The sequence below is a fragment of the Variovorax sp. 05T418 genome (assembly GCF_056396385.1).
Genome location: NZ_JBFTLJ010000006.1, coordinates 115,052 through 335,628 on the forward strand (window position 1 = coordinate 115,052; position 220,577 = coordinate 335,628).

Annotated in this window: 220 protein-coding genes and 1 tRNA gene (2 of these 221 running past the window's edge); 99 read left to right on the forward strand and 122 right to left on the reverse strand. The window is 67.8% G+C overall.

Features of this window, described 5'->3' with window-relative positions:
• The 3 genes in view from AC1DMS_RS14290 to AC1DMS_RS14300 are tightly spaced (at most 49 nt apart) and all read left to right on the forward strand, a layout consistent with a single transcriptional unit that may run on beyond the window.
• Positions 1-209: the 3' end of an NCS1 family nucleobase:cation symporter-1 gene (locus AC1DMS_RS14290; protein WP_478181254.1), read on the forward strand. Its footprint begins 1,285 nt before the window's first position; 209 of the gene's 1,494 nt are visible here — the last part of the coding sequence; its start codon lies off the left edge, out of view; its stop codon occupies positions 207-209.
• Positions 210-239: 30 nt separating this feature from the next.
• The gene (locus tag AC1DMS_RS14295) at positions 240-977 is read left to right on the forward strand and encodes an aspartate/glutamate racemase family protein (protein WP_478181255.1); all 738 of its coding nucleotides are present in this window, start codon (positions 240-242) and stop codon (positions 975-977) included.
• Between the two features lie 49 nt (positions 978-1,026).
• Positions 1,027-1,779 (forward strand): GntR family transcriptional regulator, encoded by a 753-nt coding sequence (locus AC1DMS_RS14300; protein WP_478181256.1) that lies wholly within the window; start codon positions 1,027-1,029, stop codon positions 1,777-1,779.
• Between the two features lie 18 nt (positions 1,780-1,797).
• On the opposite strand, the gene AC1DMS_RS14305 is transcribed toward AC1DMS_RS14300, so the two are convergent.
• Positions 1,798-2,493, reverse strand: coding sequence for a TetR/AcrR family transcriptional regulator (locus tag AC1DMS_RS14305; protein ID WP_478181257.1), 696 nt, complete (start codon positions 2,491-2,493; stop codon positions 1,798-1,800).
• Between the two features lie 119 nt (positions 2,494-2,612).
• On the opposite strand from AC1DMS_RS14305, the gene AC1DMS_RS14310 reads away from it, so the two are divergent.
• From AC1DMS_RS14310 to AC1DMS_RS14320, 3 genes are all read left to right on the forward strand, one after another.
• Positions 2,613-3,671, forward strand: a complete 1,059-nt coding sequence (locus tag AC1DMS_RS14310; protein WP_478181258.1) for an SDR family oxidoreductase — start codon at positions 2,613-2,615, stop codon at positions 3,669-3,671.
• A gap of 16 nt (positions 3,672-3,687) precedes the next feature.
• The gene (locus tag AC1DMS_RS14315; RefSeq protein WP_478181259.1) at positions 3,688-4,944 is read left to right on the forward strand and encodes an alpha/beta hydrolase family protein; all 1,257 of its coding nucleotides are present in this window, start codon (positions 3,688-3,690) and stop codon (positions 4,942-4,944) included.
• Positions 4,945-5,068: 124 nt separating this feature from the next.
• A complete protein-coding gene (locus tag AC1DMS_RS14320) occupies positions 5,069-6,556 on the forward strand; it encodes a nucleobase:cation symporter-2 family protein (protein ID WP_478181260.1) in 1,488 nt (495 codons plus the stop codon).
• A gap of 6 nt (positions 6,557-6,562) precedes the next feature.
• Here AC1DMS_RS14320 and AC1DMS_RS14325 read toward each other — a convergent pair whose 3' ends face one another.
• Positions 6,563-7,420 (reverse strand): aldo/keto reductase, encoded by an 858-nt coding sequence (locus AC1DMS_RS14325; RefSeq protein ID WP_478181261.1) that lies wholly within the window; start codon positions 7,418-7,420, stop codon positions 6,563-6,565.
• A gap of 85 nt (positions 7,421-7,505) precedes the next feature.
• On the opposite strand from AC1DMS_RS14325, the gene AC1DMS_RS14330 reads away from it, so the two are divergent.
• The 3 genes from AC1DMS_RS14330 to AC1DMS_RS14340 all read left to right on the forward strand — a co-directional run bounded on the left by AC1DMS_RS14330 (position 7,506) and on the right by AC1DMS_RS14340 (position 11,797).
• Positions 7,506-9,686 (forward strand): sensor histidine kinase, encoded by a 2,181-nt coding sequence (locus AC1DMS_RS14330; protein WP_478181262.1) that lies wholly within the window; start codon positions 7,506-7,508, stop codon positions 9,684-9,686.
• Positions 9,683-10,297 carry a response regulator transcription factor gene (locus AC1DMS_RS14335; protein ID WP_478181263.1) on the forward strand — a complete coding sequence of 205 codons (615 nt, stop codon included), beginning with the start codon at positions 9,683-9,685 and terminating at the stop codon, positions 10,295-10,297. The genes AC1DMS_RS14330 and AC1DMS_RS14335 overlap by 4 nt, the downstream gene beginning before the upstream one ends.
• Positions 10,298-10,444: 147 nt before the next feature.
• Positions 10,445-11,797: an MFS family transporter gene (locus AC1DMS_RS14340; RefSeq protein ID WP_478181264.1), complete on the forward strand. Its 1,353-nt coding sequence runs from the start codon at positions 10,445-10,447 to the stop codon at positions 11,795-11,797.
• A 21-nt stretch (positions 11,798-11,818) separates the two neighbouring features.
• Here the strand turns inward: AC1DMS_RS14340 and AC1DMS_RS14345 are convergent, their stop codons facing one another.
• Positions 11,819-12,670 (reverse strand): porin family protein, encoded by an 852-nt coding sequence (locus AC1DMS_RS14345; RefSeq protein WP_244883722.1) that lies wholly within the window; start codon positions 12,668-12,670, stop codon positions 11,819-11,821.
• A 101-nt stretch (positions 12,671-12,771) separates the two neighbouring features.
• The gene (locus AC1DMS_RS14350) at positions 12,772-14,109 is read right to left on the reverse strand and encodes a glycosyltransferase family 2 protein (RefSeq protein WP_015866723.1); all 1,338 of its coding nucleotides are present in this window, start codon (positions 14,107-14,109) and stop codon (positions 12,772-12,774) included.
• 230 nt (positions 14,110-14,339) lie between these two features.
• Between AC1DMS_RS14350 and AC1DMS_RS14355 the strand changes: the two genes are divergently transcribed.
• The 5 genes from AC1DMS_RS14355 to AC1DMS_RS14375 all read left to right on the forward strand — a co-directional run bounded on the left by AC1DMS_RS14355 (position 14,340) and on the right by AC1DMS_RS14375 (position 19,670).
• Positions 14,340-15,674, forward strand: a complete 1,335-nt coding sequence (locus AC1DMS_RS14355; RefSeq protein ID WP_412511600.1) for a C4-dicarboxylate transporter DctA — start codon at positions 14,340-14,342, stop codon at positions 15,672-15,674.
• A 9-nt stretch (positions 15,675-15,683) separates the two neighbouring features.
• Positions 15,684-16,388, forward strand: coding sequence for a GntR family transcriptional regulator (locus tag AC1DMS_RS14360; RefSeq protein ID WP_018905322.1), 705 nt, complete (start codon positions 15,684-15,686; stop codon positions 16,386-16,388).
• A gap of 87 nt (positions 16,389-16,475) precedes the next feature.
• Positions 16,476-17,558 (forward strand): AI-2E family transporter, encoded by a 1,083-nt coding sequence (locus AC1DMS_RS14365; RefSeq protein ID WP_015866726.1) that lies wholly within the window; start codon positions 16,476-16,478, stop codon positions 17,556-17,558.
• Between the two features lie 167 nt (positions 17,559-17,725).
• A complete protein-coding gene (locus tag AC1DMS_RS14370) occupies positions 17,726-18,157 on the forward strand; it encodes a DUF2141 domain-containing protein (protein ID WP_478181265.1) in 432 nt (143 codons plus the stop codon).
• 13 nt (positions 18,158-18,170) lie between these two features.
• Complete coding sequence (locus tag AC1DMS_RS14375; RefSeq protein WP_478181266.1) at positions 18,171-19,670, forward strand: carotenoid oxygenase family protein; 1,500 nt, start codon at positions 18,171-18,173, stop codon at positions 19,668-19,670.
• A 13-nt stretch (positions 19,671-19,683) separates the two neighbouring features.
• Here the strand turns inward: AC1DMS_RS14375 and AC1DMS_RS14380 are convergent, their stop codons facing one another.
• Positions 19,684-20,586 carry a LysR family transcriptional regulator gene (locus tag AC1DMS_RS14380; RefSeq protein ID WP_278875855.1) on the reverse strand — a complete coding sequence of 301 codons (903 nt, stop codon included), beginning with the start codon at positions 20,584-20,586 and terminating at the stop codon, positions 19,684-19,686.
• A gap of 195 nt (positions 20,587-20,781) precedes the next feature.
• Between AC1DMS_RS14380 and gcl the strand changes: the two genes are divergently transcribed.
• From gcl to AC1DMS_RS14395, 3 genes are read left to right on the forward strand one after another with little or no spacing between them, the layout of a single operon-like run.
• Entirely contained in the window at positions 20,782-22,575 is a 1,794-nt protein-coding gene (gene gcl / locus AC1DMS_RS14385) for a glyoxylate carboligase (protein WP_478081733.1), read from the forward strand.
• A 16-nt stretch (positions 22,576-22,591) separates the two neighbouring features.
• On the forward strand, positions 22,592-23,371 hold the full coding sequence (hyi, locus tag AC1DMS_RS14390; RefSeq protein WP_436300621.1) for a hydroxypyruvate isomerase: 780 nt from the start codon (positions 22,592-22,594) through the stop codon (positions 23,369-23,371).
• A 28-nt stretch (positions 23,372-23,399) separates the two neighbouring features.
• Positions 23,400-24,308, forward strand: a complete 909-nt coding sequence (locus AC1DMS_RS14395) for a 2-hydroxy-3-oxopropionate reductase (protein WP_027730731.1) — start codon at positions 23,400-23,402, stop codon at positions 24,306-24,308.
• Positions 24,309-24,311: 3 nt separating this feature from the next.
• On the opposite strand, the gene AC1DMS_RS14400 is transcribed toward AC1DMS_RS14395, so the two are convergent.
• Entirely contained in the window at positions 24,312-25,646 is a 1,335-nt protein-coding gene (locus AC1DMS_RS14400) for an NAD(P)/FAD-dependent oxidoreductase (RefSeq protein WP_478181267.1), read from the reverse strand.
• A 219-nt stretch (positions 25,647-25,865) separates the two neighbouring features.
• Here AC1DMS_RS14400 and AC1DMS_RS14405 point away from each other — a divergent pair, with 219 nt between their 5' ends.
• The 5 genes from AC1DMS_RS14405 (at position 25,866) to AC1DMS_RS14425 (ending at position 31,524) form a co-directional block, all read left to right on the forward strand.
• Complete coding sequence (locus AC1DMS_RS14405) at positions 25,866-28,169, forward strand: NADP-dependent malic enzyme (protein ID WP_015866734.1); 2,304 nt, start codon at positions 25,866-25,868, stop codon at positions 28,167-28,169.
• A 193-nt stretch (positions 28,170-28,362) separates the two neighbouring features.
• Complete coding sequence (locus AC1DMS_RS14410; RefSeq protein WP_015866735.1) at positions 28,363-29,397, forward strand: ABC transporter substrate-binding protein; 1,035 nt, start codon at positions 28,363-28,365, stop codon at positions 29,395-29,397.
• Positions 29,397-30,257, forward strand: a complete 861-nt coding sequence (locus AC1DMS_RS14415) for an ABC transporter ATP-binding protein (RefSeq protein ID WP_015866736.1) — start codon at positions 29,397-29,399, stop codon at positions 30,255-30,257. Before AC1DMS_RS14410 ends, AC1DMS_RS14415 begins: the two co-directional genes overlap by 1 nt.
• A gap of 9 nt (positions 30,258-30,266) precedes the next feature.
• A complete protein-coding gene (locus AC1DMS_RS14420) occupies positions 30,267-31,037 on the forward strand; it encodes an ABC transporter permease (protein ID WP_015866737.1) in 771 nt (256 codons plus the stop codon).
• 10 nt (positions 31,038-31,047) lie between these two features.
• Entirely contained in the window at positions 31,048-31,524 is a 477-nt protein-coding gene (locus AC1DMS_RS14425) for a nucleoside deaminase (protein ID WP_018905309.1), read from the forward strand.
• 14 nt (positions 31,525-31,538) lie between these two features.
• Here AC1DMS_RS14425 and AC1DMS_RS14430 read toward each other — a convergent pair whose 3' ends face one another.
• The 4 genes from AC1DMS_RS14430 to AC1DMS_RS14445 form a co-directional block, all read right to left on the reverse strand.
• A complete protein-coding gene (locus AC1DMS_RS14430) occupies positions 31,539-31,763 on the reverse strand; it encodes an oxidoreductase-like domain-containing protein (RefSeq protein WP_307595221.1) in 225 nt (74 codons plus the stop codon).
• Positions 31,764-31,806: 43 nt separating this feature from the next.
• On the reverse strand, positions 31,807-32,703 hold the full coding sequence (gene lpxO, locus AC1DMS_RS14435; RefSeq protein ID WP_436300628.1) for a lipid A hydroxylase LpxO: 897 nt from the start codon (positions 32,701-32,703) through the stop codon (positions 31,807-31,809).
• Between the two features lie 142 nt (positions 32,704-32,845).
• Positions 32,846-33,244 (reverse strand): OsmC family protein, encoded by a 399-nt coding sequence (locus AC1DMS_RS14440; RefSeq protein ID WP_369663341.1) that lies wholly within the window; start codon positions 33,242-33,244, stop codon positions 32,846-32,848.
• Between the two features lie 55 nt (positions 33,245-33,299).
• The gene (locus AC1DMS_RS14445) at positions 33,300-33,767 is read right to left on the reverse strand and encodes a winged helix-turn-helix transcriptional regulator (protein WP_015866742.1); all 468 of its coding nucleotides are present in this window, start codon (positions 33,765-33,767) and stop codon (positions 33,300-33,302) included.
• A 129-nt stretch (positions 33,768-33,896) separates the two neighbouring features.
• On the opposite strand from AC1DMS_RS14445, the gene AC1DMS_RS14450 reads away from it, so the two are divergent.
• Complete coding sequence (locus tag AC1DMS_RS14450; protein WP_478181268.1) at positions 33,897-35,198, forward strand: D-amino acid dehydrogenase; 1,302 nt, start codon at positions 33,897-33,899, stop codon at positions 35,196-35,198.
• 299 nt (positions 35,199-35,497) lie between these two features.
• On the opposite strand, the gene AC1DMS_RS14455 is transcribed toward AC1DMS_RS14450, so the two are convergent.
• On the reverse strand, positions 35,498-36,580 hold the full coding sequence (locus AC1DMS_RS14455) for an aromatic ring-hydroxylating dioxygenase subunit alpha (RefSeq protein ID WP_478181269.1): 1,083 nt from the start codon (positions 36,578-36,580) through the stop codon (positions 35,498-35,500).
• 296 nt (positions 36,581-36,876) lie between these two features.
• On the opposite strand from AC1DMS_RS14455, the gene AC1DMS_RS14460 reads away from it, so the two are divergent.
• The 3 genes from AC1DMS_RS14460 to AC1DMS_RS14470 are packed head-to-tail and all read left to right on the forward strand — an operon-like array spanning position 36,877 to position 39,314.
• Complete coding sequence (locus AC1DMS_RS14460; RefSeq protein WP_062365825.1) at positions 36,877-37,917, forward strand: ABC transporter substrate-binding protein; 1,041 nt, start codon at positions 36,877-36,879, stop codon at positions 37,915-37,917.
• Positions 37,914-38,444 (forward strand): nucleoside deaminase, encoded by a 531-nt coding sequence (locus AC1DMS_RS14465; RefSeq protein ID WP_319427276.1) that lies wholly within the window; start codon positions 37,914-37,916, stop codon positions 38,442-38,444. The genes AC1DMS_RS14460 and AC1DMS_RS14465 overlap by 4 nt, the downstream gene beginning before the upstream one ends.
• A gap of 39 nt (positions 38,445-38,483) precedes the next feature.
• A complete protein-coding gene (locus tag AC1DMS_RS14470; protein ID WP_015866747.1) occupies positions 38,484-39,314 on the forward strand; it encodes an urease accessory protein UreD in 831 nt (276 codons plus the stop codon).
• 10 nt (positions 39,315-39,324) lie between these two features.
• Here the strand turns inward: AC1DMS_RS14470 and AC1DMS_RS14475 are convergent, their stop codons facing one another.
• Positions 39,325-40,194: a LysR family transcriptional regulator gene (locus tag AC1DMS_RS14475; RefSeq protein WP_478181270.1), complete on the reverse strand. Its 870-nt coding sequence runs from the start codon at positions 40,192-40,194 to the stop codon at positions 39,325-39,327.
• A 128-nt stretch (positions 40,195-40,322) separates the two neighbouring features.
• On the opposite strand from AC1DMS_RS14475, the gene AC1DMS_RS14480 reads away from it, so the two are divergent.
• Both AC1DMS_RS14480 and AC1DMS_RS14485 read left to right on the forward strand, forming a co-directional pair.
• Positions 40,323-41,195, forward strand: a complete 873-nt coding sequence (locus AC1DMS_RS14480) for an NAD(P)-dependent oxidoreductase (RefSeq protein WP_478181271.1) — start codon at positions 40,323-40,325, stop codon at positions 41,193-41,195.
• A 2-nt stretch (positions 41,196-41,197) separates the two neighbouring features.
• On the forward strand, positions 41,198-42,127 hold the full coding sequence (locus tag AC1DMS_RS14485; RefSeq protein ID WP_478181272.1) for a DMT family transporter: 930 nt from the start codon (positions 41,198-41,200) through the stop codon (positions 42,125-42,127).
• Between the two features lie 30 nt (positions 42,128-42,157).
• Here the strand turns inward: AC1DMS_RS14485 and AC1DMS_RS14490 are convergent, their stop codons facing one another.
• A complete protein-coding gene (locus tag AC1DMS_RS14490) occupies positions 42,158-43,030 on the reverse strand; it encodes a LysR substrate-binding domain-containing protein (protein ID WP_015866748.1) in 873 nt (290 codons plus the stop codon).
• A 108-nt stretch (positions 43,031-43,138) separates the two neighbouring features.
• Between AC1DMS_RS14490 and AC1DMS_RS14495 the strand changes: the two genes are divergently transcribed.
• The 4 genes from AC1DMS_RS14495 (at position 43,139) to metC (ending at position 47,713) form a co-directional block, all read left to right on the forward strand.
• Positions 43,139-43,729, forward strand: a complete 591-nt coding sequence (locus tag AC1DMS_RS14495; RefSeq protein WP_478081156.1) for a mercaptosuccinate dioxygenase — start codon at positions 43,139-43,141, stop codon at positions 43,727-43,729.
• An 89-nt stretch (positions 43,730-43,818) separates the two neighbouring features.
• Positions 43,819-45,405, forward strand: coding sequence for a rhodanese-like domain-containing protein (locus AC1DMS_RS14500; RefSeq protein ID WP_062365820.1), 1,587 nt, complete (start codon positions 43,819-43,821; stop codon positions 45,403-45,405).
• Positions 45,406-45,464: 59 nt separating this feature from the next.
• Positions 45,465-46,475 (forward strand): Bug family tripartite tricarboxylate transporter substrate binding protein, encoded by a 1,011-nt coding sequence (locus AC1DMS_RS14505; protein ID WP_027730745.1) that lies wholly within the window; start codon positions 45,465-45,467, stop codon positions 46,473-46,475.
• 35 nt (positions 46,476-46,510) lie between these two features.
• On the forward strand, positions 46,511-47,713 hold the full coding sequence (gene metC / locus AC1DMS_RS14510) for a cystathionine beta-lyase (RefSeq protein WP_478181273.1): 1,203 nt from the start codon (positions 46,511-46,513) through the stop codon (positions 47,711-47,713).
• 17 nt (positions 47,714-47,730) lie between these two features.
• On the opposite strand, the gene AC1DMS_RS14515 is transcribed toward metC, so the two are convergent.
• The 9 genes from AC1DMS_RS14515 to AC1DMS_RS14555 all read right to left on the reverse strand — a co-directional run bounded on the left by AC1DMS_RS14515 (position 47,731) and on the right by AC1DMS_RS14555 (position 55,879).
• Positions 47,731-48,567: an alpha/beta hydrolase gene (locus tag AC1DMS_RS14515; protein WP_018905299.1), complete on the reverse strand. Its 837-nt coding sequence runs from the start codon at positions 48,565-48,567 to the stop codon at positions 47,731-47,733.
• A gap of 14 nt (positions 48,568-48,581) precedes the next feature.
• The gene (locus AC1DMS_RS14520) at positions 48,582-48,914 is read right to left on the reverse strand and encodes a DUF1161 domain-containing protein (protein WP_478181274.1); all 333 of its coding nucleotides are present in this window, start codon (positions 48,912-48,914) and stop codon (positions 48,582-48,584) included.
• A 124-nt stretch (positions 48,915-49,038) separates the two neighbouring features.
• A complete protein-coding gene (locus tag AC1DMS_RS14525; protein ID WP_478181275.1) occupies positions 49,039-49,458 on the reverse strand; it encodes a sel1 repeat family protein in 420 nt (139 codons plus the stop codon).
• A gap of 122 nt (positions 49,459-49,580) precedes the next feature.
• Complete coding sequence (locus AC1DMS_RS14530; protein ID WP_478181276.1) at positions 49,581-51,734, reverse strand: TonB-dependent receptor; 2,154 nt, start codon at positions 51,732-51,734, stop codon at positions 49,581-49,583.
• A gap of 234 nt (positions 51,735-51,968) precedes the next feature.
• Positions 51,969-52,175 (reverse strand): YbdD/YjiX family protein, encoded by a 207-nt coding sequence (locus AC1DMS_RS14535; RefSeq protein WP_015866757.1) that lies wholly within the window; start codon positions 52,173-52,175, stop codon positions 51,969-51,971.
• A 13-nt stretch (positions 52,176-52,188) separates the two neighbouring features.
• Positions 52,189-54,255: a carbon starvation CstA family protein gene (locus AC1DMS_RS14540; protein WP_478181277.1), complete on the reverse strand. Its 2,067-nt coding sequence runs from the start codon at positions 54,253-54,255 to the stop codon at positions 52,189-52,191.
• Between the two features lie 132 nt (positions 54,256-54,387).
• Positions 54,388-54,792: a hypothetical protein gene (locus tag AC1DMS_RS14545; RefSeq protein WP_478181278.1), complete on the reverse strand. Its 405-nt coding sequence runs from the start codon at positions 54,790-54,792 to the stop codon at positions 54,388-54,390.
• A gap of 133 nt (positions 54,793-54,925) precedes the next feature.
• Positions 54,926-55,447 carry a C40 family peptidase gene (locus AC1DMS_RS14550; protein ID WP_018905294.1) on the reverse strand — a complete coding sequence of 174 codons (522 nt, stop codon included), beginning with the start codon at positions 55,445-55,447 and terminating at the stop codon, positions 54,926-54,928.
• A 9-nt stretch (positions 55,448-55,456) separates the two neighbouring features.
• Complete coding sequence (locus AC1DMS_RS14555) at positions 55,457-55,879, reverse strand: DUF1801 domain-containing protein (protein ID WP_062365814.1); 423 nt, start codon at positions 55,877-55,879, stop codon at positions 55,457-55,459.
• Between the two features lie 116 nt (positions 55,880-55,995).
• Between AC1DMS_RS14555 and AC1DMS_RS14560 the strand changes: the two genes are divergently transcribed.
• From AC1DMS_RS14560 to AC1DMS_RS14570, 3 genes are read left to right on the forward strand one after another with little or no spacing between them, the layout of a single operon-like run.
• A complete protein-coding gene (locus AC1DMS_RS14560; RefSeq protein ID WP_478181279.1) occupies positions 55,996-56,556 on the forward strand; it encodes a hypothetical protein in 561 nt (186 codons plus the stop codon).
• Positions 56,553-57,746, forward strand: a complete 1,194-nt coding sequence (locus AC1DMS_RS14565; protein ID WP_018905292.1) for a PrsW family intramembrane metalloprotease — start codon at positions 56,553-56,555, stop codon at positions 57,744-57,746. The genes AC1DMS_RS14560 and AC1DMS_RS14565 overlap by 4 nt, the downstream gene beginning before the upstream one ends.
• An 11-nt stretch (positions 57,747-57,757) precedes the next feature.
• Positions 57,758-58,537 carry an extensin-like domain-containing protein gene (locus tag AC1DMS_RS14570; protein WP_478181280.1) on the forward strand — a complete coding sequence of 260 codons (780 nt, stop codon included), beginning with the start codon at positions 57,758-57,760 and terminating at the stop codon, positions 58,535-58,537.
• Between the two features lie 18 nt (positions 58,538-58,555).
• Here the strand turns inward: AC1DMS_RS14570 and AC1DMS_RS14575 are convergent, their stop codons facing one another.
• Both AC1DMS_RS14575 and AC1DMS_RS14580 read right to left on the reverse strand, forming a co-directional pair.
• Positions 58,556-58,951, reverse strand: a complete 396-nt coding sequence (locus AC1DMS_RS14575) for a hypothetical protein (protein WP_478080430.1) — start codon at positions 58,949-58,951, stop codon at positions 58,556-58,558.
• Entirely contained in the window at positions 58,951-59,502 is a 552-nt protein-coding gene (locus tag AC1DMS_RS14580) for a type VI secretion system amidase effector protein Tae4 (protein ID WP_478080431.1), read from the reverse strand. The genes AC1DMS_RS14575 and AC1DMS_RS14580 overlap by 1 nt, the downstream gene beginning before the upstream one ends.
• Before the next feature lie 340 nt (positions 59,503-59,842).
• Between AC1DMS_RS14580 and AC1DMS_RS14585 the strand changes: the two genes are divergently transcribed.
• Positions 59,843-61,411: a serine hydrolase domain-containing protein gene (locus tag AC1DMS_RS14585; protein ID WP_478181281.1), complete on the forward strand. Its 1,569-nt coding sequence runs from the start codon at positions 59,843-59,845 to the stop codon at positions 61,409-61,411.
• A gap of 2 nt (positions 61,412-61,413) precedes the next feature.
• On the opposite strand, the gene AC1DMS_RS14590 is transcribed toward AC1DMS_RS14585, so the two are convergent.
• The 3 genes from AC1DMS_RS14590 to AC1DMS_RS14600 are packed head-to-tail and all read right to left on the reverse strand — an operon-like array spanning position 61,414 to position 64,095.
• On the reverse strand, positions 61,414-62,034 hold the full coding sequence (locus AC1DMS_RS14590; protein WP_062365809.1) for a DUF938 domain-containing protein: 621 nt from the start codon (positions 62,032-62,034) through the stop codon (positions 61,414-61,416).
• Positions 62,035-62,083: 49 nt separating this feature from the next.
• Positions 62,084-62,728: a response regulator transcription factor gene (locus AC1DMS_RS14595; RefSeq protein ID WP_027730758.1), complete on the reverse strand. Its 645-nt coding sequence runs from the start codon at positions 62,726-62,728 to the stop codon at positions 62,084-62,086.
• A complete protein-coding gene (locus AC1DMS_RS14600; protein WP_478181282.1) occupies positions 62,725-64,095 on the reverse strand; it encodes a cache domain-containing protein in 1,371 nt (456 codons plus the stop codon). The genes AC1DMS_RS14595 and AC1DMS_RS14600 overlap by 4 nt, the downstream gene beginning before the upstream one ends.
• A gap of 84 nt (positions 64,096-64,179) precedes the next feature.
• Here AC1DMS_RS14600 and AC1DMS_RS14605 point away from each other — a divergent pair, with 84 nt between their 5' ends.
• Positions 64,180-64,596, forward strand: coding sequence for a hypothetical protein (locus AC1DMS_RS14605; protein WP_478181283.1), 417 nt, complete (start codon positions 64,180-64,182; stop codon positions 64,594-64,596).
• Positions 64,597-64,628: 32 nt separating this feature from the next.
• On the opposite strand, the gene AC1DMS_RS14610 is transcribed toward AC1DMS_RS14605, so the two are convergent.
• The 8 genes from AC1DMS_RS14610 to AC1DMS_RS14645 form a co-directional block, all read right to left on the reverse strand.
• Positions 64,629-65,567: a VTT domain-containing protein gene (locus AC1DMS_RS14610; RefSeq protein ID WP_436289353.1), complete on the reverse strand. Its 939-nt coding sequence runs from the start codon at positions 65,565-65,567 to the stop codon at positions 64,629-64,631.
• Between the two features lie 40 nt (positions 65,568-65,607).
• The gene (locus AC1DMS_RS14615; RefSeq protein WP_062365807.1) at positions 65,608-66,618 is read right to left on the reverse strand and encodes an aldo/keto reductase; all 1,011 of its coding nucleotides are present in this window, start codon (positions 66,616-66,618) and stop codon (positions 65,608-65,610) included.
• A 68-nt stretch (positions 66,619-66,686) separates the two neighbouring features.
• Positions 66,687-68,228 carry an alkaline phosphatase D family protein gene (locus AC1DMS_RS14620; protein ID WP_478181284.1) on the reverse strand — a complete coding sequence of 514 codons (1,542 nt, stop codon included), beginning with the start codon at positions 68,226-68,228 and terminating at the stop codon, positions 66,687-66,689.
• A complete protein-coding gene (locus tag AC1DMS_RS14625) occupies positions 68,225-68,995 on the reverse strand; it encodes a glycerophosphodiester phosphodiesterase family protein (protein ID WP_478181285.1) in 771 nt (256 codons plus the stop codon). The genes AC1DMS_RS14620 and AC1DMS_RS14625 overlap by 4 nt, the downstream gene beginning before the upstream one ends.
• Positions 68,996-69,008: 13 nt before the next feature.
• Positions 69,009-69,929: an ABC transporter permease subunit gene (locus tag AC1DMS_RS14630; RefSeq protein ID WP_478181286.1), complete on the reverse strand. Its 921-nt coding sequence runs from the start codon at positions 69,927-69,929 to the stop codon at positions 69,009-69,011.
• 24 nt (positions 69,930-69,953) lie between these two features.
• Positions 69,954-70,862: an ABC transporter permease subunit gene (locus AC1DMS_RS14635; protein ID WP_478181287.1), complete on the reverse strand. Its 909-nt coding sequence runs from the start codon at positions 70,860-70,862 to the stop codon at positions 69,954-69,956.
• A 13-nt stretch (positions 70,863-70,875) separates the two neighbouring features.
• Positions 70,876-72,204 (reverse strand): extracellular solute-binding protein, encoded by a 1,329-nt coding sequence (locus AC1DMS_RS14640; protein WP_478181288.1) that lies wholly within the window; start codon positions 72,202-72,204, stop codon positions 70,876-70,878.
• A gap of 45 nt (positions 72,205-72,249) precedes the next feature.
• The gene (locus AC1DMS_RS14645) at positions 72,250-73,602 is read right to left on the reverse strand and encodes an iron-containing alcohol dehydrogenase (protein WP_027730766.1); all 1,353 of its coding nucleotides are present in this window, start codon (positions 73,600-73,602) and stop codon (positions 72,250-72,252) included.
• A 174-nt stretch (positions 73,603-73,776) separates the two neighbouring features.
• On the opposite strand from AC1DMS_RS14645, the gene AC1DMS_RS14650 reads away from it, so the two are divergent.
• Positions 73,777-74,736, forward strand: a complete 960-nt coding sequence (locus AC1DMS_RS14650; RefSeq protein WP_478181289.1) for a sugar-binding transcriptional regulator — start codon at positions 73,777-73,779, stop codon at positions 74,734-74,736.
• 8 nt (positions 74,737-74,744) lie between these two features.
• On the opposite strand, the gene AC1DMS_RS14655 is transcribed toward AC1DMS_RS14650, so the two are convergent.
• Positions 74,745-76,001: a YVTN family beta-propeller repeat protein gene (locus AC1DMS_RS14655; protein WP_478181290.1), complete on the reverse strand. Its 1,257-nt coding sequence runs from the start codon at positions 75,999-76,001 to the stop codon at positions 74,745-74,747.
• A gap of 136 nt (positions 76,002-76,137) precedes the next feature.
• Here AC1DMS_RS14655 and AC1DMS_RS14660 point away from each other — a divergent pair, with 136 nt between their 5' ends.
• Positions 76,138-76,701, forward strand: coding sequence for a sigma-70 family RNA polymerase sigma factor (locus AC1DMS_RS14660; protein ID WP_027730215.1), 564 nt, complete (start codon positions 76,138-76,140; stop codon positions 76,699-76,701).
• A complete protein-coding gene (locus AC1DMS_RS14665) occupies positions 76,688-77,353 on the forward strand; it encodes an anti-sigma factor family protein (protein ID WP_436289360.1) in 666 nt (221 codons plus the stop codon). The genes AC1DMS_RS14660 and AC1DMS_RS14665 overlap by 14 nt, the downstream gene beginning before the upstream one ends.
• Before the next feature lie 5 nt (positions 77,354-77,358).
• Here the strand turns inward: AC1DMS_RS14665 and AC1DMS_RS14670 are convergent, their stop codons facing one another.
• From AC1DMS_RS14670 to AC1DMS_RS14705, 8 genes are all read right to left on the reverse strand, one after another.
• On the reverse strand, positions 77,359-78,618 hold the full coding sequence (locus AC1DMS_RS14670; RefSeq protein WP_478181291.1) for an MFS transporter: 1,260 nt from the start codon (positions 78,616-78,618) through the stop codon (positions 77,359-77,361).
• Positions 78,619-78,744: 126 nt separating this feature from the next.
• Positions 78,745-79,437 (reverse strand): urea ABC transporter ATP-binding subunit UrtE, encoded by a 693-nt coding sequence (gene urtE, locus AC1DMS_RS14675; RefSeq protein ID WP_015866784.1) that lies wholly within the window; start codon positions 79,435-79,437, stop codon positions 78,745-78,747.
• Positions 79,438-79,947: 510 nt separating this feature from the next.
• Positions 79,948-80,826, reverse strand: coding sequence for an urea ABC transporter ATP-binding protein UrtD (gene urtD / locus AC1DMS_RS14680; RefSeq protein ID WP_478181292.1), 879 nt, complete (start codon positions 80,824-80,826; stop codon positions 79,948-79,950).
• Positions 80,823-82,040, reverse strand: a complete 1,218-nt coding sequence (gene urtC, locus AC1DMS_RS14685) for an urea ABC transporter permease subunit UrtC (RefSeq protein WP_478181293.1) — start codon at positions 82,038-82,040, stop codon at positions 80,823-80,825. The genes urtD and urtC overlap by 4 nt, the downstream gene beginning before the upstream one ends.
• Positions 82,037-83,584: an urea ABC transporter permease subunit UrtB gene (gene urtB / locus AC1DMS_RS14690; protein WP_478181294.1), complete on the reverse strand. Its 1,548-nt coding sequence runs from the start codon at positions 83,582-83,584 to the stop codon at positions 82,037-82,039. Before urtB ends, urtC begins: the two co-directional genes overlap by 4 nt.
• A gap of 197 nt (positions 83,585-83,781) precedes the next feature.
• A complete protein-coding gene (urtA, locus tag AC1DMS_RS14695; protein ID WP_319439177.1) occupies positions 83,782-85,050 on the reverse strand; it encodes an urea ABC transporter substrate-binding protein in 1,269 nt (422 codons plus the stop codon).
• A 117-nt stretch (positions 85,051-85,167) separates the two neighbouring features.
• Positions 85,168-86,637 carry an MFS transporter gene (locus AC1DMS_RS14700; protein ID WP_436300651.1) on the reverse strand — a complete coding sequence of 490 codons (1,470 nt, stop codon included), beginning with the start codon at positions 86,635-86,637 and terminating at the stop codon, positions 85,168-85,170.
• A 76-nt stretch (positions 86,638-86,713) separates the two neighbouring features.
• The gene (locus AC1DMS_RS14705; RefSeq protein WP_015866792.1) at positions 86,714-87,100 is read right to left on the reverse strand and encodes a hypothetical protein; all 387 of its coding nucleotides are present in this window, start codon (positions 87,098-87,100) and stop codon (positions 86,714-86,716) included.
• Positions 87,101-87,214: 114 nt separating this feature from the next.
• On the opposite strand from AC1DMS_RS14705, the gene AC1DMS_RS14710 reads away from it, so the two are divergent.
• Complete coding sequence (locus tag AC1DMS_RS14710) at positions 87,215-88,141, forward strand: cupin domain-containing protein (protein ID WP_436300652.1); 927 nt, start codon at positions 87,215-87,217, stop codon at positions 88,139-88,141.
• On the opposite strand, the gene AC1DMS_RS14715 is transcribed toward AC1DMS_RS14710, so the two are convergent.
• Both AC1DMS_RS14715 and ppk2 read right to left on the reverse strand, forming a co-directional pair.
• Positions 88,138-89,205 (reverse strand): extracellular catalytic domain type 1 short-chain-length polyhydroxyalkanoate depolymerase, encoded by a 1,068-nt coding sequence (locus AC1DMS_RS14715; RefSeq protein WP_015866794.1) that lies wholly within the window; start codon positions 89,203-89,205, stop codon positions 88,138-88,140. The two genes, AC1DMS_RS14710 and AC1DMS_RS14715, sit on opposite strands and share 4 nt — an antisense overlap.
• 48 nt (positions 89,206-89,253) lie before the next feature.
• Positions 89,254-90,171, reverse strand: coding sequence for a polyphosphate kinase 2 (ppk2, locus tag AC1DMS_RS14720; RefSeq protein WP_026284087.1), 918 nt, complete (start codon positions 90,169-90,171; stop codon positions 89,254-89,256).
• 152 nt (positions 90,172-90,323) lie between these two features.
• Between ppk2 and AC1DMS_RS14725 the strand changes: the two genes are divergently transcribed.
• The 7 genes from AC1DMS_RS14725 to AC1DMS_RS14755 all read left to right on the forward strand — a co-directional run bounded on the left by AC1DMS_RS14725 (position 90,324) and on the right by AC1DMS_RS14755 (position 96,676).
• Positions 90,324-91,358: a transporter gene (locus AC1DMS_RS14725; protein ID WP_015866796.1), complete on the forward strand. Its 1,035-nt coding sequence runs from the start codon at positions 90,324-90,326 to the stop codon at positions 91,356-91,358.
• A gap of 97 nt (positions 91,359-91,455) precedes the next feature.
• The gene (locus tag AC1DMS_RS14730; protein WP_062365789.1) at positions 91,456-92,313 is read left to right on the forward strand and encodes a 3',5'-nucleoside bisphosphate phosphatase; all 858 of its coding nucleotides are present in this window, start codon (positions 91,456-91,458) and stop codon (positions 92,311-92,313) included.
• Complete coding sequence (locus AC1DMS_RS14735) at positions 92,310-93,287, forward strand: DMT family transporter (RefSeq protein ID WP_478181295.1); 978 nt, start codon at positions 92,310-92,312, stop codon at positions 93,285-93,287. The genes AC1DMS_RS14730 and AC1DMS_RS14735 overlap by 4 nt, the downstream gene beginning before the upstream one ends.
• A 15-nt stretch (positions 93,288-93,302) precedes the next feature.
• The gene (locus tag AC1DMS_RS14740; RefSeq protein WP_015866799.1) at positions 93,303-93,938 is read left to right on the forward strand and encodes an L-threonylcarbamoyladenylate synthase; all 636 of its coding nucleotides are present in this window, start codon (positions 93,303-93,305) and stop codon (positions 93,936-93,938) included.
• Positions 93,939-93,981: 43 nt separating this feature from the next.
• Positions 93,982-94,653, forward strand: a complete 672-nt coding sequence (locus tag AC1DMS_RS14745) for a site-2 protease family protein (RefSeq protein ID WP_015866800.1) — start codon at positions 93,982-93,984, stop codon at positions 94,651-94,653.
• A 16-nt stretch (positions 94,654-94,669) separates the two neighbouring features.
• Positions 94,670-96,001: a tryptophan--tRNA ligase gene (locus tag AC1DMS_RS14750; RefSeq protein ID WP_015866801.1), complete on the forward strand. Its 1,332-nt coding sequence runs from the start codon at positions 94,670-94,672 to the stop codon at positions 95,999-96,001.
• Positions 96,002-96,073: 72 nt separating this feature from the next.
• Positions 96,074-96,676, forward strand: coding sequence for a response regulator transcription factor (locus tag AC1DMS_RS14755; RefSeq protein ID WP_015866802.1), 603 nt, complete (start codon positions 96,074-96,076; stop codon positions 96,674-96,676).
• A gap of 238 nt (positions 96,677-96,914) precedes the next feature.
• Here AC1DMS_RS14755 and shkS read toward each other — a convergent pair whose 3' ends face one another.
• The 3 genes from shkS to serS form a co-directional block, all read right to left on the reverse strand.
• Entirely contained in the window at positions 96,915-98,330 is a 1,416-nt protein-coding gene (gene shkS, locus AC1DMS_RS14760) for a surface-behavior sensor histidine kinase ShkS (RefSeq protein ID WP_015866803.1), read from the reverse strand.
• Positions 98,331-98,566: 236 nt separating this feature from the next.
• Positions 98,567-98,656: transfer RNA gene (locus AC1DMS_RS14765), tRNA-Ser, on the reverse strand.
• Positions 98,657-98,715: 59 nt separating this feature from the next.
• Complete coding sequence (gene serS / locus AC1DMS_RS14770) at positions 98,716-100,047, reverse strand: serine--tRNA ligase (protein ID WP_478181296.1); 1,332 nt, start codon at positions 100,045-100,047, stop codon at positions 98,716-98,718.
• Between the two features lie 61 nt (positions 100,048-100,108).
• Here serS and AC1DMS_RS14775 point away from each other — a divergent pair, with 61 nt between their 5' ends.
• Positions 100,109-100,510 (forward strand): VOC family protein, encoded by a 402-nt coding sequence (locus AC1DMS_RS14775; RefSeq protein ID WP_145745552.1) that lies wholly within the window; start codon positions 100,109-100,111, stop codon positions 100,508-100,510.
• A 10-nt stretch (positions 100,511-100,520) separates the two neighbouring features.
• On the opposite strand, the gene AC1DMS_RS14780 is transcribed toward AC1DMS_RS14775, so the two are convergent.
• Genes AC1DMS_RS14780 through AC1DMS_RS14790 form a run of 3 tightly spaced genes read right to left on the reverse strand, consistent with a single transcriptional unit; the run spans position 100,521 to position 102,926 of the window.
• Positions 100,521-101,483 (reverse strand): threonine/serine dehydratase, encoded by a 963-nt coding sequence (locus AC1DMS_RS14780; protein ID WP_478181297.1) that lies wholly within the window; start codon positions 101,481-101,483, stop codon positions 100,521-100,523.
• Positions 101,480-102,448: a 4-hydroxy-3-methylbut-2-enyl diphosphate reductase gene (gene ispH / locus AC1DMS_RS14785; protein ID WP_015866807.1), complete on the reverse strand. Its 969-nt coding sequence runs from the start codon at positions 102,446-102,448 to the stop codon at positions 101,480-101,482. The genes AC1DMS_RS14780 and ispH overlap by 4 nt, the downstream gene beginning before the upstream one ends.
• 34 nt (positions 102,449-102,482) lie before the next feature.
• Positions 102,483-102,926, reverse strand: a complete 444-nt coding sequence (locus AC1DMS_RS14790; protein WP_015866808.1) for an FKBP-type peptidyl-prolyl cis-trans isomerase — start codon at positions 102,924-102,926, stop codon at positions 102,483-102,485.
• A 109-nt stretch (positions 102,927-103,035) separates the two neighbouring features.
• Here AC1DMS_RS14790 and radC point away from each other — a divergent pair, with 109 nt between their 5' ends.
• Together radC and AC1DMS_RS14800 are read left to right on the forward strand one after the other, a co-directional pair.
• Entirely contained in the window at positions 103,036-103,713 is a 678-nt protein-coding gene (gene radC / locus AC1DMS_RS14795) for a RadC family protein (RefSeq protein WP_015866809.1), read from the forward strand.
• The gene (locus AC1DMS_RS14800; RefSeq protein WP_478181298.1) at positions 103,713-104,369 is read left to right on the forward strand and encodes a Smr/MutS family protein; all 657 of its coding nucleotides are present in this window, start codon (positions 103,713-103,715) and stop codon (positions 104,367-104,369) included. The genes radC and AC1DMS_RS14800 overlap by 1 nt, the downstream gene beginning before the upstream one ends.
• 13 nt (positions 104,370-104,382) lie before the next feature.
• Here AC1DMS_RS14800 and AC1DMS_RS14805 read toward each other — a convergent pair whose 3' ends face one another.
• The 3 genes from AC1DMS_RS14805 to fabV are packed head-to-tail and all read right to left on the reverse strand — an operon-like array spanning position 104,383 to position 107,278.
• A complete protein-coding gene (locus AC1DMS_RS14805) occupies positions 104,383-105,606 on the reverse strand; it encodes an NAD(P)/FAD-dependent oxidoreductase (protein ID WP_478181299.1) in 1,224 nt (407 codons plus the stop codon).
• Positions 105,607-105,635: 29 nt separating this feature from the next.
• A complete protein-coding gene (locus AC1DMS_RS14810; RefSeq protein WP_015866812.1) occupies positions 105,636-106,055 on the reverse strand; it encodes a group II truncated hemoglobin in 420 nt (139 codons plus the stop codon).
• A 26-nt stretch (positions 106,056-106,081) separates the two neighbouring features.
• Positions 106,082-107,278, reverse strand: a complete 1,197-nt coding sequence (fabV, locus tag AC1DMS_RS14815; protein WP_478181300.1) for an enoyl-ACP reductase FabV — start codon at positions 107,276-107,278, stop codon at positions 106,082-106,084.
• A 191-nt stretch (positions 107,279-107,469) separates the two neighbouring features.
• On the opposite strand from fabV, the gene AC1DMS_RS14820 reads away from it, so the two are divergent.
• From AC1DMS_RS14820 to AC1DMS_RS14840, 5 genes are all read left to right on the forward strand, one after another.
• Complete coding sequence (locus AC1DMS_RS14820; protein WP_015866814.1) at positions 107,470-108,297, forward strand: ABC transporter substrate-binding protein; 828 nt, start codon at positions 107,470-107,472, stop codon at positions 108,295-108,297.
• Positions 108,298-108,387: 90 nt separating this feature from the next.
• On the forward strand, positions 108,388-109,083 hold the full coding sequence (locus tag AC1DMS_RS14825; protein ID WP_062365775.1) for an amino acid ABC transporter permease: 696 nt from the start codon (positions 108,388-108,390) through the stop codon (positions 109,081-109,083).
• A gap of 13 nt (positions 109,084-109,096) precedes the next feature.
• A complete protein-coding gene (locus AC1DMS_RS14830; RefSeq protein WP_478181301.1) occupies positions 109,097-109,819 on the forward strand; it encodes an amino acid ABC transporter permease in 723 nt (240 codons plus the stop codon).
• Entirely contained in the window at positions 109,816-110,559 is a 744-nt protein-coding gene (locus AC1DMS_RS14835; protein WP_478181302.1) for an amino acid ABC transporter ATP-binding protein, read from the forward strand. The genes AC1DMS_RS14830 and AC1DMS_RS14835 overlap by 4 nt, the downstream gene beginning before the upstream one ends.
• Before the next feature lie 16 nt (positions 110,560-110,575).
• The gene (locus AC1DMS_RS14840) at positions 110,576-111,580 is read left to right on the forward strand and encodes an isopenicillin N synthase family dioxygenase (protein ID WP_478181303.1); all 1,005 of its coding nucleotides are present in this window, start codon (positions 110,576-110,578) and stop codon (positions 111,578-111,580) included.
• On the opposite strand, the gene AC1DMS_RS14845 is transcribed toward AC1DMS_RS14840, so the two are convergent.
• The 3 genes from AC1DMS_RS14845 to AC1DMS_RS14855 form a co-directional block, all read right to left on the reverse strand.
• Complete coding sequence (locus AC1DMS_RS14845; RefSeq protein WP_015866819.1) at positions 111,523-111,858, reverse strand: hypothetical protein; 336 nt, start codon at positions 111,856-111,858, stop codon at positions 111,523-111,525. The genes AC1DMS_RS14840 and AC1DMS_RS14845 overlap by 58 nt on opposite strands.
• Positions 111,855-112,541 (reverse strand): HAD family hydrolase, encoded by a 687-nt coding sequence (locus AC1DMS_RS14850; RefSeq protein WP_027729935.1) that lies wholly within the window; start codon positions 112,539-112,541, stop codon positions 111,855-111,857. Before AC1DMS_RS14850 ends, AC1DMS_RS14845 begins: the two co-directional genes overlap by 4 nt.
• Positions 112,542-112,623: 82 nt before the next feature.
• Positions 112,624-113,964 (reverse strand): MFS transporter, encoded by a 1,341-nt coding sequence (locus AC1DMS_RS14855; protein WP_436036637.1) that lies wholly within the window; start codon positions 113,962-113,964, stop codon positions 112,624-112,626.
• 175 nt (positions 113,965-114,139) lie between these two features.
• Here AC1DMS_RS14855 and cyoA point away from each other — a divergent pair, with 175 nt between their 5' ends.
• The 8 genes from cyoA to trhA are packed head-to-tail and all read left to right on the forward strand — an operon-like array spanning position 114,140 to position 121,662.
• On the forward strand, positions 114,140-115,168 hold the full coding sequence (gene cyoA, locus AC1DMS_RS14860) for a ubiquinol oxidase subunit II (RefSeq protein ID WP_478181304.1): 1,029 nt from the start codon (positions 114,140-114,142) through the stop codon (positions 115,166-115,168).
• Positions 115,169-115,170: 2 nt separating this feature from the next.
• Positions 115,171-117,177 carry a cytochrome o ubiquinol oxidase subunit I gene (gene cyoB, locus AC1DMS_RS14865; RefSeq protein ID WP_026284086.1) on the forward strand — a complete coding sequence of 669 codons (2,007 nt, stop codon included), beginning with the start codon at positions 115,171-115,173 and terminating at the stop codon, positions 117,175-117,177.
• Positions 117,170-117,835: a cytochrome o ubiquinol oxidase subunit III gene (gene cyoC, locus AC1DMS_RS14870; RefSeq protein ID WP_015866824.1), complete on the forward strand. Its 666-nt coding sequence runs from the start codon at positions 117,170-117,172 to the stop codon at positions 117,833-117,835. Before cyoB ends, cyoC begins: the two co-directional genes overlap by 8 nt.
• Positions 117,832-118,221, forward strand: a complete 390-nt coding sequence (gene cyoD / locus AC1DMS_RS14875) for a cytochrome o ubiquinol oxidase subunit IV (protein ID WP_015866825.1) — start codon at positions 117,832-117,834, stop codon at positions 118,219-118,221. Before cyoC ends, cyoD begins: the two co-directional genes overlap by 4 nt.
• Complete coding sequence (locus AC1DMS_RS14880; RefSeq protein ID WP_478181305.1) at positions 118,218-119,075, forward strand: SURF1 family protein; 858 nt, start codon at positions 118,218-118,220, stop codon at positions 119,073-119,075. Before cyoD ends, AC1DMS_RS14880 begins: the two co-directional genes overlap by 4 nt.
• Positions 119,059-120,453: an ATP-binding protein gene (locus AC1DMS_RS14885; RefSeq protein ID WP_478181306.1), complete on the forward strand. Its 1,395-nt coding sequence runs from the start codon at positions 119,059-119,061 to the stop codon at positions 120,451-120,453. The genes AC1DMS_RS14880 and AC1DMS_RS14885 overlap by 17 nt, the downstream gene beginning before the upstream one ends.
• Positions 120,450-120,998 carry a response regulator transcription factor gene (locus AC1DMS_RS14890; protein WP_018905247.1) on the forward strand — a complete coding sequence of 183 codons (549 nt, stop codon included), beginning with the start codon at positions 120,450-120,452 and terminating at the stop codon, positions 120,996-120,998. Before AC1DMS_RS14885 ends, AC1DMS_RS14890 begins: the two co-directional genes overlap by 4 nt.
• Position 120,999: 1 nt before the next feature.
• The gene (gene trhA, locus AC1DMS_RS14895; protein ID WP_015866829.1) at positions 121,000-121,662 is read left to right on the forward strand and encodes a PAQR family membrane homeostasis protein TrhA; all 663 of its coding nucleotides are present in this window, start codon (positions 121,000-121,002) and stop codon (positions 121,660-121,662) included.
• 330 nt (positions 121,663-121,992) lie between these two features.
• On the opposite strand, the gene AC1DMS_RS14900 is transcribed toward trhA, so the two are convergent.
• The 22 genes from AC1DMS_RS14900 to apbC form a co-directional block, all read right to left on the reverse strand.
• Positions 121,993-122,217: a SlyX family protein gene (locus AC1DMS_RS14900; protein ID WP_015866830.1), complete on the reverse strand. Its 225-nt coding sequence runs from the start codon at positions 122,215-122,217 to the stop codon at positions 121,993-121,995.
• 4 nt (positions 122,218-122,221) lie between these two features.
• A complete protein-coding gene (locus AC1DMS_RS14905; RefSeq protein ID WP_478181307.1) occupies positions 122,222-123,706 on the reverse strand; it encodes an AAA family ATPase in 1,485 nt (494 codons plus the stop codon).
• A gap of 90 nt (positions 123,707-123,796) precedes the next feature.
• Positions 123,797-126,313 carry an ABC transporter permease gene (locus AC1DMS_RS14910; RefSeq protein ID WP_478181308.1) on the reverse strand — a complete coding sequence of 839 codons (2,517 nt, stop codon included), beginning with the start codon at positions 126,311-126,313 and terminating at the stop codon, positions 123,797-123,799.
• Positions 126,314-126,359: 46 nt separating this feature from the next.
• Entirely contained in the window at positions 126,360-127,232 is an 873-nt protein-coding gene (locus AC1DMS_RS14915; protein WP_278879119.1) for a formate dehydrogenase accessory sulfurtransferase FdhD, read from the reverse strand.
• A complete protein-coding gene (locus tag AC1DMS_RS14920) occupies positions 127,229-127,642 on the reverse strand; it encodes a hypothetical protein (RefSeq protein ID WP_015866834.1) in 414 nt (137 codons plus the stop codon). The genes AC1DMS_RS14915 and AC1DMS_RS14920 overlap by 4 nt, the downstream gene beginning before the upstream one ends.
• Complete coding sequence (locus tag AC1DMS_RS14925) at positions 127,639-128,865, reverse strand: formate dehydrogenase subunit gamma (protein ID WP_478181309.1); 1,227 nt, start codon at positions 128,863-128,865, stop codon at positions 127,639-127,641. The genes AC1DMS_RS14920 and AC1DMS_RS14925 overlap by 4 nt, the downstream gene beginning before the upstream one ends.
• 11 nt (positions 128,866-128,876) lie before the next feature.
• Complete coding sequence (locus tag AC1DMS_RS14930; protein ID WP_027730200.1) at positions 128,877-129,131, reverse strand: hypothetical protein; 255 nt, start codon at positions 129,129-129,131, stop codon at positions 128,877-128,879.
• Positions 129,128-129,751 carry a formate dehydrogenase FDH3 subunit beta gene (fdh3B, locus tag AC1DMS_RS14935; protein ID WP_015866837.1) on the reverse strand — a complete coding sequence of 208 codons (624 nt, stop codon included), beginning with the start codon at positions 129,749-129,751 and terminating at the stop codon, positions 129,128-129,130. The genes AC1DMS_RS14930 and fdh3B overlap by 4 nt, the downstream gene beginning before the upstream one ends.
• 9 nt (positions 129,752-129,760) lie before the next feature.
• Positions 129,761-132,751: a formate dehydrogenase subunit alpha gene (locus AC1DMS_RS14940; protein ID WP_015866838.1), complete on the reverse strand. Its 2,991-nt coding sequence runs from the start codon at positions 132,749-132,751 to the stop codon at positions 129,761-129,763.
• Between the two features lie 15 nt (positions 132,752-132,766).
• Positions 132,767-132,997, reverse strand: coding sequence for a formate dehydrogenase (locus tag AC1DMS_RS14945; RefSeq protein WP_478181310.1), 231 nt, complete (start codon positions 132,995-132,997; stop codon positions 132,767-132,769).
• Between the two features lie 111 nt (positions 132,998-133,108).
• Positions 133,109-133,726 (reverse strand): TorD/DmsD family molecular chaperone, encoded by a 618-nt coding sequence (locus AC1DMS_RS14950; protein WP_018906448.1) that lies wholly within the window; start codon positions 133,724-133,726, stop codon positions 133,109-133,111.
• Positions 133,723-135,861, reverse strand: coding sequence for a 4Fe-4S dicluster domain-containing protein (locus AC1DMS_RS14955; protein ID WP_478181311.1), 2,139 nt, complete (start codon positions 135,859-135,861; stop codon positions 133,723-133,725). The genes AC1DMS_RS14950 and AC1DMS_RS14955 overlap by 4 nt, the downstream gene beginning before the upstream one ends.
• Positions 135,785-136,438 (reverse strand): DUF3306 domain-containing protein, encoded by a 654-nt coding sequence (locus AC1DMS_RS14960; RefSeq protein WP_027730198.1) that lies wholly within the window; start codon positions 136,436-136,438, stop codon positions 135,785-135,787. The genes AC1DMS_RS14955 and AC1DMS_RS14960 overlap by 77 nt, the downstream gene beginning before the upstream one ends.
• Positions 136,431-137,000, reverse strand: coding sequence for a DUF3305 domain-containing protein (locus AC1DMS_RS14965; protein WP_369663391.1), 570 nt, complete (start codon positions 136,998-137,000; stop codon positions 136,431-136,433). The genes AC1DMS_RS14960 and AC1DMS_RS14965 overlap by 8 nt, the downstream gene beginning before the upstream one ends.
• 19 nt (positions 137,001-137,019) lie before the next feature.
• Positions 137,020-137,814, reverse strand: coding sequence for an ABC transporter ATP-binding protein (locus AC1DMS_RS14970; RefSeq protein ID WP_015866843.1), 795 nt, complete (start codon positions 137,812-137,814; stop codon positions 137,020-137,022).
• Positions 137,811-138,560: a molybdate ABC transporter substrate-binding protein gene (modA, locus tag AC1DMS_RS14975; RefSeq protein ID WP_478181312.1), complete on the reverse strand. Its 750-nt coding sequence runs from the start codon at positions 138,558-138,560 to the stop codon at positions 137,811-137,813. Before modA ends, AC1DMS_RS14970 begins: the two co-directional genes overlap by 4 nt.
• A 28-nt stretch (positions 138,561-138,588) precedes the next feature.
• Positions 138,589-139,272 carry a molybdate ABC transporter permease subunit gene (gene modB, locus AC1DMS_RS14980; RefSeq protein ID WP_015866845.1) on the reverse strand — a complete coding sequence of 228 codons (684 nt, stop codon included), beginning with the start codon at positions 139,270-139,272 and terminating at the stop codon, positions 138,589-138,591.
• Positions 139,273-139,385: 113 nt separating this feature from the next.
• A complete protein-coding gene (locus tag AC1DMS_RS14985) occupies positions 139,386-139,733 on the reverse strand; it encodes a winged helix-turn-helix domain-containing protein (RefSeq protein WP_478181313.1) in 348 nt (115 codons plus the stop codon).
• Positions 139,734-139,817: 84 nt separating this feature from the next.
• Complete coding sequence (gene fdhF, locus AC1DMS_RS14990) at positions 139,818-142,691, reverse strand: formate dehydrogenase subunit alpha (RefSeq protein WP_369663393.1); 2,874 nt, start codon at positions 142,689-142,691, stop codon at positions 139,818-139,820.
• A complete protein-coding gene (locus AC1DMS_RS14995; RefSeq protein ID WP_478181331.1) occupies positions 142,688-144,433 on the reverse strand; it encodes an NAD(P)H-dependent oxidoreductase subunit E in 1,746 nt (581 codons plus the stop codon). The genes fdhF and AC1DMS_RS14995 overlap by 4 nt, the downstream gene beginning before the upstream one ends.
• A gap of 250 nt (positions 144,434-144,683) precedes the next feature.
• The gene (locus tag AC1DMS_RS15000) at positions 144,684-145,628 is read right to left on the reverse strand and encodes a LysR substrate-binding domain-containing protein (protein WP_018906440.1); all 945 of its coding nucleotides are present in this window, start codon (positions 145,626-145,628) and stop codon (positions 144,684-144,686) included.
• Between the two features lie 15 nt (positions 145,629-145,643).
• Complete coding sequence (gene apbC / locus AC1DMS_RS15005) at positions 145,644-146,735, reverse strand: iron-sulfur cluster carrier protein ApbC (RefSeq protein WP_015866850.1); 1,092 nt, start codon at positions 146,733-146,735, stop codon at positions 145,644-145,646.
• Between the two features lie 104 nt (positions 146,736-146,839).
• Between apbC and AC1DMS_RS15010 the strand changes: the two genes are divergently transcribed.
• Positions 146,840-148,033 carry a patatin-like phospholipase family protein gene (locus tag AC1DMS_RS15010; RefSeq protein ID WP_027730193.1) on the forward strand — a complete coding sequence of 398 codons (1,194 nt, stop codon included), beginning with the start codon at positions 146,840-146,842 and terminating at the stop codon, positions 148,031-148,033.
• 49 nt (positions 148,034-148,082) lie between these two features.
• Here the strand turns inward: AC1DMS_RS15010 and AC1DMS_RS15015 are convergent, their stop codons facing one another.
• The 4 genes from AC1DMS_RS15015 to AC1DMS_RS15030 form a co-directional block, all read right to left on the reverse strand.
• Positions 148,083-148,769: a YceH family protein gene (locus tag AC1DMS_RS15015; RefSeq protein WP_436289385.1), complete on the reverse strand. Its 687-nt coding sequence runs from the start codon at positions 148,767-148,769 to the stop codon at positions 148,083-148,085.
• A gap of 47 nt (positions 148,770-148,816) precedes the next feature.
• Positions 148,817-149,533, reverse strand: coding sequence for a phosphodiester glycosidase family protein (locus AC1DMS_RS15020; RefSeq protein ID WP_478181314.1), 717 nt, complete (start codon positions 149,531-149,533; stop codon positions 148,817-148,819).
• Between the two features lie 26 nt (positions 149,534-149,559).
• Positions 149,560-150,591, reverse strand: coding sequence for an isocitrate/isopropylmalate dehydrogenase family protein (locus tag AC1DMS_RS15025; protein ID WP_062365721.1), 1,032 nt, complete (start codon positions 150,589-150,591; stop codon positions 149,560-149,562).
• 122 nt (positions 150,592-150,713) lie between these two features.
• On the reverse strand, positions 150,714-151,352 hold the full coding sequence (locus AC1DMS_RS15030) for an LbetaH domain-containing protein (RefSeq protein ID WP_478181315.1): 639 nt from the start codon (positions 151,350-151,352) through the stop codon (positions 150,714-150,716).
• A 72-nt stretch (positions 151,353-151,424) separates the two neighbouring features.
• Between AC1DMS_RS15030 and metG the strand changes: the two genes are divergently transcribed.
• Complete coding sequence (gene metG, locus AC1DMS_RS15035) at positions 151,425-153,536, forward strand: methionine--tRNA ligase (protein WP_062365716.1); 2,112 nt, start codon at positions 151,425-151,427, stop codon at positions 153,534-153,536.
• A 36-nt stretch (positions 153,537-153,572) separates the two neighbouring features.
• Here metG and AC1DMS_RS15040 read toward each other — a convergent pair whose 3' ends face one another.
• A complete protein-coding gene (locus tag AC1DMS_RS15040) occupies positions 153,573-154,244 on the reverse strand; it encodes a GntR family transcriptional regulator (protein ID WP_478181316.1) in 672 nt (223 codons plus the stop codon).
• Positions 154,245-154,302: 58 nt separating this feature from the next.
• Between AC1DMS_RS15040 and AC1DMS_RS15045 the strand changes: the two genes are divergently transcribed.
• The 5 genes from AC1DMS_RS15045 (at position 154,303) to AC1DMS_RS15065 (ending at position 159,243) form a co-directional block, all read left to right on the forward strand.
• On the forward strand, positions 154,303-155,058 hold the full coding sequence (locus AC1DMS_RS15045) for an enoyl-CoA hydratase/isomerase family protein (protein ID WP_478181317.1): 756 nt from the start codon (positions 154,303-154,305) through the stop codon (positions 155,056-155,058).
• A 44-nt stretch (positions 155,059-155,102) separates the two neighbouring features.
• Complete coding sequence (locus tag AC1DMS_RS15050) at positions 155,103-156,077, forward strand: Bug family tripartite tricarboxylate transporter substrate binding protein (RefSeq protein WP_027730185.1); 975 nt, start codon at positions 155,103-155,105, stop codon at positions 156,075-156,077.
• Positions 156,074-157,246, forward strand: coding sequence for a CaiB/BaiF CoA transferase family protein (locus tag AC1DMS_RS15055; RefSeq protein ID WP_436301659.1), 1,173 nt, complete (start codon positions 156,074-156,076; stop codon positions 157,244-157,246). Before AC1DMS_RS15050 ends, AC1DMS_RS15055 begins: the two co-directional genes overlap by 4 nt.
• Positions 157,247-157,269: 23 nt before the next feature.
• A complete protein-coding gene (locus AC1DMS_RS15060; RefSeq protein ID WP_018906425.1) occupies positions 157,270-157,494 on the forward strand; it encodes a hypothetical protein in 225 nt (74 codons plus the stop codon).
• 72 nt (positions 157,495-157,566) lie between these two features.
• Positions 157,567-159,243 (forward strand): SulP family inorganic anion transporter, encoded by a 1,677-nt coding sequence (locus AC1DMS_RS15065; protein ID WP_478181318.1) that lies wholly within the window; start codon positions 157,567-157,569, stop codon positions 159,241-159,243.
• On the opposite strand, the gene AC1DMS_RS15070 is transcribed toward AC1DMS_RS15065, so the two are convergent.
• Entirely contained in the window at positions 159,240-159,713 is a 474-nt protein-coding gene (locus AC1DMS_RS15070) for an outer membrane protein assembly factor BamE (RefSeq protein ID WP_478181332.1), read from the reverse strand. The two genes, AC1DMS_RS15065 and AC1DMS_RS15070, sit on opposite strands and share 4 nt — an antisense overlap.
• Positions 159,714-159,782: 69 nt before the next feature.
• Between AC1DMS_RS15070 and AC1DMS_RS15075 the strand changes: the two genes are divergently transcribed.
• The 7 genes from AC1DMS_RS15075 to AC1DMS_RS15105 all read left to right on the forward strand — a co-directional run bounded on the left by AC1DMS_RS15075 (position 159,783) and on the right by AC1DMS_RS15105 (position 165,345).
• Complete coding sequence (locus AC1DMS_RS15075) at positions 159,783-159,989, forward strand: DUF3460 family protein (RefSeq protein ID WP_015866864.1); 207 nt, start codon at positions 159,783-159,785, stop codon at positions 159,987-159,989.
• Between the two features lie 68 nt (positions 159,990-160,057).
• A complete protein-coding gene (locus AC1DMS_RS15080; protein WP_015866865.1) occupies positions 160,058-160,894 on the forward strand; it encodes a segregation and condensation protein A in 837 nt (278 codons plus the stop codon).
• Between the two features lie 29 nt (positions 160,895-160,923).
• Positions 160,924-162,495, forward strand: coding sequence for an L-aspartate oxidase (gene nadB / locus AC1DMS_RS15085; RefSeq protein WP_478181319.1), 1,572 nt, complete (start codon positions 160,924-160,926; stop codon positions 162,493-162,495).
• A 74-nt stretch (positions 162,496-162,569) separates the two neighbouring features.
• Positions 162,570-163,463 (forward strand): 3-methyl-2-oxobutanoate hydroxymethyltransferase, encoded by an 894-nt coding sequence (gene panB / locus AC1DMS_RS15090; protein WP_436301663.1) that lies wholly within the window; start codon positions 162,570-162,572, stop codon positions 163,461-163,463.
• Positions 163,464-163,478: 15 nt separating this feature from the next.
• A complete protein-coding gene (gene panC, locus AC1DMS_RS15095; RefSeq protein ID WP_478079322.1) occupies positions 163,479-164,330 on the forward strand; it encodes a pantoate--beta-alanine ligase in 852 nt (283 codons plus the stop codon).
• A complete protein-coding gene (queE, locus tag AC1DMS_RS15100) occupies positions 164,327-164,965 on the forward strand; it encodes a 7-carboxy-7-deazaguanine synthase (protein WP_478083745.1) in 639 nt (212 codons plus the stop codon). Before panC ends, queE begins: the two co-directional genes overlap by 4 nt.
• Positions 164,966-164,982: 17 nt before the next feature.
• Positions 164,983-165,345, forward strand: coding sequence for a 6-carboxytetrahydropterin synthase (locus AC1DMS_RS15105; protein ID WP_015866870.1), 363 nt, complete (start codon positions 164,983-164,985; stop codon positions 165,343-165,345).
• A 127-nt stretch (positions 165,346-165,472) separates the two neighbouring features.
• On the opposite strand, the gene nadA is transcribed toward AC1DMS_RS15105, so the two are convergent.
• The 6 genes from nadA to AC1DMS_RS15135 form a co-directional block, all read right to left on the reverse strand.
• Positions 165,473-166,600: a quinolinate synthase NadA gene (gene nadA / locus AC1DMS_RS15110; RefSeq protein WP_478081303.1), complete on the reverse strand. Its 1,128-nt coding sequence runs from the start codon at positions 166,598-166,600 to the stop codon at positions 165,473-165,475.
• 8 nt (positions 166,601-166,608) lie between these two features.
• The gene (gene nadC / locus AC1DMS_RS15115) at positions 166,609-167,487 is read right to left on the reverse strand and encodes a carboxylating nicotinate-nucleotide diphosphorylase (RefSeq protein ID WP_027730177.1); all 879 of its coding nucleotides are present in this window, start codon (positions 167,485-167,487) and stop codon (positions 166,609-166,611) included.
• 62 nt (positions 167,488-167,549) lie between these two features.
• The gene (locus AC1DMS_RS15120; RefSeq protein WP_062365694.1) at positions 167,550-168,563 is read right to left on the reverse strand and encodes an NAD(P)H-dependent glycerol-3-phosphate dehydrogenase; all 1,014 of its coding nucleotides are present in this window, start codon (positions 168,561-168,563) and stop codon (positions 167,550-167,552) included.
• 24 nt (positions 168,564-168,587) lie between these two features.
• Positions 168,588-169,052, reverse strand: a complete 465-nt coding sequence (secB, locus tag AC1DMS_RS15125; RefSeq protein WP_015866874.1) for a protein-export chaperone SecB — start codon at positions 169,050-169,052, stop codon at positions 168,588-168,590.
• A gap of 128 nt (positions 169,053-169,180) precedes the next feature.
• Positions 169,181-169,441, reverse strand: coding sequence for a glutaredoxin 3 (grxC, locus tag AC1DMS_RS15130; RefSeq protein ID WP_015866875.1), 261 nt, complete (start codon positions 169,439-169,441; stop codon positions 169,181-169,183).
• 21 nt (positions 169,442-169,462) lie between these two features.
• Positions 169,463-169,846, reverse strand: a complete 384-nt coding sequence (locus tag AC1DMS_RS15135; protein WP_370880715.1) for a rhodanese-like domain-containing protein — start codon at positions 169,844-169,846, stop codon at positions 169,463-169,465.
• 105 nt (positions 169,847-169,951) lie between these two features.
• On the opposite strand from AC1DMS_RS15135, the gene gpmA reads away from it, so the two are divergent.
• From gpmA to AC1DMS_RS15150, 3 genes are all read left to right on the forward strand, one after another.
• A complete protein-coding gene (gene gpmA / locus AC1DMS_RS15140; RefSeq protein ID WP_015866877.1) occupies positions 169,952-170,695 on the forward strand; it encodes a 2,3-diphosphoglycerate-dependent phosphoglycerate mutase in 744 nt (247 codons plus the stop codon).
• Positions 170,696-170,799: 104 nt separating this feature from the next.
• Positions 170,800-172,242, forward strand: a complete 1,443-nt coding sequence (locus AC1DMS_RS15145) for a S41 family peptidase (RefSeq protein WP_026284207.1) — start codon at positions 170,800-170,802, stop codon at positions 172,240-172,242.
• A gap of 34 nt (positions 172,243-172,276) precedes the next feature.
• A complete protein-coding gene (locus AC1DMS_RS15150; RefSeq protein WP_478181320.1) occupies positions 172,277-173,032 on the forward strand; it encodes a HesA/MoeB/ThiF family protein in 756 nt (251 codons plus the stop codon).
• Positions 173,033-173,045: 13 nt separating this feature from the next.
• On the opposite strand, the gene AC1DMS_RS15155 is transcribed toward AC1DMS_RS15150, so the two are convergent.
• Positions 173,046-175,055, reverse strand: coding sequence for an AsmA family protein (locus AC1DMS_RS15155; protein WP_412511692.1), 2,010 nt, complete (start codon positions 175,053-175,055; stop codon positions 173,046-173,048).
• 233 nt (positions 175,056-175,288) lie between these two features.
• Here AC1DMS_RS15155 and AC1DMS_RS15160 point away from each other — a divergent pair, with 233 nt between their 5' ends.
• Positions 175,289-175,702, forward strand: coding sequence for a response regulator (locus tag AC1DMS_RS15160; RefSeq protein ID WP_478181321.1), 414 nt, complete (start codon positions 175,289-175,291; stop codon positions 175,700-175,702).
• Between the two features lie 28 nt (positions 175,703-175,730).
• Here the strand turns inward: AC1DMS_RS15160 and AC1DMS_RS15165 are convergent, their stop codons facing one another.
• A complete protein-coding gene (locus AC1DMS_RS15165; protein WP_015866882.1) occupies positions 175,731-176,363 on the reverse strand; it encodes a response regulator in 633 nt (210 codons plus the stop codon).
• A gap of 131 nt (positions 176,364-176,494) precedes the next feature.
• Between AC1DMS_RS15165 and AC1DMS_RS15170 the strand changes: the two genes are divergently transcribed.
• The 6 genes from AC1DMS_RS15170 to AC1DMS_RS15195 all read left to right on the forward strand — a co-directional run bounded on the left by AC1DMS_RS15170 (position 176,495) and on the right by AC1DMS_RS15195 (position 180,071).
• The gene (locus tag AC1DMS_RS15170; RefSeq protein ID WP_015866883.1) at positions 176,495-177,814 is read left to right on the forward strand and encodes a CHASE3 domain-containing protein; all 1,320 of its coding nucleotides are present in this window, start codon (positions 176,495-176,497) and stop codon (positions 177,812-177,814) included.
• A 191-nt stretch (positions 177,815-178,005) separates the two neighbouring features.
• Positions 178,006-178,170, forward strand: a complete 165-nt coding sequence (locus tag AC1DMS_RS15175) for a DUF1328 domain-containing protein (RefSeq protein WP_015866884.1) — start codon at positions 178,006-178,008, stop codon at positions 178,168-178,170.
• A gap of 54 nt (positions 178,171-178,224) precedes the next feature.
• On the forward strand, positions 178,225-178,599 hold the full coding sequence (locus tag AC1DMS_RS15180) for a hypothetical protein (protein WP_021008789.1): 375 nt from the start codon (positions 178,225-178,227) through the stop codon (positions 178,597-178,599).
• Positions 178,600-178,646: 47 nt separating this feature from the next.
• On the forward strand, positions 178,647-179,030 hold the full coding sequence (locus AC1DMS_RS15185; protein ID WP_015866886.1) for a TMEM134/230 family protein: 384 nt from the start codon (positions 178,647-178,649) through the stop codon (positions 179,028-179,030).
• Entirely contained in the window at positions 179,017-179,514 is a 498-nt protein-coding gene (locus AC1DMS_RS15190) for a hypothetical protein (RefSeq protein ID WP_062365688.1), read from the forward strand. The genes AC1DMS_RS15185 and AC1DMS_RS15190 overlap by 14 nt, the downstream gene beginning before the upstream one ends.
• Positions 179,511-180,071 carry a ferritin-like domain-containing protein gene (locus tag AC1DMS_RS15195; RefSeq protein ID WP_015866888.1) on the forward strand — a complete coding sequence of 187 codons (561 nt, stop codon included), beginning with the start codon at positions 179,511-179,513 and terminating at the stop codon, positions 180,069-180,071. Before AC1DMS_RS15190 ends, AC1DMS_RS15195 begins: the two co-directional genes overlap by 4 nt.
• Before the next feature lie 83 nt (positions 180,072-180,154).
• Here AC1DMS_RS15195 and AC1DMS_RS15200 read toward each other — a convergent pair whose 3' ends face one another.
• From AC1DMS_RS15200 to serA, 19 genes are all read right to left on the reverse strand, one after another.
• Positions 180,155-180,655: a BON domain-containing protein gene (locus AC1DMS_RS15200; protein ID WP_018906411.1), complete on the reverse strand. Its 501-nt coding sequence runs from the start codon at positions 180,653-180,655 to the stop codon at positions 180,155-180,157.
• Between the two features lie 132 nt (positions 180,656-180,787).
• On the reverse strand, positions 180,788-181,624 hold the full coding sequence (locus AC1DMS_RS15205) for a DUF429 domain-containing protein (protein WP_062365686.1): 837 nt from the start codon (positions 181,622-181,624) through the stop codon (positions 180,788-180,790).
• 2 nt (positions 181,625-181,626) lie between these two features.
• Complete coding sequence (locus AC1DMS_RS15210) at positions 181,627-182,508, reverse strand: DMT family transporter (RefSeq protein ID WP_062365684.1); 882 nt, start codon at positions 182,506-182,508, stop codon at positions 181,627-181,629.
• Between the two features lie 15 nt (positions 182,509-182,523).
• Entirely contained in the window at positions 182,524-182,946 is a 423-nt protein-coding gene (locus AC1DMS_RS15215) for a BLUF domain-containing protein (RefSeq protein WP_062365682.1), read from the reverse strand.
• A gap of 2 nt (positions 182,947-182,948) precedes the next feature.
• Positions 182,949-183,680 carry a GTP cyclohydrolase I gene (gene folE / locus AC1DMS_RS15220; RefSeq protein WP_015866893.1) on the reverse strand — a complete coding sequence of 244 codons (732 nt, stop codon included), beginning with the start codon at positions 183,678-183,680 and terminating at the stop codon, positions 182,949-182,951.
• A gap of 64 nt (positions 183,681-183,744) precedes the next feature.
• On the reverse strand, positions 183,745-184,497 hold the full coding sequence (locus AC1DMS_RS15225; RefSeq protein ID WP_015866894.1) for an endonuclease/exonuclease/phosphatase family protein: 753 nt from the start codon (positions 184,495-184,497) through the stop codon (positions 183,745-183,747).
• Complete coding sequence (gene nudB / locus AC1DMS_RS15230; RefSeq protein ID WP_018906409.1) at positions 184,494-184,967, reverse strand: dihydroneopterin triphosphate diphosphatase; 474 nt, start codon at positions 184,965-184,967, stop codon at positions 184,494-184,496. The genes AC1DMS_RS15225 and nudB overlap by 4 nt, the downstream gene beginning before the upstream one ends.
• A 7-nt stretch (positions 184,968-184,974) precedes the next feature.
• Positions 184,975-186,780 (reverse strand): aspartate--tRNA ligase, encoded by a 1,806-nt coding sequence (gene aspS, locus AC1DMS_RS15235; protein ID WP_015866896.1) that lies wholly within the window; start codon positions 186,778-186,780, stop codon positions 184,975-184,977.
• Positions 186,781-186,813: 33 nt separating this feature from the next.
• Positions 186,814-187,434 (reverse strand): DUF502 domain-containing protein, encoded by a 621-nt coding sequence (locus AC1DMS_RS15240; protein WP_015866897.1) that lies wholly within the window; start codon positions 187,432-187,434, stop codon positions 186,814-186,816.
• Between the two features lie 10 nt (positions 187,435-187,444).
• Positions 187,445-187,783 carry an FmdB family zinc ribbon protein gene (locus AC1DMS_RS15245; protein ID WP_015866898.1) on the reverse strand — a complete coding sequence of 113 codons (339 nt, stop codon included), beginning with the start codon at positions 187,781-187,783 and terminating at the stop codon, positions 187,445-187,447.
• A gap of 88 nt (positions 187,784-187,871) precedes the next feature.
• Positions 187,872-189,311, reverse strand: a complete 1,440-nt coding sequence (locus AC1DMS_RS15250; protein ID WP_062365680.1) for a high affinity choline transporter 1 — start codon at positions 189,309-189,311, stop codon at positions 187,872-187,874.
• Positions 189,312-189,323: 12 nt separating this feature from the next.
• A complete protein-coding gene (ubiB, locus tag AC1DMS_RS15255; protein ID WP_018906406.1) occupies positions 189,324-190,889 on the reverse strand; it encodes a ubiquinone biosynthesis regulatory protein kinase UbiB in 1,566 nt (521 codons plus the stop codon).
• Positions 190,886-191,458 carry a ubiquinone biosynthesis accessory factor UbiJ gene (locus AC1DMS_RS15260; RefSeq protein ID WP_015866901.1) on the reverse strand — a complete coding sequence of 191 codons (573 nt, stop codon included), beginning with the start codon at positions 191,456-191,458 and terminating at the stop codon, positions 190,886-190,888. The genes ubiB and AC1DMS_RS15260 overlap by 4 nt, the downstream gene beginning before the upstream one ends.
• A 48-nt stretch (positions 191,459-191,506) precedes the next feature.
• On the reverse strand, positions 191,507-192,520 hold the full coding sequence (locus AC1DMS_RS15265; RefSeq protein ID WP_062365679.1) for a Tim44 domain-containing protein: 1,014 nt from the start codon (positions 192,518-192,520) through the stop codon (positions 191,507-191,509).
• A gap of 34 nt (positions 192,521-192,554) precedes the next feature.
• The gene (gene ubiE, locus AC1DMS_RS15270; protein WP_015866903.1) at positions 192,555-193,286 is read right to left on the reverse strand and encodes a bifunctional demethylmenaquinone methyltransferase/2-methoxy-6-polyprenyl-1,4-benzoquinol methylase UbiE; all 732 of its coding nucleotides are present in this window, start codon (positions 193,284-193,286) and stop codon (positions 192,555-192,557) included.
• A gap of 155 nt (positions 193,287-193,441) precedes the next feature.
• Entirely contained in the window at positions 193,442-193,855 is a 414-nt protein-coding gene (locus tag AC1DMS_RS15275) for a gamma-butyrobetaine hydroxylase family protein (protein ID WP_478181322.1), read from the reverse strand.
• Complete coding sequence (locus AC1DMS_RS15280) at positions 193,855-194,292, reverse strand: HIT family protein (RefSeq protein WP_062365678.1); 438 nt, start codon at positions 194,290-194,292, stop codon at positions 193,855-193,857. Before AC1DMS_RS15280 ends, AC1DMS_RS15275 begins: the two co-directional genes overlap by 1 nt.
• Positions 194,289-198,167, reverse strand: coding sequence for a DUF3683 domain-containing protein (locus AC1DMS_RS15285; RefSeq protein ID WP_062366029.1), 3,879 nt, complete (start codon positions 198,165-198,167; stop codon positions 194,289-194,291). The genes AC1DMS_RS15280 and AC1DMS_RS15285 overlap by 4 nt, the downstream gene beginning before the upstream one ends.
• Before the next feature lie 206 nt (positions 198,168-198,373).
• A complete protein-coding gene (gene serA / locus AC1DMS_RS15290) occupies positions 198,374-199,606 on the reverse strand; it encodes a phosphoglycerate dehydrogenase (protein ID WP_015866907.1) in 1,233 nt (410 codons plus the stop codon).
• Between the two features lie 226 nt (positions 199,607-199,832).
• Between serA and ugpB the strand changes: the two genes are divergently transcribed.
• The 11 genes from ugpB to AC1DMS_RS15345 all read left to right on the forward strand — a co-directional run bounded on the left by ugpB (position 199,833) and on the right by AC1DMS_RS15345 (position 214,669).
• The gene (gene ugpB, locus AC1DMS_RS15295; RefSeq protein WP_018906402.1) at positions 199,833-201,146 is read left to right on the forward strand and encodes a sn-glycerol-3-phosphate ABC transporter substrate-binding protein UgpB; all 1,314 of its coding nucleotides are present in this window, start codon (positions 199,833-199,835) and stop codon (positions 201,144-201,146) included.
• Positions 201,147-201,259: 113 nt separating this feature from the next.
• Positions 201,260-202,141: a sn-glycerol-3-phosphate ABC transporter permease UgpA gene (gene ugpA, locus AC1DMS_RS15300; RefSeq protein WP_018906401.1), complete on the forward strand. Its 882-nt coding sequence runs from the start codon at positions 201,260-201,262 to the stop codon at positions 202,139-202,141.
• 51 nt (positions 202,142-202,192) lie between these two features.
• Positions 202,193-203,041, forward strand: coding sequence for a sn-glycerol-3-phosphate ABC transporter permease UgpE (gene ugpE, locus AC1DMS_RS15305; protein WP_018906400.1), 849 nt, complete (start codon positions 202,193-202,195; stop codon positions 203,039-203,041).
• Between the two features lie 23 nt (positions 203,042-203,064).
• The gene (ugpC, locus tag AC1DMS_RS15310) at positions 203,065-204,072 is read left to right on the forward strand and encodes a sn-glycerol-3-phosphate ABC transporter ATP-binding protein UgpC (RefSeq protein ID WP_018906399.1); all 1,008 of its coding nucleotides are present in this window, start codon (positions 203,065-203,067) and stop codon (positions 204,070-204,072) included.
• Positions 204,073-204,074: 2 nt separating this feature from the next.
• Positions 204,075-204,824 carry a glycerophosphodiester phosphodiesterase gene (gene ugpQ / locus AC1DMS_RS15315; RefSeq protein ID WP_278876658.1) on the forward strand — a complete coding sequence of 250 codons (750 nt, stop codon included), beginning with the start codon at positions 204,075-204,077 and terminating at the stop codon, positions 204,822-204,824.
• A 74-nt stretch (positions 204,825-204,898) separates the two neighbouring features.
• Complete coding sequence (locus AC1DMS_RS15320) at positions 204,899-207,352, forward strand: DUF3772 domain-containing protein (RefSeq protein WP_062365676.1); 2,454 nt, start codon at positions 204,899-204,901, stop codon at positions 207,350-207,352.
• 125 nt (positions 207,353-207,477) lie between these two features.
• The gene (flhB, locus tag AC1DMS_RS15325) at positions 207,478-208,623 is read left to right on the forward strand and encodes a flagellar biosynthesis protein FlhB (protein ID WP_062365675.1); all 1,146 of its coding nucleotides are present in this window, start codon (positions 207,478-207,480) and stop codon (positions 208,621-208,623) included.
• Entirely contained in the window at positions 208,620-210,713 is a 2,094-nt protein-coding gene (gene flhA, locus AC1DMS_RS15330; protein ID WP_062365674.1) for a flagellar biosynthesis protein FlhA, read from the forward strand. Before flhB ends, flhA begins: the two co-directional genes overlap by 4 nt.
• Entirely contained in the window at positions 210,710-213,064 is a 2,355-nt protein-coding gene (gene flhF / locus AC1DMS_RS15335) for a flagellar biosynthesis protein FlhF (protein WP_478181323.1), read from the forward strand. Before flhA ends, flhF begins: the two co-directional genes overlap by 4 nt.
• On the forward strand, positions 213,061-213,963 hold the full coding sequence (locus AC1DMS_RS15340) for a MinD/ParA family ATP-binding protein (RefSeq protein WP_062365671.1): 903 nt from the start codon (positions 213,061-213,063) through the stop codon (positions 213,961-213,963). The genes flhF and AC1DMS_RS15340 overlap by 4 nt, the downstream gene beginning before the upstream one ends.
• Positions 213,938-214,669, forward strand: coding sequence for an RNA polymerase sigma factor FliA (locus tag AC1DMS_RS15345; protein WP_081247619.1), 732 nt, complete (start codon positions 213,938-213,940; stop codon positions 214,667-214,669). Before AC1DMS_RS15340 ends, AC1DMS_RS15345 begins: the two co-directional genes overlap by 26 nt.
• 40 nt (positions 214,670-214,709) lie before the next feature.
• Here AC1DMS_RS15345 and AC1DMS_RS15350 read toward each other — a convergent pair whose 3' ends face one another.
• From AC1DMS_RS15350 to cheD, 9 genes are all read right to left on the reverse strand, one after another.
• Complete coding sequence (locus AC1DMS_RS15350) at positions 214,710-215,756, reverse strand: hypothetical protein (protein WP_062365669.1); 1,047 nt, start codon at positions 215,754-215,756, stop codon at positions 214,710-214,712.
• Positions 215,753-216,763 carry a hypothetical protein gene (locus AC1DMS_RS15355; RefSeq protein WP_244883715.1) on the reverse strand — a complete coding sequence of 337 codons (1,011 nt, stop codon included), beginning with the start codon at positions 216,761-216,763 and terminating at the stop codon, positions 215,753-215,755. The genes AC1DMS_RS15350 and AC1DMS_RS15355 overlap by 4 nt, the downstream gene beginning before the upstream one ends.
• Positions 216,764-216,789: 26 nt before the next feature.
• The gene (locus AC1DMS_RS15360; protein WP_062365667.1) at positions 216,790-217,230 is read right to left on the reverse strand and encodes a VOC family protein; all 441 of its coding nucleotides are present in this window, start codon (positions 217,228-217,230) and stop codon (positions 216,790-216,792) included.
• 41 nt (positions 217,231-217,271) lie between these two features.
• Complete coding sequence (locus AC1DMS_RS15365) at positions 217,272-217,700, reverse strand: GNAT family N-acetyltransferase (protein ID WP_015866922.1); 429 nt, start codon at positions 217,698-217,700, stop codon at positions 217,272-217,274.
• A 36-nt stretch (positions 217,701-217,736) separates the two neighbouring features.
• A complete protein-coding gene (locus tag AC1DMS_RS15370; RefSeq protein ID WP_062365664.1) occupies positions 217,737-218,276 on the reverse strand; it encodes a nucleotidyltransferase family protein in 540 nt (179 codons plus the stop codon).
• 78 nt (positions 218,277-218,354) lie between these two features.
• A complete protein-coding gene (gene cheZ, locus AC1DMS_RS15375) occupies positions 218,355-219,011 on the reverse strand; it encodes a protein phosphatase CheZ (protein ID WP_015866924.1) in 657 nt (218 codons plus the stop codon).
• Position 219,012: 1 nt separating this feature from the next.
• Entirely contained in the window at positions 219,013-219,408 is a 396-nt protein-coding gene (cheY, locus tag AC1DMS_RS15380; protein ID WP_026284205.1) for a chemotaxis response regulator CheY, read from the reverse strand.
• Between the two features lie 29 nt (positions 219,409-219,437).
• On the reverse strand, positions 219,438-220,517 hold the full coding sequence (locus AC1DMS_RS15385) for a protein-glutamate methylesterase/protein-glutamine glutaminase (RefSeq protein ID WP_015866926.1): 1,080 nt from the start codon (positions 220,515-220,517) through the stop codon (positions 219,438-219,440).
• Positions 220,514-220,577, reverse strand: partial view of a chemoreceptor glutamine deamidase CheD gene (cheD, locus tag AC1DMS_RS15390; protein ID WP_062365663.1) — the 3' end only. Its footprint extends 590 nt past the window's final position; only the last 64 of its 654 coding nucleotides appear in the window; the start codon falls outside the window, past its right edge; it ends in the stop codon at positions 220,514-220,516. The genes AC1DMS_RS15385 and cheD overlap by 4 nt, the downstream gene beginning before the upstream one ends.

Sequence of the window (220,577 nt, forward strand, 5' to 3'; positions counted from 1 at the left end):
CGCTCTACACCATGAGCCCCAAGGGCGAATACTGGTACAGCGGCGGCTACAACCCGAAGGCGATCCAGGCGCTGGTTCCCTCCGCGCTGGTGCCGATCCTCTGCGTGATGGTGCCGGTGCTGCGCGGTGGCGCGAACTATGCATGGTTCATCGGCATGGCACTGGGCTTCGTCATCTACGCCCTGCTGAACCGCAGCAACAAGACTTGAAACACTGAAAGAGAAAGAAAGGGCCGCGCCGTGCGCATCAAGATCATCAATCCCAACACCACCTGGAGCATGACCGAGAAGATCGGCGCCTGCGCCCGCGCGGTGGCGAGCGCCGGCACGCAGATCGTCGCGGTCAGCCCGGCCATGGGGCCGGCTTCCATCGAAAGCCACTACGACGAGGCGCTGGCCGTGCCCGGCCTGCTGCAGGAAATTGCGGCCGGCGAGCGCGAGGGCATCGACGGCTACGTGATCGCCTGCTTCGGCGACCCGGGCCTGAAGGCCGCCCGCGAACTGGCGCGTGGCCCGGTGGTGGGCATTGCCGAAGCCGCGATGCACCTGGCCAGCATGGTGGGCAGCCGCTTCAGCGTGGTGACCACGCTCGGCCGCACGATGGGCCAGGCCTGGCACCTGGCCGAGGTCTACGGCATGGAGCGCTTCTGCGCCAAGGTGCGCGCCTGCGAATTGCCGGTGCTCGAGCTCGAGGAGCCCGGCTCCCAGGCACGCGAGCGCATCGTCGACGAATGCCGCCGCGCGCTCGAGGAAGACGGCGCCGACTGCATCGTGCTCGGCTGCGCCGGCATGACCGACCTGTGCGAGCACATCGGCGGCCTGCTCGGCGTGCCGGTGATCGACGGCGTGGCTGCGGCCACCCGGCTGGTCGAATCGCTGGTCGCGCTGAAGCTCTCGACCAGCAAGCGCGGCGAGTTGGCCCATCCGCTGCCCAAGGCCATGAAGGGCGCGCTCGAGGGCTTCACCTTGCGCGGCTGACCACGCCCAGCGCGAGCGCCGCAGCCATCCGCTGAGCCACAATCTGCGCATGCCCCGCGCCAGCACCAAATCCATCGCATCCCCTGCCACCGCCGCTGTGGCCGGGAACGGCCCAGCCACCGACAAGGCCAGCTCCATTGAAAGCATCGCGCAGGACATCGCCACCGCCATCGTCGAGAAGCGCCTGCCGCCCGGCACCTGGCTGCGTGAGGAGGCGCTGGGCCGCGTCTATTCGGTGAGCCGCACCAAGATTCGCGCGGCCTTGCTGATGCTCTCGAAGGACAAGCTCATCGAGATGATTCCCGACAAGGGCGCGTTCGTGTGCCAGCCCACCGTGCAGGAGGCGCGCGAGGTGTTCGCGGTGCGCCGCATCCTCGAAAGCGAGGTGGTGCGCCTGTTCATCGCCAACGCACGGCCGCGCGACTACCAGGTACTGGAGCAGCACATCAAGTTCGAGCGCACGGCGCTGCGCCAGACCACCACCACGGGCACCGTGCGCGAGAAGGTGCTGGGCGATTTCCACGTGGCGCTGGCCGAGGCCACGGGCAACAGGACGCTGGCCGAACTGGTGCGCGAACTGGTCGCGCGCAGCTCGCTGATCGCGATGCTCTACCACTCGTCGAACGACCCGCATTGCTCGTCGGACGAGCACTCGGACTTCCTTCGCATCTGCCGCAAGGGCGACGTGGAAGGTGCCGTGCTCTGCATGATCGACCACCTGGAGCGCATCGAGGCCAGCCTGGAACTCGGCACCGAGAAGCCTGACCGCCAGCTCGACCTGGTGAAGGCGCTGCTCGCCTAGAGGAAGCCTGGGGACGATTCAGCGCCCGGCTTTCGGAGCGCGCTTCGTTGGCGCGCGCGCAGGAGTGCCGGCCGGTGCGGCTGCAGCCGTTCCCGGAGCTTCCGCACCTGCGATCAGTCCGCGCAGGAACACCATGATCAGCCGCCCCGAGGGATCCGGGCGCGTGCTGATCCTCTGCAGCGCCAGCCCATGCGACAGGGCCATGAAGGCGGCGGCCAGTTCGTCCGGTGCGGCAGGAGGCGTGCGCCCGAGCTTGCCGAACAACTGGCCGATCACGCCGCCGAGCTCGGACCGGTGCTTGTTCCACACCTTCCGGTATTCCGCAGCGAAGCTTCGGCTGCGGTTGGCATGCAGCTGGAGTTCGATGGAAAGCATGCACCAGTCGGCATCGTGATTGAGCGTGGAAGCCCAGGCTTCCAACTCGGCCAGCATCTGCCCGGGCTCCTGCTGCTCGTTGCCCATCACGCTGAAGAGCTGCGTCGCTTCCGCCTCCATGTGCCGGCGCAGCAGCTCCAAGAGGACGTCTTCCTTGCTCGAGAAGTTCGAATAGAAGGCGCCTTGGGAATAGCCCGCCTTGTCCGCGATGTCGCGGATCGATGCGCCCCCATAGCCGTTCGACACAAACAGCTGCTGCGCGGTTTCGACCAGGCGCTCGCGCGTCTGCGCCCGGCTTTCCTCGCGGGTCAGGCGCGTTCTTGCTGTCGTCGGGCTCATGCCTCAAAAGATATCACATGAACTTTGGATATCGCCCATCCAATATTCAGAAATCACTTGATATTTGAAAATGCCGCGGCTACATTCAAAACTCGTTTGATTTTTGACATTCGATTGATATGGAAAAAACCAAGGCCTCGAGGTCCGCGTTCGTCACCGGCGCGACCGGCCTTCTCGGCAACAACCTGGTGCGCGAACTGGTCGCGCGCGGCGTCTCCGTCAAGGCCCTTGTCCGCTCGAAGGCCAAGGGCCAGCAGCAGTTTGCGGGCGTGAAGGGCGTCGAACTGGTGCTGGGCGACATGGCCGATGTGCCCGCCTTCGCCGGCGCGCTGCAAGGCTGCGACGTGGTGTTCCACACCGCCGCGTTCTTCCGGGACAACTTCAAGGGCGGCAGCCACTGGCAAGAGCTCAAGCGCATCAATGTGGACGGCACGCGGCAGCTCATCGAGCAGGCCTACGGTGCGGGCATCCGGCGCTTCGTCCAGACCTCGTCCATCGCGGTGCTCAACGGCGAGCCGGGCGTGCCCATGGACGAGACCTGCCTGCGCGAGCTGGCCGACGCCGGCGACGACTACTACCGCAGCAAGATCATGGCCGACCAGGTCGTGTCGGCCTTTCTGGGCACGCACCCGGACATGCATGCGAGCTTCGTCCTGCCCGGATGGATGTGGGGGCCGGCCGATATCGGCCCCACCTCGTCAGGGCAATTCGTCAACGACGTGGTGCTCGGAAAACTGCCCGGGCTGGTGCCCGGCAGTTTTTCCGTCGTCGACGCCCGCGATGTGGCCAGGGCGCAGATCTCGGCCGCGGAGCACGGGCAGCGCGGCGAACGCTACCTGGCGGCCGGCCGCCACATGACGATGCAGGAACTGGTGCCCCTGGTGGGAAAGATCGCAGGCATCAAGACGCCGACGCGCCACTTGCCCTTTCCGCTCCTGTATCTGCTGGCGGCGGTGCAGGAGCTCTACGCGCGGACCACCGGCAAGCCCATCCTGCTCAGCCTGGCCACCGTGCGGCTGATGCGCAAGGAGGCGGGGCGCAGCCATTTCAATCACACGAAGAGCGAGCAGAAGCTTCAGCTGAAGTTTCGCCCGGTCGAGCAGACCGTTGCCGACACGCTCGCCTGGTATCGCGGCAATGGCTGGCTGCCCGGTGTGCCGACCCGAACCGAATCCTGAACAAGGGAAAAAGACCGTGACCCACAGATCGATCCTGAACCTCTCCGCGGCCTTCGCAGCCGTTCTTTGCATCGCGGCAGCGCCGCGGGAATCCGCGGCCCAGGGCCTCCCTGCCGCCAGGACCGCGGGCAGCATGGCCGAGTTCTGCAGCAAGGGGCAGGCGGAGTACCCGGGAGGCATCGCCCGCATGCACCCTTCGTTCAAATTCAACATCTGCTGGTGGCTCGAGGATGCCGGCATCGAAGCACGCAGCTTCGACGAAATCGCCGCGGCGCTGCCGGAACACGCCGGGCCGTCGCAGGCAGCCTGGCAAGCAACCTTCGACAAGCCAGCCCAGATGCATCTGGAACGGGCCCGCGCGCTCGAAGAGCGGGGCAACGGCACCGCCGCATCGGCCGAATACAAGAAGGCCGCTTTCTACCTTCGGATGAACCGGCTTCCCAAGCGCGTCCCCATGGCGGACCTGCAGGCGACCGAACGAGCCCATGCGCTCCTGGGAAAGCCGCTGCAGCGGATCGCATTCAAGACCGGCGCCAAGGAATTCATCGGCTACTTCCGGGCGCCGCCGGCACGGCCGGGCGGCAACGAGAAGCTGCCGGTGCTGGTCATTCTTGGCGGCCTCGACAACATGAAGACCGAGATGATCCGGCACAGCGACTACTTCATGGGCCGCGGCTTCGCCACCATCATTGTGGAGAACCCGGACACCGGGGAGAACCAGCTCGGCTTCCGTCCGGAGTCCCATGCGATGTTCGACACGGTGGCGGACTACATCAAGACCCGCGGCGACCTGGACGCGAGCCGCGTGGCCGTGTACGGCTGGAGCATGGGAGGCTACCTGGGAACGCTGGGGGGCCTCGGCAACGACTTCTACAAGGCGATCGTCAATGTGGGCGGCCCCAGCGATTCGAGCTTTGGGCAGGCGCATTGCAAGGTGGCTCCTGCATGGATCGTCGCGCCCTACACGATGTTTGCGAACATGAATCCGCAGACCACGCCGCGCGAAGCGATGTGCGACTACTACGAAGCATTCCAGCTCTCGCGCCAGCTGAAGAAGCCGACCGCGGTGCAGCTGCGCAAGCCCATTCTCATGGTGAACGGCGCGCGCGAAGACCTCGTCTCCCGGGACGAGCCCGCATCCCTTGCGGCGCTGGGCTTCAACGTGACGCAGCTGGTGTTCGGGGAGGACGGCCACACGGCGGAGTCGAACATGAGCGAGCACTTCGAGTTCACCGCGAACTGGCTCATGCGAAGGCTCAAGATGGAAAACTGATCCGGGTTTTCCTGCATCCGGATTGCCGCATAAATTGTATACAGTTTGGCGTACACAACGAGTGGACGCCACGGGCACCGCGCCGTCCACGCCCCTTTCCCCTTGCCGCTGCAGGAGAAACGCAATGACGGCCGACACCCTTTCCACAGTCCATCCGGTGGACCAGCGGCTGCCTTCGGGCAAGCTCGCGGCCCTGGGCCTCCAGCATGTGCTGGTGATGTACGCGGGGGCCGTTGCGGTGCCGCTGATCGTCGGCCGCGCGCTCAAGCTCTCGCCCGACGAGGTGGCGCTCCTGATCTCGGCCGACCTGTTCTGCTGCGGCATCGCCACGCTGATCCAGGCGCTGGGCGCCACGCAGTGGTTCGGCATCAGGCTGCCGGTGATGATGGGCGTGACCTTCGCATCGGTTGCGCCGATGGTGGCCATTGCCAACGCGAACCCGGGCCAGAACGGCGCGCAGCTGCTGTTCGGCGCGATCATCGGCGCGGGCGTGGTGTCGATATTGATCGCGCCGCTGGTGAGCCGCATGCTGCGCTTCTTTCCGCCGGTGGTCACGGGCACCATCATCGCGGTGATCGGCATCAGCCTGATGCGCGTGGGCATCAATTGGATCTTCGGCAACCCGGTGGGGCCGACGGCGCCCGCGCTGGTGGACCCGGTGTATGCCAAGTGGCTCGCGGAGGTGACCTCGCCGGGCAGCTCGATCCCGGCTGTGCCCAAGGGCTTTGCGATCATGCCGACGGTTCCCAACCCCAAATACGCGGACCTCTCGGGCTTTGGCGTGGCCGCGCTGGTGCTGGTGTCGATCCTGCTGATCGTCAAGTACGCCAAGGGCTTCGTCGCCAACATCTCGGTGCTGCTGGGCATCGTGATTGGCGCGGTGGTGGCCTCGATCACCGGGCTCATGACCTACGAGAAGGTGGGCAAGGCCGCGTGGGTCGACATCGTGCTGCCCTTTCACTTCGGCATGCCGCAGTTCGACCCGATCCTGATCCTCACGATGACGCTGATCATGATCGTGGTGATGATCGAGTCGACCGGCATGTTCCTCGCGCTCGGCGAGATGACCGACCGGAAGATCACGCAGAAGGACCTGGCCAAGGGCCTGCGCACCGACGGCCTGGGCACGCTGATCGGCGGCATCTTCAATACCTTTCCGTACACCAGCTTCTCGCAGAACGTGGGCCTGGTGGCCGTCACGGGCATCAAGAGCCGGTACGTCTGCGTGGCCGGCGGCGTGATCCTGATCGTGCTGGGGCTGCTGCCCAAGATGGCGGCGCTGATCGAATCGCTGCCCACGGTGGTGCTCGGAGGCGCGGGCCTGGTGATGTTCGGCATGGTGGCGGCCACGGGCATCCGCATTCTCTCGGGCGTGGACTTCAAGACCAACCGGCACAACGCGATGATCGTGGCGGTGTCGATCGGCATCGGCATGATTCCGCTCATCGCGCCCAACTTCAAGCAGTGGATGCCGCATGCGATCCACTCGCTGATCGAGTCGGGCATCCTGCTGGCGTCGATCAGCGCGGTGCTGCTGAACCTGTTCCTCAATGGCGCGAAGCACGACGAAGAGGCCGTGATCGCGGCAGCCAAGCAGGCCGAAGCCCACTAGAGACTGTCAGATCATCGCGAGCGGCGCCTTGCGGCGCGGCGGCGGATGCAGGCGGTCGAGTTCGGCGAGGGTGGCCGCATCGAGCTTCAGGTCGGCGGCGGCGAGGTTCTCTTGCAGGTGCGCGCTGCGCACGGCCTTCGGGATCGCGGCGACGCCGGGCCGCGCGAGCACCGCGGCCAGTGCGAGCTGCGCGGCGCTCATGCCGAGCTGCGCGGCCAGCGCTTGCAGTGCGTCGTCCGAAGCCAGAGCGCCCTGGTCGATCGGGCTGTAGGCCATCAGCGGCATGCCGCGTTCGCGCAGCCAGGGCAGCAGGCTGAACTCCGGGCCGCGCTCGGCCAGCGACAGGTACACCTGGTTGACCGAGCAGCCTGGACCCGACCCAATGAGCGGCACCAGCTCCTGCATGTCGTCGATGTCGAAGTTGCTCACGCCCCAGCGCGCGATGCGCCCCTTGGCCACCAGCGCCTGCATCGCATCGACCGTTTCGCGCAGCGGGTGGCTGCCGCGCCAGTGCAAGAGGTACAGGTCGATCGTGTCGAGCCCGAGCCGCTTCAGGCTGCGCTCGCAGGCGTCGGGCGTGCCGCGCCGGCTCGCGTTGTGCGGGTAGACCTTGCTGACGATGAAGAGCGCCTCGCGCCGCACGTCGCCCGCGCGCAGGGCCTCTGCCAGGGCCTGTCCGAGCACGGTTTCCGCGCCGCCCTCGCCATACATCTCGGCGGTGTCGATCAGCCGGTAGCCCATGGCGATGGCTTCGCGCACCGCGGCAACCTCGGCCGCACGGCGGCCTGCGGCTTCGCCCATGCGCCAGGTGCCGAGGCCGAGCACCGGCATCTCGCCGCCGGCCGGGAGTGAAAGGGTTCGCATGGGCGCGATGGTACGGCGGCCCCGGCGGCCGATCCGGGGATCAGGGCAAAATCCCCGCTCGCCGCCCGGTCGGCCCTCCCCTGCCATGCCTCCCCTGCCTTCCCTCCCACCCGACACGCCCACGGCTCGCCCGCACCGCGGCCGCTGGCGCGCGCTGCTCGCGTGGACGGCCGCCGTGGCCGTGGCGCTGCTGCTGATCGGCGCGGCGGGCCAGTGGGCCGCGGCCCGCGAGGCGAGCTTCCAGGCAGACTCGATCCGCCGCGCGATGGAAGTCCACGTGCTGGGCCTGCGCGATGCCGCCGGCAAGTACGGCTACCTGCCGCGCACCGCGGGCATGCACCCGGACGTCTTCGAGGTGCTGGCGCATCCGCGCGACCCGGCGGCGCAGCAGCGCGCCAACCGCTACATCGAAGAGGTGAACCGCCATGCGGGCTCCGATGCGCTCTACCTGATCGACTTGCAGGGCCTCACGCTGGCGGCGAGCAACTGGGCCACGCCGCAGAGCTTCGTCGGCGAGTCCTATGCCAACCGGCCCTACTTCATCGACGCGCGCGCGGGCCGCAGCGGCCTCTTCTACGGCGTGGGCCAGACCACCGGCGAGCCGGGGCTCTTCATGTCCTCGCCGGTACGCTCCGAGGCCGGCGCCGTGCTGGGCGTGCTGACGGTCAAGATCAGCCTGCGCCAGCTCCAGGAGGCCTGGACCTTCGCGCGCGAGCCGATCCTCTTGGCCGATGCGCGCGGCATCGTGTTCCTGAGCTCGGTGCCGGCCTGGATGTACCAGGCCAAGCGGCCGCTCGCCGCCGCCGACCTGGACCGCCTGAAGCGCGAGCAGCAGTACGGCGACCGCACCGGCTTCCCGCCGCTGCCATGGACGGTGGCGCGCGAGGAAGGGCATCCGGGCTACCTCGTGCGCACCGACATCGGCGGCCAGGCGCGCCGCTTCCTCGCGCTGGACGAGCCGCTGCCCGACCTGGGCTGGACGCTGACCGTGATGGCCGACCATTCGGAGGTCACCCGCGCGCGCGAGCGCACCTGGATGCTGGGCCTGCTGTGCGCGGGCGTGCTGCTGCTGGGCGGGCTCTACTGGCAGCTGCGCGAGCGCCGCTTTGCCGAGCAGCGCGACGCGCGGCGCGACCTGGAGCTGCGGGTGCGCGAACGCACCCACGCGCTGGACGAGGCCCACGCCTTCCGCAAGGCGATGGAAGACTCGCTGCTGGTGGGCATGCGCGCACGCGACCTCGAAGGCCGCATCATCTATGTCAACCCCGCCTTCTGCGAGATGACCGGCTACGGCGCCGACGAACTGCTCGGCCGGCTGCCGCCCTACCCCTACTGGCACCCCGACGACGTGGCGCAGCACTGGCTGCATTACCAGGCGATGATGAGCGGGCAGCCTGCGCGCTCGGGCTTCGAGTCGCGGCTGCGGCACCGCGATGGGCACGAGGTCATCACCATGGTCTACACCGCGCCGCTGATCGATGCCGATGGCCGCCACAGCGGCTGGATGAGTTCGGTGGTCGACATCACCGAGCAGAAGCGCGCCGAGCTGCGCCAGCGCCAGAACGACGAGCAGCTGCAGCATGCGCAGCGCCTGGCCAGCCTGGGCGAGATGGCCTCCACGCTGGCGCACGAGCTGAACCAGCCGCTGATGGCGCTGAGCAATTTCGCGAGTGCGGCCAAGGCCTTCGCGGAACAGGGCAACCAGGCGCTGCTGGCCAGCAGCCTCGACGAGACCATGGCGCAGGCCCGGCGCAGCGCCGAGATCGTGCGGCGCATCCGCGGCTTCGTGCGCCAGCGCACCATCGGCACCGAGGATTGCGCGGTGGCGTCGCTGGTCAGCAACGCGCTGGCGCTGCTGCAGGGCGAGATGCGGATGCGCCAGGCGCGCGCCGAGGTGCGCCTGCGGCCAGACCTGCCCGAGGTGCGCGGCGACCGCGTGCTGCTGGAGCAGGTGCTGCTGAACCTGCTGTCCAACAGCCTGCACGCCATGCAGGCCGCGCCGCCCGAGCAGCGGCTGGTGGAAATCGACGCCGAGGTGAGCGAAGGCCGCATGCACATCCACGTGGCCGACAGCGGGCCGGGCATCGACGCGGCGCTGGCCGAGCAGGTGTTCGCGCCCTTCTTCACCACCAAGACCGGCGGGCTCGGGCTGGGCCTGAACATCTGCCGCACCATCGTGGAGGCCCACCGCGGCCGGCTGTCCTTTGCCAACCGGGCCGGCGGTGGCACAGTTTTCACCCTCGAACTGGAAATCTCAGCCCCGTGACCGCCCTTGCCAACCACCTGTGCATCGTCGACGACGACGAGGCCGTGCGCCGCTCGCTGGGCCTCCTGCTGCTGTCGCGCGGCCATGCGGTGCAGGCCTTTGCCTCGGGCGAGGCCTTCCTGGCCGGCGCCGACCTGCAGCGCCCGGGCTGCGTCGTGCTGGACCTGCGCATGGAGGGCATGAGCGGGCTGCAGGTGTTCGATGCGTTGCGCGCGCAGGACAGCCCGCTGGTGGTGATCTTCCTGTCCGGCCACGGCGACATTCCGATGGCGGTCGAGGCGGTGCAGAACGGCGCCTTCGGCTGGCTCGAGAAGCCCTGCAACGACGAGCGCCTGCTCGAGAGCATCGCCAGGGCACTGCAGAAGGCCGAGGAGATCGCCGTGCGCCGGCAGGCCCGGCAGGCCGCCGAGGCCCTGTGGTCCAAGCTCACGCCGCGCGAGATGCAGGTGGCCCGGCTGGTCGCCCAGGGCCTGCCCAACAAGCGCATTGCGCTGGAGCTCGCGCCGCTGGAGCAGCGCACGGTGGAAACACACCGCGCCCATGTGTTCGCCAAGCTCGGCCTGTCGAACAGCCACGAGCTCGACCGCTTCCTGCGCGAGCACGGTTTGTAACTCTTTCTAGGTATTTACCCTTGCGTACACGTACGTAGCGCCGCGGCGGGCGGCTACGGACGACAGCGCGGCCCCGGCCGGACAGACTTGCCGGCACGGCTTTCCGCGGCTCCGCGGGGGCCCCCAGCCAGAGACAAGGACCCCCGAATGACCGCCATTGCCAGCGCCACCGCCGGTGCCTCCAGCCCGGACGCGACCAGCGCCAACGCGCCCAACACCACGCCCTACACCTTCGAGGAAAAGCGCAAGCGCATCTTCGCCATCTTTGCCGCCTCGTCCGGCAACCTGGTGGAGTGGTTCGACTTCTACGTCTACGCCTTCTGCGCGATCTACTTCGCGCCCTCGTTCTTTCCCAAGTCGGACCCCACGGTCCAGCTGCTGAACACGGCGGGCGTGTTCGCTGCCGGCTTCCTGATGCGCCCGATCGGCGGCTGGCTGTTCGGCCGGCTGGCCGACCGCAAGGGCCGCAAGACCTCGATGGTGACCTCGGTCGTCATGATGTGCGTGGGCTCGCTGGTCATTGCCTGCCTGCCCACCTATGCGCAGATCGGCGCCTGGGCGCCCGCGCTGCTGCTGGCCGCGCGCCTCTTGCAGGGCCTGTCGGTCGGCGGCGAGTACGGCACCACCGCCACCTACATGAGCGAGGTGGCCATGCGCGGCCAGCGCGGCTTCTTCTCGTCGTTCCAGTACGTCACGCTCATCGGCGGCCAGCTCTTGGCGGTGGTGGTCGTGGTGGTGCTGCAGCAGCTGCTCGACGATGCCGAACTCAAGGCCTGGGGCTGGCGCATTCCCTTTGTGCTGGGCGCCGTGGCGGCCATCGTGGCGCTGATGCTGCGCCGCACGCTGACCGAGACCGCCAGCACCCAGACCCGCGCCGCCAAGGGCGCCGGCAGCGTCGCCGAGCTGTTCAAACACCACAAGCGCGCCTTCTTCGTGGTGCTGGGCTACACGGCCGGCGGCTCGCTGATCTTCTACACCTTCACCACCTACATGCAGAAGTACCTGGTGAACTCGGCCGGGATGTCGATCAAGACCGCCAGCAACGTGATGACCGCCTGCCTGTTCATCTACATGTGCATGCAGCCGCTGTTCGGCGCGCTGTCGGACCGCATCGGCCGGCGCAGCAACATGCTGCTGTTCGGCGCGCTCGGCGCACTGATGACGGTGCCCGTCTTGAGCAACCTGCAGAGCGTGGGCAGCCCGCTGATGGCCGGCGTGCTGATCACGCTGGCGCTCGCGGTGGTGAGCTTCTACACCTCGATCAGCGGCATCGTGAAGGCCGAGATGTTCCCGCCCGAAGTGCGCGCGCTGGGCGTGGGCCTGTCGTATGCCGTGGGCAATGCCATCTTCGGCGGCAGCGCCGAATACGTGGCGCTGGGCCTGAAGTCGATCGGCCACGAGTCGTACTTCTACTGGTACGTGACCGCAATGATGGGCGTGGCCTTCATGGTGAGCCTGCTGCTGCCCAAGCAGGCAAGCTACCTGCACCACGACAAGTAGCCGCGCAAGCGGCGTGCGGCCTCAGAAAAGGATCACCCACTCCCCGCGCAGGTAGCGGTACTGGTAGCTGGGCCCCGAGAAGGTGGTGCTGCGGCTGTAGCCGGCGCCAAAGCGAAAGACCTGCGATCCCCTCACGGGGCTTTGCAGGTTCACGTCCAAAAGCCGCGTCGGCTGCCGGAACTCGTGGTTGATCGTCTCGGTGCCGAGCCCGGCCGTGACCGCGAGGGTCCAGCCCGAAAAGCGCTGCCGCCAGCCGACCGCCAGCATCGCCTCGCTGTAGTTCTTCGGATTGAAATAGGCCCGGTCCACGTCCTCGTGGCTGCTGCGGTAGGTCCGATAGCGCGCCTGCAGGGTCAGGCCCAGGTCGAGCGACGGCTGGTAGATCAGCCGCAGGCGGCCGTGGTCGCGCCGGTTGCCGTCGGAAAAATACTGCTGCGCCGCGAGACCGACCAGGGTCACGTGGCTTCCAAGCCCCTGGTCGACGGCCACGCCGACAAAGGAAAAATCGATGCCGCGGTCCAGCGACTTCGGCGTTTCGACCCAGTCGCGCGTCACGAGGAATTCCACCGCCGTGCTCTTGGTGGGCGACAGGCGGTAGCTGCCGTCGAGCGTGAGCAGCGTGTGCCCGCCCTGCTCGAACGCGCCGACCTCGATTGCGCCACCGTCCGTGGTTTTCGTTTCGACCGAACGGGCCAGGAACGAGATCTTCTTGCCGGCCCTTTGCCAGTTGCCCTGCTTGTATTGGTAGTCACCGAGCCGGAACCCCAGGTAGCGGTCGGCATTTTCAAACGCGGGAAAGAACTCCACCGACACCCGGCGCGACTGGAAATTGTCGCTGTCGCCGGTGATGAAGAATTCCGGGCCAAAGGCCATGCCGGCCGGTTTTTCGTTTGTCTTTTCTTCCTCCGCCCTGCAGGGAGCGGCCAGCACCAGGCAACCCAGGGAAGCGGCGGCAAGACACCTCGGCAGCCCCTTCATTTGGTTCCCCAGGCCTTGGGCTTCCTGAACAGCTCATCGAGGTAGCCGAGCACGCTGGCAGGCTGCAGGATCAGGCTGTACAGCAGCACGTAGACGAAGAAGCCCTGGACGTTCTTTCGCACCACGAGGCCTGTCTTCCTGAACATCCGGCGTTCGATCCGGAACATGAGCAGGCTCAATGCGAAGGTGGCCGGGATCAACGCGAGGGTCATGATCCCGACGATCCAGTAGTGGCCGAAGAACGCGAGGATGATTCCGGGAATGAAGCCGATGGTGCATGCCAGGTCCAGCCACGGAAACAGCAGGTTCCAATAGATGAAGAAGGTCGACAGGCGCGGCTTGACCAGGATCCCCGGGTGCTTGATGAAGGCTTCCGCCATGCCCCGCGCCCATCGCTGGCGCTGCTTGACCAATTGCTTGACGGTGGTGGGCACATTGGTGAACAGGCACGCGTCCTCGCAGTGGCCCACCCGGTAGCCGGCTTTCAGCAGGGCCCAGGTGAGCACGATGTCCTCGCCCACGCATTCGGGCCATCCGCCAACCTCGACCAGCGCGGCCCGGTCGTAGATCGAAAACGCACCCTGCGCAACCAGGGTGCCCTGGAACAGCGACTGCACGCGCTTGATGGCGGCAATGCCATGGAAGTAGTCCCATTCCTGGCAGCGGGTGATCCAGTTCAGCCGCGAGTTGCGGACCAGGATCTTTCCTGCGACGGCCCGCGTATGGGGCGGGTCGGCGCGATAGCGCTCGACGATGCTGGTCAAAGCGCCACGGTAGAGGAAGGAGTCGGCATCGACGGTGATGACCAGGTCGTGCGCCACCTCCTTGAACCCGATGTTCAGCGCGCGCGCCTTGCCGCCATTCTTTTCCAGGTCCAGGAAGGTCAGCCACGGATACCGTTCCCGGGCACGCTGCACGACAAGCGAGGTGCCGTCCGCAGACCCGTCGTTGATCACGATCACCTGCAGTTCGCCCGGGTAGTTCTGCCGATCGATGCTGACCAGCGTCTCGTCGATGGACGCTTCCTCGTTGTAGGCGGCAATCAGGATGGAGATCGGGGGATAGACGGCCAACGCGGGATGCGCCGGCCTCCTGTCCAGCAGCAGGCTGATGGCCAGGAACGCATTCATGAAGCCCGGAACAACGGCAATGCCATACACCAGGAAAATGGCCAGGGCCATCCCCACCCGATCCGTCAGGTCGGCCAGCCAGGGGCCCGCGGCCCATATCGAGAACCACATCCAGGCGCTGGCGCCAATCAACGCAATGACAAACTTGCCCGATACGGGCAGGTAAATCATTGGCTGCAGCGCCTTCTGGCCTTCTTCGTTCATGTCGCTCTCGAGTGTTCCATCGAATGTAACTCTCGACAAACGACGCGAACAGTCTGGTTACATTCTTGGAGACTGTTAACAACACTGGGAGACGCTGCGCCCCGGCCCCTTCAACCCAGGAGCCCGGGAATACCCTCTGCCTCCCTCGAAGTCTTCTTGCCTACATTGCTTGTATGCAAGAAAAGCGATCCTTGCATGCAAACACCGCCAAGACATACAAGGAGACTTCCATGCCTCGCTTCGCCAAATCGCTCTTCGGCCAGGTCGTCATTGCCCTGGTGCTCGGCGTGCTCGCCGGCCTCTTCTTGCCGGAGTTCGCCGTCAAGCTCAAGCCGCTCGGCGACGGCTTCATCAAGCTGATCAAGATGATCATCCCGGTGCTGGTGTTCTGCGTGGTGGTGCACGGCATCGCGGGCGCGGGCGACCTCAAGCGCGTGGGGCGGGTCGGCGTGAAGGCGCTGATCTACTTCGAGGTGCTCACCACCGTTGCGCTGGCGCTGGGGCTGGTGCTGGCCTTCGTGTTCCAGCCCGGCGTGGGCATGAACGTGGACCCGGGCAAGCTCGACGCCACGGCCATGAGCGCCTATGCCTCGAACGCCGACAAGCTCACCAGCGGCGGCACGGTCGAGTTCCTGATGAAGCTGATCCCCACCACGGTGGTCAACGCCTTTGCCACCGGCGACGTGCTGCAGGTGCTGCTGTTCGCGGTGCTGTTCGGATGCGCGCTGTCGCTCTTGGGCGAGCGTGGCAAGCCGGTGGCCGCGGTGGTGGATGCGCTTTCGCTGGTGCTGTTCAAGATCATGGGCATCCTCATCAAGCTGGCGCCGCTCGGCGTGCTGGGGGCCATTGCGTTCACGGTGGGCAAGTACGGCATCGGTTCGCTCAAGCAGCTGGGCATGCTGGTGGCCCTCTTCTACGGCGCGGTGCTGGTCTTCGTGTTCGTGGTGCTCGGGCTGGTCATGCGCATGTCGGGCTTCAGCCTCTGGAAGCTGCTGCGCTACCTGCGCGAGGAGCTGGCCATCGTGTTTGCCACCACCTCGTCGGACAGCGTGCTGCCGCAGATCATGGCCAAGCTGCGCCGCATGGGCATCCGCGACTCGACAGTGGGCCTGGTGATTCCCACGGGCTATTCGTTCAACCTGGACGCCTTCTCGATCTACATCACGCTCGCGGCGGTGTTCATCGCGCAGGCCACCAACACGCCGATCTCGATGGCGGACCTGCTGACCATCCTGGCGATCGCGCTGGTCACCTCCAAGGGCGCGCACGGCGTGCCGGGCTCGGCCATCGTGGTGCTGGCCGCCACGCTGCACGCGATTCCCGCCATTCCGGCCATCGGGCTGGTGCTGGTGCTCTCGGTCGACTGGTTCATGGGCATCGCGCGCGCGCTGGGCAACCTGATCGGCAACTGCGTGGCCACGGTGGCCATCGCGGCCTGGGAAGGCGACATCGACCGCGAGCGCGCCCATGCGGTGCTCGACGGCTCCTACTCCCCGGACGACGAGCCGCTGGCCGAGCCCGAGGTGCCGGCCGTCCCCGTGGGCGCCGGCGCCGCCAGCCGCTGAAAACGCGCGATGGCGACCGACGTCAACCCCACCTCCATCGCCGAGCGCGTGGTCGAGGCCATCCTGGCGCAAAAGCTCGCGCCGGGCGAGCGGCTGGGCGAGCAGGCGCTGGCCGAGAACTTCGCGGTGAGCCGGACCATGGTGCGCGAGGCGCTCATGCAGCTGCAGGCGCGCGGCTTCGTCGAGGTGCAGTCGCGCCGCGGCTGGTACGTGGTGGAGCCCTCGGCCGAGGAAGCGCGCGACGCCTTCTCGGCGCGGCGCATCGTCGAGGCGGGCATCCTGGCCGAAAGCGAAGGCCGGCCGCTGCAGCAGGCCATCCGCAAGCTGCGCGACCACATTGCAGACGAGCAGCGCGCCATCGAGGGCGCCGACGCCGCCACGCGCGCCTTCCTGCTGGCCGATTTCCACGTCTGCCTGGCCGAGCAGATGGGCCACCAGTTGCTGGTCGACGTGCTGCGCGACCTCACGGCCCGCACCACGCTGGCCGCCACGCTCTACCAGTCCAGGCACGAGGCCGGCCAGTCCTGCGCGGAGCACGGCGCCATCGTGGCCGCGCTGGAGGCCGGCGACACGGCCCGGGCGCGCCAGCTGATGATCGAGCACATCGGCAACGTCGAGCGCTCGCTCGAGGTCGAAACCACGGCCGGGCCCGACGCGCCCGCCCGGCTGCGCGCCACGCTGGCGCCGGTGGCGCTGCCGCGCGCCAGGCGCTGACCTCCGGGCGCCCGGTGGCGCCACCGCACAAGGGCGTGCCGACCGACACGGCGGTGCATTCAGGCTCGGCTACAGTCCGAATCACCTATGAATTCACCCCAACTCCAGCGCGGCGTGTTCCTCGCCCTGCTCGCCGCCGTCACGGTCGCCTTCCTCTGGGTGCTGATGCCGTTCTTCGGCGCGGTGCTGTGGGGCGTGGCCCTGGCCATCCTGTTCACGCCGCTCTACAAGCGGCTGCTCAAGGCCATGCCCGGCAAGCCCAATGCCGCGGCGCTGTCGACGCTGGCCATCTGCCTCTTCATCGTGATTCTCCCGCTGGCCATGGTGGGCGTGTCGCTGGTGCAGGAGATCGTGCAGGTCACGCAGAGCATCCGCTCGGGGCAGATCAATTTCGCGGCCTACTTCCAGCAGATCCTCAACGCCGTGCCGCAATGGCTGCTGAACCTGTTCGACCGCTTCAACCTCGGCGACATGGAGGCCTGGCAGGCCCGCATCTCCGCGGGCGCGGCACAGGGCAGCCAGCTCATCGCGGGCCAGGCGCTGACCATCGGCCAGAACACCTTCGACTTCGTCATCAGCTTCTTCGTGATGCTGTACCTGCTGTATTTCCTGGTGCGCGACGGCTCGGCGCTTTCGAAATCGATGCGCGAGGCCGTGCCGCTCGCCAGGCCGCACACGCACTACCTGCTCAACAAGTTCACCACCGTGATCCGCGCCACCGTCAAGGGCAACGTGGCGGTGGCCATTGCGCAGGGCGCGATCGGCGGGCTGGCCTTCTGGCTGCTGGGCGTGCAGGGTGCGCTGCTGTGGGCCGTGCTGATGGCCTTCCTGTCGCTGCTGCCCGCGGTGGGCGCGGCGCTCATCTGGGGGCCGGTGGCCATCTATTTCCTTGCCACCGGCCATTTCTGGCAGGGCGGCATCCTGGTCTTCGTGGGCGTGTTCGTGATCGGCCTGGTCGACAACATCCTGCGCCCGGTGCTGGTGGGCAAGGACACGCAGATGCCCGACTACATCGTGCTGATGTCGACCATCGGCGGCATGGCGATCTTCGGCATCAACGGCTTCGTGATCGGTCCGGTGATCGCGGCGCTGTTCATGGCGGCGTGGAGCCTGTTCGTGGAGTCGGGCCAGCTGGAGACCAGCCCCGGCGAGGACAAGAAGGGCAGCTGAAGCCCGGCTGACTCGCGGCCGCGGGCCGGACGGCCGAGGCGGGCGCGCCCTGCGCCGGCCGGGTGCATTTCGCGCGGGTGTTGGCGCGCTTCGTCGCATCGCGCTGGGCGGCGCGCGGCGCTTGCGGGATCGTCGGGGCCTCCAACTTCCGACGAGGCCTCTGTCCCATGAACTTTCTACAGCCCCCAGCGAGCCTGCGCGCCCTTTGCGCCGCGGCGCTGCTCTCCCCGCTGGCCGCGCTCGCGGCCGACCTGAACGTGAACGTGGCCGACGGTCCGGCCGGCGTAGCCACGCTGTACCTGGCGCTGTACAACGACGCCGCGAGCTACGCCGACAGCAAGGCCGTGGCCTCGCAGACCGCGCCCATGCAGGGCGGCAAGGCCCGGCTCGTTTTCACAGGACTGGCGCCGGGCCGGTACGCGCTGCGGGCGTTCGCCGACGAGAACGGCAACGGCAAGCTCGACACCAACCTCATGGGCATGCCGACCGAGCGCTACGGCTTCTCGAACGACGCGAAGGGCAACCGCGCCGCGCCCGCCTTCGACGCCGCGGCGATCAGCGTCGATGCCGACCTGCAGACCGTCATCCACCTGCGCTGAGGAGCAAATCTCCATGGAACGACGCGAACTCCTGCGCCTGCTGGCTTCGGCCGGCGCCCTGCACCTCTTGCCACCGCTGGCCCGCGCGGCCGGCGCTGCCGACGACTGGCAAGCCCAGTTCGAAGCCGCCGGTGCGCCCTGGAAGACCGGCTTCGCCACGCCCCCGGCCGACCTGCCGCTGACCCGCGCCACGGTGCGCGGGCGCTTTCCCGATGCCGTGGCCGGCACGCTGTTTCGCATCGGCCCGGCCGGCCACGACCTGGGCGGCGAGCGCTACCACCACTGGTTCGACGGCGACGGCATGGTGCACCGCTTCGTGATCGACGGGGCCCACGTGCGGCACCAGGGCCGCTATGTCGCCACGCCCAAGCGCGTGGCCGAGGTGCGGGCCGGCCGCCGCCTGTTCGAGGCCTTCGGCACCATGCCGCCGGGCGTCGAGCCGCCGACCTCGGCCGACAGCATCAACGTCGCCAACACCAGCGTGCTGCCGATGCAGGGCGAGGTGCTGGCGCTCTGGGAAGGCGGCTCGGCCACGCGCGTCGATGCGCGCACGCTGGACACGCTGGGCGTGAAGACCTGGCGGCCCGACCTCGCGGGCATGCCGTTCTCGGCCCATCCCAAGGTCGATCCGGACGGCACGGTGTGGAACTTTGGCGTGAGCTCCGGCCAGGGCCTGCTGGCGCTGTACGAGATTGCGCCCGAAGGCACGCTGCGGCGCGCAGCCGTGGTGCCGGTGGCCGACATGCCGATGGTCCATGACTTCGCCGTGACCGAACGGCACCTGGTGTTCCTGATGCCGCCGCTGGTCTACGACGGCAAGCGCAAGGAGGCGGGTGCGAGCTTTCTCGACGCCCATGTCTGGCGGCCGGAACTCGGCATGCGCGCCCTGGTGGTCGACAAGCAGAACTGGGAGCAGCGCCAGCTGCTCGCGCTGCCGGCCGGCTTCCTGTTCCACGTCGGCAATGCCTGGGAAGAAGACACGCCGCGCGGCACCCTCGTCCACATCGACTACGTGCGTTCGGACAACGCCGACTCGGTGTTCACGACCAACCGCGAAGTGATGCGCGCGCGCCGCGTGAAGAGCACCCACCCGCGGCTGACCGTCGCCATGCTGAACCTCGGCACCGGCCGGGCCACGCAGCAGGCGCTGGCGCAGGAAGCCGAGTTTCCGCGCATCGACCCGCGGCGCGTCGGCCTGCGGCACCGCCAGGTGGTTCATGCCACCCAGACGCGCCTCGATGTGCCGGGCTTCGGCGCCATCGCGCGGACCGATGTCGAAAGCGGCCGCAGCCAGCGCTTCAGCTACGGCGCGCAGGCCATGGTGGAAGAGCATGTCTTCGTGCCGGACGGCACCGGGCCGGGCTGGGTGCTGGGCACGGTGCTCGATTTCGGCCGGCAGAAGACCGTGCTGTCGTGCTTTGCGGCCGACCACCTGGCGGCGGGCCCGGTGGCGCAGGCCACCCTGCCCTATGCGCTGCCGCTGGGCCTGCACGGCGCCTTCGTGCCGGCCTGAAGAAGAGGCGCGCTCAGCCGCCCCACCAGCCTTCGGCAAAGCGCCCCTGCAGAAAGGCCACGAAGCCCGACACCTTGCCCGGCACCAGCTTGGGCGAGGGAAAGACGGCGTGGATCTCCTGCTCGGGCAGCTTGTGGTCGCCCAGCACTTCGAGCACCTTGCCCGAGGCCAGCGATTCGCTCGCCACATAGCGCGGCATCAGCGCAATGCCCAGTCCGTCGCGCGCCGCGGCCAGCACGGCAGAGAGGTTGTTCGAACGGAAACGCCCAGAGACCGGCACCGTCACCGGATCGCCCTTGGGCGTGTGCATGCGCCAGAACTCGTCGCCCACCACGCTGCTGTAGATGAGCGCCACGTGCGCGCTCAGGTCCTGCGCGCGTTTGGGCGTGCCGTGCTTCTTCAGGTAGCCCGGCGCCGCGACCATGGCCCAGGGATTGGTGCCCAGGTAGCGCGCGCCCAGCGACGAATCGGCCAGCTTGCCCATGCGGATGGCCACGTCGATGCCCTGCGCGATGAGGTCGACATAGCGGTCCTCGAAGCTCAGGTCGAGCTGCACCTGCGGATGCCGGCGCATGTATTCGAGCGCCAGCGGCACCACCACGCGGCGGCCGAAGGCCACCGAGGTGCCGATGCGCAGCAGCCCCTGCGCCTGGTTCTGGCGCAGCTGCACGATGCTCTCGGCCTCCTCGGCCTCGCGCACGATGCTCTTGCACTTCTCGTAGTAGAGCGCGCCCGGCTCCGTGAGGCTCACGCCGCGCGTGTTGCGGTTGAGCAGCCGCACCTTCAGCCGCGCCTCGGTGGCCGCGACCTGCTTGGTCACGGTGGGCTGGGTGGTGTGGAATTCGAGCGCCGCCTTCGAGAAGCTGCCGGTCTCGACCACGCGCACGAACATTTCCATTGCCAACAATCTGTCCATGTCACTCCTTGGGGCCCCCACGCTCATCACTGCGTGTATCGCTGCCCCCCGAGGGGGCGCGGTCGCCTTGGGGCGGCCCGGCGGCGACCCATGTTAATCACTTATTCCGCGTTGGAATAGGTTTTATGGTCCGCAGCCGTCTTCTTCGAATGGCCCGCTCTTCCTACAGTGGACGCCACTCAAGGAGACAGTCCCATGGCAAAAATGAAAGCGGTCCAGGCCGCCGTGCTGGTGATGGAAAAGGAAGGCGTGACGCAGGCCTTCGGCGTGCCCGGCGCGGCCATCAATCCGATGTATTCCGCGCTGCGCCAGCGCGGCACCATCTCTCACATCCTCGCGCGCCACGTCGAGGGCGCCTCGCACATGGCCGAGGGCTACACGCGTGCCGTGGCCGGCAACATCGGCGTGTGCATCGGCACCTCGGGGCCCGCGGGCACCGACATGATCACGGGCCTGTACTCGGCCTGGGCCGATTCGATTCCCATTCTCTGCATCACCGGCCAGGCGCCGCGCGCGCGGCTCTACAAGGAAGACTTCCAGGCGGTGGACATCGAGTCGATCTCCAAGCCGGTCACCAAGTGGTCGGTCACGGTGCGCGAGCCCGGCCAGGTGCCGCAGGTGTTCCAGCAGGCCTTCCACCTGATGCGATCGGGCCGCCCGGGCCCGGTGCTGGTCGACCTGCCCTTCGACGTGCAGATGGCCGAGATCGAGTTCGACATCGACGCCTACCAGCCGCTCACCCCCTACAAGCCCGCCGCCACGCGCGCCCAGATCGAAAAAGCCATCGGCATGCTCCAGGCCGCCGAGCGCCCGCTGATCGTGGCCGGCGGCGGCGTCATCAACGCCGATGCGGCCGACCTGCTGGTGCGATTTGCCGAGACCACCGGCGTGCCGGTGATTCCCACGCTGATGGGCTGGGGCGCAATCCCTGACGACCATCCGCTGATGGCCGGCATGTGCGGCCTGCAGACCAGCCACCGCTACGGCAACGCGACGATGCTCGCGAGCGACTTCGTGCTGGGCATCGGCAACCGTTGGGCCAACCGGCACACGGGTTCGGTCGACGTCTACACCAAGGGCCGCACCTTCGTGCACGTGGACATCGAGCCCACGCAGATCGGCCGCGTGTTCACGCCCGACTTCGGCATCGTGTCCGACGCCAAGGCCGCGCTCGCGCTCTTCGTCGAAGTGGCCGAGGAGATGAAGGCCGCCGGCAAGCTGCGCGACCGCCGCGAGTGGGCCAGGTCGTGCATCGAGCGCAAGAAGACCATGCTGCGCAAGACCAACTTCGACGAAGTGCCGATGAAGCCGCAGCGCGTGTACCAGTGCATGAACAACAACTTCAGCAACGACACCTGCTACGTGAGCACCATCGGCCTCTCGCAGATCGCGGCCGCGCAGTTCCTGCACGTGTACAACCCGCGCCACTGGATCAACTGCGGCCAGGCCGGCCCGCTGGGCTGGACCATTCCCGCCGCGCTGGGCGTGCGGGCGGCCGACCCTTCGCGCAAGATCGTCGCACTCTCGGGCGACTACGACTTCCAGTTCATGATCGAGGAGCTCGCGGTGGGTGCGCAGTTCAAGCTGCCGTACATCCACATCGTGGTCAACAACTCCTACCTTGGCCTGATCCGCCAGGCGCAGCGCGGCTTCGAGATGGACTACTGCGTGCAGCTCGCGTTCGACAACATCAACGCGGGGCCCGATGCCGGCATCGAAAGCAGCTACGGCGTGGACCACCTGAAAGTGGTCGAAGGCCTGGGCTGCAAGGCGATCCGCGTGAACCGGCAGGAGGAGATCGCGCCGGCCATCCAGCGCGCCGAAGCACTGATGGCCGAGTTCAGCGTGCCGGTCGTCATCGAGGTGATGCTGGAGCGCGTGACCAACATCGCGATGGGCACCGAGATCGACAACATCACCGAGTTCGAGCCGCTGGCCGAGCATCCGGCCGATGCGCCGACCGCCGTCGCGGCCGAGATGCTGGACTGAAGAGGAACAACACACCATGCCCAAGTTCGCAGCCAACCTCACGATGCTCTTCACCGAGCTGCCGTTCATGCAGCGCTTCGAGGCCGCCGCCAAGGCCGGCTTCGAGGCGGTGGAATACCTGTTTCCCTACCCCTTCGAGAAGAAGGAGCTCGCAGCCGCGCTGCGCGCCAACGGTTTGCAGCAGGTGCTGCACAACCTGCCGGCCGGCGACTGGGACAAGGGCGAGCGCGGCATCGCCTGCCATCCGGACCGCACCGGCGAATTCCGCGAAGGCATTGCCATGGCCATCGACTACGCCACCGCCCTGGGCTGCCCGCAGCTCAACTGCCTGGTCGGCAAGGTGCCCGAGGGCGCCGACATCAACGTAGTGAACCGCACGGTGATCGACAACCTGCGCCTGGCCGCGCGCGAACTCGAGGCCGCGGGCCTGCGCCTGCTGGTCGAGCCGATCAACACCTTCGACATCCCGGGCTTCTACCTGAACCGCACCGACAAGGCGCTCGCGCTCATCGAGGCGGTGGGCTCGCCGAACCTGAAGGTGCAGTACGACATCTACCACGCGCAGCGCATGGAAGGCGAGCTCGGCAACACGCTCTCGAAGCATCTTGCGCAGATCGGCCACATCCAGCTGGCCGACAACCCCGGGCGCGGCGAGCCGGGCACGGGCGAGATCAACTACCCCTGGCTCTTCCGGCACATCGATTCGATCGGCTACGAGGGCTGGATCGGCTGCGAATACAAGCCGCGCAGCGACACCGTGGACGGCCTCGGCTGGCGCGAAGCGCTCACGCAATAAAAGACAACTTCAGATCGGAAACAAAGACATGTCGCAATCGCAAAAGATCGGATTCATCGGCCTCGGCATCATGGGCGCGCCCATGGCGGGCCACCTGCTCGACGCGGGGCACCAGCTCTTCGTCAACACCCAGGGCAACACGCCCGAGCCCTTCATCTCCAAGGCCACCATCTGCGCCTCGGCGGCCGAGGTGGCGCGCCAGGCCGACGTGATCTTCATCATGGTGCCCGACACGCCCGACGTGGAAAAGGTGCTGTTCGGCGAGCCGGGCACGCAGGGCGTGGCCGAGGGCCTGAAGGACTCGCGCGGCAAGATCGTGGTGGACTGCAGCTCGATCGATCCGATTGCCACCAAGGGCTTCGCCAAGCGCATCATCGCGCTCGGCTGCGGCTACATCGACGCGCCGGTCTCGGGCGGCGAAGTGGGCGCCAAGGCCGCCAGCCTCACCATCATGTGCGGCGGCGACGAAGGCACCTTCGGCCAGGTGCGGCCGCTGCTCGAGAAGATGGGCAAGAACGTCACGCTCGTGGGCAACGTGGGCGATGGCCAGGTCTGCAAGGTGGCCAACCAGATCATCGTGGCACTCAACATCGCGGCCGTGGGCGAGGCGCTGCTGTTCGCCTCCAAGGCCGGCGCCGATCCGGCCAAGGTGCGGCAGGCACTGATGGGCGGCTTCGCGAGCTCGCGCATCCTCGAGGTGCACGGCGAACGCATGATCAAGCGCACCTTCGCGCCGGGCTTCCGCATCTCGCTGCACCAGAAGGACCTGAACCTGGCGCTGCAGAGCGCACGGGCGCTGGGCGTGGCGCTGCCGCAGACGGCGGGCGCGGCGCAGCTCATGAACGCCTGCGCCGCACTGGGCCATGGCCAGCAGGACCACTCGGCGCTGGTGCGTGCGCTCGAGGCACTCGCGCAGCACACCGTTACGCCAGATTGAGGCTCAGGTCTTCGCTGCTTCCAGCGATTCCTTCAGGTTGCGCCGGCGCCATGCCCAGGTCTTGATGGCCTGCGGCAGGATGCCGATGCACGAGGCGTAGTAGGTGATCTTGAAGCCCCAGAAGCGCGGGCCGATGGGCGTGTTGCGGAACAGGTCGCCCGCCAGGATGGACAGCAGCGCCTCCTGCATGCGCCAGATGTTGCGCGGGTTCATGAACAGCCGGCGGATGGCCGGCGAGGTGATGCGGTAGATGAACCACGAGAACATCTTGGGGCCATGCTTCATCACCTTGTCGAAGCGGCGGAAGGCCTTCTCGGCTTCCTTCATCTCGCCCCTGAGCCAGAAGTCGGCCGCGGCGGCGCTCTCGAAGGCGCTGTTCATTGCCAGGTACACGCCCGACGAGAACATCGGGTCGACGAACGCATAGGCGTCGCCGACCATCATGAAGCGGTCGCCGCGGCAGAACTTGGAGTCGTAGGCGTAGTTGCCGGTGGTGGTGGCGCCTTCCATCAGCGTGGCGTTCTTCAGGCGCGCGGCCAGCTTGGGCGCGAGCGCGATGGTCTCCATCAGGAACTCCTCGAGCGTGCCCTTGCGCCGCTTGAAGTACGCGGGCGACGCCACGGCGCCGACGCTCACGGTGCCGTCCTTCAGCGGGATGTACCAGAACCAGCCGTGGTCGAACCAGAAGAGCGAGATGTTGCCTTCGTAGCGGCCGGGCCGGCGCTCCGCATTGGCAAAGTGGCCGAACAGGGCCGCGCTGGCGTGCTTGCGGTTGCGCTGCTTGGCGTCGAACTGGTTCGACAGCACCGTGTCGCGGCCGCTCGCATCGATCACGAAGCGCGGGCGCCAGCTGGTTTCGCTGCCGTCCTCGGCCTTGATCTTCACCAGCGCGCGCTTGTCTGCGCCCTTGCCGGCGTCCATGTCCACGCCCATGACGCGCTGGCCTTCGAAGGTACGCGCGCCGCGCCGGGCGGCATGGCGGAACAGCAGCTCGTCGAACTCCGAGCGGCGCACGTGCACCGCATACGGAAAGCTCTTGTCCATGGCCTCGCCGAAGAAGAAGTGGCTGGTGTGGTCATGCCAGGGCGAGACGAACTCGGCGCCGTGCTTGGCAATGCCGATGGCTTCGACCTCGGTGCGCACGCCCAGGCGGTCGAACAGCGGCATGTTCATCGGCAGCAGCGATTCGCCGATGTGAAAGCGCGGATGGTGCGCCTTCTCGAACAGCACCACGTCGTGGCCCTTGTCCGCCAGCAACGCGGCCACGGTGGAACCCGCCGGGCCCCCGCCGATGACCACGACGTCGGGCTCTGTACTCGTGAAAGGTCCGGGCGTCATGCGCTCCCCTCCTGGTCGTTCTTCGTTGTGGATGGTGACGGCCGCAAGGCCGATGCACGGGCTGTTGGCCAAGCGTTAAATCCTGGTAACAGCCGGGAGTTTAGCGAGTCGGCATGCAGGAAATTCACGCCTGGAGCACCAAAACCCGTGCCCACCCGGAGAAGAGGCAGCCGTTTTTTGGGGTAGCCTCATTGCCCGTCAGAAACAAGGAGACTTTTCATGGCTGCTAACCTGTCACCCGCCGAAGAAGCACTTCGCGAAGCAGCGCGCGAATACCACCGCTCGCCCGTCAAGGGCAAGATTTCCATCAGCCCGACCAAGCCGCTCCTGAACCAGCGCGACCTGTCGCTGGCCTATTCGCCCGGCGTGGCCTACCCGTGCCTGGACATCGCGGCCGATCCGTCGATGGCGGCCGAGTTCACCGCGCGCGGCAACCTGGTGGGCGTGGTCACCAACGGCACCGCGGTGCTGGGCCTGGGCAACATCGGCCCGCTGGCCGCCAAGCCCGTGATGGAGGGCAAGGGCTGCCTCTTCAAGAAATTCGCCGGCATCGACGTGTTCGACATCGAACTGGCCGAGAACGACCCCGACAAGCTGGTCGAGATCATCGCGGCGCTCGAGCCCACGCTGGGCGGCATCAACCTGGAAGACATCAAGGCGCCCGAGTGCTTCTACATCGAGAAGAAGCTGCGCGAGCGCATGAACATCCCGGTGTTCCATGACGACCAGCACGGCACGGCCATCATCTCGGCCGCGGCGCTCATCAACGGCCTCGAACTGGTCGGCAAGAAGATCGAGGAGGTCAAGATCGCCGTCTCCGGCGCCGGCGCGGCCGCCATTGCCTGCCTGGACGTGATGGTGGGCCTGGGCGCCAAGCCCGCCAACATCTATGCCTGCGACTCCAAGGGCCTGATCTACATGGGCCGCGCGGGCGGCTTCGACGACTCCAAGGCGCGCTACGCCCAGAAAGACACCGGCGCCCGCACCCTGGCCGACGTGGTGAAGGACGCCGATGTGTTCCTGGGCTGCTCCGCGCCCGGCGTGATGAGCGCCGACATGGTCAAGACCATGGCCGGCCAGCCGATCATCCTGGCGCTGGCCAACCCCGAGCCCGAGATCCGCCCCGAGCTCGCCAAGGCCGTGCGGCCCGACTGCATCATCGCCACCGGCCGTTCGGACTACCCGAACCAGGTCAACAACGTGCTGTGCTTCCCGTACATCTTCCGCGGCGCGCTCGATTGCGGCGCCAGCAAGATCACGGAAGAAATGAAGCTGGCCTGCGTGCGCGAGATTGCCGAGCTCACCAAGGCCGACATCAGCGAGGAAGTGGCCACCGCCTATGCCGGGCAGGAGCTGTCCTTCGGGCCCGACTACATCATTCCCAAGCCCTTCGATTCGCGGCTCATCCTGCGCATTGCGCCGGCCGTGGCCAAGGCGGCGGCCGCCTCCGGCGTCGCCGCGCGCCCGATCGAGGACCTGGAGGCCTACCGCCAGCACCTCACGCGCTTCGTGTTCCAGACCGGCATGTTCATGCGCCCGGTGTTCAGCGCCGCCAAGATCGCGGCCGCCAAGCGCGTGGCCTATGCCGAAGGCGAGGACGAGCGCGTGCTGCGCGCCGCGCAGTGGGCCATCGACGAAGGCCTGGCCCAGCCCATCCTGGTGGGACGCCCGGCCGTGATCGAGGCGCGCATCCAGAAGGCCGGCCTGCACATCCGCGCGGGAACCGACTTCGAGATCGTCAACCCCGAGGACGATCCGCGCTTTCGCACCTACTGGGAGACCTTCCACAAGGTCATGGGCCGCCGCGGCGTCACGCCCGAGGCCGCCAAGACCATGGTGCGCCGCTCCAACACCACCATTGCCGCGCTGATGATGCACCTGGGCGACGCCGACGCGATGATCTGCGGCCTGGTCGGACGCTTCGACGTGCACCTGGAGCACATCCGCAACCTGATCGGCCTGAAGCGCGGCGCGCCGGGCTTCGCCACGCTCAATGCGCTCACGCTCGAGAAGCGCACGGTGTTCATCACCGACACCAACGTGAACGAAGACCCGAGTGCCGAGCTGCTCGCGAGCATCGCCATGATGGCCGCCGAAGAGGTGCGCCGCTTCGGCCTGCCGCCGAAGGTGGCTTTTCTCTCGCACTCGAACTACGGCACCTCGAGCCGCGGCTCGGCGCGCAAGATGCGGCTCGCGCGCGACCTGTTCGCGCAGATGGCGCCCGACATCGAATGCGACGGCGAGATGCACGGCGACGCGGCGCTGTCCGAAGAGGTGCGCCGCACCGCCCTGCCCGAGAGCACGCTCACCGGCGAAGCCAACCTGCTCGTGTGCCCCAACCTCGACTCGGCCCACATCCTCTACAACGTGCTGAAGATGACGGGCGCCAACGGCATCACCGTCGGCCCGATCCTGCTCGGCGCCGCAGGCTCGGCGCATGTGCTCACGCCCTCATCGACGGTGCGGCGCGTGGTCAACATGACGGCGCTGGCGGTGGCGAACGCGACGACCGCGCTCAAGTAGGCCGCTTTCCCTGAATCAACGCCCCGCTGCAGTACGCCGCGGGGCGTTTTTCATTGCGGCCCAAGCCGGTGCGCCGTGGCCCCCGCTGCCCCCCATTGCGCACCACAACAGTTCCGCGGAAGGGTTCGCACCAATCGCGTGCGGGCACCGTTTTTGCTTGAATGCAGAAGCATTCACCTCCAACGGATCCCGCATGAACAAGCGCCAATTGCTCCAGTCCTTCCTCGCCGCCTCGGCCCTCAGCTTCGGCCTTTCCCCGGCCCTGGCCCAGACGACGACGCCGATCAAGTTCCAGCTCGACTGGCGCTTCGAAGGACCGGCCGCGCTGTTCCTGCACCCCGCTGCCAAAGGCTACTTCAAGGCTGCGGGCCTGGACGTGACCATCGACGCGGGCAACGGCTCGGGCGGCACGGTCACGCGCGTGGCCTCGGGGGCCTACGACATGGGTTTTGCCGACCTCGCGGCGCTGATGGAATTCCACGCCAACAACCCCGACAGCCCCAACAAGCCGGTCGCGGTGATGATGGTCTACAACAACACGCCGGCCTCGGTCATGGCGCTCAAGAAGAGCGGCATCGCCAAGCCGGGCGACCTCGCGGGCAAGAAGCTCGGCGCGCCGGTGTTCGACGCGGGCCGCCGCGCGTTCCCGATCTTCGCCAAGGCCAACAGCATCGGCGCCGTGAACTGGACCGCCATGGACCCGACGCTGCGCGAAACCATGCTGATCCGCGGCGACATCGACGCGATCACCGGCTTCACCTTCACCTCGCTGCTGAACCTCGAGGCGCGCGGCGCCAAGGCCGCCGACATCGTCGTGCTGCCCTACCCCGACTACGGCGTGAAGCTCTACGGCAACGTGATCATCGCCTCGCCCAAGCTCATCAAGGAGAACCCGGAAGCGGTGAAGAAATTCCTCTCGGCCTTTGCCAAGGGGGCGAAGGAAGTGATCGCCAATCCGGCGGTGGCCATCGAATCGGTGAAAGCGCGCGACGGCATCATCGACAGCAAGCTCGAAACCCGCCGCCTGCAGCTGGCCATCGACACCGTGATCAACAGTGCCGACGCGCGCAGCGAAGGCTTTGGCGTGGTCAACGCGGGCCGCATGTCGCTGATGGCCTCGCAGGTGTCGGACGCGTTCAACACCAAGACCCGCGTGAGCCCCGATGCCGTGTGGACCGCCGCGCTGCTGCCGCCCGCGGCCGAACTGAGCGGCGTGCTGCGCAAGTGATGGCGGACGCATCGAACGCGGCCGCTGCTCCCTTCGTCGACTTCCAGGACGTCTGGCTCGCCTACAACGAGGAGCTGCTGCGCGCCAACCACTTCGCGGTGGAGGCCATCGACCTGAAGGTCAAGCGCGGCGAATTCATTGCCATCGTCGGGCCCTCGGGCTGCGGCAAGTCGACCTTCATGAAGCTCACCACGGGCCTCAAGATGCCGTCGATGGGGAAGATCCGCATCGACGGCCAGCCCGTGACCGGGCCGCTCAAGATCTCGGGCATGGCGTTCCAGGCGCCGTCGTTGCTGCCGTGGCGCACCACGGTCGACAACGTGCTGCTGCCGCTCGAGATCGTCGAGCCCTACCGCTCGAGCTTCAAGGCCAAACGCAAGGAATACGTCGAGCGCGCGCGCAAGCTGCTGCAGAAGGTCGGCCTCGCGGGCTATGAAGACAAGTTTCCATGGCAGCTTTCGGGCGGCATGCAGCAGCGCGCCAGCATCTGCCGCGCGCTCATCCACGAGCCCAAGATGCTGCTGCTCGACGAGCCCTTCGGCGCGCTCGACGCCTTCACGCGCGAGGAGCTCTGGTGCATCCTGCGCGACCTCTGGACCGAGCAGCAGTTCAACGTCATCCTGGTGACGCACGATCTGCGCGAGTCGGTGTTCCTGGCCGACACGGTGTACGTGATGAGCAAGAGCCCGGGCCGCTTCGTGGTCAAGCGCGAGATCGAGCTGCCGCGTCCGCGCGAGCTGGAGCTCACCTACACCAAGGAATTCACCGACATCGTGCTCGAGCTGCGCGGCCACATCGGCGCCATCCGCAACACGGGCATCAGCGCGGCGCAAACGGCCGCTGCCGCGGTGTCCCACTGAAGGCGGGCCATGAAGAACACCAAGCAAATCGAACGCTGGTCGCCCTGGCTGCTGCTCGTGGCCGTGATCCTGCTGTGGCAGGTGATCTGCGCGGGCTTCGGCGTGTCGGACTTCATCTTTCCGAGCCCGCTGCGCATCTGGACCCAGTTCTGGGAGTTCAAGGAGATCATCGCGGGCCATGCGTGGCGCACCTTCTGGGTCACGATGGCGGGCTTCGGCCTGGCCATTGTGGTGGGCGTGCTGCTGGGCTTCGTGATCGGCAGCTCGCGCATCGCGTATGCGGCGATCTATCCGCTCATGACGGCCTTCAACGCGCTGCCCAAGGCGGCCTTCGTGCCGATCCTCGTGGTGTGGTTCGGCATTGGCGTCGGCCCGGCGATCCTCACGGCCTTCCTGATCAGTTTCTTCCCGATCATGGTCAACATCGCGACCGGCCTTGCCACGCTGGAGCCCGAGCTCGAGGACGTGCTGCGCGTGCTCGGCGCCAAGCGCTGGGACGTGCTCATGAAGATCGGCCTGCCGCGCTCCATGCCCTACTTCTTCGGCTCGCTCAAGGTGGCGATCACGCTCGCCTTCGTCGGCACCACGGTGAGCGAAATGACCGCGGCCAACGAAGGCATCGGCTACCTGCTCATTTCGGCCGGCTCGGCCATGCAGATGGGCCTGGCCTTCGCGGGCCTGATGGTGGTGGGCGCAATGGCCATGCTGATGTACGAGCTCTTCAGCGTGATCGAAAAACACACGACCGGCTGGGCGCATCGCGGATCGCAAAACCAATAGGGCACCACGGATGACACGCGACCAGATCATCCGCGCGCTGCGCCGGGCCGACGAAGTGGCCCGCCGCGCCATGGCCATGGGCCGCCACCCCTTCGGCGCGGTGCTCGTCGCGCCCGACGGCGAAACCATCCTGGCCGAGCAGGGCAACATCGATACGGTGAACCACGCCGAAGCCACGCTGGCGCGCCACGCGGCGCAGAACTGGCCGGCCGACTACTTGTGGCAATGCACGCTGGTCACGACCTTCGAGCCCTGCGCCATGTGCGCGGGCACCAGCTACTGGGCCCACATCGGCCGCATCGTCTACGGCGCGGAAGAAAGCGCCCTGCTCGCGCTCACGGGCGACCACCCCGAGAACCCCACGCTGAGCCTGCCCTGCCGCGAAGTGTTCGCGCGCGGGCAGAAGAAGATCGAGGTGATCGGGCCGGTGGCCGAGGTGGCGGAAGAAATGATCGCCACGCACCGCGGGTTCTGGGAGGCGCGTTAGAGCGTTAGGTAGCGCTAGGCCAGCAGCAGCGTGGCCTCGTCGCGCCAGTAGGCCACGGCGGCCAGCCAGCCTTCCCACACGCAGCCGTTGCAGCCGCGTCCGCAGCAGGTGGTGGGCTCCGGTGGCGGCATGCGCAAGGCAAGACCCCGGGCCTGAAGGAGCGACTGGACGCTCGCGATCAGCGCCTGGGCACTGGCAAGATCGACCGGAACGGGCAGGTCTTTGTCTGCGATGGACATGGGCTGGCAGCGGTGGCCGGGCACCGCGCGGCAGGCTGGCGCCTTACCAGAAGATCCAGAGCGCCAGGCCGCCGAAGATGGCCCACTTCACAAGGTAGTACACCCGCTTGTCCCAGGCCTTGAGCCGCTTGCCGATCACGCGGATCTGGTAGATGTACTTGAACGCGCGGTTGATGCCGCCCGTCTTGTCGCCGGCATCATTGGGCGAGGCCGCCGCCGCCAGCAGGTTCTTGGCGAACCAGCGGTTCACGGCGCTGGCCCAGCGGTACTTCAGCGGGCGCTCGATGTCGCAGAACAGGATCACGCGGTCGTGGTCGGTCGTGTTCTCGGCGTAGTGGATGTAGGTTTCGTCGAACACCACGGCCTCGCCATCGCGCCAGTGGTAGCGCTGGCCGTCCACGTCGATGTAGCAGCCCTCCACGCCCGGCGTCCACAGGCCCAGGTGGTAGCGCAGCGAACCGGCGAACGGGTCGCGGTGGCGCACCAGGCGGCTGCCCGGCGGCAGTTCGGCGAACATGGCCGCCTTGATGGTGCCGATGCCCTTGAGCAACTCGGTGGTGCGGGGGCACAGGATGGCGGCCGAGGGATGGGCCTCGTCGTACCACTTGAGGTAGAAGCGCTTCCAGCCGCTCTTGAAGAAGGAGTTGAAGCCCACGTCGTTGAACTGGCTCGACGCCTTGATGCTGCCGCCGTTGCGCATGGCGAGCGCCTCTTCGCGGATGACCTGCCAGTTTTCCTCGAGCACGCGCATCTCGGGAAATTGCGCGGGCGACAGGTACGGCGTGCTCGGCACCTTCGAGAAGATGTACATGAAGGCGTTCAGCGGCGCGAGGAAGGTCGAGTGATCAGACAGCTGCCTGAAGAAACGATGCCGGACCTGGCCGCGGAAATGAACGTAGAGCGCGCTGAGCGCGAAGATGGCAAGAATGACCCACTTCATTGTTGAAAGTGTCCTGTAGACGGCGCGGGGGTAGCCGGGTAGTGTAATTCGTCGCCCCAAATTCGACCTGACCAGGCCCTTTTTGGCCCTGTCCAGCGATGTCCAGGACCCGCACCCCACGCCCTGCGCGAGTGGGCGCCACTCAGGCCCAGCCGGTCTCGATCTCGGTCTTCACCTCGGTCATGAGCCGGTGCACCGGGCACTTGCCGGCCACGCGCAGCAGTTCGTCGCGCTGCGCCGCGGTCAGCTCGCCGGTCACGCGCAGGCTCGACTTGAGCCGGTAGACGCCCTTGCGCTCCTCGCTGTCGTCGCGGTCGATGATCACTTCGATGTCTTCCACCGGCATGCCCTTGCGGCGCGCGTAGATCAGCACGGTGAGCGCCTTGCAGGCGGCCAGCGATGCGTCGTACAGGTCATGCGGCTGCGGCCCCGCATCGCTGCCGCCGCCGGCCGGCGAGGCATCGATGGGAATCTCGTGGTTGCGGATCTTGAGGATGTGACGCGTACCCGTGATGCCGTCGCGCCGGACCGTGATGCTCATGCCGATGTCCTTGTGGGGTGTGGATGCCGGGCGCGATGGTAGCCCGCCACCCGCTTCAGCGGTCGACCGCGAGCATCAGCGTTTCCTTGATTTCCTCCATCACCACGTAGCTGTGCGATTCGGCCGCCACGGGCAGCTTCTTGAGGATGTCGCCGAGCAGGTGCCGGTACTCGCTCATGCCGCTCAGGCGCGCCTTCACCAGGTAGTCGAAGCTGCCCGAGACCAGGTGGCACTCGAGCACCTCGGGCATGTGCAGCAACTCCTTGCGCACCTTGTCGAACACCTCGCCCGACTTGGCCGAGAGCTTGATCTCCACGAACACCAGCAGCGTCTTGCCCAGCGCCTCGGGCGACACATGCGCGTGGTAGCCGCTGATGACGCCCTCGCGTTCCATGCGCTTCACGCGCTCGGCGCAGGGCGATGCCGACAGGCCGATGCGCTCGGCGAGTTCGGTCATGGAAATGCGGCCCTGGCGCTGCAGCAGGTCGAGGATCTTGCGGTCGATACGGTCGAGTTCGGGCATTTCACTCCGGCGCTGGCAATTGGCTTGGTATCCACAGCGAAATCCACTGCAAATCTTCAAAAAACAATGGAATCCACTGGATTGTGCGCTTTAGATTCCATGCATTCACCTTCATTCGCGTAAATACCCATGAAAGTCATCGTTCTCGGCGGCGGCGTGATCGGCACCACCACGGCCTACTACCTGGCGCGCTCCGGCGCCGACGTGACACTGCTCGACCGGCAGGCCGGCCCCGCGGAGGAAACCAGCTTCGGCAACGCCGGGCAGGTGTCGCCGGGCTACTCGACGCCATGGGCCGCGCCCGGCATTCCGCTGAAGGCGATCAAGTGGATGTTCCAGAAGCATGCGCCGCTGTCGATCCGCCACGACGGCACACTGTTCCAGCTGCGCTGGATGGCCGCGATGCTGCGCAACTGCTCGCCCGAACGCTATGCGGCCAACAAGGAACGCATGATGCGCGTGGCCGAATACAGCCGCGGCTGCCTGCAGCAGCTGCGCGCGGAAACCGGCCTCAGCTACGAGCACCGCACCGGCGGCACGCTGCAGCTGTTCCGCACCCAGGCGCAGCTCGACGCGGTGCAGCGCGACATCGCGGTGCTCGAGGAATGCGGCGTGCCCTACGAGCTGCTCGACCGCGATGCGCTCGCACGCGTGGAACCCGCACTGGCCGGTGCGCGCGACCGGCTCGCGGGCGGCCTGCGCCTGCCGAACGACGAAACCGGCGACTGCCACCTGTTCACGCGCGGCCTGGCCGACATCGCGCGCGGCCTGGGCGTGGACTTTCGCTTCGGCCAGCCGGTCGAAGGCCTGGAGATGGCGGGCGACCGCATCACGGGCGTGCGCACCAGCGGCGGCAAGATCCTCACGGCCGACCGCTACGTAATGGCCTTCGGCAGCTATTCGCGCGCCGCCATCGCATCGCTGGGGCTGGACATTCCGGTGTACCCCGTCAAGGGCTACTCGCTCACGGTGCCGCTGGTCGACGAATCGCTGGCACCGCAATCGACCGTGCTCGACGAGACCTACAAGGTGGCCGTGACGCGCTTCGACAACCGCATCCGCGTGGGCGGCATGGCCGAGCTCGGCGGCTTCGACCTGCGCCTGAACCCGCACCGCCGCGCCACGCTCGAAAAAGTGGTGAGCGACCTGTTCCCCGGCGGCGACCTGCCGCGCGCCACCTTCTGGACCGGCCTGCGCCCGATGACGCCCGACAGCACGCCCATCGTCGGCGCCACGCGCTATGAGAACCTGTTCCTCAACACCGGCCACGGCACGCTCGGATGGACCATGGCCTGCGGCTCGGGCAAGCTCATCTCCGACCTCGTGATGGGTCAGCGGCCTGAAATCCGCACGGACGGGCTGGCAATGGATCGCTATACGCAAGGGAAGCCGCGCACTGCGCGTTCGAATCCCGCGACTGCGCCGGCCTGACTGACGTCTACGTTTTGGGGATCCATTCAGGGCGCGTGCACAGGCCACCGGGTACTCCCCTCCGCGAATGTCCCCCGGCTTCGCCTCCTCCTTTATTTCGCTGCGGGGAGCACCCGATGCCCTGTGCACCTGGGCACGCTCTGGGTGCATCGCTGATCAACGACCGCTCCGCATAACGCTCCCGCCGATGGGGTGCCTTGCGCAGCGAAATAAAGGAGGAGGCCGAAGGCCGGGGGACATTCGCGGAGCAAGGTACCCCGTCGACGGGAGCGCGCCCTGAACGACAACAACAACACCGCTCAAGCAGCCTTGGCAATCGGAATCGCCCCGCTGCTCATGCCGCGATAAACCTCCGCCTCGCCATGCTTAGCAAGCAACTGCATCAGGTGCTTGCGAATCAGCATCCCCGGCCGATCGGACTCCATCGAATATTCAACACCCCGCCGCCGCGTGTCGACCAGCGCATCAGGGTCGGTCGATTCGAGGATGTCCTTGTCCTCGCGCGTGACCGCCTCGTCGAAGTCGATCAGCATCTGCGCCGTGCAGTCGGCCTCGGTGTCGTTGCGGAACAGCCATTGGCACAGCTGCATGCGGCCGTCGTCGATGGGCGTGAAGCAGTTGATGATGATGTGGCGCACGCCGCTCGGGTATTCGATGTCGAGCCGGCGCGAGAACGGCAGGAAGTAGGCGTTGCGCATGTGGCGCGTGGTGATCGCGTCGGTCACGCCGCTGATGGCGTGGAACTTCACCGGGTTGGCCGCCTCGATCACTGTCTCCGCGTAGAAGCCGTTGTCGTTCTCCGCCAGCTCGTACTTGCTCGGCTTCGGGCTCGCGGCCACGCCGAAGGTGGCGCGGTGCACGAAGCTGAAGTGCGAGTTGTCGAACGAGTTCTCGAGCGCGCGCATCGGGCTGGTCTGCCACTCTTCATAGAACTGGAAGATCGTGCGGTAGCCCGGATCGTCGAACTCCGGAATGGCCGGAATGTCGGCAATCGGTTCTTCCAGCGCCACCCAGGCGTAGCCGTAGCGCGCGGTGCAGCGGTAGGCGGTGGTGCGGTACTCCGGCGAGATCTTGCGCTCGGCCTCGTACTGCGGAATGCGGATCACCTGCCCGCTGCGGTCGTAGGTCCAGCCGTGGTAGCCGCACTGGATGGCGCCCTGCCCGCAGGCCTGGCCTTCGGCATCGACGCACCAGCCTTTCGACAGCTTCGCGGTGCGATGGCAGCAGCGGTCGCGCAGCGCGGCGGGCTGGCCGCCAGCATCGATGAAGAGAACGATGTCTTCGTCCAGCAGCCTGAAGGGCTTCGGGCCATTGGCCAGTTCGGTGAGCGGCATGACGGCATGCCAGAACTTGCGGAAGACGGGTTGTTGGGTGACGAGCATGCGTGGACTCCTTCTGTTGTTGCGCGTGGGTACGAACGAACCTGAAAGAGCAATTTCCTGCCGCAAGGGCTGAACGCTTCTACTCTGCGCCACCTGCCATGCAAATTGCGCGCCTGCATTGTGGCTTGGGTCCGCCACGCATTCAAGCCCTGGCATGGCTCGTGCATCGACTCCCGCAAGAGTAGAAGCGTTCAGCAGCGCACGCACCACCCTTGTGCGCCCGCCCGGAAATTGCTCTTGAAGTGCCTTCCGCCCTGCGCGGAGGGATTCAAGACCCGAGGATTCCGAGGCCCACCATGCAACGTCGTCGATTCTTTTTTCTTGCGGCCAGTGCCGCCGCCAGCACCCTTGCCGCTCCCGCCGTCTTTGCCCAGGGCGGCGGCAAGCCGACCCCGCTCAAGTTCACGCTCGACTTCCGCATCAACGGCCAGACCGCGCCCTTCTTCCTCGCGCACAGCAAGGGCTACTACCGGGACGAAGGCCTGGACGTGGCCATCGACACCGGCGCCGGCTCGGTCGCGTCGATCACGCGCATCGCGAGCGGCGTCTACCAGATGGGGCTGGGCGACATCAGCTCGCTGGTCGAGTTCAATGCGCAGAACCCCGGCACCCCGATGGTGCAGGCGGTGTACCAGTACTACAACCGCGCACCCTTCGTGATCATCGGCCGCAAGGACCGCGGCGTGACGGCCGACTTCAAAAGCCTCGCGGGCAAGAAGGTGGCCGCGGCAGCCGTCGAATCGACCCGCCGCGCATGGCCGATGGTGGCGCGCAAGCAGGGCATGCGCAGCGACGCCTTCCAGTGGCAGACCACCGACTTCAGCGCGCGCGACAACGTGATGGTGCGCGGCGACGTCGATGCCGCCACCTACTTTCACGACTCTGCCATTTCGCTCTTCGCGCGCATGAAGGCGGAGGAACTGTCGGTGCTCAAGTATGCGGACGCGGGCGTCAACCTGTACGGCAACGCCATCCTCGCGAGCAGCAACCTGATCGCGCAGAACCCCAGGGTGGTTGCGGCCTTCCTGCGCGCCACCAACCGCGCCATCGTCGAGACCTTTGCCAATCCGGCGCCCAGCATTGCGGCCATGCGCCAGCGCGAACCCATCCTCGACGAGAAAATGGAGCTTGAACGCTGGGGTGTCACGGCGCAATATGTAGGCGCCGCCGACACGCGCGGCCATGGTCTCGGCGACATCCGCAAGCTCACGCTCGAACAGCAGGTCGACGAGGTCGCCGACGTATTCGGCCTCAAGGTCAAGCCCTCGTCCGACGCCATCTTCAACACGTCGATGCTGCCATCGCGCAACGAACGCATGATTCCCACCAAGGCATGAACTTCAGCAACAGCAACCTCCATTCCACCCTCCCCGAAGAAGCCACGCTCGACGAACGCGACGGGCGCTACCTGCGCAAGGCCATCGTCTGGTCGCATGCGGCGCGCCGCCGCGGCAACCGGCCCTTCGGATCGGTCATCGTCTCGGCGGCCGGCGAAGTGCTGGCCGAAGCGGCCAACAGCAACACCGAATCCGGCGACTGCACGGCGCACGCGGAGATGAACGCGCTGCGCGCGCTCGCGGGGCGCGGCCTCACGCGCGAAGAGCTTGCCGGCGCCACCATCTATGCATCGGGCGAGCCCTGCGTGATGTGCGCGGGCGCGATCTTCTGGTCGAACATCGGCCGCGTGGTGTTCGGCATCGACGCCGAGCGGCTGCGCGTGTTCCGCGGCGAGCGGCAGGACCAGCGCGATGCCGAGCTGTCGTGCCGCGACGTGTTCCGCGCCTCGCCGCATCCGATCGAATGCATCGGGCCCGCGCTGCTCGACGAGGCCAGCGCTGCGCACGACGGCGCCTGGGCCAGCTAGCTGCCGCGCGCGGCGGTGCCGGGCGAATAGACTCGTTGGATGTCCTGGCACGCCCATCTTCATCTCGACTACCGGCAGGAAGCCGCCCGCAGCGTCGCGCGCTTTCGCCATGACGGGCCGCTGCGCATTCTGCAAAGCCTCTACCCCGAAGGCGATGCGATCTGCCACAACGTGCTGGTGCATCCGCCGGGCGGGCTGGTGGGCGGCGACACGCTGGACATCGACATCGAGGCGGCCGACGCAAGCCATGGCCTGATCACCACGCCGGGCGCGTCGCGCTTCTACCGCTCCGAAGGCGAGCTTGCGCTGCAGCGCACGCGCATCCGGCTTGCCAAGGGCGCGCGGCTCGAGTGGCTGCCGCTGGAGGCCATCTGCTACAGCGGCTGCCGCGCCGAGAACCGGCTCACCATCGAGGCCGAGCCCGGCGCCGAGATGATCGGCTGGGACGTGACGGCCCTCGGCCTGCCGAACGCCAACCAGCCGTTCGAGCGCGGCACCTACCTGCAGCACATCGAAGTGCCGGGCGTGTGGCTGGAGCGCGGGCGCATCGACGCGGCCGACCATCGGCTGCTGCAGAGCCCGCTGGGCTTCGGCGGGCATCGCTGCATCGCGTCGCTGTTCTTCGTGTCGGGCACGCCGGCCGCGCGGGCGCGGCGCGAGGCGCTGCTTGCGCTCGCACGCACCGCCATCGATGCGCACGGGCTGCAGGAGAGCGCCGGCGCGACCAGCCCGCATGCGGAGATCGTCGTGCTGCGCGTGCTCGCGCCGGTGGTCGAGCCCGCGATGCAGCTGCTGCGGCAGGTGTGGCAGGCCTGGCGCGCCGAGCTGTGGCAGTTGCCGGCGAGTTCGCCGCGGATCTGGGCCACCTAGCGCGGGGGGCCTATCGCGCGCCGTAGCTTTCCAGCAGGACGGCCGATAGCGCGAGTATCTTGGTCTGAGGGGCTTCCTTGAGCCACACCAACCTCGTCTTGGCGCGGCCGAATTTCGAATGCAGCCTGTGGACGCTCAGGCGATCGCGCTCCGCGTAGCTGTCGAGCACGCTGTACGGCACCAGCGCAATGCCCATGCCGACAGCGACACAGCCAAGGATCAGGTGGTAGGAGCCGGCCTCGACGATTCGGCCGGGCGCGACGCGGCCGCGCAGGAACCAGTCCTCGAGCCTCTTGCGATGCGGGCAGCCTGGATGAAAGGCCAGGATCGTCTTCGATGGCAGATCCTTCGGCGACGAAATGCGTGCGTGTCTGGCCTCGGCGACGATCACAAGCTCCTCGTCATAGATCTCGATGGACTCGAGCCGAGGATCGGCGACGGGATCCGCGATGAGCGCCGCATCCAGTTCCGAGCAAAGAACCTGCTTGACCAGGTCGAGAGGATCGCCCGAGAAGAGTTCCAACGCCACATCGGGGTAGCGCTCGTGGAAGCGGCCGAGTGGCTCGGGCAGGCGGGCCGCCGCCGTGCTTTCCATCGCGCCGAGGCGCAGCACGCCGGTGGGCCGGTCCGACTTGATGGCATTGGCCGCTTCCCTGGCCAGGTCGAGCATGCGATCGGCGTAGCCGACAAGTATCTTGCCGGAGGGCGTGAGCTGCATTCGGCGCCCCTCGCGCAGGAACAGCGGGACGCCCAGCTTTTCCTCCAGCACCTTGATGCGAGCCGTCACGCTCGACTGTGCGCGATGCAGCACCTCGGCCGCCCGCACCACGCCGCCGGCCTGGACCACGGTCCGAAAAATCTGCAGATCCGAGAACTCCATGCATCGCCTTCCCTGAACTGTTCGTTCTGTATTTGTCGTTTCTTTGCCAAGCGCATTCTCTTTAGAGTTCTCTGCAACTTCAACAAGGCAATGGTTTCCTGAGTCAGGAATACCCGCAGAACGTCATCATGAAAATCGGGCTTATCGGTGTTGGCGTCATGGGAGAACCCATGGCGAAGAATCTCAAGAAGGCGGGACACAGCGTCACGGTCTACAACCGGACGCCTGCTCGCTGCGATGTGCTGCGCCCCTTGGGCATCGAGGTCGCAGACACGCCGGGCCAGGTCTTCGAGGCCGCGGAGGCCGTCATCATCATGGTGCCGAGCCATCTGGAGGTGGACCAGGTCCTGGAGCGCTCCCCGGAGGGCGCAATCACCGCGCCTGTGAGCGGCCGGACCATCGTGCTGATGGCCACCGTGGCACCGGCGTACTCGACGGCGCTTGGCACCAGCCTCGCGGCCGCGGGCGCCCACTACGTCGAAGCACCGGTCTCGGGCTCCAGGCAGCCCGCCGAAACGGCGCAGCTCGTGATCCTGGCGTCGGCCACCGAACAGGCGCACATCGACCACGTGCAGCCACTGTTCGACGCGATCGGAAAGAAGACGGTTCGCTGCGGCCCGGTTCCCATGGCCATGCGCATGAAGCTGGCCAATCAGCTCTTGCTGATCGCCTGCTTCGAGGCGATTTCGGAGGCGACGCACTTCGCTGCAGGCATCGGCCTGGACGTGCAGCAGTTTCTCGACATGGCGCAGGCCGGCCCTTTGGCCAACGACGTGCTGCGCTCGAAAGTCGCCAAGCTCGTGTCGAACGACTTTGCCCAGCAGGCCCCGATCCGCCATGTGGCCAAGGACATCGGGCTGGTTTGCGACGAAGCGGAGCAACGCGGCGTGTGGCTTCCGATTGCCACGGCCAACCGTTCGCTGTTTGCGGAGGCCATGCAGGCGGGGCAATCGCAGGACGATGCCATCGGCATCATCAAGATCCTGCGCAGGGGCAGGTAGCCATGTCCGCAGCTTCTTCCACCGCGCTCTCGGCATCCACGGGACGGCACTCGCTGGCCGCGGGCGTGCTGTGCGGCCTTGCGGTTGCGCTGATCTGGTCGAGCTGGTCGGTGGCCACGCGGTTTGCCGTGACCACCACCCTGGGGCCGCACGACGTGACGTTCCTTCGCTTCAGTGTTTCGGCCCTGCTCCTGTGGCCCATCCTGGCTCGAAAGGGCCTTGGCCTCGCACAGATCGGCGTCGCGCGGCTGCTGGTGATGGTGCTGGGCGCGGGAGTGCCTTTCATGATGCTCGGTTCTGTAGGCATGCGCTTCGCACCCGCCTCGCATGTCGCCACGCTCATGATCGGAACGATGCCGATCTGGGTGGCGGTGCTGTCCGGCGTTCTGTTCGGTGAAAAGTTCAGCCGCCAGCAACTCGGCGGCATGGCGGTCGTCCTCGCCGGCGTGCTCTGCATCGGCGGCTATGCGCTCCTTGCCAACCGTGCGGCGGGCGAGTGGCGAGGCGATCTGCTGTTCCTGCTGGCTGGCCTGTGCTTTGCAAGCTTCACCATTGCGCAGCGCCGCTCCGGCATCAGTCCCTGGCACGCAACCGCGCTGGTGAACGTGTGCTCCGCCGTGCTGTTCGCACCGATCTACTTCTTCTGGTTCACCCCGAACATCTTCACTGCGCCACCGGCGGCCGTCGGGTTCCAGGTTGTCGCGCAAGGCATTCTGGTCGCGATCCTCGGGATGTACTTCTATACCGAGGCCGTGCGCCGGCTCGGCGCTCCCAGGGCGGCCATCTTCGGTGCCCTCGCGCCGGCGCTCGCTGCATTGATCGGTGCGCTGTTTCTCAAGGAAATCCCGGCTGCGCTCACCCTGGCCGGAATTGCCTTGGTGATGGGCGGGGTCGCACTGGTGGTGACGGGGACGCGCGCCAAGCCAAGGTGAGCAAGCGGCGCACAACGCGTGCGGAACATTTCAAGCCGGCATGTCGGTCCGCGGCAGCCGCAGGTGCTTCTTCAATGTCTCGAACACCTGCCGCGTGACCGGATTCACCACGTGGCTGCGCACGTACAGGTAGTACGCCAGGTCGGGCAGGCGCGGCATGCCGTCGCCGGCGCCCAGCACGCGCAGGCCCGCGTCGAGCTGCTCCACGCCGCGCGCCGTGACGCCGAGGCCCGCGCGCAGCGCGGCCTTGATGCCGATCAGGCTCGACGAGGTGTAGCGCGGCGTCCAGGCCACGCCGGCGGCGTCGAGCGCCTCGTGGCCGATGCGGCGGAAGATGCTGGGGCCGTCGGCCATGATCAGCGGCACCGGCTTGGATGGGTCGTGCACGTAGCTGGCGGCGCAGAGCCACACGGTCGGCGAATTGCGCAGCACCACGCCGTCGAACTGCGGGTCGGCGCGGTTCGAGATGATCATGTCGACCTCGCCACTCTTGAGCGAGGTCATGAGATAGGGGCTGCGGCCGATGTGGATGTCCAGCTGCAGCAGCGGCGAGGTGCGTGCCACCTCGGTGAGCAGCAGCGGCAGCATGGTCTCGGCCACGTCGTGCGGCGCGCCGATGCGCAGGTTGCCTTCGAGCTCGCCCTGGCGCAGGCTGCGCAGCGCCTCGTCGTTGAGCGCGAGCAGGTGGTGCGCGTAGGTCAGGAGCCGCTCGCCATGCTCGGTGAGGCGCTTCTGCCGGCCCTGCTTGGCGAACAGCGCGTGGCCCACCTGCTCTTCGAGCCGCTGCATCTGCTGCGTGATGGCCGACTGCGTGCGACCCAGGTGCACGGCCGCCGCCGCAAAGCTATGGTGGCTGACGACGGCCGCGAAGGAGCGCAGCAATTCAAGATCGAGCGTGGGCATACATTAATTTTATTGATGTATTTGTTGCGCCGGCTGGATTGTCGGGTCACGCTCTGGTCACTACAGTGAATGCACACCAAGACACGCATCCCCACTGGAGAACCCTGCATGAGCACCCTGTCCGACCCACGCCGCGAGGCGGTCGCCGCGTCCATCGACCGGATGAAGAAAGCCATTGGCGGCGCTGAACCAACCCGCGAAAAGCTCGATGCGGTGCTCGACGCGCTGCAAGGGCTGGCCGCGCGCACCGACTACTGGGGGCCCGCCGACTTTCCGGCGCCCGAGGCCGGCGAGCACCAGGCCCGCTACCTGATTGCCGAGGACCCGGACCAGAGCTATGCGCTTTATCTCAACGTGATGCGCCCGGGCAAGAAGATCGTGCCGCACAACCACACCACCTGGGCCTGCATTGCCGCGGTGGAAGGCACCGAGCACAACCGCGTGTACGAGCGGCGCGACGACGGCTCGGTGCCGGGCGTCGGCAAGCTCGAGCAAACCGCGCTGGTGGTGGTCGCGCCCGGCAAGGGCATTGCGCTGATGCCCGAGGACATCCACTCGGTCGAGATCCAGGGCGACCAGGTCATTCGGCACCTGCACATGTATGGCCGCGCGCTCGAGACGCTGAACCAGCGCACCGCGTACGACCTGGAAGCCGGCACCTGCCAGACGATGGGCATCGGCGTGCAGACGCGCCGCTAGGCCCCTCTTCTTCCAACCTCGTCTCTTTCATGCGGGCCGCGCCGGGCGCGGCCTCGCAGGACCGCGTTCGTTCCAACGGCTTGCTTTCCATGACCTCTTTCATCGACCCGAAGACCCTCAAATCCTGGCTGCACGACGGCGGCGAGATCGCGCTGCTCGACGTGCGCGAGCACGGTCAGTACGGCGAGGCGCACCTCTTCTACGGCATTCCGCTGCCCTTCAGCCGGCTCGAACTCGATGCGCCGCGCCTCATGCCGCGCCGCAGCGTGCGCGTGGTCGCGTATGACGGTGGCGATTCCGATGTGGCCGAGCGCGCCGCCCGCCGCCTCGCCGCGCTGGACTACACCGACGTGCACGTTCTGCAGGGCGGCACCCGCGCCTGGAAGGCCGCAGGCCATGCGCTCTTCGCGGGCGTCAACCTGCCGTCGAAGACCTTCGGCGAACTGGCCGAAGAGGCCTATCACACGCCGCGCGTGAGCGCCGACCAATTGGCCGAGATGCTGGCGCGCAAGGACAAGGTGGTGGTGCTCGACGGCCGGCCGGTGAGCGAGTTCCACAAGATGAACATCCCCACGGCCACCTGCTGCCCCAATGGCGAGCTCGCCTATCGCGTGCGCCGGCTGGTGCCCGACACCACCACGCCCATCGTCATCAATTGCGCGGGCCGCACGCGCAGCATCATCGGCGCGCAGACGCTCATCAACCTGGGCCTGCCCAACCCGGTCTATGCGCTGGAGAACGGCACGCAGGGCTGGTACCTGAACGACCACGCGCTGGAGCACGGCGGCACGCGGCGCTATGCGCCGGACAGCGGCAACACCGACCTGCGGCCGGCCGCCAAGGCACTGGCCGAGCGCTTCGGCGTGCCCACGGTCACGGCGCAAACGGTGCAGCAATGGGCCGGCGACGGCAGCCGCAGCCTGTTTCTCTGCGACGTGCGCACGCCCGAGGAATTCGCGGCCCGCACGCTGCCCGGCGCGCAGCACACGCCCGGCGGGCAATTGATGCAGGCCGGCGACCAGTACGTCGGCGTGCGCGGCGCGCGGCTCGTGCTGTTCGACGACGACGGCGTGCGCGCGCCCACCATTGCGCACTGGCTGCGGCAGATGGGCCACGAAGCGAGCGTGCTCGAAGGCGGACTCGCGAGCGGGCTGTCGCTCGCGCCCGCCGCCGCGCCCGCTGCACCCGCGCTGGCGACGATCGATGCAGAGGCGCTGTCCGCCCGCCTTGCGCAGGGCGAGGTGGCGCTGGTCGACCTGCGCCCGAGCATGCAGTTCCGCGCCGGCCACATCCCGCAGGCGCGCTGGTCGATACGCCCGCGCCTCGCCCAGGACGTGAAGAGCGAAACGCGCCAGCTCGTGCTGGTGGCCGACGACGCTGCGCTCGCGGCATGGGCCGCGGCGTCCGAGCTGGCCGGCCTCTCGCCCGCGCCGCTGCTGCTCGAAGGCGGCATGGCCGCATGGCGCAATGCCGGCCTGCCGGTGCAGGCCACGCCCGCCCTGCCCGCGGACGCGGACTGCATCGACTACCTGTTCTTCGTGCACGACCGCCACGACGGCAACAAGGAAGCGGCGCGCCGCTACCTCGCCTGGGAGACCGGCCTGGTCGCGCAGCTCGATGCGCAGGAGCGCTCGGCCTTCAGGCTGCCCACCGCTTCCGCCGCGCGGCACGCCTAGCTCCCCCGGTTTCGCTTTCTCCGTTCGCCGTTGTCAGTTCCTATTCCAGGAGTTTCGTCATGTCGTCTGCCTTTCGCATTCCGAGCCTTGCCCGTCTTTCAATCGCTGCCGCATGGCTCGCGGCCATGGCGCTGCAGCCGGCCTCGGCCCAGCCGCTGCCTGCGCGCAACGGCTTTCCGTCGCAGCCGGTGAAGTTCGTCTCGCCCTTTCCCCCGGGCGGCGGCAACGACGCCACGGCGCGGCTGGTGACCACGCGGCTGCCGGAAATCATGGGACAGGCCGCGGTGGTGGACAACCGCGGCGGCGCGGGCGGCAACATCGGCGCCAAGTCGGTGGCCGAGGCCAAGCCCGACGGCTACACGGTGCTGACCTCGCAGGTGTCGATCATGGCGGTGAACCCCTCGCTCTACTCGGCGCCCGGCTTCGACCCGATCAAGAACTTCGTGCCGATCACGCAGATCAACGCGGCGCCGCTCGCGCTGGTGGTGGAAGCCAATTCGCCCTACAAGACTTTCGCCGACCTGGCCACGCGCGCCAAGGCCAGCCCCGGCAAGCTCACCTATGCCACGCCGGGCAACGGCACGCTCTCGCACCTGGTCGGCGTGGTGCTGCAAAAGGACAGCGGCGTGGACATGACGCATGTGCCCTACAAGGGCGCCGGCCCCGCGCTCACCGACCTGCTCGGCGGACAGGTCGACGTGCTCGTGACCTCGACCTCCTCGGTCGCGGGCATGGTGCAGAACGGCAAGCTGCGCGTGCTGGCCGTCACCAGCCCGCGCCGCATCGGCGTGTTCGCCAAGGCACCCACGCTCGAGGAGCTGGGCTATGCCAATGCCCGCTTCGAGGACTGGTACGGCTTCTTTGCGCCGGCCGGCACGCCGCCCGAGCGCGTGGCCTACCTGAACGAAGCCATCGTGCGCACGCTGCGCCTGCCCGAGGTGACCAAGCTCGTGAACGACGGCGGCAGCGAGGTGGTGGCCAACACGCCCGAAGCCTTTGCCGCGCAGCTGCGCCAGGACATCGACCGCTGGTCGCGCATCGTCAAGCTTTCGGGCGCCAAGGCCGATTGACGCACCATAGAGGCCCGCGCTCGCTGGAACACACCATGTCCGATTCGTCCAAAGACACCGCAGGCCACTCCCTCGACACCCGGCTCGCCCACGCCGGCAAGGCCCCGGCCTACTTCGGCGGCTCGCCGGTCAACACGCCGCTGGTGCGCGCGAGCACCGTGCTGTTCGACAGCGTGGCCGCCATGCGCGAGACGCGCGCGCGGCGCGGCGAAGAGCGCGCCTTCAGCTACGGCGCACGCGGCACGCCCACCACCTTCGCGCTCGAGGACGCGGTGAGCGAACTCGAAGGCGCCCACCGCACGCGCCTCTTTCCCACCGGCCTGGCCGCCATCGGCATGGTGCTGCTGTCGTACCTGAAGCCCGGCGACCATGTGCTGATGTCGGACAGCGTGTACGAGCCGGCGCGCAAGCTCGTGCATTCCTTCCTCGATCCCTATGGCATCCGCTGCAGCTTCTTTGCCGCGGACGGCAGCGGTGTGGAGGAACTGTTCGAGCCCAACACGAAGCTCGTGTATGCCGAATGCCCCGGTTCGCTGGTCTACGAGATGTGCGACCTGCCGAAGCTGGCCGAGCTGGCCCATGCGCGCGGCGCGCTCGTTGCCGCGGACAACACCTGGGGCTCGGGCGTTCAATACCGGCCGCTTGCACTGGGCGCCGACATCTCGCTGATGGCCGCCACCAAGTACCTCTCGGGCCACTCCGACGTGATGATGGGCACCGTGGCCACCACGCGCGAAGCCTGGCAGCCGCTCAACGAGCGCTGCGACGCCTTCGGCATGACGGTGAGCCCGGACGATGCCTGGCTGGTGCTGCGCGGCATGCGCACGCTGTCCGCGCGGCTGCAGATGCACGAGCGGCATGCAATGGAAGTGGCGTACTGGCTGCAGGCGCGGCCCGAAGTGGCGGCGGTGTTCTGCCCCGCGCTGCCGCAGCACGCGGGCCACGCGCTCTGGAAGCGCGACTGCCGCGGCACCAACGGGCTGGTCTCGTTCGAGCTGCAGCCGGGCACCGAGAACGCCGCGGTCGAGCGCTTCGTCGATGCACTGTCGCTGTTCGGCCGGGGCTCGTCCTGGGGCGGCTACGAAAGCCTGGTGGCCTGGGCCGACATGCGCGCGGCGCGCAGCGTGACCGACTGGAGCGCACGCGGCGCGGTCGTGCGGCTGCACGTGGGGCTCGAGTCGCCCTCGGACCTGCTGCGCGATCTTGAATGCGGCTTTGCGGCGCTGGGTGCCGGCTGAGGCACCTGTGCAGCAGCTCAGGCCGCGATCGGCTCGGGAAGAATGGCCGTCAGCGCAAAGTCGACCAGATGGAGCCAGGTCGCCTCGAGCCCCATGATGCTGTGGTGGTCCGAGGCAGGCACGGTCTGCACGCTGATGGGCGTGGGCCAGGCCGCGATCAGCTTCTGCGAGCGCTCGGGCAGCACCACGTCGTCGCGCTCGGCCAGCAGCACCTGGGTCTTGGCGGCCACTTCCTTGCAGTGCGTGAGCGAGTCGAAGCGGTGCCGCAGCAAGAGCGCGAGCGGAACCAGCGGAAAGCGCTTCTTCGCCACTTCGAGCATCGAGTCGTAGGGCGTGACCAGTTGCAGGCTCGAGAAGTCCTGCTGCGCCACCAGCTGGATGGCCACGCCCGTGCCCAGGCTGCGGCCGACCACGTGCAGGCGCGCCTGCGGAAAGGCCTTGCGCAGGTGGTTGGCAAACTGGATCGCGTCCGCCACCGAGGCGATCTCGGAGGGATGCCCTTCGGAGTCGGCCACGCCGCGGTAGTTGACCGCCGCAAACCCGAAGCCCTCCGGCAGCCAGTGCAGCGCCTGCGCGGTGGCGCGGACGTCCTCGCCCCGGCCGGCAAAATAGATGAACAGGTCCTGCAGCGCGTCTTCGCCCTGCGGGTGGTAGACGTAGCCGCGCACCATGCCGCCCGGCACGGTGTGGGAGTAGGTGGAAAAGTCGTCGGACAGGTGGACGACCGGAAGCTTCCTGGCGTTGAAGAGGATGTGCCCCTGCCGCGTGGCAAGAAGGGTCCAGTACGCCGCCATGCCGCCAATGGCGGCGGCCGAGGCCGAGAGTGCAATGCGAAAGGCTTTGGAAGATGACAAGGCTTGGCTCCTGCTTACTTCTTGCAGTCGCCGCCGACGGACACCGTGCCGTCCTTGCACTCCGTCAATATCTCTTCGCCGGCCGGGCCTGCGCTCGGACGCGCCGGGGCCGCGCCTGCGGCGGGAGCGTCTTCGCGCTGGTAGACGATCTTCTTGCTGCCGAGATCGCAGCTGCCCACCACCTGCCCGGGCGCCTCTGCGTTGGCATCGACGGTGATGACGGCGAAGCGCGTCACGCCGGCCGCGGCAATCTTCGCTTCGATCTGGGTGCGCAGGGCTTCGCAGTTTTCGGCGCCGTGGGCGGTGCCCGTCAGGGCAAGCGCCATGGGAATCAACCAGGGTTTCATGATGAGTCGGCCTCGCAGCGGAGGGTTTGGCAAACAAAGAGTCTAGCCCTTCATTTTCCGGCGACGCATCCTCGCGCACGATGCGGTAACCAGGCGTCACTGCCCGTACCGCGCACTCGCAGGCTCAGCCGCAGGCGTTCCTGCCGGCCGGAGACTGGCGCAGTCTGTTGAGGAAGGCAAGCTGCACCCTGGCCGTCTCGCTGCCCTGCGAGGCGGCGCGCAGCATCCACTGGCGGGCCTCGCAGCGGTCGGCCCTGATGGCGGCGCCGTACAGCGTCGGCCCCGCCAGCAGCACCATGCCCAGCATCTCCTGCGCCTCGGCGTGGCCCTCGGCCGCCGCTTGCCGAAGCTGTTCGAGCATCGCGCGGTAGTCGCGGGCGGCCTGCGCTTCCAGTGCCAGCTGGAAGCGCTGCTCGGCGTGCAGCACGACGCCCGCATCGGGCGGCTGCGCCGCAGAGAGCGCCGCCGCAAGGCACAGGGCGCCCGAAAGGCCGATGCGCCAGCGCAGCGACCAGCTTGCGATTTGATTCAATTCGGAGGCCATCGATGTACTCCACCACTCGTTTGCGTGGAGGCCATCGTGGCAGCAGGCGGCGGCCGCGAGAAACTGGATTTCGCGCAGCCAGGCTCAGCCGGCGCCTGAGCCCTTGCGCGTCGTCATGCGCTTCAGAACTTTGCGGTCAGCGCCACCTGCAGCTCGCGCCCCGGCCCCGGCATGATCAGGTTGTCGACGCTGCCGTGCGCGGACACGTAGTACTTCCTGCCCGTGATGTTCTTCAGGTTGACCGAGAGCTCGTAGCGCTCCGTCTTGTAGCTCGCGGCCAGGTCGGCCGTGACGTACGAAGGCAGCGTCACCAGGTTGCTGAGCGAGGCATAGCGCGCGGCCACGTAGTTCACGCCGCCGCCCGCGCTCAGGCCATGGCCCAGGTCCTTCATGAGCCACACGAAGGCCGAGTGCCGCGGCGTGAGCGGCGCCACCTTGCCCTGCACCGGCATCGCGGCGCCGATGGGCAGCTGCAGCGAACTCACGGTGGCCAGCGACTTGACCATGCGACCGTCCAGGTAGGCGTAGCCCGCGCTGACGTCCCAGCGCCCCGGCAGCTTGCCGGCCAGCGCCAGTTCCATGCCGTTGGTGCGCTGCGTGCCCACGTTGATCTGCCGCGCCGGGTTGGACGGGTCGGTGTTCTTGATGCCCGAGCGCTCCAGGTTGAAGAGCGCGGCCGTGAGGTTGAGCGCGCCGTCCAGGAAGTCGAGCTTGGCGCCGATCTCCTTGTTGACGGTGATCTCGGGATCGTTGGCGGCGTTGTTGGCCGACAGCGCGAAGGTCTCGGCCGAAGGCTGGAACGAGCGGCTGTACGACACGTAGTAGGACTGCGAGTCGCTCGGCTGCCAGACCAGGCCCGCGCGCGGGCTGAACTTGCGGTCGGTGCGCGAGAAGGGAGCCAGCGTGCGCTCGAAGGAAGTCTCCTGGCGGAAGTCGTCGTAGCGTCCGCCGACGAGCGCCTTCCACTGCGGCGCCAGCGTGATCTGGTCCTGCGCATAGAGCGCGGCCGTCTTGAAGGTGGAGTTGCTCGGAATCGCGCTGTTGGCCAGGTAGCTGGCGAGCGGGATGGGCGGCGGCGCGGAGACCGGGTTCAGGATGCTCACGCGCTCGAAGCCGGTGGCCGAGGACACCGTGTACGCACGCTTGTCCTGCTTGCCGAGTTCGGCGCCGATCAGCCACTCCTGCTTGAAGCCGCCGAGCTCGTTGCGCCATGTCAGGTCGGTCTGGTTGAACCAGCCGCTCTCGTCGCGGTCGACGAAGCCGCGGGTGCGGCCGACGGTCATGCGCACCGGGTCGGTGGTGCCGCTGGGCAGCGTGTTGAAGCGGTCGAGCTTGTAGCTGTAGTAGCGCGTGGTGTTGCGCAGGCTCAGCGTGTCGCTGAAGCGGTGGTTGAGCGTGGCGGTGAAGGACTGCACACGCGTGGTGGTGGTGTCGTCGCGCTTCGCGAAGGCCGAGCCGTAGTAGGTGCCGATCGGCACGTTCACCGGACGGCCGTTGAGCGCCGGAATGCCGAAGTCGGTCAGCCGCTGGTCGTAGGCGTTGGTGTACTGCAGCAGCAGGTCGGTCTGCGGGCTGAACTTCATGGCCAGCGAGGGCGCGATGCTGTAGCGGTCGATGAACTGCTGGTCGCGCCAGCTGCCCGACTTTTCGCGCGCCACGTTCAGGCGGAAGGCCATGTTCTCGCCGATGGGCCGGTTGAGGTCGGCGGTGAGCCGCTTGAAGTCATGGGTGCCCAGGCCCAGCGACACCTCGCCGAAGGGGCGCTCGAAGATCGGCTTCTTCGTCACGCGGTTGATCAGCCCGCCCGACGAGCCGCGGCCGTACAGCACCGCGGCCGGGCCCTTGAGCACCTCGATGCGCTCGGTGTCCGACAGGTCGCGAAAGTACAGCGCGTCGTCGCGCACGCCGTCCACGAACCAGTCGGCAATGGCCGTGAAGCCGCGGATCACCACCTGGTCGCGCTGGCCGTCGCCCGCATTGAAGGAAACGCCGGGCGCATTGCGCAACGCGTCCTGCATGGAGGTGGCGCCCTGGTCCCGCAGCAGCTGCGCGGGCAGCACGTTGACCGCCTGGGGAATGTCGCGCAGCGGCGCACTGCCTTTCGTGGCCGTGCTGCCGACCGAGGGTGCATAGCCGGGCTCCTGCTCGGAGGTGACGGTGATCTCCTGCAGCGTGCTGGCCGAGGTCTGGGCCTCGGCCGCGCAATGCAGTGCGGCAAGGGTGGCAAGGAAGAGCGGCGTGCGGCGACGACGCACGGCAGGCGGGCGAGCGGACATGGAGAATTTCCCTCAGGGCGATTTTTTGGGATCGCGAAGCGCCATGCCGCTTCTTCCATCGACCGATGGAGAAACCGCATGCGCCCTGCCTGGAGAAAAATCTGGGTTGGGTCCTTTGCCCGGTTCGCCCTGGCGCGTGGCCGGGGCTTCCTGCAACAAAAGTTCGCTTCGCGCGAACGGCGGGATTGTAAACACAGCCGCGCTGTTTGCGCGCGGCGCCGCCGCCGCCCCTCTTCAGCAGCAGCGCCCCTTGCCCCCGCCGTAGCGCGCCTCGAGCCGTTCGCGGAAGAAGGCCTCGTAGCTCATCGGCGGCTGCTCGGGGTGCGTGGCCGCCATGTGGGTCAGGTAGGCGTCGTAGTCGGGCAGCCCGACCATGAGCCGCAGCGACTGCTTGAGCGAGCGCGCGAAGTAGCGCCCGGCTTCCGGCAATGCGAGAGCCATGGCACCCTCCCGCTCAGCGCGCCGCCGAGGCGGCGAGCGGTTCGAACGGCGTCTCCTGCGCGGTCGGCCGGTGGGCCGCGCGTGCCGCGAGGCAGGCCTTGATGCTGTAGACCAGCACGCTCAGCACCACGAACATGAAGAGCGCGCACAGCGCCGCGTCGAGCCGGTCATTGAAGACGATGCGCGACATGGCCTCGGGCGTCTTGGCCGGCGCCACCAGCACGCCGTTGGCCAGGCCCTCGGTGTAGCGGGCTGCATGCGAGAGGAAGCCGATCTTCGGATCGGGCGAGAAGATCTTCTGCCAGCCGGCCGTGAGCGTGCACGCCAGGAGCCATGCGGCCGGCGCAATCGCCACCCAGGCATAGCGCTCGCGCTTCATGCGGAACAGCACCACCACGCCCAGCAGCAGCGCCACCGCAGCCAGCATCTGGTTGGAGATGCCGAACAGCGGCCACAGCGTGTTGATGCCGCCCAGCGGATCGACCACGCCCTGGTACAGGAAGTAGCCCCAGGCCGCCACGCACAGCGCCGTGGCAAACAGGTTGGCCGGCAGCGAATCAGTGCGCTTGAGCGCGGGCACGAAGCTGCCCAGCAGGTCCTGCAGCATGAAGCGGCCGGCGCGGGTGCCGGCGTCCACGGCCGTGAGGATGAAGAGCGCCTCGAACAGGATCGCGAAGTGGTACCAGAAGGCCATCATGGCCTGCCCGCCGATCACCTGGTGGAGGATGTGGGCCATGCCCACGGCCAGCGTGGGCGCACCGCCCGCGCGGCCGAGGACGGTGCTTTCGCCCACGTCCTTGGCGGTCTGCATCAGCAGCTCGGGCGTGACCACGAAGCCCCAGCTCGAGATGGTCTGCGCCGCCTGCTGCGCGGTGCTGCCCACCAGCGCGGCCGGGCTGTTCATTGCAAAGTAGATGCCGGGCTCGATGCACGAAGCCGCCACCAGCGCCATCACCGCCACGAAGGATTCGGCCAGCATGCCGCCGTAGCCGATGAAGCGCGCATGGCGCTCGTTGTCGAGCATCTTGGGCGTGGTGCCCGAGGAGATCAGCGCATGGAAGCCCGACACCGCGCCGCAGGCGATGGTGATGAACAGGAACGGGAACATGCTGCCCGACCACACCGGCCCGCCCCCATTCGCAAACTGCGTGAGCGCCGGCATCTGCAGCGTGGGCATGACGAACACGATGCCCAGCGCCAGCGCGATGATGGTGCCGATCTTCAGGAAGGTCGACAGGTAGTCGCGCGGCGCCAGCAGCAGCCACACCGGCAGGCTCGCGGCCACGAAGCCGTAGCCCACGAGCATCCAGGTGAGCGCCTTGCCGTCGAAGGTGAAGAGCGGCGCCCATGCGGGGTCCTGGCTCACGGCCTGGCCGCCGAAAATGGCGAGCATCAGCAGCACGAAGCCGATCAGCGACACCTCGCCGATGCGCCCCGGCCGGATGTAGCGCAGGTACACGCCCATGAAGAGCGCCACCGGAATGGTGGCCGCCACGGTGAAGGTGCCCCACGGCGATTCGGCCAGCGCCTTCACCACGATCAGCGCCAGCACCGCAAGGATGATGATCATGATCATGAAGGTGCCGAACAGCGCGATCATGCCGGGCACCGTGCCCATCTCCTGCTTGACGAGGTCGCCGAGCGAGCGGCCGTCGCGCCGCGTGGAGATGAACAGGATGATGAAGTCCTGCACCGCGCCCGCGAACACCACGCCCGCCAGCACCCACAAGAGCCCGGGCAGGTAGCCCATCTGCGCTGCGAGCACCGGGCCCACCAGCGGACCGGCGCCCGCAATGGCCGCGAAGTGGTGGCCGAACAGCACGTTCTTGTCGGTCGGCACGTAGTCCAGGCCGTCGTTGTGGCGGTGCGCCGGCGTCTTGCGGTTGCCGTCCAGCCCCAGCACCTTCTCGGCGATGAACAGGCTGTAGTAGCGGTAGGCGATCAGGTAGGTGCAGACCGCGGCGGTCACCACCCACAGGGCGTTGACGCTTTCACCGCGCGTGAGGGCCACGGTGCCGAGCGCGAATGCGCCGGCCACGGCCACGACGAGCCACACCAGGTGGCGGCGGATGCTGTGCATGGGAATGTCTCCTGGGAATGAACCCGGGAGTTTTGCCGCATGGGCGCGCGGGCGCATCCGTCGGACCGCGCGGCCCGCGTGCGTGGCTTTGCGTAATGGAAAACCCTGCCCGCGCCGGTGGACGCCCTCGCCCTAGCGCACGGTCGACATCACCGTCGCGCGGCAGCGGGGCTGGTCGCGCGGCGCCAGCAGGTTGCAGTTGTCCAGCGCTCGCTGCTGCATGTCGCTGAGCCGGGGCTGCTCGCCGGGCGGCGGGCCGTCCCACTGGCGGTAGGCCGGCGGCGGAGGCGGCTGTTCGGCCCAGCGCTCGCGGCGTTCGTATTCGCGCCGCTGCTCGCGTTCGTAGGCGCGCTGCTCGCGCCCGTCATAGCGCTCTTCGCGGTCGCGCTGGATGCGCCACATGCAGGTGTTGAAGTCGACGCCGGAACGGCCGCTGGCGCAGTAGCGGCGGTCGTTCTCGTAGAAGTCGCCGCGCTGCGCGAACGCCGGGAGGATGGTGGCAATGCCCAGGACGGCCAGGGCTAGGATTTTTTTCATGGGGGACCTCTCCGAGCTTCGGTGATACCGGCACAGCATGCCACACCGGCCAGGCCGTCCCAACGCAGGCATCCCCGTAGAACCAACGGCAACACCCGCGCGTTGAGTGGGATTCGGGCCGCTTTTTTCCGGGCTAGAGCCGGCGCGCCTGCATCGGCTGGCGCGACCAGTAGATGCCGTCCAGCCGGTCGAGCCGCACCTCGCCGCCCGTCGAGGGCGCATGAACGAACTGCCCGGACCCCACGTAGATGCCCGCGTGCGACGGCGTGGAGGAACCGAAGAGCACCAGGTCGCCCGAGCGCAGTTCCGATGCGGGCACGGGACGGCCGAAGCCGGCCATGCGCGCCACGGTGCGCGGCGTGGCCTGGCCCGTGCTGCTTCTGTACACGTAGCCGATGAGCCCGCTGCAATCGAAGCCGCCCTCCGGCGTGTTGCCGCCGTAGCGGTACGGCGTGCCGACCAGGCCCAGCGCATGGATCGCGACGCTGCTCGACTGCTCGGCCGTCAGCACGGGAGGCGGCGCATAGGCGGCCCCGGGCTGCGGCGCCCGCGGTCCTGCACAGCCCAGCACCAGCAGGCAGGCGCCGATCGGGAGCAGCCGAAGCAGCGCCAGCGGCATGCGGGGACGTGGCGTGGGTGCGGAGGCGTCGTGCATGTGGTTCCTTCAGGACTTGGCGGTCTTCTTCGCGGGCTTGGACTTGCCGGCGCTGTTGAGCGCCACCGCCTCGCGCACGAGCGCCTTGAAGGCGGCCGCGTCAATCTCTTCGCCTTCGAAGATGTCGATCGCGCGGCGCATGTTGCCGTCCAGGCTCGCGTTGAAGAGGCCGGCCGGGTCCGGCAGCGAGGCGCCCTTGGCGAAGGTGAGCTTCACCTTGTCCTTGTAGGACTCGCCCGTGCAGATGATGCCGCCGTGCGACCAGACCGGCGTGCCCATCCACTTCCATTCCTCGACGACGTCCGGGTCCGCCTGCTGGATGAGCTTGCGCATGCGGCCCAGCGTTTCGCCGCGCCAGCCGCCGAGCTCGGCGATGCGTTGCGAGATGAGTTCCGATGCCGGCTGGCCGGTGCTCGCGTCCGACTTTTTCATGTTCTGTCCTGGAGGTTCCGAAGCAGCTTCATTGCAATGACCGTGGAGGATAGCCATGCATCGAAGCAATGCAAGCATGGCCCGTGTCCCGCCCGTTCATATGGCACGATCGCCGCATGCCAGAGCCCTCCCGCCGCATACCGTACCGCACCTGGCCAGGCGCGCTCGCGGTGCTGCTCGCCATTGCCGCCTACGTGGGCGGCCTGAGCTTCTGGGACAGCCGTACGCCCGGGAGCCGGCCGCTGGCTGCGGGAGAAACGGTGTCCGTCGGCCATGCGAGGTTCGTTCCCGCCAGCGGATGGGAGATGGACGTGTCGCGCTCCAGGGCCGGCCAGTCGCTGATGCTGTTCAAGGGCGGCCACAAGTTCCTGGTGACCACGCGCGCCTGGGCCGGCGGGCCCGACGGTCCGCTGATGCGGCAGCAAAGGCTCATGGAGCGCGGCCAGCGCCTGAACATCGATGGCGACGTGTCCGACTTCGTCACCTCGTGGGGCCTGCAGGGCAAGACCTTTGCGTACTACGGATCGAAGCTGGCCGGCCGCTTCTGGCAGGTGGTCGACCTGCAGCGCCGCTCGCTCGTGCAGATCGATTGCTACGGCGCCAGCGAAGGCCTGAACGAGGCAATGGCCGATGCGCGCAGCATGCTCGAATCGATGGACCTGGAGGCACCGCAGTGAGCCCGCCCGCCTTCGAAGGCCAGCAGGACCGCGGCGACTGGCCGATCGGCACCGATTCGTTCTTCCAGCCGCAGCGCGCGGCCTTCTGGCTGCTGGCGGCGCTGATCGTCAACGGGCTGTTCTACACGGTCAACATGGTCTCGATGGGGTTCCGCGTCGTGCCCGTCACGGCCCTGCTGGGCATCCTGGTGTGGGGCATCTACACGCTGCTTTTCCTCCTGGTCTTCCGCACGCTGGACCTGCTCGAGCAGCATCCGCCGGAAGCCTTCGTGCTGGCCTTTGCGTGGGGCGGGCTCGGCGCCGTCTACTTTGCCGCGCCGGCGAACATCGCCATCCAGAGCCTGTGCGCCAAGCTGGTGTCGCCGGATTTCGCGGCGCTCTGGGGGGCCGCCGTCGCAGGGCCGGTCACCGAGGAGTTCCTGAAGATCGCCGGCGTCATCCTGCTGGTGCTGGTGGCGCGCAACCAGTTCCAGACCTACCTGTCGGTGCTGATCGTGGGTGCCATGGCAGGGCTGGGCTTCCAGGTGGTCGAGAACCTCACGTACACCGTCAACGCCTCCATGCACTTTCCGCTCGAGAACCAGGTGTCCCCGGTGCTCGTCAACCTGCTGACGCGCGGGCTGCTGAGCGGGCTGTGGAGCCATGCGGCCTACACGACGATCGCGTCCTTCGGCGTCGCATGGTTCCTGCTGCATCCGGAGCGTTCGCTGGCGGCGAGGATCGCCTGCGCCCTGCTGTGCTTCGCGCTTGCGTGGGCGATGCATTTCATCTGGAACTCGCCGTGGCTCGAAGACCTCTTCGACGGCGGCTACGGCGACATGGCCGTGATGCTCGCCGTCAAGGGCATTCCCGCGATGGTTGCGGCCGGGCTCTTCTGGCGAGTTGCCGCACGCGAGAACGGCGCCTATCTGCATGCGCTGGCCGCCTACTTCGTGCCGGAGCGCGAGCTGATCCGCGACGACGAGTGGATCCGCCTGGGCGCGCCCTTGCAGCGCTACAAGGTTCGCCGGGAAATGGGCTGGACCTTCGGGCTGCGGGCCAGGCGCCTGAAGACGCAGCTGCAGCGCGAGCAATTGCGGCTGATCCGCAAGGCCATGACCTACGGACGCGGCGCCCAGACGCTGCGGCATGAAGTGGCGATCCGGCGCGTGCGCGCCGAACTCGATCCGCTCATTGCCGCGAAGCCCTGAGGATCGGGACCATGGCCGTGGATCCTCCGGGGCGTCCGGCAGAGCCCGCGCCTTCGCACCGCAGGCGCCGGCTGCTCGCCGCGGCCGCGGCGGGCGCCGCGCTCGCCGCAGCTGCATGGGCCGTCGCCACCGGCACCGTCGAGATTCCCGAGCGCTTCAATCCGTGGGCGCCGCTCGACGTGGCGGCGCCGCCCAACTGGCTGACCGGCTTCAAGCTCGAGCGGGCCCGCCGCGAACCCGCGCGCTGCCTTGCGGCGCTGGCGCAAACCGGCATGCAGTACGACCTGTTGCCCGACCGCGTCACCGGCCCCGGCTGCGGCTTCGAGAACGCCGTGCGGCTGCGCTCCGCCGGCGTGCGCCTGGGCACCTCGCCTTCGCTGAGCTGCCCGATGGCGCTGTCCTTCTTCATGTGGGAGCGGCACGCGCTGCAGCCGGCCGCCAGGCTGCGCTTCGGCCAGCCGGTGGTGGGCATCGAGCACCTCGGCAGCTACGCCTGCCGCAACGTGAACCGCGGCGAAGGCGCCGTGCCGGGCGCTTCGCGCAGCCGGCACGCCACGGCCGATGCACTGGACGTCGCCGGACTCACGCTGGCCGACAGCCGCCGCATCACGGTGCTGCACGACTGGCCCCGCAGCAGTGCCACAAGCACGGACGATCCCGCGGCATTGCTGCTGCGCGATGCGCACCGCGGCGCCTGCCGCTTCTTCAATGGCGTGCTGGGCCCCGACTACAACGCCGCGCACAAGGACCACTTCCATCTGGAGACCGGCGGGTACGACATGTGCCGCTAGCATCCCGAAGCGCTGGCATTACGCAGAGCTTTCGCTCTTCTTGCGTGCCACCAACGCCGCGAGACCTGCGCTGACGATGGCCCAGGCTCCAATGCCAACAGCCATCGCGTTCTCGGGCTTCATCGGCAATTGGATCGGAACGATGCTGAAGGCAATGCTGGCGGCCGCAATGGCAGCAAGCATTCCAAGCGCCCGACGCGGACTCGTCGCGGCGACGCAGCCGACCCAAGCACCCAACGCGGCAGAGGCCACGCCACCCATCAGGACATACACGCGCAGCATCCGAGCGGCTTCATCCTCGCCGTGATGCCCGATCCCCGTACCTGGAAACGCGAGCGAAAAGAGGATGGGCAAGCCCAGGAACAGAGCGACGCCGACCAAAGCCCCGCACAGGGTGAAGATCGGATGTTTCATCAGCTTATCGGCCAGAAGACAACTCGACGCGACGCGTGCAGATCGGAGTAGAGGTATCCGTTGCCGCTCCACGGTGATCGCAAGGTATCAATGCCGAGCGAGAAGCGAAGGAACGTCGTCCATGACGGCGTCAATCGATTTCGATCCCACAGGTCGATGTGATCTCCAGTGGGAAACTTTGCCTCAGCGGTACGCAACCAGTAGTCCTCGAAATAGATAATGCCCGTGCGACCGGAGAGACTCTTGTCGAAGCTTTTTCCCTGGTGTGTTTCCGCCTCTGGACAGCCAGCGAACGGACGACGCATCAGCCAGTTGGCCAATTCGGCCGCGCGCAGCACCATTCCGTTTCCGGAAGGGCCAAATTCGCAGCGTGGGCCGGGAAATGTCTTGAAGCTGACACCCGACTTTTCCAACGCAATGCCGACCCGTATTGCGCATTGATCGTCATACGCCTTCTTGCCTGTGCGAGGGTTCACGCAAGGGTCATCACTGGGGTAGTTCTTCCATATCGCTTCGAACGATATCGGCTTTGCCATTTCGGGAAGTGGCATCTGTTTTTCCTTCCTGTGCTTATCTAGCTTGGTCCAGCGAACTGACCATGGACTACTGTGAGTCCGCCGCATCTTATCGACTCAAGTTCGTGCTGCCAGCCACCCGAAAGGCTACGTTCGCACGGGCCGTCTCCTGCGATCATGAAATATTGCCGCGTCCTGCAGGCAAGCACGATGCGGGGACTCTCCAATCATCGAATCCAACGGTGAGAACCTTGGCGCTACATCACGCGCCCTGCACCCGAAAGCGCTGGCCGCCCTCACGGGATTCACCCACAATCCCGCCGGTGCCGAAAGTTGCGCATCGCCATCGACCCTCGCGAAAACCCAAGGACCGCCAATGAAGTGCTCGATCCGCCGCTCCCTCGCCACCACCGCCGCGGCACTGGGCCTGGCAGTTGCATTGGCCTCCTGCGGTGGGGGCGGCGGCGGCGGGGGTGGAGGTGGCGGGGGGATCGGCATCGGCGCACCCTTGCCGCCGACCACGGCACAACTGCCGGAGCGCGAGGCGCTCATTGCCCGCGCACGGGCCCTCGAAATCAACACGCCCTACGTGCCGCCGCCCGGCAACGTGCTGGAGCACCACACCTCCGGCTATGCCAAGACGATGTGTTCTGCCGTGTTCATCACCGGCATCGACCCCGACGTCGCCGCCGAAAGCCTGGGCTATTTCGTGGGCCCTTATGACCAGCGCAAGAACGTCGGCAAGCCCGTGGTCGACCGCGTGAAAAAGGAGGTTCGCATCTCGATTCCCAATGGCCCGACGCTGGTGGCGCGCCACTTCGGTTCGCAGGGCTGCGTCACGCTGCCGGCCGGCCGGGACGACGTGTTCTTCACGCCGGTCGAAGTCAGGAGCACGCTGCCCGACCCCGCGACGCAGCCATGGCCGATGGGCGACGTGCTGCCGGGCGATGCGCCGCCCGCCGAGGTCGACATGGCCAAGGTGACCCGGGCCGTCGATGCCGCGTTCGCCGTGCCCGAGGCCTACACATCGGCCTTCGTGGTCACGCACAAGGGCCGCATCGTCGCCGAGCGCTACATGAGCGGCATCGGCCCGGCGACGCCGCTCGAATCGTGGTCGATGGGCAAGAGCGTCGTGGCCACGATGATGGGGGTGCTCATCAAGCAGGGCGTGTACAAGCTCGACCAGCCGGCGCCGATTCCCGAATGGCAAGGCGCCGGCGATGCGCGGCAGCAGATCAAGATCTCCGACATCCTGCAGATGTCGAGCGGCCTGCGCATCAAGGCGCCGGACGATCCGGACTTCGACCCCAACGGCACCTACCCCGATCACATCTACTACTACACGGGCCGCATCAACGCCTTCAGCTATGCCGCCACCCGGCCGCAGCAATGGCCGCCCGGTGCCGTGGGCCGCTACCGCAACACCGATCCGGTGCTGGCCAACTACCTGGTCCGCCTCGCGGTGGAAAAGCGCGGCGAGGACTACCTGTCGTTTCCGCAGCGCGCGCTCTTCGACAAGATCGGCATCCGCTCGATGGTGATCGAGACCGACCCCTACGGCAACTTTCTCACGCAGGGCTACGACTTCATGTCGGCGCGCGACTGGGCGCGCCTTGGCAATCTCTACCTGCAGGACGGCATGTGGAATGGCGAGCGCATTCTTCCCGAGGGCTTCGTCAACTTCGTGAGCAGCGCGGCGCCGGCCTGGGCCGCGGACAAGCGTCCGATCTACGGCGGCTTCTTCTGGATCAACGGGATGGGCTCGCTCGCGGTGCCGGCCTCGGCCTACTACATGCTCGGCGCAGGAGGCCAGTTCGTGCTGGTGGTTCCGTCGCACGACCTGGTCGTGGTGCGGATCGGGCATTCGAAGGGAGAGCGCTTCGCGGGTTCGACGCTGAACCAGGCGCTGGCGCTGCTGACCGCTGCGGTGCCCCGCGTGCGCTGAGCCTAGAAGCCGAAGACCAGCAGCAGGTTGTTCGCGGGCATCGCATGCCGCTCGCGTAGCGCAAGCCCTGCGCGGCGCACCTCGGCCGCCACGTCCTCCAGGCGCCGTATGCCCCATTCGGAATTGCGGGCGCGCAGGTCTTGGTCGAATGCCAGGTTGCTCGGCGCCGCTGGGGCTTCTTCTTCGAAGTAGGGGCCGTAGGTGACCAGCAATCCATCGGCAAGCAGATGCCGCGCGGCGCCTTGCATCAACGCGGCGCATGCGGCCCAGGGCGCGATGTGCAGCATGTTGGCGCAGTAGATCGCGTCGAACTTTTCTTCTCCCCGAACGAAGGCGCCTTGCGACGGCCATCGAGGCGCCGTCACGTCGAGCAGCAGCGGCGCACGGAGATTGGGCAGTGCGGCCTGCGCGACGCGGCTTGCAAGCGCGGGGAGCATGCGCGCGTCTGCGTCGGTGGGCTGCCAGGTCCACCCGGGCATGGCCGCGGCGAACCATGCGGCATGCTGGCCTGTGCCGGATGCGATCTCGAGCGCGCTGCCGCGCTCGCCGAGGATGCGGGCCAGCGCCTCGAGGATGGGCTGCTTGTTGCGGTCGGCGGCGGGGCTGTGGGGAAGGTCGGACATGCGAAATCGGCTTGGATAGGTGTGGTTTGATTGGGAAAGACAGTGCGGTTCAGCCTTGCCCGAACTCCCGCGCATGCTCCACCGCATACTTGATGAGTTCCGCCTGCCCCTCGATGCCGAGCCGCCGCTTGATGCTCTGCCGGTGTGCCTCCACGGTACGCACGCTCAGGCCCAGGTCGCGCGCGATCTGCTTGCTCGATTCGCCGCGGCCCAGCGCGCTGAGGATCTCGCTCTCGCGCGGCGTGAGCAGCGGCCTGGGCGCCTGGTTGCGGAACAGCTTCTTCGACACGGCCGGGCTCAGGAAGGTGCCGCCGGCCGACACCGCCTCGATGGCCGCGACGATCTCGGCCGCGGGCGCGTCCTTCAGCACATAGCCGCGCGCGCCCACCTGCAGGGCCTTCTGCACGTATTCGGGGTTGTCGTACATGCTGAGCATCACCACGTGCGGCGCGGGCTGATGGCGCTGCAGCACCAGTGCGGCCAGGTCGATGCCGTTCATGTCCTTCATGCCGACATCCATCAGCAGCAGGTCGGGCTGTAGCGTTTCAATGAGCGCCAGCGCCTCGGCGGCGCTACCGGCCTCGCCGACGATCTCCAGCCCCGGCATGGCGCCGAGCCGCGCGCGCAGGCCGTCGCGTACCAGCGGATGGTCGTCGACCAGGAAGAGGCGGACGGGGGCGGCGTCGTTCTTCATGCCGGCTCGGGCCTCGCGCTGCGGGCCGGCACTTCGGCCACGATGGTGGTTCCGCCTTCGCCCGATTGCACGTCCAGGCGCCCGCCGATCGACTCCATGCGCTCGCGCATGTTGCGCAGGCCGATGCCGCGCCGCGCATCGAGCTGCATCGCCTCCACGTCGAAGCCGATGCCGTCGTCGCCGATCGAAAGGCGCACGCCGTCCTCGTCGGAAAAGCCCAGCGCAATGTGCACGCGGTGCGCCTGCGCGTGCTTGCGCACATTGGTGAGCGCCTCCTGCGTGACGCGAAAGAGCGCGGTCTTGGCCTCCTGCGAGAGTTCGAAGGCCTCGCCCTCGATCATGATGGAGGCGTCGATGGCGCCCTCTTCGGCGAATTCGTCGCCCAGGCGCTCGAGCGCGGCGGGCAGGCCGAGCGTGTCGAGCAGGGCCGGCCGCAGGCGGTGCGAGATGCGGCGTACCTCGATCAGCGAATCGTTGAGCCGTTGCAGCGCCTTGCTCAGCGCGGGCGGCGCGGGCTGGCGCTCGCGGTCGAGCGCATCCACGGCCGATTCGATCAGCAGCTTGGCCGACACCAGCGTCTGGCTGGTGCCGTCGTGCAGCTCGCGCGCGAGGTGGCCGCGCTCTTCTTCCTGCGACTGCACCACGCGCCGCGCCAGCAACCTCAGCTTGGCCTCGGCCGTGCGGTGCTCGCTGAGGTTGAGCAGCAGCCCGGTGGCGCTCACCACGCCCAGGCACAGCGCCGCGATGCCGGCGATCCACAGCAGCGTGGTGGTGACGTTGGTGCTCATCTGGCGGTCGAGCGCCTGCATGGTGGTCTCTATGTCGTCCAGGTACAGGCCGGTGCCGACCATCCAGTTCCAGCGCGGCAGCGCAGTGACGTAGCCGAGCTTGGGCGCCATCTGCTCGCTGGAGGGCTTGCGCCATTCGTACTCCACATAGCCGCCGCCCGCGCGCGCGCCCGCGATCAGGTCCTGGATGGTGAAGCGGCCGCGCGAGTCGCGCATGTCCCAGAGGTTCTGCCCCACCAGGTCGGGCTGGCGCGAATGCATGAGCGAGCGGCCCTGCATGTCGTAGACGAAGAAGTAGCCGTCGTCGCCGTAGTCGAGCGCGGCCAGGCGGCGCAGGGCCTCGCTGCGGGCTTGCTCGTCGTCCTGGCCGGCGTCGTACAGCGGCCGCACGGTGCTCACGGCAAGGTCGACGTAGCTGCGCAGTTCGCTGCGCCGCTGGGCCATGTAGCTTTTCTCGATCAGCGCGCGCTCGCGCTGCGCCAGGTCATGCTCCTGGTGGCGCACCGCCAGGGCCACCAGCACCAGTGCAACCAGCAGCGGTGCAACGGCCAGCGCGACGATCTTGGTGCGGAGGTTCATCGGGAGGCAAGACTACCACCGGGCGGCGCCGCGAACCTTAAGATCGCAAGGGCACGGGGGACGCAACACACGGGAGCAGATCGCATGCACAACCGCTGGATGGCCGCACTGGCCCTTCTTGCCCTGGCTGGCACGGCCATTGCCGCGGCGCCTTTCACGGCCGTGTTCAGCGGCACGGGGCGCGCATGTTCGGGCGGGCTGTACGTGCGAACGCAAACCATCGAATGGAATTCGAGCTTCAGCATCTGCAAGCCCGGCCGCTACAGCGTGCTGGAGAAAGACCTTGCCGCGGAGCATGGCCGCATCGTCTTTCGCCTCATGGCGCGCAGCCGGCAGTGCCGCTACGAGGTGGTCGAGGCCGAACAGATCAGCACCTACGGCTGGAGCGTGCAGGGCTATCCATCGATCGAGGCGTACCAGAAGCGCGCCCTGCCCGGCTGGCACCATTCGCCCCGCGATGAACGAATGGTCCTGTCCTGCCCGATGGTCCGGCTGGACTGAGCGCGGCGTTTCCTGGCCGTCGCCGAACGGCCTCAGTGCAGGCTCGTCGGCCGGCCCGAGGCCACCCAGGCATCGAGCCCGCCCGTGAGCGGCAGTGCGCGCCGCGCACCGCGCGCCAGCAGCACGCGCGCAGCCAGCGCGGCCGACACCTCGTTGGGGCAGTTGCAGTAAAGCACCACGTCGCGCCCGCCGACCAGCGGCAGTTCCGGATGCCGCTGCTGCAGTGCCTTGAGCGTGTACGGCAGCGCCCCGGGAATGCGGCGCGGATCGACCTGCACGCCGGCCTCCCCGCGCACGTCGATCACCAGCGGCGGCGCCTCGCTCGCGAGCAGCTCGTGCAGCTCGTCCACGCTGATGCGCGGCATGCCCGTGAGCCGCATGAAGGCGCGCCGGCGCCAGTAGCGCACCGCCAGCATCACGGCCAGCACCACCACCAGCGCCAAGGTGGCGATGCCGCCGGCCTGGGCCAGCATCGCCAGCACCTCCTGGATCTGGTCGCGAAAGGCCCAGCCCAGCCCGAGGAAGACGACGGTCCAGACCAGCGCGGCGCCAATGTCGAAGCCGATGAAGCGCCACACCGACATGCCCAGCGCACCGGCCATCGGCGGCGCGACCACCGACACGCCCGGCACGAACTTGGCGGCCACCAGCGAGAGGCCGCCCCACCGGCCGATCAGCGATTCGCCGCGCCGCACGCATGAATCGGGCGACAGCGAGATGCGGCACAGAAGCCGCATGAAACGGTAGCCGAAGCGGCGCCCGGCATAGAACCACGCGCCATCGCCCAGCACGTTGGCCAGCACCGCAGCCAGCACCACGCCCGCCACCGAGACATTGCCGGCCGCCAGCAGTGCACCCGACACCACCAGCACCGCGGCCGCGGGCACCGGCAGTCCGAGGCGCGCGGCAAAGCTCGCCGCGAAGACGATCGCGATCGCGTTCTGCACCAGCAGCGACATCAGCTGTGCCATGGCAGCAGCGCGAGTTGGGGGGTGTTCACTCCTTGGCTGCCTACCTGGGCGCGTCGCCCTTGCGGTATTCGGCCGTGAGCTCGTCGAGCTTCTGCTTGAGCGCGGGGTCCAGCCTGTAGCTGGCCGCGGCCAGCGTGGCGTCGAGCTGCTCGGGACGGCTCGCGCCGAGCAGCGGCGCGGTGATGAGCGGGTTGGCCATGACCCAGGCCACCGCCAGCGTGGCCAGCGGCACGCCGGCTTCGTCGGCCAGCTTGTGCAGCTGGGTCACGGTGTTGAAGCTGCGCTCGTTCCAGTAGCGGTCCTGGTACATGCCGCCGGCCGTGCCGAGCGTGAAGCGGGTGTTTTGCTCGGGCGCGGCGCCGGGCTTGTACTTGCCGGTGAGCAGGCCGCCGGCCAGCGGGTTGTAGGGAATCACGCCCAGGCCCTCTTCGCCCGCGAGCGGCAGCAGCTCGCGCTCGATCTCGCGGAACAGCAGGCTGTAGCGCGGCTGCACCGACACATAGCGCGTGAGCTTGTGCAGCTCGGCCTTGCCGAGCGCGCGTGCCAGCCGGTAGGCCAGGAAGTTGGAGACACCGATGTAGCGCGCGCGGCCCGACTTGACGATGACGTCGAGCGCCTCCAGGCTCTCTTCGAGCGGCGTCTCGCGGTCGTCGCTGTGCAGCTGGTACAGGTCGACGTGGTCGGTCTGCAGCCGCTTGAGCGAGGCATCGATGGCATCGAGCAAGTGCTTGCGCGAGGCGCCCTGGTCCCAGCTGCTGGGGCCGACCTTGCCGACGGCCTTGGTGGCCACCACGAAGCGGCGGCGTCCCGCGGCGCCCTGCTTCTGCAGCCAGCGGCCGATGATCTCTTCGGTGCGGCCCGTGGTTTCGACGGTGCCGCCGAGCGGGTACACGTCGGCGGTGTCGAGAAAGTTGATGCCGCCCTCGGCGGCCTTGTCGAGAATCTGGTGCGACACGGCCTCGTCGGTCTGCAGGCCGAAGGTCATGGTGCCGAGCGCAAGGCGCGAGACGGTGAGGCCGGTGCGGCCGAGTCGGGTGGTCGGAATGCTCATGGGGGTGTCGCTCCGGGCGATGGAAGTGCGACGGCCATCATAGTCACGACGGCGCAAGGCTGCAGCGATCAGGTGCTTTCAAGATGTACGCCGGGCGCGCCGCGTTCCACCGCAAAGCGCGCCATCGGCGCGACGGCGGCGTCCTCGGCCTTTTCGTCGTCCACGGCGCGGAACTCGACCGTGCAGCCGCGCGCATCGAGCGCCATCTGCGCATAGCCGCGCTTGTCGCCGCGGCCGTAGCGCAGGTGCTCGTTCTTGGCGAGCATGTTGGCCACGCCGGCGGCGCTGGGGCCTTCGGAGGTGATGGCGCCGCCGACGAATTCGGTGGCCACCGCCGGCCCCTGCGGCTCGCGGCGCAGGTCGGCGGCCCAGAAGGCATGCACGTCGCCGCTGATGACCAGCGCATCGCCGCCGCGCGCCTGGTTCGCGGCCAGGCCGTCGAGCAGGCGCGTGCGCGAGGCAGCGTAGCCATCCCAGCCGTCCATCCAGTAGCCGTGCTCGGGGCCGCGCTTGCGGTCGGCCTCGGCCAGCAGCGTGGGCTGGGCGATCACGGTCCAGCGGGCCGGCGGTGCGGCCAGTTCGTTCGCGAGCCAGGCCTCCTGCTTCGCGCCGAGGAAGCTGCGCTCCGGTGACAGCCGGTCGGCGCAGTCGGCCAGCGGCGAGGCGCTGCGGCCCGCGAGGCAGGCATGGTGCGAACGGTACTGCCGCCCATCGAGCAGGAACACGTCGAGCATGCGGCCGAAACGGTGGCGGCCGTAGATGGTGGCCGCGGCGCCGGTCGGCCGCATGCTGGCGGGCACGGGCATGTGCTCGTACCAGGCCTGGTAGGCCGCGGCGCGCATGGCAAGGAACTGCGCGGGATCGATGCTGCGCGGCGAGATGTCGTCGGTGTAGTCGTTCGCCACCTCGTGGTCGTCCCAGGTCACGAGCCAGGGGAAGGCGGCGTGCGCGGCCTGCAGGTGCGGATCGGTCTTGTAGAGCGCATAGCGGTCGCGGAACTCGCCGAGCTGCGTGGGAATGCCGCCCTGGTGGTGGCGCACGTGGCGCGAGCCCCAGGAGCTTTCGTAGATGTAGTCGCCCAGATGCACGACAAAGTCCAGCGGCTGCGTGGCCATGTCGCGGTAGGCCGCGTAGTAGCCCTGCTCGTACTGCTGGCACGACGCGAAGGCGAAGCGCAGCGGCTGCAGCGCGGCATCGCCCTCGGCCGGCGCGGTACGGGTGCGGCCGGCGGGGCTTCGCGCGCCAAGGGCCGTGAAGCGGTACCAATAGGGGCGGCCGGGTGCGAGGCCCTGCACTTCGACATGCACCGAATGCGCGAGCGCCGCGGTGGCCGTCGCCCTGCCCTTTGCCGCGATGCGCGAGAAGCCCTCGTCATGCGCCACTTCCCACTGCACATCGACCGCGGCCTCGCCCATGCCGCTGCCCTGCAGCGGATCGGGCGCCAGCCGGGTCCACAGCACCATGCCGTCGGGCCTGGGGCTGCCGGACGCCACGCCGAGCGTGAAGGGAAACCCGCGCGAGGCCCGCTGCGCGTGGAGCCGGAGGAACGGCTGGCCCAGCGATGCAGCGGCCATTCCGCCGAGCAGCAGGCGGCGGCGCGAGACCCTCATGTCCTTGCGCGCGCGGCCAGCGCCAGGTCGGGTCGGTCGGTGGTGATCTGGCGCAGGGGCATGGTGAGCCATTGTGCAATTTCATCGGGCTCGTTGACCACCCAGGCGCCCAGCCGCTCGCTGCCGAGCGCGGCCAGGCACTGCGGCCAGGTGGCGGCCAAGAGCTTTTTCTCGACCGCGACGATGCAGCCCGGCAGCGCCGCGTAGCGCGCCAGTGCACGCGTGATGCCGCCCAGCATTTCGGCCGAGCGATGGTCGAGCGAGGCCAGCACGCGTCCGCGCGGCCAGTGGGCGAGCACCTGCGCCAGCACCTCGGGCACGAAGCAGGTCAGGATGCTGCGCTCGGCCACGCCCGCATCGTGCAGCGCCTGCACCGTGCGCGCGATGGCGCCGGGCGGCAGCTCGCCGGCGGCGTCGGTCTTGATCTCGACGTGCAGCTCCATGCGCGTGGGCGCGAAGAGCTTGAGCACCTCGGCCAGCGAGGGCACGCATTCGCCGGCTTCATCGGCCCGCTGTTCTTCCTGTGCGCCCTGCCCTTTGCGCAGGCGCGTGGCCAGCACCTCGGCCGCATCGTGCTCGCGCACCGCGCCTGTGCCTTCGGTGGTGCGGTCGAGCAGCGGATCGTGGATGACCACGGCCTTGCCGTCGCGCGTTTCCTGCACGTCGAATTCGACCGCATCCGCGCCCAGCGCGATCAGGCGGCGGAAGCCGCCCATGCTGTTCTCGGGCCAGAGGTTCCGCGCGCCGCGGTGTCCGACGATGATCATTTCTGCAATGTCCTTATTTGCTGCTGTCCACCAGCCCCTTGACGAACGAGCGCTGCAGCGCCACCACCACAATGATGGGCGGCAGCATCGTGAGGAGCGCGGCGCTCATCGCCACGTTCCAGGCGGGCTGCGAATCGGCGCGCGGGATCAGGTGCTTGAGGCCGATCACCGCGGTGGCCATGTCCTTGTCGGTGGTGAAGAGCAGCGGCCAGAGATACTGGTTCCAGCCGTACAGGAAAAGAATGATCGCCAGCGCCGCGATGTTGGAGCGCGACAGCGGCAGCAGGATGGTCCAGAAGAAATGCATCGGCGAGGCGCCGTCGATCCGCGCCGCCTCGCACAGCTCGTCGGGCACCGTGAGAAAGAACTGGCGGAACAGGAAGGTGGCCGAGGCCGAGGCGATCAGCGGCAGGATGAGGCCCGGGTAGGTGTCGACCATGTTCCACTGCAGCTGGATGTCGATGGTATGGCCCGTGATGGCATTCCACACCGACGAAAGGTGCAGCGCCTCCACCAGCCACTGCAGCGGCAGCGCCGCGTTCGCCACCGATTCGTAGGTGGGCGAAATGCGCACCTCGATCGGCAGCATCAGCGACACGAAGATGAGCCAGAACGCCGTCATGCGAAAGCGGAAGCGGAAGTAGGTGATGGCAAAGGCCGACAGCAGCGACACCGCGATCTTGCCCACGGTGATGCCCGCCGCCACGATGAACGAATTGAAGAACAGCCGGCCGAAGTTGGCCTGCGTCCATGCGGTGCGCAGGTTCTGCACGAACTGGTCGCCGGGCAGCCAGGGCAGCGGCACCTGCTGCACTTCTGCGATGGTGAGCGAGCCCGCGACGAAGGCCAGGTAGAGCGGCACGCAGACAAAGGCCACGCCCACCAGCAGGATGGCGTGGCAGATGCCGTCGAGAACGGGAGCGCGTTCAACCATGCGATGAATCCTTTGCGCCGCGCGTCATACGTCGTAGCTCACGCGCCGCTCCACGTAGCGGAACTGCAGCAATGTCATCAGCAGCGCGAAGATCATCAGGATGACCGACTGCGCCGCCGACGAGCCGAGGTCCAGGTTGATGAAGCCGTCGACATACACCTTGAACACCAGCACGTTGGTCGCACCGGCCGGCCCGCCCTGCGTGACCGCATCGACGATGGCGAAGATCTCGAAGAAGCCGTAGACGAAGTTCATCACGGCCAGGAAGAACATCGTGGGCATGAGCAGCGGCAGCCCGATGGTGAAGAAGCGCCGAAGCGGCCCCGCGCCGTCGACCGCCGCCGCCTCCAGCAGCGAAGAAGGCACTGCCAGCAGGCCGGCCAGCAGAAAGATGTAGTCGTAGCACACGTGCTTCCACGAGGCCGCCAGGATGACCAGGATCATCGCGTCCGAGCCCACGCGATTCGGGTCCCACGCGAGGCCGATCGCATGCACCAGCTGCGCGAGCGGACCGACCGCCGGGTTGAACAGAAAGGCCCACAGGATGCCTGCGATGACCGGTGCAATGGCATAGGGCAGCAGGATGATCGCCTTGTAGACGCCGCGGCCGCGGATCACGCGGTCGCTCGCAAAGGCCAGCACCAGCGCCACCGCGATGGTCAGCAGGTTCTGCAAGATGGTGAACACCACCGTGACCTGCACCGACTCGTGGTACGTGGCGCTTTGCAGCAGCTGCGCAAAGTTGTCGAAGCCGACGAAGTGCACCGTGTTGCCGAACGGATCGGACAGGAAGAAGGCCTGCCCGAGCGCGCGGAACGACGGAATGAAAAAGAAGAACAGCAGGATCGCGAGCTGCGGCAGCAAAAGCAGCGCCGGCAGGCGCACGTCCTTGAAGTGCGCGCGCTTCAGGCCCGCTTCGATCGCTGCCGCCATGGGTACCGCCCGCTCAGTAGCGGCCCTTGTTGAGCTTCTCGTACTGCCGCAGGATCTCGTTGCCGCGCTTGACGGCATCGTCCATGGCCACCTGCGGCGTCTTCTTGCCGGCCACCACGTTCTGGAACTCGTCGCGCTGCGCCATCATGGTCTGCGTGAAGTTGCCGAAGTGAAAGCCCGTGGAGTTGGCCGTGGGCGTGCCGCGCGTGAGCTGCAGGATCGCGATCTCGCGCGTCGGATGCTCCTTGTAGTAGCCCTGCGACTTGGCCAACTCGTAGGCCTTGTTGGTCAGCGGCACGTAGCCCGTGGCCTTGACCCACCAGAACTGCGTCTCGGGCTTGGCGATGTAGTCGAGGAAGGCGGCCACGGCCTCGTACTCGGCCGGCTTCTGGCCCTTCATCACCCAGAGCGACGCGCCGCCGATGGTGCTGTTCTTCGGCTGCTTGCCCTCTTCCCACGGCAGGTAGGTGGCGCTCCAGCCGATCTTGGATTCGCGCTCGATGCCGCTGTGCGCAGCGGTCGAGGCAAAGTAGGTGGAGCACTTGCCCGAGGTGAACAGCTGCTCGGGGCTCAGGCCCTGGCCGGCGATCTGCATCACGTCGTCGTCGATCCATTTCTTGATGCGCGCCACCTGCGAAACCACCGAGGTCTTGTTGTAGACGAACTCGGTGTCCAGCCCCTGGTAGCCGTTGGCCTTGGTGGCATAGGGCAGGTCGTTGATGGCGCTGTAGTTCTCGAGCAGGCTCCAGTGGTAGTCGCCCGCGAGCACCGAGCCGCAGGCCGAGATGCCCTTCTGCTTGATGGCGTAGAGCTGCTTCTCCAGCTCCTGCCAGGTCTGCGCGGGCCCGGCGAAGCCGGCCTTCTCGAAGTGCGCCTTGTTGTACCAGAGGATCGGCGAGGACGAATTGAAGGGCATCGTCATCAGCTTGCCCTTGTAGCTGTAGAAGCCGGCCACCGGCTTCACGAAATCGGCCCAGTCGACCTTGTAGCCGCGCTGGTCGAGCAGGTCCTGCACCGGCATGGTTGCATCGGACAGCAGCATGGTCATGAAGCCGCGCTCGTAGATCTGCACGAGCGCCGGCGCGCGCTTGGCGCGGTAGGCAGCAATGGTGCCGTTGATGACCTCGTCGTAGTTGCCCTTGTAGACGGCGGTGACGGCGTACTTGTTCTGCGAGCTGTTGAAATTCTTCACCAGTTCTTCCACGCGCTCGCCGAGCGCGCCGCCCATCGCGTGCCACCACTGCACCTGCACCGGCTGCGCGGCGGCGGGTGTGCCGCTCGCGAGCCAGAGCGTGGATGAAAGGGCCAGCATGGCCAGCGTGCTGCGTCGTTGGATCTTCATCGCGTTCTCCTGTGGGGTGTGTCGATGCCGGGGGTGTTCTTGCGTTCAGGCGGTCCAGAAACCGCCGGGCGCGAACTGCCCGGCGATTGCGCGGTCGAGCCAGCCCAGGTCGTCGAGCAGGTCGAGCAGCGTGTAGCGGCGCCGGATGAGGCGTGCGCGGCGGTGGTCGGCGGCGAACCTGGCGGCGCCGATGCCGAGTTCTTCGGGATGGCTCGCGCCGCCGACGGTGGCCAGCCGCTGCTGCATGTCGCGCGCGCCGATCAGCTGGCGCTTCAGCTGTGCGCGCAGCGCGGGCCAGGTGCGCACCAGCTGGTCGAGGCGGGCGCGGCGGCTGCCGAGTGTGGCCTTCGCATTCATCTCGCCGCGCGCAGCGGCCCTGAATTCCTCATTGCCGAAGGCGGCCTCGATCTCGCGCGACAGCGCGGCCTCGTCCTGGCCGTCATGCGCCTGCGCTGCGGCAGCCGCGATTGCGGCATCGGGCTGCGCAATGAGCCATTCGTACATCGCCAGCATGGCCACGCAGCCGACGCCCACGCAGGCGCCATGCGCCGCGGGCTCGCCATCGACCTGCAGGTTTTCCATTTCCCACAGGTGCGAGAACTGGTGGTCGCTGCCGCTCGCGGGGCGCGAGTTGCCATGCGCCTGCATGGCGAAGCCGCTGACCAGCAGGCCGGCCAGCAAGCCGGCCAGTGCCTGCGGCTCGTGCACGGCCAGGCGCTGCGGCGCGCCGAGCCAGTCGCCGAGATGGTCCTGCACCAGCGCGTAGGGACGCGGATTGATGGGCTCCACGCCGAGCGCGTCGGCCAGCAGCCAGTCGGCGCCGGCCACGGACTTGCCGGCCAGGTCGCCGTAGCCCCAGGCCGTCATGCGCGCGGGCGCGGCGCGCAGCACGTCGAGGTCGGCCAGCACCGCCACCGGAGGCGGGCATGCGAGCGTGCGCTTGAAGCCGTCTTCATCGAGCAGTGCGGCGCCGGAGGCCGCGTAGCCATCCATGGAGGCGGCGGTTGCAAGGCACACATAGGGTTGGCCGGCGAGCGAGGCCGCATGCTTGGCCAGGTCGCTGACGACGCCCGAGCCCACCGCGATCGGCGTGGCCGCCTGCGCGGAAAGCTGCTGTGCGATGGCCGCCGAGCGCGCCACGCGCGGCTTCAGGCGAGGCTTCGCAGGAAAGACCAGCGGCGGCGCGCAGGACACGCCCTGCGATTCGAGCAGGGCCTGCGCCGACGCGCCCACCGCATCCCAGGTGTTCTCGTCGGCCACCAGCATCCAGCGCCGGCCCGGCGCGCAGCGCTGCAGCACGCCGGGCAGCGAGCGCACCGCGGCGTGCTCGATGACGACTTCCTTGGTGACCGCCGCATCGCGCAGCGCGGCCTTCAGGGGGGATGACGAATCGCTCATGTCTCCTGCAATCTGGACGCCGTTTTCCGGTCGATGAACAAGTGTATAGTTTGAAAGACATTTGTTTCAACCACGTGACTACCCGTAGACCGGCGGGCCCGCGGCGCGGAATCCGCCACACCCGTGCCACCATCGCGGCCGCAGAATCGACGACGACAACCACGGAGAATTCGGATGGCTGAGGAAGATCAGGTGGCGGTGCGCGTGGCCTGGCTCTACTACATGGAGGGCCTGACGCAGGACGGCATCGCCACGAAGCTCGGCCTCACGCGGCTGCGCGTGAACCGCCTGCTGGGCGAGGCGCGCGAGAGCGGGCTGGTCAGCATCAAGATCAACTCGCGCCACGAAAGCTGCCTGCGGCTGGAAGAAGAACTGCGCAGCGTCTGCGGCCTGCGCGAGGCAACGATCATTCCGACGCCCGAGAGCCCCGAGCTCATCCCCGTGCTGCTGGGGCGCACGGCCGGCGAATATCTTTCGAAGCACCTCGAGACGAACCGCGTGCGCGGCGTGGGCGTGGGCTGGGGCGCCACCTTGCGCGAGGCCATACGCCACGTCGCACCGGGCCAATGGCCCGAGGTGCACGTCAACTCGATGATGGGCGGCCTGACGCGCGGCCTGGAGATCAACACCTTCGAGACGGCCAGCGCACTGGCCGCGCGGCTGGGCGCGCAGTGCAGCTACCTGGCCGCGCCCCTGTATGCGGGCAGCGCCAGGTCGCGCGACACCATCGTCTCGCAGGATGTCTTCAAGGAAGCCTTCGGCCAGATCGCGGCCAACGACGTCGCGCTGCTGAGCGTGGGCGACCTGAGCACGCGCTCGCTGCTGGTGCGCTACGGCCTGCCGAAGGACGTGCCGGTGGCCGAGCTGCGCCAGGCCAAGGCGGTGGGCGACATCATCGGCCAGTTCCTCGACCGCCACGGCAACCCGGTGAAGCATGCGCTGAACCTGCGCGTGGTTGCGCCTTCACTCGAGGAGCTGGCGCGCATTCCGACGGTGATCGTCGCCTCGGGCGGCGAGAACAAGGCGCCGATCATTGCGGCGGTGCTGCGGGCCAGGCTGCTGTCGGTTCTGATCTGCGACGAGCAGACGGCGCGCACGGCGCTGAAGCTCTACCAGGCGCTGCAGGAGCGCTGAGCCTTCCCTCAGGGCGCGAGCACCGTCGCGCGCGCCGTCATGTAGGAATGCACCGAGCAGGCGTAGTCGTGCACGCCCGGCTTGTCGAAGGTCCGGGTGAAGCTCTTGCCGGGCAGCATGAGGTCCATGCCCGCGGTGCCGTCCTTGAAGGCCACGCCGTGCGGCGCGCCGTCGTCGTTCTTCCAGGTCACGCTCTGGCCCGCCTTGACGGTGATCTGCGCCGGCTCGAAGGCGAAGTTGCGGATCGCCACCACCTGCGCGGAAACGCCAGCCTGCGATGCATGCGCGGTGCCTGCGGACGCGGCGCGCTGCACCGCCACCTTGCGCGGCGCGTTGCCGACCGGCACGGTGTGCATCGGGCCGCCCGCAAGGTCGACCACGCTGACGTCGTTGGAGCCTTCGTTGCTCACCCACAGCTTCTTGCCGTCGGCCGACAGGTCGAGCCAGTGCGGCTGCTTGCCCACGCCGATGCTGCGGCCCGGCGCCCGCGTGGCCGGGTCGAAGAGCAAGACCTCGCCCGGCCCCTGCACGACCACCACGCCGCTCGCCATGCCGGCGAAGTGCTGGGCGATGTGGGGCGATACGCCGGTCGGTATCGGCGCCAGCCACTGGTCCGTCGCCGGGTCCAGCACCTGCACGGCGGGCACGCCCGCCAGGGTCAGGTACAGCGCCTTGCCGTCGTGGCCGAACTCCAGGTCGCGCGGCGCCTTCTCGAGCGGGATCTCCGCGACCACCGTGCGCGCCGCCAGGTCGACGACCACCAGTGCGAAGTGCCCCGGCTCCTGCGAGGCGACGTAGGCCTGCCGGCCGTCGGGCCGCACGGCGATGGTGTGCGGCTTGGGCACGGGCACGGTGGCGCTGACGGCGTGCGTCGCGGTGTCGATGAAGGCCACGCGGTCGTCGCCGTTGACGGCCACCAGCAGCCAGTGTCCGTCGGCCGTGGCGGCGAGGCCCTGCGGGCCCTTGCCGACCTCGATGGTGCGCGCCACGCCGTCGCTGGCTGCGTCGATCTCGCTCACCGCCGAGGCGCCGGAGCCGCTGACGAACACGGTGCGCCCGTCCGGCGAGATGACGATGCCGTCCGGCCCCGTGGCCACCGGCACGGTGGCGAGCACGCGCTCGGTGCCGGTGTCGATCACGCTGACCGTGCTGTCCTTGAAATTGCCGACGTAGGCCTTGGGGCCGGCTGCAAACGCGCAGAAGGCCGAAGCGCCCAGCGCCGCGAGAACGACGAGGAAGCGCACAAACCCGGGAATGGCGATCATGATGAAGAACTCCTGAAAGAGTAGGAAGAGAATCGGCACAGGGCATGACGCATGGCGCGCCCTGCTTATTCCCCGGTCCAAAAAAAAGATGGAATAGAACGCGCAGCTGCCACGTCATGCAGGAAGAAGAAGCCCGTTGACCGACCGCACACGCCAGTTCGAAGCCGCCGCGCTGCCGCATCTCGATGCGGCGTGGAACCTTGCGCGCTGGCTGCTGCGCGACGACCAGCTGGCCGACGATGCGGTGCAGGAGGCGTACCTGCGCGCCTTCCGCTTTTTCGACGGGCTGCGCGGCGAGAGCGCGCGGCCGTGGCTGCTCGGCATCGTGCGCAACGCCTGCTACGACTGGATGCGGCAGAACCGGCAACTGGCCGACCAACTCGAGTTCGACGAGTTGCGCGACAGCGGGGCCGTGCCACCCGCTTCCGCGGAATGCGCCGACCCGGCCCGGCAGTGGGAGCAGCGCGCGCAGGGCGAGCGCATCAACGCCGCCATCGACGCCCTGCCCGCGGCCTATCGCGAAGTCATCGTGCTGCGCGAGCTCGAAGAGATGCGCTATGAGGACATCGCACGCATCGCCGGTGTCCCCCTGGGCACGGTGATGTCGCGGTTGTCGCGTGCGCGGGCATTGCTGCGCGAAAGCCTGCGCGATGAACGCCCCGGGGACGGGACCGAAAGGACACAGCATGCAAATTCATGACGACGAGCTGGGGCCGCTGATCCGGCGCCACGCCGTGCGGCACGCGCCGCCCGCGGGGCTGGCCGAGCGCATCGCGCAGTCGGTGCGGTCCGAGGCCGGAGCGGCTGCCGCGCCTGCCGCTGCAGTGCCCGGCCGGCACGGCTGGTGGCGGGGGCTCGCCTGGTTCGGTACGGGGGCGGCAGCGGCCTGGGGTCTCGCGCTCGTTCTGCTGGCAACGCCGGTGCCGCCGCAGGACGCGCTCGGCGAGGCGGTCACGGCCAACCACGTGCGCTCGCTGATGGCGGCGCACCTGGCGGACGTGGCCTCGTCCGACCAGCACACGGTGAAGCCCTGGTTTGCCGGCAAGCTCGACTTCTCGCCGCCGGTGGTGGACCTGGCGTCCGACGGTTTTCCGCTGGCGGGCGGGCGGCTCGACTACCTCGACGGGCGGACGGTGGCGGCGCTGGTCTATCGCTCAGGGCCGCACGTCATCAACCTGTTTGTCTGGCCCGCGGCCGATGCGAAGGTGCAGCCGCCCGCGTTCTCCACGCGGCAGGGCTACCAGCTCGCGCACTGGGCCGAGGGCGGCATGCAGGCGTGGGCGGTGTCGGACCTGAATGCGGCCGAGTTGCGGAAGTTTGCCTCGCTGATGCGCGAGCGCACCGGGCCGTAGCAGCCCTAGCCCGCCGAACCTTCGCAGGCGATCTTGCCCGGCCGCGCCTCGGCACGCGCGCTCGCGATCGCCCAGCCGAACACCCCCATGCCCGCGAGCGCGAGCAGCGCACCCACCCACCCGGTCGAGGTCCAGCCCAGCCCGGCCGCAATGGCCACGCCGCCGAGCCAGGCGCCCAGCGCATTGGCCATGTTGAAGGCCGAGTGGTTGAGCGCCGCGGCGAGCGTCTGCGCGTCGCCGGCCACGTCCATCAGGCGGATCTGCAGCGCCGGGCCGATGGCCACGGTGGTGCCGATGAGAAACACGTTGATCGCCGCGGCGACCACATGGTGCGCTGCGAACGAGAACATCGCGAGCACCAGCGCCGCATAGACGAGCAGGCCGCCGATGGTGCGCATCAGCGACTTGTCGGCCAGCCGCGAGCCGACGAGGTTGCCGGTGACCATGCCCAGGCCGAACAGCGCAAGCACGAACGGCACGCCGCCCAGCGGCAGGCCCGCCACTTCGATCAGCGTGGGCTTGATGTAGCTGAACACCGAGAACATGCCGCCGAAGCCGATGGCGCCGATGCCGAGCGTGAACCACACCTGCTTGCGCTTGAGCGCGCCGAGCTCGCGCCACGGGCTGGCGCCTGCGGGCGGCGCCAGGTCGGGGATGTCGCGGCGCAGCAGCGCCACGGCCACCAGCGCGATGAGGCCGACGAACACGAAGGCGGCGCGCCAGCCGAACAGCTGGCCGAGCCAGGCCGCGATCGGCACGCCGACCAGCGTGGCGCCGGTGAGCCCCAGCATCACGAGGCCCACCGCGCGTGCGCGGCGCCCGGGCGGTGCGAGCGTGGCGGCCACCAGCGCGGCCACGCCGAAGTAGGTGCCGTGCGGCAGCCCGGTGGCAAAGCGCAGCAGGTTGAGCGACAGGTAGCCGGGCGCCATCGCGCTCGCGAAGTTGCCGGCGGCAAACACGGTCATGAGCGCGATCAGCAGCGCGCGGCGGCCCCAGCCGGCCGCCAGCACCGCGAGCACCGGGGCGCCGATGACCACGCCGAGCGCATAGGCGCTGATGACGTGGCCGGCCTGCGGAATGCTGACGTCGATGTCCTTCGCCACTTCGGGCAGCAGGCCCATGATGACGAACTCGCCGGTGCCGATGGCGAAGCCGCCGACGCCGAGCGCAAGCACGGCGCGCAGGAAATTCACGGGCCGTGCGGCGGGGGAAACAACGGGAATGTCGGTGTCCGCGCCGTCCAGCGCGGGTGGGGAGGCGTTCAAGGCCAGGCTCCTGGGAGGGTGCCCGGCGGTAGCGGGCAGGAGCCCAATTTTAGGGTAAACCCTGAATTTCTGCCGATACGGCGATGCGGCGGGGCCGATACCGGCATGCCGGCCTGTGGCCCGTCGTCAGATCGCGACGAGCTGGCGCACGCCCTGCGCTTCCATGTCCTTGCCAAGGCCGCGCGCAATGACCTCGCCGCGCTCCATCACGAGGTAGTCGTCGGCCAGCTCCTGCGCAAAGTCGTAGTACTGCTCGCACAGCACGATGGCCATGTCGCCGCGGTCGGCCAGCATGCGGATGACGCGGCCGATGTCCTTGATGATGCTGGGCTGGATGCCTTCGGTGGGCTCGTCGAGGATCAAGAGCTTGGGCTTGGGCGCCAGCGCGCGGGCAATCGCAAGCTGCTGCTGCTGCCCGCCGGAGAGGTCGCCGCCCCTCCGGTTGATCATCTGCTTGAGCACGGGGAAGAGGTCGAACAATTCCGACGGAATGGGCGTGCTGCCGCTCTTGTAGGCCAGGCCCATGCGCAGGTTTTCCTCTACCGTGAGCCTGGCAAAGATCTCTCTGCCCTGGGGGACGAAGCCGATGCCTGCTCTTGCCCTGTCGTAAGGCGTGGCCTTGTGGATTGGCTTGCCTTCGAGCTCGATGCTGCCGCTCTTGATGGGCACCAAGCCCATGAGCGACTTGAGCAGCGTGGTCTTGCCTACGCCGTTGCGGCCCAGCAATACGGTGACCTTGCCCAGCGTGGCCTCGAAGCTCACGTCTCTGAGGATGTGGGAGCCGCCGTAGTACTGGTGGATGTTTTTGACTGTCAGCATTTTGTTGGCGCCTTCCTTTGTTCTTTTTGGAGGCGCCCGGTATGCGGCACGGCGCGGTCGGCCCCACTGTGCCGGCCCTTCGGGCTGCCCTGCGGTGCTCGCGTTTCGCGGGGTCTCGCAGAACTCGCTTCGCTCAAACAGCTGCGAGCCCTGATCCGCGAAACGCTGCGCTCCTCGGCGGCACAGAGGGGCCGTCCACACCGCGCCGCATACCGGGCGCTGGTCGTGGCGTGTCTGCCGTCGGCCCTCACCCCGGCCCTCTCCCGGAGGGAGAGGGAGGAAGGCAGGGGGTGCACCGCGGCTCTGACCGCGGCGACGGGGGCTGTGCCCTTGGGCGGCCGTTGAGGCACCGCCGAGCAGCGCAGCGACGGGCGGATCAGGGCTCGCAGCTGTTTGAGCGAAGCGAGTTCTGCGAGACCCCGCCCGTCGCGAGCAGCGCAGGGAAGCCCGAAGGGCCGGTGACGTCGGCCGCCCAAGGGCACAGCCCCCGTCGCCGAGCCCCGGACAAGATCAGCGCCCAAGATAGACCTCGATCACGCGTTCATCCGCCTGCACCTCGTCCAGCGTACCCTGCGCCAGCACGGACCCGTCGCACAGCACGGTGACGATCTCGGAAATGGTGCGGATGAAGCTCATGTCGTGCTCCACCACCATCAGCGAATGCTTGCCCTTGAGCGTGAGGAACAGCTCTGCGGTGCGCGCCGTTTCCTCGTCGGTCATGCCGGCCACGGGCTCGTCGAGCAGCAGCAGCTTCGGGTCCTGCATCAGCAGCATGCCGATCTCGAGCCACTGCTTCTGGCCATGGCTCAGGTTGCCGGCCAGGCGCGACACGCTGTCGGCCAGGTGAATGGTCTGCAGCACCTCGGCGAGGCGGTCGCTCTGCGCCGAGTCGAGCCTGAACAGCATCGAAGCGCGCACGCCCTTGTTGGTCTTGAGTGCGAGCTCGAGGTTCTCGAACACCGTGAGATGCTCGAACACCGTCGGCTTCTGGAACTTGCGGCCGATGCCCAGCTGCGCGATGTCGGCCTCGCGATGGCGCAGCAGGTCGATGGTGCTGCCGAAGAACACGGTGCCCGAGTCGGGCCGGGTCTTGCCGGTGATGATGTCCATCATCGTGGTCTTGCCCGCGCCGTTGGGGCCGATGATGCAGCGCAGCTCGCCCGGCGCGATGTCGAGCGAGAGCTTGTTGATGGCCTTGAAGCCGTCGAAGCTCACGCTCACGTCTTCGAGGTAGAGGATGCGGCCGTGCGTCACGTCCACTTCGCCCGGCGTTGCGATGCGGCCGAAGTCCGCGGAACGGCCGCCCGATTCGGTGCTGCCGCCCGCGTGGTGCATGCCCTTGGCGCGGGCGGCGCGCTCGGCGCCGGCTTCCATCAGGTCGGGCGTCATGCACGCGCTCCCTTCACTTCGGCCACCAGCGGCGCGTGCAGCGCCTCCGGCTCCACGCCTTGCGCGGCAGCCATGGCGCGCTGTGCTTCCTCTCGGCCGGCGCTCGGCGCCGCCTTTTCACGCGACAGCCATTTCTTCACCAGGCCCACGATACCGTTCGGCAGGAACAGCGTGACGGCGATGAACAAGGCCCCCAGGAAGTACAGCCAGTACTCGGGGTAGGCCACCGTGAGCCAGCTCTTCGCGCCGTTGACGATGAAGGCGCCGATGATCGGCCCGATCAGCGTCGCGCGCCCGCCCACCGCGGCCCAGATCGCGATCTCGATGGAGTTGGCCGCGCTCATCTCGCCGGGGTTGATGATGCCCACCTGCGGCACGTACAGCGCACCGGCCACGCCGCACATCACGGCCGAGATGACCCAGATCGTGAGCTTGTAGGGCAGCGGGTTGTAGCCCGAGAACATCACGCGCGTTTCGGCGTCGCGGATGGCCTGCAGCACGCGGCCGAACTTGCTTGCGATGAGCCACTTCGCAAACAGGAAGAAGCCCAGCAGCGTAAGGCCCGTGAGCGCGAAGAGCGTCATGCGCATTTCCTGCGTGGCGATCGGAATGCCCAGGATGCGCTTGAAGTCGGTAAAACCGTTGTTGCCGCCAAAGCCCGTCTCGTTGCGGAAGAACAGCAGCATCGCGGCAAAGGTCATGGCCTGCGTGATGATCGAGAAATACACGCCCTTGATGCGCGAGCGGAACGCGAAGAAGCCGAACACGAAGGCAATCAGGCCCGGCACCGCGACGATCAGGATCAACGTGGCAATGAAGCTGTCGCTGAAGGTCCAGTGCCAGGGCAGCGTCTTCCAGTCGAGGAACACCATGAAGTCCGGCAGGTCGCTCTTGTAGTTGCCGTCGCGGCCGATCTGGCGCATCAGGTACATGCCCATCATGTAGCCGCCGAGCGCAAAGAAGAGGCCGTGGCCCAGCGAGAGGATGCCGGTGTAGCCCCAGATCAGGTCCATGGCCAGCGCGCAGATCGCGTAGCACATGATCTTGCCGACCAGCGCCACCGCGTAGTCGCTCATGTGCAGCGGGCTGCCGGCCGGCACCACCATGTTGAGCACCGGTGCCACCGCGCACACCACGATCAGCGCGACGAAGAAGGCTGTCCAGCCCTTGCCGCTCAACAGCGGACCTTTGGTTGGCAACACAACCTTGCTCATGCTTCTGCGCTCCGGCCCTTCATGGCAAAGATGCCTTGAGGTCTCTTTTGAATGAAGATGATGATGAAAACGAGCACCGCGATCTTCGCGAGCACCGCACCCGCCCAGCCTTCGATGAACTTGTTGAGAATGCCCAGGCCCATGGCCGCATACACCGTGCCCGCGAGCTGGCCCACGCCGCCCATCACGACCACCATGAAGCTGTCGACGATGTAGCTTTGGCCGAGGTCCGGCCCGACGTTGCCGATCTGGCTCAGCGCACAGCCCGCCAGGCCCGCAATGCCGGAGCCGAGCGCGAAGGCGTAGGTGTCGATGCGCGCGGTGTTCACGCCCATGCACGAAGCAATCGGGCGGTTCTGCGTGACGCCGCGCACGAACAGGCCCAGCCGCGTGCGGCCGATGAGCCAGCCCATCGCAAGCAGCACCAGCACCGCAAAGACGATGATGCAGATGCGGTTCCACGGCAGCGTGACGTTGCTCAGCATGGTGAAGCCGCCGCTCATCCAGCCGGGGTTTTCCACGCCCACGTTCTGCGCGCCGAACAGCGAACGCACGAGCTGCTGCAGCATCAGGCTGATGCCCCAGGTGGCGAGCAGCGTCTCGAGCGGGCGGCCGTAGAGGAAGCGTATGACGCCGCGCTCGAGCACCGCGCCCACGAGCGCCGATGCGAGGAACGACACGGGAATCGCGGCCACCAAGTACCAGCCGAACGCCGCCTCGGGCATGTACTTCTGGAAGATGCCCTGCATCACGTAGGTGGCGTAGGCGCCGATCATCATCAGCTCGCCGTGCGCCATGTTGATGACGCCCATCAGGCCGTAGGTGATGGCCAGGCCCAGCGCGGCCAGCAGCAGCACCGAGCCCAGGCTGATGCCGCTGAACACCGCGTTGATGCGGTCGCCCCAGACCAGCGAGCCGTCGATGCTCGCGATGGAGGCGACGATGGCGGCCTTGACGTCGGCCTCGGTCTCGTCCGCCAGGCGCTGGTTGAGCAGCAGCTTGGTGTCGGGGCTGGTGTTGGCGCCGAGCTCCTTGGCCGCGGCAAGGCGCCTGGCCTTGTCGGCGCTGGTGAGCATGCTGGCGGCGCGCACCAGCTGCAGCTGCGCCTTGATGCCGGGGTTGGTCTCGGCGGCCAGCGCCTTCTCGACCATCGGCACGCGCGATTCGTCGGGCTCCTTGAAGAGCGCCTGCGCGGCTTCGGCGCGCACCGCGTCGTCCTTGCTCGTGAGCTTGAGCACGGCCTGCGCGGCATCGAGCGCGCCGCGCATAAGGTTGTTGTTGACCACGTCCTCGGCCGTGTCGGGCACCTTCAGCTCGGCACCGGTCACGGGGTCGTAGCCCTTGTCATCCTTCATCACGAAGACCTTGTCTTCGGTGTACTTGACCGCGTCCTCGGTCATGGCCTGGATGAACGCGGCAGTCTTGTCGTCGGCCGTGAGCACGGCCTTGTTGAGCGCCGTGATGCGCGCTTCGGATTCGCCGGAGGCGATGGCGCGGGCTTCGTCGGCGGTCAGCGCGTGGACGGCCGATGCCATGAACAGCATGGCGGCGAGTGCACAGTGAAGGGATCGTCGAAGCATCGTGAGTTTCGTGTTGCCCCCTCTCCCCTGGGGGAGAGGGTTGGGGTGAGGGCCGGCGGCCTTCCAACAGACGCGGCGGCCAGATCGACCGCCGCTGCCCTCACCCCCGCCCTCTCCCCGAGGGGAGAGGGAGCAAGAGAAGGGGCTTGGCAATGAGCCAGTTACAGCGACTTGCCGGCCGGCTGGTCCGGCTTCTTGTCATTGCCTTCGATGTACGGGCTCCACGGCTTGGCCTTGACCGGGCCCGGCGTCTTCCACACCACGCTGAACTGGCCGTCGGCCTTGATCTCGCCGATGAACACGCTCTTGTGCAGGTGATGGTTCTTCTCGTCCATCTTCGAGACGATGCCCGAGGGCGCCGTGAAGGTCTGGCCGGCCATCGCCGCGATCACCTTGTCGGTGTCGGTGCTCTTGGCCTTCTCCACGGCCTGCTTCCACATGTGGATGCCGATCCAGGTGGCTTCCATCGGATCGTTGGTGAGCGGCTTGTCCTTGTGGCCGGCGATGTTCTTGGCCTTGGCGTAGTCGCCCCACTGCTTGATGAATGCGGTGTTGGTCGGGTTCTTGATCGACATGAAGTAGTTCCATGCAGCGAGGTGGCCGACCAGCGGCTTGGTGTCCACGCCGCGCAGTTCTTCCTCACCCACCGAGAAGGCCACCACCGGCACGTCCTTGGCCTTGAGGCCGGCGTTGCCGAGCTCCTTGTAGAAGGGCACGTTGGAGTCGCCGTTGATGGTCGAGACCACCGCGGTCTTGCCGCCCGAGGAGAATTTCTTGATGTCGGCGACGATCGTCTGGTAGTCGCTGTGGCCGAAGGGGGTGTACTTCTCGTCGATGTCGGTGTCCTTCACGCCCTTGCTCTTGAGGTAGGCGCGCAGGATCTTGTTGGTCGTGCGCGGGTAGACGTAATCGGTGCCCAGCAGCACCCAGCGCTTGGCACCGCCGCCTTCCTTGCTCATCAGGTAGTCGACCGCCGGAATGGCCTGCTGATTGGGCGCGGCGCCGGTGTAGAACACGTTCTTGCTGAGCTCTTCGCCCTCGTACTGCACGGGGTAGAACAAGAGGCCGTTCATTTCCTCGACCACCGGCAGCACCGACTTGCGCGACACCGAGGTCCAGCAGCCGAAGATCACCGAGACCTTGTCCTGGCCGAGCAGCTGCTTGGTCTTTTCTGCGAACAGCGGCCAGTTGGACGCCGGGTCGACCACCACGGGCTCGAGCTGCTTGCCCAGCACGCCGCCCTTCTTGTTGATGTCGTCGATGGCCATCAGCACGGTGTCTTTCAACACGGTTTCCGAAATGGCCATCGTGCCCGACAGCGAGTGCAGCACGCCGACCTTGATGGTGTCGGCGGCAAAGGCCGGCGCAGCGGAGATGCTGGCCAGGGCGACGGCGGCGGTGAGCGCCTTGAGTGTGAAACGACGTTGCATGTGGACTCCTGCTCCGGGGTGGTTGAAACCTGGTCGCCGGTCGAGCCGGACGATGGAGGAGAGTCTGCGGATTCGCCCGTCCGCGAGAAATACGCCGGGTGGCGTACACGGAGGTACTCAGGGCGGCAGCCGGCTGCCGCGCCGATGCAGCAGGGCCACCACCAACGCGGACACCATCAGGTACACCAGCGCCACACCGAACGCGCTGGCATAGGCCGCCGCATCCGGTGCATCGCCCAGCCGCCCATAGAACAGGATTCCGATCAGCGCCACGCCCAGCGCATTGCTCGCCTGCTGCACCATCGACAACACGCCCGACGCCACGCCCGCATGCTGCGGCGGCAGGCCGGCCAGCACGGTGGACACCAGCGGCGCCATCACCATGCCGAGCCCCGCGCCCTGCACCAGCAGCAGCGGCACCATCCACGCGGCCACGTGCGTGTGTCCGGCCCACCCCGCCACGTTGACGAACTGCAATGCATGGCCCGCGGCCAGCACCAGGGCGCCGAGCGCGATCGGAGGCTTGCCGCCGAAGCGGCGTGCCAGGCGCGCGCCGGCCATCGAGGTTGCGAAGAAGCCGACCGCCAATGAGGTGAAGACGATGCCCGAGCTCAGCGGGCCGAGCGCCAGGCCTTGCTGCAGGTAGAGCGCCAGCACGAAGTAGAGCGAGGCATTGCCGACATAGAAGGCCAGCGTGGTGAAAAGTCCCATGACGAAGCGCCGGTTCGCCAGCAGCACGGGCGCCACCAGTGGCGCACCGCCGTTCGCGGCCAGCCGGCGCTGCTGGAAAGCGAACGCAGCGAGCAGCGGCAGCGCGGCGGCAAGGCACAGCCAGCTCCACAGCGGCCAGCCCTGCTGGCGGCCTTCCACCAGCGGCAGCACCACGGCGACCGAACCCGCGGCCACCAACAGCATGCCGGCAAGGTCGAGCTTGCTGTTGCTGCCACTGTTCGCAAGCGGCGGAATGAGGCGCGGTGCCAACGCCAGCGCCAGCAGCCCGATCGGCACGTTGATGAGAAAGCAGCTGCGCCAGCCCAGCCCCGCCAGGTCCGCATGGATCAGCAAGCCGCCCACCAGCTGCCCCAGCGTGGCGCCAAGCCCCAGCGTGAGCCCGTAGGCCGCAAAGGCGCGCGCGCGGTCTTCGCCGGTGTAGGCCAGGCCGATCATCGCGAGCACCTGCGGCTGCAGCAGCGCACCGGCCAGCCCCTGCAGCACGCGCGCCGCCACCAGCAATTCGGCATTCGGCGCAAAGCCGCAGGCGGCCGAGGCCAGCGTGAACAGCAGGAGGCCGAGCATGAACATGCGGCGGCGGCCCAAAAGGTCGCCCAGGCGGCCGCCGGTGATGAGGCCCGCGGCAGTGGCCAGGCCGTAGCCCGCCACCACCAGTTGCAGCGTGGCGGTGCTCGCCAGCAGCTCGCGCTGCATCGAGGGCAGCGCGACGTTGACGATGAAGAAGTCCAGCACCACCAGGAAGGTGCCGCTGAGCATGACCCACAGGGCCAGCGGGCCGGGCTTCGTCGCGCCCGTGCCGTGGATGCCCGGGGAAGGAAGCGATGCGGCGGGAACAGCGGGATTGGACTGGGTCATGATGGCCTCGAGTGTTGGGGTGGCGGCGTATGGCGGCAATGACCTCGCAGGTCATGGCCGGCCTTTGTCCAAGCGATCAGGCGGCGGGCGTCGGCAGGATGAACTGGTAGTCGATGGCGATGCGGCCGTCCTCGGCCAGCAGCAGGAACTCCAGCCCGAGCGCAGCGACCGGGCCGCCCGCGGCAGGGACCATCTGCCAATGGAACATCACGGTGTCGCGCAGCAGCTGGGCATCGCCGGTGGCAATGAAGCGAAAGCCGTTGCCGCGCACATTCTTTTCGTGCGAGCTGGCGACGCGTTGCTCCAGCGCCTCGTAGCCCTTGGCCTGCAGCGTGCGCACGTAGTGCTCGCCCTGCGGCACCCAGAGGCTGGCGATGGCGTCGCGGCGGGCGCCGGCGTCCGGCAGGTTCCAGAGGGCGACGTAGCGTTCGGCGAGCTCTGCGGCGTGGGTGTCGGCATGCATGTGTCTGCTCCTGTGCGGTGAGAGTGAAGTCGCAGTTTCCGCCGCGGCGAGTGGACAGTGAATGCCCGTAAAGCCGACAATCTTGTCCATTCGTCCACTGCCACCGGAGCCTTCATGGACCCACTCGACGATGTTTTCGCCGCCATGCGAGTGCGCAGCGCGCTGTACGCCCGGCTTGAGGCCGGCGCGCCCTGGGGCGTGAGCCTGGCTGGCGGAGAGAGCGCGCGTTTCGGACTCGTGGTGCGCGGCAGCTGCCTGCTCGAGGCGCCGGGCGTCGCACAGCCCGTGCCCCTGGCCGCGGGCGACTGCTACGTGCTCGCGCACGGCACGCCCTATGTGCTGCGCGACCACCCGAACACGCCCACGGTGAGCTGCGCCTCGGTGGTGCGCGACCGCATCGGCGGCGTGGTCGAGCTGGGCGGCACGGGCACCGCGGCCTCGGTGATCTGCGGCTGGTTCCACTTCGACCAGCGTGCCGCGCGCCCGCTGCTCGACCTGCTGCCGGTGCTGCTGCACGTGAAGATGGAAGAGGCGCGCGCCTTGGCTCTGCAGGGCACGCTGCAGCTGCTCGCGATGGAAACCGGCGAGCCGGGCCTGGGTTCGGGCCTGCTCGTGAGCCGGCTGGCCGACATCGTGTTCGTGCAGGCGGTGCGTGCCCACGTGGCGGCCCATGGCGAATCGCAGACGGGCTGGCTGGCCGCGCTGACCGACGCGCGCATCGGCCCCGCACTGCGCGCCATGCACAAGGACATGGCGCGCGACTGGACGGTGGAAGCGCTGGCCTCGACGGCAAGCCTGTCGCGCTCGGCCTTCGCGCAGCGCTTTCGCGAGCGCGTGGGCCAGGCGCCGCTCGAATACCTCACGCAGTGGCGCATGTTCAAGGCCGGCAACATGCTCGGCCAGGGCCATGCGGCCGTGGGTGCGATCGCAGGCGCGGTGGGCTACGAATCGGAAGCTGCCTTCAGCAAGGCTTTCAAGCGCCGCATGGGCATGGCACCGGGCGCATGGCGCGCCGCGGCGCGCGAGGGCTCTGCCGCCTAGGCGCCCGCCGGAAGGCCCGCCTTGATCTTGGCCGCGTGCTTGAACTGCGCCGCCGCAAAGGCCCACACCATGCGCGTGGCATCGGGCCCGGCCGGGTCGCTGAAGAGCAGCTGGGCGGCACCGCCGCTCCAGGCATGGCCGAGTCCCGCGATCTCGCACAGCACGACCAGCGTGCGGCCCTTGCGCCGGAACTCGGTCAGCCGCATGGCGTGCCGCTTGCCGCGCTGCAGCGTGCGTGCGGCCCCCGGCTTGGCGCCCACGGCCGTGGCCCACACGGCCGCGCTGTTGACGGCATTGCTCGGCGCCACCACGGCATCGGCCTCGCCATGGATCACCAGCATCGGCGGCAGGGTCGCGAACACGGCGGCCGCGCCCATGGCCTTGCCGACCGCGGTGGTCGGCATCGGCGGCGCGTGCTGCCCGCGCATCGCGCCCAGGGCCGTGGCCGAGGACTTCGCTGCGCCCGGCGCCACGCCCGAATGCATGGCCACGGCGCGAAAGCGCGCCGGATAGCGCGTGGCCAGCAGCGCCGCCATGCTGGCCCCGGCCGACAGGCCCGCCAACGCGATGCGCTCGCGGTCCACCGGATAGAGCATCGAGGCCTGGTCGATGGCCGCCATCAAGGTGGCGGCCTCGGCGTCGGCCTTGCCCGATCGCCGCTCGTACCAGTTCCAGCAGCCTTGGGGATGGGCCAGCCTGTCCTGCTCCAGGTAGAGCACCAGGAAGCGCTGGCGCACCGCAAGCGCGTTCATTCGCGTGCTGGCCGCGAAGTCGCGCCCGGTCTGGCCGCAGCCGTGCAGCATGACCATGAGCGGCAACTTCTCGCCGGGCTGCAGTTGCAGGCCGGCCGGGCGGAACAGGTGGTAGCCGCGCGCACCGCCGGGCCCCAGCGCCATGCCGCCGAGCCAGTCGCCCTTGCCCGGCGGCGGCTTGAGCCGCTTGGCGGTTGCGCGCTGCACCTGGCCCGCCACGCGCTTGCTGTTGCCGAGCGTGATCTTCGTGAGGGCCTTCAGGTTGCGCTCATACGCGCGGGCGAACAGGGAAGCGGTGGAACGGCGGGCCATGGCGCAGTGTGACGCAAAGCGCCGGCCATCCAAACAGCGGCCGAGGCCCTAGTAGATTTCCGGCACGATCATGCTGGCCGGCACCGGCTGGCGCAGGTAGTCGGCATGGCGCTCGCGCGCGGGCAGCTCCACCGGCGGATGCGGCACCTCCTGGTAGGGCAGCTGGCCCAGCAGGTGGCTGATGCAGTTCAGCCGCGCCTTCTTCTTGTCCACCGCCTGCACCACCCACCACGGCGCTTCCGCAATGTGGGTGCGCTCCAGCATGATTTCCTTCGCCTTGGTGTATTCCTCCCAGCGGCGGCGGCTTTCCAGGTCCATGGGGCTGAGCTTCCATTGCTTGAGCGGATCGTGGATGCGGCCCAGGAAGCGCATGTGCTGCTCGTCGTCGGTGATGGAGAACCAGTACTTGATGAGCTTGATGCCCGAGCGCACCAGCATCTTCTCGAACTCCGGCACGGTGCGGAAGAACTCCTCGTACTCGTCGTCGCTGCAAAAGCCCATCACGCGTTCCACGCCGGCGCGGTTGTACCAACTGCGGTCGAACAGCACCATCTCGCCGGCAGCCGGCAGGTGCGCGGCGTAGCGCTGGAAGTACCACTGCGTGCGCTCGCGGTCGTTGGGCGCAGGCAGCGCGGCCACGCGGGCCACGCGCGGGTTCAGGCGCTGCGTGATGCGCTTGATGACGCCGCCCTTGCCCGCCGCGTCGCGGCCCTCGAAAAGAATGACCACCTTCTGCCTGCTGTGCTGCACCCAGTCCTGCAGCTTCACGAGTTCGCCCTGCAGCCGGAACAATTCCTTGAAGTAGGCCTGGCGCGCCGCCTTGTCGTCCGTGCGCGACGCGGGGTCGAGGCCGTCGATGTTGCGGTCCTCGATCTCCAGTTCGAGCTCCTCGTCGTAGCTGTCGATCAAGTCGCGGGCGATGCGTTGCATCAGCTCCTCGTGGTCCGGAAGTGCGCTCGTCAGCATCATGGGCAAAAAGAAGGTGTGGGGTGGAACGGGGCATGCTGCCCGCCGCAGATGACGGTTGCGTGACGGGCCGCATGGCGCCGACACGAAGTTGTCACATATGGCGAACACCATCCGGTGCACACCCTCCGTCCTTCCTGATCCAACGCACCTTGCCGGCACTCCATGACCTGGCCGCCAATTCATATGGCGGCGACGAAGCCGGACTGATCTGCGGCTACCTGTTCGACGCCGCGGCGCCGGAACCCGTGCGCGCGATCGACTCGGCGCAGGCTGCGGCCTGGCTGGACGCCGCTGCGCCCTCTTCGCCGGAGTCTTCCTTCCTCTGGCTGCACTTCAACCTGAGCCACGCGCAAGCGGAGCGCTGGCTGCTGCGCCATGCGCGCCTGTCCGACACCTTCTACGAAACGCTGCACGAAGGCCTGCCCTCCACGCGCATCGAGCGCGCCGACGATTCGCTGATCGCCGTGATCAATGACGTGCACTTCGAGTTCAGCTTCGAGCCCTCGGACATCTCCACGCTCTGGATCAGCGTGGGGCCGCGGCTGGTGGTCACGGCGCGCACCAAGCCGCTGCGCTCGGTCGACGCGCTGCGCACGGCGGTCAAGGCCGGCGACGCGCCGCGCTCGAGCACCGAACTGCTCGAGCACCTGCTGCGCGCGCAGGCCGACGTGCTGGTGAAGATCGTGCGCGGCGTCACTTCGCGCATCGACCGCATCGAGGACGAGCTGCTGGCCGGCCGGCTCGACCACAAGCGCGCCCGGCTCGGCGTGCTGCGCCGGCTGCTGGTGCGGCTGCAGCGCCTCTTGGCCCCCGAGCCCGCCGCCCTCTTCCGCCTGCTGCAGGGCCCGCCGGCCTGGATGGCGGAGCCCGATGCGCAGGAGCTTCGGGGTTCGACAGAGGAGTTCTCGGTGGTGCTGCGCGACATGCAGGCGCTGCAGGAGCGCATCAAGCTGCTGCAGGAAGAAATCGCCGCCAACGTGAACGAGGACAACAACCGCAGCCTGTTCGTGCTGACGGTGGTGACCGTGCTCGCGCTGCCGATCAATATCCTGGCGGGCCTGTTCGGCATGAACGTGGGCGGCATTCCGCTGGCCGAGCACAAGCACGGGTTCTGGATCGTGGTGGCGATCGTCGCGAGCTTCACCGCGGTGGCCGCGTGGGCGGCTTTTCGCAAGAAGCGCTGAGCCGCGCCGGCCGCCGCAGTAATGCTATTTATTTAATAGCAACCACAATAGCATCCATGCGCCCGCATCGATGTTCCAGACCCAATAGAATGCAAATGTGTCCTCCATTCTCAATGCCGATCTGCACTGCCATTCCGTGGTTTCCGACGGCACATTGACGCCCGAAGAATTGGCCGCGCGCGCCGCCGCCAACGGGGTCGAGCTCTGGGCGCTCACCGACCATGACGAAGTCGGCGGCCAGCACCGCGCGGCCGCCGCGGCGCGCGCCAACGGCATCCGCTATCTCACCGGCACCGAGATCTCGGTGACCTTCGCCAACGAGACCGTGCACATCGTCGGCCTGGGCTTCGACCCCGACGACGCCGCCATGACGCAGGGCCTCTACGACACGCGCGGCGGCCGTGGCAAGCGCGCGCAGGAAATGTCCGAGGGGCTGGCCAAGGTCGGCATCCACGGCGCCTACGAAGGCGCGCTCAAGTTCGTCGGCAATCCCGAGCTGATCTCGCGCACCCACTTCGCGCGCTTCCTGGTCGAGCAGGGCCACTGCCGCGACACGCCCGAGGTGTTCCGCAAGTACCTGACCGAAGGCAAGCCCGGCTACGTGCCGCACCGCTGGGCCTCGCTCAAGGATGCGGTGCACTGGATCACGGCCGCCAAGGGCATGGCCGTCATCGCGCATCCGGGGCGCTACAAGTTCACCGCCAACGAGGAATACGCGCTGTTCCTCGAATTCAAGGCGCATGGCGGGCGGGCGATCGAGGTCGTCACCGGCAGCCACACGACCGCCGAATACGTCGAGTACGCCGACAAGGCGCTCGAGTTCGATTTCGCCGCCTCGCGCGGCAGCGATTTCCACAGCCCCGACGAAAGCCATTGCGATCTCGGCAAGCTGCCACCGTTGCCCGGTGCGCTCACGCCGGTGTGGGAACTGCTCAGCCACCGCATCCAGCAGTGAGCCAGAGCCCCGGGTCCGGCAGCGACAGCGCGGCAACGGCGGCACTGGCGAACGCCCGCGCCGCGGCACGCCAGACGCGCGACCTCGAGTCCGAACGCATCCTCGCGGGCATCGGCATGGTGCTGGTGGCGGTGGCCTGCTTTGCCACGCTCGACACCGCCACCAAGACCTCCACCGCCGCCGTGCCCATTCTGATGGGCGTGTGGTTCCGCTATGCCTTCCAGGCCGTGGCCACCACCGCGGTGCTGCTGCCGCGGCACGGCACCGCCCTGCTGCGCACGCAGCATCCGCGCTACCAGCTGCTGCGCGGCGCGCTGCTGCTGGTGTCGAGCACGCTGGCCTTCCTGAGCCTGCGCTACATGCCGCTGGCCGAGTTCACGTCCATCGTGCTCATTGCGCCGCTCGTCATCACCCTGCTTGCGGCCACCACGCTCAAGGAGCAGGTCTCTGCGCTGCGCTGGGTGCTGGTGGCCGGCGGCTTCGCCGGCACGCTGGTCATCCTGCGCCCGGGCGGCGATGCGTTCAGCTGGGCCGTGCTGCTGCCCATTGGGCTGGTGCTGACCAACGCCTGGTTCCAGGTGCTCACGAGCAAGCTGGCGCAGACCGAGAATCCGCTCACGATGCATTTCTATACCGGCTGGGTGGGCGCGCTGATCGCCTCGCTGGCGCTGCCCTTCGTGTGGACCGCCCTGCCCTCGTGGCACTGGTGGGCCTTGCTGTGCCTCATGGGGTTCATGGGCACGGTGGGACACTTCATCCTCATCCTGGCCTACCAGCGCGCACCGGCATCCACGCTCACGCCCTACCTCTATGCGCAGATCGCGTTTGCCATGTTCGGTGGCTGGCTGGTCTTTTCCCACGTGCCCGACCGCTTCTCGCTCATCGGCATGTCGATGATCGCGGAGTGCGGCGCGGCCGGCGCCTGGCTCACGGTGCGCGAGCGCCGCGTGCCGATCGAGCCGGCCGAATCCTGATCAGGAGTCTTTTGTATGGCCCAGTATTTCGAAGTCCACCCCGAGAACCCGCAGCAGCGGCTGCTCAAGCAGGCCGCCGCGCTCTTGCAGCGCGGCGAGATCGTGGCCGTGCCCACCGATTCGAGCTACGCGCTGGCCTGCCACCTCGACGACAAGGACGCGGTCGACCAATTGCGCCGCATCCGCCAGGTCGACGAGAAGCACCATCTCACGCTACTGTGCCGCGACCTGAGCGAGCTGGCCAACTACGCGCGCGTCGACAACAAGCAGTACCGGCTGCTGAAGGCCGCGACGCCCGGGCCCTACACCTTCCTGCTCGAGGCCACCAAGGAAGTGCCGCGGCGCGTGAGCCATCCGCAGCGCAAGACCATCGGCCTGCGCGTGCCCGACCACAAGGTGCTGCTCGAGCTGCTGATGCTGCATGGCGCGCCGCTTCTGGCCACCACCTTGATCGCGCCCGGCGAGACCGAGGCGCTGAACGACGCGCAGACCATCCGCGAGCGCTTCGAAAAGCAGATCGGCGCCGTCATCGACGCCGGCGCCTGCCCTTCGCAACCCACCACCGTGGTGGACCTCACGCCCATGGGCACGGGCGACGATCCGGTGGTGGTGCGGCAGGGCCGCGGCACGCTGGCGGTGCTTGGCCTCTGACAAGCGGCACCGCAGCTTTCACTCCGTCTGACACAATCGCCCAGTGGATATTTCCAACCTGATACAGACCGTACTTATTTACGCTTTGCCCGTGGTCTTTGCGATCACGGTGCACGAGGCGGCGCATGGCTATGTGGCGCGCCACTTCGGCGACAACACGGCCGAGGCCATGGGCCGCGTCACGCTCAACCCGATCAAGCACATCGACCCCATCGGGACCATCCTGATGCCACTGATGCTGTACTTCGCAACCTCCGGGGCCTTCCTGTTCGGCTATGCCAAGCCGGTGCCGGTGAACTTCGGGCGCCTTCGCCATCCGAAGCGCGACATGATCTGGGTGGCTCTGGCAGGGCCTGCGTCCAATTTCGTGCAGGCCATCCTCTGGGCGCTGGTGCTCGTGGGGCTGGTAGCGGCCGGCATCGATGAAACCTTTTTCATCAAGATGGCGCAGGGCGGTGTGCTGGTCAACCTCGTGATGTGGGCCTTCAATCTCTTTCCGCTGCCTCCGCTCGATGGCGGCCGCGTTCTTGCAGGCCTGCTGCCCAACGGACCGGCGCAGAATTTCCTCGCGCGCATCGAGCCCTTCGGTTTCTTCATCGTGATGGGCCTGGTGCTCGCGGGCATCGTCAGCACCTTCTGGCTGCGTCCGCTGATGGACTTCGGCTACATGGCCATCAACCTGCTCATCTCTCCGCTCACGGCTTTGCTGCGTTAAGTTCTCCTCTCCTGCCATGGCTTCGTCTTCCCCCGCTCCCCTGCGCGTCCTGACCGGCATCACGCCGTCGGGCACGCCGCACCTCGGCAACTACGTCGGCTCGATCCGCCATTCGGTACGCCAGAGCGTCGCGCCGGGCGTCGAGAGCTTCTTCTTCCTGGCCGACTACCACGCGCTCATCAAGGTGCAGGAGCCGGCGCTGATCCAGCGCTCCACGCTCGAGATCGCCGCGAGCTGGCTGGCCTGCGGGCTCGACCCCGAACGCGTCACCTTCTACCGCCAGTCGGACATCGTCGAGATCACCGAGCTCACCTGGTTCCTCACCTGCGTGACCGGCAAGGGCGTGCTCAACCGCGCCCACGCCTACAAGGCGCAGCTCGACAAGAACATCGCCAAGGGCGAAGACCCGGACGCCGACGTGACGGCCGGCCTCTTCATGTACCCGGTGCTGATGGGCGCCGACATCCTGATGTTCAACGCGCACAAGGTGCCCGTGGGGCGCGACCAGGTGCAGCACATCGAAATGGCGCGCGACATGGCGCAGCGCTTCAACCACCAGTACGGCGAGCACTTCACGCTGCCCGAAGCCGAGATCGACGATGCCGTCGCCACCCTGCCCGGCCTCGACGGCCGCAAGATGAGCAAGAGCTACGGCAACACCATTGCCATGTTCGCGCCGCGCGCGCAGCTGCAAAAGCAGATCGCCAGCATCGTGACCGACTCGCGCGCGCCCGGCGAGCCCAAGGACACCGAAGGCTCGGCGCTGTTCCAGATCTACCAGGCCTTTGCCAGCGCCGAAGAAACCGAGGCGCTGCGCAAGGCGTACGCCGACGGCATCGGCTGGGGCGACGCCAAGCAGATGCTGTTCGAGCGCATCGACCTCGAGGTGGCGCCGCTGCGCGCGCGCTACGAAGCACTGATGAACGACCCGGCGGAGATCGAGCGCATCCTGCTCATCGGCGCCGAAAAGGCCCGCAAGCTCTCGCGCCCCTTCATGGCCGAGCTGCGCCACGCGGTGGGGCTGCGCAACCTTGCATCGGGCCGCGACAAGGGCGGTGCCCGCAAGGCGGCCAAGGTCGCCAAGCCGAGTTTCAAGCAGTACCGCGAGCGCGATGGCCTGTTCTATTTCAAGCTGCTCGACGCCCACGGCGCCACCTTGCTGCAGAGCCGCGGATTCGCCTCGCCGCAGGAAGCCGGCCGCGCCATCGCCGCCCTGCAGCAGCAGCGCGGCGCGGCACTGGCCGCGCTCGCCGAGCAGCTCGAGCCGGCCGGCCCGGAAGAATTGCGCGCCGCGAACGAGGCGCTGGAAGCACTGGCGGAGACAACAACCTCTACCAACGGAAGTTGATCCGGCAATATCCATCGGCTTACCCGCCGAGGACTGACGAGAGAAGACCGTGCGATCACTAAGGAAGAAAACATGAGCATTTATGTCATCGACGACCACCCCCTGATGCGCGACGCGATCGTGATGGTGCTGCGGCGTCTGCGGCCGGCCGAAAACATCGTCGAGCTCGAGCGCCTCGACAAGCTCGCGAGTGCGGTCCAGCAGCGCGGCGAGCCAACGCTTTTCTGCCTCGACCTGAAGCTGCCCGACACCAATGGCGTCTCGGGCGTGGTCGCTGTCAAGCAGGTCTATCCCAACGTGCCGATCGCCGTCTATTCGGCAGCACCGGCCGGGGACATGGAAGACGCCTGCATCGAAGCCGGCGCCGACACCTACATCGAGAAGTCGGCCAGCTCGGCCGAACTGGCCGCCGCGCTGCGCGGCCTGCTGATGGCGGGCTCGGAAGAGGCGGACGAGCCGGCGCTGGCCAGCAACAGCAAGCTGTCGAAGCGCCAGACGCAGCTGATCGCGATGCTCGACAAGGGCATGAGCAACCGCGACATCGCCACCGACCTCGAGATCAGCGAGCACACCGTGAAGGTGCACCTGTGGCGCCTGTTCCGCCGTCTGGGCGTGAAGAGCCGCACGCAGGCGCTGCATTACGCGCGGACCAATGGGTTGCTTTCCGGAAGCTGAGCCCACCCCCGAAGCGGCTCACTTCGTGTAGCCGCCTCCCCCTCAAGGGGGCAACACCAGTGGCCCCGCGAAGCCGGTTCCACGGTGGCACTAGGCTCCCCCCCAAGCTTCGCGCACTTCGTGTCGCTTCGCCAACCCCCTACCGGGGGCAACACCGGAGGCCCGGCAAAGCCGGTTCCTCGGTGTTTCTGGAAGGGTTGAACCGCGCCTTATGCGCGGTTTTTTATTGGCCGCCGGCTCAGCCGCCGGAGGCGCTGACGCGGGCTTGGGCCACGGCTTCGTCGGCGTCGTGCAGGGCGACGCGGAACACGCTGCCGCTGCCGAGGCGGGAGCGCACGCTGACGGGATGGCCCAGCACGTGCGAGAGGCGCGCGACGATGGCCAGGCCCAGGCCGAAGCCGTCGGAGGTGCCGGCGTGGTCGGCCACCTTGTAGAACTCCAGGAACACGTCGCGCAGGTGTTCGGGCGCAATGCCGATGCCGGTGTCCCACACCTCCACGCGCAGGCCGTCGCGCGTCTGCCGCGAGGCCAGCAGCACGCCGCCGTCGGTGGTGTACTTGATCGCGTTGGCCAGCAAGTTGCCGAGCATGCGGCGCACCCGGATCGGGTCGGTCAGGAAGCTGCCCTCGGTCACGTGCACGCGGAAATCGAGCCCCCGGCTTTCCGCTACCGGGCGGTATTGCAGCTCCAGGTCGTGCAGCAGTTCGGCCACGTCCACACGCTCGATGTGCAGGCGCACCTGGCCCGAATCGATGCGCGCGAGGTCGAACATCGAATCGAACAGCGCGTTCACCGCGTGCGTGGCGCGAACGATCTTGGGCGCGAGTTCCAGCACCAGTTCGGGCTCGTTGCGCAGCCAGTCGGCGTAGAGCGACAAGGCCAGCACCGGCTGACGCATGTCGTGCGCGGCGCTCGCGAGAAAGCGGTTCTTCATGGCCACGGCCGCCACCGCGGCCTGCCGCTGCTGCGTGAGCGACTTGATCAGGATGTGGTTGTGGAACAGCAGCTCCAGACTGTTGCGCGCCGTCTCGTGGATGTGGCGCCCCGCGCGCAGCAGCAGGAACCAGTGCAGGATCGGCAGGATCGGCATCAGGAAGCCGTACTGGAAATGCGGCTCCACGAGGTTGATGCTCACGAGCCGGATCAGAACCGCCCCCAGCATCGTGATGAACAGCGTGTTGACGTAGCGCTTGAGCAGCGGTGGATGCAGCGCCAGCCCGTTGAGCGGAAAGGTGCCGACGCCGGCCACGATGAGCCAGCTCATGAACTGGTTGACCTGCGGCGTGCGCTCGAAGAACAGCAGGATCGACAGGCCCCAGACCACCGCGCTGGTGCTCCAGATGAAGCCATAGCGTTCGGTGAACTGCTGCTGCGCCGCCGCGCTCCGGCCGGCGTAGCGCACGGCATAGACCCTGGCGCCCCAGGCCCGGCAAGCCGTGGCAATGAGGCCCGCGGCAAGCCAGGTCAGCAGTTCCCATCGGGGCACATAGCTCCAGTTCAGGCCGACCATCCCCGGCATGAGCGCCGCCGAAACAATGTAGGACCCGCGCGCGGAGCGCATGAGGCTGCGGATCAGCTCGCCGCGTACCCAGGATTCAGCTTCGTCGGCCGAAGCCGGGACCGGTGTCACGCTCGCGATCGACGGATTGGCCATGTGGCGCGGAGCCTCTTGTTCATTCGGGACTACAAGGAAAAAATCCCGGCATGCGGGGGGCATGGGGAGGTGCGATCTTAACGGCCCGATACAGTTGCTTCGAAGCTTGGCTGGACGCCTCAAGCAGCGGCCGCGAAAAACGCGAAGGCATGGGAAACGAAAGGCTCCGGTTTCGCCGGCGCGGATGGCCGGGCCACGGAACGGGCAAAAAAATAGCCCCTTTGCGGGGCCATTCTTGGAGGAGAGGGAGGGATTCGAACCCTCGGTACTATCGCTAGTACGCCTGATTTCGAGTCAGGTACATTCGACCACTCTGCCACCTCTCCGGTGCTGTCGAGCCTGCGATTATAGCAGACCAAAACCGGGCTTTTGAAGCCCCGTTCGTTCAACTGCGCAACAGTTCCAGTCCGCCGAGGTAGGGCCGCAGCGCCGCGGGCACGTTGATCGAGCCGTCCTCGTTCTGGTGGTTTTCCAGCACCGCGACCAATGTGCGGCCCACCGCCAGGCCCGAGCCGTTGAGCGTGTGGACGAGTTCGTTCTTGCCCTGCGCGTTCTTGAAACGGGCCTGCAGGCGGCGCGCCTGGAAGGCTTCGCAGTTCGACACCGAGCTGATCTCGCGGTAGGTGTTCTGCGCCGGCAGCCACACCTCGAGGTCGTAGGTCTTGGTGGCGCCAAAGCCCATGTCGCCGGTGCACAGCAGCACCACGCGGTACGGCAGCTCGAGCGCCTGCAGCACGGCCTCGGCGTGGCCGGTCATCTGCTCGAGCGCGTCGTAGCTCTTTTCGGGGTGGACGATCTGCACCATCTCGACCTTGTCGAACTGGTGCTGGCGGATCATGCCGCGCGTGTCGCGCCCGGCGCTGCCCGCTTCGGAGCGAAAGCACGGCGTGTGGGCCGTGAGCTTGATCGGCAATTGGGCCTCGGCCACCACCTCGTCGCGCACGAAGTTGGTGAGCGGCACTTCGCTGGTCGGAATGAGGTAGAGCGCCGAATGGTCGGGCGCGGGCTCGCCCTCCTGGCCGCCCTTCTTGGCAGCGAACAGGTCGCCTTCGAACTTGGGCAGCTGGCCGGTGCCGCTGAGGGTGGCGGCGTTGACGATGTAGGGCACGTAGCACTCGGCATAGCCGTGCTTCTCGGTCTGGGTGTCGAGCATGAACTGCGCGAGCGCGCGGTGCAGCCGGGCGATCGGCCCCTTCATGACGGTGAAGCGCGAGCCCGCGAGCTTGGCGCCCATCTCGAAGTCGAGCCCCAGGGGCGCGCCCAGGTCCACGTGGTCCTTGGCCGCGAAGGGCAGCGGCGCGGCATTGGCGCCGGCACCGCCCTGCGGGCTCCAGCGGCGCATCTCGACATTGCCGGTTTCGTCCTCGCCGACCGGCACGCTGGCGTGCGGCAGGTTGGGCACGGCCAGCAGCAGTGCCTGCAGTTCGGGCTGGATCTGGTCGAGCCGCGCGGACTGCGATTCCTGCTCGGCCTTGAGCGCATTGACCTCGGCCATCAGCGCATCGACCGGCTCGCCTTTGGCCTTGAGCGGGCCGATCTGCTTGTTCAGCGCGTTGCGCCGGGCCTGGATTTCCTCGGTGCGGGTTTGCAGCGTCTTGCGCTCGGCCTCGAGCGCGGTGAACGCCGACACGTCGAGGTAGGGCTGGTTCTTCTTGCGTTTTTCGAGGCCGGCCACAGCGGAGGCCAGGTCTTTGCGGAGCAGAGTGATGTCAAGCATGGGGGGATTTTAGGTGGGCGTAGCATCGCCCTCCCGCAACTTCAACCGAAGGGAAAGAGCGATGCAAGCCTATCTGACATTCAACGGCAACGCGGCCGAGGCGCTGGCCTTCTACGCGAAGGCGCTGGGCGGCAAGGTCGTCTTCAGCATGAGCTTCGGCGAAAGCCCGATGGGTGCCGAAACGCCGGCCGCCTACAAGGACAAGATCATGCACGCCACGCTGGAGGCCCGTGGCCACCAGCTGATGGCCTCCGACATGCCGCCCGGCATGCCCTTCGAGGGCCACAAGGGCTTTTCGCTGTCGGTTCAGGGCAACAGCGTGGACGAGGGAAAGAAGCTCTTCGACGCGCTGGCCGAAGGCGGCGAGGTCACGATGCCGTTCGGCCCGCAGTTCTGGGCCGCGGGCTTCGGCATGCTGAAGGACAAGTTCGGCGTGCCGTGGATGGTCAATTGCGAGAAATAAGGCGGCCGCCTCAGACCACGGTGGCCGGGTCGACGTTCGCCCCGCAGACGATCAGGCAGACCTTCTCGCCTTCGCGCGGCACGTAGGCACCGGTCTGCAGCGCCGCCAGCGGCAGCGCGGCGGCCGGCTCCACGGCGAGCTTCAATTCCTTCCACAGCCACTGCTGCGCGGCGCGGATGGATTCGTCGGACAGCAGCAGTGCGTCCTGCACGTATTGCTGGGTGATGTCCCAGGAAATGGCGCCGATGCGGCGCGCGCCGAGCGAATCGGCGGCAATGCCGCCCACCTCGACATCGACCGGCTCGCCGGCCTGGCGGGCGCGGTACAGCGTGGGCGCCTTTTCGGGCTCGAGCGCCACCACGCGGGCGCGCTTTTCGAACCAGCCGGCAAGGCCGCCGATCAGGCCGCCACCGCCCACGCTCACGAGCACGGAATCGGGCAGGCCGCCCTGCGTCTCGATCTCCTGGCCGAGCGTGCCCGCGCCGGCCACGACTTCGGGCTGGTCGTAGGCATGCGTGAGCAAGGCGCCGGTTTCCTCCTGGCGCGCGAGGCAGGCCGCCAGCGCATCGGGATAGAGCTCGCCGACCACCACCACCTCGGCGCCGAGCGCCCTCAGGCGGGCGCGCTTGGCTTCGGGCGAGACGCCCGGCAGAAACACCTGGCAGCGCACGCCCAGCGCCTTGGCTGCCGCCGCGGTGGCAATGCCCGCGTTGCCGCCCGAGGCCACAATCACGCCGCTTTCGGGAATGTCGTTGGCCAGCAGGCGGTTCATCATGCCGCGCGCCTTGAAGCTGCCGCTCACCTGCATGTGCTCGAGCTTGAGCCACAGCTCCACGCCCGGCGCCGCGAGGCCGAAGGCCGCGGACGGCAGCTTCCAGAGCGGGGTCTGGCGCAGGAAGCCGCCGGCGCGCTCGCGCAGCCTGCGGGAGGCGCTCTCGGTTTCAGAGCGCCAGTGGGTGTTTTCGTTGTTCAAGAGATGTGTCCAGGAGGGGGAATGTCGTCGAGCTTGAGGCCCTTGGGGAGCGGAAACTTGATGGTTTCCTCGATGCCGTCCATCTTGCGGACCGACACCGCGCCCAGCGCCCTCACGCGCTCGACCACTTCGCGCACCAGCACCTCGGGGGCGGAGGCGCCGGCCGTGAGGCCGACCCGGCCCTTGCCCTCGAACCACTCGGGCTTGAGCTCGTCGGCCGAATCGACCATGTAGCTTTCGGTGCCCAGGCGCTCGGCCAGCTCGCGCAGCCGGTTGCTGTTGGAGCTGGTGGGGCTGCCGACCACGATCACCAGGTCGACCTGCGGGCTCAGGATCTTGACCGCGTCCTGGCGGTTCTGCGTGGCATAGCAGATGTCCTGCTGCTTGGGCTCGCGCACCTTCGGAAAGCGCGTGCGCACGGCCGCCGCGATCTCGGCTGCGTCGTCCACGCTGAGCGTGGTCTGCGTGACCACGGCGAGCTTCTCGGTCTGCGCGGGCGCCACCTTTGCCACGTCTTCCACGTCCTCCACCAGGTGGATGCCGCTCGAAAGCTGGCCCATGGTGCCTTCGACCTCGGGGTGCCCCTTGTGGCCGATCATGATGAACTCGTAGCCCTCCTTGGCGAGCTTGGCGACCTCGACGTGCACCTTGGTCACCAGCGGGCAGGTGGCATCGAAGACGTCGAAGCCGCGGTCGCGCGCCTCCTGCTGCACCGCCTTGCTCACGCCATGGGCGCTGAACACCAGCGTGGCGCCGGGCGGCACGTCGGCCAGGTCCTCGATGAAGATCGCGCCCTTGGCCTTGAGCTCGTTGACCACGTAGGTGTTGTGCACGATCTCGTGGCGCACGTAGATCGGCGCGCCGAACTTGGCAATGGCGCGCTCGACGATCTCGATGGCGCGGTCCACACCCGCGCAGAAGCCGCGCGGCTCGGCAAGGATCACTTCCTCGATGTTCGGGTTCATGCCAGGGATCCTGCGGTTCTTGCAGCCGGGCCGCTCATAGGACACCGATCAGCCGGACCTCGAAGGTCACGGGCTGCCCGGCCAGCGGATGGTTGAAGTCGAAGCGCACCGCGGTTTCGTTCGATTCGACCACCGCGCCCGCGTAGCTGCCCGCGCCGTCGGGCGTGGGGAACTGCACCACGTCGCCGACCGCGTATTGCTCGTCGGGGTCGCCCATCTGCGCGAGCAGCTTCCTGGCCACCCATTGCTGCATCTCGGGATTGCGCTCGCCGAAGGCCTCGCCCGCGGGCAGTTCGAAGGTGGCGTGGGTGCCCTCTTCCAGGCCCATGAGCCGCTGCTCCATGGCGGGCGAGAGCTCGCCGGTGCCCAGCGACAGGGTCGCGGGCTTGTCGGCGAAGGTGTTGATGATGTCGCCCGCCGGACCGGCCAGCCGGTAATGCAGGGTCAGGAACGAGCCGGAAGTCACAACGTGGGACATGGGTGCAGCGGAGGTAGGCAAAGACAAGGTGGGTGTCCCGATAAACTGGACTGCATTTTAAGGAACGGGGGCTTCCACCCGCTCTTTCAAGGTTTCACCCAGGTTTTCGATGGCATTCAAGGATCTCCCCGCCCACGCCCGCCCGCGCGAAAAGCTCATCGCGCGGGGCGCCGCCGCGCTGGCCGACGCCGAGCTGCTGGCGTTGCTGCTGCGCACCGGCGTGGCGGGAAAAAACGTGCTCCAGCTCGCGCAGGAGCTGCTCGACCACTTCGGCGGCCTTTCGGGCCTGCTGCAGACGAGCGCCGAGGACCTGAAGGTGATCAAGGGCATGGGCGGCGACGCCAAGCGCGCCGAGCTCATCGCCGTGCTCGAACTGGCGCGCCGCGCCATGGCCGAGCGCCTGAAGGAGCGCACGGTGTTCGACTCGCCCGGCACCGTCAAGCAGTACCTGCAGCTGCACATCGGATCGCGCCCCTACGAGGTGTTCGCGGTGCTGTTTCTCGATGCGCAGCACCGGCTGATCGTGCTGGAGGAGCTGTTTCGCGGAACGCTCACCCAGACCAGCGTCTACCCGCGCGAAGTGGTCACGCGTGCGCTGCACCACCAGGCCGCGGCCGTGGTGCTGTCGCACAACCATCCGAGCGGCAGCATCGAGCCCTCGCGGGCCGACGAGTCGCTCACGCAGACGCTCAGGGCCGCGCTCTCGCTGATCGACGTGCGCGTGCTCGACCATGTGATCGTCAGTGCCGGCCAGAGCTATTCGATGGCCGAGAAAGGGCTGCTCTGATGGCTTCCCGCACGCCGCCCATCAAGAACCTGGCCGACCTGAAGCAGGTGCAGCGCACGCTGGCCGAGACCCGCGAGCGCGAAGCGGCAGCGGCCGCCGCCACGGCCGCGGCCGAGCGCAAGCGCATGGCCGAGAAAGACCTGTTCGCGCGCGCCATCGGCGCCACCGAGCCGCTGCGCCGCAAGGCCGTGGTGCCGCTCGCGCCCGAGCCGCCGGCGCCCATCCCGGTGCAGCACCAGCTCGACGAGCAGCGCGTGCTGCGCGAGTCCCTGTCCGACGAGTTCGACGTGACCACCCTGCTCGACGTCGACGACGCCATGAGCTTTCGCCGCCCCGGCATCGGCACCGACGTGACCGCGCGGCTGCGCAAGGGCGACTGGAGCATCCAGGCGCAGGTCGACCTGCACGGCCTGCGCAGCGACGAGGCGCGCGAGGCGCTCGGCGGCTTCATCCGCAATGCCTACAAGCAGGGGCTGCGCTGCGTGCGCGTGGTGCACGGCAAGGGCCTGGGCTCGCCCGGCAAGCAGCCGGTGCTCAAGACCAAGACGCAGCGCTGGCTGATCCAGAAGAACGAGGTGATCGCCTTCGTGCAGGCCAAGCCGGCCGAGGGCGGGGCCGGCGCGCTCGTGGTGCTGCTGGCCCCTGCGCGGCGCTGACTGCGGCAGGCCGTCAGGCCAGGTGGTTCTTCAGCGGTATCGAGGCATCCGCCACCGCCGCCGCATCGGGGCTGCGGCCCGCTTCGAGCAGCTTGCGGCTCATCATGTGATCGACCGGCGCATTGACCGACTCGACGCACGCGAGCTGCCCGTCGACATAGTGGAACAGCGAGAACGCCTCGGGCTTGGGGCCGGCGCGGCGCACGCTGGACAGGCCCGGCGTGCCCTCGGCCGGCATCAGGCCGACCATCTGCAGGCGCATGCTGCCCTGGTCGGACCAGAACCATGGCACCGCGTCGTGCGGACGCGGCGCGCCGGTCAGCGTGGCCACGGCGGTGCGCGCCTGGTCGTTCGCGTTCTGCACCGATTCGAGCCGCAGCGCGCGGCCCGCGCGGCGGTCGGGAAAGCGCGTGCAATCGCCCACGGCGAGCACGTCGGGCGCGCTGGTCTGCATGTGGCCGTCGACCACGATGCCGTCGGCGCACTCGATGCCTGCGGCCTGCGCCAGCGCCGTCTCGGGCACCGCGCCGATGCCCAGCAGCAGCAGGTCCACCGGCTGCTTCACGCCGTTGACCTGGATCGACAGCAGCCGCTCGCCCTCGACCTCGAACGCGCCGGTGCGCGCACCGAGCACGATGTCGATGCCCGCTGCGCGATGCGTGGCGAGCACGTGCGCCGACAGCTCGGGAGACACGGCGCGGCCCAGCAGCCGCGGCGCGCTCTCGATCACCTGCACGCTCTTGCCGAGCGCCTTGGCCGTGGCCGCCACTTCGAGCCCGATGAAGCCGCCGCCCAGCACCGTGACCTGCTGCGCGGCAGCCAGCCGAGAGCGCAGGCGATGCGCCTCGTCGGCCGCGCGCAGGCTGGCCACGTTCTCGAGGCCGGGCTGCAGGTCGGGCATCTGCCGCGCACGCGTGCCGGTGGCCAGCACCAGCCGCTCCCACGGCAGGACCGCGCCCGAGCGCAAGGTGACGGTGTGCGCCTCGCGGTCGATAGCCACGGCCGCATCGCCCAGATGCAGCGTGATGCCCGCTTCGCGGTACCAGTCGGCGGCCTTGTGCGGCTGCGTGGTTTCCTCGGCGCTCTTGAGAAAGGCCTTCGACAGCGGCGGCCGGTGGTACGGCTCGCAAGCCTCCTCGCAGACCAGGTGCACGCGCGCGCCCTGCCCGGCTTCAGCCAGCCCCGCGCAAAGCTGGGCCGCGGCGTGGCCGCCGCCGATGATGACGATGGAATTCATGGAAGAGGATCTTTCGTTGCCTGTTTTATTTATTCGCCGCGGTTGCGCATCCAGTCGGCCGTCTGGAAAAACGAATCGCGCAGGCGCGCGCGCAACCCCTCGGGCACGCCGGTCTCGCCCATGGCCTGGTCCATGCAGGCCAGCCACTGGTCGCGCTCCTTGATGCCGATGCTGTGGCCGCCGATGCTTTGCGGCAGATGCCGCGCGCGCAGCATCGGATGGCCGAAACGGTCGGTGTAGTGCTGCGGACCGCCGAGCCAGCCGCACAGGAACCAGAAGAGGCGCTGGCGTGCGTTGTCGAGGCTCGTGCCGTGGACCGCGCGCAGCTGCGCATAGGCCGGTTCGAGCTCCATCAGGTCGTAGAAGCGGTCGACCAGCGCCTGCACCCGGGGTTCGCCCCCGATCCATTCGAAGGGGGTATCGGCGGGAGGCTTTTCGTGAATCTGCATGGCGGGAGTATCCCTCTGTGCGCCTGTCAGGCCTGGACGAGGTTCGGAATTCCCACGTCGGGATTCACGTCGGCCTCGTAGTCCACGCCTTCGATGCCGAAGCCGAAAAGGCGCAGGAACTCGGCCTTGTAGCCGGCGAGATCGGTGAGTTCACGGACGTTCTGGCTCGTGACCTGCGGCCAGAGCGCCGTCACGCGCGCCTGCACTTGCGGGGACAGTTCCTTGTAGTCCGCGCGCAGCCGGCCCTCCTCGTCGAGGTGCGGCGCGCTGCCGCAGAGGCTGTCGGCAAAAAGCCCGTACACCTGCTCGATGCAGCCCTCGTGCGTTCCCTCGGCCTTCATCACCTTGAACAGCAGCGACAGGTACAGCGGCATCACCGGAATCGCCGAGCTCGCCTGCGTGACGACCGCCTTCAGCACCGAGACGCGCGCATCGCCGCCCTTGGCAGCCAGCCCGGCGCGGATGCCGAGCACCTTCTGGTCGAGGTCCTTCTTGGCGGCGCCGATGGAGCCGTTCCAGTAGATGTCGTGCGTGATGCGCTCGCCCAGGTAGGTGAAGGCGGTGGTCTTCGCGCCATCGGCCAGCACGCCCGCGGCCTGCAGCGCGTCGATCCACATCTGCCAGTCTTCGCCGCCCATCACGGCCACGGTGTCGTCGATCTCTTTCTGCGTGGCGGGCTCGAGCACGGTGTCCTTGACGACCTCGTTGTCGGTGTCGAGGCCGCGCAGGCTCACGGCCTTGCCGATGGGCTTGAGCGTCGAATTGAAGACTTCGCCGGTCTTCGGATGGGTGCGCCGCGGCGCGGCCAGGCTGTAGACGACGAGGTCGACCTGGCCGAGATCCTCGCGAACGGCGTCGATGGTTTTCTGCTTCACGTCGTCGGAAAAACCGTCGCCGTTGATGCTCTTGGCGTAGAGGCCCTCTTGCGCGGCGGCGCGGTGGAAGGCGGCCGTGTTGTACCAGCCGGGCGAGCCGGGCTTGCTCTCGCTGCCGGGCCGCTCGAAGAAGACGCCCAGCGTGCCGGCGCCGCAGCCGAAGGCCGCGGTGATGCGCGCGGCCAGGCCGTAGCCGGTCGATGCGCCGATGACCAGCACCCGCTTCGGCCCGCCCGCAATCGGCCCCTTCGCCTTGACATAGCCGATCTGCTGCCTGACGTTGGCCTCGCAGCCCGCAGGATGGGTCGTGACGCAGATGAAGCCACGCACGCGCGGTTTGATGATCATGAAGAGCTCGCTCGCTGAAGATGGATGCCGCGGGGGCCGGGGGCGCGGGTTTTTGCGCCGCGAATTTAACCCAGGCCGTGCCAGGGCCGATCCGGCAAGGCCATATGCATATGTCGATTGAGGATTTAATAATCGCGGGTTTTGTTGATAGGGTCCAGCCCTTCGTCTTTTCATCCGGAGTGAGAACAACCATGCGCCACACCCTGCTCGCCGCGGCCCTCGCCGCCTCCACCCTGCTGACGGGCATCGCCGCCCATGCCGACCAGCTCGCCGACATCAAGAAGAAGGGCGAGCTCGTGGTCGGCGTGCTCGGCACCGACGAACCCGCCACCTTCATCGACCCGAAGACGCGCCAGATCGTCGGCTACGAGGTCGACCTGGTGAACGCCATTGCCAAGAAGATCGGCGTGAAGCCGGTGCTCAAGCAGATTGCCGTGGCCGCGCGCATTCCCGAACTGCAGCAGGGCCACGTCGACCTGGTGGCGGCCGGCCTCACGCACAACAAGGAGCGCGAGGCGCAGATCGACTTCTCGCTGACCACCTTCGTCACCGGCCAGAAGGCCATCGTGAAGAAGGACAGCGGCATCACCGAGGTGCCGCAGCTCGCCGGCAAGAAGGTGCTGACCATCCGCGGCGGCACGCAGGAGCCCAACATCCGCAAGGCCGTGCCCACCGCCGAGGTCGTGACCTTCGACACCAGCCAGCAGGCCTTCCAGGCGCTGCAGCAGGGCAAGGGCGTGGGCTACGTCGACGACGAGGCCGCGCTGCTGCGCAGCTACGCCAAGCTCGGCCCGCAGAAGGCCCAGTACGTGGTGCTCAAGCAGAACCTGAGCACCGAGGCACTGGCCATCGGCATCAAGAAGGGCGAAAGCGCGCTCAAGGCCGTGGTGGACGACACGCTGCGCGAGCTCGAGAAGTCGGGCGAAGCGCAGAAGATCTTCGTCAAGTGGTATGGGCCGAATACCGCCTCGGGCTTCCAGACGCGCGACTTCAAGCTCGAGAGCGACAAGATCGACTGACATGGTATTTCTCCTTCCCCTTCCGGGGGAAGGCCGGGATGGGGGCTTGCGGCCTCTGAACAGTCCTCGGCGGTGATACTGTCGCCCCCCATGCCCCTGTTCGACTATTCGCTGCTCTTGACCGGCAAGTACCACGACATGCTGGTCGCGGGCCTGTGGCTGTCGCTGCAGCTGCTCGCGGCCTCGCTCGTGCTGGCGCTGCCGATCGCACTGGTGGTGGCGCTCTTGCGCCTTTCGCCGCTCGCGCCGCTGCGCTGGCTCGGCTTTGCGTACGTGGAGACCATCCGCAACATCCCGCTGCTCGCGCACATGCTGTTCTGGTACTTCGGCGCGCCCGAGCTGCTGCCCGAGGGCATCAAGCAGTGGCTCTATGCGGGCCACATCGAAGCCTACAGCGCCATCATCGCGCTGTCGCTCTACACGGCCGCCTTCATGGCGGAAGACATCCGCAGCGGCATCCGCGCGATTCCCACGGTGCAGTTCGAGGCCGGCCGCGCGCTGGGCTTCAGCTTCCTGGGCGCCATGCGCCGCGTGGTGCTGCCGCAGGCGCTGCGCGTGACGGTGCCGCCGCTGATCTCGCAGACGCTGAGCCTGTGGAAGAACACCTCGATCGCCACCGTGATCGGCGTGGCCGAGCTGATGTACCAGGCCGGGCAGGTCGAGAGCGCGAGCTTCCGCAGCTTCGAGTCGTTCGCGTTCGCGAGCGCGGCGTACCTGACGGTGTCGCTGGCCATCACCGGCCTGGCGACCTGGTACCACCACCGGTTCCCGGTGCGGACCATCTAGGGCTGTCGACGAGATGTTAGAGATCATCCACGACTACTGGGTCTACTTCCTCATCGGGCAGTACCCGAACGGGCCGCTCGGCGGACTGGTGCTCACGCTGCTGCTCGCCTCCTGCGGCCTGGTGCTCGCGCTGCCATTGGGCATCGTGCTCGGCCTGGCGCGCGTGAGCCCGTGGCGCTGGCTGCGCTGGCCGGTGACGGGCTTCGTCTTCGTGGTGCGCGGCCTTCCCTTGCTGATGGTGATCTTCTGGGCCTACTTCTTCCTGCCGAGCGTCACGGGCGTGAAGACCGACCAGTTCACCACCATGCTGATCGCGCTGGTGGTGTTCGATGCGGCCTACCTGGCCGAGATCGTGCGCGCCGGCATCCAGGGCCTGCCGCGCGGCCAGATGGAAACCGCCCGCGCGCTGGGCCTGGACTACGGCCGCGCGATGCGCCTGGTGGTGCTGCCGCAGGCGTTGCGCAGCATGCTGCCCTCGCTGGTGAACCAGTTCGTCTCGACCATCAAGGAGACCTCGCTCGGCTACATCATCGGGCTGGCCGAGGTGTCGTTCATTGCGACGCAGATCAACACGCAGGTGTTCACCAAGCCCGCGCAGATCTACCTGATCCTGGGCCTGACCTATTTCATCCTGTGCTTCGGCCTGTCACGCTTCGCCTACTGGCTCGAAGGCCGGCTCGCGCGGCGCGGCATGTCCACCGCCAGCGCCGTCTCGGCTCCCAAGGTATCCGCATGATCGAACTCCAGAACGTCAACAAGTGGTACGGCAGCTACCACGCCCTGGTCGACATCGACGAGACCATCCGCAAGGGCGAAGTGGTGGTCGTCTGCGGGCCTTCGGGCTCGGGCAAGTCGACGCTGATCCGCACCTTCAACCGGCTGGAGCCGATCCAGTCGGGCCGCATCCTCATCGACGGCAAGGACATCCATGCGCCGGGCACCGACGTGAATGCGTTCCGCTCGCGCATCGGCTTCGTGTTCCAGCAGTTCAACCTGTTTCCGCACCTCACGGTGCTGCAAAACTGCACGATGGCGCCAATGCAGCTGCGCGGCCTCTCGCGCAAGGAGGCCGACGAGCGCGCCATGGCCCTGCTGCAGCGCGTGGGCCTGGCCGGCAAGGCGAACGCGTGGCCGAGCGAACTCTCGGGCGGCCAGCAGCAGCGCGTGGCGATCGCGCGCGCCCTGGCCATGCAGCCGCCGCTGATGCTGTTCGATGAACCCACCAGCGCGCTCGACCCCGAGATGGTGGGCGAGGTGCTGCTCGTGATGCGAGATCTCACGCGCGACGGCATGACCATGGTCTGCGTGACGCACGAGATGGGCTTTGCGCGCGAGGTGGCCGACCGCGTGCTCTTCATGGACGAGGGCAAGGTGCTCGAACGCGCGACGCCCGACGACTTCTTCAACCGGCCGCAGCATCCCCGCGCGCAGCAGTTTCTTTCGGACATCCGCTCGCCCTTCGCGCGCGACGCATGAGATGCTCTCCACGCCCATGACCGACACACAGACGCTTCCCGTGATCGACGTCGCACCGCTCGTGGCCGGCGCGCCCGAGCGCACAGGCGTGGCCGCGCAGATCGGCGCCGCCTGCCGCGCGCACGGCTTCTTCTATGCCACGGGCCACGGCGTCGACGCGGCGCTGGTGCGGCGCCTCGAAGAGCTGAGCCACCGCTTCTTCGAGCTGCCCGAAGAAACCAAGATGCAGTGGCGCATGGCGCTGGGTGGGCGCGCCTGGCGCGGCTACTTTCCGCTCGGCGGCGAGCTGACCTCGGGCCGGCCCGACTGGAAGGAAGGCCTCTACCTCGGCACCGAGCTGCCCGCCTCGCATCCGCTGGTGCAGGCGAAGACGCCGGTGCACGGGCCCAACCTGTTTCCCGACGTGCCGGGTTTTCGCGAAACCATCCTCGCCTACATGGCGGCCGTCACGCAGCTGGGCCACCGGCTGATGGAGGGCATCGCGCTGAGCCTCGGCCTGCCGGCCGCGTATTTCGCCGAGCGTTACACCGCTGACCCGCTGATCCTGTTCCGCCTGTTCAACTACCCCTCGCAGCCCGTGCCCGAGGGCCTGGACGTGCAATGGGGCGTGGGCGAGCACACCGACTACGGCCTGCTCACCATCCTGCACCAGGACGACGTGGGCGGCCTCGCGGTGCACACGCCCGGCGGCTGGATCGATGCGCCGCCGGTTCCGGGCGCCTTCGTCTGCAATATCGGCGACATGCTCGACCGCATGACCGGCGGGCTCTACAAGTCGACGCCGCACCGCGTGAAGCGCAACACCTCGGGCCGGGACCGGCTCTCGTTTCCGCTGTTCTTCGATCCGAACTTCGAGGCGCGCGTGCAGCGCATCGAAGGGCTCGCGGGTGCCGAGGCGCGCGACGACAGCGCCGAGCGCTGGGACCGCGCCAACGTGCACGCCTTCAGCGGCCGCTACGGCGACTACCTGCTCGCCAAGGTGTCGAAGGTGTTTCCACAGCTGCGCGACGAAGTGCTCTGAGGCGCTTTCGACGGAGGGCCGGCGGGAACGCCGATGAATTCGTCCTCCCAGTGGCCGACATCCGCATCGGGATCGGAGATGGGCACGAGCTTGTCGCTGCGGCAGTAGAAGGTCCAGCCCTCGAACAGCACGTCGTAGTAGGTGCCGGGCAGGTAGCGCTCGCTGGGCGCCTCGTAGGGCGCCGAGACCACCTCCACGATGCGCCCCACCGCGCGCTCGGTCATCGGCGACGCGAGGCAGCTGTCGAGCACGTGGCAGAGGGTCCCGATCTTGATCATGTGCGCATCACCTGGCCGGGAAACCATCGCGGCACGTGTGCCACGGCCTCATGCAGGGAGTCGAGCACATGGAACGCCCGCTCGATAATCGCAGCAGGCGGGTGCTTGAGGTCCGGCACGATCACGACCCGAAGACCCGCCGCCAGCGCGGCCTTGGCGCCGTTCTCGCTGTCCTCGAAGGCCACGCATTCCGCGGGATCGACGCCCAGGCGCTCGGCCGCGAGCAGGTAGAGCGCCGGATCGGGCTTGGCGCGCGCCACCTCGTCGCCGCCCGCGAAGGCCTCGAAGTGATGGAGCACGTCGAGGCTGCCGAGGCAGGCCGCGATCTGGCCGCGCCCGGACGAGGAGGCGACCGCGCAGCGTATGCCGCGTCCGCGCAGGGCCGTGAGCAGCTCGGCCGCACCGGGCTTGATGGGAAAGAGCGGCCGGGCGTCGCCGTCGGCGCGCTCCAGCTGCAGCGCGGCGGTCACTTGCGCGGCCGCGTGCTGGTAGGCGGCCGCGCCGCCGAGCAGCGCCGCAAGGATCTGCTTCGACTCGGCCATGGCCAGCCCCACGCATTGCAGGTATTGGGCGTGCGAAAGCTCGATGTCGAGCGTGCGGGCCGCTTCGATCCAGGCGGCCATGATGGGCCGCTCCGAATCGATGAGCAGCCCGTCCATGTCGAAGATGGCGGCGGTGAACATGGGGTGATCCTAAGCCCGCGCGGCGGAAAGCAAAAAGGGGCCGACGGCCCCTTTTTTGAATGAACGGCTGCGATCCGCCTCTTCAGTCGCGCACCAGCGCCCGGTTGAGCCCCAGCGCCGCCAGCGTGCCGACCGCGCCCGACAGCAGGTACACGCTCACATAGGCCAGCCCGAAATTCGCCGACAGCCCCAGCGCCACCAGCGGCGCGAAGGCGGCACCGATGAGCCAGGCCAGGTCAGCCGTGAGGGCCGCGCCGGTGTAGCGGTACTTGGGTTCGAAGTTCGAGGTCACGGCGCCGGCCGCCTGGCCGTACGACAGGCCCAGCAGCACGAAGCCCAGCAGGATGAAGATGTCCTGCCCGAGGCGGCCGCCGTCGAGCAGCGTGGGCGCAAAGCCGCTGAACACCGCGATCATCGCGGCCAGGCCGCCCAGCGTGAAACGCCGTCCCACGCGGTCGGCAACCACGCCCGAGGCCACGATGCCGCCGGCGCAGAACACCGCGCCGATCATCTGCACCACCAGGAACTCGGTGATCGACTGGTCGGAGTACAGCGTGATCCACGACAGCGGGAAGACCGTGATCAGGTGGAACAGCGCATAGCTGGCCAGCGCCGCGAACGCGCCGATCAGCAGGTTGGCACCCTGCGAGCGGGCCAGCTCGACCACGCTGGTGGGCTGCAGCTCGCGCTCCTCGAGCAGGCGGGAATACTCTTCGGTGGCCACCAGCCGCAGGCGCGCGAACAGCGCCACCACGTTGATCGCGAAGGCCACGTAGAAGGTGTAGCGCCAGCCCCAGTCGAGGAAGTCCTTGAGCGGCAGGTTGGCGTAGAGGTAGGCGAACAGCGCGCTGGCCACGAAAAAGCCGAGCGGCGCACCCAGCTGGCCCAGCATGGCGTACCAGCCGCGGCGGTTTTCGGGCGCATTGAGCGCCAGCAGCGACGGCAGGCCGTCCCACGAGCCGCCGAGCGCCAGTCCCTGGGCGAAGCGGAACACCGACAGCAGCACGATCGACGTGAAGCCGAGGCTCGCGTAGCCCGGCAAAAAGGCAATGCCGGCGGTGGAGGTGCCCAGCACGAACAGCGCAATGGTCAGCTTGGCTTCCCGCCCGAAGCGCCGCTGGATGGCCATCGAAATGACGGTTCCGAACGGCCGTGCGAGGAATGCGAACGAAAAAACCACGAAGGCGTAGAGGGTTCCCTCCAGGCGCGCCTCGAACGGAAAGAACACCGCCGGGAACACCAGCACCGAGGCAATGCCGTAGACGAAGAAATCGAAATATTCCGACGCGCGGCCGATGATCACGCCCACGGCGATCTCGCCGGGTGCGATGTGTGAATGTTCGTCGCCCTGCCGGGCGGCGGTTTCGGACGTGTTCGGCACAGGCTGTGCGCCTTGCGGACTGATGCTGGACGTCGTCGTCATTGCGTTTTTTAATTCGGGTGTCACCGGCAGTGACAGAGGTAGACCATTGAACAGGTTCCAAGCGTCTCACCGAATGAGGATTCCCGCCATAGGACAAAACGTCCAATAGGCGGCGAAGGCCTTTGGTCGTAGATTGTGGAGTCTTTGCGCAGCCCACGCACTTCTTTCTTTCGGCATGCCCACCCTCAAATCTCTCCGCCGATGGCCCCTGTTGCTTCCGCTTGCCTTGCTGGCAGGCTGCAACACGGTGCTCATGAACCCTTCCGGGGACATCGCCAACCAGCAGGGACGCCTCATCGTCGTCTCCACCGTGCTGATGCTGATCATCATCATTCCGGTGATCGCGCTGACGCTCTTCTTTGCCTGGCGCTATCGCCAGTCGAACAAGGAGGCCGACTACAGCCCCGACTGGGACCACTCCACCCAGCTCGAGCTCGCGATCTGGGCCGCGCCACTGCTGATCATCATCGCGCTGGGCGCCATCACCTGGATCAGCACCCACACGCTCGACCCGTACCGGCCGCTGAGCCGGCTCGACGCCGAGCGCCCGGTTCCCGCCGAGGCCAAGCCGCTGGTGGTCGAAGTGGTGGCGCTCGACTGGAAGTGGCTCTTCATCTACCCCGAGCAGGGCTTTGCCACGGTGAATGAAATGGCCGCGCCGGTCGACCGGCCGATCACCTTCAAGATCACCGCCTCCTCGGTGATGAACTCCTTCTTCATCCCCGCGCTGGCCGGCCAGATCTACGCCATGCCGGGCATGGAAACCAAGCTGCACGCCGTCATCAACAAGCCGGGCGAGTTCGAGGGCTTCTCGGCCAACTACAGCGGCGCCGGCTTCTCGGGCATGCGCTTCAAGTTCCACGGCCTGAGCAACACCGACTTCGACCAGTGGGTGCAGAAGGTCAAGTCCGGCAAGGACGGCGAACTCACGCGCGAGCAGTACAAGAAGCTCGAAGCGCCGAGCGAGCGCGAGCCGGTGCGGCACTACGCCGCGGTGGTGCCCGACCTGTACGACGCCATCCTCAACCTCTGCGTCGACCGCAACAAGATGTGCATGAAGGAAATGATGGCCATCGACGCGGACGGCGGGCTGGGCAAGCCCGGCGCGTTCAACATTGCCACCAGGAAGGCCTGGCAGGCTGACACCCTCACCAATTCGCCCACGCGCAAGTACGTGACGGCGATGTGCACCACCGAAGAATGACGATGTTCGAGAACCTTGACCTGACGAAGCTCATCTTCGGCCGCCTCACGTGGGAGGCGATTCCCTACCACGAGCCGATCCTGCTCGTCACCTTCATCGCGGTCGTCCTCGGCGGCCTCGCACTGCTGGGCGCCATCACCTACTACAAGGTGTGGGGCGTGCTGTGGCGCGACTGGATCACCAGCATCGACCACAAGAAGATCGGCATCATGTACATCATCCTGGGCCTGGTGATGCTGCTGCGCGGCTTCTCCGACGCCATCATGATGCGGGCCCAGCAGGCCGTCGCCTTCGGCGACAACGCCGGCTTCCTGCCGCCGCACCACTACGACCAGATCTTCACCGCCCACGGCGTGATCATGATCTTCTTCGTGGCGATGCCGCTGGTCACGGGCCTCATGAACTTCGTGGTGCCGCTGCAGATCGGCGCGCGCGACGTGGCCTTCCCGTTCCTGAACAACTTCAGCTTCTGGATGACCACCTTCGGCGCCGGCCTCGTGATGGCGTCGCTCTTCGTGGGTGAATTCGCCAAGACCGGCTGGCTCGCCTACCCGCCGCTGTCGGGCCTTCTCTTCAGCCCCGACGTGGGGGTGGACTACTACATCTGGTCCTTGCAGATCGCGGGGGTCGGCACGCTGCTCTCGGGCGTCAACCTGCTGGCCACCATCGTGAAGATGCGCGCGCCCGGCATGACGATGATGAAGATGCCGGTCTTCACCTGGACCGCCCTGTGCACCAACGTGCTGATCGTGGCCGCCTTCCCGGTGCTCACGGCCGTGCTCGCGCTGCTGTCGCTGGACCGCTACGTCGGCACCAACTTCTTCACGAACGACCTCGGCGGCAACGCCATGATGTACGTGAACCTGATCTGGATCTGGGGCCACCCCGAGGTCTACATCCTGATCCTGCCGGCCTTCGGCATCTTCTCGGAAGTGGTGTCCACCTTCTCGGGCAAGCGCCTCTTCGGCTACGCCTCGATGGTCTACGCCACCGTGGTGATCACGATCCTGTCGTACCTCGTGTGGCTGCACCACTTCTTCACCATGGGCTCGGGCGCCAGCGTGAATTCGTTCTTCGGCATCACGACCATGATCATCTCGATCCCCACGGGCGCGAAGATCTTCAACTGGCTCTTCACCATGTACCGCGGCCGCATCCGCTTCGAGCTGCCCATGATGTGGACCATCGGCTTCATGATCACCTTCGTGATCGGCGGCATGACGGGCGTGCTGCTCGCGGTGCCCCCGGCCGACTTCGTGCTGCACAACAGCCTCTTCCTGATCGCCCACTTCCACAACGTGATCATCGGCGGCGTGCTGTTCGGCATGCTGGCGGGCATCACCTACTGGTTCCCCAAGGCCTTCGGCTACAAGCTCGATCCGTTCTGGGGCAAGTGCTCGTTCTGGTTCTGGCTGGTGGGCTTCTGGTTCGCGTTCATGCCGCTCTACATCCTGGGCCTGATGGGCGTCACGCGCCGCATGAGCCACTTCCAGGACATGTCGCTGCAGATCTGGTTCCAGGTGGCCGCCTTCGGCGCCGTGCTGATCGCGCTGGGCATCGCCTCTTTCATCATCCAGCTGGTGGTGAGCTACATCCGCCGCGATTCGCTGCGCGACACCACGGGCGACCCGTGGAACGGCCGCACGCTCGAATGGTCGACCTCGTCGCCGCCGCCGGCCTACAACTTCGCGTTCACGCCGCGCATCCACGACAACGACGCCTGGACCGACATGAAGCGCCGCGGCTACAGCCGCCCGGTCGACGGCTTCACGCCCATCCACATGCCCAAGAACACGGCTGCCGGCTTCATCATCGCGGCCCTGGCCGGCACCTGCGGCTTCGCGCTGATCTGGCAGATGTGGCTGGTGGCGGGCGTGGCCTTCTTCGCCATGCTGGCGGCCGTGATCATCCACACCTTCAACTACAAGCGCGACTACCACATCCCCGCGGAAGAGGTCGTTCGCACCGAGGACGAACGCACCCGCCTCCTGGCAGCAGCCCATGTCTGATACCACCGCCCTCCACTCCCCCGCGGCCGGCCACGCCCACAGCGACGCCACGGGCAAGCCGCCCGTGTTCGAGCTGTTCCACGTCGGCAACGACCACCACCCGGAAAACGGCACGCTGCTCGGCTTCTGGCTCTACCTGATGAGCGACTGCCTGGTCTTCGCCTGCCTGTTCGCGGTGTACGGCGTGCTGGGCCGAAGCTACGCGGCCGGCCCTTCGGGCGCCGACCTGTTCGACCTGCCGCTGGTGGCGGTCAACACCTCGCTGCTGCTGCTGTCGTCGATCACCTATGGCTTCGCAGTGCTCGAGATGCAGAGAAAGCGCATGGGCGGCACGCTCGCCTGGCTGGCCATCACGGGCCTTTTGGGCGCGGGCTTCATCGGCCTGGAGCTCTATGAATTCGCGCACCTGATCCACGAGGGCGCGGGCCCGCAGCGCAGCGCGTTCCTGTCGTCGTTCTTCGCGCTGGTGGGCACCCACGGGCTGCACGTGACCTTCGGCATCGTGTGGCTCATCGTGCTGATGATCCAGCTGCCCAAGCACGGCTTCACCGCCGCCAACCGCCGCCGCCTGATGTGCCTGTCGATGTTCTGGCACTTCCTGGACGTGGTGTGGATCGGCGTCTTCACCTTTGTCTACCTGATGGGATCGATGGCATGAGCACCGCCCACACCGAAACCGCAGCGCACGACGACCATCACGACGATGGCCCCGTCAGCCACAGCACCTTCAAGGGCTACATGACCGGCTTCGTGCTGGCCGTGGTCCTGACCGCGATTCCGTTCTGGCTCGTCATGGGCAACGTGCTCGGCAAGCCGAGCACCACCTCGCTCGTGATCCTGGGCTTTGCCGCGGTGCAGATCGTGGTCCACATGATCTACTTCCTGCACATGGACGCCAAGTCCGAGAGCGGCTGGAACATGCTGGCGCTGATCTTCACGATCGTGCTCGTCGTCATCACGCTGGCCGGATCGCTCTGGGTCATGTACCACATGAACGCCAACATGATGCCCATGTCGGTGCACGACATGAAGAACATGCCTTGACGCCCCCGCCGCCAGTCCCCAGCACCCGCAACGGCACACCAGCCGGCCGCCCGCGCGGCGCGGCGGCCCGGGTGGCTCTGGCGGTCTGCGCGGCCCTGGCTTTTGCGGGCTTCTTCGCGCTCGGCACCTGGCAGGTCGAGCGCCGGGCCTGGAAGCTCGATCTCATTGCCCGCGTCGAGCAGCGCGTGCATGCCCCGGCCTCCGAAGCGCCCGGGCGCGAGCGCTGGCCGCAGGTCAACGCGGCCGACGACGAATACCGCCGCGTGCGCATCGCCGGCCGCTTCCTCCACGACAAGGAAACCCTGGTGCAGGCCAGCACCCGGCTCGGCGCCGGCTTCTGGGTGCTGACGCCGCTGCAGGCCACAGGCGGCCGCATCGTGCTGGTCAACCGCGGCTTCGTGCCGCCCGAGGCGCGCGAGCGCGCCACCCGCGCGGCCACCGAACCCCAGGGCGAAAGCACCGTGACCGGCCTCTTGCGCATGAGCGAACCCAAGGGCGGCTTCCTGCGCAAGAACGAGCCGGCCGCCGATCGCTGGTTCTCGCGCGACGTGCAGGCCATTGCCGCGGCACGCGGACTCTCCAACGTGGCACCGTACTTCGTCGATGCCGAGGCCGTGCCCTCCCCGCCCGGCGCAGCGCCCGCCTGGCCGGCCGCGGGCCTCACGGTCATCGCCTTTCCCAACAGCCACCTGGTCTATGCGATCACCTGGTACGGCCTGGCGCTGATGGTCCTTGGCGCGGCCTGGTTCGGCTGGCGCGAGGGGCGCCGGCGCGCCGGCGAAGCCGATGGCGGCACAGGCGAAAATACCGCCCATGCCAACGCCACCGCCCGCCCCGATGCCCGCCGCGACTGAAGCCGTCGCGGTCGCGGGGGAACTGCATCCACCGCGTGCGGGCGTGGCAAGCCTGGACAACGCCACCGGCCACAAGAACATGCAGCAGCTGATCGAGCTGCGCTGGTTCGCGGTGGTTGGCCAGGTCGCCACCATCCTGGTCGTGCACTACGGCTTCGGCATCCGGCTGCCGCTGGAGCACATGCTGCAGGTGCTGACCTGCCTCGCGCTCTTCAACGGCGTGAGCCTGCTGCGCTCGCGCAGCCCGCGCCGCGTGACCAACGGCGAGCTCTTTCTTGCGCTGCTGGTCGACGTGGCCACGCTCACCGCCCAGCTCTACCTGAGCGGCGGCGCCACCAATCCCTTCGTCTTCCTGTACCTGCTGCAGGTCATCCTGGGCGCGGTGCTGCTGAAGGCCTGGTCGACCTGGACCATCGTGGCCGTCACCTGCCTGTGCTTTGCGGGGCTGGCGCTGTTCTCGCGCCCGCTCGCGCTGCCGCTCGACCACGACCGCGGTCTCTGGAGCCCCTACGTGCAGGGCATGCTGGTGTGCTTTGCGCTCAACGCGGCGCTGCTGGTGGTGTTCATCACGCGCATCAGCCGCAACCTGCGTGCGCGCGATGCGCGGCTGGCCGACCTGCGCCAGCGCGCGTCGGAAGAAGAGCACATCGTGCGCATGGGCCTCCTGGCCTCGGGCGCCGCGCACGAGCTGGGCACGCCGCTGGCCACGCTGGCCGTGATCCTGGGCGACTGGCGCCGCCTGCCGCATTTCAGCTCCGACCCCGAGCTGCTGACCGAGGTGGCCGAGATGGAACTGCAGATCCAGCGCTGCAAGAGCATCGTGAGCGGCATCCTGCTGTCGGCCGGCGAGGCGCGCGGCGAATCGTCGGAAGAAACCACCGTCCGCACCTTCCTCGACGAGCTGGTGGAGGAATGGCGCAGCACGCGGCCGGTCGAGGAGTTCGACTACGAGAACCGCTTTGGCCAGGACCTGCCCATGGTCTCCGATTCGGCGCTCAAGCAGATGATCTGCAACGTGCTCGACAATGCCCTGGAGGCCTCGCCGCACTGGCTGCGCTTCGAGGTGGCGCATGACGCCGATGCATTGACGCTCACGGTCACCGATGCGGGCCCGGGCTTCCTGCCAGCCATCCTGAAGGGGTTCGGCAAGCCCTACCAGTCGAGCAAGGGCCGCCCGGGCGGCGGGCTCGGGCTGTTCCTGGTGGTCAATGTGGCGCGCACCCTGGGCGGCCGCGTGGCGGTGCACAACCGGCCCGAAGGCGGCGCCATCGTGGCCATCACGCTGCCGCTCGCGGCCATCGTGCTGGAAGAAGAAGACGACGACGACGGAGAAGACGAAGCGGCCGGCACCCTCACCGATCGAAACGCAAAGCCATGACGGAAACCGCCGAAACCGAACGCCAGTTGCTGATCGTGGAAGACGACGCGGCCTTCGCGCGCACGCTCGGCAAGTCCTTCGAGCGCCGCGGCTACGCGGTCACGCAGGCCAGCAATGCCGAGGAGGTCGAGGCGCTGCTGCAGGCCCATTCGCCCGGCTATGCGGTGGTCGACCTGAAGCTCAACGGCGAGGCCTCGGGCCTGGCCTGCGTGCAGATGCTGCACCGGCACAACCCGAAGATGCTGATCGTGGTGCTCACGGGCTTTGCCAGCATTGCCACGGCGGTGGAGGCCATCAAGCTCGGCGCCTGCCATTACCTGGCCAAGCCGTCGAACACCGACGACATCGAGGCCGCCTTCGGCCGCGCCACCGGCACCACGGAGGTGGAGCTGACCAACCGCTCGACCTCGATCAAGACGCTCGAATGGGAGCGCATCCACGAGACGCTGGCCGAGACCGGCTTCAACATTTCCGAAACCGCGCGGCGGCTTGGCATGCACCGGCGCACGCTGGCGCGCAAGCTCGGCAAGCAGCAGGTGAAATAGCATGGCTTCCAACAAACCCATCTCTGCGGCTCGCGCCCAGACCACGCTCGAAGAGATCTTCAATGCGCTGAGCCATGGCCTCGGCCTGCTGCTGGCCGTGGCCTCGCTGCCGATCCTGGTCTACAGCGCCGCCCAGAAGGGCCAGGCCGCGGGCATCGTCGGCGCCTCGCTCTTTGCCGGCACGGCGATCGTGCTGTACCTGATCTCCACGCTCTACCACGCGCTGCCGATGGGCCGGGCCAAGGCCTGGTTCAACCGGCTCGACCACGCGGCCATCTACCTGTTCATCGCGGGCAGCTACATGCCGTTTCTCTTCGGCGTGCTGCGCGGTCCGTGGGGCTGGACGCTGTTCGGCTGCATCTGCGCGGCGGCGGCGCTGGGCGTGGGCGCCAAGCTGTTCAACCGGCTGCAGCATCCGTTGTGGTCGACCGGGCTCTACGTGGCGATGGGATGGATGGCATTGATGGCGGCGGTGCCGCTGTACGAGCGCATGTCGCCGGCAGGCCTGGGATGGCTCGTGGCCGGTGGGCTGTTCTACACCGCAGGTGCGGTGGTCTTCCTGTTCGACAACAAGGTGCGCTTTGCCCATTCGGTGTGGCACCTGTTCGTGCTGGCGGGCAGCACTTGCCACTTCTTTGCGGTGCTCTGGCATTCGCACGGCTGATTTTGTTTTGGGGCGCTGTTGTTCTTGGCGCTGTTGTTCAGGGCGTGTGCACAGGCCACCGGGTACTCCCCTCCGCGAATGTCCCCCGCCTTCGGCTCCTCCTTTATTTCGCTGCGGGGAGCACCCGATGCCCTGTGCACCTGGGCACGCTCGTTGTGCACCGCTGATCAACCAGTGCTCTGATCACGCTCCCGCTGATGGGGTGCCTTGCGCAGCGAAATCAAGGGGGAGGCCGCAGGCCGGAGGACATTCGCGGAGCAAGGTACCCCGTCGGCGGGAGCGCGCCCTGAACAACAGCGCCAAGAACAACAGCCCCCCAAACAACAGCGCTCAGTAATGCGGCGGCAGCTCGTCGCGCAAGTTGCGCGCCGCCCCGTCCTGCCCCGCGTTCTGGCTCTGCTGCTTGAGCTGGGTGACCTGCAGGATCAAGCTGTCGATCTGCTGCTGTTGCCGGTAGATCGTCATGTTGAGCTGCTCCAGCAGGTCCTCGGCATAGCTCGACTTGATCTCGAGTTCGGTCAGGCGCTCTGCGAGCTCGTTCGGTGAATGGTCCATGCCGCTATTGGACAGGAAGATCCACCGGTTCGCTGACCTCGCGCGACGGCGCCTCGACACGCGCCGCGCCCTCCCTTTGCTGCGGCTTCGCGCCCTCGCCCGCCATCCGGCTCAGCGCAAGCGCCACCTGCAGCGGATAGAGCGTGCGCGCGTCGCCCTCGGCCTTGTTGCTCACGGTAGTGCCGGCGGCTTCGCTCATGCTGGCCGTGCGCACGGCGCCCGGCCGGTGCACGGGCACCATGAACGGCGAGTGCGTGGTGTAGACGATCTGGTTGGCGAAGTCCTGCTCGAAGTGCGCAAGCAGGTCGGCCTGCGAGCGCGCATGCAGATGCAGGCCGGGCTCGTCCAGCAGCAGGATCGCATCGCCCGCGCCCTTGGTGTCCGCAAAGAAGGTGACGTAGAACGAGAAGAACCACTGGAAGCCGCGGCTGCGCTCGTCGAGGTTCACTTCCACGTCGTAGGCGCGGTTGGGGTCGGACACCAGCGTGTCCATGTACGGCCCGTCCAGGTTGAAGCGCACCTTGAGCTCGCGGTCCTTCCAGAGCCGGCGGATCTCGGCGGTGACGACGGAGCCGGCGCGGTTGGCGAGCTGGTTGCGCGTGGCCTGGTCGTTCTTCTCCAGCAGCTCCTGCAGCTGCTGCGGATCGAGCCCCGCGGCCTTGCAGAGCTTCTCGAAGTTGCGCTGCCCGGGCGCGTCCTGCCCCCAGCCCTTGCGCGCGAGGTGCTCGGCAATGTTCTGGCGGCCGGGCAGCGCCGGGTACTCGTCCACGTAGACGAACCTCGGCAGCTTGTCGAGCACCCACTGCTTCGCCCTTGCAAGCGCCGGCGTGTCGTTGGCAATCGCGCGGGCCATCTCCTCGAGCTCGGCCAGCATCTGCTCCTGCTTGTCGCTGAGTTCGGCATCCGCTGCCGCCATGGCCTGGCGCAGCGACTGCAGCGCTGCCACCGCACCGGTGGACCAGCGGATGTAGTCGGGGCTCAGGATCATCGCGGCGTCGAAGGCGTCGGCCGCCTGCTCCAGCATTGCGCGCGCGTCGTCGGCAAGCTTCTCGGCCGCGGCCTTGACGGCGGGCACGATCTTGCGGACCTTGGCCTTGATGTCGGATACGTCGAGCGACAGGTCGCCGAGTCCTTCGAGGCCGCTCCAGCGCGCCGTGCCGTAGCCCCGGCCCGCGGTGACGTGGCGCACCTTGGCCGCGCGCGGAAGCATCTGCGCCAGTTCGGCCCGCTCGCTGTCTTCGAGGCCCCAGCGCGTCGCGACGACCGGCGTGTCGCCCTGGCACTCTTCGAGGCGGCGGTGCCGCGGAAAGTCCTTGATCGGGCTGAGTTCGGCCAGGCCTTCGGCCGGGTTCAGGCTGTGCAGTGCGCGCAGCAGGTTCGATTTGCCGCTGTCATTTCGGCCGAGGATTGCCGTGATCTGCGAGGTGTCGATGGAGCCGCTGTCGTTGATCGAGCGAAAGTTGGTGATCTGGAATGACGCCAAGCGCATGGAGGGGGTTTCTTCTCAACGAATGAATGAATGCAGGGCCGGGGAATGTATTGCATTCCCCGCCCTCTTCGCCCCCGCACGCAGAAAAATCTATTCGGCCGCGCGCCGCAGCGTGTCGACCACGGGCCTGCGCAGCACGTCGCGCAAGCCCCACCAGCCCGCCGCCAGCGCCAGCACCGCGCCCGCGAGCGCGCCGGCGATCGGCACGATGGGCGAGGCCGTCCAGGTGAAATCGAACACGTAGCGTGCAAGGCCCCAGCCGATGGCCGAGGCCACGATGCTCGCGAGGAAGCCCGCCAGCAGGCCCACGCCCGCCAGCTCGGCGCGCTGCACCTGGCGCAGCAGGCTGGCCCGCGCACCCACCGCGCGCATCACCGCGAACTCGCGCGCGCGCTCCTCGCGCGTGGCCGTGACCGCGGCAAACAGCACCACCAGCCCCGCCGCGAGCGTGAAGCCGAACAGGAACTCGACCGCGCGGATCACCTGGTCGAGCACGCGCTGCACCTGGTTGATGGTGGCGCTCATATCGACGTTGGTCACGTTGGGGTAGCTGCGCACCAGCGCGTTGTCGAAGCCGCGGGTTTCGGGCGCGCGGAAGGCGCCCATGTAGGTCACCGGCACGTCGGGCAGTGCGGCCACGGTGTACATCACGAAGAAGTTCGCATGCATCGAACCCCAGTCGACCTTGCGCAGCGAGGTGATGCGCGCATCGTTCTGCATGCCGCCGATGTCGAAGCGCAGCACGTCGCCGAGCTTGAGGCCGAGCGTCTCGGCCAGGCCTTCCTCCACGCTCACTTCGCCGGGCGCATCGGGCTTCCATGCGCCGGCCACGATGCTGTTGTGCGCCGGCGCCTCCACGCTGTTGCTGAGATTGAACTCGCGGTCCACCAGGCGCTTGGCGCGGTCTTCCGGGTAGTCGTCGGGCGACACCGGCTTGTCGTTGACGGCCACGAGGCGGCCGCGGATCATCGGATACCAATCGAACTTGCGCACGCCGGCATCGCGCAGCGACTTCTGGAACGCGCTGCTCTGGTCGGGCATGACGTTGATGACGAAGCGGTTGGGCGCATCGGGCGGCGTGGCCTTGCGCCAGCTCGCGACCAGGTCGGTGCGCAGCAGCACCAGCAGCACCAGCGCGAGCAGGCCCACGGCCAGCGCGCTGACCTGCACCACCGCGTAGGCCGGCCGCGCCGAGATCTGGCGCGTGGCCAGCACCAGCCAGCGCGGCGCGGTGCTTTCATTGACGCTGCGGCGCAGCACCTTCACCGCGAGCCAGCTCAAGAGGGCGAACACGGCCACCGCGCCCGCGAAGCCGCCGACGGCGATCAGGCCCAGCTTCAGGTCGCTGCTGGCCGCGATCAGCAGCGCCGCGAAGCCGGCCACGCCAATGCCCAGCACCGCGAGCGAAGCCGGCTTGAGCCCGCCGACGTCGCGCCGGATCACGCGCAGCGGCGGCACCCGGGCCAGCTGCAGCACCGGCGGCAGGCCGAAGGCGAACAGCAGCGTGAGCCCCATGCCCAGGCCGAAGGCCACGGGCCACAGGGTGGCCGCGGGCAGCGCCGTTTCGACCAGCCCGGCCAGCAGCACCACGAACACGTAGTGCACGCCAAAGCCGATCGCCACGCCGAGGCTGCTGGCCACGATGCCGACGACGGCAAATTCGAACGAATAGGCCAGCGCGATGGTGCGCTGGCTCTGGCCGAGCACGCGCAGCATGGCGCAGTCGTCCAGGTGGCTGGCCGCGAAGCCGCGCGCGGCCAGCGCCACCGCCACGGCCGACAGCAGCGCCGCGAGCAGCGCGACCAGGCTCAGGAATTTCTCGGCGCGGTCCAGCGTCTGGCGCATTTCGGGGCGCCCGCCTTCGAAGGAATCGAGCCGCACGCCGCGCAGCTCGCCCTTCTTGATGGCGGCCTCGGCCCAGTCGGAAAAGCGCTTGACGGCCGCGTTCTCGCCGGCCACGGCATAGCGGTATCCGACACGGCTCGCAGGCTGCACGAGGCCGGTGCGCGGCACGTCGGCCTGGTTGATCATCACGCGCGGCGCAAAGCTCATGAACCCCGCTCCGCGATCCGGCTCCAGCGTGATCACGCGGCCGATGCGCAAACTGCTGTCGCCAAGAAGAAGCGCGTCCCCCACCTTGAGCGCAAGCGAATCCAGCAGAGAGGCATCGACCCAGACCTCGCCCGCCGGCGGAATGTCGCGCGTGATGCTGCCGGGCGCATCGGGGGCGCTGGCGGTCTGCAGGTTGCCGCGCAGCGGATAGCCCGCGGCCACCGCCTTCAGGGCCACCAGCTTGCTCGCGCCGCCCTGGGCGTCGTCGGCCCGCGCCATGGTGGGAAAGCCGTAGGTGCCGGAGCCCTCGAGCCCGAATGCACGGGCCTGCGCGATGAAGGCCGCAGGCGTGGGGTTGTCGCTCACGACCACCGCGTCGCCGCCGAGCAGTTGCCGCGCATCGCGCTGCAGGCCCCCCTTCAGCCGGTCGGCAAAGAAGCCGACCGCCGTGAGCGCGGCCACGGCCAGCAGCACGGCAACGATCAAGAGGCGCAGTTCGCCGGCGCGCAGATCGCGCCACAGGGTGCGCCAGCCAAGGCGGAAGGAGGCATTCATGGGCGAGACGATAGCCGACGCGGATACGCCGGCGCCTTTCAGGGCCTTAGGCCGGACTGCGGCGCGCGAGTTCCGGCTGCAGCACCAGCCGGTCGACGCCCGCGTAGCAGACGAAGTGCCGGTTGGTCGCGCGGCCGATGGCGCACAAACCCACGCGCGTTGCGACCTCGTGGCCCATCTGCGTGATGCCGCTGCGCGAGACCACGATCGGCACGCCCATCTGCGCCGACTTGATCACCATCTCGCTCGTGAGCCGGCCGGTGGTGTAGAAAACGCGGTCGCCGGCCAGCGCGCCGGGCGGCTGCATGGCGCACCAGCCCGCGATGGTGTCGATGGCGTTGTGGCGGCCCACGTCTTCCACGAAGGAGTGCATCGTGGCCTCGGTGCCGCCGGGCTCGAGCGTGAACAGCGCGCAGCCGTGCACCGAGCCGGCCGACTTGTAGGTGCTCTCCTGGAGCCGGATCGCGTTGACCAGCGCATAGAGCTGGGCCTGCGTCATGCGCGTGGGCGGCAGCTGGAGCTTGTCGATGTCGGCCATCAGGTCGCCGAACACGCTGCCCTGGCCGCAGCCGGTGGTCACCACCTTCTTGGCGGTGCGCTCCTCGATGCGGTCGATGCCCGCATGCGTCTTGACCGCAGCGGCGCCCACCTCCCAGTCGACCGTGACCGACTCGACGTCGCTGGCCGCTTCGATCAGGCGCTGGTTCAGCAGATAGCCCAGCACCAGAAGTTCGGGCTGGGCGCCGAGCGTCATCAGCGTGACGAGCTCGCGCCGGTCCACGTACACCGTGAGGTCGCGCTCGGCGGGAATGGAGACGGTGCCGCGCGCGCCATGCTCATCGACGACCTCGACTTCGCGCGTCAGCGCGGCGCGGGCCTGGGTGAGACGCGGGAGCGGCAACGGCAGCGGCGTCGTCACTGCGCCTTCGGCGTGGGATTGGCGGCGGCGGCCGGCTGCGTGGTGCTGGGCGGCGATGCGGCCGTGGTGGCCGGCGAATGCGCGCCCGCAGCCTCGATGGGCTTGGCTTCCGCCGGCGGCGTGAAAACGAAGGGGCCGGGGTCTGCGCAGGGCGGCGTGGCAGGCGCCGGCGGCACCGGCTTGCCGGCCGCGGTGGCGCTCGCGCGGTACTTGGCCGCGACGCGGTCCTGCGCCTGGCAGAGCTTGTAGGCATCGACCTTGCCGCTCCAGGCGGTCTTGGCGGCGGCTTCGGCGGCCTTGGCCTTGGCCTCGGGGGTGGCGGGCGGCGGCGCCAGTTTGGCCCAGGCCGCGGGCGCGGCCAGCGCAAGCACCAGCAGCGATGCGCAAGAAAGATTCAACGGCAGCTTCATGAGGGTGTTCCTTCGGCGGGTCTCACGGGCCGCGCGGCCGGCGCTGCGGCCGAGCCGGCCGGCGCCGTGCGCTGCGCAGGGATCTTGCCCGCGGCGATGTCGTCGTACCAGAGTTCGTGATGCTCCCGGGCCCAGGTCTCGTCGACGTAGCCGGTGCGCATGGCCTTGTAGGCGCCCGTCATGCCGAGCGTGCCGATGTAGATGTGGCCCATGATCATCGCCATCATCAGCAAGGTGGCGACGCCGTGCACCATGTGCGCCACCTGCATCTCGCCGCGCGTGTAGACGAAGCCCGGCAGCAGCTTGTCCAGGAAGAGCCCCGAGCCGATGATGAAGAGGCCGAGGAACAGCACGCCGCCCCAGAAGACCAGCTTCTCGCCCGCATTGAAGCGGTGCGACGGCACTTCCTTGCCGCCGAACAGGCCGCCGAAGCGGGCGAGCCATTGCAGGTCGCTGGCGCGCGGCAGGTTGTCGCGGATGAAGGTGAAGACCATGAACACCGTCGTCACCACGAACAGCGGCCCGACGAAGTTATGGACGTTCTTGAGCGCGTAGGCAATCCATCCGAAGAGCGCGCTGCCCATCCACGGCATCAGGAAGAACTTGCCGAAGGCCATCACGATGCCGGTGATGGCCAGCGTGACGAAGGCGATGGCGTTCGACCAGTGCGTGGCGCGTTCGAAGGGCGTGAAGCGCTCGATCTTGCGGCCGGTTTCCTGGCCGTGCAGGCGGATCGGGCCGCGCGTGAAATAGAAGATGGCCAGCGCCAGCAGCACGACGAACAGCAGCGCCGCGCCATAGGGAATGATCCAGTCGTTGCGCACCTGGCGCCAGGCTTCGCCGGCATTGGTGAAGCGCGAACCGGGGTACTGCACGAAAGGCTGGATCAGGTTGCCGGCCTCGGGCGCCTGGCTTTTCGGCAGGCTGCTGTAGCCGGTCACGCCCTGCCCCACCTGGCGCCACATCGGCGCGTTGTTGCCGGGCTGCACCTTCATGCGCTCGCCATTGGTCTGGTTCGCGTAGTTGGGGTCGGCGCTGGCTTCGGGCTTGACCTCGAAGATGTTCTGGCCGCGGATGCCGCCCGCGGCGGCCTCCGGTGCGGTGGTTGCGACAGGTGCCGCGGGTGCGGACGCCGTTCCAGGGGCGGCCGGCGGCTGCGCCTGCGCGAAGGCCGCACCCAGCACGGCACAGCAAAGAGCGAGAGCGGTCAGCGCTTGCTTCATGGGCTCTCCGTTCAGTTCTCTTTGTTGTATTCGTTCTGCCCGTTCTGCGCGCGGGTCTTGAGCTGCTGCTCCCAGGCGGTCTTGTCGCCGACCTTCCAGCCGGGCGCGGTGAACACCGTGCCGGCGTTCTCCTGGGTGCCCGTGCCGCTCCAGGGCACGGCGTCGTGCTTGACGCCCTGCGCGTTGGTCTGCGGCTTCTCGCCGCAGGCCGCGAGGCAGGTTGCGGCCAGCGCAACGCCGGCGAAGACGAGGCCCGGCCGCTTCACTTGCGCACTCCACCGGCCGGCGGGGTGCCGGCCTGCTGCGAGCCGTAGGCGGTGCCCCAGCCCCAGACTTCGGCGCCCTTGCCGCGCTGGACCACGCGGGTGCGGAAGATGTCGGCCACCACGTCGCCGTCGCCGGCCAGGAGCGCCTTGGTCGAGCACATCTCGGCGCAGGCCGGAAGCTTGCCTTCGGCGAGCCGGTTGCGGCCGTATTTCTCGAACTCGGCTTCGGAGCCGTTGGCCTCGGGGCCGCCGGCGCAGAAGGTGCACTTGTCCATCTTGCCGCGCACGCCGAACGTGCCTTGCGAGGGGAACTGCGGCGCGCCGAACGGGCAGGCGTACGAGCAGTAGCCGCAGCCGATGCACACGTCCTTGTCGTGCAGCACCACGCCTTCTTCGGTGCGGTAGAAGCACTGCACCGGGCACACGGCCATGCAGGGCGCGTCGGAGCAGTGCATGCAGGCCACCGAGATCGATTTCTCGCCCGGCACCCCGTCGTTGAGCGTGACCACGCGGCGGCGGTTCACGCCCCAGGGCACCTCGTTCTCGTTCTTGCAGGCCGTGACGCAGCCGTTGCATTCGATGCAGCGTTCCGCGTCGCAGACAAATTTCATTCGTGCCATGGTGCCTCCTTATGCCTTTTCTACGTTGCAGACCGTGGTCTTGGTCTCTTGCATCATGGTCACGCTGTCATAACCGTAGGTCGTGCCGGTGTTGATGGCCTCGCCGCGCACCACGGGGGCTGCGCCGGCGGGGTAGTAGCCGAGCATGTCGGCGCCCTGCCAATGGCCCGAGAAGTGGAACGGCATGAAGACCGTGTCGGGCCCCACGCGCTCGGTCACCAGGGCCTGCACGTTGAGCTTGGCGCCCGTGGGCGTGTGCACCCAGGCGCGCTCGCCGTTGCGGATGCCCTTCTCGGCCGCGACCTTGGGGTTGATCTCGATGAACATCTCCTGCTGCAGCTCGGCGAGCCAGGGGTTCGAGCGGGTTTCCTCGCCGCCGCCCTCGTATTCGACCAGGCGGCCCGAGGTCATCACGTACGGGAACTTCTCGGCCACCTTGTCGGCGATGTTCTTCTGCTGCACGCTCTTGTAGAGCGTGGGCAGGCGCCAGAACGCCATCTTGTCGTCGTGCGTCGGGTACTTGGCCATGAGGTCGGGCCGGTTGCCGTACAGCGGTTCGCGGTGCTGCGGGATTGCGTCGGGAAAGTTCCAGACCACTGCACGCGCCTTGGCATTGCCGAAGGGGTGGCAGCCGTGGTTCTTCATGAACACGCGGATCATGCCGCCCGAGCTGTCGGTCTTCCAGTTCTTGCCTTCGGCCTTGGGCTTCTCGGCCTCGGTGAGCTCGTCCCACCAGCCCAGCTTCTTGAGCAGCACGTGGTCGAGCTCGGGGTAGCCGGTGGTGATGTCGGCGCCCAGCGAATGCGAGCCGTCCTCGGCCAGCAGGTTCTTGCCGTCGCGCTCCACGCCGAAGTTCGCGCGGAAGTTGCCGCCGCCTTCCATCACGTGCTTGGAGGTGTCGTACAGGTTGGGCGAGCCCGGGTGCTTGAACTCGGGCGTGCCGTAGCAGGGCCACGGCAGGCCGAAGTAGTCGCCCGTGAGGTCATAGCCGTTGGCCTTGTCCTTCACGCCGGCCTTGGCCTTGAGCGTGCGCACGTCGAAGGCGCCCATGTTGCGCATGTGCGCCTGCAGCCGCTCGGGGCTCTGGCCGGTGTAGCCGACGGCCCAGCAGGTCTTGTTGATCTCGCGCAGGATGTCGTCGGGCAGGGGCTCGTCCATGCCCTTGACCTTCTGCATCTTGTAGTTCTTGCTGAGTTCCTTGCCAAAGCCCAGGCGGTCGGCGAACTGCTGCATGATCATGTGGTCGCTGCGGCTTTCCCACAGCGGATCGATGACCTTCTCGCGCCACTGGATCGAACGGTTCGACGCCGTGACGGAGCCGCTGGTCTCGAACTGCGTGCACGCGGGCAGCAGGTAGACGGCGCGGTTCTTGTTGAGGTCGTCGGGGTTGCCGGGCATGGCCGCCATGGCGGCGGTGGCCGAGGGATAGGGGTCGACCACCACCAGCAGGTCGAGCTTGTCCATGGCGCGCTTCATCTCGAGGCCGCGCGTCTGCGAGTTGGGCGCATGGCCCCAATAGAACACGCCGCGCAGGTTCGAGTCCTGGTCGATCAGCTCGTTCTTCTCGAGCACGCCGTCGATCCAGCGCGACACGGTGATGCCGGGCTTGGTCATCATCGCGGGCGACGCGAAGCGGCCCTTGATCCATTCGTAGTCCACGCCCCAGGTGGCGGCGAAGTGCTTCCACGAGCCTTCGACGATGCCGTAGTAGCCGGGCAGCGAATCGGGGTTCGGGCCCACGTCGGTGGCGCCCTGCACGTTGTCGTGGCCGCGGAAGATGTTGGTACCGCCGCCCGACTTGCCCACGTTGCCGAGTGCCAGCTGCAGGATGCACGAGGCCCGCACGATCGCGTTACCGATGGTGTGCTGCGTCTGGCCCATGCACCACACGACGGTGCCGGGGCGGTTCTCGTTGAGCCAGGTCGCCACCTTGAGCACCTGCGCCTCCTTCACGCCGCAGGCCTCCTCGACCTTGTCGGGCGTCCACTTGGCCAGCACTTCCTCGCGCACCTTGTCCATGCCGAAGACGCGGTCGTTGATGTACTGCTTGTCTTCCCAGCCGTTCTTGAAGATGTGGTGCAGGATGCCGAACAGGAAGGCGATGTCGGAGCCCGAGCGGATGCGCACGTACTCGTCGGCCTTGGCCGCGGTACGTGTGAAGCGCGGGTCGACCACGATCATCTTGCAGCCGTTCTCCTTGGCATGGAGCATGTGCAGCATGCTGACCGGATGGGCCTCCGCGGCGTTGGAGCCGATGTACATCGCCACCTTGGCGTTGCGCATGTCGTTGTACGAATTGGTCATGGCGCCGTAGCCCCATGTGTTCGCAACGCCGGCAACGGTGGTCGAGTGGCAGATGCGCGCCTGGTGGTCGCAGTTGTTGCTGCCCCAGAAGCTCACGAACTTGCGCAGCAGGTAGGACTGTTCGTTGCTGTGCTTGGACGAGCCGATCCAGTAGACCGAATCGGGCCCGCTGGCCTGGCGCAGTTCCTTGAGCTTGGCGGTGATCTCGTCGAGCGCGGTGTCCCAGCTGATGCGCTCGTACTTGCCGTTGACCAGCTTCATCGGATAGCGCAGCCGGTATTCGCCGTGGCCGTGCTCGCGCAGCGCGGCGCCCTTGGCGCAATGCGCGCCCAGGTTGATGGGCGAATCGAACACCGGCTCCTGGCGCACCCAGACGCCGTTCTCGACCACCGCATCGGAGGCGCAGCCGACCGAGCAGTGGGAGCACACGGTGCGCTTGATCTCTACCTTGCCGGCGCCTACCGCCGTGGGCCGTGCTTCGCCGGCCGCCTCGGCCTTGCGCATCAGCGTGAGCTGGCCCGCGGCCAGGCCCACGCCCACGCCGAGCCCGGAGCGCCGCAGGAAGGCACGCCGGTCCATGGTGGGCAGCGCGCCCGAAAGGCCGCGCCGCAGGCTGTGGATGAACGGGGAGGACGACTCGCGCTCCCCTTGCCGCGAGACACTGTTCGCGGGGGCTGTTTTCTTGGTCAACAACATCTTGGGCGTTCCGCTTCAGGCCGAAGCGGTCTTGTAGTAGCGCTTGACATGTTCGCTCAGCGAATAGCCGCCGCCTTTTTCAGGCGCGGGCTTCGTCGCGGGCGCAACGGCCTCGACGGCCTCGGGGGCCGGCGCGACCTTGGGGAGCACCGACACCGCGGCAACCGCGGCGCCGGCGCCGGCGGCACCTAGAAAGAAACCTCGACGCGAGGCCGGCTTGTTGCCGACCGCTTGGCTGTCCTGCATGTGATCTCCAGGAGTGGCTGGGGGCAAAACCAGATATGAACTGATTTGCATACATCTGGATACTAGTCGAGACCCTTATTCCCGACTATCAAGCTCTTCCTTTGAAAAAGGTTAACCGAGCATGTCGAAGCCCTGGACCTCGACCTCGGCGAAGGCCCGGGTGAAGCCGGCCAGCGACGCATAGAAATGCGCCTTCGGATGTTGGGCCACTGCGTCGCAGAGCGTCGGCAGCCACGGCTGCAGATGGGTGGCGAAAAAAGCCTGTTGCTGCGCGAGGTTGGCCACCGCCGCGTCGTCACCGGCAATAAGGTAGCGCATCACCTCGAACAGGCAGGCAACATGGTCTTCGCTTTCGGAGACGGCGTCGCCGCGCGCGAGGCCGAGGCGGGCCAGGTCGGTGCGCAGCAGCGCCAGCGGCTTGTCGTTGAGAAAGCCGCTCAGGTAGTGCGAGCCGAAGAGGTAGATCTCGGGCTTGCCCATGCCGCCGAAGAGCGCGTCGTACTCGGCATGCACCGCGGCCGCATCGGTGCCGCGCGCCGCGCCGACCAGCTGGCGCCAAGGCTCCTCGAGGAAGGCGCCGGCCGCGGGCGCCTCGGTGGGCGCCACACCGAAGGCGCCGAGCAGCTCGGCATCGGGCGCCGCATACCAGAGGCGCGCGAGCAGGCCGTAGACCTCGGCGCGCGCAATTTCCTCGTCGAGGGCGGAGGTCATCGGAGGAAACTGGCTCATAGCTGCGTGATCTTCATTTCGTTCTGCGCGCTGTACAGGTCGATGACCCGGCAGTCGCTGCACATCTTGAGCCGCTCGAGTGCCTCGCCCTGGAACATGGCGTGGCCCGCGAGCTTGCCGAGCATCGCCTCGATCGCCTTTTGCGTGCCGAAGGGCTTGCTGCAGCGGATGCAGGCCCAGGGCTTGGCCTCGTTGAGCAGCACGGGCTGCTTGCGCTCGGGCGCGGCCAGGAGGCGCGGCACCAGCGCAATCGCGTTCTCGGGGCAGGTGGTTGCGCACAGCCCGCACTGCACGCAGTTCTTCTCGATGAAGCGCAGCTGCGGCGCATTCTGGTTGTCCTGCAACGCACTCGCAGGGCAGGCGCTCACGCAGGCCAGGCACAGCGTGCAGCTGTCCTTGTTGACCGTGACCGCGCCAAAGGGAGAACCGTCGGGCAGCGCAATTTCAAGCGCTGCGGCGGCATCGGCAGGCGGCGCCGACAACGCGGGCGCCTGTTCCATCAGGTGGTCGAGCGTCATCTCGAGCGTGCCGCGCTTCTCGGCGCCCACGGCGAAGCGCGCCGCGGTGGCGGGCACGCGCTGGCGCGTGGCGCGCAGGCCGGCCAGGGCCGCATCGAGCGCGGCCGGCGTGCCGGCCTCGACCAGGTGGAAATGCGTGCAGGTGTAGCCCAGCCCCGTGAGCAGTGCCTGCGCGACGGCCATCTGCTTTCTCAGCGCATCGAGGTACTGCGGCGCTTCCTGGCCGGTGGCGAGCACGGCCACCTGCGAGGCACCGAAGGCAATGGCGCTGAGCCACAGGTCGATGCCGGTGCTCGCGACGTGCATCAACGCCACCGGCAGCACATGCGCGGGCACGCCGCCGAGGCCGTCGCGCTTGCCGCGGCCCAGCTGGGCCGCGCGGCCGAGCTGTTCGACGAGCGCCTGCCCGCCTTCTTCGTTGTGCAGCAGCACCGTGGCGTCGCGGCCGCCGGCGCCAAGGTAGGTGGCCAGCAGCGTGCGCAGCTTGCGGCCCTGGTCGGGCGTGCGCGGGTAGGTGTAGCCCAGCGCGCCGGTCGGGCACACGGTGGTGCAGGCGCCGCAGCCCACGCACAGCTGCGGATTGACGACGATGCGCTGGCGCTCCTTGTCGCTCGAGATGGCGTGCGCCGAACAAACCTCGACGCAGGCGTTGCAGCCCACCACCTCGTTGCGGCTGTGGGCGCAGAGCTTCTGCTTGTAGTCGAAGAACTTCGGCTTCTCGAATTCACCCACCAGTTCGCGCAGGCGCAGCACGGTCGACAGGCCTTCGGCATGCGCGAGCCCGCCCGCCAGGTGGAAGTAGCCTTGCGGCGGCGCATGCCAGTCGATCAGCGCGTTCGCGCCCAGGTCGAGCACCAGGTCGAACTCGGCATCGAGCGCCTCGGGTGCCCGGCCGAAATGGATGGCACCGGCCACGCTGCAGGCTTTTTCGCAGTCGCGGTGCGAGGTGCACTTGGCCAGGTCGATCTGGTAGTCGAGCCCGATCGCCTGCTCGGGACAGACGCCAAGGCACGCGTTGCAGCGCGTGCACAGGTCCAGGTCGATGGGGTTGTCGCGCGTCCACTTCAACGAGAAAGCGCCGAGCCAGCCGGTGAGCGATGCGATGCGCCCGGCCATCACGGGCCAGCGGCGTTCCTGCGCGCCGCCGGCCGCGCCCGGGCCGGTGGAGAAGATCGAGACCTGCAGCGAATCGGCGACCAGCGCCGCGGCCTTCTCGGCCGCGTCGAGCGGGCCGACGATCAGGAGCCGGCCCTGGCTTGCGTAGCTCACGGTCGAGACCGGATCGGGCTCGGGCAGATGGGCCACGGCCAGCAGCGCGGCGATCTTGGGGCTTGCGCTCTTGGCGTCGCGGCTCCAGCCGCCGGTTTCGCGGATGTTCACGAAGCGGATCGGCGAAGTCGCGCCCTCGGTCTGTTCGGCCAGTTCGGTGAACAGCCGGCGCTCCTGCGTGCAGGCCACCACCACCTCGTCGCCCGAGCGGATGGCGCGCTGGAAGGCCGGCGCCTCGCGGCGGCACAGCGTGGAATGAAGGGGCAGCGGCTCAGCCAGCGCCGCGCCGAGCGTCTTCGGCTCGAGCGGCATCGTCTGGTTGCAGTCGCAGATCAGCGTTGTGGTCATCGGTCTTCTGGCTTGCGGGCTGCACGTTTGCAACCTGCTGGCTGGGGAGGAATTCCTCCGGAGGCTCGGACTGTGCCATGTCCGGCGGCGCGGCGGCTTGCGGGGTTTCCGCGGGTACTGCAGGTGCCTGTTGCACCTCGGCTTCTTCCTCGTGCTCGAACAGCCTGAGGAACTTGGCGCTGGCCATCTGGCGCAGCACGCTGTCGGGGATGGGCGTCGACCGGGAGTAGTCGTCGATGTAGGTGTCCATGCCGTCCATCACATTGAACTGCGGGTCGGCAAAGAGCTTTTTGAAAGCGGTGTTCTTGACCTCGGGCGCGACGTTCCTGGCCACGAAGGGCCGGAAGTCGGACTCGGGCGTGAGCGCCTGTGCGTCGGCGAGCGTGGGCGGGGGGATTTCCGCTTGCGCTTCGGAGGACGGGCCGGCTTCCGGGCCAGCCGCCGCGGGCAGGGGCGCTGCCGCATCGATGCGCGCGGCGGCCGCCTCCTGCACCTCTTGCGCGGCGGGAGGCGGCAACACCTCGTCGCGCGCCTCCTGCTTGCGCCGCGACCAGCGGCCGAAGAAATTCTCAGACATCGCCCGCTCCGCGTCCGCGTTTCTTCTCGGTCGACACGCTGGCCGCATTGCCGAAGCGGTCGACCAGCGGGCGGAAACTCTCGGGCCGCTTGCGGCGCTTGGGCTCGATCACGTAATGCGCCTGCACGAAGCCGCGCATCCACTCGATCACCTCCTCGGGCGCGGGCACCTGCTCCACCGTTTCCTGCGCGTCGAGCCAGCGGCCGGCCTCGTTGTAGCTGAGGCTCACCACCACCGGCCGCGCGATCGGCTCGTCGGCAATGGTGGGCTCTTCCTCCATGCGCCACAGCACGAACCAGCAGGGCGCGGGCGTGGTGGCATTCAGGTGGTAGCCCTCCACGTCGTCGCGGAACAGCTCGGTCTTGAAGCCGGGGTGCAGCCAGCGCTGCGCGCTCTCGTTCGCCTCGAGCAGGCGCGGCTCGGTGCCGAAGCCGGGCTGGTCGGGGCCGACGCTTTCGAGAATCCAGCGCCAGGACTGCCAACGGCTCTCGACGCGCTCGCGGCGCATCACGACGGCAACATCGATGGAAGGATTCATGCGGCGATCGTAGCGCCGCCGCATGCCGCTTTCGCGCCGAGGGTCATCCGCGGCCGGTTGCGTCCTGCAGCAGCAGGCCGCGCAGCTTGCGGTGCAGCGGCGAAGCCTCGGCGGCCGGCACGCCGCCCGCCTCGCGCAGCGCGAAATCGCGGCTTTGCGCGTTGTGCAGGTCGATCTCGCGCACCACCTGGCCGTCGCTGTAGACGAAGGCCACGTCGGCCAGCGCCAGCACGTCCTCGATGTCGTGCGTGATCATCAGCACCGGAATGCCCCACTGGCGGCGCACCTGCGCGAGTTCCTGGCGCAGTTCGCTGCGCAGCATGGGGTTGAGCGCGGCAAAGGGCTCGTCGAGCAGCAGCACCTGCGGCTGGCAGGCCAGCGCGCGGGCCAGCGCCACGCGCTGCTGCTGGCCGCCCGAGAGCTTCTGCGGCCGGCTGTCGGCCAGCGCCGCCAGGCCGAAGCCTTCGAGCAGCGCCTGCACCCGCTCGGCCTCACGCGGCGGCAGCCGGCGCCGGTGCCAGGCGGTCAGGCCGAAGGCCACGTTCTCGCGTACCGACAGGTGCGGGAACAGCGCGTAGTTCTGGAACAGGTAGCCGATGCGCCGCGCCGGCGCCGGCACGTCGATGCCGCGGGCGGAGTCGTAGAGCGTGCGGCCGTCCAGCCGCACATGGCCCGCGGACGGATGCAGCAGCCCCGCGATGGCCTGCAGCGTGAGCGTCTTGCCCGCGCCCGAGGGGCCGTAGAGCGCGGCAAAAGGCACGTCGGTCGCGAAGCGCGCCGCCAGGTCGAAGCGCCGGGCGCCATCGGTGACGGTGAGCTTCAGGTCGACGTCGATCATGGCTTGCCGAAGCCGTGGCGCGCGAGCACCTCGCGCGCCGGGTCGCTGGAAAGAAAGGCCACGAAATCGCCGGCCAGCGCCTTCTGGCGGCTGTCGGCCACCACCGCGACCGGGTAGCTCACCGGCGTGGCGGTGGTTGGCGCGAAGGCGACCCGGACCTTCTCGCTCATCACGGCCGCATCGGTGCGGTAGACGAAACCGGCCTCGACCTCGCCGCGGGCCACGTAGTCGAGCACCTGGCGCACGCTGTCGGCCTGCACGAACTTCGGCTCCAGCACGCTCCAGAGCCCCGCGCCTTCCAGCACCTGCCGCGTGTAGCGGCCGACCGGCACGGTGGCGGTCTTGCCCACGGCAATTTTCCGGACGCCCGCGCCGGCCAGGTCCTGCAGCGACTGGACGCCGGCCCCGTCCCTTGCCGGCTCGATCAGCACCAGGGCATTGCTTGCGAAGTTGCGGCGCGTGGCCGCATCGATGAGCTTCTGCTCGGCGGCGCGGCCCATCGTCTCCTGATCGGCGCTAGCGAACACGTCGACCGGCGCGCCCTGCCCGATCTGCTGCAGCAGCACGCCCGAGGCCGCGAAATTGAAGCGCACCGCGGCGCCCGGCTTCGCCGCCTCGAATTTCGGCCCGAGTTCCTTGAACGCGTCCGTCAGGCTGGCGGCCGCGGACACGGTGATCTGCTGGGCCGCTGCAGCGAGCGGCAGCGCCATCGCCAGGACAAGAAGCAGGAGGCGGAACGCACGCATGTTGGTTTCCAGATTGGGGGTAAGGCGCTCAGCGCAGCGAGAAAAAGCGGTTCGACAGCACCAGCACGGTGACCGACAGCAGCGAAGTCACCACCACCAGCAGCAGCGCGAGCTCGTCATGCCCGGCCTGCACCGCGTCGTAGATGGCCATCGACAGGGTCTGGGTCTGCTGCGGAATGGAGCCCGCCACCATCAGCGAGGCGCCGAATTCGCCCATGGCGCGCGCAAATGCGAGCAGCGTGCCGGCCAGGATGCCGGGCCAGGCCAGCGGCAGCGTCACGCGCAGGAACACCGAGAACGGCGACTGGCGCAGCGTGCTGGCGGCGGCTTCGAGCGAGCGGTCGACGCCCGCAAAGGCGGCGCTGGCCGACTTCAGCACCAGCGGCAGCGCCACCACGGCAGAGGCGACGACGGCGCCATGCCAGCTGAAGATGATGCTGTAGTCGAAATGCTCGCGCAGCCAGCTGCCGAGCGGGCTGTGGCGCCCCGCCGCCACCAGGATGGCGTAGCCGATGACTGTGGGCGGCAGCACCAGCGGCAGCATGAACACCGCCTCGAGCACCGTGCGGCCCGGAAAGCGCTTGCGCGCGAACACCCAGCCCAGCGCCACGCCGGCCACGAGCGCCAGCAGGGTCGCGACCGCAGCCACCTTGAGCGACAGCACCAGCGGAAACCAGTCGGCCGAGGCGATGAGGGAGTTCGTCGTATTCATGAAGATACAACGCAATTGTTGCACGAACAGGCGCTTCCCCCTGAAGAGGCATGCGTGGCGGGTGCGGGAGGATGGCGCCGATATCCCTTCGGATACAGCGCGGGGAACAGCGCTCAGGGTGCGAGCAGGCGCGTCAGCGCGCGCACGTCGGCCGCCGTGGCCAGGCGTGCGGCGTTCTCGATGGCGCGGTAGTGCTTGACGATTTCCTCGCCCACGGGCGTGAGCGCGGTGCCGCCGCCGCGCGAGCCGCCGGCCGCGGTGTTCACGGCCGGGGATCTGAGGGCGTTGTTCATCTCATCGATCAGCATCCAGGCGCGCCGGTACGACATGCCCAGTTGGCGCGCCGCGGCAGAGATCGAGCCGGTTTCCGCCACCGCCTCCAGCACGGCGATCTTGCCGGGGCCGAAGGCGATGCTGTCGTCCCTGTAGATGCGCAGGCGGAACTGGACTCTGGTTTTCATGCCGATGGTGATGCGAAGGAACGGTGCGGGAGGAGCTTGGCGCCAAGGTTAAACCATGGCCCCGGGGCCCTCGCCGCCCCGCCCTCAGTCCACCGCCGCGAGCACGCCGGAGCCGGTGCCGTAGCCGGCGGCCGCCATCGGCTGGCCGCCGCGCGCAATGCGCACCGCGCAGTACTTGAACTCCGGGATCTTGCCCATGGGATCGAGCGCGGCATTGGTCATCAGGTTGGCCGCCGCCTCGTAGTAGGCGAAGGGAACGAACACCGCGCCGCTGGGCGTGCCGTCGTCGCGCCGCACGTGGATGGCGACCTCGCCGCGGCGCGACTGCACGGTGATCACGTCGCCGGCCTCGAGCCCGAGCTTCAGCAGGTCGGCCTGGTTCATCGAGGCCGTGGCCATGGGCTCGAGCGCGTCGAGCACCGTGGCGCGGCGCGTCATGCTGCCGGTGTGCCAGTGCTCGAGCTGGCGGCCGGTGATGAGCACGAAGGGGTACTCGGCATCGGGCCGCTCGTCGGCCGGAATGATGTCGGCCGGCACCAGCTTCACGCGGCCGTCGGCCGTGGGAAAGTCGTCGATGAACACCGTGGGCTGGCCCGGGTCTTCCTCGCTCAGGCAAGGGTAGGTCACGCTCGAATCGCGCTGCAGCCGCTCCCAGCTGATGCCGCTGATCACCGCATGCATGGCCTGGCGCATTTCCTCGTAGACCGCGGCCACGCCGGATTCCTCGCCCTCGTAGTTCCACGCGAGGCCCATGCCGCTGGCGATCTGCTGGATGATCCAGAGATCGGGCCGCGCGTCGCCCGGCGGGTTGAGCGCGCGCTTGCCCAGCTGCACCATGCGGTCGGTGTTGCTCACCGTGCCGGTCTTCTCGGGCCAGGCGCTCGCGGGCAGCACCACGTCGGCGAGCCACGCGGTCTCGGTCATGAAGATGTCCTGCACCACCAGGTGCTCCAGGCTCGCGAGCGCATGGCGTGCATGGTTCAGGTCGGGGTCGCTCATGGCCGGGTTCTCGCCCATGATGTACATGCCGCGCACCTTGTGCGGATCGGTGTCGGGCGCGAGCGCCTTGTGCATGATCTCGACCACGGTGTAGCCCGGCGTCGCATCGAGCGGCGTGCCCCAGAAGTCCTCGAACCACGCATGCACCGCCGGGTTGTCGACGCGCTGGTAGTTGGGGAACATCATCGGGATCAGGCCCGCGTCGCTCGCGCCCTGCACGTTGTTCTGGCCGCGCAGCGGATGCAGGCCCGAGCCCGGCTTGCCGATCTGGCCGGTGACGGTGGCCAGCGCAATGAGGCAGCGCGCGTTGTCGGTGCCGTGCACGTGCTGGCTCACGCCCATGCCCCAGAGGATCATCGCGCCCTTGGCCGTGGCAAAGGCGCGCGCCACCTCGCGCAGCGTTTCGGCCGGCACGCCGCAGATCGGCGCCATCGCCTCGGGGCTGTAGCCCTTGACGTTCTCGCGCAGCGCTTCGTAGTTGCTGGCGCGCGTGCGCACGAACTCCTGGTCGACCAGGCCTTCGTCGATCACGGCGTGGATCAGCGCGTTGAGCATGGCCACGTCGGTGTCGGCCTTGAACTGCAGCGTGCGCCAGGCATGGCGGCTGATGTCGGTGCGGCGCGGGTCGGCCAAGACGATCTTGGCGCCGCGCTGGGCGGCGTTCTTCATCCAGGTGGCGGCCACGGGGTGGTTGGCCGTGGGGTTGGAGCCGATGACGAAGATCAGCCCTGCATGCTCCACGTCGTTGACCTGGTTGCTCACCGCGCCCGAGCCCACGCCTTCGAGCAGCGCGGCCACGCTGGAGGCGTGGCACAGCCGCGTGCAGTGGTCGATGTTGTTGCTGCCGAAACCCGTGCGCACGAGCTTCTGGAACAGGTAGGCCTCTTCGTTGCTGCCCTTGGCCGAGCCGAAGCCCGCGAGCGACTTGGGCCCGTGGCTGTCGCGCAGGCCCGAGAGCTTGCCGGTGGTGAGCGCGAGCGCCTCTTCCCAGGTGGCTTCGCGGAAATACTCGCTCCAGTCGTCCGGCCGCGGTGCATCGCCAAAATCCTTGGGCATGCCGGCCTTGCGGATCAGCGGCTTGGTCAGGCGCTGGGGGTGGTGCGCGTAGTCGAAACCGAAGCGGCCCTTCACGCACAGGCGGTTGTGGTTGGCCGGGCCATCGCGGCCGTCGACGCTGACGATCTTCTCATCCTTGACGTTGTAGGTGACGAGGCAGCCCACGCCGCAGAACGGGCACACCGAATCGACCTTGCGGTCGACCGCTTGCGAGCCGATGTGGCTCTTGGGCATCAGCGCGCCGGTCGGGCAGGCCTGCACGCATTCGCCGCAGGCCACGCAGGTGCTGTCGCCCATCGGGTCGTCCAGGTCGAACACGATCTTGCTGTCGCCGCCGCGCAGCGCATAGCCGATGACGTCGTTGACCTGCTCTTCGCGGCAGGCGCGCACGCAGCGGTTGCACTGGATGCAGGCGTCCAGGTTGACGGCCATCGCGGGGTGCGAGATGTCGGCCTTGGGCTGCTCGCGCCGCAGCGCCTTGAGTTCGGGCCGCACCGCGATGTCGAGCTTCTTCGCCCAGGCGCTGAGCTCGCCGTGCTGCTGGGTGGCGTCGTCGCCGATCCACTTGTAGCCCTGGTCGGGCATGTCGGACAGCAGCATCTCGACCACCATCTTCTGGCTCTTGAGCGCGCGCTCGCTGGTGGCCTTCACTTCCATGCCGGCCGTCACGTTGCGGCAGCAGCTGGGTGCCAGCGTGCGCTCGCCCTTCACCTCGACCACGCAGGCGCGGCAGTTGCCGTCGGCGCGGTAGCCGTCCTTGAAGCACAGGTGGGGAATCTCGACGCCGTGGCGCTCGGCCGCCTTGTAGATGGTCTCGCCGTCGAAGGCCTGGATGGCTTGGCCGTCGAGCGTGAATTCGATGGTTTGCGGCATCAGCTCCGCGAGCTTGGACGGGGCGTTCATGCCACCTCCTCCGGGAAGTATTGCTGGATGCAGCGGATCGGGTTGGGGGCCGCCTGGCCGAGCCCGCAGATGGAGGCGTCGCCCATCACCTGCGCGAGGTCTTCGAGCGTGGCGTTGTCCCACACCGGCGCATGCATCAGCGCCGCGGCCTTGGCGGTGCCGACGCGGCAGGGCGTGCACTGGCCGCAGCTTTCGTGCTCGAAGAAGCGCATCACGTTGAGCGCGGCGTCGCGGGCGCGGTCGTGCTGGCTCAGCACCATCACCGCGGCCGAGCCGATGAAGCAGCCGTAAGGTTGCAGCGTGTCGAAGTCGAGCGGAATGTCGTTCATGCGCGCCGGCAGGATGCCGCCCGATGCACCGCCCGGCAGGTAGGCGTAGAGCGAGTGGCCGTCGAGCATGCCGCCGCAGTATTCGTCGATGAGCTCCTGCACCGTGATGCCCGCGGGCGCGAGCTTGACGCCCGGGTGCTTCACGCGGCCGCTCACGCTGAAGCTGCGCAGGCCCTTGCGGCCATGGCGGCCGAAGCCGCTGAACCAGGCCGCGCCTTTCTCGACGATGTCGCGCACCCAGTAGAGGGTTTCGAAGTTGTGTTCCAGCGTCGGGCGGCCGAACAGGCCCACCTGCGCGATGTAGGGCGGGCGCATGCGCGGTTCGCCGCGCTTGCCCTCGATGCTTTCGATCATGGCCGACTCTTCGCCGCAGATGTAGGCGCCCGCGCCGCGCCGCAGCTCGATGCGCGGCAGCGCGCAGGGCGGATCGGCCTGCAGCCGCGCCAGCTCGGTTTCGAGCAGCGCGCGGCAATCGTGGTATTCGTCGCGCAGGTAGATGTAGCACTGCTCGATGCCGACGATCTGCGCCGCCACCACCAGGCCTTCGAGGAAGCGGTGCGGATCGCGTTCGAGGTAGGTGCGGTCCTTGAAGGTGCCGGGCTCGCCTTCGTCGATGTTGACCGCCATGAGCCGGGGCGCCGGCTGGTCGCGCACGATGCGCCACTTGCGCCCGGCCGGAAAGCCCGCGCCGCCCAGGCCGCGCAGGCCCGAATCTTCCATGGTCTTGATGATGGCTTCGGCGTCTTCCTCGCCGTTGACGAGCGCGGATGCGAGCGCGTAGCCGCCGTGCGCGCGGTAGGTGACGTAGTCGGTGAAGGCCGGCATGCGCTCGATGGCGCCGGGCAGCGGCGAGATGCTTTTCTCGGCGAACGCGGCCGCGTCGAAGTACGCGACCGTGGCTTCCTCAGGATCGGACTTCAGCGCCTGCAGCACCTTCGCCGTGGTCGCGAGCGGCACGGCCTGCCGGTCGACAGCCACCGCGGGCGCCTGCTCGCAGCGGCCGATGCAGGGCGCCGCAATCACGCGCACGTCGCCACCCTCGACGCCGAGCAGTTCGGGCAGCCGCGCCAGCAGATCCCTGGCACCGGCCAGTTCGCAGGCCAGGCCGTCGCACACGCGCACCGTGAGGCCCGGCGCGGCCTCGTCGCCGCGCACCACCTCGAAGTGGTGATAGAAGGTCGCGACCTCGTAGACCTCGGCCATCGGGATGTTCATTTCCCGCGCCAGTGCCACCAGGTGGCGGTCGTGCAGGCAGCGGAAGGCGTCGTTGAGCTTGTGCAGGTGCTCGATGAGCAGGTCGCGCCGGTGGCCCTCGGCCGGACGCGCACCGATCAGCGTGCGCACTTCGACGAGCGCCGCTTCGTCGGGCTGGCGGCCCTTGAGCTTGCTCTTGCGGCGGATGCGCTCGCGCATTTCGTCGGCGGTGGCGAGCGGCACGATGGTGTGCGTGCTGGCTGCTGCCTTTGTTGTTGTTGTCTCGCGGGTCGTGGCTGGGTGGTTGTTCACTGCCTGGGCCTTTTTTCGATGTCTCGGGAATGCCCCCCAGCAAGGCTTGAGGGCTGACCGAGTGTGTGGGGCGGCCCTGGGCGCGTCAAATTCGATCGGCACATCGATCGATTCAATAACTAAATGGCCTCCGTCAGGCGACGGTGCCGCGCCCAGGCTATTCGCCGAGCGCGCCGCTGTGCAGCCGCACCTGCTCGCGCCATGCCGGCGTCTGCAGGAACACCAGCGCGGCATCGAGCGCGCGCGAGGGGCGCACGCCGGTCTGGGTCATGAAGCCCAGCGGCGTCTTGACCTCGGGGGCGACCAGCGGCAAGGCCTCCAGCTCGCGGTAGCTGCGCACGGCCGCGACCATCGACCCCGGCAGCACGCTGCTCACGGTGCCCGCGAGCACGGCCAATGCAAGGGTAAGTACCGAGTTGGTCTCGATGGCCGGCTCCAGCGCAATGCCGGCGTCGCGCAGCGCCTGGTCGATGATGGAGCGGTTGTGCATGTCGGGCGTGAGCAGGCACAGCGGCCGCTGGCCGGCCTCGGCCCACGAGATCGGCTGGCCGATGCGCAGCCGGTCGGCCGAGGGCTTGGCCGCGCGCCGCAGCAGGAAGTAGTGCTCCACGCTCTGCGGCCATGCCGTGAGCTTGATGCCCGGCAAATGCATGCGCTCGGTGTAGCCGAGCGCGAGGTCGACCGAGAGGCTTTCAAGCCCCGTTTCCAGCTCTTGCGAACTCATCGAGAGCACCGCCGGCACGATGCCCGGATGCATCTCGTGCAGCATCGCGGCAAAGCGCGACAGCATCGGAATGGCGGTGGGCACGGCCGCCATGCGCAGCCGCCCGCGCGGATGGCCCTCTTCGCTGCGCAGCTCCTGCTGCAGCACCTCGTTGTCGCGCAGCATGCGCTGCGCCGTGGCCAGCACCCGCTCGCCTTCGTGCGTGAGGCCCACGTAGACGCGCGCCCGCTTGACGATGACCACGCCAAATTCGCTTTCGAGCGAGCGCAGCGCATTCGACAGCGCCGGCTGAGTGATGTGGCAGGCCTGCGCCGCGCGTCCGAAATGCTTGTGCTCGCTGAGCGCGACCAGGTAGCGCATCGACGCGAGAAGATTCACGGGGCGCGCCGCCGATCAGGTGTTCTTGCTGATGGAAATGGTCGGGAACTTCGCCGAGAAGTCCTTGGCCTTCTCCGCAATGCCCACGGCCACCTGGCGTGCGACGGCCTTGTAGATGCCGGCCACTTCGCCGTCGGGGTCGGCCACCACGGTCGGCTTGCCGCTGTCGGCCTGCAGGCGGATGTTGATGTCCAGCGGCAGCGCGCCCAGGTAGTCCATCTGGTATTGCGCCGCCATCTTCTTGCCGCCCTCGGAGCCGAAGATGTGCTCGACGTGGCCGCAGTTGGAGCAGATGTGCACCGCCATGTTTTCCACGATGCCCAGGATCGGCACGCCGACCTTCTCGAACATCTTGATGCCCTTCTTGGCATCGAGCAGCGCGATGTCCTGCGGCGTGGTGACGATCACCGCGCCGGTCATCGGCACGCGCTGCGAAAGGGTCAGCTGGATGTCGCCGGTGCCGGGCGGCATGTCGACGATCAGGTAGTCGAGGTCTTTCCAGTTGGTCTGGCGCAGCAGTTGCTCCAGCGCCTGGGTGGCCATGGGGCCGCGCCAGATCATGGCCTCGTCCTGGTCGACCAGGAAGCCGATCGACATGACCTGCACGCCGTGGTTCTCGAGCGGCTCCATGGTCTTGCCGTCCTCGCTCTCGGGCCGGCCCTCGATGCCCAGCATCATCGGCTGGCTCGGGCCGTAGATGTCGGCGTCCAGCAGCCCGACCGCCGCGCCTTCGGCGGCCAGCGCCAGCGCCAGGTTGGCGGCGGTGGTGCTCTTGCCCACGCCACCCTTGCCGGACGCCACCGCGATGATGTTCTTCACGTTGGGCATCAGCTGCACGCCGCGCTGCACCGCATGGCTGATGACCTTGGTCGTGATGTTGACCGAGACGTTGCTCACGCCCGGCACCGTCTTTGCGGCCGCCACCAGCGCCTTGCGCATGGCCGCGTGCTGGCTCTTGGCCGGGTAGCCGAGCTCGAGGTCGAACGACACGTCGCCATCCGCGATCTGCAGGTTCTTGAGCGACCGGGTCGCCACGAAATTCTTGCCGGTGTTGGGGTCTGCGACGGCCTTGAGCGCGTCCATGAGCCCCTCTGGGGTGAGTGCCATTGATCTAACTCCTGAATGGCGGGTAGTCTAGTGGGTCTCATGGCTCGCCCCCGGGTGCGCATGCATCGCCTTTCCCCCACCGGGGACAACAACACCGATATCAAATGCCAGAGACACCCCCCGCCACCGGTCTCCTGCTCACCGGCGGCGGCGCCCGGGCCGCCTACCAGGTCGGCGTGCTCGAGGCCATTGCCGGCATCCGGCGCGCGGCGGGCCTGGCCGGCCGGCGCAATCCCTTCGAAGTGATCACCGGCACCTCGGCCGGCGCCATCAACGCGGCCGCGCTGGCCTGCGGCGCCGACGACTTCGACGGGGCCGTCGAGCGCATCGCGCAGGTCTGGCGCGACTTCCACGCGGGCCAGGTCTACCGCGCCGATTCGCTGTCGGTGCTCGGCAGCGGCACGCGCTGGCGCATGCTGCTCGGGCTCGGGCGCTTTGCCGCCAACTGGATGCGCATCAAGCCGCGCTCGCTGCTGGACAACGCGCCGCTGGCCGAGCTGCTGGCGCGCATGGTGCCGCTCGAGCGCCTGCCCCGGCTCATGCAGCAGGGCCACCTGCAGGCGCTGGCCGTGACCGCCTCGAGCTACAGCTCGGGCGAGCACGTCACCTTCTTCGAGGCCGCGGTGCCGATGGAGCCCTGGGTGCGTTCGCAGCGGCTGTCGGTGCGCGACCGCCTCAGCCACGCGCACCTGCTGGCCTCGTCGGCCATTCCCTTCGTGTTTCCGGCCACCGCGCTGCCGATGCAGGGGCACACCGAATATTTCGGCGACGGCTCGATGCGCCAGTCGGCGCCCATCGCCGCGGCCATCCACCTGGGTGCCCAGCGCATCCTGGTGATCGGCGCAGGCCGCATGCACGAACCGCGCGACGCCGACGCGCCCAACACCTACAGCGGCTATCCCACCATGGCGCAGATCGCGGGCCATGCGCTGTCGAGCATCTTTCTCGATGCGCTGGCGGTGGACATCGAGCGGCTGCGGCGCATCAACCACACGCTCGGCCTCATTCCCGAGGAAGCGCGCGCATCGAGCACGCTGCGCCCGCTCGACCTGCTGGTGATCGCGCCGTCGGAGCGCCTGGACGTGATCGCGGCGCGCCATGTCGATGCACTGCCCGGCGCGGTGCGCCACCTGCTGGGCGGCTCCAAGGTTGCGGCCGACGTGAAGGGCGGTGCGCTCGCGAGCTACCTGCTGTTCGAGGCGGGCTACACGCGCGAGCTGATGGCGCTCGGGCGGGCCGACACGCTGCGCCAGCAGGCCGAGGTGCTGAGCTTCTTCGGGTGGGATGCGGCGGCCTGACGCAGGTCAGCGCGCACCGCCGCTGTCGCCAGGAACACTCCTCAACGCGCTACCCCGCCTCGGAAATCCCAAGCTCCGAGCACACCCGCCCCACCAGCGCCTTCAGCGATGCGAGCTCGGCCTCGAGCCGCGCCACATTGGCCCTGAGCGCGGCAACCTCGCCGAGCGATGCATCGTGCGCGCCGTAAGCAGCATCGGACGACGCACCCGCGGGCCCCGCAACTTCTTCCGCCGGCGCGCCGCTCAGCAAGTGCGCCCAGCGGCTTTCGCGCGCGCCCGGCAGCCGCGCGAGCTTCACCACCAGCGCGCCGGCCGAGCGCTCGGCGAGCTCGTCGAGAAAACCCTCGACCGACGAGATGTCCGCGAAGTTGTGCATGCGGTCGCAGGCGATGCGCAGTTCGCCCGCCGTTTGCGGGCCGCGCAGCATCAGCACCGTGAGCAGGATCACCGACTGCGACGGAATGCGCAGCACGCGGTCGATGTTGTGCTCGTAGCGGAACGCCCGGCCGCCGCTGGTTTCGGCCACCAGGCTGTAGCCCTTGAGGCTGTCGATGGCGGCCTGCACCTGGGCCTCGCTCAGTTCGAGCACCGGGTTGCGGCTGGTCTTCTGGTTGCAGCCGGACACCAGCGAATTGAGCGTCAGCGGATAGCTGTCGGGCACGGTGCGCTGCTTCTCGGCCAGCACGCCGAGCACGCGGGTTTCGACGAGCGAAAGAATGGGAAGGGCCTGGGTCATTGCTCAAGGAATCCTGAATGAAAACGATGGCGGCAAGGGCCGCTTGTTCACGGCACCGCCACGCCGAGTATCGGTCCCAGCTCCCTGGTGAAGTCGCTGCGCCGCAAGGCAAGCGAATGCAGTGCCGGCACAGTGCCGTCGAGATAGAGCGCGTCGCGGCAATGCAGCACGTCGCGAAAGTAGAGCGCGAACTCGTAGAAGTTCACCGGCTGCTCGCTGATCACGAAGATCGCCGTGTGGCCCGACACGCCCGCGCCGTTGCGGATCTTGCGCGAATCGGAATCCTGGATGAAGGCGGGATGCACCACGCCGCGGCGCAGCAGCAGCGGGCCCGACTGGGTCGCCAGCCGAACGCCCTCTTTCGGCAGCGCCGCATATTCGGACGACTCGACCACGCGCGGCCCCGCATCCGACACCAGGAACACGCCATTCGGCTTGAGGAAGAAGTTGCCCGCACCGGCCGCCAGGTTGAGCGGCGCCTCCTCGCGTCCCTCCTGCACCAGCAGGCCGACCGGGGAAAAGTCCGCGTGGTACATGCCGGCATTCATGGCGAACACGAGCTGCCGGTTGCGCGCGGCGAGCCAGGCTTCGAGGCGGTCGAAGCGCTTGAACGGGGCGCCGCTGTCATCGTGCAGGAACAGCTCGAGCCGCTCCTTGCGCACGTCGATCTTCACGACGGTGTAGCGCGGCTCGGCGGCAGCCGCTGAGGCCAGGCTGGCCGCGCCGGCCAGGCACAAGGCCAGCAGGAGCAGCAGCTTTCTCATGAAGCCACGGAAAGCCGCCTCTGGCTTCAGCCGTTCTGGATGCGGGCGACCAGCGCCTTGGTGAACGCCGCCGTGCCGGCGCTGCCGCCCAGGTCGCCGGTGCGCACCTTGTCGATGTTGAGCGTGTCGTCGATGGCCTTGCGCAGGCGCGTGGCCAGATCGGGCAGCCTGACATGCTCGAGCATCAGCGCGGCGGCCAGCAGCAGTGCCGTGGGATTGGCGATGCCCTTGCCGGCGATGTCGGGCGCCGAGCCGTGCACGGCCTCGAAGATCGCCGCATCGGCGCCGATGTTGGCACCGGGCGCCATGCCCAGGCCGCCCACCAGGCCCGCCACCAGGTCGGACAGGATGTCGCCGAACAGGTTGGTCGTCACCAGCATGTCGAACTGCCACGGATTGAGCACCAGCTTCATCGCGCAGGCGTCGACGATGATGGTGTCGAGCTCGAACTTGCCCTTGTACTTCTCTTCGTAGAGCCTGAGGCCCGTCTCCAGGAACAGGCCGGTCAGCACCTTCATGATGTTGGCCTTGTGCACCAGCGTGACCTTCTTGCGGCCGGCGGCAATGGCGGTCTCGAAGGCGTACTCGAGCAGGCGCAGGCAGCCCTGGCGCGTGTTGATGCCGGTGGCCATGCCCACGGCGTGCGGATCGCCGTCGATGCGCACATAGTGCTCGTGGCCGATGTACAGGCCCTCGAGGTTCTCGCGCACGACCATCAGGTCGATCTTGTCGAAGCGGCCGCCCGGAATGATGGTGCGCGCGGGGCGCAGGTTGGCGTAGAGCTGGAATTCCTCCCGCAGCCGCACGTTCGACGAGCGGTAGCCGCCGCCCGAGGGCGTCTCGAGCGGGCCCTTGAGGGCCAGACGGGTGCGGCGGATGCTGTCCAGCGTGGCCTGCGGCAGCGGATCGCCCGAGGCCTGGACACCGCCAAGGCCGGCGATCTGGCGGTCCCATTCGAAGGGCGCCTTCAGCGCATCGAGCGCGGCCAGGGTGGCGTCGACGATCTCGGGGCCGATGCCATCGCCGGGAATCAGGGTTGCGGGAATGGGGGTGGTCATCGGAAACTCGCTTTCTGTATATCCATCTTGTATATCTCTTTGCCCTATCAGCAGAGAGGGCGTTCGCAAAACGCGCGGCATGGAGCATACGTCGCGCCGGAGACACCCCGGCGCCTTTCGGGTCACTGGGGGTCCGGCAACTCCTGGTCGAGCAGCGAAGCGCGGGCGATCACGAGGCTGGGACGCAGCAGCGCGCCGGGCGCGATCACCGCGTTGGCACCGATGCGCACGCCGTCGCCCGCCAGCGCGCCGAACTTCTCGCTGCCCGTGGCCTGCAATGCGCCGCCCTCGCCGGCTCGCACGAAGATCTGCTTGGCGGCGCGCTCGTTGCGGTGGTTGCAGACGATGCTGCCGGCCTCCAGGTTCACGCCTGCGCCCAGCACCGAATCGCCGACGAAATTGAAGTGCGCAAGGGCCGTGCCCGCGAAGACGAAGGACGACTTGAGCTCCGAGCCCGGGCCGAGGGTGCAGCGCTCGCCCACCCAGTTGCCGCCGCGCAGATAGGCGCCGGCCGCCACGAAGCAGCCGGCGCCAATGATCAACGGCCCCTTCAGCACTGCGCCGGCTTCCACGGTGGCGCTGCGGTGGATCGCCACTTCGCCTTCCACGGCAAATTCGCCCGCCGGCAGCGCCACGAGCAGTTCGCGGACGATTTCCGCCGCCCGCGCGGTGATTTCCCAGGGCGCCAGCCCACCCCAGCGCGCGAGCGGCGAGGCGGCAAAGCCGGCGATGTAGGCGGTGAGATCGATGGCATTCGGCATGCTGCGATGCTGCCACCTAAAATGCCCGGTTCCCGCAAGTTCGTCGCCCACTCCCCGAAAGCGCCCTCCCCGATGTCCGCCCCGCGCAAGCTCTTCGTCACCACCGCCCTGCCGTATGCCAACGGCAAGTTCCATATCGGCCACATGATGGAATACATCCAGGCCGACATCTGGGTGCGGAACCAGCGAATGAATGGCGCCGACGTCAACTTCGTCTGCGCCGACGACGCGCACGGCGCGGCCATCACCATCGCGGCCGACAAGGCCGGCGTGACGCCGCAGGCCTTCGTGGCCGAGATCGCCGCGGGCCGCAAGCCCTACCTGGACGGCTACTACATCTCGTTCGACAACTGGCACTCGACCGACGCGCCCGAGAACCACCAACTCGCGCAGGACATCTACCGCGACCTGCGCGCCAACGGCCTGATCGAAACCAAGAGCGTCGAGCAGTTCTACGACCCCGAAAAGGGCATGTTCCTGGCCGACCGCTTCATCAAGGGCGAGTGCCCCAACTGCCACGCCAAGGACCAGTACGGCGACAACTGCGAGGTGTGCGGCGCCGTCTACGCGCCCACCGAGCTGATCAATCCCTACTCGGCGCTGTCCGGCGCCAAGCCCGAGCTGCGCAGCTCCGACCACTTCTTCTTCAAGCTCTCGGACCCGCGCTGCGAGGCCTACCTGAAGGAATGGACCGCCGCGCCCGGCCACGTGCAGTCCGAAGTGCAGAACAAGATCCGCGAATGGCTCTACAAGGACGACGAAGGCAAGGGCGGCCTCGGCGACTGGGACATCAGCCGCGACGCGCCCTACTTCGGCATCGAGATTCCCGATGCGCCGGGCAAGTACTTCTACGTGTGGCTCGACGCGCCCGTGGGCTACCTGGCCTCGCTCAAGAACCTGCTCGACAAGCGCTGCATCGAGCTTGGCGGCGACGGCATCTCGTACACCGAGTACATGGCCGACCCCGACCTGGAGCAGGTGCACTTCATCGGCAAGGACATCATCACCTTCCACACCCTGTTCTGGCCCGCGATGCTGCACTTCAGCGGCCGCAAGGCGCCCGACGCGGTGTACGTGCACGGCCACCTGACGGTCAGCGGCGAGAAGATGAGCAAGAGCCGCGGCACCGGCATCGACCCGCTGCGGTACCTGTCGATCGGCCTGGACCCCGAATGGCTGCGCTACTACATCGCGGCCAAGCTCAACGGCCGCAACGAGGACATCGACTTCAACCCTGAAGACTTCGTCGCGCGCGTCAACAGCGACCTGGTGGGCAAGTACATCAACATCGCGAGCCGCGCGGCGGGCTTCATCGGCAAGCGCTTCGGCGGCAAGCTGGGCGAGGTGTCTGCCGACGGCGACGCACTGCTGTTCGCGCTGCGCGATGCGGCGCCGCAGCTGCATTCGCTCTACGACGGCCGCGACTACGCCCGCGCGCTGCGCGAGGTGATGGCGCTGGCCGACAAGGTGAACGAGTACGTCGACCAGAACAAGCCCTGGGAACTGGCCAAGAAGGAAGGCCAGGAAGCGCGGCTGCACGACGTGTGCACCGTGTGCATCGAGGCCTTCCGCCTGCTCACGCTGTACCTGAAGCCGGTGCTGCCGGCGCTCGCCGCCAATGTCGAGGCCTTCCTCAGGATCGAGCCGCTCGCCTGGGCCGACGCCGCGCAGTCGCTGCCCGCGGGCCATGCCATCGGCGAATACAAGCACCTGATGCAGCGCGCCGACGCCAAGATGGTCGACAAGCTGTTCGACGCGCCCGAGCCCGCACCGGCCGCCGCCGCGGCAGAAGAATCGCTGCCGGGCGGCGAAGCCATCGCGCCCGCCATCACCATCGACGACTTCGCCAAGATCGACCTGCGCATCGCAAAGATCGTCGCCTGCGAGAAGGTCGAGGGCTCGACCAAGCTGCTGCGCCTGACGCTCGACGCGGGCGAGGGCACCGACCCGCAGGGGAGTCCTGTTCTGCGCAACGTGTTCAGCGGCATCGCCTCCGCTTACCAGCCCGAGCAGCTCGTGGGCAAGCTCACGGTGCTGGTCGCCAACCTCGCGCCGCGCAAGATGAAGTTCGGCATCAGCGAAGGCATGGTGCTGGCCGCAAGCCATGGCGACGAAAAAGCCCACCCCGGCATCCACGTGCTCGAGCCCTGGCCGGGCGCGACGCCGGGCATGCGCGTTCGCTGAGAAACAGGCTGCGGCTGGGTAACTGCTAGCCGAGTACTAGCCGAGCTTGTTGACCAGCACCAGGTCGGCAAACACCTTGCCGCCCACCGAGATGTGGTCGCGCATCGCCTCCGCGGCGTTGTCCGCGTGGCCCTTGAGGATCCACTCCACCACCCGTTCGTGCTCGCGCTGCGAGGCGGCCAGGCGACCGGGCTTCTCGAACATCCGCCCGCGGTAGGCCGCGATGCGCAGGCGCACGGTCTGCGCCTGCTCGACGATGAACGGGTTGCCGCTCGCGCGGTAGATCACGTCGTGCAGCGCGGCATTGGCAAGCTGGTAGCCCTCCGCGTCGTCCGTCTGCGCCCGGACGGCCGTGCCTTCGAGCGCGCGCTGCAGTTCGACGCGCAGCGCCGGCCCGATGCGCAGCGCCGCGAGCCGCGCCAGCACCCCTTCGAGTTCGCCGAGCGCTTCCATCATGGCGACGAGTTCGTTCGCGCGCAGCTGGCGCACGTAGATGCCGGTGCGCGGAACGATGTCGACCAGCCCGCGCGCGCTCAGCAGCAGCAGGGCCTCGCGCACCGGCGTGCGCGAGATGTTGAAGCTCGCGGCCAGCGCCTTTTCGTCGATCGGCATGCCGGGCGACAGCGTGCCGTCCAGGATGTCTTTTTCAAGCCGGCCGCGGATCTGGTCCTGCAGGCTGCTGGCGTCGAGGGTTTTCGCGGGTTGCATGGGTGCGTGGATATTAGCTAACCTTGTAGATATATCAATTGATCTATTTGGTACATCAATGCTTCCCACCCTCCAGATCGACGGCCACGTCGCCTACCTCACACTGCGCCGTCCGCAAGCCGCCAACAAGCTGACGCCGGAGGACCTGCCGGCCATCGTCAGTCACCTGGAGACGGTGAACGGCTCGCCCGGCGTGCTGGTGCTGGTGGTCCGCTCGGAGGGCAAGTATTTTTGCAGCGGCTACGATATATCAGAGGTCGCCGCCAGCAGCCAGACCGAGGGCCGCAGCTTCGGCGAGATGGTCGATGCGCTGGAAAACTGCCGCGCCGTCACCATTGCGGCGGTGCACGGCGGCGTGTTCGGCGGCGCCACCGACCTGGTGCTGGCTTGCGACTTCCGCGTGGGCGTGCGCGCTGCCGAAATGTTCATGCCCGCGGCCCGGCTCGGCCTGCACTACTACCAGAGCGGCATGGAGCGCTATGTCTCGCGGCTCGGGCTGGACACGGCCAAGCGGCTCTTCCTGACGGCCGAGAAGCTCGACGGCAGCGCGATGCGCGACTGCGGATTCCTCACCCATCTGGTGGACGGCGCGGCGGCGCTCGACGCCGAAGTGCTGCGCCTTCGCACCACGCTCGCCGGCATGGCGCCGCTCGCGCTGCTGGGCATGAAGAAGCACCTGAACCAGATCGCGCGCGGCACGGCCGATGCCGCGTCGATCCAGCGCGAGGTGCAGCGCACCGTCGCTTCCGAAGACCTGGCCGAAGGCGGCCGCGCCTGGCGCGAGAAACGCCCGCCGGTCTTCCAGGGCCGCTGAGCGCGGCCGTCCCCAGAGCCCCGACAAGACATAGGAGACAAGGCATGAAAAAAGAAATCCGGGCCGTTTCGCTCGCGGCCGTGGCATGGCTCGCCTCGGCCGGCGCGCTCGCGGACAGCTACCCCTCGCGCCCGATCACGCTGGTGGTGGGCTTCCCCGCCGGCGGCGGCGCCGACACGGTGGCGCGCATCGTGAGCGACAAGCTGGCCAAGATCCTCGGCCAGCCGATCGTCATCGACAACAAGCCCGGCGCGGGCACCACCATCGCGTCGGACCAGGTCGCGCGCGCGGCGCCCGACGGCTACACGCTGCTGCTGGGCAGCGGCAATCTCTACGGCAGCGACAAGCTGCTCTACAAGGCTGTGAAGTACGACGGCGCCAGGAGCTTCGTGCCGATCTCGCGCTGGAGCTCCGCGCCGATGCTGCTCGCGGTCAACAAGGACGTGAGCGCGCAGAACGTGCAGGCGCTCATCGCCCAGGCGCGGCAGAGCCCGGGCAAGCTGGCCTATTCGTCGTCGGGCACCGGGGTGGTGACGCACCTGGCGGGCCTGTCGTTCGAGAAGGCCGCGGGCGTGACCATGCTGCACGTGCCGTACAAGGGCGGCGCGCCGTCGATCCAGGCCGTGGCCGCCGGCGACGTGCAGCTCACCTTCGGCACACCGCCCTCGGTGCTGCCGATGGCGCAGGGCCAGAAGCTGCGCGTGCTGGCTGTCACCTCGGGCCAGCGCTCGCCGCTCTTTCCCGACGTGCCGAGCGTCGCCGAGGCCGGCGTGAAGGGCTATGACTTCACCTTCTGGTTTGGCCTGTTCGCACCGGCCGGCCTGCCGCCCGAGCTGGCGCAGAAGCTGTTCGATGCCAGTGTGGCGGCGCTCAACGATCCCGAGGTGAAGGCGCGGCTCGAAAAATCCGGCAACGAGGCGGCGCCCTCGAAGTCGCTGGCCGAATTCCGCAGCTGGGCGCAGGCCGAAGGCGCGAAATCGAAGGAACTCACCGAGCGCTCCGGTGCGACCGTCGAATGACGCCGGCCGCATCGCAAGGCTCGCCAGGCGGCCCGCTGCAGGGCTTCACCGTCATCGACTTGACGCGCGTGCTCGCGGGGCCCTACTGCACGCTGCTGCTCGCCGACCTGGGCGCGCGCGTGATCAAGGTGGAGCAGCCGGGCCTGGGCGACGACGCGCGGCAGATCGGGCCCTTCGTCGACGGCGACTCGGCCTACTTCATGTCGGTCAACCGCAACAAGGAGTCGATCGCGCTGGACCTGAAGGCGCCGGCCGACCGCGCCGTCTTCGAACAGCTGCTGGCCACGGCCGACGTGCTGGTCGAGAACTTCCGGCCCGGCACGATGGAGAAGCTCGGCTACGGCTGGCCGCAGCTCCATGCGCGCTTTCCGCGGCTGGTGTTCACCTCGGTCTCGGGCTTCGGCCAGACCGGCCCCTACAGCCGGCGCCCCGCCTACGACATGGTGGTGCAGGCGATGGGCGGCATCATGAGCCTGACCGGCCACCCGGGCGCGCCGCCCACGCGCGTGGGCGTGTCGATCGGCGACCTGGGCGCCGGCCTGTACGCGGCCGTCGGCACGCAGGCCGCGCTGCTGCAGCGCGGACGCACCGGCCTGGGCGACCGCGTGGACGTGGCGATGCTCGACTGCCAGGTCGCGCTGCTGGAGAACGCGATCTCGCGCATGGAGGCGGACGGGCGCGCGCCCGGGCCGATCGGTTCGCGGCACCCGTCGATCACGCCGTTCGACGTGTTCCGCGCGGCCGACGGCTGGTTCGTGATCGCCGCGGGCAACGATGCGCTGTTCCAGCGCCTGTGCGCGGCGCTCGAGCTGCCGGCGCTGCCCGAGGATGCGCGCTTTGCCACCAACCCCGAGCGCTGCCGGCACCACGAGGCGCTGAAGCAGCTGCTCGAAGAGCGCCTGGCCACTGCGCCCTGCGCGCACTGGCAGGCGCTGCTGATGCAGCACAACATTCCCACCGGCGAGTACAACGACGTGGCCGCGGTGGTGAACGATCCGCAGGTGCAGGCGCGCGAGATGCTGGTGCAGGTCCGCACGCAGGGCGGCCGGCCGCTCACGGTGGCGGGCAATCCGGTGCACGTGGGCGCACACCGCACGCAGGTGGCCAGGCAGCCGCCGCGGCTGGACCAGGACCGCGAGGCCATCCTGGCGGAGTTGGCGCGGCAGTGAGCGCGCGGGTGCAAAATCCGCGCATGCAAAGCCCTCGCCTCCGCTTCCGACCTTTCGTTCTCGCGGCGCTCGGCCTCGCCGGCGCCCTGCTGCTGGGCGGCTGCGCCGTGGTCACCGTCGCCAGCACCGCCGTGAGCGTGGGCGCCGGCGCGGTCGGGCTCGCGGCCGATGCCGCCATCGGCACCGCGCGCATCACCGGCAAGGCCGTGGGCGCGGCCGCCGACGCGGTGATTCCCGACAGCGACTGAGCCGGCCGCGCCCCGGCGCTGCCCGCAATCAGCCTTCCTGCGCACGCGGCGCGCGGGTCACAATGGCGCCACATGCAGTCACCGCTGAACATCATCCGCTTCCGCCCGCGTCTGCTGGACGCCATGGCGAGCTACAGCCGGGAGCGCTTCTTCAAGGACCTGGGGGCCGGCGCCACGGTGGGCATCGTGGCGCTGCCGCTGGCCATGGCCTTTGCCATCGCCTCCGGGCTCAAACCCGAGGCCGGCATCTGGACGGCGATCATCGCGGGCTTCCTGATCTCGCTGCTGGGCGGTTCGGCGGTGCAGATCGGCGGGCCGGCCGGCGCGTTCATCGTGATCGTCTACGGCATCGTCGAACGCTATGGCGTGGCCAACCTGCTGATTTCCACCGCCTGTGCCGGCGTGCTGCTGTTCACTGCGGGGCTGTTCGGGCTCGGGCGGCTGGTGCGCTTCGTGCCGCTGTCGATCGTGGTCGGGTTCACCAACGGCATCGCGGTGCTCATCCTGCTGTCGCAACTCAAGGACCTGCTCGGGCTCACGGTCGCCAAGATGCCGGCGGACGTGTTCTCGCAGCTGCATGCCATGGCGCTGCAGATCGGCACCTTCAATCCCTATGCCTTCGCGCTCGGGCTGGCCTGCCTGGCCGGCCTCGCGATCTGGCCGCTGCTGCTGCAGGGCGAATCGAAGGTGGGCCATGCGGTGCAGCGCCTGGCGGGGCGCATGGCGCGCACGCGCGCGGTGCAGGTGGGCTCGCGCATGCCGGGGCCGATCGTCGCGCTGGTCACGCTCACGCTGGTGTCGTGGGGCTTCAGCCTGCCGGTGGAAACCATCGGCACGCGCTTCGGCGGCATTCCCGAAGGCCTGCCGGCCTTTGCGCTGCCCGACTTCTCATGGGAAACGGTCAAGCAGCTGGTCACGCCAACGCTGACCATCGCGATCCTGGGCGCCATCGAGTCGCTGCTGTGCGCGCGCGTCTCGGACCAGGTCAGCGGCCAGCCGCGCCACGACCCGAACCAGGAGCTGATGGCCCAGGGCATCGCCAACGTGGTGGTGCCCTTCTTCGGCGGCATGCCGGCCACCGGCACCATCGCGCGCACCGTGACCAACATCCGCTCGGGCGCCAGTTCGCCGATCGCGGGCATCGTGCATGCGCTCACGCTGATGGTGGTGGTGCTGCTGGCCGCGCCGCTCGCGCGCCACGTGCCGCTCGCGGTGCTGGCGGGCATCCTGGTCTTCGTGGGCCTGAACATGGGCGAATGGCGCGAGTTCACGCCGGGGCAGCTGCGCCACTTCAGCCGCCATTACCGGCTGCTGATGCTCGGCACCTTCTTTCTCACGGTGGTGTTCGACCTGACGGTGGCGGTGCAGGCGGGCCTTGTGCTGGCCTGCGCGCTCTTCATCCGGCGCATGAGCGAGCTGTTCAGCGTCGAGCTGGTCACGATGCAGCCGCCGGTGCTCACCTACCGGCTCTACGGCGCGCTGTTCTTCGGGGCGGCGGCCAAGCTGGACGAGGCCGTCAACGCGGCCGAAAGCGCGCCGCGCGGCATGACGGTGGTGCTCGACGCCACGCACCTGATCTACCTGGACGCCACGGGCGTCGACGCGCTGCGGCAATTGCACCGCGCGGTGCTGGCGCGCGGCGGGCTGCTGCGGGTGGAATCGCTGCAGCCGCAGCCGCTCGAGGTGATTGTGCGCTCGGGTTTTGCCGACGAACTGACGAGCGGCCAGCCGCACGGCACCGAAGGCTAGTTGGCCTCGGTGCTCCGGTCGGGCGAAGAGCCGCTGCGCACCACGCGCTGGTCGTCGTTGAGGGTGGCCGTGAACACCAGGGGCGAATTCGGCGGCTGGACCCAGCGCCACTCCCACTCGGTTTCGCGCTTGAGTGCATAGGGCGTGATCTTCGCGGGCTTGCCGAGCATCTTGCGCAGGTCTTCCATCATCATGCCCGGCTGCACCTTGGCGAAGTTCTCGGGCGTCAGCACCTGGCGCAGCGCGCTCATCCTGCCGTCGGCGCCGATGGTGATCATGTAGTTCTTCTGGCCCTGCGGCTGGCGGTTGTACTCGAACACGCGGCCGCCGGGCGCGTCCCAGATGTTCTCGGGCTGGCCGAACCTGGCGCGCACGTCGGCTTCGGTGGAGACGCCTTCTTCCAGTTCGCTGATGCGCTGGTTGTCGCAGCCCGCAAGCCCGATCGCACCCGCCAGCAGTGCCGCCGCCATGCCGATCCGCCACTGTTTTCGCTGCTTCATTCCATCCCCGGTAAAATTCGCGCCACAAAGGTCCAGTCTATGTCCATCTTCCGCCGCCCCCACTACACCTCCGAGATCACCAACTTCATCGAGGAGATGAAAGCCAAGAAGCCGACGCTGGAAGCCGAACAGCGTGCCGGCCGCGCCCTGCTCTGGGACAAGCACCTCGACCGCAGCCTGCTCGAGGAGTACAGCGAAGCCCGCGTGCCGCAGCAGCCGTACGTCTACCAGACCCAAGCCAAGTAATGGTGCCCAGCCGGCATCCATCGTTTGCCGCCGTCGTGCGCAGCTATTGAAATGATAGCAAGCACCCGATGAAGGACAACGAGGACAGCGACACGCTCGTGGCCAGCATGCCCGAAGTGGTCGACCAGGTCGCGCTCGCGAGGCTCTATGGCGAGCCACTGTTCGCGATGCCGAAGGACCTGTACATCCCGCCGGAGGCATTGCAGGTCTTCCTCGAGGCCTTCGAGGGCCCGCTCGATCTGCTGCTCTACCTGATCAGGAAGCAGAACTTCAACATCCTCGACATCCCGATGGCGGGGCTCACGCGGCAGTACCTGAGCTACGTCGACGAGATCCGCCAGACCAACCTGGAGCTCGCGGCCGAGTATTTGCTGATGGCCGCGATGCTGATCGAGATCAAGTCGCGCATGCTGCTGCCGCCCAAGAAGGTGGCCGACGGCGAAGAGGCCGAAGACCCGCGCGCCGAGCTCGTGCGCCGCCTGCTCGAGTACGAGCAGACCAAGCTGCAGGCCGCCGCCATCAGCGCGCTGCCGACCTACGGACGCGACTTCTGGAAGGGGCAGGTCTACATCGAGCAGTCGCTCAAGCCGCGCTTTCCGGATGTGAACGTGATCGAGCTGCGCGACGCCTGGGCCGACATCATGAAGCGCGCCAAGCTCGTGCAGCACCACAAGATCTCGCGCGAGGAGCTCAACGTGCGCGAGCACATGAGCATCGTGCTGCGCCACCTGCAGGGGCAGCGCTTCGTCGAATTCGAGAAGCTGTTCGACGTGTCGCGCGGCGCGCCGGTGCTGATCGTCACCTTCATCGCGATGCTCGAGCTCGCGAAGGAAACGCTGATCGACATCACGCAGGCCGAGGCCTTCGCGCCGATCTACGTGCGGCTGGCCTACTCGCCCGCCTGAGCCTCTTTCCTACTTCCGAGAAATCCGCCGTGCACGACTTCGACGTCCTCATCGTCGGCAGCGGCCTTGCAGGCCTCTCCGCCGCGCTGCACCTGGCGCCCACGCACCGCGTGGCCGTGCTGACCAAGCGCGCGCTCAACGACGGCTCCAGCGCCTGGGCGCAGGGCGGCATTGCCGCGGTGCTGGCCGCGGGCGACAGCTTCGACGCCCATGTGGAAGACACGCTGATCGCCGGCGCGGGCCTGTGCGACCCCCAGGCCACGCGGCTGGTCGTCGAGGGCGCGCCTGAGGCCATCGCCTGGCTGCGCGAACTCGGCGTGCCGTTCTCGGAGGAAGGCGGCGGCCTGCACCTGACGCGCGAAGGCGGCCACAGCCAGCGCCGCATCGTGCACGTGACCGACGCCACCGGCGCGGCCGTGCAGCGCACGCTGATCGAGCAGGTGCGCCGCACGCCCAACATCTCGCTCTTCGAGCACCACACGCTGGTCGACCTCGTCACCGGCACCGGGCTCGGCCTGAAGGATCCCGCCTGCGTGGGCCTCTACGCGCTCGACGACGAAACCGATGAAGTGCTGGCCTTCCGCGCGCCGCACACCATCCTGGCCACGGGCGGCGCGGGCAAGGTGTACCTCTACACCACCAACCCCGACACCGCCACCGGCGACGGCATTGCCGCGGCCTGGCGCGCGGGCTGCCGGGTGTCGAACATGGAATTCATCCAGTTCCACCCGACCTGCCTCTACCACCCGCACGCCAAGTCCTTCCTGATCAGCGAGGCGGTGCGCGGCGAAGGCGGGCTGCTCAAGCTGCCCGACGGAACGCGCTTCATGCCAAAGCACGACGAGCGCGCCGAACTCGCGCCGCGCGACGTGGTGGCGCGCGCCATCGACTTCGAGATGAAGAAGCACGGGCTGGACTGCGTGCACCTGGACATCTCGCACCAGCCGCCGGCATTTCTTAAAGAACATTTCCCCAACATCCTCGCGCGCTGCCTGGAACTGGGCATCGACATCACGCGCGAGCCGATTCCGGTGGTGCCGGCCGCGCACTACACCTGCGGCGGCGTGCTGAGCGACCTGGCCGGGCGCACCGACCTGCCCGGCCTCTATGCCATTGGCGAGACCGCCTGCACCGGGCTGCATGGCGCCAACCGCCTTGCGAGCAATTCGCTGGTCGAGTGCATGGTGTTCGCACGCGCCGCGGCCGCCGCCATTGCCGCGGCACCGGCGCGCGAGCGCACTGAACTGCCGGCCTGGGACGAAAGCCGCGTGACCGATGCCGACGAGGCCGTGGTCATCTCGCACAACTGGGACGAGCTGCGCCGCTTCATGTGGGACTACGTCGGCATCGTGCGCACCAACAAGCGCCTGGAGCGCGCGAGCCACCGCATCGCGCTGCTGCAGGCCGAGATCCAGGAGTTCTACGCGAACTTCCACGTCACGCGCGACCTGCTCGAACTGCGCAACCTGGTGCAGGTGGCCGAGCTGATCGTGCGCTGCGCCCAGGCCCGCCACGAAAGCCGCGGGCTGCATTTCAGCCGCGACTATCCTTCGCTCGCCGAACCGACCGCACCGACCGTGCTGGTGCCCTCGGCGGACTGAAACCCACCCGCTTTTCACGTTTTTCTTCACTCAAGGATGCCCGGCCACCGACGCCCGCAGGGAGAAACCCAACCATGTCGAACACCACCACCCCACCGCCGGAAACCACGCCAGCCTCGCCCTACGGCACGCTGCCGCCGGCCTCGCTGCCCGCCTCGCGCAAGCCCCTGAGCCTGCCGCGCCTGGCCGACATGCATGCGCGCGGCGAGAAGATCTCGATGCTCACCGCCTACGACGCCACCTTTGCGGCCATGGCCGATGCGGCGGGCATCGATTGCCTGTTGGTCGGCGATTCGCTCGGCATGGTCTGCCAGGGCCTTGCGAGCACCGTGGGCGTGACGCTGGACGCCATGCGCTACCACACCGACAGCGTCTCGCGCGGCCTGCGCCGTGTGCAGGGCACGGCCTGGCTGATTGCCGACCTGCCCTTCGGCAGCTACCAGGAATCGCGCGAGCAGGCCTTGCGCAGCGCCACGGTGCTGATGCAGGCCGGCGCCCACATGGTCAAGCTCGAAGGCGGCGGCTGGACCACCGAGACGGTGCGCTTCCTGGTGGAGCGCGGCATCCCGGTGTGCGCGCACCTGGGCCTGACGCCGCAGACCGTGCATGCGCTGGGCGGCTACCGCGTGCAGGGCAAGGGCGACGCCGGCGCGCTGCTCAAGCAGCAGGCGCATGCGCTGCAGGACGCGGGCGCCACCATGGTGGTGCTCGAGATGGTGCCGGCCGCGCTGGCCGCCGAGCTCACCGCCGAACTCAAGCACTGCGCCACCATCGGCATCGGCGCCGGCAAGGGCACCGCCGGCCAGGTGCTGGTGTTGCACGACATGCTGGGCATCAACCTCGGAAAGATGCCGAAGTTCGTGCGCAACTTCATGGCCGATGCGCCGGGCGTGCTGCCCGCCCTCAAGGCCTACGTGCAGGCCGTCAAGGACGGCAGCTTCCCCGACGACCAACTCCACGCCTGGTAAGGAAGGAACCGAGACATGTACATCGCACACACCATCGACGAGCTCCGCAGCCACCTGGCCGCCTTCGAGCGCCCCGCCTTCGTCCCCACCATGGGCAACCTGCACGAGGGCCACCTCGCGCTCGTGAAGCAGGCCAAGCCGCTGGGCGACGTCACCGTGGCCAGCATCTTCGTGAACCGCCTGCAGTTCCTGCCGCACGAGGATTTCGACACCTATCCGCGCACCTGGGACAGCGACTGCGAGAAGCTGCGCACGGCCGGCTGCGGCGTGCTGTTTGCACCCGACGAAAAGGCGCTCTACCCCGAGCCGCAGACCTGCAAGGTGCATCCGGACCCGGCGCTTGCAGACATCCTCGAAGGCCATTTCCGCCCGGGCTTCTTCGTCGGCGTGTGCACGGTGGTGATGAAACTCTTCCAGTGCGTGCAGCCGCGCGTGGCGGTGTTCGGCAAGAAGGACTACCAGCAGCTGATGATGATCCGCCACATGGTGCGGCAGTTCGCGATGCCGATCGAGATCGTGGGCAGCGAGACCTTCCGCGCCGACGACGGGCTTGCGCTGTCGTCGCGCAACGGCTACCTGAGCGAGGCCGAGCGCGTGGAGGCCGTGCAGCTCTCGAAGGCGCTGAAGGCCATGGCCCAGGCGGTGCAAGCCGGCGAGCGCGATTTGGCCGCGATCGAAGCGCGGGCAATGCAGGCGCTGGCGCAGCGCGGCTGGCAACCGGACTATCTTGTGCTGCGGCGCCGCTCCGACCTGCAGGCGCCCAGTTCCGCCAATCTGGCTGGCGAGCCGCTCGTGGCGCTGGCCGCGGCGCGGCTGGGCGGCACGCGGCTGATCGACAACCTCGAAATCGACGCCATGCCCTCATGACCTACAGCGTCAAGGAAATCTTCTACACCCTGCAGGGCGAAGGCGGACAGGCCGGCATGCCGGCCGTGTTCTGCCGCTTCGCGGGCTGCAACCTCTGGACCGGCCGTGAGGAAGACCGCGCCACGGCCGTCTGCCGTTTCTGCGACACCGATTTCGTCGGCACCGACGGCACGCTGGGCGGCAAGTTCAAGAATGCCGAACTGCTGGCCGACACCATCGCCGCGCAATGGCCGGCCGACGACGCCGAGCACCGGCTGGTGGTGCTGACCGGCGGCGAGCCGCTGCTGCAGGTGGACGCCGCACTGGTCGACGCGCTGCATGCGCGGCGCTTTCGCATCGCGGTGGAAAGCAACGGCACAGTCGCCGCGCCCGAGGGCATCGACTGGCTCTGCATCAGCCCCAAGGCCGGCGCGCCGTGGGTGCAGCAGCGCGGGCAGGAACTCAAGCTGGTGTGGCCTCAGACCGAATTCGATCTCGACACGATGGCGCGCACCGGCGAGTTCACGCACCGCTTCCTGCAGCCGATGGACGGGCCCGACCGCGTGGCCAACACCGAACTGTGCATTGCCGAATGCATGCGCCATCCGGCGTGGCGCCTCAGCGTGCAGACCCACAAGATCACCGGCATCCGCTGAGCGCGGACATTCTTCAGATGCGATTCACCATCAGCCAACGCTTTTTCTTCGACGCCGCGCACACGCTCAAGCGCGAGATCGAAGCCGAAGGCAGCCGCCGTATCCACGGCCACACCTACCACGCCGAAGTCTGGCTCGCGGGCCAGCGCGATCCCGTCACAGGCATGGTCGTCGACCTGGGAGTGCTGCGCCGCCGGCTCGGCGACGTGCGCGAGCAGCTCGACCACCACCTGCTCGACGACGTGGCGGGGCTGCATCCGCCGACGCTCGAGAACCTGTGCCTGTTCATTGCAGATGCGCTGCCGGAATTCAGGCCCTCGCTCGCGCGCGTGCGCGTGTGGCGCGAGGCGCTGGGGGACAGCTGTACGCTGGAGTTCTAGGTTTTTCTCCCTCCCCTCCCGGGGGAGGGTCGGGGTGGGGGCACGGCAGCCTTCACTCTCGCGCGGCCTCGAAGGCGGGCAGCCCCCATCCCAGCCTTCCCCCGGCGGGGGAAGGAGCAATGCACAGTCAGGCCGCGCCGATGCCCGCGACCAGGCTCCCCGGCGCCTGCCCATTCTTGAGCCCCGCCGTGAACGCCAGCATCCGGTCGATCGGCACCCTCGCGCGCAGCCCCAGCGCCGGGTCGACGTGGATTTCTCCCGCGCCCGTTTCCAGCGCATTCGCCAGTTCCACGAGCCCATTCATCGCCATCCACGGGCAATGCGCGCAGCTCTTGCAGGTAGCGCCGTTGCCGGCCGTGGGTGCCTCGATGAAGGTCTTGCCGGGGTTCAGCGTGCGCAGCTTGTGCAGCATGCCGGTATCGGTGGCGACGATGAATTCCTTCGCGTCCATGCGCTGCGCCGCATTCAGGATCGCCGAGGTCGAACCCACCGCATCCGCCAGCGCGATCACATCGGCCGGCGACTCCGGATGCACCAGCACCTTTGCGGCCGGATGCGCCTTCTTGAGCAGTTCGAGCTCGAGCGACTTGAACTCGTCGTGCACGATGCAGGCGCCGTTCCAGCTCACCATGTCGGCACCGGTCTGGCGCTGGATGTAGTCGCCAAGGTGGCGGTCGGGGCCCCAGAGGATCTTGCGGCCCTGGGCGTGCAGCGCGCTCACCACGTCGAGCGCGCAGCTCGAGGTGACGAGCCAATCGGCGCGCGCCTTCACGGCCGCGCTGGTGTTGGCGTAGACCACCACGGTGCGGTCGGGGTGCCGGTCGCAGAAGGCGCTGAACTCGTCGACCGGGCAGCCCAGGTCGAGCGAGCAGTTGGCGTCCAGGTCGGGCATCAGCACGCGCTTCTCGGGCGAGAGGATCTTGGCGGTCTCGCCCATGAAGCGCACGCCCGACACCACCAGCGTCTGCGCCGCATGGTCGCGGCCGAAGCGCGCCATCTCGAGCGAATCGCTCACGATGCCGCCGGTTTCCTCGGCCAGGTCCTGCAGGTCGGGATGCACGTAGAAGTGCGACACCATCACCGCATTGCGCTCGCGCAGCAGGCGGCGGATGCGCTCCTTGAGTGCGATGCGCTCATCTTGCGAAGGCTCGGACGGCACGCGGGCCCAGGCGTGGCGCGTGTCGCAGGCCGCGCCGGCGCCGGCCGCGGGTTGTTCGTAGTCGACGTCGATGACGAAAGAAGAAGGGGCAGCCATGGACGCGCTCAGCCTTCCTGGAAACGCATCGAAAAGTCGATGGCCTTCACGTCCTTGGTGAGCGCACCGACGGAGATGCGGTCCACGCCGGTGCCGGCCAGCGTGCGCAGGCCCTCGAGCGTCACGCCACCCGAGATTTCGAGCACGGCCTTGCGGTCCTCGCCGGCTTCGGCGTTGATGCGGACGGCCTCGCGCAGGGTCGGCAGGTCCATGTTGTCGAGCAGCACCATGCGCGCGCCCGCCTCGAGTGCCTCGCGCAGCTGCGCCAGGGTTTCGACCTCGACCTCGACGAAGGCCGCGCGCTGCGCCGCCGGCGCCACCGCACGCAGCGCCGCGGCCACGCCGCCGGCCGCGGCAATGTGGTTTTCCTTGATGAGCACCGCGTCGTAAAGGCCGATGCGGTGGTTCACGCCGCCGCCCGTGCGCACCGCGTACTTCTGAGCAAGGCGCAGGCCCGGCAGCGTCTTGCGGGTGTCGACGATGCTCGCGCGCGTGCCGCGCACGGCGTCGGCATAAAGCGCCGTCTTGGTGGCGACCGCGCTCAGCAGCTGAAGGAAGTTGAGCGCGGTGCGCTCGGCCGTCAGCAGTGCGCGCGCCGTGCCCTCGATCTCCAGCACGGTCTGGTCGGCCGCGCAGCGCTCGCCCTCGCCGCACAGCCAGCGGATGCGGGCCTGCGGATCGAGCTGCCGCACGGTGGCTTCGACCCAGGGCGCGCCGCAGAGCACGGCCGCCTCGCGCGCCAGCACGCGGGCATGGGCGCGGCGGCCGGGGTCGACCAGCGAGGCGGTCAGGTCGCCGTCCGCCACGTCTTCCTGCAGGGCGCGGGCGGCATCGGCCTGGGCCAGCGCGGCCACGGCCGGCGCCGAAAAATCAAAGCGAGGGCTCATGGCTGTCTTGTCTCTTCAGTCTTGTGTGTAGTTCATGGTCATGGCATGCGGCCCGGACGCCTCTAGGGCCGCACCGACTCGGGCACCGGATCGCGGCCGGTCAGCGAGGCCACCGCCTCCTGCGGGCTCAGCCGGCCGTCGAGCAGCGCGACCACGCCTTCCGCAATGGGCATTTCCACGCCCAGGCCGCGCGCACGCTGCACCACGGTGCGTGCGCAATAGACGCCTTCGGCGACATGGCCCAGCGAAGCGACGGCCTGCGCCAGCGTTTGGCCCTGGGCCAGCAGCAGGCCCACCTTGCGGTTGCGAGAAAGGTCGCCGGTGGCCGTGAGCACCAGGTCGCCCAGGCCGGAAAGGCCCATGAAGGTTTCGGCGCGCGCGCCGAGCGCCAGCCCGAAGCGCGTCATTTCGGCCAGGCCCCGCGTGATGAGCGCCGCGCGCGCATTGAGCCCCAGCGCCAGGCCGTCGCAGAGGCCGGTGGCAATGGCCAGCACGTTCTTGACGGCACCGCCGACCTCCACGCCCACGATGTCGTCATTGGCATAGACGCGCAGGGCCGGGCCGTGGAAGGCCTGGACCAGCGCGTCGCGCACCGCGGCATGGGGGCTTGCGGCCACCAGCGCCGTCGGGCGGCCCTCGGCGACTTCCTGCGCAAAGCTCGGGCCGCTGAGCACGCCGGCCATCAGTTCAGGCGCGACCTGCCCCCAGATTTCGTGGGCCAGCAGGCCGTAGGAGGCGGGAGACGAAGCATCGAGCGCGGGTTCGACGCCCTTGCACAGCCACGCGACCGGCGCGGTCGTGCCGCGCAAGGCGATGAGCTGCTGGCGCAGCGCGGCCATGGGCGTGGCCACCACGACGAGTTCGGCGCCCGCCCGGGCCTGGTGCAGGTCGCCGGCGCGCACCGTGAGTGCGGGCGGCAGTGCCAGGCCGGGCAGGTAGCGGACGTTTTCGCGCGCCTTGGCAATGGCCTCGGCCTGGGCCGCATCGCGCGCCCAGAGCGTGACCTCGTGGCGGCCCGCCGCATTGACAGCCAGCGCCGTGCCCCAGGCACCGGCGCCATGAACGCAGATCTTCATCGGCGTTGCGGCGCTGTGCCGGCTTTACTGCGTGACGATCGGCGAGGGCTGGCCGGCGGCCTGCGCCTGCTGCTGCTCGTACATCGCCTGGAAGTTGATTTCCGCCAGGTGCACGGGCGGGAAGCCGCCGCGCTGGATCACGTCGGCCACGTTGCCGCGCAGGTAGGGATAGACGATCTGCGGGCAGGCGATGCCCAGGATCGGGCCCATCTGGTCTTCGGGCAGGTTGCGGATCTCGAAGATGCCGGCCTGCTTGGCTTCGACCAGGAACACGGTCTTGTCCTGGATCTTGGTCTGCACGGTGGCCGACACGGTGATCTCGAAGATGCCTTCGGCCACCGGCTGGGCGTCCACGCCAAGCTGGATGTCGACCGTGGGCTGCTCCTGCTCGAGCAGGATGGCGGGCGAATTGGGCTGTTCGAGCGACAGGTCCTTGAGGTAGACGCGCTGGATCTGGAAAACGGGATCTTGGGCTTGCTGGTCGGCCATGGCTGAACTTTCGAGGATCAAAACAATGCCCGCCGGGGAGAGCTTCCCGCAGCGGGCTGCAGATGAATGAGCAGGCGATTATCGCCCCGCGGCCGGACCACTTCCGTGACGCCCGGCTGCTTTGTGTGTCAGGCGCCTTGGAGCAGGGGCACCAGGCCGCCGCGGCCGTCCAGCGCCACCAGGTCGTCGCAGCCGCCCACGTGGGTGTCGCCGATGAAGATCTGCGGCACCGTGCGGCGCTGGGTGATCTCCATCATGGTGCTGCGGGCCGCGGGATCGCTGTCGATGCGAATTTCTTCGATCTCCTCGACACCCTTGGACTTGAGGATCTGCTTGGCGCGAACGCAGTACGGGCAGAAGGCGGTGGTGTACATCTTGACGGCTTGCATACGCTTTACCTTGGGGAAGCCTCAGGCTTTTTCAACGGGCAGGTTAGCCTCTTTCCAGGCCTTGAGGCCGCCGGAAACCGCTTGGGCCTGCTCGTAGCCCAGTTTCTTGGCCATGGCCACGGCGCGCTGGGCGCGGGCGCCGGTGGCGCACACCAGCAGCAGCGGCACCCCCTTGTTCTTGACCGCGCCGGTCAGTTTTTCCTCGAGCTGGTTCAGGGGCACGTTCTTGGCGCCGATCATGTGGCCGGTGGCGAACTCCTCGGGTTCGCGTACGTCGACCAGCACCGCGCGTTCGCGGTTGATGAGGTGCACCGCGCCCTGGGCCGTGAGCGTGCCGCCGCCGGCACCGCGCACGAGCGGCCAGGCCAGCATGCCACCCGAGCTGAGTGCGATCAGGATCAGCATCCAGTTCGCGGTGACGAATTCGATCAATTTCACGGGGGTTCCTTGGATGGCAAACCCGGGATTTTAGAATGCTGGTTTTCCCAAGCGCTGCCAAAGGCTTCCCACATGCACAAACTGGTACTGATCCGCCACGGCGAATCGACCTGGAATCTCGAAAACCGCTTCACCGGCTGGACCGATGTCGACCTGACCGAAACCGGCATCGAGCAGGCCAAGCAGGCCGGCCGGCTGCTCAAGGCCGAGGGCTACGACTTCGACGTCGCCTACACCAGCGTGCTCAAGCGCGCCACCCGCACGCTCTGGCACACGCTGGACGAACTCGACCGCACCTGGCTGCCCGTGGTGCATTCGTGGCGCCTGAACGAGCGCCACTACGGCGCCCTGCAGGGCCTCAACAAGGCCGAAACCGCCAAGAAGTACGGCGACGAGCAGGTGCTGGTCTGGCGCCGCAGCTATGGCACCCCGCCGCCGCCGCTGGAAGCCGACGACCCGCGCAGCGAGCGCTCCGACGTGCGCTACGCCAAGCTTTCGCCCGAGCAGGTCCCGCTGACCGAATGCCTGAAGGACACGGTGGCACGCGTGCTGCCGTTCTGGAACGAATCGATGGCGCCGGCCATCCGCACCGGGCGCCGCCTGGTGGTGGCGGCGCACGGCAACTCGATCCGCGCGCTGGTCAAGTACCTCGACGGCATCTCCGACGACGCCATCGTCGGCCTGAACATCCCGAACGGCATTCCGCTGGTCTACGAGCTCGACGACGAGCTCAAGCCGCTGCGGCACTACTACCTCGGCGACGCCGCGGCCGCCGAAAAGGCCGCCGCAGCGGTGGCCTCGCAGGGCAAGGGCTGAAAAAAGAAAGCCCCTCGGCGGCGCTCCCCCGTGGAACCCCGGCAGGCAATTTGCTTCCAAGCTGTGTATATTGGTTTGACAGCCGACAAGGACAATCACTCATGATGGGTCAGAAACTGAAGATTACCGGCTGGGTTGCCGCCGGCGCCGTTGCCGGCGTCTTGACCACCGTCTCGTTGCAGACGGTTGCACGCGGCTCGCTCGCGCCGCTCCCGCTCGAGGAATTGCAGCAGCTCGCCGCGGTGTTCGGCATGGTCAAGAGCGACTATGTCGAGCCGGTCGACGAGAAAAAGCTCATTTCCGACGCCATCTCGGGGATGGTGGCCGGGCTCGACCCGCATTCCCAGTACTTCGACAAGAAGTCCTTCAAGGAATTCAGGGAAGGCACCACCGGCCGCTTCGTCGGCGTGGGCATCGAGATTTCCCAGGAAGACGGGCTCATCAAGGTGGTGTCGCCGATCGAGGGCTCGCCGGCCTTCCGCGCGGGCCTCAAGCCCAACGACCTGATCACCAAGATCGACGACACGGCCGTGCGTGGCCTGTCGCTCAACGAGGCCGTCAAGCGCATGCGCGGCGAGGCCAACACCAAGGTGCTGCTGACCATCTTCCGCAAGGACGAGAGCCGCACCTTCCCGGTCACGATCACGCGCGAAGAAATCCGTACCCAGTCGGTGCGCGGCAAGGTCATGGAGCCGGGCTACGGCTGGATCCGGCTGTCGCAGTTCCAGGAACGCACGGTCGACGACTTCGTGAAGAAGGTCGAGGACATCTACAAGGAAGAGCCCAACCTCAAGGGCCTGGTGCTCGACCTGCGCAACGACCCGGGCGGCCTGCTCGACGCGGCCGTCGCCATCTCGGCCGCCTTCCTGCCCGAGAACGTCACGGTGGTGTCGACCGACGGCCAGCTGGCCGAGAGCAAGTCCGTCTACAAGGCGGCGCCCGAGTTCTACCAGCGCCGCACCGGCAGCGATCCGCTGCGCAACCTGCCCGCGGCGCTCAAGACCGTGCCGCTGGTGGTGCTGGTGAACGAAGGCTCGGCCTCCGCGAGCGAGATCGTGGCCGGCGCGCTGCAGGACCACAAGCGCGCCACCATCATGGGCAGCCAGACCTTCGGCAAGGGCTCGGTGCAGACGGTGCGCCCGCTCGGACCGGACACGGGCCTCAAGATCACCACGGCGCGCTACTACACGCCGAGCGGTACCTCGATCCAGGCCAAGGGCATCGTGCCCAACGTGCTGATCGACGAAAGCGCCGAAGGCAGCCCGTTTGCCGCCCTGCGCATGCGCGAGGCCGACCTCGAAAAGCACCTGGCCAGCGGCCAGGGCCCCGAAACGAAGGACCCGGAACGCGAAAAGGCCCGCGACGAAGCCCGCAAGCGCCTCGAGGAAGAAGCCAAGAAGCCGCCGCAGGACCGCAAGGTGCCCGAGTTCGGCACCGACAAGGACTTCCCGCTGGTGCAGGCGCTCAACCGCCTCAAGGGCCAGCCGGTGCTCGTGAGCAAGACCCAGGTCATCGTCGAGAACAAGGAAGAAAAGAAGGAAAACTGAAGCCGCGCTGCCACCAAGGCGGCCCGGGGCGCGCATGGACGATCACGACCTGCTGCGCTATTCGCGGCACATTCTTCTCGAAGAGTTCGGCATCGACGGGCAGGCGCGCGTCGGTGCCGGCCACGCGCTGGTGATCGGCGCGGGCGGCCTGGGCTCCCCGGTTGCGCTGTATCTCGCGGCCGCCGGCGTCGGGCACATCGCCCTTGTGGACGACGACGAGGTCGATCTCACCAACCTGCAGCGCCAGGTCGCCCATACCAACGACCGCGTGGGCCGGCTCAAGGTCGAATCGGCCGCCGAGGCCATGCGCGCCATCAACCCCGACATCGCCATCGAGACGCACGCCCTGCGCGCCGACGAGGCGCTGCTTTCGCGCCTGGTCGCGGCCGCGGACGTGGTGGTCGACTGCTGCGACAACTTTGCCACGCGGCACGCCGTCAATCGCGCCTGCGTGGCGCATGGCAAGCCGCTGGTGGCGGGCGCCGCGATCCGCTTCGACGGCCAGCTGAGCGTGTACGACACGCGCGACCCGGCGTCCCCCTGCTATGCCTGCATCTTTCCGCCCGACGCGGCCTTCGAGGAAACGCGCTGCGCGGTGCTTGGCGTGTTCGGCCCGGTGGTCGGCACCATCGGCACGCTGCAGGCCAGCGAAGCGCTGAAGCTGCTCGCGGGCATCGGGCCCTCGCTGGCAGGCAAGCTCCTGATGTTCGACGGCCGGCGCACCGCCTTCGATACGCTGAAGATCGCGCGCGATCCGCACTGCGGCGTGTGCGCGCAGCGCCCGGCCTGAAGAAGCGCCCTTCTCAAGGCTGCCGGGCGCCCTTGGCCCGAGCGGCGCCCTTGGCGGGGGCTCCGGGGGTCGGGCGATTCGCTTCCGACAGCACGCCCTTGCAGTCCGAATCCTGCCCCGGTCCGGTCTCGATGGTCGCGGCCAGCCCCAGCAGCGGGTTGACGGTGCCCAGCGCGAGCGCCGCCAGGCCGCGCCCTGCCAGCGGAACCACCTTGACGCCGCCCGTTGGCGAACCGAAAGTGCCGCCGATGACCAGCGGCGTGCGCAGCGAGAGGATGTTCTTGCTCTTGGGCTCCGGGCGGACCACGAAGTCGAGCGTTTCGGTCGCGAGGTTGGCTTGGCCGGTGGCATAGAACACGGCATTGGTCGTGTCCAGCACGAGGGTGCGCCCGGTCATCAGCCCCTTGTTCACGTCGAAGGCCATGGCCGCGCAGCGCAGCTCGACGTTGCGGTCGCCGCGCAGCAGGAACTTGATGATGTCGCCCCCCACGAGCGTCGCGAAGACCGGCAGCAGGTTGCCGAACTGGCCGTGCCCGGAAATCACCGCGACGTCGCCGGAAGCGCCTCCGAGCCAGTTGGCCACGGAATTGCCGGCGCCCGACAGGTTGATGCGGCCGTCGAGCCGGCCCACGCTGTTGCCCGTGGTCTCCAGCTTCGGAAACACCCGGGCGAGCTGCATGCCGCGCAGGTCGAGCGAGGCGCGGATGTCGGCCGGATCCTTCGCGCCGTCGATGCGGATCGCGCCGGCCAGCTTGCCGCCGCCCACGCCCAGGTCGAGCGGATCGAGCGTCAGCACGCCGTTGTTCAGCTTGACCTGCACGCTGCCGCGGTCGAGCGGCACGTCGCGCACGTTGCGGATGCGGTCGGCCGTGTACTTGACCTCGGCGTTCATGGCGCGCAGGCGCTCGAAGTCGAGCTTGGCGCTGGGCAGCACCTTGGCGCCCGGGGCACGCTTCGCCTTGATGGTGGGCGGCGGCGCGACGCCCTCGACCGCCTTGGCCGAGCGTTCGGTCGGCGGCAGGCCGATGAGCGGGCCCAGGTCGTCCATGTCCATGACCTTGGAGCGCAGCTCCCCCGCCAGGTGCGGCACCTGGCCGGCCTTGTCGAAGCGCATGTCGCCGGCAATGTCGGAAAGGCCGAGCCGGCCCTTGAGCCCGGCCACCTCCCACAGCTTGCCGCGCTTGCGCAACTCGCCGCTCAGCGCATAGGGAGAGGTTTCCGGCAGCGCGATGCCCAGCAGCGGGAACAGCGCGCCAAGGGTCTGGCCCTTGAGGTCGAACGTGGCCTGGATGCCGTCGAGGTCGGCAAAGTCGGTCACCGTGCCCGAGGCCTTCAGCCGCGTCTGGCCGGCCGCGGCATCGACCTCCAGCGGGAACGGTGGCTGGCCGGCCGCCTTGAGCTGCAGCACGTTGCCGGTGCGGCCCTCGGCCGTCAGCGGCTGGCCTTTGTAGCGGCCCTTGATGCGGTAGCTGAGCGGGAGCGTTCCCCGGCTGGTGTCGTAGCTCACGTCCGCATGCAGGTCGACGCCCAGGTGGGTGGCCAGGAAGTCGACCGCGCCGCTGTCGACCTGCATCAGGCCGATGACGGGCACGGTGCCGGCATCGGAGGTGTCCTTGCCGAGCGCCCAGGTGCGGCGTCCGTCCGGCTCGATCTGCAGGCCCAGCGTGGGCGAGGACAGCGCCAGGCGCGGGATCACGACCTTGCGCGAGACGAGGGGCCAGAGCCGGATGTCGAACTCGGCGCGCTCGGCCTTCACCAGGTAGGGCTCGCGAGCCCAGGGCGGATTGGCAAACTCGATGCCGTCGGCCTTGACGGTGGCGCCGCGCAGGCCGATGCCCACGTCGAGCCGGCGCGTGATCTCGAACTTGCGCCCGGTCTTCTCGCTGACGTAGCGGTTGACCGGTCCGCGCAAGGTGTCCCACGGAAAGAACGCCAGCAGCACCGCCAGTGCGGCAAGCAGCAGCACGAAAGCCGCAAGCAGCTTGAGCCAGAGCGGCCGGTCGCGAAGCACGTTCGTTGCCATGCCGACGGGATATATCGGCCGCAGTGCATCGCGGGTCGGCAATGGACCGCAGAAACCGTGAGGCAATGCCTACGGAGGGGCCCCGCCAGCGCCTTCGTCAGAACGCGCCTACAACACCCTTCCTCCGAAACTTGCATGATGCTCGTCGGCGGCGCCACAAATTTCCGGTGTGCAGGCATTCGCCAGCGGGGCGTCGAAGACACCTGCCAACGTCAGAGGAAGCGCGGTTCGGCATGGAGACAAGATTGCAGACCTACATCGTCGAAGACAACCTCACGATCCGTGAAAACCTCATTGGCACCCTGGAAGAACTCACCTGCACGACGGTGGTCGGCTTTGCCGAAACCGAGGCCCATGCGAGGCAGTGGCTGCACGACCACAGCGAGGAGTGGGACCTGGCGGTGGTCGACCTTTTCCTCAAGCAGGGCAGCGGCCTGGGCGTGCTGCAGGCCTGCACCTCACGCCGGGCGAACCAGAAGGTGGTGGTGCTCAGCAACTACGCAACGCCCGACATCCGGCGGCGCTGCGCCGAATTCGGCGTGGATGCGGTGTTCGACAAGTCGAACGAGATCGACGCGCTGGTCGACTTCTGCATCCTGGAGGCGGTGGCTCACCGCCCCACCGGCGGCACCGGCGGCACCGGTTGAAGAAAAAGCCGCAAGGCGGCTGCTTCCATCAATCGATCAGCTTGTTCTTCAGTGCGTAGTACGTGAGGTCGCTGTTGGAGGACAGGTTCATCTTCTCCATGAGGCGCGTGCGGTAGGTGCTCACGGTCTTCACCGACAGCGACAGCGTCTTGGCGATGTCGCCCGCGGTCTCGCCCTTGGCGAGCTTCAGGAACACCTGGAACTCGCGCTCCGACAGCTGCTCGTGCGGCGCGGCATCGTCCTTGCGGTCGAGCTGGCGTGCCAGCAGCTCCGCCACGGCCGGCGTGATGTAGCGGCGGCCGAGCGAGATGGTGCGAATGGCGTTGACGATCTCCATCGGATCGCATTCCTTGTTGAGGTAGCCGCTCGCACCCTGGCGGATGAGATTCATCGCGTAGTGCTCTTCGGGATAGCCGCTCAGGATGAGGATGCCCACGTCCGGCGCCTTGGCGCGGATCATGGCGAGCGCGTCGATGCCGCTCTGCCCCGGCATGGAAAGGTCCATCACCAGCACGTCGAGTTCGGTGGTGCGCACGAGCTCGATGGCCTCGCGCCCGCTGGCGGCTTCGCCGGCCACGCGCAAATCGACGTGTTCGGAGAAGAACTGCCTGAGGCCAGATCTGACGATGGCGTGGTCGTCCACAATTCCAATTTTGATCATCTGTTACTTTCTTCGTTGTGCCGCGCCTGCGCAAGCCGCAGCATGCCGGTCCCCTGCTTGTTGTCAATTATTCACGAACTTGTGTTGAAAGCACCTTCGAAAGTTTCATGCATTGGCTAGCCCCTCCAAAAATGGCCGTGAGCCTGCTGCTCGCGGCGCTGGCCGCGCTGGCCCTCGTTGGGATCAACGAGGCCGGCTACCGCCAGTCGAGCCGCGCCCTGGCAGACATCGACGCGGCGCTGAAGGTGCGCGGTACGCTCAACCAGATCCTGCAGAACATGCTCGATGCCGAAACCGGCCAGCGAGGCTACCTCCTGACGGGCGAAGCCAGCTACCGGCAACCCTACGACACGGCGGTCAAGCAGGTCGACGGCCACCTTGCGGCGCTACGCCAACTGTACGCCGAACGCCCGGCCGAGCGTACGCGGCTGGCGGAGCTTTCGAAGCATGTGCTGCGCAAGATCGCTGAAATGGACATGAGCGTGCGGCTGCGGCAGGACGGCAAGGACGAGGCCTGGAAATTCGTCATCACGACGGACGTGGGGCGCGAGGAAATGGATTCCATTCGCAAGGCCGCCGGCGAATTGGCGGAGATCAGCAACCAGACCCTGCACCAGAGCCAGATCCAGGTGATGAAGTCGCTGCGGCTCGCGCGCATCGGCACCGCCATCGTCGCGCTTGCCGCGTTCCTTGCCTTCTTCCTGTACCTGCGGCAGGCGCACGCGCTGCGCTCCATCGGAGAGCGCCAGCAGGAAACACTGCAGCGCGAGCGCAATGCGCTCGAAGACGAAGTGCGCGAACGCACCGCATCGCTGGCCGAACTGGCCACGCACCTGCAGGACGTGCGCGAAACCGAGCGCGGCTATCTCGCGCGGGAGTTGCACGACGAACTCGGCTCGCTGCTGACCGCCGCCAAGCTGGACGTGGCACGCCTCAAGTCGCGGTTGCTGGAGGCGCCCGACGCCACCCAGCGGCTGCAGCACTTGACCGAGCTGCTCAACAGCGGCATCGCGCTCAAGCGCCGCATCATCGAGGACCTGCGGCCGTCGTCGCTGTCGAACCTCGGGCTGGTCGCGTCGCTCGAGATCCTCGGGCGCGAGTTCGCCGAACGCTCGGGCATCCAGGTCCAGATGGTGCTCGAACCGGTGGCCATGGACGAATCGCGCCAGCTCACGATCTACCGCATGGTGCAGGAGAGCCTGACCAACATCGGCAAGTACGCCGAGGCCAGCGAAGCGACGATCGTGCTGAAGAACTACGAGAACCACGCGGTCGTTGAAGTGGCCGACAACGGCAAGGGCTTCGACCCCCAGCGCATCCGTCCGTCGACGCACGGCCTGGCCGGCATGCGCCACCGGGTCGAGGCGGCCAGGGGCAGGCTCACGATCTCGTCGACGCCGGGCCGCGGCACCCGCGTGAGCGCCATGCTGCCGATCGCGAAGACGCTCTGAGCGCTTGCCGGCACCCCTGCGGTATTTCTGCACGGATCGGCGCGCAAGGAACTCGGCCATCTCCTACGCTCCCCGCGCCCAGCCGCTGACAGCCCCTCGCAGGGGGGTCCACTTAAGGTTGGCCACGTGCCGTTCATTTCCTCTTGGACGCGCAATTTCCAAACAACGAGCGAAGCCTCGAAGGAGTCCACATGTTGTATTACGCAGTGGTGTTTCTGGTCATCGCACTGATCGCCGCCGTGTTCGGCTTCGGTGGCATTGCGGCCAGCGCGGTAGGGATCGCCAAGATCCTTTTCGTGATCTTCGCCGTGCTTGCCATCGCCAGTTTCCTGGCCGGCTTGCTACGACGCAAGTAGCGTAGGTACGATCCACAGGCTCCCGCAATTCATCTCCCCGGAAAGGAAAGATTCATGAACACGACCAAGACTCCCTCGCAACTTGCCGACGAGGCCCGCCAGACCGCCAACGATGCGGTGGAAACGACCCGGGCCTATGCACAGAACGCGGTGAATGCGGCCGGCGAGAAGGTCCGCGAATTGCGCCGCGACGCGGAACCCGCGGTCGAACAACTGGCCGCACGCGTGCAGCAGGCCGTGCAGCGCGGCCTCGACGCCGCCTCCACCACCAGCGCGCGCGCACAGCGCCGGCTGGAACAGGCAGCCGACGTCACCGGACGCTACATCTCCGACCAGCCCGTGCGATCGGTGCTGATTGCGGCCGCCGCCGGCGCCGCGATCACCGCCCTCATCGTGCTGGCCAGCCGCAACCGCCGGGACGACTATTGATCTGATCCGCTGAAGGCACGCAGGCAGTTCCACCCGTTCCGCGCACCATGCTTCATCCGATTTTTTCCACGGTGCTCGGGCATCCGGAACTCATCGCCGACCACGCCGCCAACTACGCGGCACTGGTAAGACAGGAGGCCTCGGAAGCGGGGCGCGGGATCGTTGCCCGCATCGTGGCCGGCGTGCTGGCGGTCGGCAGCGCCCTGCTGGCCCTGGGGCTCATCGGCGTGGCCGTGCTGATGGGCGTGCTCCACGGCAGCTTCCACTGGGTGCTGGTGGCGGTGCCCGGCGTCGCGCTGGTGATCGCCGCCATTTGCGCCTGGATGGCGGTCCGGCCCTTCCCCGGCTATGGATTCGACGACCTGCGCGCCCAGGTCGACGCCGACCTCCGGGCGCTGCACGAAGCAGGAGTTCGCCATGGACGGCACTGAGCGCAGCTTCCTGACGCCGCAGGAGCGGCTGGCCATCTCGCGCCGTGCGCTCGTCAGGCAGTTGAATGGCGAGGACGAGCCGGCGGACGACGGCGGCCGCGGCCGGCGCCACGCCGCGCAGGAACGTCCGGAAGGAATGCATGCCGCCGGCGAAGCGGCGGACCACCGGCGGGCCTCGCCGGCGCGCGGCCGCAACCAATGGGTTTCGATGGCCCGCAGCATGACCGAGCGCTGGTGGCGCCGCCATCCGGCCCATGCGGTGGGCCAGCTCGCCCGCCCTTTGCTCGAACACTATGCCCGCAAGGAGCCCGCCAAGCTCATGGCGCTGGCGGCCGCCACCGGGGCGGTGATCGTGCTGACCAAGCCGTGGCGCCTGCTCTCCTTCACGGCGGTGCTGGCGGCTGTGCTCAAGACATCGGACGTGGCTGACGTCGTCAACACGTTGATGCAGAAAAACACCAGCCCACGAAAGGATTCTCCATGAATGCCAATGCTTCCACCGCCACGGGCGCGGCACAACACCAGCGCCTGGTGCTCGACGAGCAGGCCATCGGCGCCGCCGCCAAGAGCCTCGACGAAGGCGCGGTCACGCCGAGCTACGGCCCCTGGCGCGACGATGTGCTCAAGCTGCTGAACGACGCGCTGGCCACCGAACTGGTTTGCGTGCTGCGCTACAAGCGCCACTATTTCACCGCCAACGGCGTGTCGTCGCCCAAGATCGCCGAGGAATTCATGGTGCACGCCAACCAGGAATCGGCCCATGCCGACCGCATCGCGGAACGCATCGTCCAGCTGGGCGGGGAGCCGGACTTCGCGCCGACGCACCTGCTCGACCGCAGCCACGCGAGCTACGACGAATCCACCGACCTGCAGGCCATGGTGCGCGCCAACCTCGTGGCCGAGCGCATCGCGGTGGAAACGTACCGGCAGATGATCGCGCTGATCGGCGACAAGGACCCGACCACCCGCCGCATGCTGGAAGACATTCTTTCCGACGAGGAAGAGCACGCGGACGAGCTCAAGGACTGGCTCGGCCACTGAGCGCGATTCCTGAGGCCGCAACAGCCCTCTCTCCCATTAAAAAGCCCGGACGAACCGGGCTTTTTGCTGGGCAAGGGAAACGGTCAGCTTCTGACCTCGAGCTGGTTGTTCACCGAGGTCACGCCCTGCACGCCCTTGGCGATCTCCTCGGCGCGCGCCTTGGCGGCGGCCGTGGGTGCGGGGCCCTTCAGGCTCACGACGCCGCCCTTGGTGTCGACGTCGATCTTGATCGCGCTCAGGTCCGGATCCTTGGCGAGGCCCGCGGACACCGACGCGGTGATCGCGGCATCGTCCACCGTGGCGCTCACGGCCGCGCCGGCGTTCTTTGCGGCGTCCTTCACCTCGGCGGCGGTGCCGGAGGCGTCGATCTTCGCCTTCGCTTCCTTCAGGGCCTCCGCGGTCTTGGCGGCGGCCGTGTCGGCCGCCTTCTCGGTCTTTGCGATGGCGCTGTCGAGCTTCTCGCCCGCGGTGCGGTTGCCCGCGTTGTCGCAGGCGGCGAGGGTCAGCGCGGCGCCGGCCAGCAGCACGGCGAGCCATGCGCGCGAAAACGGCATGGCGATGGTTGTTCGGCGAATATTGTTCATTGGGAATCCTCCAGTCGCTCGCAGGGAGCAGGGAAAGGCGTGGCCCGAAGGGACGGGCCACGGCTCACTCTAGCTTTCGGAGCGAACCGGCAGGGATGGCCGGCGGCGCGAAACCCTGTAGGACGGAAGGGGTCAAGCCGTGACGATCCAGCCTTCGAGCGGATCGAACTGCTCCGGCAAGCCGTAGCCCGGACCGGGCGTGGAAGCGCGCTGCGCGCCCCAGGCGGCCTGCACGAGGCAAAGTACCGCATCGATGTGGTCGCCACGGGCGTCGCCCAGCAGCTCGGCGCGCTGGGCGCCGCTGAGCGCCAGCCGCAGCCCGAGCCGCGTGGTGCCGGCTTCGAGCGCCGCGAGCAGGTCGGTGCGCGCGGCCAGCCGCTCGGGCGTCTGCTTTGCGGATTCGTCGCTCTTGTAGCTGCGGCGGCCGATCAGCTCGCGCGCGAGCAGCCCCGGATAGGCCTCGAGCGCCACGCGGCGGCCGTTGCTGCCGGCGTGCAGCCCCGGCAGGCTCGCGCCCGCGTCCAAGAGCGGCGGCACGCCCGCATGGAGCATGAAAGCCACCGGCGGATTGACCCATTTCATCGACGTGCTCGAACCCGCAGGTCCGTCGGTCGCCCGGTGCGCGAACTTGCCGCCGGCCGGACGGGCGGCGCAGAAGGCCGCGAAGGTGGCGCGGATCTCGGCGCGGCCGAGGCCCGCATAGTGGCTCATGAGCGCGTTCCACTCCGTGGGCCATCCCAGATGCTCCACCAGTTCGCGCGGAAGGCCGAACGGAAAATCGAAGCCGCCGATCCACGCCGGTTCGCCGCGCAGCCACGCGGCCCAGGCATCGAGCGACGTGAAGCGCTGCAGGCCGGCCACCACCAACTCGCCTACATCGCCGCCGATGCTGCCGCTGGCCACGACGATCGGCTTGCGCGCCGTGGGTGCGCAGGAAAAATCGCAGCCGAACAGCAGCGCCTCGCTCATCTTCAGCCCAGCGCGAGCGCCACCACGCCGGCCGCTATGAAGCCGGCCCCCAGCAGCCGCAGCAGGCGGTCGCCCTCGCGCAGCAGATGGCCACCGATCAGCGCCGCGAACAGCATCGAGACCTCGCGTGCCGGCGCAACATGCGAAATGGGCGCCTGCTGCACCGCATAGAGCACCAGCACGTACGAGACCGGACTGATCGCCGCCACCAGCAGCGCGTATTTCCACTGCGCGCGCCACATCCGCGCGGTGGTGGCGCGGTCGTGCAGCGCCGCGGGCAGCAGCAGGCCCACGCGCACGAAATTGCTGAAGTAATCGAGCAGGATCGGCGACATCGCCAGGAACTTCACGGCATAGCTGTCGGCCACCGTGTAGGCCGCAATGAAGGCGCCGGTCAGCACGCCGTAGCGAAGGCCCTTGTGCACCCGCGCGCGCTGGGCAGGGTCATGCGTCTTGCGCCAGAGGCCCGGGCCGCCCGCCACCAGGAACACGCCGAGCACCACGCCCGCGATGCCCGCCACACCCACCAGGCTGATGCGCTCGCCCAGGAACAGGATGGCCACCAGCGACGACAAGAGCGGGCCCGAGCCGCGCGCCAGCGGATAGACCACCGTGAGATCGGACTTGCGGTAGCCGCGTAGCAGGATGACGTAGTAGAAGACGTGCAGCACGCCGCTCAGCGCGACGAAGCCCCACTCCCGCAAACCCCAGCCCGGCACCACGCGCCAGCCCAGCGCAATGCCCACGGGTGCCCACACGATGGCCATCAACACGCCGCTCTGGAATGCGAAGCGCGCATCGCCGTTCGCCTTCTTGGCGGCGATGTTCCAGCTGGCATGGACGATCCCGGCGAGCAGGATCAGCGCGAAGGCGGAAAGCGGCACCCCGGAAAACGGGGCTTAATGGCGCCCGACGATGGCGGCGGTGGCCATCAATTCTTCGAGCAGCGCGAGCGAGACCTTGCCCGACACTGCGTACGGATTGAGTTCGGGCTTTTCCGAGTACTTGAGCAGCGTCGAGGCATTGAGCTTGGAGAGGTTGACCTGCCCCATGGTCCAGCCGCCGAAGCGGCGCTCGGAGATTTCCTCGTAGTGCAGCAGCACCACGTCCTTGTGGCGCCCATCGCGCTGGATGTGGCCGTAGAGCTCGCTGATGGCCATGCGTCCGCCCTCGATGGCCTGCAGGAAGGTACCCGCGCCATAGCAAAGAATGCCGGTGATGCCGCAGGCCGTGTTGTGCGTGCGCGATTGCGAGAGGATGGCTTCGATGGCCTCGGGGCTGGTATCGACCGCGCGGCTGGCGTAGAGAAGTCGGACCAGCATGATCAGCTCCTTCTTGGCAAGAGGGAAAGGAATTCGCGCCGCAGGCTCGGGTCCTTCAGGAACACGCCGCGCATCACGGAGTTGATCATCTTGCTGTCCATTTCCTTCACGCCGCGCCAGGCCATGCAGAAATGCTCGGCTTCCATCACGAGCGCGAGGCCGTCGGGCTGCGTCTTTTCCTGGATCAGGTCGGCCAGCTGCACCACCGCTTCTTCCTGGATCTGCGGTCGGCCCATGACCCATTCGGCCAGGCGCGCGTACTTCGACAGGCCGATGACGTTGGTGTGCTCGTTGGGCATGATGCCGATCCACAGCTTGCCGATGATCGGGCAGAAGTGGTGCGAGCAGGCGCTGCGCACGGTGATCGGGCCGACGATCATCAGCTCGTTCAGGTGCTCGGCGTTCGGGAATTCGGTGAGCGAGGGTGGCGCCACGTAGCGGCCCTTGAACACTTCGTTCAGGTACATCTTGGCCACGCGGCGCGCGGTGTTGCCGGTGTTGTGGTCGTTCTCGAGGTCGATCACCAGGCTCTCGAGCACGCCCTTCATCTTGACCTCGACCTCGTCGAGCAGCGATTCGAGCTCGCCCGGTTCGATGAACTCGGCGATGTTGTCGTTGGCATTGAAGCGCCTGCGCGCGGCGGTCAGGCGCTCGCGGATCTTCACCGAGACGGGGGTGCCCTCGTCGTCGTTGTTGCCGTCAGGGCGCGGTTCCACGTCGGTTTTCCTCAGCATCCGCGCATGGTATCAGCGAACGCATTCCAGCCGGGGCCGGCGGGGAACACCGCGCCGGCGCCATTCATGCCAGCGCAAAATCGGCCACCAGCGGCAGGTGGTCGGACATGCGCGCCCAGATCGGGCCGCGCGGCACCGAACAGGCCACCGGCTCGAGCTCGCGCCCGTAGACGAAATCGAGCTGCGCCACCGGCAGCCGCGAGGGGTAGGTGAGCGTTCGCGGCCCGCGCAGGTCGCTGGTGTCGCGCAGGCCCATGGCGTTCATGGCGTAGCGCATGCGCGCGCCCCAGTCGTTGAAGTCGCCCGCGACCACCACCGCCTCGCCGGGCGGTACCTCGCGCTCGATGAACTCGCGCAGCCGCGCCACCTGCCGCACGCGGCTGCCCTTGATGAGCCCCAGGTGCACCACGATGGCATGCACCGGCCGACCCTCCACCTCGATGACCACGTGCAGCAGGCCGCGCTGCTCGAAGCGGTGGTCGGAAATGTCCTGGTGGCCGGTGCGGATCACCGGCCAGCGCGTCAGGAGCGCATTGCCGTGTTCGCCGTGGCGCGTGATGGCGTTGGTTTCATAGACGGCGGTGTAGCCCTCGGGCGCGAGGAAGTCGGCCTGCGGAAGCTCGGGCCAGCGCTCGAAGCGAAGCGCGGCCTGCCGGTTCATCTTGCGCACTTCCTGCAGGCAGACGATGTCGGCATCGAGCTGCTCGATGGCATGCCCCAGGTTGTGGATCTCCAGGCGCCGGGCCAGCCCGATGCCCTGCACACCCTTGTGGATGTTGTAGGTGGCCACCCGGAGGTTGTATGCCGGCAGGTTCATCGCACAAATTCTGGCAGCAACAGAATGGCTTCGGCGTTCGACGGGGAAAAGCAGGCATCGGCCGCTTCGCGGTAGGGAAGCCACTTCCAGTGGGTGTGCTCGTGCGGCGCCAGCGTGGGCACCACGCGCTCGGGCACGCACAGGCCGAACAGGTGCTCGGTGTTGTGCGTCACGCCGGGCGCATAGCGCGCGCGCCAGCGCGGATAGATCTCGTAGACGTTGCGCAACTGCCAGTCGACCAGCCGCGGTGCGAGCGGGCTGCCCTCCCCGCACTGGATGCCGGTTTCCTCGGCCACTTCGCGCGCCGCGGTGAGCGCCAGCGGCTCGTCGGCCAGGTCCTTGCTGCCGGTGACCGACTGCCAGAAATCCTCGGCATCGGCGCGGCGGATCAGCAGCACCTCGAGCGCCGGCGTATGGATGACGACCAGCACCGACTCCGGAATCTTCCAGGGCCGAGTGCTGGCGGTCATGGGCGCATCAGGCGGGTTGCTGTACGTTGCGCAGCCGGATGTGCAGCTCGCGCAGCTGCTTCTCGTCGACCGGGCTCGGCGCCTGCGTGAGCAGGTCCTGCGCGCGCTGGGTCTTGGGGAAGGCGATCACGTCGCGGATCGACTCGGCGCCGGTCATGAGCATGACCAGGCGGTCCAGGCCGATGGCGATGCCGCCGTGCGGCGGGGCGCCGTACTGCAGCGCGTCGAGCAGGAAGCCGAACTTGAGCTGCGCATCCTCGGCGCTGATCTTGAGCGCGCGGAACACCTTGCTCTGCACTTCCTCGCGGTGGATACGCACCGAGCCGCCGCCCATCTCGATGCCGTTGAGCACCATGTCGTAGGCCTTGGCAATGCACTTCTCGGGCGCGGTGTCCATGAGGTCTTCATGGCCGTCCTTCGGCGCGGTGAACGGATGGTGCACGGCGCTCCAGCGCTGGCCTTCCTCGTCGAATTCGAACATCGGGAAGTCGACCACCCACAGCGGCGCCCAGCGGTCGTCGAACAGGCCGCTCTTCTTGCCGAAGGCGCTGTGGCCGATCTTCACGCGCAGCGCACCGATCGCGTCGTTGACGATCTTTTCCTTGTCGGCACCGAAGAACAGGATGTCGCCGTTGCGCGCACCCGTGCGGGCGATGATCTCGGCCAGCGAGGCATCGTCGAGGTTCTTGACGATCGGGCTCTGCAGGCCCTCGCGGCCGGCCGCGGCATCGTTGACCTTGATGTAGGCCAGGCCCTTGGCGCCGTAGATCTTGACGAACTCCTGGTAGGCGTCGATCTCGCCGCGCGAAAGGCCGCCCTCGGCGCCACCGCCCGGCACGCGCAGCGCGACCACGCGGCCGCCCTGCATGGTGGCGGCGTTCGAGAACACCTTGAACTCGACGCGCTTCATGAGTTCGGTGAGCTCGGTGAACTCGAGCTTCACGCGCAGGTCGGGCTTGTCCGAGCCGTACTTGAACATCGCGTCGCCGTACGTCATGGTCGGGAACACCGGCAGGTCGATGCCCGCGGCGTTGCGGAACACATTGCGGATCATGCCCTCGAACATCTCGCGGATTTCTTCCTCGGCAAGGAACGAGGTCTCGATGTCGATCTGCGTGAATTCGGGCTGGCGGTCGGCGCGCAGGTCTTCGTCGCGGAAGCACTTCACGATCTGGTAGTAGCGGTCGTAGCCGGCCACCATCAGCAGCTGCTTGAAGAGCTGCGGCGACTGCGGCAGCGCGAAGAAGCTGCCGTCGTGCACGCGGCTGGGCACGAGGTAGTCGCGCGCGCCTTCGGGCGTGGACTTGCCGAGCATCGGGGTCTCGATGTCGATGAAGCCGTTGGCATCGAGGAACTTGCGCGTTTCCATCGTGACCTTGTAGCGCAGCATCATGTTGCGCTGCATGGCCGGGCGGCGCAGGTCGAGCACGCGGTGCGTGAGGCGCGTGGTTTCCGAGAGGTTGTCGTCGTCCAGCAGGAACGGCGGCGTGACCGAGGGGTTCAGCACCTTGAGCTCGTGGCACAGCACTTCGATCTTGCCGCTCTTGAGCTGGTCGTTGGTGGTGCCTTCGGGGCGCGCGCGCACCAGGCCGGTGACCTGCACGCAGAACTCGTTGCGCAGGTTCTCGGCCACGGCGAAGGTGGCGGCGCGGTCGGGGTCGCACACCACCTGCACGTAGCCTTCACGGTCGCGCACGTCGATGAAGATCACGCCGCCATGGTCGCGGCGGCGGTTGACCCAGCCGCACAGGGTGACGGTTTGGCCCATCAGGGCTTCGGTCACGAGACCGCAATAGTGAGTACGCATGGCCATATCTTGGATTCCGGCGCCGCGGGGGCGCGTTTTTTACTTGTTCGCGAGGGAGGACGGGCCGCCGGGAACGACCACCCCCATCGAGACGATGTACTTGAGCGCTTCGTCCACGCTCATCTTGAGTTCGATGCAGTCGCTGCGCCTGAGCATCACGAAATAACCGCCCGTGGGGTTGGGCGTGGTCGGAACGTAGACACCCAGGTAGTCGCCGCCGCCCAGGTGGCCAATGACCTCGCTGCCCGGCGTGCCGGTCACGAAGGCGATGGTCCAGACTCCCTCGCGCGGCCACTGCACCAGCACCGCCGTGCGAAAGGCGTTGCCGTTCTCGGAGAACAGCGTATCGGACACCTGCTTGACGCTGGAGTAGATCGAGCGCACGACGGGGATGCGCCGCACCACGGCGTCGCCCCATCCGAGCAGGCGCTTGCCCACGAAATTGCTCGCAATGGCGCCTACGCCCAGCAGGATGGCCAGCGTGAGCAGCACGCCGAGCCCGCGCACGTTGTTGTCGTACAGCCATTTCTGCCAGACCGAGGGCAGCACCCAGAGCGTCTGGTCCAGCGTGTCGATGATCCACTTCAGCACCGCCAGGGTGATGAACAGCGGAACGATCACCAGCAAGCCGGAGAACAGCCATTTGCGCAGGGCGAGCATGGATGGCTTCTCAGTCGCTCTTGGCGGCAGCAACCGGCGCGGGGGCCGGGCTGGGGGCGGGGACGGCGGCGGGCGCTGGGCTGGAAGCTTCCGCGGTGCTGGCGGCCGGCGCGGCTGCGGCGTCGCCGTTCTTGGCGGCGCCCGCAGGCTCGGCCTTCTTGCCGCCGCCATCGCGGAAATCGGTCACGTACCAGCCGGAACCCTTGAGCTGGAAACCGGCGGCGGTGACTTGCTTCTCGAATGCACTAGCGCCGCACGCCGGACACACCGTGAGGGGTGCATCGGACATTTTCTGCAGGGCGTCCTTGGCGAAGCCGCAGGCGCTGCACTTGTAGGCGTAGATGGGCATGGAATTGAGTGAAAAAGCGGCGCAAAAACGAGGCAGGGGCCGCTCGCAAAGCCCTCGATTATAAGGGCGCCCCGCCCTTCGGGGCGTCCTAGACAGCCAGCATCCGGTGCGGCGTGCGGGTGTTGGCCACCCACTGCGGCGCCAGCGATCCGGCCACCAGGCCGGCAAAGGAGGCCAGCACGCCGGCCAGCTGGGCCGGGAATGCGCTGCCCCAGGGCATGGCCAGGAACAGCAGCCAGGTGCCGATGCCCAGCACAATGGAAGCAAGGGCGCCCTGCGTGGTGGCGCGGCGCCAGTAGAGCCCGCACACCAGCGGCACGAAGGCACCGACCAGCGGCACCTGGTAGGCGCCCGACACCAGTTCGTAGATGGGGGTGCCCTGCATGCGGACGGCGTAGGCCAGCACGGCTGCGCTGAAGACCAGCACCGTGATGCGCATGGTCATGAGGTTCTGGCGGTCGGTGCCGGCGGGACGGAACTGGCGCCAGATGTTCTCGGTGAACGTGACGCTCGGTGCCAGCAGCGTCGCCGAAGCGGTCGACTTGATGGCCGACAGCAGCGCACCGAAGAACAGCACCTGCATCACGAAGGGCATCTTCTCGAGCACCAGCGTGGGCAGCACCTTCTGCGGATCTTCCTTCAGCAGCGCGGCGGTCTGCTCCGGCATGATCAGCAGCGCGCTGGCCACCAGGAACATCGGCACGAAGGCGAACAGGATGTACGCCACGCCGCCGATCACCGGGCCGCGGGTGGCGGACTTGACGCTGTTGGCCGACATCACGCGCTGGAACACGTCCTGCTGCGGAATGGAGCCGAGCATCATCGTGATGGCCGCGGCAAAGAAGAACACCATGTCGTGCCAGCTGGGCTCGGGCCAGAACCTGAAGAGGTCCTTGCTGACCGCGAAGGCCACCACCTTGTCGGCGCCGCCGGCCATGTTGCCGGCGAACACCGCAATGCAGGCCAGCCCCGCCACGAGGATGATCATCTGGATGAAATCGGTCACGGCCACCGACCACATGCCGCCGAACAGCGTGTAGGCGAGGATCGACACCACGCCGATCACCATGCCCGCCGGGATGGGGATGGCGCCGGCCGAGAGCACGTTGAACACCAGCCCGAGCGCCGTGACCTGCGCCGACACCCAGCCCAGGTAGCTCAGCATGATGATGAGCGAGCAGGCCACCTCGACGCCGCGGCCGTAGCGCTCGCGGTAGTAGTCGCTGATGGTCAAAAGCGTCATGCGGTAGAGCTTGCCCGCGAAGAACAGGCCCACCAGGATCAGGCAGGTGCCCGCGCCGAACGGGTCTTCGATGACCCCGTTCAGCCCGCCCTCGATGAACTTGGCCGGAATGCCGAGCACCGTTTCGGAGCCGAACCAGGTCGCGAAGGTGGTCGTCACGATCATGTAGAGCGGCAGGTGCCGCCCGGCGATGGCGAAGTCGGTGGTGTTCTTCACCCGCTTGGCGGCGTACAGGCCGATCGCGATGGTGACCAGCAGATAAACGACAACCAGCGTCAGCAGCACGGGGACACTCCTCTAGAACAATCTCACGCGCACCAGCAATTGCATGGCGAGCAACCCCAATACAAATCCTATGCCACCGTAGATGATGGTCTGCAGCAGCCGGTTGGTGCGCTTCTGGGCGGCCAGCAGCTCCAGCAGCTCGCGGCGGTGGTCGGCGGGCCGATTTTCCAGGAAATCGTGCAGCAGGCGCGGCAGCTCGGGCAAGAGTTTTGCGTAGCGCGGCGCTTCGGCCTTGAGCTGCTGGAACAGCTTCTTCGGCCCGATCTGGTCGACCATCCACTTCTCGAGGAAGGGCTTGGCGGTGTGCCAGAGATCGAGTTCCGGATCGAGCTGTCGGCCCAGGCCCTCGATGTTGAGCAGGGTCTTCTGCAGCAGCACCAGCTGCGGCTGGATCTCGACATGGAAGCGGCGCGAGGTCTGGAACAGGCGCATCAGCACCATGCCGAGCGAGATTTCCTTCAGCGGCCGGTCGAAGTACGGCTCGCAGACGGTGCGGATCGCGCCTTCGAGCTCGTCGATGCGCGTGCCCTCGGGCACCCAGCCGCTCTCCAGGTGCAGCTCGGCCACGCGCTTGTAGTCGCGCCGGAAGAAGGCCACGAAGTTCTGCGCGAGGTATTCCTTGTCCGACTCGGTCAGCGTGCCGATGATGCCGAAGTCCAGCGAGATGTAGCGCCCGAAGGTCTCCGGCGCGAGGCTCACCTGGATGTTGCCCGGGTGCATGTCGGCGTGGAAGAAGCCGTCGCGGAACACCTGGGTGAAGAAGATCGTGACGCCGTCGCGCGCCAGCTTGGGGATGTCGACGCCGGCCGCGCGCAGGCGGTCGAGCTGGGCAATGGGCACGCCGTTCATGCGCTCCATCACGATCACCTCGGGGTGGCAGAAGTCCCAGAACATCTCGGGGATCAGCACCAGCTCGAGCGAGGCCATGTTGCGGCGCAGCTGGGCCGCGTTGGCCGCCTCGCGCACCAGGTCGAGCTCGTCGTGCAGGTACTTGTCGAACTCGCCGACCACCTCGCGCGGCTTCAGGCGCTTGCCGTCGGGCGAGAGCTTCTCGACCCAGCCGGCCATCATGGCCATGAGCGCCAGGTCTTTCTCGATCACGCCGCGCATGCTGGGGCGCAGCACCTTGACCGCGACCTCGCGCACCTCGCCTTCGTCGGTGCGGATGGTCGCGAAGTGGACCTGGGCGATCGACGCGCTGGCGATCGGCGTCTCGTCGAACTGCACGAACACGTCGCCCACCGGACGGCGGAAGGCGCGCTCGATGGTGGCAATGGCCACCGACGAGGGGAACGGCGGCACGCGGTCCTGCAGGAAGGCGAGCTCGTCGGCGATGTCGGGCGGCAGCAGGTCGCGCCGGGTCGACAGCACCTGGCCGAACTTGACGAAGATCGGCCCCAGGCGTTCGAGTGCCTCGCGCAGCCGCTGGCCGCGGGGTGCGTCGAGGTTGCGGCCGATGGAGACGATGCGCGCCACCACGCGCAGCCAGGGTTTCTGGAAGCTCGTGAGCACCAGCTCGTCCAGGCCGTAGCGCAGCGCGACCCAGACGATGAAGATTCCGCGGTAGAAGCGCCTCATTCGGCCGTGCTCGCCGAGCCGGTCGACGGACCGCCGGCCTGCGGTGGCTTGCGGCCGCCGGCGAACTGGCGCAGCGCTTCCACGACCCGGCGCGCGCCGTTGGCGATGGTGTGCGCCGGTACGTCGCCCACGAGGCGGGCGAGGTCGTCCTCGACGTCCCAGCGCACGTGGTCGACCAGCCAGTTGACCTCGGCGGCGAGCTGCACGTCGCCGATGATCTGCACCGAGGGCTTGCCGCCGCGCAGCGTGGCGCGGGCCAGCTCGAAGGGGGATTCGTCCGTGACGGTGAGCGTGAGTTCAGGCACCGAGCCGGCAGGCGCGAGGTCCAGCAGGCCGGCCGGCGTGGCGACCAGATCCATCGTCACGAAGCGCCACTGGAAGCGCACCACCCGCCCCTGCTGCCGGAGCAGCCGCTGCTGGGCCTCGGGTTCCTGCTGCAGCACATGGTTCAGGAACAGCACCGCGCGGTGCTGGATCTCGTGCACCGCCCAGGCGGGCGGCTGCAGGCGCTCGCCGATGCGGTTGAACAGATCGTCGAGAAAAGAAAATGGGGACGATGGTGTAGCCATGTCCCCATTATCGGTTCTGCAGGCGGCCCCGCGGCCGCCGCAATGCGCTTACTGCAGGGCCTGGACGCCCGCCACGAGCCAGCCGCTGGTGCCGCTGGTGGGCTTGGTCATGTTCCAGACTTCGCGGAACGGGCCCGGGCCGGCCGAGGCATCTTCGCGGATCATGCCGGAGAACTCCACGCTCGCGAGGTAGGCATCGGCCAGTTCCTCGATGCCGAGCAGCTTGGCGTCGAGCATGACCACTTCGGTCTTGTTCGAGGCGCCGCCGGTGTGGCTTGCACGGTCGGCCAGCTGGCTGCGGATTTCCTCGACCATGTCGTCGGTCATCATCGAGCGCAGCATGCCGACGTCGGCGCGGTCCCATGCGTCCTGCAGCGTCACGAAGTTGCGCTTGGCGGCGCTCAGGAAGCCGTCCACGTCGAAGCCGGCCGGAATGCCCCACGACTGCGAGCCCGAGAGCGCCGAGCCGATCATGCTGCCGCCAGCCGCCGCACCGGCCGCGGACAGGCTGCTGCCATGCGCGGAGGAGCCGGCGTCGAAGGCGGTCGTGTTGCGCTCCCAGGGACGCGCCGACGCGTCGTTGCCGACATTGGCGGGGCTGTACTGCGCGGGCGCGCTGGCGTTGGCCGGATTGCCGGCGCCTTCGAATGCGAAGCCGCCGGGGCGGTTGGCACCCGACGATGCGGCCGATCGCGCCTTGAACATGCGCCAGACGAACAGCCCGGCCATCACGAGCAGGCCGATCAGGAGGATGTTCGCAAAGCCGGCACCCAGGCCGAGCGAGTGTGCGAGCCATGCGAGGCCCAGGCCGGCAGCGAGGCCGCCGAGCATGGCGCCCCACGGGCGCTTGGGCGCAGCGGCGGCGGGCGCGGGCGTTGCGGGTCTCGGCGCCGCATTGGTCGCGCTTTGCTGTGCGGGTGCGGTGGGCGCTGCGGATTCGCGCTGCGTCACGTTGGACGACTGGCGGCCGAACGACTTGCCGCCACCGATGCGAGCTGCGTCTGCCTGAACACTGACCAGGGCCAGCACGCAAGCCAGGAACAAAGAACTCAAACTTTTCATGTCGTCTCCTCTTTCGAGCGAAGAATTCGCTTCATCAACATTTGATTCCAACATGAAGGGCCACCACGCCCCCCGTCATGTTGTGATAGTCCACATGCCCGAAACCGCCCTCTTTCATGAGGGTCTTGAGTTCGTCCTGCGCGGGATGCATGCGGATCGATTCGGCCAGGTAGCGGTAGCTCGCGTCGTCGCCGGCCACCAGCTTGCCCAGGCGCGGCAGCACGTTGAACGAATACCAGTCGTAGGCCTTGGCCAGCGGCTTGGCGACCTTCGAGAACTCAAGCACCAGCAGCTTGCCGCGCGGCTTGAGCACGCGGTTCATTTCCTTCAGCGCAAGGTCCTTGTGCGTCATGTTGCGCAGGCCGAAGGCCACGGTCACGACGTCGAAGTGGTTGTCGGGGAAGGGCAGTTTCTCTGCGTCGCACACCAGCGTGGGGAGCGCCACGCCGGCATCGAGCAGGCGGTCGCGGCCGGTGCGCAGCATGGCTTCGTTGATGTCGGTGTGCACCACCTGGCCGCTGGCACCCACCTTCTTCGAGAAGGCCAGCGCGAGGTCGCCGGTGCCGCCCGCAATGTCGAGCACGCGCGAGCCCTCGCCCACGTTGGCCACCATCACGGTGTAGGCCTTCCAGGCGCGGTGCAGCCCCATCGACATCAGGTCGTTCATGAGGTCGTAACGCGTGGCGACGGAATCGAAGACGCCGCGGACACGTTGCGCTTTCTCGCTTTCGTCGACTTTCTCGAAGCCGAAGTGGGTGGTGCTCATGCGCCTGATATTAGGCCGGAAGCACACAGCTCAAGAAGGCGACCCTGCGGCGACGGCGGACATTTGTTGCTTTTTCTTGAAATCGCGGGCCGCGGCAAGGCGCGCCGCGCCTGCGTGCGGGGCTACTTTTTCAGGAGCGAACGGGGTCTGGCGGGTCAGTGGCTGCCGCAGGCGGAGCCGCCCTTGTCGATCATCGGCGCGTCGCGGTCGACGCCCGCGGCGGCAAGCCGGCGCTCGTATTCGGCCCAGAGCGCGGCCTGGTTGGCGCCGAGTTCGTACAGCAGGTTCCACGAGAAGATGCCGGTGTCGTGGCCGTCGTTGAAGACCGGCTGCACGGCGTAGTTGCCCACCGGCTTCAGGTCGACCAGCTCGACCTCGCGCTTGCCGGTCTGCAGCACTTCCTGGCCCGGGCCGTGGCCCTGCACCTCGGCCGATGGCGAATAGATGCGCATCAGCTCGAACGGAATGCGGAAGCTCGCGCCGTCCGAGAAGCCGACCTCGAGCACGCGCGACTGGCCATGCACGGTGATCGATTGCGGCGTTGGTGCGCCGGCTTGCAAACCTGCCATCAGAAGCTCCTTGTGCCCAGTCGGGCCATCATCTCACTCTCGAGCGCGGGCAGGCGCGCGGCCACGGCGGCCTGCTGGGCCGCATCGGCTTCGCGCTGCACCGGCGCCCACACGGAGCCCGGAAAATGCGTGTCGTCCGCAAAGCGCGCGATCACATGCCAATGCAGGTGCGGCACCATGTTGCCGAGCGCCGCAAGATTGATCTTGGCCGGCGACAGATGCTCGCGCAGGCACTGCTCGACCACTGTCACGGCCTCCATGCACAGCACGCGGTCGGCCGCGTCGAGGTCGGAAAACTCCGCCGCATGCTCGCGCCAGATCACGCGGTAGAAGGCCGGGAAGCCGGCCTCCTCGGCATGGATGACGCGAAGCTTCGCGCCCTCGAACACGATGCGGCCGCCGGGGCCTTCGCAGAAGGGACAGTTCTTCACCCTCATACGAGCACCCGCTCGATGCCGCCCTGGTTGGCCGCAGCGACGTATTCGGGCATCCAGTCCTTGCCGAGGATCTTGTTGGCCATTTCGACCACGATGTAGTCGGCCTCGAGCAGCCCGTTGTTCAGGTCGTTGCCATAGCGCGAGAGGCCCTGCAGGCAGCTCGGGCAGCTGGTGAGGATCTTGACGTTGTCCTTCTCGCCGACCTGGCCGTTCGCGCGCAACGCGGCCTCGCCCTTCTTGAGTTCTTCTTCCTTGCGGAAGCGGATCTGCGTCGAGATGTCGGGCCGCGAGACGCCCAGCGTGCCCGATTCGCCGCAGCAGCGGTCGTTCTTGAGCACGTTGTCGCCGACCAGCGCCTTCACGGTCTTCATCGGGTCCTGCAGCTTCATCGGGCTGTGACAGGGGTCGTGGTACAGGTAGCCACCGCCACTTGCGTCGGCGAGCGTGATGCCCTTTTCGAGCAAGTATTCATGGATGTCGATGATGCGGCAGCCCGGGAAGATCTTGTCGAACTGGTAGCCCTGCAGCTGGTCATAGCAGGTGCCGCAGCTCACCACCACCGTCTTGATGTCGAGGTAGTTGAGCGTGTTGGCCACGCGGTGGAACAGCACGCGGTTGTCGGTGATCATCTTCTCGGCCTTGTCGAACTGGCCGCTGCCGCGCTGCGGATAGCCGCAGCACAGGTAGCCGGGCGGCAGCACCGTCTGCACGCCCGCATGCCAGAGCATGGCCTGGGTGGCGAGGCCCACCTGCGAGAAGAGGCGCTCCGAGCCGCAGCCCGGAAAGTAGAAGACCGCCTCGGTCTCGGACGTGGTGGCCTTCGGGTCGCGGATGATCGGCACGTAGTCGGCATCCTCGATGTCGAGCAGCGCGCGCGCCGTCTGCTTGGGCAGGTTGCCCGGCATCTTCTTGTTGATGAAGTGGATCACCTGCTCCTTGACCGGCGCCGGGCCGAGCGTGGCGGGCGGCGCGGCCGTCTGCTTCCTGGCAAGCCCGCGCAGCAGGTCGTTGGCCAGGCGCTGCGCCTTGAAGCCGATGCCCACCATGCCGGCGCGCACCGCCTTGATGGTCTGCGGGTTGGTCGCGTTGAGGAAGAACATCGCGGCGGCGTTGCCGGGGCGGAAGCTCTTCTGCCCCATCTTGCGCAGCAGGTTGCGCATGTTCATCGACACGTCGCCGAAGTCGATCTTCACCGGGCAGGGCGTGAGGCACTTGTGGCAGACCGTGCAGTGGTCGGCCACGTCCTCGAATTCTTCCCAGTGCTTGATGCTGATGCCGCGCCGGGTCTGCTCTTCATACAGGAAGGCCTCCACCAGCAGCGAGGTTGCGAGGATCTTGTTGCGCGGGCTGTACAGCAGGTTGGCGCGCGGCACGTGGGTGGCGCACACCGGCTTGCACTTACCGCAGCGCAGGCAGTCCTTCACGCTGTCGGCAATCGCGCCGATGTCGCTCTGCTGCATGATGAGCGACTCGTGCCCCATGAGGCCGAAGCTCGGCGTGTAGGCGTTGGTCAGGTCGGCATGCGGCAGCGCGGCTTCGCCGGCGGGCGCGCGCAGCAGCTTGCCCTTGTTGAAGCGGCCCTCGGGATCGACGCGCTGCTTGTAGTCCATGAAGGGCTTCAGCTCTTCGTCGCTCAGGAATTCGAGCTTGGTGATGCCGATGCCGTGCTCGCCCGAGATCACGCCGTCGAGGCTGCGCGCCAGCGCCATGATGCGCACCACCGCAGCATGCGCGGTCTGCAGCATCTCGTAGTTGTCGCTGTTGACCGGGATGTTGGTGTGCACGTTGCCGTCGCCTGCGTGCATGTGCAGCGCCACCCACACACGGCCCTTGAGCACCTGCTGGTGGATGGCGGTGCACTCGGCCAGGATCGGCGTGAATTCGGCGCCCGAGAAGATTTCCTGCAGCGGCTGGCGCAGCTGGGTCTTCCAGCTGGCGCGCAGCGTGTGGTCCTGCAGCTGCGGGAACAGCGTGTCGACGTCGCGCAGCCATTCGGCCCAGAGCGCACGCACGCCCTGCACCAGCGCCACGGCCTGCGCCACCCGGTCTTCGAGCAGCTCGGCGGCCGGGATCTCGTGCGCGTCGTCGGTCTTGCCCAGCGGCAGGTTGCCGCGCAGCAGGAAGGCTTCGAGCGCGTCGGTGAGCGCGAGCTTGTTCTGCAGCGAGAGCTCGATGTTGATGCGCTCGATGCCGTCGCTGTACTCGGCCATGCGCGGCAGCGGAATGACCACGTCCTCGTTGATCTTGAAGGCGTTGGTGTGCTTGCTGATGGCCGCGGTGCGCTTGCGGTCGAGCCAGAATTTCTTGCGCGCCTCGGGGCTGATGGCGACGAAGCCTTCGCCGCTGCGCGAATTGGCGATGCGCACCACTTCGGAGGTGACGCGCGCCACCGCATCGGCGTCGTCGCCCGCGATGTCGCCGAACAGCACCATCTTGGGCAGGCCGCCATGCTTCTTCGACTTGGTGGCGTAGCCCACGGCCTTCAGGTAGCGGTCGTCCAGGTGCTCGAGGCCCGCGAGCAGCACGCCCGAGCGCTTCTGCTCGGCGAACATGAAGTCCTTGATCTCGACGATGCTGGGCACCGCGTCCTTCGCGTTGCCGAAGAATTCGAGGCACACGGTGCGGGTGTGCGCCGGCATGCGGTGCACCACCCAGCGGCAGCTGGTGATGAGGCCGTCGCAGCCCTCTTTCTGGATGCCGGGCAGGCCCGAAAGGAACTTGTCGGTCACGTCCTTGCCGAGGCCTTCCTTGCGGAAGGTGCGGCCGGGAATGTCGAGGCGCTCGGTGCGCAATTTCGTCTTGCCGTCGGCGGCGTAGTACTGCAGTTCGAACTCGGCGCTCTCGGCGTCGTGGATCTTGCCGAGGTTGTGGCCGATGCGCGTGACTTCGAGCCATTCGGCCTGCGGCGTGACCATGCGCCACGACGCGAGATTGTCGAGCGCCGTGCCCCAGAGCACGGCTTTCTTGCCGCCCGCGTTCATGGCCACGTTGCCGCCCACGCACGAGGCCTCGGCGGAAGTGGGGTCGACCGCGAACACGTAGCCGGCGCGCTCGGCGGCGTCGGCCACGCGCTGGGTGACGACGCCGGCTTCGGTCCAGATGGTGGGCACGGGGTTGTCGAGGCCGGGCAGCGGAACCAGCTCGACCTCGGTCATGGCCTCGAGCTTCTCGGTGTTGATGACCACGCTCTTCCAGGTGAGCGGAATGGCGCCGCCGGTGTAGCCGGTGCCGCCGCCGCGCGGGATGATGGTCAGGCCCAGCTCGATGCAGCCCTTGACGAGCAGGGCCATCTCGGCCTCGGTGTCGGGGCAGAGCACCACGAAGGGATATTCGACGCGCCAGTCGGTGGCGTCGGTGACGTGCGAGACGCGCGAGAGGCCGTCGAACTTGATGTTGTCCTTGGCCGTGAGGCGACCCAGTACGCGCGTGGCCTTGCGGCGCAGGGCGGCCACGTCGCGAAAGGCGGTGTCGAAGGCCGCGACGGCCTGGCCGACAAGGCCCGTGAGTTCGCCCACGAGCTGGTCGCGCGGCAGGTCGCTGTCGGGGGTGCGGCGCTTCTGGACTTCGGCCAGGCGGTGCCTGAGCGCATCGACCAGCTGGCCGCGGCGGCGCGGGTTGTCGAGCAGGTCGTCGACGAGGTAGGGGTTGCGCTGGACCACCCAGATGTCGCCGAGCACTTCGTAGAGCATGCGCGCCGACCGGCCGGTGCGGCGCTCGGCGCGCAGGGTCTGGAGCAGTTCCCAGCCGCGCTCGCCCAGCAGGCGGATCACGATCTCTCGATCGGAAAAGCTGGTGTAGTTATAGGGGATCTCGCGCAGTCGTACAGGCTCTGCGGCCTGCGACAACAGCGTGGTCAACGCGGTCGGAGCATTCATCGGGGGTGGCACCTCGGCCAGGCGCTGCGCGCCCATCTAGCCGGGGGTGGGATTTTAGGGCAGGGGCGGGGGGCCTGCCTTGCGCCTTCGCTGTTCCCCTATTGGGAGGCGCCCGGCAGGCGGTGCCGTGGTGTGGATGCCGCTGCCCTCACCCCGGCCCTCTCCCGGAGGGAGAGGGAGCAAGACGGAGGCGCTTGGTTCAGGGTTCAGAACAGCACGCGGCTGCGGATCGTGCCGTTCACCTTGGCCAGCTTTTCCAGCGCCAGGTCGGAATACGCGGCGTCGATGTCCATCACCACGTAGCCGATCTTCTCGTTGGTCTGCAGGAACTGCGAGGAGATGTTGATGTTGTTGTCCGAGAAGATCTTGTTGATCTCCGACAGCACGCCGGGCACGTTGCGGTGGATGTGCAGCAGCCGGTGCTTGCCGGGGTGGGCCGGCAGCGCCACCTCGGGAAAGTTGACCGACGAGGTCGAGGTGCCGTTGTCGCTGTACTTCACCAGCTTTTCCGCCACCTCCAGGCCGATGTTGGCCTGCGCCTCCATGGTCGAGCCGCCGATGTGGGGCGTGAGGATCACGTTGTCCAGCCCGCGCAGCGGCGACTGGAACTCGTCCTTGTTGCTGCGCGGCTCGACCGGGAACACGTCGATCGCGGCGCCCAGCAGCTTCTTCTGCTTCAGCGCCTCGGCCAGCGGCTCGATCCGCACGACCGTGCCGCGCGAGGCGTTGATCAGGATGGCGCCCGGCTTCATGGCGGCGATTTCGGCCGTATCGATCATCCATTGGGTGGCCTGCGTCTCGGGCACGTGCAGGGTCACGATGTCGCTCTGGGCCAGCAACTGGTGCAGTTCGCGCACCTGGTGCGCATTACCCAGGGGCAGCTTGGTCACCACGTCGTAGAAGGCGACCTTCATGCCCAGCGCCTCGGCCAGCACCGACAGCTGGGCGCCGATGGAGCCGTAGCCCACGATGCCCAGCGTCTTGCCGCGGATCTCGAAGGCGTTCTCGGCCGACTTGAGCCAGCCGCCGCGGTGGGCGACCGCGCTCTTCTCGGGCACGCCGCGCAACAGCAGGATGGCTTCGGCCAGCACCAGCTCGGCCACCGAGCGGGTGTTGGAATACGGGGCGTTGAACACCGCCACGCCGTGCTCGCGCGCGGCTTCCAGGTCGACCTGGTTGGTGCCGATGCAGAAGCACCCCGCCGCCACCAGCTTGTGGGCGGCCGCGAAGACCTCGGCCGTGAGCTGCGTGCGCGAGCGGATGCCCAGGAAGTGGACGTCGGCGATCTTGGCTTTGAGCTCCGCATCGGGCAGCGCACCCGGCAGCGACTCGATGTTGGTGTAGCCCGCGGCGCGCAGGACCTCCACCGCCGAAGGATGGATGCCCTCGAGCAGAAGGAACTTGATCCGGCTTTTTTCGAGGGAGGTTTTGCTGCTCATGGCGTACTCGCGGAAGCCCCGGCCGCGGCAACAGGCTAGGCCGAAAAAGGGGAGGTCGATGCTAGCATGCTGCGCCGCAGCATGAGGGCGCGCACGCCGTGGGAAGCCCTGCGCCAAAGGGGTTTTCCCGATTGGAAATTAACAACACTCCGTGCGCAAATGTGACGCGGCCATGTCATCCACGTGGCCTAGCATCCGCGCTTTCATTTTCCCATCAGGAGTCTTCATGCGATTCAAGACGCTCGCGCTGGCATCGGCGCTGGCCGCCACCACGCTGTTCAATGTGGCACATGCCCAGACTGAGATCCAGTGGTGGCATTCGATGAGCGGTCCGCTCGGCGAGTGGGTCAACGACCTCGCCAAGCAATACAACGCCAGTCAGAAGGACTTCAAGGTCGTGCCGACCTACAAGGGCCAGTATGACGAATCGATGACCGCCGCCATCGCGGCCTTCCGCGCAGGTAATGCGCCGGACATCCTGCAGGTGTTCGAAGTGGGCACCGCCACCATGATGGCTTCCAAGGGCGCCATCAAGCCGGTGGGCGAGGTGATGACCTCGGGCGGTGCCAAGTTCGACCCCAGTGTGTACGTGCCCGCCGTGTCCGGCTACTACACCGCGCCGAACGGCCAGATGCTGAGCTTCCCGTTCAACAGCTCGACGACCATCTTCTACTACAACAAGGATGCCTTCAAGGCGGCCGGCCTCGATCCGGAGAAGGCTCCCACCACCTGGCCCGAGGTGATCGCCGCAGCCGACAAGCTCAAGGCCAGCGGCCACAAGTGCCCCTTCACCACGAGCTGGATGAGCTGGACCCAGCTCGAAAGCTTCTCGGCCTGGCACAACACCCTGTATGCCACGCAGAACAACGGCTTTGGCGGCACCTCGGCACGCCTGGCCTTCAATTCGCCGCTGCAGGTGCGCCATTTCGAGAACCTGGCCAAGATGTCGAAGGACGGCACCTTCGTCTACAAGGGCCGCAACAACACGGCCGACGCCGCCTTCCCCTCGGGCGAATGCGCAATGATGACCGGCTCGTCGGGCCTGTACGCACGCGTGGCCAAGGACGCCAAGTTCAAGTACGGCATCTCCACCATGCCCTACTACCCCGACGTGAAGGGCGCCCCGCAAAACACCGTGATCGGCGGCGCCAGCCTGTGGGTCATGTCCGGCAAGCCGGCCGACCACTACAAGGGCGTGGCCAGCTTCTTCACCTTCCTGTCCGACACCAAGGTGCAATCCGAAAGCCACAAGCGCACCGGCTACCTGCCCATCACCACGGCGGCCTACAAGCTGACCGATGCTTCGGGCTTCTACAAGGAAAACCCGGGCACCGACGTGGCAGTGACGCAAATGATCCGCAAGACCACCGACAAGTCGCGCGGCGTGCGCCTGGGCAGCTTCGTGCAGATCCGCACCATCATCGACGAGGAGACCGAGCAGATCTGGAGCGGCAAGAAGACCGCCAAGGAGGCACTCGACGCCGCCGTCAAGCGCGGCGACGAGCAACTCGAGCGCTTCCAGAAGGCAAACAAGGGCTGAGCCGGGTGTGAGGCGCCGGCATCTGCGGCGCCTCACCCACTACACTCGCAACCCGCCGCGCCCACCGCAGGGCCGGTGGGTTCTTCTTTTTCCGAGCCAATGTTCTAACTTCCATGGAAAAACGCGTCCTCTTTCGATCTGCCTGGCTGCCCTGGCTGCTGATCGCGCCGCAGATGGCGGTGATCCTGGTGTTCTTCTTCTGGCCGGCGAGCCAGGCCATCTGGCAATCCATGCAGACGGAGGACGCCTTCGGCACATCCTCCGTCTTCGTCGGCCTGGAGAACTTCCAGACCTTGTTCGACGACCCGGCCTACATCGAGTCCTTCAAGGTCACGGCGCTCTTTTCTGTTCTGGTGGCTGGCAGCGGTATTGCACTGTCATTGATGCTGGCCATCTTCGCCGACCGCATCCTGCGCGGGAGCCTGGTCTACAAGACCTTCCTGATCATCCCCTACGCCGTGGCGCCGGCCATCGCGGGCGTGCTGTGGGTTTTCATGTTCTCGCCCAGCATCGGCGTGGTGTCGTACTTTCTGCACTACATGGGCATGGACTGGAACCACCTGCTCAACTCCAACCACGCCCTCGCGCTGATCGTGGTGGCTGCCGTCTGGAAGCAGATTTCCTACAACTTCCTGTTCTTCCTGGCGGGCCTGCAGTCCATTCCCAAATCGCTGATCGAGGCCGCCGCCATCGACGGCGCCGGGCCGCTGCGGCGCTTTCTCACGATCCAGTTCCCGCTGCTGTCGCCCACCACCTTCTTCCTGCTGGTGATCAACGTGGTGTACGCCTTCTTCGACACCTTCGCGATCGTGCATGCGACCACCGAAGGCGGGCCGGGGCGCGACACCGCCATCCTGGTCTACAAGGTCTGGCACGACGGCTTCAAGGCGCTGGACCTGGGCGGCTCGGCTGCGCAGTCGGTGGTGCTGATGATGATCGTTGTCGTGCTGACCGTGATCCAGTTCCGCTACGTCGAAAAGAAGGTCCAGTACTGATGACCGCCTATTCCTCCGCCTCTTCCCTCGCCCTTTCCCTGAGGCCTCACCATGGTTGAACGCCGCCCCGGCCTCACGGTCCTGTCGCATGCGGTGCTGCTCCTGGGCATTGCCATCGTGGCCTTCCCCATCTACCTGGCTTTCATCGCGTCCACCCATACCCGCGACGCGATCCTGCGGGTGCCCATGCCGCTCCTGCCGGGCGGCCACATGTTCGAGAACTACAGCTCCGCCCTGCTCGGCGCCGACACCCAGGGCGCGCGCGTGGTGGTGGGGCGGATGATGTGGATCAGCCTGGTCACGGCACTGGTCATCAGCCTTGGCAAGATCGCAATCTCGCTGCTGTCGGCCTTCGCGATCGTGTACTTCCGCTTTCCGTTCAAGAAGATCGTCTTCTGGATGATCTTCGTGACCCTGATGCTGCCGGTCGAGGTGCGCATCCTGCCAACCTACAAGGTGCTGGCCGACCTCCACATGCTCAACACCTATGCGGGGTTGACGGTACCGCTGATTGCCTCGGCCACTGCCACCTTCCTGTTCCGGCAGTTCTTCCTGAGCGTGCCCGATGAACTGGTGGAAGCAGCCCGCATGGACGGCGCGGGGCCGATGCGCTTCTTCAAGGACATCCTGGTGCCGCTGTCCCAGACATCGATCGCGGCACTGTTCGTGATCCAGTTCATCTACGGCTGGAACCAGTACCTGTGGCCGCTGCTGGCCACCACCAGCGAGGACATGTATCCGGTGGTGATCGGCATCAAGCGAATGATCGCCTCGGGCGACGCCGCAGTGGACTGGAACCTGGTGATGGCCACGGCCATCCTCGCGCTGGTGCCACCGGCCATCGTGGTGGTGGTGATGCAGCGCTGGTTCGTCAAGGGCCTCGTGGACACCGAGAAGTAACCGACAAAGAAGCAAACGACACAATGACTGCCATTTCTCTTCGCAACGTCATCAAGCGCTACGGCCACGGTGCCAAGGCCAACCAGGTCATCCACGGCGTCTCGGCCGATGTCAAGGAAGGCGAGTTCGTCGTCATCGTCGGCCCCTCCGGCTGCGGCAAGTCCACCCTGCTGCGCATGGTGGCCGGCCTGGAGGAAATCTCGGCCGGCGAAATCTCCATTGGCGGGCGCGTGGTGAACCAGCTCGAACCCTCCGAGCGGGACATCGCCATGGTGTTCCAGAACTACGCGCTCTATCCGCACATGAGCGTGTTCAAGAACATGGCCTATGGCCTGAAGATCGCCAAGGTGCCGGAGCCCGAGATCAAGACCCGCGTCGACAAGGCGGCCAAGATCCTGGAGCTGGGCCACCTGCTCGAGCGCAAGCCGCGCGAGCTCTCGGGCGGGCAGCGCCAGCGCGTGGCCATGGGCCGCGCCATCGTGCGCCAGCCGCAGGTGTTCCTGTTCGACGAGCCGCTGTCCAACCTGGACGCCAAGCTGCGCGCGCAGACCCGCATCGAGATCCAGAAGCTGCACCGCGAGCTCGGCATCACCTCGCTGTTTGTCACGCACGACCAGGTCGAGGCCATGACGCTGGCGCAGCGCATCATCGTGATGAACGGCGGCGTGATGGACCAGTTCGCGACGCCCGAAGAGGTCTACAACCGGCCCGCCACCACCTTCGTTGCCAGCTTCATCGGCTCGCCGCCGATGAACCTGCTGCAGCACGCCCCCGGCGTGCGGCCCGGCCAGATCCTGGGCATCCGCCCGGAGCACCTGACGCTGGACGAAAGCGGCTGGTCGGTGCAGGTGGAGTCGGTCGAACTGCTGGGCGCCGAGCGGCTGGTGTACGGCCGCATCGGCGAGGAGCAGATCATCATGCGCACCGACGAAAGCGATCATCCGCCGGTCGCGGGCGACACCGTGAAGATCGCGGCGCGCGAGGACAAGCTGCACTGGTTCGATGCCGGCTCCGGCAAGCGGGCCGACTGACGATGCCGGCACGGATGAAGCCCTGGCCCTATCCGCGCTGGATCGCGCACCGCGGCGCCGGCAAGCTGGCGCCCGAGAACACGCTGGCGGCCTTCCGCCTTGGCGCGGCGCACGGCTACCGCATGTTCGAGTGCGATGCGAAGCTCAGCGCCGACGGCGTGGCCTTTCTGATGCACGACGCCACGCTCGACCGCACCACCAACGGCCGCGGCACCGGCGGTGCGCAGCCCTGGAGCGCGCTGGCTCAGCTCGACGCCGGCGGCTGGCATTCGCGCGCCTTCGCGGGCGAGCCGCTTGCCACGCTCGAGAACCTCGCGCGCTTCTGCCTGGCCAACGGCCACCTGCTCAACATCGAGATCAAGCCCACCCCGGGCACCGAACGCGAAACCGGCGAAGCGGTGGCGCGGCTCGCGGCCCGGCTGTGGCAGGGCGCGGCCATACCGCCGCTGCTCACCTCGTTCCAGGTGGAATCGCTCGCGGGCGCCAGGGCGGTGCAGCCCGAGCTGCCGCGCGGGCTGCTGCTCGACACGCTGCGGGACGGCTGGCTGGCCGCGGCCACCGGCCTGGACTGCGCCGCGGTGGTCTGCAACCACGCGCTCTGGGACGCCGCCACGGTGGCGCAGGTGCAAGGCGCGGGCATGCGCGCGCTGAGCTACACCGTGAATGACGAATGGGCCGCCGAGCGGCTCGTCGAGCTGGGCACCGACGGCATCATCACCGACCGGGTCGACCTGTTCAGCCCGGCCGGTTGACCGCTTCCCGCCGGCGCGGCCCGGCAGACACACGCTGTCACGCCCCGCGCCGCGGGCCGCAAATGGCGCCTTCTATGATGGCAGCCATGCGTTCGATCCCCCGCCTGATTGCCTTTTGCCTGGCCGCCCTGCTGCTGCTGATGTGCGGCGCCGCAACGGCCCAGCCGGGCACCAGCGGCGTCGGCGGCAGCACCGCGGCTGCCGCGGCCCCGGCGCCCGAACCCACGGTGGCCGAGCTGCGCGAGCAGTTCAACAAGATCAGCACCGATGCCGATTCCACCGGGGACCTGCGCCAACTGCTCGCGCAGATCAGCGACATCGGCACGCAGGCCGACAAGTTCGTTGCCGCGCGCACCGGCGAGCTGGCCGACCTGAACGCCCGCCTCGGCGAACTCGGCAATCCGCCGGCCGCGGGCGCGACCGAAGACCCCGACATCACGCGCCAGCGCGCCCGCCTCACGAAGGAGCGCAACGCGCTGGACGCCGACATCCGGCTCGCACGGCTGCTGGCCATCGACGTGCGGCAGCGCGCGGCCGAACTGGTGACCCAGCGCCGCGCGCTGTTCGAGGCGCAGATCACCGAGCGCGCGCCCTCGCCGCTCACCGGCGAGTTCTGGGGCGATCTGCAGGACGCCTGGCCGAGCGACCTGGCGCGCCTGAAGGCCATGGCCTCCGACCTGCGCGACGGGTTCTCGCAGGCCATGCAGCAAGGCCCCCGCATGGCGGTGCTCTGGGCGCTGATCCTGGCAGTGCTGCTCGCGGTGCTCGGCAACTGGGTGGCCGAGCACCTGCTGACGCGGATCGCCGCGCGGCTGCTGCCGGCGGGCCGGCTGCGGCGTTCGCTGCTGGTGATTGCCATCGTCGCGAGCCACGTGGTGCTGGTGGCCGTGGCGGCGCACGGCTTCGTGTGGGTGCTCGAGGAATACGCCACCTGGGAGCCGCAGGCGCGCAAGGCGATGCGCTCGATGGCGCAGGCGCTGGTGTTCATGGCCTTCGTCATCGGGCTGGGCCGCGGGCTGCTGGCCACCAGCCGCCCATCGTGGCGGCTGCCGCCGATTCCCGACGCCATGGCCACCCGCCTGGCGCCGCTGCCTTGGCTGGTTGCGGCGGTGGCGGCGCTGGCCTGGGCGCCGGTGGAGATCAACGCGCTGGTGGAAGCCAGCTTTGCGGCCGTGGTGGCCACGCACGTGCTCACGGCGCTGGTGCTCACCGCGCTCGTGGGCGCGGTGCTCCATCGCCTGCGGCCAATGCGCGCCGATACGCCGGACGCCGATCCGCCCGAGCGCCCGATGTGGGTGGGCCTGCTGGTGGCCTGCATCGGCGTGCTGATGGTGGCCATCTGGGTGCTGGTGGCGGTGGGCTACGTGGCGCTCGCGAGCTTCCTGGCCTCGCAGCTCACCTGGAGCGGCATCGTCGCGGCCGCCTTCTACGTGCTGTTCAAGTTTGCCGACGACGTGTTCATGGCCGGCGTGTCGTCGCGCAGCACCTTCGGCCAGCGCCTGCAGAAGAGCTTCGGCCTGGCGCCGCAGACGCTCGACCAGGCGGCCACCGTGCTCTCGGGCCTGAGCCGGGTGGCGCTGTTCTTCTACATGCTGATCGCGCTCGCGGCGCCGCTGGGCACCGGGCCCAGCGAAGTGTTCCAGCGCAGCGGCAAATTCGGCACCGGCGTGAAGGTGGGCGAGTTCCAGCTGGTGCCGGGCGCCATCCTGAGCGCCGTGGCGGTGGCGGTGATCGGTTTCATCGTGCTCAGGGTGTTCAAGCGCTGGCTCGCGCGCAGCTACCTGCCCAGCACGCAGTTCGAGCCGGGCATGCAGAGCTCGATCACCACGCTGCTGGGCTACGTGGGCGGCATCCTGGTGATCGCGTTCTCGCTGTCGGCGCTGGGCATCGGCATCGAGCGCATCGCGTGGGTGGCCAGCGCGCTGTCGGTGGGCATCGGCTTCGGCCTGCAGGCCATCGTGCAGAACTTCATCTCGGGCCTCATCCTGCTGGCCGAGCAGCCGGTGAAGGTGGGCGACTGGGTGGTGCTGGGCACCACCGAGGGCGACGTGCGGCGCATCAACGTGCGGGCCACGGAGATCCAACTCGGCGACCGCTCGACGGTGATCGTGCCGAACTCCGAGTTCATCACGAAGACCGTGCGCAACATGACGCTGACCAACGCGGAGGGCCGGGTGCTGATCCGCCTGCCGATGCCGCTGACCACCCACGCGCAGCGCGTGCGCGAACTCATCCTGGACGCCTGCCGCGCACACGAGAGCGTGCTGGAAACGCCGGCGCCTTCGCTCACGCTCGAAGGCATCGAGGGCGGGCTGCTGATCTTCCAGGCCATTGCCTATGTGCCGAGCCCGCGGCTGGCAGGCAGCGTGCGCAGCGACCTGCTGTTCACCATCCTGGAGCGCCTGGATGCGGAGCAGCTGCCGCTGGTGCCGTATGCGGCGCCGCCTGCGCCCGCGCCAGTGCCTGCGTCCGCACCCGCGCCGGATGCCGCGGACGGCGCCGGCCCGGCCGCCACCCCCGCCGCCTAGGCGCCGCACCGATCGTCCAAGCAGCGGGCGAATGCCCGCGCTGATCGATCAATTGTCCGGAGGCTCCCAAACCAACAATCAGCCATGAGCAGGCGTGCTGACGCCAACGCTCGCCCGGAGCATCAATGGCTGAAGAAAGCGACCTCGAAAAAACCGAACCCGCCTCACCGCAGCGCCTCGAAAAGGCCCGCGAGCAAGGGGACGTGGCGCGGTCGCGCGAATTGGCGACCTTCGTGCTGCTGGGCACCGCCGTGGCCGGCCTGTGGCTCACGGCCGATTCGCTCGGCGCCACCCTGCGCGGCGCACTGGCCCAGGGCCTGCACTTCGACCGGGCCGCGGCGTTCGACCCTTCCCACATGCTGGCGCGTGCCGGGCTCATGGGCCAGCAGGCGCTGCTCGCGCTCGTGCCGCTGTTCGGCATGATGCTGGTGGCGGCCGTGGCGGCGCCGCTGATGCTCGGCGGCTGGCTGCTCTCGGCCAAGGCCCTGGCGCCCAAGTTCAGCAAGCTCGACCCGGTGGCCGGCGTGGGCCGCATGTTTTCGGCGCAGGCGCTGTCGGAGCTGTTCAAGGCGCTGGCCAAGTCGCTGCTGATCGGCGGCGTGGCCTGGCTGGTGATCATGGGCAACGTGGACGAGGTCTCCGCGCTGATGGCGCAATCGGAGCGCGCCGCGCTGCCGCAGATGATCGTGCTGGTGGCGCACAACTGCGCGCTGATCGCCTCCGCGCTGTTCCTGGTGGCGCTGGTCGACGTTCCCTACCAGCTGTGGAGCTACCACCGCAAGCTGCGCATGTCGCGCGAAGACCTGCGCCAGGAACACAAGGAGAGCGAGGGCGATCCGCACATCAAGGCGCAGATCCGCCGCCAGCAGCAGCAGATGGCGCGCCGGCGGATGATGTCCGAGGTGCCCAAGGCCGACATCGTGGTGACCAACCCCACGCACTTTGCGGTGGCGCTCAAGTATGTGGACCACGACATGCGCGCGCCGCGCGTGGTGGCCAAGGGCAGCGACCTGATGGCCGCGCGCATCCGCGAGATCGCGCGCGAGAACAACGTGGCGGTCCTGGAGGCGCCGCCGCTCACGCGTGCGCTCTTCAAGCACACCCGGCTCGGCGACGAGATCCCGGCCGGCCTCTACACCGCGGTGGCCGAGGTGCTGGCCTGGGTCTACCAGCTCAAGCGCTGGCAAAGCGAAGGCGGCGAAGCGCCGCGCACGCCGGCCGACCTGCCGATTCCTGAATCGCTCGAATACTCACCGAAGGCCGCCGCATGAACGCCATGGCCACCCTCACGCGCCTGCAGTCGCAACTGTTCTCCGGCAGCCAGTGGAAGGGCCTTGCCGGCCCCATCCTGATCGTGCTGATCCTGAGCATGATGGTGCTGCCGCTGCCGCCCTTCCTGCTCGACCTGCTGTTCACCTTCAACATCGCGATGTCGGTGATGGTGCTGCTGGTGAGCATGTACACCATGAAGGCGCTGGACTTCGCGGCCTTTCCGGCCGTGCTGCTTTTCTCCACGCTGCTGCGCCTGTCGCTCAACGTGGCCTCCACGCGCGTGGTGCTGATGCACGGCCACACCGGGCCGGACGCGGCGGGCAAGGTGATCGAGGCCTTCGGCCACTTCCTGGTGGGCGGCAACTTTGCCGTGGGCGTGATGGTGTTCATCATCCTGGTGCTGATCAACTTCATGGTGATCACCAAGGGCGCGGGACGCATCGCCGAGGTCGGCGCGCGCTTCATGCTCGACGCGATGCCGGGCAAGCAGATGGCGATCGACGCCGACCTGAACGCCGGCCTGATCGGCGAGGAGGTGGCGCGCAAGCGCCGCCAGGAAGTCGCGCAGGAAGCCGACTTCTACGGCTCGATGGACGGCGCCAGCAAGTTCGTGCGCGGCGACGCGATTGCCGGCCTGCTGATCATGGTGATCAACATCATCGGCGGCCTGGTGGTGGGCATGCTGCAGCACGGGCTGGACTTCGGCACCGCGGGCACGACCTACACGCTGCTGGCCATCGGCGACGGCCTGGTGGCGCAGATTCCGGCGCTGGTGATCTCGACCGCCGCGGGCGTGATCGTCTCGCGCGTCACCACCGACGAAGACGTGGGCCGGCAGCTGACCGGCCAGCTGTTCTCCAACCCGCAGGTGCTGTTTCTCACGGCCGGCCTGATCGGCCTGATGGGGATGATCCCCGGCATGCCGAACCTGGCCTTCCTGCTGATTGCGGGCAGCCTCGCGTGGCTCGGCCGGCGCATGCTGAAGCGCGCGCCGCAGGCCGCTGCCGAACAGGCCGCCGCAGCCCAGGCCGCGGCCATGCCGTCGGCCGAGGCGCCCGAGGCGACCTGGGACGACGTGGCGCTGGTCGACCCGCTCGGCATGGAGGTCGGCTACCGGCTGATCCCGCTGGTGGACCAGACCCAGAACGGCGAGCTGCTGGGCCGCATCAAGAGCATCCGCAAGAAGGTGGCCCAGGAGATCGGTTTCCTGGCGCCGGTGGTGCACATCCGCGACAACCTGGAGATCCCGCCCAACACCTACGTGATCAGCCTGAAGGGCGTGGAGATCGGCCGCGGCGAGGCCTTCCCCAACCAGTGGATGGCCATCAACCCCGGCCAGGTGAGCGGCACCCTGCCCGGCACGCCGACGCAGGACCCGGCCTTCCACCTGCCCGCGGTGTGGATCGACGCCAGCCTGCGCCAGGAAGCGCAGGTGCTCGGCTACACGGTGGTCGATGCCTGCACGGTGATGGCCACGCACCTGAACCACCTGATCCAGACCCACGCCGCCGAGCTGCTCGGCCGCCAGGAAGTGCAGCAGCTGCTCGACCAGATCGGCAAGACCGCGCCCAAGCTCACCGAGGATCTGGTGCCCAAGGTCATCTCGCTGAGCACGCTGCACAAGGTGCTGCAGAACCTGCTCGACGAAGAGGTGCCGATCCGCGACATGCGCACCATCCTCGACGTGATGGCCGAGCATGCGCCCACCGTCAAGGACGCGGCCGAGCTCACCTCGCTCACGCGCCTGGCGCTCGGCCGCGCGATCACGCAGCAGCTGTTCCCGGGCGATTCCGAGCTGCAGGTGATCGGCCTGGACAGCGCGCTCGACAGCGTGCTGCAGCAGGCGCTCACCAACAACAACGGCATCGAGCCGGGTCTTGCCAACAGCCTCATGCAGCAGACCCGCGCCGCCATCGCGCGCCAGGAGCAGCTGGGCCTGGCGCCGGTGCTGGTCGTCCAGCATTCGCTGCGCGTGCTGCTCTCGCGCTTCCTGCGCCGCAGCTTCCGCCAGCTCAAGGTTCTCTCGCATGCAGAGATTCCTGACACCCGCAACATCAAGATCACCGCCACCATCGGAGGAAGAGTTTGAACATCCCGACAGACGTCCGCACCAGCGCGCGCAAGTTCGTCGCGCCCACCAGCCGGGAAGCACTGCGCCTGGCGCGCCAGGCGCTCGGCGACGAAGCCATCGTGTTGACCAACCGCGTGACCGCCGAAGGCGTGGAGATCGTGGCCATGGTGCAGGAGGACGTGGAAGGCGTGCGTGCGAGCGCCGCTGCCGCGCCGCCGGCACCCCAGCCATTGCCGGCAGCCATGGCGGCTCCTGCGCCCACCATTGCCTCCATCGCAGCGCCTGCCGCTGTCCCCGCGCCCCTGGCCGCGGACAGCGTGCTCGGCGAACTCCATTCGATGCGCTGCATGATCGAGGAGCAACTGGCCGGCGTGGCCTGGAACGAGAAGCAGCGGCGCGACCCGATGCGCGGGCGCCTGTTGCGCACGCTGCTGGGCGCCGGCTTCAGCGCCCGCCTCTCCAAGGCCATGCTGGAGCACCTGCCCACGGGCCAGAGCTACGCGCAGGGCATGGCCTTCGTGCGCTCCGAACTGATCCGCACGCTGCCGGTGCACGAGGACGAGGACGCGCTGCTGGCGCAGGGCGGCGTCTATGCGCTGATGGGCCCCACCGGCGTCGGCAAGACCACCACCACGGCCAAGCTCGCGGCGCGCTGCGTGATGCGCTTCGGCGCCGACAAGCTCGCGCTGGTCACCACCGACAGCTACCGCATCGGCGCCTACGAGCAGCTGCGCATCTACGGCCAGATCCTCAACGTGCCGGTCTACGCCGTGAAGGACGCGGCCGACCTGCACCTGGTGCTGCAGGACCTGCAGGGCAAGCACATGGTGCTGATCGACACCGTCGGCATGAGCCAGCGCGACCGCGCCGTGTCCGACCAGATCGCCATGCTCTGCAACAGCCAGCGGCCCGTGAAGCGGCTGCTGCTGCTCAATGCCACGAGCCACGGCGACACGCTCAACGAGGTGGTGCATGCCTACCGCCACGGCAGCGGCAGCGATCTCGCGGGCTGCATCTTCACCAAGGTCGACGAGGCCACGCACCCCGGCGCGCTGATCGACACCGTGATCCGCCACCGCCTGCCGGTGCACTACGTCTCGAGCGGCCAGAAGGTGCCCGAGAACCTGATGCGCGCCGACCGCGCCCAACTGGTGGACAGCGCGTTCCAGGCCAACAGCCGCAGCGCGCTGTTCGTGCCCGGCGAAGGCGACCTGCAGGACGGATCGGCAAATGCCGAGGCTTCCGCGGCCCACGCAGAGGCCGAACGCCAGCGGCTGCAGTACCGGCAGCTGATCCGCGCCATGGCGCACGACGCGCAGGAAGTGGCCGCCGCGGCGTCGGCACTCGCGGCCGCGCCGCTGGGCTTCGAGCAGGCGCGCGCGCTCTGGCGGATGGCCGCCGACGAGGACGTCGGCCACAAGGCGGTGCTGCAGGCGCTCATGGCGCATGCCGCGAGCGAGATTGCCGCAAGCTGCGACACCCACGTGCTGGCGCTCAGCGGCCAGGTCGGCCTCAAGTCCGACGAAGGCGGCGACGCCTACCAGTGCCAGGGCAGCCTGCTCCTGTCCGACCGCGGCGGACAGCCGCTCGCGGCGCCCAACCAGTGGCTTTCCACCGCCGCGACCCGCAGCGCCACCGACCCCACGCGCAAGCCCGGCGTGCGGCAGGTGCAGTGGCTGCGCCAGCAGGACTTCGGCAAGGCCGTGGTGCACATGCTGCCGCGGCTGCCCGCGGCCGAGCTCATGCTGCAGTGGCAGGTGCAGCGCCAGCAATGGATGGCGCGCGCGCCGGGCTCCACGGCCGTGACCGATCCGCGCACCGGCGAATACGCCACGCTGACCGGCCTGGACTTCAATTTTGGCGAGGCGCGCGCCGTGGTCTTCAAGGGCCGGGCCGCGCTGCAATCGGTGGCCGAGGCCCGCGTCACGCTGCGCACCGACGGCGGCCTGCCCGGCCTGCGCTGCATTGCCACGCGCCTGACCGATGCGCGCAGCCACAAGGTGCTGGCGCAGAGCTATGCGCTCACCAACATCGGCCGCGACATCGGGCCGCAGCAACTCGCGCAATGGCAAAGCTGGGCCGCCGAGGCCGAGCCCTGCCTGCGCCTGCTGCGCCAGGGCCTCTCGGTGCTGGGCGGGCTTGGCGAGGCGGGCGATCCGCACATGATGAAGCGTCTGCTCATCGCCGGCCAGGTGACCACCACCGTCTGGCGCCTGCAGCAGGCTGGCGGCGACTGGGCCGGCCGCACCCGCGCGCTGCTGTCGCAGCTGACCGGCCGGCCCGCGCGGCCCGGCCGCCCCGTGTCGGGCAACGTGCTGTATGCCGGCGTGGGCAAGCTGTTCTTCCTGCTGGAGGCGCTGGACACGTGAGCAAGCTGGTGTCGGATCAAGCCGATGGGCTGCGGCGGCTGCTTGCGCAGTCGTCGGCGCGCATCATCGCGATCGCAAGCATGGGCAACCGCCCCGGCGCCACCACGGCGGCCATGAACCTGGGCGCCGCGCTGGCCCACATGGGCAAGGACGTGCTGCTGCTCGACGAGCACGGGCCAGGGCCGGATACGGCGTGCGCCGCATGGGCCGCCGACCCGCTTGGAACGCTGGCCGACGTCGCCTCGCAGCGGCTGACCTGCGAGGGCGCCGCCGCGCGCACCGAGTGCGGCGTGCACGTGCTGCCGGCACCGCTCGGCGGCCAACCCGACCACACCGACCCGCGCCTGATGTGGGACGGCAGCATGATCCTGGTCGACGCGGCGCTCGACGCCGTCGGCAACCTGTCGCCGCTCGCGCGGCTGGCGGACGAGCTGGTGGTGGTGCTGCAGCCCCACCCGGCCTCCATCACCGCCACCTATTCGGGCATCAAGCGGCTGCACTACGCGCACGCGCTCAGGCAGCTTCGCCTGCTGGTCAATGGCGTGGCCGACCCCGAGGCCGCGCGCCAGACCATGGCCAACCTGGTCGACACCGGCAGCCGCTACCTCGCGGTCTCCATACAGCCGGCCGGCTGGGTCCGCGCCGACCCGCACATGGCCGATGCCAGGCGCCTCGCCCGCACCGCGGTGGAGGCCTTCCCGGCCAGCCCGGCGGCGGTCGATTTCCGCGTCATTGCCGCCGCGGTCGCGCAGTGGCCCTGGCGTCCGGCCGTGCGGCCGCAGGACACCCGGACCGCGCTCTGGCGGCCCGAGGCGTTGGCATCGGAGCCCGTGGCGGCACAAGAGCAAGAGACGGAAGACGAAAGGGACGGCCGTGTACACCGCGCAGGGAACCTTTGAGAAGTCCCACCTGCTGAAGCAGCACCAGCCGATGGTGCGCCGCATGGCGCTCCAGATGCTGGCCAAGCTGCCCGCCAGCGTGGAGCTCGACGACCTGATCCAGGCCGGCATGATCGGCCTGCTCGACGCTTCCACGCGCTACCAGGACAACCGCGGCGCGCAGTTCGAGACCTTCGCCAGCCAGCGCATCCGCGGCGCCATGCTCGATGAACTGCGCGCGAGCGACTGGGGCTCGCGCGGCCTGCGCCAGTCGGCGCGCAAGGTCGAACAGGCCATCCAGGCGCTGGAGCACCGGCTCGGCCGCTCCGCCAGCGAAGGAGAGATCGCCCGGGAACTGAAGATGGAGCTGGACGACTACCAGTCGCTGCTGCAGGACATCCAGGGCTGCCAGCTGCTCTACGTGGAAGACTTCGCACAGGACGGCGAATCAGAAAACCCCTGGCTCGAACGGCAGGCGCACAACGACGCCCGGCTCGGCGGCGACGATCCGCTCGCGCAGCTGCTCGAAGCGGGTTTCCGCCATGAGCTCGTCGATGCGATTGCCGCGCTGCCCGAACGCGACCAGCTGCTGCTGAACCTGTACTACGAGGAAGAGCTGAACCTGCGAGAGATCGGCGCGATCCTGGAAGTGACCCAGTCGCGCGTGTGCCAGCTGCACAGCCAGGCGATCAGCAGGTTGCGGGCGAAGTTGAAGGATTCGCTTTAGGGGTTGTGATGGGGCTTAGGACGAGCCCTGTCAATCAGCACTACGAGACATCGTCGAGTCTGCCGGCACGACGACGCTTCCATATCACGCTGTCCGCCAAATAGTGATGAAAGTTCAAGACGAAGTGCGCGATTAGAACGGTCGGAAGCCCCAGCCAAAGAAGGCTTTCTCCAACCCGGCTGGCTGCCGCATACAGAACGGCGCCCACAATTAAACAAGCCAGAAAAAAAGTCGCTGGGGGTTTCAAAACCTCGACCAGCGACTTGCGACGCGCCGAGACACTGCCTGATGTCTCGCTGCTTTTGCCCGTCATGGCTCCGGACCGACGCTGGCGATAAACGAATATCAGGTACTGAATGTTGTGCCAGACGTTGACCACCAACCAGCCGACGGTGATGTCGCTGATCCAGACGTAACCGACCAACGAAATCATCAAGTGCGAGAACACGAAGCTGTTGAAAGGCCCATCCGCCCGCTTCGCGCTCCTGGGGTATCCGAGACATGCAAACCAGCACAATGCACCGGTGACGGCCACGATTCCAACCGCAACGGCCAGCTCCTGTGGAACGGGAGGCAACCAGATCGGATATCCCAGGAAGCTGTTGGGCATCTGCGCACTGCGATGAAGGTATCCCCACGCGGGAAACAAGTAGATCAGCAGATAGGGCAGGCCGCGCCGAGGCACCTCAAGCCGACAGTCATGGCGCCTTGCGATCCCATAGCTCTGGCGAGAAACATGGAAGGCCTGGAGTACGAAATACAGGGCGAGCAACCCGGCCGCTTCATATGCAAGAGCAACGATCGTCAAGCCCGCCAATATCAAGATTGGCGCCACCGCGATCAGAGTCCAACGCAGGCGAATGCGCGATGAGATGGCTCCGATGCGCGTGTATGTCGCAACCAGATGAGGATTCGCCAGCAGCCATATGTTGATATAGAGGACGGCCAGCATCATCGGAGCCGACCACGATGCCAGCGCGCCGGCCGATAACGCTGCGAACAGGTTGCCAAAGATGAGCCAGTGCTCCCGGCGCATCGTGGCGCTCACGGGACTCCCCGAGGCGGGCTGCACGTGGACGGTGGTCATGTCACGGCAATTGGAGCAGGCGGTGGACGTGGCGATCCGAGGGGCGCTTGTTTGGGGGGTACCGAAAATACGGAGCGGGGCCGCAGATAGCGCTCGAGGTCGGTGCGCAAGCTCTGGTATGCCGCATCTCGCGCTGCCGTGAATCTCGACTCGAGGGTTGCACGGCTCAGGACACCGGACAAACCCGCCGGGGGAAGTTGCTGGTACGGATCGTAGTATTCGGTGAGCTCACAGGGGTAGCAGTGCCCCTCTGCGTCGTACTGGCTGCGGATCCTCACCTTGTAGACCACGCCGCCGTCTTTGGCCGGATCCACGGGAAAGCTGAAAGCCAGAGCGAATTCGGAAGCCTTGTCAGCAGCCTCGCTTTCAATGGGTATGAAGCCAGCGCTCCGATAAGCGCGAACGATGCTTTCCTTGAAGCTGGACAAACTGATGCCGGCAAAGGAGTTGCCGAACAAGTTCTGCTCGCCTTCCCATTGCCGCTTGTAGTTGAACCTGAACGAAGGGTCGAGATGCTCGCGCCCGACGGACTCAATCGTCGAGTACGCGTTGTCGATTGCCGGCACGAGTAGCGCGCTCAGTTCGTACTGCGCCATCCACGGAAGCGCCTTGAAATCCTGCGCATTCTTGATATCGGCAAATCTCAAGAAACATGGATTGCACTTCCCCCTGCCATCAAGCAACTCGTCGGCAGATACAAGGACGGTCGGAACCAACCGCAACTTCGGATCGACATCAAGTTTGAACTCGAAGACCGTCGACTTGCTTTTCTGCGCATCCACGGCAATGAAAGAGAAGCCGGACTTCTGGAATGCCTTGCTTACCATCGACCTGAATTCCGCAACACCGATATTTCTATAAGCAGCGATCGGGAATGCCGGCTTTCCGACCTTGTAGCTCAGATCCAGAACGCTCCGCGGCAGTTGCGGCTGCGCGAAAGCAGCCAGCCCAACCAGCAGGAGGCATCCGCCAACCAAAACTTTGCGACCGTCAGGAATAATCATCATGTGCTTCACGTAAAACGATCGCGGGATTACAACTTGCCAAGCTGCTCGGCAAGCCCGACGATGATGCCCTCGGGCCCGCGGATGTAGGCCAGCCGGTAGCTGTCTCCATACTGCATCTCGCCGATGACCTCGGCCCCATGGGCGCGCATGCGCGCGACGACGCTGTCGATGCCATCGACCGCGAACATGATGCGGCGGATGCCCAGCGTGTTCACCGGTTGATTCACGGGACCAAACCTGATCGCATTGGGCGTGTGGAACTTGTCCAGCTCGATCCCCTGTCCATCGGGCGTCCGCAACATCGCCAGGGTGGCGCGGACATCCTTGAGCCCGATCAGTTGTCCGACCAAGGGCCCTTCCACTGTTGTTTCGCCCTCGAGCTTGAGGCCCAACTCGATGAAGAACGCCTTGGTCGCTTCAAGGTCGTCGACAACGATAAGGACGTTGTCCATGCGTTTAAGCGTCATATCCTTCCTCTCCTGACTTTGAATGCAGGCGTTCGGAGCCGCTATGGTTCCAGCGCTTTCTTCATGTACGCCATGTAGAAGCCCTGAATGTAGTCGTCGATGCGCCCGAACTCTTCGTATCCCTGCTTGAGGTAGAAGGCGCGGGCCTGCCATTCGAATGTGTTCAGCGTCGCGTTGCGGGCGCCGAGTTCGCGGGCTTTGTGTTCTGCCATGGCGAGCAGCCTGCGGCCCACGCCCTGGCGCCTCGCTGCATCGTCCACGAACAGCAACTCCACGTTCAGCCATTGCAGGAATACAAACCCGCGCAGGCCACCTACGAGCGCGCCGTCCTGGTCCTTCGCGCTGACCCAGACCGGCTGCACCTGTCCGTATTCGCCGACAAATCGGTAGTTGAACTGCCGCATGCGGCGACCCAATTCGCCCGAGTGCACTTCCTCGGCCGTGGGGGTGTAGATCTCGAAGTTGCTCATGGGTTGAAAGCCGGCTGCTGGCCGCATTCTGTCCCTTCAGCCCATCTCGACCAAAAGCCGCGGCCAGCGCTCGCCGAACCGTTTTGCCACAACCCGCTGCCGGTAGGTCGCAACACTCGCCCGCAGGGGGTTGTGCCGGACGCGCAGCGCGAACAGGTCGTCGAGTCCATGCGGCGCGACGACGCCCAGCGATTCATCCTCGTTCAGCCAGACACCGACGCAGGTGGCAAATTCCGGCCAGGTTGCAACGCCTTCTTCCAGCGATGCGAGAGGAGGCACCACCTGGCCGAGGGCGGCGGCGAACCAGCGGTGCACGGCCGTCTGATTCGTCACTTCCCAATTGAAGCCTGGCATGGCCGAACGAAGCTGGTTTTCAAGGCCGGCATCGTGCTCCGGACTGGCCTCCACGTCGAAGTAGACGACATCCAGGTCTTCGACGGCCGAGCGCCGGTCGAACCCGTGAAGGGTGTCCCACACCAGGGACCGGATCGCGCCGGCGCCAATGCACCAGGACCGCAGCCCGAGCGAGCGGACGGCCCGCAGTGCGGCCATCAACTCGTCCGATGCGGCCACCATGGCGGCAAGCCTCTGCGCATGGTCTGCCTTGGGGCTGGAAGTCATGGCCCGATGGTAAGCCGGCGGACCCGCGCAGCCTCAGAACCCGAGGCTCTCCAGCAGGTCGTCGACCTGCGCCTGGCCCGTGACGGCCTCCGGGTTGCCGGGCACCACCTGCGGGCCGTTCTGCAGGCTGCTCGCTTCGGCCTCGTGGCGCTTCTCGGCGTGCTTGTCGAGGTGCGAGTTGTCGATCAGCACCTGCAGCAGCTGGGTCTCGACGTCGTTGACCACTTCCATCATCTTCTTGATGACCTGGCCCGTGAGGTCCTGGAAGTCCTGCGCCATCAGGATCTCGATCAGCTGCGTGTTGATGGCACCGGCCTTCTGCGGCACGTCCTGCAGGTAGCCGCGTGTGTCCATCACGAGCTGGCGCGCATGGTCCAGCTCGACCGGGTTTGCAAACCATTCGTCCCAGCGCCGGCTCAGGCCCTTGGCGTTGCTTGCAAGGTCTTCCTGCAGCGGCTGCGCCAGGTCGATGGCGTTGAGCGCGCGGTGCGCCGCCCGCTCGGTCATGGAGGCGATGTAGCCCAGGCGGTCGCGCGCATCGGGAATGGCCTGCGCGGCCTTGGCAACCTGCTTGTCCAGGCCCAGCTCGCGCAGGCCTTCGCGCAATTGCCGCGTCAGGTGCCCGATGCGCCCGAGCAACTCTTCGGCCGTGTTCCCGTGCTCCGCGGGTTCGAGCGCAGCGTGTGTCATGTCAGGCCGCCTCTTTCTGGAGCTTCTCGAAGATCTTGGTGATCTTTTCCTCGAGCGTGGCCGCCGTGAAGGGCTTGACCACATAGCCGTTGGCGCCGGCCTGCGCGGCCGCGATGATGTTTTCCTTCTTGGCCTCGGCCGTGACCATCAGCACCGGCAGCTTGGCAAGCTCGGGGTCGGCGCGGATGGTCTGCAGCATGGTGAGGCCGTCCATGTTGGGCATGTTCCAGTCCGACACCACAAAGCCGAAGTTGCCGCCGCGCAGCTTCTCGATGCCGGCCGCGCCGTCCTCGGCCTCGTCGACGTTCAGGAACTCGAGTTCCTTCAGCAGGTTGCGCACGATGCGCCGCATGGTCGGGAAGTCGTCCACGACCAAAATTTTGATGCTCTTGTCAATCACGATTCTTCAACTCCAACAGTTCGTTTTCAAACACGGTTCGTGCGTTCGCCGAAGGTGCGCAGATGGGCCAGCACGCGGCGCCCCATCTCTGCCAGCGGCGCCACTTCATCGGCCGCGCCCAGGGCGATGGCCTCGCGCGGCATGCCGAAGACCACGCAGCTGGCCTCGTCCTGCGCAAAGGTGTAGGCACCGGCCTGCTTCATGCGCAGCAGGCCTTCGGCACCGTCCCGGCCCATGCCCGTGAGGATCATTCCGATCGCGTTCTTGCCGGCGTGCCTGGCGGCCGAATCGAACAGCACGTCGATCGAGGGGCGGTGGCGGTTCACCGGCGGCTCCTGGTCGAGCTGCGCCACGTAGTTGGCGCCGCTTCGCCCGAGCGACAGGTGAAAGCCGCCAGGCGCGATGTAGGCGTAGCCCGGCAGCACGCGTTCGCCATGCTCGGCTTCCTTCACGGTGATGCGGCACAGGCCGTTCAGGCGCTGCGCGAACGAGCGCGTGAAGCCGGCCGGCATGTGCTGCGCAATGAGCACCGCGGGCGCATCGGGCGGCAGCGGCAGCAGCACCTCGCGGATGGCCTCGGTGCCGCCGGTGGAGGCGCCGATGATGATGAGCTTCTCGGTGCTCAGGAGCGGGCTGCGCAGCAGCGGCTCCTGCGGGTTTTCGCCCGCACTCTTGGCCGAGGCGCCGTGCCGGCCCGGCAGCAGCCGCGCCGCGGCGGCCGTGCGGATCTTGCCGGCGATGAGCTCGGTGTATTGCAAGAGGCCGTCGCGCACGCCGAGCCGCGGCTTGGTCACGAAATCGATCGCGCCCAGCTCCAGCGCGCGCAGCGCAATCTCCGAGCCGCGCTCGGTCAGCGACGACACCATGACCACCGGCATCGGCCGCAGGCGCATGAGCTTCTCGAGGAATTCGAGGCCGTCCATGCGCGGCATCTCGACGTCGAGCGTGAGCACATCGGGGTTCGTCACCTTGATGAGGTCGCGCGCCTGCAGCGGATCGGCCGCGGTGCCGACCACCGTCATGTCGGCCTGGCTGTTGATGATCTCGGTCATCACGCTGCGGATCAGCGCCGAGTCGTCGACGCAAAGTACCTTGATTTTCTTCATGCGATCCAGCTTCCCTTGCCATATGTGGCGGACCATTTGCGCAGCAGTTCGCCCTCGTCG

Coding starts and splice junctions, on each gene's coding strand:
- AC1DMS_RS14740 (WP_015866799.1), top strand. CDS start 93,303: ATGGCCCAGTATTTCGAAGTCCACCCCGAGAACCCGCAGCAGCGGCTG.
- cyoC (WP_015866824.1), top strand. CDS start 117,170: ATGTCTGATACCACCGCCCTCCACTCCCCCGCGGCCGGCCACGCCCAC.
- cyoB (WP_026284086.1), top strand. CDS start 115,171: ATGTTCGAGAACCTTGACCTGACGAAGCTCATCTTCGGCCGCCTCACG.
- AC1DMS_RS14530 (WP_478181276.1), bottom strand. CDS start 51,734: ATGTCCGCTCGCCCGCCTGCCGTGCGTCGTCGCCGCACGCCGCTCTTC.
- AC1DMS_RS14550 (WP_018905294.1), bottom strand. CDS start 55,447: ATGCACGACGCCTCCGCACCCACGCCACGTCCCCGCATGCCGCTGGCG.
- AC1DMS_RS14545 (WP_478181278.1), bottom strand. CDS start 54,792: ATGAAAAAAATCCTAGCCCTGGCCGTCCTGGGCATTGCCACCATCCTC.
- lpxO (WP_436300628.1), bottom strand. CDS start 32,703: ATGAAGTGGGTCATTCTTGCCATCTTCGCGCTCAGCGCGCTCTACGTT.
- AC1DMS_RS15020 (WP_478181314.1), bottom strand. CDS start 149,533: ATGAGAAAGCTGCTGCTCCTGCTGGCCTTGTGCCTGGCCGGCGCGGCC.
- shkS (WP_015866803.1), bottom strand. CDS start 98,330: ATGGCCAATCCGTCGATCGCGAGCGTGACACCGGTCCCGGCTTCGGCC.
- fdh3B (WP_015866837.1), bottom strand. CDS start 129,751: ATGGCACGAATGAAATTTGTCTGCGACGCGGAACGCTGCATCGAATGC.
- AC1DMS_RS15010 (WP_027730193.1), top strand. CDS start 146,840: ATGCCAGAGACACCCCCCGCCACCGGTCTCCTGCTCACCGGCGGCGGC.
- AC1DMS_RS14355 (WP_412511600.1), top strand. CDS start 14,340: ATGCCTCGCTTCGCCAAATCGCTCTTCGGCCAGGTCGTCATTGCCCTG.
- AC1DMS_RS14505 (WP_027730745.1), top strand. CDS start 45,465: ATGTCGTCTGCCTTTCGCATTCCGAGCCTTGCCCGTCTTTCAATCGCT.
- AC1DMS_RS15260 (WP_015866901.1), bottom strand. CDS start 191,458: ATGGCTACACCATCGTCCCCATTTTCTTTTCTCGACGATCTGTTCAAC.
- secB (WP_015866874.1), bottom strand. CDS start 169,052: ATGGCCGACCAGCAAGCCCAAGATCCCGTTTTCCAGATCCAGCGCGTC.
- AC1DMS_RS14665 (WP_436289360.1), top strand. CDS start 76,688: ATGCAAATTCATGACGACGAGCTGGGGCCGCTGATCCGGCGCCACGCC.
- AC1DMS_RS15350 (WP_062365669.1), bottom strand. CDS start 215,756: ATGACCACCGTCCACGTGCAGCCCGCCTCGGGGAGTCCCGTGAGCGCC.
- AC1DMS_RS15365 (WP_015866922.1), bottom strand. CDS start 217,700: ATGAGCAACTTCGAGATCTACACCCCCACGGCCGAGGAAGTGCACTCG.
- AC1DMS_RS14800 (WP_478181298.1), top strand. CDS start 103,713: ATGGCTTCCCGCACGCCGCCCATCAAGAACCTGGCCGACCTGAAGCAG.
- AC1DMS_RS14700 (WP_436300651.1), bottom strand. CDS start 86,637: ATGACCCAGTCCAATCCCGCTGTTCCCGCCGCATCGCTTCCTTCCCCG.
- AC1DMS_RS14560 (WP_478181279.1), top strand. CDS start 55,996: ATGCCAGAGCCCTCCCGCCGCATACCGTACCGCACCTGGCCAGGCGCG.
- ubiE (WP_015866903.1), bottom strand. CDS start 193,286: ATGAGCACCACCCACTTCGGCTTCGAGAAAGTCGACGAAAGCGAGAAA.
- AC1DMS_RS14555 (WP_062365814.1), bottom strand. CDS start 55,879: ATGAAAAAGTCGGACGCGAGCACCGGCCAGCCGGCATCGGAACTCATC.
- AC1DMS_RS15175 (WP_015866884.1), top strand. CDS start 178,006: ATGTTGTATTACGCAGTGGTGTTTCTGGTCATCGCACTGATCGCCGCC.
- gpmA (WP_015866877.1), top strand. CDS start 169,952: ATGCACAAACTGGTACTGATCCGCCACGGCGAATCGACCTGGAATCTC.
- AC1DMS_RS14900 (WP_015866830.1), bottom strand. CDS start 122,217: ATGGACCATTCACCGAACGAGCTCGCAGAGCGCCTGACCGAACTCGAG.
- AC1DMS_RS14755 (WP_015866802.1), top strand. CDS start 96,074: ATGAGCATTTATGTCATCGACGACCACCCCCTGATGCGCGACGCGATC.
- AC1DMS_RS15015 (WP_436289385.1), bottom strand. CDS start 148,769: ATGACCCAGGCCCTTCCCATTCTTTCGCTCGTCGAAACCCGCGTGCTC.
- AC1DMS_RS14840 (WP_478181303.1), top strand. CDS start 110,576: ATGACCGACACACAGACGCTTCCCGTGATCGACGTCGCACCGCTCGTG.
- AC1DMS_RS14450 (WP_478181268.1), top strand. CDS start 33,897: ATGAAAGTCATCGTTCTCGGCGGCGGCGTGATCGGCACCACCACGGCC.
- nudB (WP_018906409.1), bottom strand. CDS start 184,967: ATGACCGCCAGCACTCGGCCCTGGAAGATTCCGGAGTCGGTGCTGGTC.
- AC1DMS_RS15075 (WP_015866864.1), top strand. CDS start 159,783: ATGTCCATCTTCCGCCGCCCCCACTACACCTCCGAGATCACCAACTTC.
- AC1DMS_RS14340 (WP_478181264.1), top strand. CDS start 10,445: ATGACCGCCATTGCCAGCGCCACCGCCGGTGCCTCCAGCCCGGACGCG.
- AC1DMS_RS14595 (WP_027730758.1), bottom strand. CDS start 62,728: ATGAAGAACGACGCCGCCCCCGTCCGCCTCTTCCTGGTCGACGACCAT.
- AC1DMS_RS14705 (WP_015866792.1), bottom strand. CDS start 87,100: ATGCATGCCGACACCCACGCCGCAGAGCTCGCCGAACGCTACGTCGCC.
- ispH (WP_015866807.1), bottom strand. CDS start 102,448: ATGAACCCGAACATCGAGGAAGTGATCCTTGCCGAGCCGCGCGGCTTC.
- AC1DMS_RS15040 (WP_478181316.1), bottom strand. CDS start 154,244: ATGCAACCCGCGAAAACCCTCGACGCCAGCAGCCTGCAGGACCAGATC.
- AC1DMS_RS14460 (WP_062365825.1), top strand. CDS start 36,877: ATGCAACGTCGTCGATTCTTTTTTCTTGCGGCCAGTGCCGCCGCCAGC.
- AC1DMS_RS14445 (WP_015866742.1), bottom strand. CDS start 33,767: ATGCCCGAACTCGACCGTATCGACCGCAAGATCCTCGACCTGCTGCAG.
- nadC (WP_027730177.1), bottom strand. CDS start 167,487: ATGAGCCCTCGCTTTGATTTTTCGGCGCCGGCCGTGGCCGCGCTGGCC.
- hyi (WP_436300621.1), top strand. CDS start 22,592: ATGCCCAAGTTCGCAGCCAACCTCACGATGCTCTTCACCGAGCTGCCG.
- flhA (WP_062365674.1), top strand. CDS start 208,620: ATGAACGCCATGGCCACCCTCACGCGCCTGCAGTCGCAACTGTTCTCC.
- AC1DMS_RS14440 (WP_369663341.1), bottom strand. CDS start 33,244: ATGAGCATCACGGTCCGGCGCGACGGCATCACGGGTACGCGTCACATC.
- AC1DMS_RS14540 (WP_478181277.1), bottom strand. CDS start 54,255: ATGCACAGCATCCGCCGCCACCTGGTGTGGCTCGTCGTGGCCGTGGCC.
- AC1DMS_RS15360 (WP_062365667.1), bottom strand. CDS start 217,230: ATGACGCTTAAACGCATGGACAACGTCCTTATCGTTGTCGACGACCTT.
- AC1DMS_RS14380 (WP_278875855.1), bottom strand. CDS start 20,586: ATGGACAGATTGTTGGCAATGGAAATGTTCGTGCGCGTGGTCGAGACC.
- urtE (WP_015866784.1), bottom strand. CDS start 79,437: ATGCTGACAGTCAAAAACATCCACCAGTACTACGGCGGCTCCCACATC.
- AC1DMS_RS14410 (WP_015866735.1), top strand. CDS start 28,363: ATGAACAAGCGCCAATTGCTCCAGTCCTTCCTCGCCGCCTCGGCCCTC.
- AC1DMS_RS14995 (WP_478181331.1), bottom strand. CDS start 144,433: ATGCGCGAGCGCATCCGCCGCAAGAGCAAGCTCAAGGGCCGCCAGCCC.
- AC1DMS_RS14310 (WP_478181258.1), top strand. CDS start 2,613: ATGGAAAAAACCAAGGCCTCGAGGTCCGCGTTCGTCACCGGCGCGACC.
- AC1DMS_RS14455 (WP_478181269.1), bottom strand. CDS start 36,580: ATGCTCGTCACCCAACAACCCGTCTTCCGCAAGTTCTGGCATGCCGTC.
- AC1DMS_RS14615 (WP_062365807.1), bottom strand. CDS start 66,618: ATGAGCATTCCGACCACCCGACTCGGCCGCACCGGCCTCACCGTCTCG.
- AC1DMS_RS14405 (WP_015866734.1), top strand. CDS start 25,866: ATGGCTGCTAACCTGTCACCCGCCGAAGAAGCACTTCGCGAAGCAGCG.
- AC1DMS_RS15165 (WP_015866882.1), bottom strand. CDS start 176,363: ATGATCAAAATTGGAATTGTGGACGACCACGCCATCGTCAGATCTGGC.
- AC1DMS_RS15190 (WP_062365688.1), top strand. CDS start 179,017: ATGGACGGCACTGAGCGCAGCTTCCTGACGCCGCAGGAGCGGCTGGCC.
- AC1DMS_RS15150 (WP_478181320.1), top strand. CDS start 172,277: ATGGACGATCACGACCTGCTGCGCTATTCGCGGCACATTCTTCTCGAA.
- AC1DMS_RS14920 (WP_015866834.1), bottom strand. CDS start 127,642: ATGAAGCTGCCGTTGAATCTTTCTTGCGCATCGCTGCTGGTGCTTGCG.
- metC (WP_478181273.1), top strand. CDS start 46,511: ATGTCCGATTCGTCCAAAGACACCGCAGGCCACTCCCTCGACACCCGG.
- modB (WP_015866845.1), bottom strand. CDS start 139,272: ATGAATACGACGAACTCCCTCATCGCCTCGGCCGACTGGTTTCCGCTG.
- AC1DMS_RS14715 (WP_015866794.1), bottom strand. CDS start 89,205: ATGGCCCGCCGTTCCACCGCTTCCCTGTTCGCCCGCGCGTATGAGCGC.
- panC (WP_478079322.1), top strand. CDS start 163,479: ATGTACATCGCACACACCATCGACGAGCTCCGCAGCCACCTGGCCGCC.
- AC1DMS_RS14640 (WP_478181288.1), bottom strand. CDS start 72,204: ATGAAGATCCAACGACGCAGCACGCTGGCCATGCTGGCCCTTTCATCC.
- ugpE (WP_018906400.1), top strand. CDS start 202,193: ATGGTTGAACGCCGCCCCGGCCTCACGGTCCTGTCGCATGCGGTGCTG.
- AC1DMS_RS14950 (WP_018906448.1), bottom strand. CDS start 133,726: ATGAGCCAGTTTCCTCCGATGACCTCCGCCCTCGACGAGGAAATTGCG.
- AC1DMS_RS14575 (WP_478080430.1), bottom strand. CDS start 58,951: ATGAAACATCCGATCTTCACCCTGTGCGGGGCTTTGGTCGGCGTCGCT.
- AC1DMS_RS14320 (WP_478181260.1), top strand. CDS start 5,069: ATGACGGCCGACACCCTTTCCACAGTCCATCCGGTGGACCAGCGGCTG.
- AC1DMS_RS14600 (WP_478181282.1), bottom strand. CDS start 64,095: ATGAACCTCCGCACCAAGATCGTCGCGCTGGCCGTTGCACCGCTGCTG.
- AC1DMS_RS14910 (WP_478181308.1), bottom strand. CDS start 126,313: ATGAATGCCTCCTTCCGCCTTGGCTGGCGCACCCTGTGGCGCGATCTG.
- AC1DMS_RS14960 (WP_027730198.1), bottom strand. CDS start 136,438: ATGTCTGAGAATTTCTTCGGCCGCTGGTCGCGGCGCAAGCAGGAGGCG.
- AC1DMS_RS15370 (WP_062365664.1), bottom strand. CDS start 218,276: ATGGTGGCCGCATCGGACGAGTTGATGGCCGCACTGCGGGCCGTCCGC.
- AC1DMS_RS14775 (WP_145745552.1), top strand. CDS start 100,109: ATGCAAGCCTATCTGACATTCAACGGCAACGCGGCCGAGGCGCTGGCC.
- folE (WP_015866893.1), bottom strand. CDS start 183,680: ATGCTGAGGAAAACCGACGTGGAACCGCGCCCTGACGGCAACAACGAC.
- ppk2 (WP_026284087.1), bottom strand. CDS start 90,171: ATGCTGACGAGCGCACTTCCGGACCACGAGGAGCTGATGCAACGCATC.
- ugpB (WP_018906402.1), top strand. CDS start 199,833: ATGCGATTCAAGACGCTCGCGCTGGCATCGGCGCTGGCCGCCACCACG.
- AC1DMS_RS14570 (WP_478181280.1), top strand. CDS start 57,758: ATGGCCGTGGATCCTCCGGGGCGTCCGGCAGAGCCCGCGCCTTCGCAC.
- AC1DMS_RS14465 (WP_319427276.1), top strand. CDS start 37,914: ATGAACTTCAGCAACAGCAACCTCCATTCCACCCTCCCCGAAGAAGCC.
- AC1DMS_RS14750 (WP_015866801.1), top strand. CDS start 94,670: ATGGCTTCGTCTTCCCCCGCTCCCCTGCGCGTCCTGACCGGCATCACG.
- AC1DMS_RS14625 (WP_478181285.1), bottom strand. CDS start 68,995: ATGATCATCGTCGGACACCGCGGCGCGCGGAACCTCTGGCCCGAGAAC.
- AC1DMS_RS15050 (WP_027730185.1), top strand. CDS start 155,103: ATGAAAAAAGAAATCCGGGCCGTTTCGCTCGCGGCCGTGGCATGGCTC.
- AC1DMS_RS15170 (WP_015866883.1), top strand. CDS start 176,495: ATGGCCGTGAGCCTGCTGCTCGCGGCGCTGGCCGCGCTGGCCCTCGTT.
- AC1DMS_RS15030 (WP_478181315.1), bottom strand. CDS start 151,352: ATGCCGAATGCCATCGATCTCACCGCCTACATCGCCGGCTTTGCCGCC.
- serS (WP_478181296.1), bottom strand. CDS start 100,047: ATGCTTGACATCACTCTGCTCCGCAAAGACCTGGCCTCCGCTGTGGCC.
- AC1DMS_RS15355 (WP_244883715.1), bottom strand. CDS start 216,763: ATGATGATTATTCCTGACGGTCGCAAAGTTTTGGTTGGCGGATGCCTC.
- modA (WP_478181312.1), bottom strand. CDS start 138,560: ATGCGTGCGTTCCGCCTCCTGCTTCTTGTCCTGGCGATGGCGCTGCCG.
- AC1DMS_RS14590 (WP_062365809.1), bottom strand. CDS start 62,034: ATGTCCGACCTTCCCCACAGCCCCGCCGCCGACCGCAACAAGCAGCCC.
- AC1DMS_RS14480 (WP_478181271.1), top strand. CDS start 40,323: ATGAAAATCGGGCTTATCGGTGTTGGCGTCATGGGAGAACCCATGGCG.
- AC1DMS_RS14535 (WP_015866757.1), bottom strand. CDS start 52,175: ATGGCTCTCGCATTGCCGGAAGCCGGGCGCTACTTCGCGCGCTCGCTC.
- AC1DMS_RS14635 (WP_478181287.1), bottom strand. CDS start 70,862: ATGGCGGCAGCGATCGAAGCGGGCCTGAAGCGCGCGCACTTCAAGGAC.
- cheZ (WP_015866924.1), bottom strand. CDS start 219,011: ATGACACACGCTGCGCTCGAACCCGCGGAGCACGGGAACACGGCCGAA.
- AC1DMS_RS14360 (WP_018905322.1), top strand. CDS start 15,684: ATGGCGACCGACGTCAACCCCACCTCCATCGCCGAGCGCGTGGTCGAG.
- AC1DMS_RS15205 (WP_062365686.1), bottom strand. CDS start 181,624: ATGAGCGAGGCGCTGCTGTTCGGCTGCGATTTTTCCTGCGCACCCACG.
- AC1DMS_RS14495 (WP_478081156.1), top strand. CDS start 43,139: ATGAGCACCCTGTCCGACCCACGCCGCGAGGCGGTCGCCGCGTCCATC.
- AC1DMS_RS15070 (WP_478181332.1), bottom strand. CDS start 159,713: ATGGCGGCGGCACTGCTGGCGGGTGCGATCGGGCTTGCGGGCTGCGAC.
- AC1DMS_RS15320 (WP_062365676.1), top strand. CDS start 204,899: ATGATGGCAGCCATGCGTTCGATCCCCCGCCTGATTGCCTTTTGCCTG.
- AC1DMS_RS14470 (WP_015866747.1), top strand. CDS start 38,484: ATGTCCTGGCACGCCCATCTTCATCTCGACTACCGGCAGGAAGCCGCC.
- metG (WP_062365716.1), top strand. CDS start 151,425: ATGTCCGCCCCGCGCAAGCTCTTCGTCACCACCGCCCTGCCGTATGCC.
- urtD (WP_478181292.1), bottom strand. CDS start 80,826: ATGACGCCCGACCTGATGGAAGCCGGCGCCGAGCGCGCCGCCCGCGCC.
- AC1DMS_RS14420 (WP_015866737.1), top strand. CDS start 30,267: ATGAAGAACACCAAGCAAATCGAACGCTGGTCGCCCTGGCTGCTGCTC.
- AC1DMS_RS14905 (WP_478181307.1), bottom strand. CDS start 123,706: ATGCGCTTGGCGTCATTCCAGATCACCAACTTTCGCTCGATCAACGAC.
- AC1DMS_RS15185 (WP_015866886.1), top strand. CDS start 178,647: ATGCTTCATCCGATTTTTTCCACGGTGCTCGGGCATCCGGAACTCATC.
- AC1DMS_RS14485 (WP_478181272.1), top strand. CDS start 41,198: ATGTCCGCAGCTTCTTCCACCGCGCTCTCGGCATCCACGGGACGGCAC.
- ugpA (WP_018906401.1), top strand. CDS start 201,260: ATGGAAAAACGCGTCCTCTTTCGATCTGCCTGGCTGCCCTGGCTGCTG.
- AC1DMS_RS14305 (WP_478181257.1), bottom strand. CDS start 2,493: ATGAGCCCGACGACAGCAAGAACGCGCCTGACCCGCGAGGAAAGCCGG.
- AC1DMS_RS14475 (WP_478181270.1), bottom strand. CDS start 40,194: ATGGAGTTCTCGGATCTGCAGATTTTTCGGACCGTGGTCCAGGCCGGC.
- AC1DMS_RS15025 (WP_062365721.1), bottom strand. CDS start 150,591: ATGACCACCCCCATTCCCGCAACCCTGATTCCCGGCGATGGCATCGGC.
- AC1DMS_RS14400 (WP_478181267.1), bottom strand. CDS start 25,646: ATGACGCCCGGACCTTTCACGAGTACAGAGCCCGACGTCGTGGTCATC.
- AC1DMS_RS15265 (WP_062365679.1), bottom strand. CDS start 192,520: ATGAAAAGTTTGAGTTCTTTGTTCCTGGCTTGCGTGCTGGCCCTGGTC.
- nadA (WP_478081303.1), bottom strand. CDS start 166,600: ATGGCTGCCCCTTCTTCTTTCGTCATCGACGTCGACTACGAACAACCC.
- AC1DMS_RS15120 (WP_062365694.1), bottom strand. CDS start 168,563: ATGAAGATCTGCGTTCATGGCGCCGGTGCCTGGGGCACGGCGCTGGCT.
- AC1DMS_RS14925 (WP_478181309.1), bottom strand. CDS start 128,865: ATGAAGCAAGCGCTGACCGCTCTCGCTCTTTGCTGTGCCGTGCTGGGT.
- ugpC (WP_018906399.1), top strand. CDS start 203,065: ATGACTGCCATTTCTCTTCGCAACGTCATCAAGCGCTACGGCCACGGT.
- AC1DMS_RS15215 (WP_062365682.1), bottom strand. CDS start 182,946: ATGCTGGTCCGACTTCTCTACGCCAGCCGCGCGGTCGATACCAGCCCC.
- urtA (WP_319439177.1), bottom strand. CDS start 85,050: ATGCAACGTCGTTTCACACTCAAGGCGCTCACCGCCGCCGTCGCCCTG.
- AC1DMS_RS15180 (WP_021008789.1), top strand. CDS start 178,225: ATGAACACGACCAAGACTCCCTCGCAACTTGCCGACGAGGCCCGCCAG.
- urtB (WP_478181294.1), bottom strand. CDS start 83,584: ATGCTGTTCATGGCATCGGCCGTCCACGCGCTGACCGCCGACGAAGCC.
- cyoA (WP_478181304.1), top strand. CDS start 114,140: ATGCCCACCCTCAAATCTCTCCGCCGATGGCCCCTGTTGCTTCCGCTT.
- AC1DMS_RS14415 (WP_015866736.1), top strand. CDS start 29,397: ATGGCGGACGCATCGAACGCGGCCGCTGCTCCCTTCGTCGACTTCCAG.
- AC1DMS_RS15105 (WP_015866870.1), top strand. CDS start 164,983: ATGCGATTCACCATCAGCCAACGCTTTTTCTTCGACGCCGCGCACACG.
- AC1DMS_RS15135 (WP_370880715.1), bottom strand. CDS start 169,846: ATGCTGATCCTGATCGCACTCAGCTCGGGTGGCATGCTGGCCTGGCCG.
- gcl (WP_478081733.1), top strand. CDS start 20,782: ATGGCAAAAATGAAAGCGGTCCAGGCCGCCGTGCTGGTGATGGAAAAG.
- AC1DMS_RS14825 (WP_062365775.1), top strand. CDS start 108,388: ATGCCCCTGTTCGACTATTCGCTGCTCTTGACCGGCAAGTACCACGAC.
- flhB (WP_062365675.1), top strand. CDS start 207,478: ATGGCTGAAGAAAGCGACCTCGAAAAAACCGAACCCGCCTCACCGCAG.
- aspS (WP_015866896.1), bottom strand. CDS start 186,780: ATGGCCATGCGTACTCACTATTGCGGTCTCGTGACCGAAGCCCTGATG.
- AC1DMS_RS15160 (WP_478181321.1), top strand. CDS start 175,289: ATGGAGACAAGATTGCAGACCTACATCGTCGAAGACAACCTCACGATC.
- ubiB (WP_018906406.1), bottom strand. CDS start 190,889: ATGAGGCGCTTCTACCGCGGAATCTTCATCGTCTGGGTCGCGCTGCGC.
- radC (WP_015866809.1), top strand. CDS start 103,036: ATGGCATTCAAGGATCTCCCCGCCCACGCCCGCCCGCGCGAAAAGCTC.
- AC1DMS_RS14365 (WP_015866726.1), top strand. CDS start 16,476: ATGAATTCACCCCAACTCCAGCGCGGCGTGTTCCTCGCCCTGCTCGCC.
- AC1DMS_RS14300 (WP_478181256.1), top strand. CDS start 1,027: ATGCCCCGCGCCAGCACCAAATCCATCGCATCCCCTGCCACCGCCGCT.
- AC1DMS_RS15225 (WP_015866894.1), bottom strand. CDS start 184,497: ATGAACCTGCCGGCATACAACCTCCGGGTGGCCACCTACAACATCCAC.
- AC1DMS_RS14520 (WP_478181274.1), bottom strand. CDS start 48,914: ATGAAACCCTGGTTGATTCCCATGGCGCTTGCCCTGACGGGCACCGCC.
- AC1DMS_RS14830 (WP_478181301.1), top strand. CDS start 109,097: ATGTTAGAGATCATCCACGACTACTGGGTCTACTTCCTCATCGGGCAG.
- fabV (WP_478181300.1), bottom strand. CDS start 107,278: ATGATCATCAAACCGCGCGTGCGTGGCTTCATCTGCGTCACGACCCAT.
- cyoD (WP_015866825.1), top strand. CDS start 117,832: ATGAGCACCGCCCACACCGAAACCGCAGCGCACGACGACCATCACGAC.
- AC1DMS_RS15145 (WP_026284207.1), top strand. CDS start 170,800: ATGGGTCAGAAACTGAAGATTACCGGCTGGGTTGCCGCCGGCGCCGTT.
- grxC (WP_015866875.1), bottom strand. CDS start 169,441: ATGCAAGCCGTCAAGATGTACACCACCGCCTTCTGCCCGTACTGCGTT.
- AC1DMS_RS14585 (WP_478181281.1), top strand. CDS start 59,843: ATGAAGTGCTCGATCCGCCGCTCCCTCGCCACCACCGCCGCGGCACTG.
- AC1DMS_RS14620 (WP_478181284.1), bottom strand. CDS start 68,228: ATGAGGGTCTCGCGCCGCCGCCTGCTGCTCGGCGGAATGGCCGCTGCA.
- AC1DMS_RS14965 (WP_369663391.1), bottom strand. CDS start 137,000: ATGCGGCGGCGCTACGATCGCCGCATGAATCCTTCCATCGATGTTGCC.
- AC1DMS_RS14710 (WP_436300652.1), top strand. CDS start 87,215: ATGGACCCACTCGACGATGTTTTCGCCGCCATGCGAGTGCGCAGCGCG.
- AC1DMS_RS14490 (WP_015866748.1), bottom strand. CDS start 43,030: ATGCCCACGCTCGATCTTGAATTGCTGCGCTCCTTCGCGGCCGTCGTC.
- AC1DMS_RS14645 (WP_027730766.1), bottom strand. CDS start 73,602: ATGAGCGATTCGTCATCCCCCCTGAAGGCCGCGCTGCGCGATGCGGCG.
- AC1DMS_RS14985 (WP_478181313.1), bottom strand. CDS start 139,733: ATGAAAACCAGAGTCCAGTTCCGCCTGCGCATCTACAGGGACGACAGC.
- AC1DMS_RS15275 (WP_478181322.1), bottom strand. CDS start 193,855: ATGGCAGGTTTGCAAGCCGGCGCACCAACGCCGCAATCGATCACCGTG.
- AC1DMS_RS15240 (WP_015866897.1), bottom strand. CDS start 187,434: ATGCTCGCCCTGCGCAAATGGCTGTTCTCCGGCTTGCTGGTGATCGTT.
- AC1DMS_RS14845 (WP_015866819.1), bottom strand. CDS start 111,858: ATGATCAAGATCGGGACCCTCTGCCACGTGCTCGACAGCTGCCTCGCG.
- AC1DMS_RS15060 (WP_018906425.1), top strand. CDS start 157,270: ATGCAAAGCCCTCGCCTCCGCTTCCGACCTTTCGTTCTCGCGGCGCTC.
- AC1DMS_RS15280 (WP_062365678.1), bottom strand. CDS start 194,292: ATGAGGGTGAAGAACTGTCCCTTCTGCGAAGGCCCCGGCGGCCGCATC.
- AC1DMS_RS14970 (WP_015866843.1), bottom strand. CDS start 137,814: ATGATCGACGTCGACCTGAAGCTCACCGTCACCGATGGCGCCCGGCGC.
- AC1DMS_RS14885 (WP_478181306.1), top strand. CDS start 119,059: ATGCCCGCCGCGACTGAAGCCGTCGCGGTCGCGGGGGAACTGCATCCA.
- AC1DMS_RS15155 (WP_412511692.1), bottom strand. CDS start 175,055: ATGGCAACGAACGTGCTTCGCGACCGGCCGCTCTGGCTCAAGCTGCTT.
- AC1DMS_RS15055 (WP_436301659.1), top strand. CDS start 156,074: ATGACGCCGGCCGCATCGCAAGGCTCGCCAGGCGGCCCGCTGCAGGGC.
- AC1DMS_RS15200 (WP_018906411.1), bottom strand. CDS start 180,655: ATGAACAATATTCGCCGAACAACCATCGCCATGCCGTTTTCGCGCGCA.
- AC1DMS_RS14525 (WP_478181275.1), bottom strand. CDS start 49,458: ATGGCCTCCGAATTGAATCAAATCGCAAGCTGGTCGCTGCGCTGGCGC.
- trhA (WP_015866829.1), top strand. CDS start 121,000: ATGGCTTCCAACAAACCCATCTCTGCGGCTCGCGCCCAGACCACGCTC.
- urtC (WP_478181293.1), bottom strand. CDS start 82,040: ATGAGCAAGGTTGTGTTGCCAACCAAAGGTCCGCTGTTGAGCGGCAAG.
- AC1DMS_RS14610 (WP_436289353.1), bottom strand. CDS start 65,567: ATGGCACAGCTGATGTCGCTGCTGGTGCAGAACGCGATCGCGATCGTC.
- AC1DMS_RS14330 (WP_478181262.1), top strand. CDS start 7,506: ATGCCTCCCCTGCCTTCCCTCCCACCCGACACGCCCACGGCTCGCCCG.
- panB (WP_436301663.1), top strand. CDS start 162,570: ATGTCGAACACCACCACCCCACCGCCGGAAACCACGCCAGCCTCGCCC.
- AC1DMS_RS15080 (WP_015866865.1), top strand. CDS start 160,058: ATGAAGGACAACGAGGACAGCGACACGCTCGTGGCCAGCATGCCCGAA.
- AC1DMS_RS14345 (WP_244883722.1), bottom strand. CDS start 12,670: ATGGCCTTTGGCCCGGAATTCTTCATCACCGGCGACAGCGACAATTTC.
- AC1DMS_RS14430 (WP_307595221.1), bottom strand. CDS start 31,763: ATGTCCATCGCAGACAAAGACCTGCCCGTTCCGGTCGATCTTGCCAGT.
- fdhF (WP_369663393.1), bottom strand. CDS start 142,691: ATGAACGCCCCGTCCAAGCTCGCGGAGCTGATGCCGCAAACCATCGAA.
- AC1DMS_RS14395 (WP_027730731.1), top strand. CDS start 23,400: ATGTCGCAATCGCAAAAGATCGGATTCATCGGCCTCGGCATCATGGGC.
- AC1DMS_RS15385 (WP_015866926.1), bottom strand. CDS start 220,517: ATGAAGAAAATCAAGGTACTTTGCGTCGACGACTCGGCGCTGATCCGC.
- AC1DMS_RS14835 (WP_478181302.1), top strand. CDS start 109,816: ATGATCGAACTCCAGAACGTCAACAAGTGGTACGGCAGCTACCACGCC.
- AC1DMS_RS14370 (WP_478181265.1), top strand. CDS start 17,726: ATGAACTTTCTACAGCCCCCAGCGAGCCTGCGCGCCCTTTGCGCCGCG.
- AC1DMS_RS14580 (WP_478080431.1), bottom strand. CDS start 59,502: ATGCCACTTCCCGAAATGGCAAAGCCGATATCGTTCGAAGCGATATGG.
- AC1DMS_RS15195 (WP_015866888.1), top strand. CDS start 179,511: ATGAATGCCAATGCTTCCACCGCCACGGGCGCGGCACAACACCAGCGC.
- AC1DMS_RS14630 (WP_478181286.1), bottom strand. CDS start 69,929: ATGGTTGAACGCGCTCCCGTTCTCGACGGCATCTGCCACGCCATCCTG.
- AC1DMS_RS14850 (WP_027729935.1), bottom strand. CDS start 112,541: ATGTTCACCGCCGCCATCTTCGACATGGACGGGCTGCTCATCGATTCG.
- AC1DMS_RS14955 (WP_478181311.1), bottom strand. CDS start 135,861: ATGACCACAACGCTGATCTGCGACTGCAACCAGACGATGCCGCTCGAG.
- AC1DMS_RS15045 (WP_478181317.1), top strand. CDS start 154,303: ATGCTTCCCACCCTCCAGATCGACGGCCACGTCGCCTACCTCACACTG.
- AC1DMS_RS14940 (WP_015866838.1), bottom strand. CDS start 132,751: ATGTTGTTGACCAAGAAAACAGCCCCCGCGAACAGTGTCTCGCGGCAA.
- AC1DMS_RS14945 (WP_478181310.1), bottom strand. CDS start 132,997: ATGCAGGACAGCCAAGCGGTCGGCAACAAGCCGGCCTCGCGTCGAGGT.
- queE (WP_478083745.1), top strand. CDS start 164,327: ATGACCTACAGCGTCAAGGAAATCTTCTACACCCTGCAGGGCGAAGGC.
- AC1DMS_RS14605 (WP_478181283.1), top strand. CDS start 64,180: ATGCACAACCGCTGGATGGCCGCACTGGCCCTTCTTGCCCTGGCTGGC.
- AC1DMS_RS14425 (WP_018905309.1), top strand. CDS start 31,048: ATGACACGCGACCAGATCATCCGCGCGCTGCGCCGGGCCGACGAAGTG.
- AC1DMS_RS14790 (WP_015866808.1), bottom strand. CDS start 102,926: ATGTCCCACGTTGTGACTTCCGGCTCGTTCCTGACCCTGCATTACCGG.
- AC1DMS_RS14855 (WP_436036637.1), bottom strand. CDS start 113,964: ATGACGACGACGTCCAGCATCAGTCCGCAAGGCGCACAGCCTGTGCCG.
- AC1DMS_RS14650 (WP_478181289.1), top strand. CDS start 73,777: ATGGCTGAGGAAGATCAGGTGGCGGTGCGCGTGGCCTGGCTCTACTAC.
- serA (WP_015866907.1), bottom strand. CDS start 199,606: ATGAGCAGCAAAACCTCCCTCGAAAAAAGCCGGATCAAGTTCCTTCTG.
- AC1DMS_RS14325 (WP_478181261.1), bottom strand. CDS start 7,420: ATGCGAACCCTTTCACTCCCGGCCGGCGGCGAGATGCCGGTGCTCGGC.
- AC1DMS_RS14350 (WP_015866723.1), bottom strand. CDS start 14,109: ATGAACGAAGAAGGCCAGAAGGCGCTGCAGCCAATGATTTACCTGCCC.
- AC1DMS_RS15285 (WP_062366029.1), bottom strand. CDS start 198,167: ATGAATGCTCCGACCGCGTTGACCACGCTGTTGTCGCAGGCCGCAGAG.
- AC1DMS_RS14810 (WP_015866812.1), bottom strand. CDS start 106,055: ATGCAGATTCACGAAAAGCCTCCCGCCGATACCCCCTTCGAATGGATC.
- AC1DMS_RS15245 (WP_015866898.1), bottom strand. CDS start 187,783: ATGCCCATCTACGCCTACAAGTGCAGCGCCTGCGGCTTCGCCAAGGAC.
- AC1DMS_RS14500 (WP_062365820.1), top strand. CDS start 43,819: ATGACCTCTTTCATCGACCCGAAGACCCTCAAATCCTGGCTGCACGAC.
- AC1DMS_RS14375 (WP_478181266.1), top strand. CDS start 18,171: ATGGAACGACGCGAACTCCTGCGCCTGCTGGCTTCGGCCGGCGCCCTG.
- ugpQ (WP_278876658.1), top strand. CDS start 204,075: ATGCCGGCACGGATGAAGCCCTGGCCCTATCCGCGCTGGATCGCGCAC.
- apbC (WP_015866850.1), bottom strand. CDS start 146,735: ATGGCACTCACCCCAGAGGGGCTCATGGACGCGCTCAAGGCCGTCGCA.
- AC1DMS_RS14655 (WP_478181290.1), bottom strand. CDS start 76,001: ATGATCGCCATTCCCGGGTTTGTGCGCTTCCTCGTCGTTCTCGCGGCG.
- AC1DMS_RS14890 (WP_018905247.1), top strand. CDS start 120,450: ATGACGGAAACCGCCGAAACCGAACGCCAGTTGCTGATCGTGGAAGAC.
- AC1DMS_RS14820 (WP_015866814.1), top strand. CDS start 107,470: ATGCGCCACACCCTGCTCGCCGCGGCCCTCGCCGCCTCCACCCTGCTG.
- AC1DMS_RS14805 (WP_478181299.1), bottom strand. CDS start 105,606: ATGAATTCCATCGTCATCATCGGCGGCGGCCACGCCGCGGCCCAGCTT.
- AC1DMS_RS15065 (WP_478181318.1), top strand. CDS start 157,567: ATGCAGTCACCGCTGAACATCATCCGCTTCCGCCCGCGTCTGCTGGAC.